Source organism: Marinobacter lutaoensis (genome assembly GCF_001981305.1).
In the GTDB taxonomy this organism is placed as follows: Bacteria; Pseudomonadota; Gammaproteobacteria; order Pseudomonadales; family Oleiphilaceae; genus Marinobacter; species Marinobacter lutaoensis.
Map to the genome: position 1 here is coordinate 1 of NZ_MSCW01000001.1, position 229,036 is coordinate 229,036.

Below are 229,036 nucleotides of genomic sequence, written 5' to 3' on the forward strand. Positions count from 1 at the left end.
ATCTGGATCTGGAAGCCTGGCAGCGGGGCGAGGGCGCCGAGTGGTTGAGGCGGCAGACGGCGTATGCCTGGGACACACGTGTCTGTCGCCTGACGCCGCGGCTTGGGCTGGTCTCCCTGGCGGACTATCGGGAACTGCGGCCGGAAGACGCGTATCCGGTTTGAGCTCGGCCCGTTGGTGATGCCGGAAAGAGGCCTTCGGGTGCCGTCCGTCAGGGTGATCCGGCGTGGTCCGACAGGTAGCGTTCCAGATCCGGCCGGAACGCGGCCTGCACCCCCAGGCGCTTGAGCATCCAGTAGTGGCCGGCGATCATCCGGTCGATGAAGAGGCTCTCCACCGGTGGCTGGAAGCGGTTGAGGTACTGGAACACGGTGCTGGTTTTCGCCGCCACCCGCTTGTGGATGTCCGCTTCCCCGAAGTCGTAGGGCTGGTCATCCAGAAAAGGTACGATCAGGATGTCGCGCCACATGGCGTAGTAGGCTTCGTCCACCGCCGGCTGATCCTCTACCCGCGCGCCCAGATCGATCAGGTGCCGGTCCAGGGCTTCGTAGTCCTCGTTCAGGGCGGCGATCAGCGCCTTGCGGTAGGCTTCGACGATCTCCGGCTTGAGTTTCTTGACGCAGCCAAAGTCGTAGAGGATGACGGTGCCGTCCGGACGGTAGGCGAAGTTGCCTGCGTGCGGATCGCCATGAATGCACTGAAACCGGAACAGTTGATCGGCCATCAAGGTGAAGATGCGGTGGCCGATCAGGTTGATGGTGGCTTGGTCGTATCGGTCCGGCGTGACCTGGCTGACGTGATCCCCTTCCACCAGCTCCAGGGTCAGTACCCGGCGGGTCGAGTGGCTGTCGATGACGGCCGGGATTCGGACCCAGGGCTGATCCTGGTGGAAGCGACGGAACAGGCGGATGTTGCGGGCTTCGTTTTCGTAGTCCAGCTCTTCCTTCAGGCGTTCGCGGATTTCGGCGAACAGCTGGTCGACGCTGGCCTTGGGCATTTTCAAAAGGCCGCCGAGGCGGAGGGTCAGCCGCAACTGCTTCAGGTCGGAATCGCAGGATTCATCCACCCCCGGATACTGAACCTTGACGATCACGTCGGTGCCGTCGTGCAACCGGGCCCGGTGAACCTGACCGATGCTGGCTGAGGCGTAAGGCGTGTCTTGGATATACTCGAACAGTTCGCCCAGAGACTTGCCCAGTTCGGTCTCGATTTGCTCGGCAATCACCTCGAAGGGCATGGGCGGCGCTTCCCGCTGCAGCTTCTCCAGCGCTTCGGAAAACTCCCGGGGCAGGAAGTCCTGGGTCTGCGAGGCAATCTGCCCCACCTTCATCACGGCGCCCTTCAGTTCCCCCAGGGTCTCCGCGATCTGGCCCGCCATGCGGGTGTAGCTTTCGCTGCGGGCGCCTTCTTCGTTCTCGGTGCCAAGCAGGCGCCGGGCACGCTGGCCCGCATACTGGCCGGCGACCGAGGCGGTCATGCCGGCGAGTTTGAGAAAGCGCCCTGCGCGGGAAGTAACCGGTTTCTTGGCCATGTCTTGTCTACGTCCGTGACCGTCGGGATGCGTGCCGTCACGCGGCCGTGGCTATCAGGTTACTCGGGTTTGCAGGAACAGCAAGTCCTCCAGTTCAAGGGTCAGTGTCTGGCCGGGGTGGAGGGGGCCGACCCCTTTTGGGGTGCCGGTCAGCACGACGTCACCGGGTTGCAGGGTGAAGTGACGGCTGATATGGGCGATCAGCGGACCGGTGGGGTTGAGCATGTCCCGGGTGTCACCGCTCTGGCGGCGTTCGCCGTCGATGTCGAGGCTGAAACGGAGGCTGTCGCCGGTGACGGCCTCGGCCGGGACGAACGGCGACAGGGGGCAGGCGCCATCAAACGCCTTGGCCCGTTCCCAGGGGTGGCCTTTCGCCTTTAGCTGGCTTTGGAGCTCACGCAGGGTCAGGTCCAGGGCCAGGCCGTAGCCCAGGATGGCGGCCTCGGCCTCGCTGACGGAGGCGTGGGTCAGGGGGCGGCCGATGAGAACGGCCAGTTCGGTTTCGTAATGGACTTCGCCCCGGTCCTTGGGCAGATCGATGGGGCGGGTGACGTGAACCGCGGCCGTCGCGGGCTTAATGAACAGCAGCGGTTCGTCCGGTACCGGGTTGTTCAGCTCCCGGGCGTGCTCGGCGTAGTTGCGGCCAATGCAGACAATCTTGCCGAGGGGCCGGTGGACGGGGGTCCCATCCTTCCAGTGGTGTTGATAGTCCGACATGACCGCCTCCTGTGTGCGTGGGTTACTCTCCTTCGAACGAGCACACAGTATAAACCTGCAAACCTTCCTCCTGCAGCTTGCGTGAACCGCCCAAGTCCGGCAGGTCGATCATTGCCGCTACCTCGACGATTTCAGCGCCGATCCGGCGGATCAGCCGGGATGCCGCCAGCATAGTGCCGCCGGTGGCGATCAGGTCGTCCACCAGCACCACCCGGTCACCTGCCTTGAAGGCGTCCTTGTGCAGCTCGACGGACGCCGTACCGTACTCCAGCTGATAGTCCTCCACCACGGTATCGAACGGCAGCTTGCCCTTCTTGCGCACCAGCACCAGGGAGGCGTTCAGCTCATAAGCCAGCGGCGATCCGATGATGAAGCCTCGGGCGTCGACCGCGGCCACGGCGTCGATGGTCTGGCCGTGGTAGCGGTGGACGAAGGCGTCGATCAGCTTGCGAAAGGCCGTCCTGTCCTGCAGGACGGTGGTGATGTCCCGGAAGGTAACGCCGGGCTTGGGCCAGTCCGGTACCGTGCGGATGGCTTTCTTGATGCTTTCGGAAAAGTAGTCCATGGCGAACTCGGTATCGTGTCAGGATGCCGCTCAGGCGGCATCCAGGAACATGAATTTCAGAACGAACACCACCGCGATGGTCACGACACTGGCGTTGAGATCGGACCAGCGGCCGGACAGCGCCTTGATGACCGCGTAAGTAATGAAGCCCAGGGCGATGCCGTTGGCAATGGAAAAGGTCAGCGGCATCGCCAGGGCGGTGACAATGGCCGGAGCGGCGTCGGTGATGTCATCCCAGTCTATCAGTTTCAGGCCGCTGGCCATCAGCACCGCCACGTACAGCAGGGCTGGCGCAGTGGCGTAGGGCGGAATGATGCTGGCAATGGGCGACAGCAGCAGACAGGCCAGGAACAGAAGGGCCACCACCACGGCGGTCAGGCCGGTCCGGCCGCCGGCCGAAATGCCGGCGGTGGACTCGATGTAACTGGTGGTGGTGGAGGTGCCCAGGGCGGCCCCGGTCATGGTGGCCACGGAATCGGACATCAGTGCCCGGCCCAGACGCGGCAACTTGCCGTCCTTGTCCAGCAGTCCACCCCGGTGGGCGGCGCCGATCAGGGTGCCGGAGGTGTCAAACAGGTCAACGAACAGGAACGCGAAGATGATGCTGACCATGCCGATATTGAGGGCGCCGGCCAAGTCCAGCGCCAGGAACGTGGGCGCCAGGCTGGGCGGGGCGGAGATGAATCCCTTGTATTCCACCAGCCCCAGCATCATGGCAATCAGGGTGATGGCCAGGATGCCGATCATCACTGCGCCGGTGACTTTGCGGAACGACAACGCGCAGATCAGGACAAAACCGCCGAAGAACGGCAGGCTTTCCGGGGTTTTGATGTCGCCAAGGCCCACCAGGGTGGCGGGGTGGTCGACCACAATGCCGGCGTTCTTCAGGGCAATCAGGGCCAGGAAAAAGCCGATGCCGGCTGAGATGCCGAAGCGCAGGGACATGGGAATGCTGTTGATGATCCATTCCCGAACCTTGACCACGCTGAGCAGAAAGAAGATGAGGCCCGACAGGAAGACCGCGCCCAGCGCGACCTGCCAGCTGTAGCCCATGCTGCCAACCACGGTGAACGAGAAGAACGCGTTCAGGCCCATGCCCGGCGCCAGGGCGATCGGGTAGTTTGCCCACAGCCCCATGATCAGGGTACCGATGGTCGCGGCCAGACAGGTGGCGACGAACACCGCACCAAAATCCATGCCGGTTGACGACAGGATGCTGGGGTTGACCACAATGATGTACGCCATGGTCAGGAAGGTGGTGATGCCCGCGACCACTTCTTTGCGGACGGTCGTGCCATGGGCCTGGAGTTGGAACAGTCTTTCAAGCATGACGGATGTCTGCCTCGCAGGGTGCTGGAAGTTGAACGTTAGGGGGAAATTCCCGGGGTTGCGTGAAAAAACGGCAATGTTACCGCCTCAATCCCGTCAGGCCAAGGGATGATTGGTGACGGCTCGAGGCGGTGGGACCGCTAGGGCTGGACCGGGTCCCGTTGTAGCCGGATGTCGAACCGGACGGCCAGCATCCGCACCACCACGATGAACAGCAGCCCGATGGTGAGCGCCAGGCTTTCGCTGGTCAGCAGCCACTGGCAGAGGAAGTAGACCCAGCAGCCGGCAAAGGAAATGGACGCGTAGATCTGGTCCTTGCGGAAGATGAACGGTACCTCGTTGCAGAGGGTGTCCCGCAGGGCGCCGCCAAAGGTGCCGGTCATCACCCCCAGCAGCGACGCGATGAACCAGGAATGACCGAGGTCCAGGGCCAGCTGCGCGCCGAGGATGGAAAAGATCCCGAGGCCGATGGCGTCGGGGAAGACAATCCGGGACTCCTTCAGCCGTTCGGCCCGGCGCCAGTAGCTGAAGACAATGGCCATGGCCAGGATCAGGATGGGCTGTTCCTGGTGCTTGATCCAGTACAGCGGGTGGTTGTCCATCATCAGGTCCCGCAGGGTACCGCCGCCAAGCGCTGTAATGAATCCGATAGTGAACACACCCACCGGGTCCATGTTCTTCGAGCGCGCCACGATCATGCCGGAGATGGCAAACGCGACAATGCCAATCATTTCCAGGAGATAGATGATGTCGAACATGTTTGACCCCAGGGCTTCGATGGTCGGCGCGGAACGTGAGCGGCGGGCCCGCGTCGCGGGTGCGCGAAGGATAGCGGAAATTCCGGGCCGATTCACCCCTGTTGGCTGCGCATAAGTACCGCTTATTCCGCTGGATAAGGGATCTTGATTTGCCTCATGACGCGACTCTGTCTAGTTTGGTTCGCAGGCGCGGGCACGAGACCCGACAGGACAACAACCCGTTCAGGAGAGCGCATGAAAGCGATCGTATGCAAGGCCTATGGTCCGGCTGAAACGCTGGTGATCGAGGAGGTTCCCAGCCCCGAGGTCAAGGGTCGGGGCGTCAAGGTGCGGGTACGCGCCGCCGGGCTCAATTTTCCGGACACCCTGATCATCGAGGGCAAGTACCAGTTCCAGCCGCCGATGCCATTCTCGCCCGGTGGCGAGATGGCCGGCGAGGTGATCGCGGTGGGCGACCAGGTGACGCGGTTTCGACCCGGCGACCGTGTGGCTGGTCTGACCGGCTACGGTGCCTTCGCGGAGGAAGTGGTGGTGGCCGAGGATAATCTGCTGCCGGTGCCCGATGCCATGTCCGATGAGCAGGCCGCCGCCTTCACCATGGTGTACGGCACCTCCTATCATGCCCTGAAGCAGCGCGCCAACCTGCAGCCGGGGGAAACCCTGCTGGTGCTCGGGGCCAGTGGCGGCGTGGGCCTGGCCGCGGTGGAACTGGGCAAGGCCATGGGTGCCCGGGTGATCGCCGCGGCCAGCTCGGCGGAAAAACTGGCGGTGGCCCGGGCCGCCGGCGCGGACGAGCTGATCAACTATCGCGACGAGCCCCTGAAAGATGCGGCCAAACGCCTGACCCGGGGCAAGGGCGTGGACGTGGTGTACGACCCGGTGGGAGGTGACTTCACCGAACAGGCCCTGCGTGCCATGGCCTGGAACGGTCGTCACCTGATTGTCGGCTTCGCGGCGGGTGAGATCCCAAAAATTCCGGCCAACCTGACCCTGCTCAAGGGCTGCTCGGTGGTGGGGGTGTTCTGGGGCGATTTCACCCGCCGGGAGCCGCAGACCAGTGCCGAGAATATGCAGGCGCTGCTGACGCTGTTCGCCGAGGGACGGATTACCCCGACCATCAGCCAGGTGTATGCATTCGAGGACTACGTCGACGCGTTCGGGGCCCTGACCGGCCGTCGCGCCACCGGCAAGGTGGTGCTGAGGGTGGCCAGGGACTGAGCACGGTCAGAAACCGAGGTCGCCGGCGTCGATCCGGCGGACCAGGGCCGGCGTCAGCCGGGTGTATTCGTGGGTTCCGGGTAACCAGACGTAGACCTCGTCGTCTGGGCGCTCCAGTGCATAGCCAAGCTTCTGGAGATCCACCTTGCGGTATTTGAAGGTGCCGGTTTTCTCGATGTCATGGGTGACGCGGAGGAACACCGGCACCGCGTACCCGGGCAGGTGCCGGCGCAGGTGCGTCAGCAGCGCGTTGGCCTGGAAGGCTTGGTCATCCCTGGGCACCAGGGTGGCCATGCCGGCCTTGCCGTTGGTCCCGGGAATTTCGACGCCGTAGACAATGGCTTCCCGCACCTGGCCGGACGCATCCAGGATGTGTTCCACCTCGGTGGTGGACACATTTTCCCCCTTCCAGCGGTAGGTGTCGCCCATCCGGTCCACAAACTGGAGGTGGCGGCAGCCGATTTCTCGCAGCACATCGCCGGTGTTGAACCAGGCGTCGCCCTTTCGGAATGCGTCCCTCAGGATGGACTGCTCCGTGGCCTCCTTCTGGGTGTAGCCCTCGAACGACCACTTCCGGGTGATTGCCCCGATCAGCAGCCCAGGCTCGCCCTTGGCGACCTCCTCCAGCCGGCCGCGTGCGTTGCGGATGGGATCGCGCGTGCCCTCGTGGAAACGGACCAGCTTGTAGGGCGCGGTGGAAAAGCCCACGGTATTGTCCAGGTTGAAGACATTGCTGAAGCCGATATTGCCTTCGGACGAGGCGTAAAGTTCGGCGACGACCTCGATGCCGAAGCGTGCCTTGAACGCCTGCCAGATGGAGGGGCGCAGGCCGTTGCCGATCATCTTGGTCAGGCCATGGTCCCGGTCCCGCTCGCTGGGGGGCTGGTTGAGCAGGTAGCGGCACAGTTCGCCCACGTAGCCGAAGGTGGTGGCCCGGTAGCGGCGAACGTCGTCCCAGAAGGCGCGGGCGGAGAACCGGCGGCGCAGGGCGATTGCCGAGCCGCCGGCCAGCACCGAACCCCAGCACACCAGCAGTGCGGTGCCATGGTAGAGGGGCAGGGGGCAGTACAGGACATCATCCGGTGTCATGGCCAGGGACATCAGGCCAAAACCGCCGTAGGCCCGCACGAACTTGCGGTGAGAACCGGGCGCCGCCTTGGGCAGGCCGGTGGTGCCGGAGGTGTACAGGTAGATGGCGGTGTCTCCCAGCGTCGGCGGCGTTGCCGGTCTGGGCCGGTCGCTGTTACGGGCGGCCACCTGCGCCGCCATGTTGTCGTAGCCGGCGGGGGCCTCGCCGAAGCTGGCCAGGGTGTTGGTGTCGGCCAGAAACTGGAAGGGGTGGGGCAGGGACAGCCTGGCCCGGATGTTCTCGATACTGTCGATCCGTTCCTCGCCGACAATCACCAGGCGAGGCTCGACCAGCTGGATACTGTGCGTCAGGACGCGGCCGGTCTGGGCCGTGTTGAGCATGGCACAGGCAACCCCGAGCTTGGCGGCGCCGGCCACCACCGCCAGCAGCTCCGGGCGGTTCTCCAGCAACACCGCCACGGTGTCGCCTTTGCCCAACCCCAGATCGGCGAGATAGTGGGCGATGCGGTTGCTCCAATCATCGAACTCCCGCCAGGTGATGCGGCAGTCGCCGGCCAGGATGGCGGGCCGGTTGGGGTAGCGGTCCGCATTGCGCTCCACCAACCGCCCCAGGGTCAGATCCTTGCCGCTGTCCTTCAGCGAGTAATAGTAGAGTCCCCGGGCAATGGCTGGAAACCGGCGCAGTACGCCGGGCAGCTGGCGGACGATGTCTCGGGCGGATATGGATGCCTGGCTCATGGTGCTCCTGATTCACGGGGATGTGGTGTCGGCCTCCGGCTGCCGGATCTCGATCAGCCGCTGGCCCCGGCCGACCTGGTCGCCCGGCTGGATGTGAATCCGGGCAATCACGCCCGCGCCGGTGGCGCGCAGCGGGTGCTCCATTTTCATGGCTTCGAGCACGGCGAGGGTCTGGCCCGGGCTGACGGTATCACCCTCGGACACCCGTACCTCGACAATGGCTCCGTCCATGCTGGCGCGTACCTCGCCACCGTGATCCGGGGCGTCCGTGGTGGCGGGCTGATGGGTTAGGTCCCGCACCGACCAGGTCTGGCCACTGGCCTGCCAATATAGGCAATCCCCCTGCAACTGATATTGGCAAACCTGACGAACCCCCTGGGCGATGAAGTCCACCTGTCCCCGGCTCCGGGACATCAAGGTCAGGGTGTGGGAGCGGTCACCCTCGGTCACGGTCAGGGCCTGGTCGTGGCGGCACAGCCGCAGGTGGTGAACGGTGTCGCCCGAGGCCAGTGTCAGGGGAATGGCGCCGGTGCCTGCATTGCTCCAACCCGCCCCGCCGTCGGTGCCGAGAATCGCGGCGGCGATGGCCAGCTCCGCCAGAGCCGGGGGCTGGGGTGACAGGCAGGGGGACGTCGCGAATGTCTGCTCGAGAAACGCGGTGGTGGCGTTGCCCTGGCCAAACAGGTCGTGGTCGATGACCCGGCTCAGGAAATGCCGGTTGGTGGTCACCCCGAACACCACGGTGTCCTCCAGGGCCCGGATCAGTCGTCGCCGAGCCTGATCCCGGTCGCTGCCCCAGGCCACGATTTTGGCCAGCATGGGGTCGTAGTGGGGGCTGATCCGGTCGCCGGCGCGCACACCGGTGTCGACCCGCACACCCTCGCCGGTGGCCGCGTCGAAGCGAAGCAGGGTTCCGGTCTGGGGTTGGAATGCCCGGGCCGGGTCCTCGGCGTACAGGCGCGCCTCGATGGCGTGACCGTGCAGGGGGATCTCCGCCTGCGTCAGGGGCAGGGGCCGGCCCTCCGCCACCGCCAGTTGCCAGGCCACCAGGTCCTGACCGGTGATCTGTTCGGTCACCGGATGCTCGACCTGAAGCCGGGTGTTCATTTCCAGAAAGTAGAAGGTGCGATCCTGGCCGACCAGGAATTCCACCGTGCCGGCACCCTCGTAGCCGCAGGCCCGGGCTGCCCGCACCGCCGCCTCGCCCATGGCTTGGCGCAGCGCCGGGGTCACGAACGGCGAGGGGGCCTCCTCCACCACTTTTTGATGCCGGCGCTGGATCGAGCAGTCCCGGTCACCCAGATGGACGACATGACCGTGGCGGTCCGCGAACACCTGGATTTCCACATGCCGGGCATCAACCACTGCCCGTTCCAGAATCAGTTCATCATCCCCGAATGCCTGGCGGGCTTCCGAGCGGGCCCGGGTCAGTGCCTCGGCCAGCTCCGATGCCTGTCGCACCAGCCGCATGCCCCGGCCACCGCCGCCAGCGGACGCCTTGATCATCAGCGGGTAGCCGAGGGCATCGGCGGCATCGGTCAGGGCCGCATCGGAGGCCCGGGCCGACTCGTACCCGGGAACCACCGGCACGCCCGCTGCCACCATTGCTTCCTTCGCCCGGCGCTTGCTGGCCATCAGCTCGATGGCCGCCTCCGGGGGACCTACGAAAACCAAGCCCGCCGCCCGGCAGGCCCGTGCGAATTCGGCGTTCTCGGACAGGAAGCCGTAGCCGGGGTGAATGCTGTCGGCACCGGTGATTCGCGCCGCCTCCAGGACTGCTTCGGAGTTGAGGTAGGAGGCGTTCGCCTGCGCAGGCCCCAGGCAGACGGCTTCGTCGGCCTCGGTCACGTGCAGGGCCCCGGCATCGGCCTCCGAATACACGGCCACCGTTCGGTACCCGAGTGCCTGGGCGGTCCGGTTGATCCGGACGGCAATTTCACCCCGGTTGGCGATCAGGAGTTTTCTGAGCATGGTCGGCGTCCTCTGTGGATGTCGGGGGTACCCGCGCGAGCCGGTGGGTCAGTGGTCGTTTTCGGCCCACCCGGGCGGGCGCTTCTGGATGAACGCCAGGGTGCCTTCGGCACCTTCCGGACCGCGCATGGCCTGGGCGAACAGCGCGGCCGCATCGTCCAGCAAATCCGCCATGGGCTCCTGTCCGACCCGGTGCAGCAGGGCCTTGGTCCGGGCGGTGGCGTCCGGAGCACACCGGCGTACCCGCGCCAGCACCTGCTGTAACTGGGTGTCCAGTTCGGCGTCACCCTCGGCAACCTGGTGCACGAGCCCCAGGGCCCGGGCCTCGTGGGCGTCCACCGTGATGCCGAGCAACGCCAGGCGCCGGGCCTGGGTCAGGCCGATGCGCTGCACCACGAAGGGCGCAATCTGCGCCGGGATCACCCCGAGCGAGGTTTCCGGCAGGGCGAAACGGGTCTGGACGCCGGCCAGTGCCACGTCCGATACGCAGACCAAGCCCAGGCCGCCGCCCATGACCGTGCCCTCAAGCACCGTCACCACGATGTTTGCGGCGGCATTCACCTGTTGCAGCAGGCGGCCAAATGCCCGGTTCAGGGTGTGGAACGGGTCCGGCTGGCCCCCTTCTTGGGGGCGACCCCGGGCTTCGGCCATGTCGTGGAGGTCGCCGCCGGCACAGAAGTGTCCGCCGGCGCCGCGCAGGACCACCGCGCGCACGGCGGGATCGGTTTCGATCAGCGTGAACACTGTTGACAGTTCTGCCACCATCCGCAGGCTCATGGCGTTGCGGACCTCAGGCCGGTTCAGGGTGATGAACAGGGTGGAACCGTGGAGGTCCAGTCGCAAGGTGTCGCAATGGGGAAGGCGGGTCATGGTCAGTCCCTTCGCTTGCTGGGCAGGATGCCCATCAGCTTGCAGATGATGCCGAGCATGATTTCGTCGGCGCCGCCGCCGATGGATACCAGCCGTACATCCCGGAATGCGCGGGACACCGGGTTGTCCCACATGTAGCCGTTGCCACCCCAGAATTGCAGGCAGGCGTCGGTCACTTCCCGGCCCAGCCGGCCGGCTTTCAGTTTCGCCATCGACGCCAGCCGGGTGGCGTCCTGGCCGGCGATGTGCTGCTCGCAGGCTTGGTAGGTGAGGGCGCGCAGCGCCTCCACTTCCGTCTGCAGCTCCGCCAGGCGGAAGTGGATGTACTGGTTGTCGATCAGCACCTGGCCAAAGGTGCGTCGCTCCCGGCAGTAGGTAATGGTGCGATCGATGCACGCCTCCAGCGCTTTGATGACGTTGGCGGCCCCCCACATTCGTTCTTCTTGGAACTGCATCATCTGCATCATGAAACCGGTGCCTTCGGCGCCGATGCGGTTGCGTTGGGGGACCCGGACATCGTCCAGAAAGATCTGCGCGGTTTCCGAGGAGCGCATGCCCAGCTTGTTCAGGTGAGGGCTGAACGATACGCCCGGTGTGTCCGTGGGCACCAGAATCAGGGATTTGTTCCGGTGCGGCTTGTCGTCGCTGGTGTTGGCCAGAAGGCAGATAAAATCGGCTTTCGGCGAGTTGGTGATCCACATCTTGGAGCCGTTGATGATGTAGTCGTCGCCGTCCTTGCGCGCATTGGTGCGGATGCCCGCGACGTCCGATCCGGCGTCCACTTCACTGACCCCGATGCAGCCGACGCGGTCGCCGGCGATGGCCGGTGCCAGGAACTCCCGCTTGAGCTCGTCGGAGCCGAACCGGGCCAGCGCCGGAGTGCACATGTCCGTCTGCACGCCGATGGCAAGGGGCACGCCGCCGCACAGCGCCAGGCCGAGTTCCTCGGCGGCCACCAGGTTGTAGCTGTAGTCCAGGCCCATGCCGCCGTAGGCTTCCGGTTTCTGGATGCCGAGCAGGCCCAGGTTGCCCAGTTTCTTGAAGAGGTCCTTGATCGGGAATTCGCCCGCGGCCTCCCACTCGTCGCAATAGGGGTTGATTTCCTTTTCAACGAAGTCCCGCACCGTTTTGCGCAGGGCGTCGTGTTCGGGGGTGAATTTCATGACGGTTCTCCGTAGCAGATGAGGGTGGGGCGAAACATCAGAGGCGCGCCACGCCGAACGTGTTGGGCCGGAGTGGCCGGTGCTCCGCCTCCCGGCACACGGACAGCACCAGCGCCAGGACCCGGCGTGTGTCCCGCGGGTCGATCAGGCCGTCGTCCCACAACCGGGCGGTGCCGTACAGCGCGGTGGAGCCTTCCTCCAGCTTGCGGGCGGTGGCCTGTTCCAGGAAATCCAGGGTTTTCGGATCAGGTTCGATGCCGTTGCGCCGCTGTTTCTCCTCGGCGACGATGCGCATCACTTTGCCCGCCTGGGCCGGCCCCATGACCGCGGTCCGGCTGTTGGGCCAAGCGAAGATGAAACGGGGGTCGAGGCCGCGTCCGCACATGGCGTAGTTGCCGGCACCGTAGGAGCCGCCCACCACGATGGCGATCCGGGGCACCCGGCAGTTGGTCACCGCCTGGATCATCTTGGCGCCGTGTTTGATGATGCCGTGCTGTTCGGCGTGGGTCCCCACCATGAAGCCGGTGGTGTTGTGCAGGAACAGCAGCGGCGTGCCGGCCTGGTCGCAGAGCTGGATGAACTGGGCGGCCTTGGCGGCGCCCTCGGGGGTGATCGGGCCGTTGTTGCCGATCACCCCCACGGCGTGCCCCTCGATGCGCAGGGTCCCGCACACGGTCTGGTCGTCGTAACCGTTCTTGAAATCGAGGAAACGGGAGCCGTCGGCGATCCGGGCCAGGATTTCGCGCACGTCGTAGGGTTTCTTGGGATCTGCCGGAATCACGCCCAGCAGCTCCTCGGCCGGGTAGCGAGGGGGTTCCCAGGTTCCGGCCGGGGCGGGTGGTCGATGTTCGTTCCAGGGCAGGGCCCCGAGGATTTCCCGCGCCAGGCGGATGCCGTCGGCGTCGTCCTCCGCCAGGTACTCGGCGGTGCCGGCCACGGTGGCGTGCATGTCGGCGCCGCCCAGGGCTTCGTCGGTGGCAATCTCGCCGGTGGCGGCCTTGAGCAGCGGCGGCCCGGCCAGGAACATCTTGGCCTGGTGGCGTACCGTAATGACGTAGTCGGACAAGCCCGGCTGGTAGGCGCCGCCGGCGGTGGCGTTGCCATGCACCACGGTGATCTGGGGAATCCCGGCCGCGGACAGCCGGGCCTGATTGGCGAAGCCCCGGGCCCCGGGGACGAAAATGTCCGTGGCGTAGTTAAGATTGGCACCACCGCTTTCCGACAGGGAAATCACCGGCAGCTTGTTCTCAAGGGCAATTTGCTGCAGGCGCAGAGTCTTGTCCAGCCCGGCCGGAGTGATGGTGCCCCCCTTGATGGCGCTGTTGCTGGCGACCACCAGACAGCGGATGCCCGAGACCATCCCGATGCCGCCGATCAGGCCGCCGCCGGCCTGGCTGCCGTCCGTGTCGTCGTACATCTTGTAGCCGGTGAGGGCGCAGAGTTCGAGAAACTCGCTGCCCCGGTCCAGCAAGCGGTGGAGGCGGTCCCGGGGGAGCAGTTTGCCCCGCCGGGTGAAACTGGCCCGGGCCGACTCGGCCAGGTCCAGTGCCTTCTGCTCCGCCTCGCGGAAGATTTGCAGGTGAGCCTGCAGGGCGTCGTGGTTGGCCCGGTACTCGTCCGAGCGCGGGTCAATGTGGGTGGTCAGTGGTTGCATGGCGCCATCCTCTAGTCCTCGCTCAATACCCGGGGCGTGACGGCCCGGTGAAAACCGTTGAACGGTGTGTTGTTGCGGGCCTGGGGCAGGGGCCAGATACGACTGCCTTGGGAGGCGGCCGCGTCCACCCGCAGGCAGTCGCCGGAGATGAAGGCGGCGGCGGGGCTGAGCAGGAAACAGATCGCAGCACTCACCTCGGCCTCGGTACCCAGCCGTTTGATCGGCACCGCGTCGGCCAAGCCGCGGATCCACGACTTCATGTGATCGGGGTAATTGTCCATGCCGCTGGAGGCGATCCAGCCGGGGGCGACGGCGTTGACCCGCACCCCGGCGGCCGCCCATTCCACCGCCGCGGTCTGGGTGAAGTTGACCATGCCAGCGCGGGCGGCGCCGGAGTGCCCCATGCCAGGCATGCCGCCCCACATGTCGGCGACGATGTTGACGATGGCGCCGCCGCTCTTGTTCAGGGCCTGGGTGTACGCCTCTCGGGCCATCAGGAAACCACCGGTCAGGTTGGTGCGTACCACCGTTTCCCAGCCCTTCTGGCTGATCCCGGTCAGCGGGGCAGCGAACTGGCCACCGGCGTTGTTGACCAAACCATTGAGGCGGCCGTGTTGATCGAGGATGGCCCGCACCGTGGCTTGAACAGCCGCTTCCTCACGGATGTCACAGACATGTGCCGAAGCCGTGCCGCCGTCGTCCAGGATCTCCTCGCGAACCCTGGCGACCTTGTCGGGATTCCGGCCCACCAGCGCCACGCGTGCGCCCAGGGAGGCCAGTTCGTGGGCGGTGCAGCGGCCGATGCCGGAACCGCCGCCGGTGACGATGTACACCCGGTCCTGGAACAAACCCGGCTGGAAAACGGAACGGTAGCTCATGCGTGGGGTCCTGTGCCGTCGGGAGACAGATGCCCGGGGATGGGGATGGGAAATTCCAGCAGTTGTTGCGCGAAGGCTTTGCCCTGGGGATCGATGCGCAGGCTGGCGACGCCGCCGCCGCCGAGGCTGTGCTCGAGCAGGAAATTGAATGCCGCCAGTCCCGGCAGCGGCCAGCGGGTCACCCGGCCCCGCTCCGGGTCCAGGGTGTGGCGCATCCAGTCCGCCACGGCCGTCTCGGTGAGCGCGGCGGCGAGGTAGGGGAGGTAGCTGGGGTGCCGGGCGATGACACCGATGTTGCTGTGGTCGCCCTTGTCGCCGCTGCGGGCCCAGGCCAGCGCCACCAGCGGGACCACCCGGTCGGTGTCACCGGCCGGTTCGGGCTCCGGCCATGTTTCCAGCGCGGCCGGGTCGAAGCCGCCCTCCGCGGCCACCGATACCGGCTGCACACGGTTGTCCAGGTCCACGGAAACCTCAACCCGATGCTTCGGAACCAGGCAGGAGAACAGGCGGATTTTCGGCCACACCGACGGCCGGCCGCCGACGATGCCGGTGATGCCGGGGGCCATGCCGGTGGCGGCCTGGGCGATTTCCCGCGAGAACAGGATCAGAGCCTCCCGATGATGATGGGCCACCGCGAGTTTCACCACCACCTCCCGTGGCGCCTTGGCCCTGGCATGCGGGCCGTAGGTGGTTTCGGTGCCAAGCAGTTCGGTGTGGGTGTCGGTGTAGCCGGGCCAACCGCGCTCCTGGAACAGGCGCGAGGTCTTGGCCAGAAGGGCGTCCGCCACACGCTGAGCCTTGGCCGGGGCGTCGAGGCCGGCCAGCAGGAAGGTGACGGTGCATTTGTAACCGTCCGGCCAGGTCCCGGATACTTTATAACGGTCGGTCGGAGGGCGGCCCCGGGCGCCTTCGACCCAGACCCGGTCCGGTCCGGACTCGGTCAGGGTCACAGCCGTGAAATCGCAGGTGACGTCCGGCAGCAGATAGGCGCGGGGGTCGCCAATCTCGTACACCAGCTGCTCGGCCACGGTGCCGCGGCTGACCCGGCCGCCGGTACCCTCTGGCTTGGTGACGGTAAAACCGCCGTTCGGATGGACCTCGGCGATCGGAAAACCCATGTCGGCGTAGCCGTCGCACACCTCGCGCCAGTCCGTGAAGTTGCCGCCGGTGACCTGGGCCCCGCATTCCAGCAGGTGACCGGCCAGGCTGCCCTGGGCCAGCCGGTCATAGTCCTGCCAGGACCAGCCGAATTCGTGCACCAGCGGCGCCAGCACCAGGGCGCTGTCCGCGACCCGGCCGGTAACGACGATGTCCGCGCCCCGCTCCAGCGCGGCCACCAGCCCCGGTGCACCCAGGTAGGCGTTCAGGCTTACCAGCCGGTCGGGCAGCGGCTGGTCGGTGGTCATTTCCCGGATATCCCCGGCCCGGAGGTCCCTGGCCTGTGGCAGCACGTCATCCCCCAGCACCAGCGCGATTCTGAGCGGCACGCCGGCTCGGTCACACAGGGTCTGTAGGGCATCCCTGCAGGCCACCGGATTGACGCCGCCGGCGTTGGCCAACACCCGGATACCCCGGTCCCGGATGTCCGACAACAGGGGAGCGATGGTCTGGACGAAGTCCCGGGCATAGCCCTGGCTCGGATCCTTCAGCTTCTGGCCGGCCATGATGGACAGGGTGATTTCGGCGAGGTAGTCCGCCACCAGGTAGTCGATGTCACCGTGTCGGATCAGTTGCGCGGCGGCGGTCTCGGTATCGCCCCAGAAGGCGGAGCAGCAGCCGATGCGAAGCGGCGTGGAGCGGGCGTGGGCCATGGCGTGTCCTTGTTATTGGAATATGAGCCGCGGGTGTTACAAGCGGTTCAGGTCACGATACCAAGCAAGCGCTTGGTTTGTAAACAGGGCCCGATCGGGTAGAATGGGCCAACCTTTCCTGCCGGATGTGTAACGTGAAACGGAACCCCATTCTCCAGTCTCTGATTGACGACAACCTGGTCTCCGATCCCGCCAGTGCTCGGGGACGACTGCTGAAGGAGGCGGCCCGCCTGTTCCGGGACAAGGGCTATGAACGCACCACGGTGCGGGATCTGGCGGCGGCGGTGGGCATCCAGTCCGGCAGTCTGTTCCACCATTTCCGCAGTAAGGAGGAGATCCTCAAGGCGGTCATGGTGGAAACCATTCGCCTGAACACGGCACTGATGCAGGCGGCGGTATCCGCCGCCGACACCCCGAGGGACCGGTTGCGGGCGTTGATCCGCACCGAGCTTGAGTCGATCAACGGCCGCACCGGCGAGGCCATGGCGGTGCTGGTGTATGAGTGGCGCAGCTTGTCGGAACCGGCCCGGACGGAGATCCTGGCCCTGCGCGAAATCTATGAGGGGCTTTGGCTGGAGGTGTTGCGACAGCTGCGATCGCAGGGGGATCTGGCCGCCGATCCGTTTGTGGTGCGTCGCCTTCTGACCGGCGCCCTGAGCTGGACCATCACCTGGTATCGGCCCGAGCGGGGCGAATTGTCCCTGGATGGCCTCACCGAACAGGTGATGACCATGATGGGGCTTTCGTAACAGGCCATTGGCCTGATCGGCATAGCCGAATCGGCAATCCAGCCATTCTTGTCGGACAGTTTTCGCCGCATCCTTGTTGCCCTAGTCAGAACGATAAAAACAACGCAAGGCAAGGAACATGATGATGCTCAGTCTGTTCACCGTCGCCAGTCGCCTGTACTCGGCTCCCCGTACCCTGTTCGCCGCCGCGGTTCTCGTCCTGCTGGCCGGCTGTTCCGCCAACCCGATCTACAGCACCACCGGCGTGGTGTTGTCCGGCTACTCGGAGGGCGAGGCCACGCCCTACGTGATGCAGATGTCCGACCCCCGGATGGCCTGTGCCCTGGGGGAAGGCATCGACCCACTGCTGTATTCCTTCTCCCGGGTCACGGATGCCCCGAACACCACCGGTTCTTTGCTGATGCTGCTGGCCGGCAACTGCATGGAATACCAAGCCTGGGAGGCTGAGCTGGACTATCTGCGGGCGGACTACCAGGGCCGGGTCGTCGAGGCTAAGGACGCCCGCGAGCGTGCCAAGCGGTTGAACGCGATCACCGCCCAGCGTCGCTACGAAGCCTTCCGGCGGGCGATGGCGGCCTACGACTTCGATCCAGCGGCCGAGCCGCTGGAGTGTCCGTTCCTGTTCAGCGAGCAGGATGAGCTGACCTTCCTGCTGGGGTTGCTGACCGGTCTGCAGTCGATTGTCAACGACGCCAACTCCGGTGCTCTGGCCGGGGTTCCCCGCAACATCGCGCCGCAGGCGGAACGCGCCGCCACCTGTCTGGACAACGACACCTGGGGGGGGCTGCCCAATGCCATCCGGGCCTTGGTCTGGCTGCTGCTGCCGGATACCCGGCCGGAACTGGCGCCGGATCCCTGGGTGGTGCTCGAGCACAGTTCCGAGCAGGGCATCCGGTCCGGCATGCGCGCCTCGCTCGCACTGCAGGCCGTCGCCGCCGAGACCTTCGGGCGACCGGATAAATTGGAGCAGGCCATTGCCCGGTTCGCCGAATCTGAAGGCAGTGTCCAAGTCTGGGAGGCGTATCGGCTGGTGGATGAAGTGGCCCGCGACGCTGTCTATTTTTCCTCGGACAAGTACTGGACCAGCCACTACGGCTACCGTACGCCGCACCGATACTTTGGCCGGCTGAGCCCCGATTCCGGCTCCGAAGAGGTTGAAACCATGAGTCTGGACGACCTGCTGTAACCGGCCGCTCGCCCCCTTGACCGCGAACAATCACAAGAACGACCAGGAGGTCCCATGATCCGTACATCCCTCGTTGCCCTGACCCTGGCTGCCGCAGCGCCCCTGGCATCGGCCCAGACGGTATCCGTCTGCGTGTTCGACGTCATTGGGGCCAACGGCGATTTCTACAATCTGGTGAAAGACTACGCCCTCGAAATGAAGGCCCAGGGGGTGGACCTGACCCTCAAACCCTACACCGACGAGGGTGTCGCCGTGGGGGATTTCAACGCCGGCCAGTGTGACGCGGTGGCCGCCACCGACATCCGCATCCGCCCGTACAATCGCTTTACCGGCAGCATCAGCGCCGTGGGCGCCATTCCCACCTACGACAACCTCAAGACCCTGCTGGCGACCCTGGCCCAGCCCAAGGCCGCGCCGCTGATGAAGGAGAACGGCTACGAGGTGCTTGGCATCATCCCCGCCGGCGCGGGCTATCTGTTCGTCAACGACCGCAGCATTGACACGGCCGGCGAGCTGGCCGGCAAGCGCATGGCTACCCTGGATTACCAGAAGGATGCCATCCACATGGTCAACTACGTGAAGGCCACCGTGGTGCCGTCGGACATCACCAACTTTGCCGGTAAGTTCAACAATGGCTCCGTCGACACCGCCTACGCGCCGGCGTTCGCCTATGAGGCTCTGGAGCTGTACAAGGGCATCGGAGACAAGGGCGGCATCGTCGACTATCCGCTGGCACAGCTGACCCTGCAGATCGTGGCCCGGGACGAAGTGCTGGATGACGACACCGCCCAGAAGGCCCGGGACGTGGCCTGGCACATGTTCCCTCAGGCCATGGACCTGATCCGGAGCCAGGAACAGGCGATCCCGGAGGACAAGTGGATTCGGATTCCGGACAAGGACATTGAGGGCTACCAGGAAATGTTCCGGCAAAACCGGCTGGAAATGCGGGATGGCGTCAACGGCGCGCCCAATGTCTATCACCCGAAGATGCTGAGCCTGTTGAGCAAGATCCGCTGTGCCAGCAATCCGGCCGCTGCGGAGTGTACCGCGGACAACCGGGAATAACGAGGCGGAACGCGCATGAACTGGCGAGCATTGACGGCCCCGGCCACCAAGACCCTGTACCCCGTGCACCGGCTGCACGGGGGGCTCCTGCTGCTGTTGCTGCTACTGACCCTGCTCCTGGGCATGGGCAACTCCCTGCATTCGCGGCTGTTGTGGGTGGGAGAGCAGACCTGGCCGAACTACTACCTGCTCAACCCCGACGCCAAGGAACCGTCCTGCGAGCTGGAGATGGACGTAGAGGCCGAGGTGGCCCGCCGGATTGCTGCCTACAAGCCAGACCCGGATGACCTGTTCAGCTCGCCGCCCGACCCTCAGGCGCTGCGCCAGTCCCTGCAGCGGAACCTGGCGCTGTGCCAGCAGGCCCACGCCGCCTACGAACAAAACATGGCCCACGCCACCACGGCGTTGGCACTGTTCAAGGCGGTCGAGCAGGGCCTGGCGACCTTTTTGCTCGACAATATCGAACTGACCAAGTATCTGTTCATCGCCATGTTCGCCATGGCGGCGGCCATCGCCGCCCTGGACACCGACCACATCGCCCTGCGCCTGCCCCGCAACCGGGCCGAATGGCGGTTGAGTCAGGTCGCCCAGTTCGTCGTCAACGGCCTGATGGTGCTCTCGCTCTATGCGTATCTCGGCAAGCTGGCGGCTTCGCCCGGCTCGCGGGGCACCATGGATCTGCAATACGCCTGGGCGCTGGTGTTCGGCCTGTTCATGGTGATCAACGTGGTGCGCTTCGTGCAGGTGCCCGAGCGCATGCGGCCCGGCCGGCTGTCCCTATCGTCCGGACTGGTGGTGCCGCTGTATTGCGCCATGGGGCTGATCGCCATGGGCTACTTCTTCCTGGTGGACGGCTATGCCTCCGGCCTGGCCATCTATTTCGGGATGATGTCCAACCTGTCCTCCATGTTCATCAACATCGGCCTGTACGTGCTGGTGGGCATGGTGCTCAAGCAGACCCGGCTGCCGGAGCTGTTGCTGAATGTGATCAAGCCCTATCAGCTACCGGCGCCGATGCTCGCCTCGGTGATCATTTTTGCCACCGCCTTCCCCACCGCGTTCACCGGTGCCTCGGGGATCTTCATCCTGGCGGTGGGCGGTGTGGTCTACGATGAGCTGCGACGGGCCGGCGCCGGTCGCCAGCTGTCGCTGGCCACCACCGCGATGTCCGGTAGCCTGGGCGTGGTGCTCAACCCCTGCCTGCTGATCGTGGTGGTGGCCGCCCTGAACAAGGAAGTCACCACCACCGAGATGTACGGCTGGGGCGTCTGGGTGTTTCTCATGTCCGCGACCCTGTTCTCCGTGGTGGTTTGCAAAACCGAAGGCAACTGGCGGCCCCGACCGGCCCCGGGCGCCGTCCGTGCCTCGCTGGCACAGCTGCGGCCGCTGCTGCCCTATGCGGCGGTCGCCGCCCTGGTGATCCTGGCCATCTGGCTGCTGCTGGGGCTGCGCTTCAACGAATACAGCGCGCCCCTGATCCTGCCTTTGGTGATGCTCGCCCTGGTGTTCCTGGATTCGGACCAGGACCGGCGTGAGCAGGGGCAGGGCCGCCTTCAGGCGTTCTGGCGACGCAGCTCGGCGGCGGCCAGTGACTCCGCCGTCCACATTGGCGCGCTGCTGGCACTGATCGGATTCTCGATCTGCCTGGGCGGCATCCTGGAACGTTCCGACATCGTCCATGCCCTGTTCCCGGAGCACCTGGACAGCCCCTGGCTGGCCATGCTGGTGATCGTGGTGATGCTGACGGTGATCGGCATGGTGATGGACCCGTTTGGTGCCGTCATTCTAGTTTCGGCCACCATTGCCCAGCCGGCCATTCGGATGGGGATCGATCCCTTGCATTTCTGGATTGTCTGCCTGGTGGCCTTCGAACTGGGGTACCTGAGCCCGCCGGTGGCGCTGAACCATCTGTTGACACGGCAGGTGGTGGGCGAGACCGAGGTGCTGGCGGCGGAGCGTACCGGCTCGTTCTGGCACCGGTATGAGCGGTTGCTGCTGCCCCTGGCGGTGATGGGGCCAACCCTGCTGCTGGTGGCCTTTGTGCCGATGCTGTTCTACGCGCTGTAACACAGCCCCGTCACCATGACAGGCTCCTGGTATCACCAGGCGCTTTTTTGTCTGGACGTCCCGGCCCCCTGGGTTATGCTGACGTCTGATGGCGAGCAGGGTGGGCTGACGAATGAAACATCGGCTGGAACCCCGGGCCCTGATGGCCGGGCTGGCAGTGTCACTTCTGGCTTCCTGTGGCGGTTCGGGAAGCTCCGGAACGGCGACGGACCCGGAGGGGACGGCCCTGGCGGGCGTGATTGACATCGAGGCCGGCACCCGGGTCGACGTGGACAATGCCGACGCGATCTACCTTGGCGCGACGCTGGCCGGCACGCCCCAGGTCCTGCCGCAAGCGTTCATTCTGGCCGGCTATGTGAGCGGCGCCTCGGGCGCCTATGAGCCGCTGTCCGGATTGTCCCTGCCGTATTTCTCCGATGAAACCGATCAGTTCCGGCTCCGCCTGGCGCCGGGGCAGCGTGTCGCCTTGCAGGCTTTTGCGACCCGGGCCGGTCGTGCCAACCTGACGCTGACCCTGAGCGACGTGGACTCCGGGGCGGTCCTGGCCACCGCTGAAACCAGTCCCACCTCCAGCCAGATTGGCGTCACCGTGCCGGACGACCAGCCGGCGGCGGACTACCTGGTGACCGTGCAGGCGCAGGGGACGACCCCAATGCTGTACATCCTGTCATCGTCGTTGGCGGACGAGGCGACGGCCCTGGTGTTCGACTGGCCCGATTTCCCGTTCGTTCCCGGTCAGGCGCTGATGACCCTGGACAGCCCGCGGGCCCGGGTGGCGGGCGCCAGCGACATGGAACCGGTGCGGGAGTTGGCGCCCGGGCACTGGCAGGTTCGCCGGTCCGCGGCCTCCCGCGTCGCCGAAGCAGAGGATACGTTGGCCTGGATTCGCGGCCTGCGTTCCCGGTCCGGCGTGCGGCGGGTGATCCCAGACTACCGGACCACGGCCCTGGCGACGCCGCTGGACGAGCCCCTGTACGCCGATGCGGTGCTCGGCCAGCGCTGGCACTATGAGCTGATCAACCTGCCCCTGGCCTGGCAACTGGCGCCGGAGGCCGGGGCAGGGGTAACGGTCGCGGTGCTGGACACCGGGCTCTACGCCGGTACTGGCGGCTGGCACCAGGACCTCCGGCCCAATGTGATCGAAGGATACGACTTCGTCTCCGGTGATCTGGACACGGACACCTCCCCGGGCCGGGACAGTGACCCGACGGACCCGGGCAACGCCATCGGGGGCAGCGTCTACCACGGCACCCATGTCGCCGGTACCGTGGCCGCGGCGGACAACGACCTGGGCGGAATTGGCGTGGCCTATGGCGCTTCCCTGATGCCGGTGCGGGTCCTGGGGGAGGGCGGCACCGGTGCCTCCGGTGACCTGCTGGCGGCGTTGTCCTGGGTCAATGGTGACGACAGCGGCACCCCCCGGGCCCAGGTGGTCAACCTCAGTCTCGGTGGCTTGCCCTACATCGAGGCGCTGGCCGACGTCATTTCCGAGGGGGCCGGGCGTGGTGTGATATACGTGGCCGCCGCCGGCAATTCGGCCTCGACGGAGGCCACCTATCCGGCGGCGTTCGAGCATGTGCTGGCGGTGAGCGCGGTGGACGGCGCCGGAGCCCTGGCCTCCTATTCGAACCACGGGGGTTGGGTCGACTTGGCGGCGCCGGGCGGTGACCTCACCCGTGACGCCAACGCCGACGGCCGGGCCGATGCCGTGGTCAGTGCCAGTGCCGCCAGTGTCAACGGCGGCCTGGAAGAAACCTACGTGGGGCTGCAGGGAACCTCCATGGCTTCGCCCCATGTCGCCGGGGTTGTCGCCCTGATGAAGTCGCTGGCCCCGGATCTGGATGCCGATGGCGTCGAAGCCCTGTTGATGGCTGGCAGCCTGACCACTCCGCCTTCGGCCAGTGAACGGCGGAACGATGCCCTGGGCTGGGGCGTGATTGATGCCGCTCAGGCGGTCCTGGCAGCCACGGACAGCTCCGCGCTGGACCTGATGACGGCGTCGCCGGCGGTGGCCTCGCTCTCCTCCGAACGGCAGCCCTCAGTGTCGGTGGTGCTGGCCGTGTACGGTGAGCAGGCCGAGGCTGTGACCATCCAGTCGGTGGCCCTGACACCGGAGGTGGACTGGGTGACCGGCTCCGGGGTGGCCGCCGGAGACAGCGGCACCCGCTTCACCCTTGAGCTGGCCCTGGTGCCGGATGCCCTGGCGGAAGGCAGCGCGGAGCGGACGACGCTGCAGGTGACCTATCTGGGCCGCAGTGGCAGTCGCACCCTGGAAATCCCGGTCATCGGCCAGCAGCTGGCCGACCAGGCCCTGCGGGACGCGGGCCGGCATTTCGCCCTGCTGGTGAACCCGGAGGCCCAGGACGGTGCCTATGAAACCGTGGCCCAGGCCGCGCTCGAGGTGGTCAATGGCCAGTACCGTTTTCGTTTCTACCACGACGACGGCGAGGCGCCCCGCTACGCCAACGAAGTGCCGGAGGGGCGTTATTTCCTGGTGGCCGGGAGCGACCTCGACAACGACGGCCGGATCTGTCATTCCGGCGAAGCCTGCGCGGAGTACCCGGTGGCGGGCCTGCGCGAGGAAGTCACCGTGACCGCGGGGCAGGCGCTCACCAACCTGCAGCTGACCACCAGCTATGCCCGGCCCACGATTTCTGCCGCCACTCCCGACATCTTGCCCCGGCCGGACTTTCCCGGTTACCGTTTGCTGGACGTCGCGAACGGGACGTCATCGATGAAACAGCTGTCGGAGCCGTGACCGTGTCTTCCCGAAAATCCTGCCGCAAGTCCCTGGCCCGTTGCCTGCCGCTGGTGGGCCTGGCCCTGCTGTCCGGGTGTGCCGGCAGTGGCCCTCGGGTGCCTCCGGAGCTGCCATCGGTGCGCCAAGTCACCCAGTCGCAGCATTGCGGCCTGACCGGTCCCGGGCTGCTGCTGGTGACCTCCCAGCCGCAGCTGTCGCAATACCTGGGGCTGCCCGCCCAGAACCTGTCGGTGCAGCCCCTGCGCAGCCTGGACCTGAACCGGGAGGTCTTGCTGTTCGTCACCATGGGGCAGAAGCCCACGGCCGGCTACAGCGTTCGTCTGGCCTCCGCCGCGCTGACCGGAGACACCCTGGACTTGAGCGTGGCCGTGCGCACGCCGCCGGCAGACAGCGTCCAGGCCCAGGTTATGACGTCGCCCTGCGCCATCCTGGCCCTGGAACCGGGCAAGTGGAACGCCATCCGCCTGCACGGGCTCACCGTACGGCCGCTGCTGCTGCGTCCCTGAGCCGGTCCGCCGGCAAAACAACCGTTGATCTTTCCGCTTGAATCCCTAAGCTAGGGGCCTGCTTTTCCCGTCCACTTTCGGAGACACGTCCCGTCTATGAGCCAGCAACAGTACAACGCCGATGCGATCGAAGTTCTCAGTGGCCTGGATCCGGTACGCAAGCGTCCGGGCATGTACACCGACACGACGCGGCCGAATCATCTGGCACAGGAGGTGATCGACAACAGCGTGGACGAGGCGCTGGCCGGCTACGCCCGCCGGATTGATGTGATCCTGCACGGTGACGGTTCGCTCACGGTAGAGGACGACGGCCGCGGCATGCCAGTGGACATCCATCGGGAAGAAGGGGTGCCGGGGGTCGAGCTGATCCTGACCCGCCTGCACGCCGGCGGCAAGTTCTCCCAGGGCAATTACAACTTCTCCGGTGGGCTGCACGGGGTGGGAGTGTCGGTGGTCAATGCACTGTCCACCGAGCTGGAGGTCTTCATCAAGCGGGATGGCCAGCTGCACCGGATGACCTTCGCCGACGGCGAGAAGGCCTCGGAGCTGGAAGTGATCGACACGGTGGGCAAGCGCAATACCGGGACCCGGCTGCGCTTCAAGCCCGATCCGAAATACTTTGACAGCCCCAACTTCTCCGTCAGTCGTCTGCGCCATACCCTGCGGGCCAAGGCCGTGCTCTGTCCTGGCCTCACGGTTACCTTCCTGCAGGAGAAAACCGGCGAAAAGGACGAATGGTGTTATCAGGATGGCCTGCGCGACTACCTGCGGGCCGCGCTGGCGGATGTGGAAGCGGTTCCCCTGGAACCGTTCACCGGCAGTTTTTCCGGCAACGCCGAGGCGGTGGACTGGGCCATTCAGTGGTTGCCGGAAGGCGGCGAGGTGGTGACCGAGAGTTATGTCAACCTGATTCCCACCGCCCAGGGGGGCACCCACGTCAACGGCTTGCGCACAGGGCTGCTCGAGGCTATGCGGGAATTCTGCGAGTTTCGCAACCTGCTGCCCCGGGGCGTGAAGCTGAGTCCCGAGGATGTCTGGGAACGGGTGGCCTATGTGCTGTCGTTCAAGATGCAGGAGCCGCAGTTCTCTGGCCAGACCAAGGAGCGGCTGTCGTCCCGGGAGGCGGCGACCTTCGTTTCCGGCGTGGTCAAGGACGCGTTCAGCCTGTGGCTGAACCAGCATACGGACGTGGCGGAGGCCCTGGCGGAACTGTTCATCAGCAACGCCCAGCGGCGTCTGCGGGCCAGCAAGAAAGTGGCCCGGAAGAAAGTGACCTCGGGACCGGCACTGCCGGGCAAGCTGGCGGACTGTTCCGGCGCCGACGCCTCCCGCTCCGAACTGTTCCTGGTGGAGGGAGACTCCGCCGGGGGCTCCGCCAAGCAGGCCCGGGACCGGGAATTCCAGGCGGTGATGCCCCTGCGTGGCAAGATTCTCAATACCTGGGAAGTGGACTCCAGTGAAATCCTGGCGTCTCAGGAAGTGCACGACATTGCCGTGGCCATTGGCGTCGATCCCGGTTCCGACGATCTCAGCGGCCTGCGTTACAACAAGGTCTGTATCCTCGCCGACGCGGACTCCGACGGCCTGCACATCGCAACCCTGCTGTGCGCCCTGTTCGTGCGCCACTTCCGGCCGCTGGTCGCCGCCGGCCATGTGTTCGTGGCCATGCCGCCGCTGTACCGGATCGACCTGGGCAAGGACACGTTCTACGCCCTGGACGAGCACGAAAAACAGGGCATTCTCGACCGGCTCGCGGCGGAAAAGCGCAAGGGCAAGCTGTCGGTCACGCGTTTCAAGGGGCTGGGTGAGATGAACCCGCTGCAGCTGCGGGAAACGACCATGGCGCCGGATACTCGCCGGTTGGTGATGCTGACACTCGAGGATGGTGATCAGACCGAGGAGCGCATGGACATGCTGCTGGGCAAGAAACGGGCGGCCGACCGCCGGGCCTGGCTGGAAGCCTACGGTAATCTGGCGGATGTGGCGGTGTAGGCCCGGGCGGGCCTGGGGATTTCAGCCCGCTTGGGCCCGGTGCACGGTGTTGGACAGGATGTCGCAGCACAGCACCCGGAGTTCGCCGTTCAGGTAGAAGCCCAGGGACAGGGTCACGCACATGTAGGCGCCGGTCACGCACAAGTAGGGGGCGGTGGCCTGCAATTTCTCCGGCTGGGCCAGCGCCCGGCGCAGGTACTGCTGCCGGTACCAGTCGGCACTGCTGGTACTTTCCAGCGGCCTGAAGCGGGGGTCCTGGTGACGGATGCCGGTGTTGGAGATCAGGGTTTCGTCGATCTGGATGCCCTGGGCGTTCACCAGGTAACAGCGGGATACCGCCGGGTGGTTGAGCAGCTCCAGGCAGGCTTGGTGCATGCTGGCGCCGGAGCCGAGCCGCTCGATGGCGTTCCTGAAATATCCCTCAAAAAAATTGACCAGTTGTCGGGTCGGGTCCTGGGTGACCTGGCGGCTCTGCTTGTATTCGTCCAGTAACTGGTCGAAGTCCGCCGGCGCCTGCTCCTGGGCCAGGCTCTTCAGCTCGGTGCTGGGGCGGCAGAAGTAGAAACCTTGTACGAAGTCCACCCCGGCGTCAATGGCGATCAGTGCCTGGCTCCGGCTTTCCACGCCCTCCAGCAGGACCAGGCAGGCCGACTGGTGCAGCAGGGAGACAATGCCGTTGAGGATCTGCCTTGCCTTGTGGTCCTCGGTGGCCCGGGTCAGCAGGGTCCGGTCCAGCTTGACGATGTCCGGGGACAGGTTCCAGATGCGCTCGAAGTTGGAATGGCCCGCGCCGAAGTCATCAATCGCGGTCAGGCACCCCAGTTCCTTGTAATAGGCCACGGTTTCGCGCAGGCGTTCGGCGTCGTCGGTGGGTTGTTCGACGATTTCAACCACGATGCGGTGCGGTGGCAGCCCGGTTCGGGCAAGCAGGTGGCCGAAGAAGGAATCGGTATGGGCACTGCCGGTGGCCACCCGGGGCGAGACGTTCAGGAACAGCCAGTTCAGCTGATCGCTCAGGCGACTGTAGTTGCGTATGTGCAGGAAGCGGCAGAGCCGGTCCAGTAACAGGTTCTCACCTTCGCTGGCGGGCAACTGGAACAGATGTAGCGGCAGCACCGGGGCGTTGTCGGGGTCGAATGCCCGGATCAGTGCCTCGTAGCCGACGACCCGCTTGTGGGAAATGCTGTATATGGGCTGCAACGCCGTTCTCAGGGTCAGGCCCCGGAAATCGGCGGTCCACAAGTCACCTTCCTGGTTGAGCATTGGGGCGAGCAAATCCAGCTCCGGTACTGCCAACGTATCAGGCAGGGGTCGTGACATAGACGCTTTCTACGTGTTTGAGACGAACACATCAGGCGCCTCTGAAACGCCTGAACTGTCTGAGTCGAGTACACGAATCAACATGATCGAGTGCCATTCGTGTAGGGGGGAGATTGCCAAAAAAACCGGTTTATTACCACTGTTTCATGGTGAAACCGCAGAAAAGGGCGCATGTTTGGGGCATGCGACAGCGGCCGGGGAGGCCGCCCCCAAATCAGTTGTTGCTGGGAACAACCACGTTTTCGTCGAATTCCAGTTCCATGTCGGGTTCCTCTGCCGGCGGGCGCCGTGTGGTGAATGTGTATAGAGGAAGTTTATGGGTGGCATAATTTTGAACAATCCGTAGAAGCCGTATTCGACCAAAGCCCTAGGGCATGGGCTCATCAGAAAATCTGATCATGGTCGACAAAACATTTCGTTTTTTTACCGTCCCCCGGTTTCTTAGACTGGTGGCAGGATATTCAGGGACCTGGAGCGTCGCCTTACCATGCAAGTATTCAACAGTTCCGATCGTTATGGCCTGGTGTCGGTGATCCTGCACTGGCTGGTGGCCCTGGCCGTATTTGGCTTGGTCGCGCTGGGTACCTGGATGGTGGACCTCTCCTACTACGATCCCTGGTACCGCAAGGGGCCCGATCTGCACCGGAGTGTGGGTGTGCTGCTGTTTGCGGTGATGCTGTTTCGTTTGCTCTGGCGTGGCGTCAATACCGAGCCGGCCGCCTTGCCCGGCCACCGGCGTTGGGAGCGGACGATGGCCCGGACTGTCCATCGCTGTTTGTATGTCCTGGTGTTCCTGGTGATGATCAGTGGCTACCTCATTTCCACTGCCGATGACTCGTCGGTGGTGGTGTTCGGGCTGTTTTCTGTTCCTTCCGTGACCGGGACGGTCAAGGGCATGGAGGATGTCGCCGGGGAGGTCCACTTCTGGGCCGCCTGGACGCTGGTGACGCTGGTGGCGCTGCATGCCCTGGGCGCTCTCAAGCATCACCTGATGGATCGTGACCGGACCTTACTGCGAATGCTCGGGCGATGAAACCGCCGGGCGGGGCCGGTGTCATAACGGTAAAGTGAGTCAACCCAATCAAAGGCAACCAAGGGAGTGAGAAAGATGAGAAAGGCATGGCTTGCAAGCGCGGTATCCGCGGCCCTGTTGGCGGGACCGGTTCAGGCGGACGATGGCAGCGGTACCTACGCCTTCGACAGTCAGGGGCGACACCAGTTCATCATGTTCAAGATTTCCCACCTGGGCTACAGCTGGCTGTACGGGCGTTTTAATGAGTTTGACGGCCAGTTTGTCTACGATGCGGCCAACCCCGAAAACAGCCAGGTCAGTGTCACCATCGACACCAGCAGTGTCGATACCAACCACGCTGAACGTGACAAGCACCTGCGCAGTGAGGACTTTCTGTACGTGGACGAGTTCCCGAAAGCGACCTTCAAGAGCAAGCGCATCGAGGTGGATGACGAGGGTGAAGCGGACATCGTCGGCGATCTGACGCTGCGGGGCGTGACCCGGGAGGTCACACTCGAGGCCGAAATGATCGGCCACGGCAAGGATCCCTGGGGCGGCTACCGCATGGGGTTCGAGGCAGAAGCCGAATTGCGTCTCAAGGACTTCGGCATTCCGATGGATCTGGGCCCGGCTTCCGATACCGTCGAGATCATCATCTCGGTTGAAGGCGTTCGCCAGTAGGGCCCATTCCCCGGCCGGATCCGCGCGCATTGCCCGGAATCCGGCCGTCGGTTTCCGGGAAGGAGGCCTTGTGGGCGGTGGTGGGTGGTCCGCGCGACGGCGCGTCGTGGGTGGGGGGGTGGCCCCGGAAGAGGGTCAGTTCTGGGGCAGGTTGTTGCCGTGTTCCCCGTGCTTGCACAGGTGCCGCTGGCGCCAAAACTGTCCCGCGAAGATCACCAGCCAGATCACCAGTCCGGCCCACAGGTAAGGCTCCGGAACCTGGAAGGTGCCACTGATTGCGAATTCCACGAGGAGCATCAGTGCGACTGCCAATACTGCATTCACCAGGGCCGTAACCATGGCTTGCCCGCAGGCTCTCAGGTTGGGTTTCATGGTGTTCCGCTTGTCTGGAAAATAAACTGTCTTCACTTCAGCCTTGCCGAGAATACGGCCCACCTTACCGTCTCTCCATGCGGGAATTCCGCTATTGGCGTTCCCTGAATACACCTTGATTGGTGTATCCGCGCCGGCCTCCATATAATGTGCGTGCCCATGCCCGGGGCGCGTTTTCCCGGGTTGTCGATGACTCGCCACGTGACAGGCAATTCACGAAAAAAGAGGCCTCCATGCCAGATTTCCAGACCACCGACGACGGGTTCGAGCGCGTTTCGCTGAGGGATTACACGGAAAAGGCGTACCTGGACTATTCGATGTACGTCATCCTCGACCGGGCGTTGCCCAACATCGGAGACGGCCTGAAGCCGGTGCAGCGCCGGATCATTTACGCCATGTCGGAGCTGGGCCTCAAATCCACCGCCAAATACAAGAAGTCCGCACGGACGGTGGGTGATGTGCTCGGTAAATTCCACCCCCATGGCGACAGCGCCTGTTACGAAGCCATGGTGCTTATGGCGCAGCCGTTTTCCTACCGGTATCCGCTGGTGGACGGGCAGGGCAACTGGGGCTCGCCGGACGATCCCAAGTCGTTTGCCGCCATGCGCTATACCGAATCACGCTTGGCGCCGTTTGCCGACGTCCTGCTCAGTGAGCTGGGGCAGGGGACGGTGGACTGGGTACCCAACTTCGACGGCACCCTGGACGAACCGTCGGTATTGCCGGCCCGCCTGCCTCACGTGCTACTAAACGGCACCACCGGCATTGCCGTGGGCATGGCCACCGATATTCCGCCACACAACGTCCGCGAGGTGGCCAGCGCTTGCATTCGCCTGCTGGACCAGCCGGACGCGGGCGTGAAGGAACTGTGCGAGCACATTCAGGGGCCTGACTTCCCAACCCGGGCCGAGATCATCACGCCGCGGGACGATATCCTGAAGATGTACGAGACCGGCCGGGGGTCCCTGCGGATGCGGGCCCGCTGGGTACGGGAGAACGGCGAGATCGTCGTCACCGACCTGCCACACCAGGTGTCCGGCAACCGCGTGCTGGAGCAGATCGCCCAGCAGATGCAGGCGAAGAAACTGCCGATGGTGGCGGACCTGAGGGACGAATCCGACCACGAGAACCCGACCCGTCTGGTGATCGTGCCCCGTTCCAGCCGGGTGGACATGGAAGGCCTGATGGCCCACCTGTTTGCCAGTACCGACCTGGAAAAGACCTACCGGGTCAACATCAACGTCATCGGCAACGACGGTCGTCCCGGCGTCAAAGGCCTGCGCGAGGTTCTCACCGAGTGGTTGGCGTTTCGCCGCACCACCGTCACCCGACGGTTGCGCCATCGCCTCGACAAGGTGCTGGCACGGCTGCACATCCTCGAAGGCCTGCTGATCGCTTACCTCAACATCGATGAGGTGATTGAGATCATCCGCAACGAGGACAAGCCCAAGGACGAGCTGATGGCCCGTTTCGGGCTGTCTCCCGAGCAGGCCGAGGCGATTCTGGAACTGAAATTGCGGCACTTGGCCAAGCTCGAGGAAATGAAGATCCGGGGCGAGCAGGATGAACTGTCCGCGGAGCGGGACGAGCTGCAGGCGATTCTGGGCTCGGAGGACCGTCTGCGCGAGCTGATCAAGAGCGAATTGCGGCAGGATGCCGAAACCTATGGCGACGAGCGGCGCTCCCCTCTGGTGGAGCGGGAGGAGGCCCGGGCGTTCAGCGAGGCGGATCTGGTTTCCAACGATCCGGTCACCGTGGTGCTGTCGGAGAAGGGCTGGGTCCGGGCCGCCAAGGGGCATGACATCGACCCCAACGGCCTCAGCTACAAGGCCGGTGATCGTTTTGCCCTGGCGGCCCGTGGCCGCAACAGCCAACAGGCGATCTTCTTGGATTCCACCGGTCGGGCCTACGCCCTCATGGCCCATACGCTGCCGTCCGCCCGGGGGCAGGGCGAGCCGCTGACCGGCCGCATCAACCCCCCGTCCGGTGCCAGCTTCGCCGGATTGCTGATGGGGGAACCGGAGCGCAAGGCCCTACTGGTGACGGACGCCGGCTACGGTTTCGTGACCAGCCTCAAGGACATGATCAGTAAAAACCGCAACGGCAAGGCGGTGGTCACCGTGCCCAAGGGAGCCCGAATCCTGCCGCCGCTGCTGGTGCCCGAGACCCGTGAGACCCTGTTCCTGGCCGCCATCTCCAACGAAGGGCGGATGTTGGTGTTCCCGTTGAGTGAGCTGCCGGAGCTGGCCAAGGGCAAGGGCAACAAGATCATCGGGATTCCCGCAGCCCGGGTTCAGAACCGGGAGGAATTCGTGGTGGCCGTCACCGTATTCGCCCAGGGGGATCAGCTGGAGATCCGTGCTGGCAAGCGCAAGATGGGACTGCAGTTCTCGGACCTGGAGCATTACCTGGGCGAGCGGGGGCGTCGCGGTCACAAGCTGCCCCGGGGCTTGCAGCGGGTGGACGCCATCGACGTGATTCCATCGGCCCAGCGTGCCGGAGAAGAGGAGAACGGCAACCGTGAGTGAACTGGTACTGATCAACGTCTCGGGACGCGACAAGCCGGGGCTGACCTCCGAGATCACCGGCATCATGGGGCGCTACAACGTGCGCATCCTGGACATCGGCCAGGCGGTGATTCATGACCATCTGACTTGGGGCATCCTGATCGAGATTCCCGATGAGTCGACGTCCTCGCCGGTCATCCGTGACCTGCTGTTCCGGCTGCATGCCCTGGACCTGCAGGTCCGCTTTGCACCGATCACCGTCGAGGAATACCAAGCCTGGGCGGCCGGTCGTAACCGGGCCTGCTACATTGTCACTTTGCTGTCCCGGGACATTAAGGCGGAACAGATCGCCCGAGTTTCTGCGATTACCGCACGGCATGGCCTGAATATCGACAACATTACCCGGCTGTCGGCCCGGCCGTCCCTCAATCCGGCGGACAACCGGATTGCCTGTGTCGAGTTTTCCGTGCGCGGCACGCCGACCGACCTGGAACAGCTGCGGGCGGATTTCCTGCACATCGCTGGGGAAATGAATGTCGATATTGCCTTCCAGGAAGACTCCATCTTCCGTCGCAACCGCCGCCTGGTGGTTTTTGACATGGATTCAACCCTGATCGAGGCCGAAGTGATCGACGAGCTGGCCCGGGAGGCCGGTGTCGGTGACCAGGTGGCTGAGATCACCGAGCGGGCGATGCGGGGCGAACTGGATTTCAGCGAGAGCTTCGCCGAGCGGCTGGCGCTGCTGAAAGGGTTGGACGAGTCGGTGCTGGAACGGATCGCCCATCGGCTGCGGCTGACCGAGGGGGCCGAGCATTTGATCCGCAGCCTCAAGGCCCTGGGATACCGGACGGCCATCTTGTCCGGAGGGTTCACCTATTTTGCCCGCCACCTGCAACGGAAACTGGGCATCGACTACGTCTATGCCAACGAACTGGAGATCGAGAACGGCAAGGTCACCGGACGGGTGTCCGGTGAGATTGTTGACGGCAAGCGCAAGGCCGAGCTGTTGCTGGAAATCGCCCGTAAGGAACACATCGCCCGGGAGCAAGTGATCGCCGTGGGAGATGGCGCCAACGACCTGCCGATGCTGAGCCAGGCCGGACTTGGCGTGGCGTTCCGGGCCAAACCGGTGGTCAAGGAATCCGCCCGCCACTCGATTTCCACCCTGGGGCTGGATGCGATCCTGTACCTGATCGGGTTCCGTGAGAGCGAAACCAACCAGACCCTGCAGCAGTCCGGGATCTGACCGGGCCAGGTGGATCGCCGGTACTCGCCCTCGACCGGCGTATGACCTGTAAAAAAGGGTACCCGACCGGGTACCCTTTTTCGTTTGCGGTGGCTGGCGGGGTCAGCCTTCTCCAAAGTCGTAGTTCATCTCCGGAACCGGCGCCTGCAAATAGTAGCCCTGGATGTAGTTGACTCCGGCCTGCCACAGGGTGGCCAGGACGCTGGCATTCTCCACCAGCGGAATGATGGTCAGCTTGCCTGAGGCCTGCAGGGCTTTGACCATTTCCTTGACCTGCTCCTTGGCCTCGTCGCTCTTCTGGATTTCCTCGGTGAAGGAGCCGTCGATCTTCACATAGTCGGCATGAATGTGTTTGAACAGGTTGAACGGGTTCAGGGCACAGCCGAACTGGGAGATGGAGACCTTACAGTGCAATTCATGCACCGACTTCACGAACTCCCGAGCCTGCTTCATGTAGGTGTTCGCATCCCCTTCTCGGATCTGGAAGATCAGGGAGTCGCCAGGCAGACGCGCGGCTTTCAGGGCGACGCTGAGCCAGGGGGTGAAGGTTTTGTCCTGGAGCGTTTCCGCGGTGACATTCAGAAACAGGCGGGTGTCGTGGCCACGGGAGCGGTGACTGGCCAGCTGCTTGATGGTTTGCAGAATCACCCAGCGATCAATCTTGATGGCGGTGTCGGTGGGGCCCATGGGGGGCAGAAAATCGTAGGGCGACACCTCCTGACCCTCGCTGTCCAGCATCCGGACGAAGGCCTCGTAATGTTCCTCGCCCTCACCGCGAAGGTTGATGATGGGCTGGAACAGCAGCCGGAAACGGTTGTCCTCCAGGGCTTTCTGGATGGACTCCGCCGAATTCTTGCTGTCGGCGGACTCGTAGTCCGTCGGGTTGTAGACCCGGACGCCATTACCGGCCTTGTGCCCGTCCAGTTTCCGGACATCGACGGAAGCTGTCAGGGCCCGGCCCAGAAGCTCCTCGGCCTTGGGTGAGTTCTCGGTGATAGCGGCCACGCCAATGCTGACGGTGAGGGGAATGGTGCGGCCGTTGATCTCAAACAGGTGATCTTCGATCGCCTTGCGCACGATCTCGGCCTGGTCGGCCATGGCCCTCTCGTCGAACGGCTGGCGCATCATGCAGAAGGCATCGTCGCTGAGCCGGGCCAGGGTGTAGTCTTCGCCGCACAGCTCCCGGAGCAGGGTGGCCAGGTCGCCCAGCAGCAGGTCGCCGCCGGCGATGCCGATCTGGGTTTTTAGGCTAACGAAGTTGTCCAGGGCAATGTAGGCCACGGCCCCGGTTTCATTGTCCTTGCCGGCCCGGGCGATGGCTTCGGCCAGGGCGCTCATGAGGTACTGGCGGTTGTGCAGACCGGTCAGCAGGTCCTGGTTGCTGATCTGGCGCAGTTTCTCCTCCAGCTCGGCGTCGCTGTGCTCCGGTTGCAGTACGATCTGGGTACAGCGCTCACCATCGTAGGTGGCGGCGGATACCGACATGGTGACCGACAGTTCCTGGTCGTCGCTGCGACGTGCCACGCAGTTGAGGGTCATGCCATCCTGGCCATTGTCGGCGAAGGCCTTCATGAACTCCTTGTACTTCTCCTGGCTCTCCGGCGTCAGGGTGTCCAGCACCGGTATGCAAATCAGTTCGTCGATGTCGTCGTAGCCGAGGAAGTCCATGTAGGACTGGTTGGCGTAGATATGCATGCCGTCGTTGATGTAGGCAATGGCGTCCTTGGAGCTTTCCAGCAGCAACTGGCACCGCTGCTCCGCTTCTCGCAGGTGGGACTCCAGGACCCGCCGGCGCCGTCGTTCCTCCAGGGCGGCCAGCTCCCGGTTAACCACCAGAATGAGGTGATCCTGGTGCGCCACCGGCACCGTGTCCTGGGCTCCGGCCCTCAGAAAGGCCACGGTGCGTTCCCGGTCGTCCCCGTCGGTCAGCAGGATGACCGGAATGTCCTTGTCCAGACGTTTGATCAGTGCCAGCGCCTGGTCGGCACTGAACTCCTGTTCTATGTCCCGGGCCAGCAGGATGTCCCAGTTACCGGTCTTCAGGGCGTCTTCCAGGTCCTCTTCCGAAGTGATCCGGTGGGCTCGGGTGGCCTTGCCGGAGTTTCTCAGCAGGCTGACCAGCGACTCTGCATCGTTTTGGGAGGGATCGAGGATCAGCAGGTGTACGGTGGCGTGCTTTTTCTGCATTCGTAAGGCGTCTCGTGCTACTCGTTGGCGGGGGCCGACCCGGCACGGATCGTGAATCCGCTGATATATCAACTGATTGTAGGACGTGCTGCGAGGACTACGTGATGCCGGACCATCCCTTTACGCATGAATGATGCAAGGGTTGGCCGCCAATAACAAGCCTCGCGCGTGCTGGATGGCCGGGGAACGGTCGTCAGAGGGAAGGCCAGAGCGAGTCGAATTCGTCTTCGCTGGCTCCGGAGGCGGTGGGTTTTCCGCCGTTTTTCAGCGCGCCGTTGGTGTGCAGCTTGAGCTCGAACTGGCTGATACTGCCGGTCGCGGAGACCTTGCGTCCGAGTGTCCCCTGGTCGTCGCGGCCATCATGGAGCAAGGAGATGCGGCTGCCGGTCTGGAACGGCAGCCGGGGGGTGATCAGAGTGGCCGCCTGGTTCACCACACTGATCTCCGGCAGCAGCAGGCCCCGGAGGTACTCGCTGCTGTTGCCCACCTTCTGGATCAGGCGGACTCCGCAGGGGGAGGCGCTGGGGGCCAGCAATTCGATGCCAACCTGGGTGCCCTGGTGCTTGACCTGACGGATCCAGCGCACCACCGCCACGCTCCAGGGGTGGGACGACTGTTCCCGGACCCCCAGCAGTTCGCCTGCCTGCAGCGAGGGGGGGACATGGTTTTCCCAGCCCACGCAGTAACCACCGGGGCTGGTGTTGATCAGCAGGGCCTGATAGGAGCGGGGCCGGTTCCGGTCGGCCAGGTCCGAGGGCGCGGTGCCGTGGCTGCCCCGGAAGTTGATGGGGGTGTCGGCGGAGTACAGCCGGTCCTCACTGGGGGCCGCGTCATGGGCTCCGGACCATGCGTCCTGCTTCTTGCGAGCCGCGCGGACGAAGGGGTTTTCGTCGTCGAGCTGGGCGGTGTCGTTGCCATGCACGAACTCGGTGAAGGTTTTTTCGCCGGCAATGAAGTAGTGCGCCGCGGTCAGGCCGACACAGACCTCCAGCTTGCCTTGGCTGGCGATGCGGTTGAAGTTGCGTTTGGCCAGGATGCCCAGTGCCTGACTCAGGTGGGTCAGCAGGGTGTCGCTGACCTTGGCGGGAACCTTCAGGGGTGTTTCGGCCTGCTGGTGTTCCCGCCGGAACGTGAGGACTTCGGAGACCATGGCGGACAGGTCCCGGGTGTCGAAGCCGAAGCTGTCATTGCCCGGTCCCGTTTCCAGCAGGCTGCGATAGATTGGCGGGGTGTCCTTTTCCAGATTGACGACGAACAGGCTGTCGTCACCGGTGTCGGGGCCACAGCGGGCATGGCTGGCCCAGGTTTCGAACAGTTCGTACACCAGGGCCAGCTCGTTCTGCCGGAGCTGGTTGGGGCGTGAGCAGCCCAGCAGCAGCACGCGCTTGTAGCTGTCGGCGATAGAGCTGGTGCGCCGGTGTTCAAGGCTGTCGTCCTCCACCTGGAAGTCGACCAGCTTGTGGCGGTGCGCGAAGCGGAACAGGCGGTGGCACTCCAGCCAGCTCAGGGGCGGGCTGGGGCAGTAGAGCTGGTGGGACCGGAGGATGGTGGCGGACAGTTCGGAAATGGCCCGGTGGATGGCCAGGGTCAGAAGTTTGCGGTGCTTGTCCAGTCCGCCGTTGTCGAGGAATTCCAGTACGCAGAGCTTGTAGCCGCTGGCCAGGTGCAGCTGCAGTGCCTGGGACAGATTGGCGATCTTGCGCTGTTTTTCCGGCAGGGCCACGGCCAGGCCCAGAAAGTGCCGGGACAATTCATTGCAGACGAAATGGATCTTTTCCCGGATCAGCTCCAGGTATTGCAGGCGTTGCTGCGGCGCGGCAAACAGGTGGTTCAGCTCGATGATGGCGTGATACAGCTGCCGGGACACCTCGCCGATATTGGCCATGGGCAACTGGCTCACCCAGCTGCGAAGCGCCTTGGGACTGGTGTCGCAGAAGGAAAGACTGGCGGTTTTCTGTTCAGGGACTCTAAGGTCGGGTTTCAGAATCTTGTCTTCCATGAGTGTGCGCCAATGTCGGGCTGCCTGGGTATCCCGGGGTCGTCTGTTGCAGACCGGCAGATTGCTCCACCGCCGCGGGGTTGTCTGGAAAACGCCGCAAATACATATTTTTATGGTTTCGCCATGGATGGACTTTAAGATAGCAAAGCGATAACAAAAAGCGAGAAAATCACGAGTTGACAATCTTTGACATGTGATTCGGGGCCATCCTGGGGCCCCGCGTGTCTCAGGGGGCCAAGTCGATCGGGGTTTTGCTGGCGTGCCCGGGAATTTCCCGGACCAGGCGCGGTACCAGAAAGCCCGGCAGGCGCGCCAACAGCTGCCGTACCAGTGCCCGGGCCTGGTCGTCGTCGACATGGAAATGATGGGCGCCGGCCACCGGGTCGAAGGCGTGCAGGTAGTAGGGCAGCACGCCGGCATCGAACAGGGCCTCGCTCAGCTGTTCCAGCACCTGGACGTCGTCGTTCACACCGCGGAGGATCACGCTCTGGTTGAGCAGGGTGGCGCCGGCCGCGCGCAGATAGCCGAGCGCGCGCCGGGTGGCGGAATCCAGCTCCGCCGGGTGGTTTACGTGCAGCACGATGACCACCTGCAGGGGGGTGTGGCTCAGCCATTGCAGCAGGGAGTCACAGACACGCTGGGGAATGACCACCGGCAACCGGGTGTGAATCCGGAGCCGCCGGATGTGGGGGACCTGGGCGATCTCCGAAGCCCAGTGCGCCAGCAGGCGGTCGTTGACCGCCAGGGGGTCGCCGCCGCTGAGAATGACTTCGTTGATCTCGGGGCTGTGCCGCAGGGTCTCGATCACCCGCTTGCGCTCCTCGGGCCCCAATCGCTGCTCGTCGTAGGGGAAATGACGGCGGAAACAGTAGCGGCAGTTCACGGCACACTGACCGGTGACCATCAGCAGGGCCCGGCTCCGGTACTTGCGGATCAGTCCGGTGGCCTGCACCGCGCCGGCTTCCTGCAGTGGGTCCCTGACAAAGCCGCCGACTTCCTGGCGCTCCTCCAGTCTGGGCAGCACCTGCCGCAGCAGGGGGTCGTCCGGGTTGCCGGGTTCCATGCGCTGGATGAACGGTTCCGGTACCCGGATGGGGAACAGGCGATGCCCCTCGCTGGCCCCGGCCAGCCACTGCTCCGGAGCCAGTCCGAGCCGCTCCAGCAGGGTGTGCGGTGTGGTGATCGAGCCGGCCAGCAGCTCCTGCCAGCCGGGGCCGTCCTGGCCGGCAATGCGGGCTTCTATACGGGAGGGGGTTCGCTGTATCATAGCGACCTTCGGATTTTCAACGACATTGTGTCAGGTGGACAATTCATGGCTTCATATTCTACCAACGAATTTCGCAGTGGTCTTAAGGTTTTGCTGGACGGTGACCCCTGCGTCATCCTCGAGAACGAGTTCGTCAAGCCCGGCAAGGGGCAGGCCTTCAATCGGGTGAAACTGCGCAACCTGACCACCAACCGGGTATGGGAGCGGACTTTCAAGTCCGGTGAAACCCTGGAGGCTGCGGACGTGGTCGACCAGGACATGGAATATCTGTACACCGACGGCGAATTCTGGCACTTCATGCTCACCGATGGCTCCTTCGAGCAGTATGCCGCCGACGCCAAGGCGGTGGGGGATGCCATCAAGTGGCTGAAGGAGCAGGATGTGTACACTGTGACCCTGTACAACGGTGCGCCGCTGTCCGTCACCCCGCCGAACTTCGTGGAACTGGAAGTGGTGGATACCGACCCGGGCATGAAGGGTGACACCGCGCAGGGCGGTTCCAAGCCGGCGACCCTGTCCACCGGCGCCGTGGTCAACGTGCCGCTGTTTATCAGCATTGGGGAAGTGGTCAAGGTGGACACCCGTTCCGGAGAGTACGTCAGCCGGGTCAAGAGCAGCTGACGGACCATGGTTGAGCGTCCTGTCTGGCGGCCCGCCGCCGCACGGGAAGTTTTGGAAAGCCGCGCACAACTGCTGGCATTTGTGCGCGGCTTTTTTGCGCAGCGGGGCGTGCTGGAGGTGGAAACTCCGGTACTGGGGCGCTGCGGCGTCACCGATGTGCATCTGGACAGCATCCCTGCCGGGGTTTCGGCTCCGGGATTTTCCGGCGGCTGGCTGCAAACCTCGCCGGAATACCACATGAAGCGATTGCTGGCGGCCGGGTCCGGGCCGATTTATCAGGTTGCCCGGGTGTTTCGCAATGGCGAGGTGGGCCGTCGCCACAATCCCGAATTCTCGATGCTGGAGTGGTACCGGCCGGGCTTTGATGACCGCCAGCTGATGGCGGAAGTGGCGGACCTGGTCGTGGGCTGGCTGTCCTGCGAGCGCCCCGAGACGCTCAGTTACCGGGCGGTGATGCAGCGCTGGGCGGGCCTGGACCCGTTCGAGGCCTCGGAGGCGGAGCTGCGTGCCCGCTGCCGGGAGTGGATGGACGATCCACAACTGGCAGGCCTCGACCGGGACGGTTGCCTGGATCTGCTGATGAGTTTTGCGGTGGAGCCCCATCTGGGCCGGGAACGACCGGTGTTCGTGACGGCCTACCCGGCGTCGCAGGCGTCCCTGGCCCGGGTGTCCGAAGACGCGCGGGGGCATCGGGTTGCCCATCGTTTCGAACTGTATGTCCAGGGGCTGGAACTGTGTAACGGCTACTGGGAGTTGACCGACCCGGTCGAGCAGCGGCGCCGGTTCGAGGCCGACAACCGGTTGCGCCGGGCTGCCGGCAAGCCGGACATGGCGTTGGATGAGGCTTTTCTGGCGGCGCTGGCCGCGGGCTTGCCGGACTGCGCCGGAGTTGCGCTCGGGCTGGACCGCTTGCTGATGCTCCGGCTGGGGTGTGGGGATATCCGCGAGGTGCTGGCGTTTCCGTTTGACCGGGCCTGAGTTGATGCCCCTGGCCTAGGCCAGGGTGCCAAAGGCCTCGCCCATGCGGACGGACTTGCCGGGAACCTGGTCCCGGTTCCAGTGGACCCGGCCCTTGGGCATAACCATGATGACGGTCGAGCCGAGGCGGAAGCGGCCCATTTCCTCGCCCTTGGCGAAACGAATGGCCTTGTCGTCCTGGTAGCGGCACTCAGTGACCGGCCCGGAGCCCGGCACCACCACGCCGGCCCAGGTGGTTTCGACGCTGCCGACGATCATGGCCCCCACCAGAACCAGGGCCAGAGGTCCGGCGGCGGTGTCGAACAGGCAGACCACCCGCTCATTGCGGGCAAAGAGGTTGGGCACGTTGGCGGCGGTGGCCGGGTTGACGGAAAACAGCCGGCCCGGCACGTGAATCATCTCCCGAAGCTGGCCGGCTACGGGCATGTGAATCCGGTGATAGTCCCGGGGCGCCAGGTAGATGGTGGCAAAGGCACCCTCGGCGAACGGCTCCGCGCGCTGGGGGTCGCCACCGAGCAGCTCGACCAGGCTGAAGGACTGGCCCTTGGCCTGGAATACCCGGTCACCGGTCACTTCGCCCAGCTGGGAGATGGCGCCGTCCGCGGGGCTGACCAGGACCTCATCGCCGCCGGCGACGGGGCGGGCGCCGGGCTTAAGGGCGCGGGTAAAGAATGCATTGAAGGTCGGATAGGCGGTGGGGTCCGGTTCGGCGGCCTCGCTCATGTCCACGCCGTAGCGGTCGATAAACCATTGGATGGTACGGTTTTTCAGTGCGGGCGACCGATCGCTGTCCGCCAGCCGGCCGGCCAGGCGCGAAAGTGCCAGTTGGGGGGTCAGGTACTGGCTCAGTACGAACAGTTTATCAAGCATCAAAACGGACCTTCTGCCTCGAAAGGCGCGAAGTTTAGCAAATCCGCCGCTGTGTATAGAAATTGTTTCACGGTTTCGCGGTTGGCCTGGGGCCTTGCTATTATCTGGACACACCCGGCTTCGGGGACGTCGGTTCCGGGTCCGTTACTCAATAGAAGGCGTGTGGCGTTTTCATGTTACTCATTATTGGCTCGATCGTAGTTCTGGCCAGTGTGCTGGGCGGTTTTGTCCTGCACGGCGGCAACCTCCTGGTGCTTTGGCAGCCCACCGAAGTCCTGATCATTTTTGGTGCGGCCCTGGGGTCCTTTGTCATTGCCAATCCGGTGCACACGGTGAAGGAAACGTTTGCCAAATGTCTGCGCCTGCTGACCGGTTCGCCATACAACAAGGCCTATTACATGGATTTGCTGAGCCTGTTGTACGAGCTGTTCGACAAGTCGCGAAAGCAGGGGGTCATGGCCATTGAGGAGGACATCGACAATCCGGACTCCAGCCAGATCTTCACGCGCTACCCGGCCGTCATGAAGTCAAAGGAACTGCTGGCTTTCATCACCGACTATCTGCGCATCATCAGTACCGGCAATATGGCCGCCCACGAGCTCGAAGGCATGATGGAAAACGAGATCGAAAGCCGGCAGCACGAGCTCGAGGAGCCGGCCCATGCGGTCAACAAGATTGCCGATGCCCTGCCGGGCCTGGGCATCGTGGCGGCGGTGCTGGGCATCGTCATTACCATGAACTTCCTGGCGGAAGGGCCGGAACGGATCGGCCTGAGTGTCGCCGCGGCCCTGGTGGGAACCTTCATGGGGATTTTCATGGGGTACGGCTTCATCGGCCCCACCTCCATTGCCCTGGAGCATGCCGCCAAGTACGAGCTGAAGGCCTATGAGTGCGTCAAGGCGTCGCTGGTGGCGACCGTGTCCGGCCAGGCCCCGCAGATGGCCATTGAGTTCGGCCGCAAGGCCCTGCCTACGGACAAGCGGCCCGGCTTTCAGGAACTGAATGATCACGTAAGGTCGAAGTAACGGGGCCGATGCCCCGCCGCTGTTTGGAGTCTCCCGGTGGACGAGCAACCGATCATCATCAAGCGCAAGAAAAAGGTCGTCGGTGGCCACCACGGGGGGTCTTGGAAGGTAGCCTTCGCCGATTTCGCCACCGCCATGATGGCTTTTTTTCTGGTGCTCTGGCTGACGTCCACCGCCTCCCCTGAGCAGAAGCTGGCGGTGGAGGGGTATTTCCGGGACCCGATTGGGTTTACCGAGGGCGGCACCCCCAATCCCGTAGATCTCGAAGGCAGTGCCTCGGTCATCAATGAAGCCACCCAGGATGTCGAGGCGAACCAGATCCAATTGCAGGATGAGGTGGTCGAGGAGCTGGCGGATACCCTGGAACAGCGTCGCATGGAGGAGCTGTTCCAGGAGCTCAAGAAACGCATTGAGGAAAGTGAAACCCTGCAGCAGTTCAAGGACCAGCTGCTCATTGACATCACCGACGAGGGTCTGAGGATCCAGATCGTCGATCGTACCGGTCGGCCGATGTTCGACAGTGGCCGGGCGGAGCTTAAATACTACTCCCAGGAAATTCTGTTCGAGCTGGCCAAGACCCTGGGTTCGGTCAACAACAAACTGAGCATTACAGGGCACACCGATGCCACGCCGTTCAACGGACGCCCCGGCTACACCAACTGGGAGCTGTCCGCGGACCGGGCCAACACCGCCCGCCGGGCACTGGTGGCCGGGGGCGTGAGACCGGAGCAGATTGCCCGGGTTGTCGGGCTGGCGGACTCCGTGCTGTTTGATCAGGAGAATCCGACGGCTCCGGTCAACCGGCGTATTTCCATTATCGTCCTGAATCAGAAAGCGGCCGACGACATCCGCAGCAGCGCCGGCCGGGGTGGGGTGCCGGTGATTGACCTTACCCGTCCCACCGAGGCGCAGGAATCCCAGGCCCGAGAAAAACTGGAGTCGGGAGACTGGTTGCAGGAGCGAGAGGCGCCCGCTCCCGGCGAGCTCAACTGGTAGCGGCCGCTCACTCCAGTTTCAGTCCCCGGGCCTGCTGTTCGGCCATATCCGCCAGAATTCGGTGAAAGCTTCGCAACCGCTCCGGGCGAATCCTGCCCGCCGCTGCCGCCGCCTCGATGGCGCAGCCGGGGTCGCCCAGGTGACGGCAGTTGCGGAACCGGCAGTGGCCGATCAGGTCCCGGATTTCCCGGAAACCGTACTCAATTTCCTGGGGCGTCATGTGCCACAGGCCGAACTCACGGATCCCGGGAGAGTCGATCAGGTCCCCGCCCCAGGGCAGATGGAACAGGCGCGCGGTGGTGGTGGTATGGATGCCCTTGCGGGTGCTTTCGGAGACCGCGCCGACGCGGATGGCTTCGTCCGGCAGCAGGGTCTGGATGATTGATGACTTGCCCACGCCGGACTGGCCCACGAATACGCTGGTTCGTCCCTGCACCAGTGTGAGCACTTCCGGTGCCGGCTGGTCGCCGGATTCCGCCGCCGAGGTCCGGATCACCGGGTAGCCGAGCGCTTGGTACCGGGCCAGCAGGTCGTCGATGGCGGCGCGGTTGCGGTCGGTGATCAGGTCGGTCTTGTTGAGCAAAATCACCGCCGGAATGCCGGTGCTCTCGGATGCCACCAGATAACGGTCGATCAGGTTGTCGTGGGGCTCCGGTTCCGGGGCGATGACCAGAATGATGTGGTCGATGTTGGCGGCGACCGGTTTCAGTGCGCCAAAGTTGTCCGGCCGTTGCAGCAGGTTCTGCCGGTCACAGCGGGCCACGATCACGCCGGCCTCGTTCTTGCCCGGTCGCCAGATGACCCGGTCGCCGGTTACCAGGCTGTCGATGTTGGCCCGCACGAAGCACCGGCAGATGCTACCGGCCCGTTCGCCCTCCAGCGCTTCCACATCCAGCTGTTGGCCGTAGTGGGCGATCACCAGCCCCTGCTGTTCCGGGCCCAGCTCACCAGCGGCGGCGAGGTCGGCGATGCTTTGCTCTTTGCGTGCGGCCCGGGCTGCACGTTCCTCTTGGATTTTCTGGATGCGCCATTGCTGCCGTTTGGTCAGTCGACGTTTTGCCATGGATGGGTCGGGGTGTCCGGTGAAAGTTGGTTTCAGTCTGTGCCATCATACTGGATTCACCGTTGACCTACGACTTGTTGGAGACACTGAATGGCAGACGCCGACCGCCTGGTATGGATTGACCTGGAAATGACCGGCCTGGACCCGAACAGGGAGCGCATCATCGAAATTGCCTCGATCGTCACCGATGCGGACCTGAATGTGATTGCCGAGGGGCCGGTGATCGCGGTGCACCAGCCCGACAGCGTGCTGGATGCGATGGATGAGTGGTGTACCCGGACCCACGGCGCCAGTGGCCTGGTCCAGCGGGTGCGGGAGAGCCGCCTGGATGAAGCCGCCGCGGAGCGGGAAACCCTGGCATTCCTGCGCCGGCATGTGGCGCCGGGGCAGTCGCCCCTGTGCGGCAACAGCATCGGCCAGGATCGTCGTTTTCTGGTCAAGTACATGCCGGAGCTTGAGGCCTTTTTCCACTACCGCAATCTCGACGTCTCCACCGTCAAGGAGCTGGCACGGCGCTGGCGGCCCGATGTACTGGCGGGTGTCCAGAAGAAAGGCAGCCATCTGGCGCTGGACGATATCCGGGATTCGATCGCTGAACTCCGGCACTATCGGGAGCATTTCTTCAGGGTGTGAGTCCGTGCCGGCGCAGTGCCCAATGTACGTGCTCCCGGACCAGCTCGGACGGGTGATCGGCCCGTCGCCTGAGCGCCTCCACCACCGGTATGGTGGTGGGGGCGTTGCCCAGTCCCACCGCCAGATTCCGCAGCCAGCCCTGGTAACCGGTGCGCCGGATGGCGGAGCCTTCGGTGCGAGCCAGGAACTCCTCCTCCGACCACAGGAACAGCTCCGCAAGGGTGGCGTTGTCGAGGCCGTGCCGGGGTTGGAAGTCCGGCTCCGCAGTGGGGCGGCTGAAGCGATTCCAGGGGCACACCAGCTGGCAGTCGTCGCAGCCGAACACCCGGTTGCCGAGTTTCGGTCGCAGCGCTTCCGGAATCGGCCCCTTGAGTTCGATGGTGAGGTAGCTGATGCAGCGCCGGGCGTCGAGCAGGTGGGGGGCAACGAAGGCGTCCGTGGGGCAGACGTCCAGGCAGGCTGAACAGCGGCCGCAGTGGTCCCGCTCAAAGGGGGCGTCCTCCGGCAGTGGCGCGCTGGTGAAAATTTCCCCGAGAAAGAAAAACGAGCCGGCCTTGGGGTGGATCAGCATGGTGTTCTTGCCGATCCAGCCCAGACCGGCCCGCTGCGCCAGAGCGCGCTCCAGCACCGGAGCGCTGTCGACGAAGGCGCGATAGTCAAAGCCCTGCAGGGCTTCGTCGATGCGGCGGGCCAGGGTCGCGAGCCGCTTCCGGAGCAGCTTGTGGTAGTCTCGGCCCAGGGTGTAGCGGCTGATGTAGGCGCGCTCCCGGTTGGTCAGTACCTGCTTCGGGCTGTCCGGTGCCGGCAGATAGTCCATGCGCACCGACAGCACCCGGACCGTGCCCGGCACCAGCGAGGTTGGCGTGTAGCGTTTGTCCCCATGCTGGGCCATGTACGTCATCTCACCGTGGTAGCCCTTGGCCAGCCATTGCCGCAGACGTTCACCGTGGGGGCCGGTGTCGGCCCGGGTAACGCCGACGTCGCTGAACCCGAGTTCCCGGGCCCAGGCGCGAATTTCTCTTTTCAGTTCCTGCAGTTGCGAATCCCTGACGGGCGCGCTGTCACGATCAGTCATGGTGTCTCGGCCGGTCGGCGCGACCGGGTGTCTGCCAGTGCCGGGTATCGGCTTGATTAAGTTATGACCTTCTGAACTGTTTTGCTATGCTTTACAGACATCTGGCCAATTTTCTTAAACCGGTTTCTTTCGCGAGGGTCCAGGCCCATGCCGTCCCATGCAATGCGCAGTCTACCAGAGGCGTTGTACTCCGCCGATGCCGTCCGCCACATGGACCGCTACCTGATCGACGATTGTGGTGTGGATGGCTTCGAGCTGATGCAGGCCGCGGCCCGTGCCGCTTTCCGGCAACTGGTCCGGCGCTGGCCCGAGGCCGGGCCGGTACTGGTGCTGTGTGGCGCCGGCAACAACGGTGGCGACGGTTATCTGGTGGCGGCCCATGCCCGGCGCCACGGGTTGACGGTGGAATGCCTGGCCGCCACGCCCACCGACAGGCTGAGCGGTGATGCGCGCAAGGCGTGGCAGCAGGCGGTGGCGGACGGCGTGCCCGTACGCCCGTTGACAACGCTGGATACCGCGGCCCTTACCGAGACGTTTTCCCGTGCCGCGGTGATTGTCGATGCCCTGCTCGGGACCGGGACCACCGGTGCGCCAAGGCCACCGTTTGATGATCTGATTCAGCGTTGCAATGCCCGCCAGGTGCCGGTCCTGGCGGTGGACGTGCCGTCCGGGCTGGATGCCAGTACCGGCGCGACGCCTGGCGATGTGATCCGGGCCACGGTAACGGTGACCTTCATCGCCCGCAAGGCGGGACTGTATACCGGCCAAGGCCCGGCGGTGTGTGGCGACATCGAATTCGCCGACCTGGACACCGGCCACGACCCCCAGACCGGCGGCCCGGCGCCGCTGGCGCACTTGCTGCACCTGGGCCGTGCCGGTGCCTGGCTGCCGCCGCGCCCAGCCAATGCCCACAAAGGCCGTTTTGGTCATGTGCTGGTGGTGGCCGGGGACCGGGGCATGGGGGGCGCCGGGCTGATGGCTGCGGAAGCTGCTGTCCGCTCCGGGGCGGGCCTGGTGTCGCTGGCCACGCGCCCGGAGCATGTCTCGGGAGCCCTGGCCCGGTGTCCGTCCGTCATGGTACACGGCATCATCCACGGTTCCGAGCTGGCGCCCCTGCTGAACAAGGCCTCCGTGGTCGTCTGCGGGCCCGGTATCGGTCAGCTGGCCTGGGGGCAGCAGATGTTGCAGCAGGTGCTGGCCAGTGATAAACCCCGGGTGCTGGACGCGGACGCCCTGAACCTGATGGCGAATCTGGTGGCGGTGGTGTCGGAGCAACAGGTGCTGACACCTCATCCCGGGGAGGCCGCCCGGCTGCTGAATCTGACCGTGGCCGAGGTGGAAGCGGATCGCGTCGCCGCCGCCCGGAAGCTGCAGTCGCTGTACGGTGGCGTGGTGCTGCTCAAGGGGGCGGGCACGGTGGTCGCCTCGTCGCAGGGGGTGGCGATTGTCGCCGGCAGCAACCCGGGTATGGCCACCGGCGGCATGGGGGATGTTCTCAGCGGCGTCGCCGGCGCCCTGTGCGGCCAGATCCCGGATCTTCACCAGGCAACCGTGCTGGCGGCGTGCGCCCATCTGGCAGCGGCGGACCACGCCTCCCGGCACCGGGGCTATATGGGGCTGGCGCCAACCGACGTGATTGAGGCGCTGCCGGAGGTCTTCCGGCGGCTGGAAACCGACAGGGCATCGGCCGGAGAGCGGACATGACGATCATGGGCAATGAACGCCGGTTGTTTCTGGAGAACGAAGGCGAAACCGAGCAGTTGGGCCGGGAGCTGGCCCGCCGGGTTGCCGATTCGGGCCGGGGGCTGACGGTGTTTCTGGACGGCGATCTGGGCATGGGCAAGACGACGCTCAGCCGGGGGATCATGCGCGGGCTTGGGCATCAGGGGGCGGTCAAGAGCCCGACCTATACCCTGGTGGAGCCCTATGAGCACCTGGCTCCGCCCACCTATCATTTCGACCTGTACCGGCTCGGAGACCCGGAGGAGCTGGAGTACATGGGCATTCGGGACTATTTTGCCGGCGACAACCTGTGCCTGATCGAGTGGCCGGAACGGGGCCAGGGCCTGTTGCCGGAGCCGGATCTTGAAATTCACCTGGAACGCCGGGACCATGGGCGCTCGGTGGTCATTCGGGCGCGTACCGACCGGGGCGCGCACTTGATGAACGAACTGGAACTGGTCGGCCCAGGGCACGGTCCGGGCCACGACGGGGGCGGGTAGACGGATGCGTAACATGTTTCGAAGTTTGGGAACGATGTTCGTGCTGGCCGGGCTCTGGTCCGGCGCCATGGGCGCCTGGGCCGGCGATCAGGTGCAGGGTGCCCGGATCTGGCCGGCGCCAGACCACACCCGGCTGGTACTGGATGTGACCGGACCCGTTGAGCACAAGGTGTTTGCCCTTAAGGGGCCGTCGCGGCTGGTCATTGATCTGCAGGATACCACCCTGAAGGCCCGGCTGGACGCGCTGGACTTGGCGGGCAGCCCGATTCGTCGGATTCGCAGCGCGCCTCGCAACGGCAATGATCTCCGGGTCGTGCTGGACCTGAAGACCGACGTCAAGCCGCGCAGCTTCGAGCTGGAGCCCAACCAGCAGTACGGCCATCGCTTGGTGGTCGACCTGATTGATGAAAACGGCAGCCGCCTGGAGAATGCGGGGCAGCCGACCGTAACCCAGGATGCCGGGGGCAAGCGTGACATCGTGGTGGTGATCGATCCGGGCCATGGTGGCGAGGACCCCGGTGCCATTGGCCCCCGGGGAACCCGGGAGAAGGACGTGGCGCTGAAGATGGCCAAAACCCTGGCGAGCCTGATCAATGCCCAGCCTGGCTATACCGCCAAGTTGACCCGGACCGGTGACTATTACATCGGCCTGCGCAATCGCACGCTGCTGGCACGCAAGTACAACGCCGACCTGTTCGTGTCGGTACATGCCGATGCCTTCCGCACGCCTCAGCCCAAAGGGGCTTCGGTGTTTGCCCTGTCACAGCGGGGTGCCACCAGTGAAACCGCGCGCTGGCTGGCCCAGACCGAGAACCGCTCTGACCTGATCGGCGGTGCCGGGGGCGTATCCCTGGAAGGCCGCGACGACATGCTCGCCGGTGTTCTGCTGGACCTGTCAATGACCGCCAGCATCAACGCCAGTCTTGGGGTGGGCAGCTCGGTGCTCGGGCAGCTGGGCTCGGTGGCGAGATTGCACAAGCCCCATGTGGAGCAGGCGGCGTTTGTCGTTCTGAAATCTCCGGACATCCCATCGATTCTGGTGGAGGCGGGTTTCATCTCCAACCCGCAGGAGGAGAAGAATCTGGCGACGGAGTGGTACCGACAGCGGCTGGCCAAGGCCATCATGAGCGGAATCGATGACTATTTCCGCAAGACGCCGCCGCCCGGCACCCTGCTGGCCTGGCAGAAACAGCAGGGCCAGGACACGCCGGCCTTCAGCCACTATCGCATCCGGCAGGGCGACACCCTGTCCGATCTGGCCCGGGAAAACCAGATTTCCGTCAACGAGCTGATGCGGTTTAACGGCTTGAGCGACGACCGTGTTATGGTAGGGCAAACCATTCGTATTCCCGCGTCCTGAGTCAGGAGGTTTGCCCCGAACATGCCCCACATTCATCTGCTCTCTCCCCGCCTGGCCAACCAGATTGCCGCGGGAGAGGTGGTGGAGCGACCCGCCTCGGTGGTCAAGGAACTGGTCGAGAATGCCCTGGATGCCGGCGCGTCCCGGATCGACGTCGAGATCGAGCAGGGCGGTGTCAAGCTGATCCGGGTGCGCGACGACGGTTGCGGCATCGAGCAGGACGACCTGCCGCTGGCCCTGAGCCGGCATGCGACCAGCAAAATCATCACTCTGGAAGATCTGGAAGCCGTCACCTCCCTGGGATTCCGGGGCGAGGCGTTGGCCAGCATCAGCTCCGTGTCGCGCCTGACTCTGACCTCCCGCGCCGCCAGTCAGGAAGCGGCGGCCCGGGTCGAGGTCGAGGGCCGGGAAATGGACGCCAGGATTTCCCCCGCGGCCCATCCCGTGGGCACCACCGTGGAAGTGCGGGACCTGTTCTTCAACACCCCCGCCCGGCGCAAGTTCCTGCGCACCGAGAAGACCGAGTTCAACCATGTTGAGGAATGCATCCGGCGCCAGGCGCTGAGCCGTTTCGATACCGGTTTCACCCTGCGTCACAACCAGCGGGTGGTGCAGAGCCTGCGGCCGGCGACCAGCGCGCTGGACCGGGAGCGTCGGATCGGCGCCCTGTGTGGTCAGCAGTTCATCGACAACGCTGTGGTCATCGACGCCGAGGCCACCGGCCTGCGCCTGTGGGGCTGGGTGGCGCTTCCCACCTTTTCCCGGAGTCAGGCGGACCTGCAGTATTTCTTCGTCAACGGCCGGGTGATCCGTGACAAACTGGTGGCGCACGCCGTACGCCAGGCCTACCGGGATGTCCTGTACAACAACCGTCACCCCGCCTTTGTGCTGTACCTGGAGGTGGACCCGGCCACCGTGGACGTCAATGTTCACCCGACCAAGCACGAGGTTCGCTTCCGTGACGGGCGCCTGGTGCACGATTTCATTTTCCGCACCCTGCACCGGGCGCTGGCGGATGTCCGCCCGGACGATCATCTGCGGGGGGCGGTGGCCCAGTCCTTCGGACGAGAGGCGGCCGTGCCGCCCGCGTCGGCCGAAGACGCGGCCTCCGGAGGTGCCTCCCGGGGGGCTCCCAGTGGTACCACCGGTGGCTCGCCGGCCTGGCGCCCGGATCCCGCGCCCCAGTGGCGGGCCAGTGATCAGATGGCCTTCTACCAGTCCCTCAACAGCGGCGGAGGTGTGGCGACGCCTTCGGAGCCGGCACCGTCGCCGGAACCGCGGCCACTGCCGGCGGAGGACAGTGACCAGGAGCCGCCGCTGGGGTATGCCATCGCCCAGCTGCATGGCATTTACATCCTGGCCCAGAGTCGGGCGGGTCTGATCGTGGTGGACATGCACGCCGCCCACGAGCGGATTACCTACGAACGGATGAAGCGGGCGCTGGAGGCTCAGGACCTCAAGAGTCAGCCCTTGCTGGTGCCGCTGTCACTGGCTGTCAGCCAGAAAGAAGCGGCGCTGGCGGAAAGCCATGGCGAGGAGCTCCAGCAACTGGGCCTGGTGGTGGAGCGGATCGGGCCGGAGACGCTCGCGGTACGCCAGATCCCGGCGCTGCTGCGTGGCGCCGATACCGAGCAGCTGGTTCGGGATGTGCTTGCGGACCTGATCGAACACGGTCAGAGCGACCGCATCGAAGCCGTGACCCATGAGCTGCTGGGTACCATGGCCTGTCATGGCTCGGTGCGAGCCAACCGGCAGTTGACCATTCCGGAGATGAACTCGCTGTTGCGGGACATGGAAGCCACCGAGCGCAGCGGCCAGTGCAACCACGGCCGACCGACCTGGACGCTGGTCACGCTGGCGGAGCTGGACAAGCTGTTCCTTCGGGGGCGCTAGCTGACCCATGGGCAACCCCGGTTCTTCCTACCCTCCCGCGATCTTCCTGATGGGCCCTACCGCCTCGGGCAAGACCGATCTGGCGATGGCGCTGTGCCAGCATGTGCCCTGCGACATCGTCAGCGTGGATTCGGCGATGATCTATCGGGGCATGGACATCGGTACCGCCAAGCCTACGCCCGAAGAACTGGCGCGGGCGCCCCACCGCTTGATCGACATCTGCGACCCGTCGGAGCGGTACTCCGCTGCCGATTTCCGTCGCGATGCCCTGCGGGAAATGGCGCAGATCACCGAGGCGGGCCGGATTCCCCTTTTGGTGGGGGGCACCATGATGTACTTCAAAGCGTTGCTGCACGGGATGTCCGGGCTGCCGTCCGCGGACCCGGAGCTGCGGGCCCGGTTGGAGCAGGAGGCTGCGGAAAATGGCTGGCCGGCCTTGCATCGGGAGCTGGCGGCACGGGACCCGGTGGCGGCGCGGCTGATTCATCCCAATAATCGCCAGCGCCTACTGCGGGCGGTGGAAGTGCTGCGCCTGACGGGGCGCCCGATTTCCTCATTCTGGCAGGCCGCCGGCGGATCAGGCCGGGAAGATGACGGGGATTTCACGTATATCACCCGCTGGCAGGCAGACGAGGCGGCGCCACTGCCGTATACTGTGACGCAGCTTGCGGTCGCGCCCTCGGACAGGGCGGTCCTGCACGACCGGATCGAGCAGCGCTTCCAGCACATGCTCCAGGCCGGGTTTCTGGAGGAAGTGCGTGCCCTGATGGCCCGGGGGGATCTCCATCCGGGCCTCCCTTCCATGCGTTGCGTCGGCTATCGCCAAGCCTGGGAATACCTGGCCGGTGATTGTGATTACGACACCTTTGTTGGGAAGGGGATCGCTGCCACGCGCCAGCTGGCCAAGCGGCAGCTGACTTGGCTGCGCAAATGGTCCGATGTCCACTGGCTGGATAGCCGCGATAAACTTGTCGTTTCCGCAGCCTTGAAAAAGCTGGGACTTCGCACCACATTTAAATAAACCCGAATAAAGACGATCTGCATTTACTAAAAAACAGGAGAAAAATCATGTCAAAAGGGCACTCGTTACAAGACCCTTACCTCAATGCCTTGCGCAAGGAACGCATTCCGGTATCCATTTTTCTGGTCAACGGCATCAAGCTGCAGGGCCAGATCGAGTCTTTCGACCAGTTCGTGATTCTGCTGAAGAACACGGTCAGCCAGATGGTCTACAAGCACGCAATTTCCACGGTGGTTCCTGCCCGCAATGTGCGTCTGCCGCAGCAGAACCCGGCTGGTGAAGGCGAGTCCGAAGACTGATTCGTCTGGTTGTTCCAGATTTGTCACCCGCGTTTCCGAGGACCGTTTTCGGTTTGAGGCACGCGGGTGTTTCTTTTTGAGGAAGTTGGCATTCATGGCCGAGGAGGCTGTTGTCCTTGTTTGAACGTCCTGATGTTGGTGAACGGGCGGTGCTGGTCCACATTGACTTTACCGCCCACGAGGAGACCGAAGATCCGGAGGAGTTCCGGGAGCTGGTCACCTCCGCCGGAGTAGAGCCGGTGGCCCTGGTCACGGGGTCGCGCAAGCAGCCGAGCCCGCGCCTGTTTGTGGGCGAGGGCAAGCTGGAGGAGATCCGGGAAGCCATCCAGTGCCACGACGCCGACGTGGTGCTGTTCAACCATGCGCTGTCCCCCAGCCAGGAGCGGAACATCGAGCGGGAACTCAAATGCCGGGTGCTGGATCGCACCGGTGTGATCCTCGATATCTTTGCCCAGCGCGCGCGGACCCATGAAGGCAAGCTCCAGGTCGAATTGGCGCAGCTGGAGCACATGTCGACCCGTCTGGTCCGGGGCTGGACACACCTGGAGCGCCAGAAAGGGGGGATTGGCCTGCGCGGGCCGGGGGAAACCCAGCTGGAAACCGACCGCCGACTGCTCCGTGAACGCATCAAGTCCATCCACAAGCGCCTGGAGAAAGTGCGCCGTCAGCGCCACCAGGGGCGTCGGGCACGGCACCGGGCCGATATCCCCACGGTATCGCTGGTGGGCTACACCAACGCCGGCAAGTCCACGCTGTTCAACCGTTTGACCGCCGCCTCGGTGTACGCCGCCGACCAGCTGTTCGCAACCCTGGATCCGACCCTCCGGCGTCTGGAACTTCCGGACATCGGGCCGGTCGTACTGGCGGACACCGTGGGGTTCATCCGTCACCTGCCGCATAAACTGGTCGAAGCCTTTCGCGCTACCCTGGAGGAAACCACCGAAGCCAGCCTGCTGTTGCATGTCGTGGACAGCCACGACGGCCGTCGCGATGACAACATCGAACAGGTGGAGAATGTGCTGGCGGAAATCGGAGCCGACGAAATTCCCGTACTGCAAGTGTTCAACAAGATCGACTTGCTGGAAGAGTTTCAGCCCCGGATCGAGCGCAACGAAGAGGGTGTGCCGGTCCGGGTGTGGCTGTCGGCGGTGACCGGCCGGGGGTTGGAGCTGCTGTTCGATGCCATTGTTGAGCGCCTCGCCGACGATGTGGTGCATCATGTCGTGGTGCTGGGGCCGGCGGACGGCAAGCTGCGGGCGCTGCTTCACGCCGCCGGCTCGGTGTTGCGCGAAGAGCACCGGGAGACGGGGGAAACCCTGGTGGAAGTGCGGCTGCAGAACCGTGACTGGTGCCAGCTCCTGCGCCGGGCCGGTGTCAGTGAACAGGCGGTGCGCCTGCAGGACCCGGTGTCCTGAACCGGGCGGCTATTGCCGGGGCGGGTAGAAATCCCTAGTATTTGCAGCCATTCGATACGATAAGGAACGGAGAGCACTATGGCCTGGAACGAACCGGGTGGAAACCGTAACGACAACGACCCCTGGGGTACCGGAGGCGGTCGTCGCGGCAATGATCAGGGGCCGCCAGACCTTGACGAGGCGCTGAAAAAGGGACTGGAAAAACTCAACCGGATGCTCGGTGGCAAGGGCGGCCGGTCCGGAGGCGGTTCCGGCTCCGGCGAGGGGTCCGGAGGCTTTGGCGCCGTGCTGGCCCTGATCGCCATTCTGGTGGTGGGGTATGTCATCTACCAGTCGTTCTATACCGTGGACGAGCAGGAGCGCGCGGTGGTGCTCCGGTTTGGCGAGTACGCGCGAACGGAGGAGCCCGGTCTGCGCTTCAAGGTGCCACTGATCGACGACGTCTATAAGGTGCGGGTCACCAATGTCCGGACCGCCGAATCCCAGGGGCAGATGCTCACCCAGGATGAAAACCTGGTGACCGTCGACCTGCAGGTCCAGTACCGGGTAAGTAACGCTCGGGACTATGTCCTGAACGTGCGAGATTCCAATCAGGCGCTGGCTTTCGCCACCGACAGTGCCCTGCGGCACGAAGTGGGCAGTGCCACTCTGGACGAGGTTCTCACCGAAGGTCGAGCGGAGTTGGCCATCAACGTCGAACGTCGCCTTCAGGCTTTCCTGGAAGAGTACGGCGCCGGTCTGCAGATTATTCGCGTGAACGTGGAAAGTACCCAGCCGCCGGCGGCGGTGCAGGACGCCTTCCGGGAAGTACAGCGTGCCCGGGAGGACGAGCAGCGACTGATCGAGGAAGCGGAAACCTATCGCAACAAGGTGGTCCCCGAGGCCCGGGGGCAGGCCCAGCGGATGATCGAGGAGGCGAACGCGTACAAGGCTAAGGTCATCGAGACCGCGCGGGGTGAGACCGCCCGGTATCTGGACCTGCTGGAGGTTTACGTGCAGGCGCCGGACGTGACCCGCGAGCGGCTCTACATCCAGGCCCTGGAGAACGTGCTGTCCAACACCAGCAAGGTGCTGGTCGATACCCAGTCGTCGGGCAATATGATGTACCTGCCGCTGGACCAGATCATGCGTCGCGGTGGCGGTGCCAGTGCCGACAACAGCCTCGGCGGTCTCGAAGGATCCTCGAGCCAGGTGGACATCAAGAGCCTGACCGATGAGGTCCTGCGGGAACTGCGTAACCGTCAAACCACCAATTCCAGAACGGGGAGATAATCGATGGGTCCGAAAAGTATTATCGGTCTGGCGGGTGCCCTGATCGTCATCCTGGTGGTTTCCTCCAGTGTCTACATCATCCCCGAAACCCATCGCGGCGTGCTGCTGCGGTTCGGTGAGCTGGTGGAGACCAATGTTCAGCCGGGCCTGCACTTCAAGGTGCCGGTGATTGACCAGGTGCGCCAGTTCGACGTGCGGGTGCTGACCATGGACCTGCCGGCACGGCAGTACCTGACGGTGGAGAAAAAACCGCTGGACGTGGACTCTTACATTGCCTGGCAGATCAGCGACGTTGACACGTTCTACCGGGCCACCGGCGGCAACGAATTCAGTGCCCAATCGTTGCTGGCGTCCCGGATCGACAACGGGCTGCGCAACGAGTTCGGGGTTCGGACCATGCACGAGGTGGTGTCCGGTCAGCGGGATGAGCTGATGCACGCCCTGCGCGACCAAGTCAACGAAACCTCCGTGTCGGAGTTTGGGATCCGAGTGCTGGACATCCGCATCAAGGCCATCGAGCTGCCGCAGCAGGTCAGCGAGAACGTCTACCGGCGCATGGCCACCGAGCGTGAGAAGCTGGCCCAGGAGTTCCGGTCCCGGGGCCGCGAGGCGGCTGAGGGTATCCGTGCCGACGCCGATCGCCAGCGTGCCGTGATTCTGGCCGAGGCGTTTGCCAAGTCGGAGCAGCTGCGTGGTGAGGGTGATGGTGAAGCGGCCCGCATCTACGCCGACGCCTACACCCGGAACGAGGCGTTCTACAGCTTCTATCGGAGCTTGACGGCGTACCAGAAAGCGTTCGCCGGCAAGGACGATCTTCTGGTGATCGACTCCGACAGCGACTTCCTGAAGTTCCTCAAGGATCCCCGGGGCGCGGCCAACTGAGGTCCCGGACGCCAGAAACCGGAATACCCTGTGTATTCCGGTTTTTTTGTGCCTGACAACCGTGTAAAATCCGACCGGTTTTGTGTCGGGTTTTCTGACCCCGGCTTCACCACAAATCCCGAGAGTTCCCCGTGGCCCTTCAGGGCGCCGTAGCGGGACAGACAGATAACGGAATCGCATGACTGTATCGGATCGCTGGTTGCTGCCAGACGGTGTGGAGGACATCCTGCCGCCGCTGGCCGGACGGATCGAATCGCTGCGACGGGACGTGATGGATACCTGTCAACGCTGGGGCTACCAGCTGGTTATCCCGCCCCTGATCGAATACCTCGAATCCCTGTTCACGGGGACCGGGCACGACCTGGAATTGCAGACCTTCAAACTGACGGACCAGCTGACCGGTCGCATGATGGGCGTCCGGGCGGACATGACCCCCCAGGCCGCCCGGATCGATGCCCACACCCTGGGACAGGAGGGCATCACCCGGCTGTGTTACGCCGGCCATGTCCTGCATACCCGGCCCCGTCACATGCTGACCGGCCGTACCCCGATCCAGGCCGGCTGTGAACTGTTCGGCAGCGCTTCCGAGGCGGCCGATATGGAAGTGATCCGCCTGATGCTGGAGACCTTGAGGGTGGCCGGACTGCCGAAGGTCCACGTCGACCTGGCCCATGTCGCCATTTACGAAAGCCTCATTGGCGAGGCGGATTTCGACCGTGACACCGAGGAAGCCATCTTTGATGCCATGGGGCGCAAGTCCGTGCCGGAGCTGGATCAACTGCTGGGCGAGTGCCCGGAAGGTTCGGCCGGCTTCCGTCTGCGTCAGCTGGCCCGGGTCAGTGGCGGTCCGGAGGCCCTGGCGGAAGCGCGCCAGGTACTGGCGGGCGGATCGCCCGCGCTGACGGCAGCCCTGGACCAGCTGGCCCGGGTGTCGGACATGCTGTCCCGGGACTTCCCGGAGGTCAGCTTCGGGTTCGATTTCTGTGAGCTGCGCGGTTACAACTACCACACCGGCCTGGTGTTCGCGGCGTACGTGCCCGGACACGGTGAGGCTGTCGCCAAGGGCGGCCGCTATGATGCCATCGGCAGCGACTTTGGCCGTGCCCGCCCCGCCACCGGTTTCAGCCTGGACATCCGGGCGCTGGTGTCGCTGGGTGACCGCGTGGTACGAAAATCAGGCGCCATCTGGGCACCGGCCGACCGGGACCCGGCCCTGGAGGGTGTGATTTCCGGTTTGCGTATGACGGAGACCGTGATTCGGGCACTGCCGGAAGACGAGGGATGTGACCCCGCCGAGCGTGGGTGTGACCGGCAACTGGTGAAAAGAGACGGCCAGTGGGTCGTCGAGTCTCTGGACTGAATTGAGAGAGCATCATGGGCAAGAACGTAGTTGTGCTGGGCACCCAGTGGGGTGATGAAGGCAAGGGCAAGATTGTCGACCTGCTGACCGACAAGGTCGCGGCCGTGGTTCGTTTTCAGGGGGGGCACAACGCCGGGCACACCCTGGTCATCGAGGGCAAGAAAACGGCCCTGCACCTGATCCCGTCCGGCATTCTGCGCCAGGACGTTCAGTGCTTGATCGGCAATGGCGTGGTGCTGTCGCCTGAGGCCCTGCTCAAGGAAGTCCGGGAACTGGAGTCCAGCGGTGTCGCGGTTCGGGAACGGCTGAAAATCAGCCTGGCCTGCCCGATCATCCTGCGCACCCACGTGCGCATTGATCAGGCCCGGGAGCGTGCCCGTGGCAACGACAAGATTGGCACGACTGGCCGGGGCATCGGCCCGGCCTACGAAGACAAGGTGTCACGTCGGGGCGTGCGCCTGGGGGACCTGTGCAACCCGGTGGACTTTGAAGCCAAGCTGCGGGAAATCATGAGCTTCCACAACTTTGTCCTGACCGAGTACTACAAGGAAGAGCCGGAAGACATTGACGCGGCCCTGGCAGAGCTCAAGGTCATGGGCGAAGAGATCCTGCCGATGGCGGCGGACGTGACCGACATGCTGCATGACTACCGCAAGCGGGGCGAGAATATTCTGTTCGAGGGCGCCCAAGGCTCGTTGCTCGATATCGACCTGGGGACCTATCCCTTCGTGACCTCATCCAACACCACCGCAGGCGGTACGGCGACCGGTTCCGGTTTTGGCCCTCTGTTTCTGGATTATGTGCTCGGGATCACCAAGGCCTACACCACCCGGGTGGGTTCTGGCCCGTTCCCGACTGAGTTGTTCGACGACATGGGCAAGCACCTGGCGGTCAAGGGCAACGAAGTGGGCACCACCACCGGCCGCTCCCGCCGCTGCGGTTGGTTCGATGCGGTGGCCCTGCGCCACGCCATCCAGATCAACAGCGTATCCGGGATTTGCCTGACCAAACTGGACGTGCTTGATGGTCTGGAAACCGTGAAGGTGTGTGTGGGCTACCGGACTCCGAACGGCGAGCTGACCCGTCCGCCGATCGGTTGCGACAACTTCAAGGACATCGAGCCGGTCTACGAGGAACTGCCGGGCTGGAGTGAGAGCACCGTTGGCCTGACCAGCATCGACCAGCTGCCGGAGAACGCTCGGGCGTACATCCGCTTCCTGGAAGAGCAGATTGAGGCTCCGATCGACATCATCTCCACCGGCCCGGACCGGGTCGAGACCATCATCCTGCGGCACCCGTTTGGCGAGTGACGCCGGTTAGCCCCCAAAAGCCCCGCCAAGGCGGGGCTTTTGGGTGGCGGTTTCAGGGTTTGGTGGCGATGACCGTGGCCCGCTTGGGGCCGGGGTAGCCCTCGAGGGTCCGGGATGGGTCGGCCGGATCCAGGAAATCCCTTAGAGAGTTGAAGCGCATCCAGTCGGTGCTGCGCTGCTCCTCGGGAGTGGTCACCGTGACATCGACCACCCGGGCGTCCCGGAAGCCGGTACGCTGGAGCCAGCGCAGGAGCGTGTCGCAGCTGGGCAGGAACCAGACGTTGCGCATTTGCGCGTAGCGGTCCTCCGGCATCAGGGTGTAACCCTCCGGGCCGTCGACCACCAGGGTTTCCAGCACCAGTTCACCGCCCCGGCGCAGGGTGCCCTTGAGTTCCAGCAGGTGGTCGATCGGGGAGCGGCGGTGATACAGCACTCCCATGGAAAAGGTGGTGTCAAAGGCCTCCAGGTCCGCCGGCAGATCCTCCATTCGCACCGGCAGCAGATCCACCGGCACCTCCCCCAGATAGCGTTTGACGCTCAAAAATTGGAACAGGAACAGCAGGCCCGGATCGATGCCGACGACCCGCCGGGCGCCAGCGCCGTACATCCGCCAGCAGTGGTAGCCCGAGCCGCAACCGACGTCGAGCACTTGGCGGTCGCGCAGGTCCGACAGGTGGGGGGCCACCCGTTGCCATTTCCAGTCTGAGCGCCACTCGGTATCGATGAAGGTGTCGAAAAACCGGAACGGGCCCTTGCGCCAGGGCATCAGGCCCCGCAGCCCCCGCTCCAGGCGCTCCGCCTGGGCCCCGGACAGGGCAGCGTCCCGGCTGAGGGTGACGGTATCGGTGTCGAAGCTGGCCCGGACGCCGTCGAGCTCCGGCAGTGTCGCCAGGGCTTCCAGCCATCGGGGCAGGTCGCCGTGGGGGTTCTCGTCGAAGCGGTACCGGAGCTGAGTGTTCAGCTGCTGGACCCAGTCCGGCCGTCCCTGGGCGGCGAGGTCGGCAAACAGCGCCTGGAACTGGCGCCGCCAGTCGAAGGACGGTGTCGTGGCTACGGTCGTCATGGTGTCTTGATGGCGAGCAGGGAGGTGAAGTTGAAGCACTGATACCAGAGCAGCACCTGGTCGAAGCCGGCGGCTCGCAGGCGCTCCTGATGCTGTGCCAGGGTTTCCGGTATGAGCACCTGCTCCAGCGCGGTGCGTTTCTGGCTGATTTCCAGGTCGGAATAGCCGTTGGCGCGCTTGAAAGCGTGGTGCAGCCGCGTCTGGATTTCCTGCTCCTGCTCGGATTCGAAGCACAGTTTTTCCGACAGAATCAGCACACCGCCCGGCCGGGTGGCCTCGGCGATGCGCTGGAGCAGGCCGGCCCGCTGTGCCGGGGCAATGAACTGCAGTGTGAAGTTCAGGGTAGTGACCGAGGCATTGCTCAGCTCGGTGTCGAGGATATCCTCACAGCGCAGGGTTACCGGGACCGGCGAGTCGTCCAGGGCGATGTAATGTTCGCAGCGTTCGATCATTGCCGGGGAGTTGTCCACTCCGAACAGGTGGCAGTCGGCAAACGGAATGCCGTGGCGCATGGCCAGGGTGGAGGCGCCGAGGGAACAGCCCAGATCGTAGCAGTGGGAGCCGGGTTGCGCGTACTGCTCGGTGATTACTTCAATCATTGGGATGATGGTGGTGTAGCCCGGCACGGAGCGGCGAATCATGTCGGGGAACACCCGGGCCACCGAGGCGTCGAATCGGAATTCCTCGGGCTTGCGTTCGGTGGCGAACAGACGGTCGGTCGCCTGTTCCGGTGGCTGGCGCTTGCGGGAATCAGTCATCGCCGGGCTCCCTGGCCGGAACTGCCGGTGCCGTGGGAGAGGGCCGGCGGCAGCGCACGCCACGGTTCTTGTAGTCAACGAGAATGCCCCGGAACGAAGGATCCGCGTCGGCGGCGATGGCCAGGTAGCCATCCTGGCACACCGCGTGCAGCTCCGACGCCTTGGGGGACATTCGGTAGGGTTCGTCCGGGGTCACATGAACGGCTTGGAAATCGCCCACCGGCACGTGATCCTTGTTGTCCGAGTGGTCGATTTTGCCGGCACTCTCAAGCGCCAGGACGGTGACCACCACGGTAATCACGGCGGTCAGAATCAGGCTGCGGGCGCTGTAACGGGCTTCGCTTTGGCTCATGCCTACCTCGTTGTAACGGTGAGTGGCGGGTCTCAATACTGACCCGGAATATCGATGGCCGGGGCCTGCAGTGCCGCCATCTGCTCGCGCAACGCCAGGATCTGCTCCGACCAGAAACGCGGCTGCCCGAACCAGGGAAAGTATTTGGGAAAGGCCGGGTCGTCCCAGCGACGGGCCAGCCAGGCGCAGTGCGCGATTTGCCGGTAGCAGCGCAGAGGCTCGATCAGGTGCCGCTCCCGGCGGTTGAAGTCCCGGAACATTTCGTAGCCCTCAAGCAGCTCGGCGAGCTGGGCGCCGCGGTCGTTGTCCTCACCGTTGAGCAGGAGCCACATGTCCTGGATCGCGGGCCCGGACAGGCAGTCGTCCAGATCCACGAACAGCATGTGTTCGTCCCGGCAGAGGATGTTGCCCGCGTGGCAGTCGCCGTGCAGACGCAGCGCCTCAACCGGGCCCGCCTCGTCGAGCCGGGCGGCGCACAACGCCATCAGGTCGGAGAGGAGGCTGTCCCAGGCTGGACGGAGGTCCTCGGGAATCCAGGGACCATCGCGCAGGAAACGGTGGTTGGCCTCGAGGCCCGCCAGCAGGTCCAGGGTTGGGCGGTGCTGGAACCGTCGGCGGGCACCAACAGTATGCAGTTGGCCCAGCCATTGCCCGAGTCGGTATAGGGTGTCAGTGACACTGGTATCCGGGGCCTGTCCGCCCCGCTGTGGGAACACCGCGAACCAGAAATCGCCGTGCCGGCCCAGAGTGTCGCCGTCGGCCAGAGGCTGTGGTGCCACCACCGGAATCCCCGCCGCTACGGCTTCCATGCTGAATGTGTGCTCCTCCCGCAGTGCCGCTTCGCTCCACCGTCCCGGCCGATAAAACTTGGCAATCACCGGTGCGCCTTCGTCGAGACCGACCTGATAGACCCGGTTTTCGTAGCTGTTAAGGGCGAACAGACGCCCGCTGACCGCAAATCCCTCGGCCTCCAGGGCATCAAGAATGGCGTCCGGGGTAAGTGTATCGTAGGGATGGCTGGCTTGGTTCATGAGGCTGCGATCGGCGAAAAACGTGTGCGCCATTATACCCGCTCGGCGTCCGGGCGTAATCCGCGCGATTACGGACGCTCCCGGTTTGACCGCCCGGTGCTTTGCGCTAATGTGGACAATCCCAAGGAGCGTGCAGGATAGAGCCTATGAGCGAGGAATACCAGGTACAGACCGTGGTGATCGGGGCCGGCGTGGTTGGCTTGGCGGTGGCTCGGGAACTGGCGCGGCGGGGGCGGGAGGTCCTGCTGCTGGAGGCCGGTAGCCGGTTTGGCGAGGGTATTTCGTCCCGCAACAGCGAGGTGATTCACGCCGGTATCTACTACCCTGAGGGGACGCTGAAAGCCCGATTGTGCGTCGAGGGGCGGCAACTGTTGTACACCTATTGCCGGGAACATGGGGTTGGTCATCGCCAGTGCGGCAAGTGGATCGTCGCCACCCACGAGGCCCAGCTCGACACCCTGGCCGGGCTTCGGGAAGCCGCTGCGAAAAACGGCGTGGCTCTGGCGTGGCGGGACGGCGGAGACGTTGCCCGGCGGTTGCCCGGGGTCCGGGTCCGGGCCGCGCTCTGGTCCGCGGCAACCGGGATTGTCGACTCGCACGGACTGATGGTGTCGCTGCTGGCGGATCTGGAGGCCGCGGGCGGCCAGCTGGTGCTGCAATCGCCGGTACTGACCGCGGACAGCGGGGCGGGGCGGCACCGGCTCGAAGTGGGGGGCGCGACGCCCTGCGTGCTGGTGGCGCGCGAGGTAGTGAATGCTGCGGGTCTGGGCGCTCCGGCCCTGGCGGCGCGCTGGCACGGGCTGCCGCCGGAGCAGCGGCCCCGGCAATGGCTGGCCCGGGGTGTGTACTTCTCTTACACCGGCCGTCATCCGTTCGATAGCCTGATCTACCCGGTGCCCGAGGTGGGTGGGTTGGGGGTGCACCTGACCCTCGATCTGGCGGGGCAGGCGCGGTTCGGGCCGGATGTCGAATGGATCGAGCGGGAGGACTACCGGGTGGACCCGGCGCGAGCCCGGGCGTTTGCCGACGGTATCCGGCGCTGGTGGCCGGCGCTGGACCCCGGCCGTCTGCAGCCGGCCTACGCGGGAATCCGGCCCAAGCTGACCGGGCCGGACGGCGGCTTTTTCGATTTTCGCATCGACGGTCCGGCGACACACGGGGTGCCGGGGCTGGTCAACCTGTTCGGTATCGAATCCCCCGGCCTCACCGCCAGTCTGGCCATTGCTCGGCGGGTGGGGTCACTGCTGGATGTGGCCGCGGACTGACGGGGGCGGGTGTGCGGGCCAGGGCCCAGAGCTCCACCCGCTGTGTTCCCGCCGATTTCAGCAGACTCGCCAGAGCCCGGGCGGTGGCACCCGTGGTGACCACGTCGTCCACGATCGCGACCGAGGCGGGCGGCTCGCCCGTCAGGGTAAGGCTGTCGTTCAGGTTGGCCAGGCGTCCGGCCCGGTCCAGGCCCCGCTGCGTGGGCGTTCGCCGGGTGCGATGAACCCGGCCCCGCAGCACCGGCAGGTCGAGTGCCCGCCCCAGATATTCGGCCAGATCCTGGGCTTGGTTGAAGCCGCGCTGACGCCGGCGGGCCGGGTGCATAGGGGCGGCGATCAGTGCCTCCGGCCGGCAGTCGGGTTCTCGGGCCAACGCCTCCTCCAGGTGACGGGCCAAGCCAGCCATCAGTGGGCGTCCATACTTGCGCTGGCCCTGATACTTGTACCGGCCGATCATGCGGTCCACCGGAAACTCATAGCGCCAGGGAATGCGTGCCCGGGCAAACGGGGGCGGGTCACGCAGACAGTCGCCACAACACAGCCCCGTGGCGCTGTCCGGTAAGGGCAGGGCACAGCGTGGGCAGGCCGGGGTGTTGGCAGGCAGATCGCTGCGGCAGGCGGCGCACAGGCCGTGATCGGTGGTCGGGGCGAGGCAGCTGACGCAGCGTTCGGTCAGAAGCGCGCTGTTAACCTTTTGTTTAATCCTGGTTGACAGCAGGGTCAGTCCCTTTATCATCGGGTTCATCCGTAAACCAAAAGACCTGAACAGGTTAACAGGACCCGACCATGACTGCCACAGAACCGCGTCACGACTGGACGCTCCAAGAAGCCCGTGCCCTTTTTGAACTGCCGTTCAATGACCTGCTGTTCCGCGCCCAGACGGTCCATCGGCAGTACTTCGATCCCAATGAGGTGCAGGTGAGCACGCTGCTGTCCATCAAGACCGGTGCCTGTCCTGAAGATTGCAAGTATTGCCCGCAAAGCGGCCACTACAACACCGGGTTGGAAAAGGAAAAGCTGCTGGAAATTGAGAAGGTGGTGGCTGAAGCTCGGGCCGCCCGGGACAAGGGCGCCTCCCGGTTCTGTATGGGCGCGGCCTGGCGCAGTCCGTCACGCAAGGACATGCCCTATGTGCTGGAAATGGTCCGCCAGGTGAAATCTCTCGGTCTGGAGACCTGTATGACGCTGGGCATGCTTGGGGAAGAGCAGGCCCGGGCCCTGGCCGAGGCGGGGCTGGACTATTACAACCACAACCTGGATACCTCTGAGAAATACTACAACCACATCATCACCACCCGGACCTACCAGGACCGCCTGGAAACACTGGAAAACGTGCGCAAGGCCGGCATGAAGGTCTGTTGCGGCGGTATCCTGGGGATGGGCGAGGACGAGGACGATCGCATTGGCCTGCTGGTTCAGCTCGCCAATCTGCCTCAGCATCCGGAAAGCGTGCCGGTCAACATGCTGGTGAAGGTGAAGGGAACCCCCCTGGAAGACGTAGAGGACATGGACCCCTTCGACTTCATCCGCATCATCGCGGTGGCACGGATCATGATGCCGGCTTCCCATGTGCGGCTGTCCGCCGGGCGTGAGCAGATGAATGAACAGATGCAGGCCCTGTGTTTCATGGCGGGGGCGAATTCCATCTTCTACGGGGAAAAACTGCTGACCACCTCAAACCCCGAGGCCGACGCCGACATGCGCCTGTTCCGGCGCCTGGGGATTCGCCCCGAGCGGCGGACCCAGTGCACCACCGAGGCCGAGGAAGCCGCGGCCCTCACCGAGGCGGTGGAATACGAGGCAACACGCCATCTGTTCTACGACGCCACCCGTGAGTCCGCCTGAGACCATGCGTGATTTCCTGCGCGAGATCGAGGAGCGCAAGCGGGCCGGGCTGTATCGAAGCCGGCGGCAGGTCTCGGGGCCCCAGCAGCCGTCCCTGACCGTGGAAGGTCAGCCGCTGCTGTCGTTTTGCAGCAATGATTACCTGGGTCTCGCCAATGCCCCGGAGGCCCGGGAGGCACTGGCGCGGGCGCTGGAGCATGCCGGCCTGGGCGGCGCCTCCTCGCATCTGATCTGCGGCCATCACGAGGCCCATCATCGACTGGAAGGCCAGCTGGCGGCGTTTACCCGCCGGTCGTCCGCACTGCTGTTTTCCACCGGCTATATGGCGAACCTCGGCGTGATATCGGCCCTGGCGGGTCGCGGCGACACCATCTTCTCGGACCGCCTCAACCACGCCTCCATCATTGACGGCTGCATCCTCAGCCGGGCCCGCGTCCGGCGTTACGCCCATGGTGACGTTTCCGCCCTGGAAGTCCAGCTGGCTCAAACCCCTGGACACAAGCTGGTGGTCACGGACGGGGTATTCAGCATGGACGGCGACGTTGCCCCATTGCGGGCGTTGGCCCGGGTCTGCCAGCGTCACGATGCCCTTTTGATGGTGGACGACGCCCACGGGTTGGGGGTGCTGGGCCCGCAGGGGCGGGGCAGTGTGCTGGCTGCGGGACTGTCGGAACAGGACGTGCCGGTGCTGGTCGGAACACTGGGCAAGGCCGCCGGTGGCAGTGGTGCCTTCGTCGCCGGCCCCGAGTGGTTGACTGAATACCTGGTCCAGAAAGCGCGCACCTACGTTTACACCACGGCGATGCCGCCGGCGCTGGCGGTGGCGATCGGGGCCAATCTCGAGGCCGTGGTGCAAGGCGACGACCTGAGATCGCACCTGGCGGGATTGGTACGGCGCTTCCGGGAGGGGGCGTCGGCCCTGGGTTATACCCTGATGCCGTCCCAGACCCCGATCCAGCCGATCCTGGTGGGTGACAACGACACCGCCCTGGCACTGAGCCGGGCGCTGGAAGCGCGGGGGATCCTGGTCACCGCCATCCGGCCCCCGACCGTACCGGCGGGGGAGGCTCGCCTGCGGGTAACGCTCAGCGCAGCGCATCAGGCGGCTCAGGTGGATCGTCTGCTGGATGCACTGGCCGAATGCCGTTCGGGGCTGCCCTGCTCGGGTGTCCGCTCATGGGCATGATGCCGGAGCGGCCCGGTGATTGGGAGCCATGCCCCACCAGGGCCGACAAGCGGGACATCGCCAGCGACTTTGGCCGCGCTGCGACCACCTATGAACAGGCGTCCCGGTTACAACGGATGATGGGCATGCGGATGCTGGAGCGGCTGTCGGCGGAGCGCGCATCGCCACTGCGTATCCTGGACCTGGGGTGTGGTACTGGCTGGTTTTCCCGGGCTCTGGCGCGGCGCTATCCCGACGCCGTCATCGTCGGTGCCGACCTTGCCGAAGGGATGGTCAGCCGTGCCCGAGCCGGCGGCGGCGCGGCGTTTCTGGCCGCAGACGCCGAAGCCCTGCCGTTTGTCAGCGGGGGCTTTGACCTGGTATTCAGCAACCTGATGATCCAGTGGTGCTCCGAGCCGGAGCAGGTGCTGTCCGAGTGCCGACGGCTGCTGCGTCCGGGGGGCTGGCTGGCGTTATCCACCCTGCTGGAGGGTACCCTGAGCGAGCTACGGCAAGCCTGGGCGGTGGCCGATCCGGGGCGGCCCCATGTCAACGAATTTGTTCCCGAGACATGCTGGCGTACGACCGTGACCGGCGTCTTGCCGGGGGCTGACTGTGTCGCCGAGACCCTACGCCTGCCCTACGATTCGCCAATGGCCCTGAACCGCGAACTCAAGGGCTTGGGTGCCACTTTCAAGGGAGACGGTCGTCGCCGCTCGCTGACGGCACCGGGCCGGTTCCGGGCCATGGTCCGGGCTTACCCGGTCGCGGACGGTGATGGTGTCCTGGCATCCTATCGGGCCGGCTGGGTGTACTGGTCGGCACGCTGAGCGTTCAACAGAAGGATCCCATAATGGCAAAGACCTGCTACTTCGTGACCGGCACCGATACCGGTGTCGGCAAAACCCTCGTGTCGGCGGCTCTGCTGGAGGCGGCGAAAGCCCGGGGCATGCGTACCCTGGCAATCAAGCCGGTGGCTTCCGGCTGCGACATGACGCCGGACGGGTTGCGGAACGAGGACGCGCTGATCCTGCAGGCGGCCATGACCGAATCTCTGCCCTATGAGCAAGTGAACCCGGTGGCCTTGGCGCCGGCGATTGCGCCTCACGTGGCCGCCGCCGAGGCCGGCCGATCTCTGTCGGCGCAGCGTTTGGTGGGGTTTTGCCGGGGGCTGCAGACTCGCCCGGCCGATCTGATGCTGATCGAGGGCGCCGGTGGCTGGCGAGTGCCGCTGAATGAGCGGGAAACCTACGCGGCGGTGCCAAGGGCGCTGGGCACACCGGTGATTTTGGTGGTGGCACTGCGCCTGGGCTGCATCAACCACGCCCTGCTGACCGCCGAGGCCATCCGGGCCGACGGCCTGACACTGGCGGGTTGGGTGGCCGACCGGCCGGCCCCGGAGATCATGGCCAACGAGTCGGAGACTCTGAATTACTTGCGGGGGCATCTGGGGGCTCCGTGCCTTGGCGTCCTGCCCTGGCTGGAAAACGCTGCCCCGGCGGTTCTCGCCGACGCCCTGGATCTGACGGTTCTGTTTGAAAAGTGAACAATGTTATGGCTTACTGGTGGACAGGGCAGTTACCGGACGTCGTCTTATGATCAACAACACCTTGGCCGCTGGGATTCAGGGCATTCAGGAGAGCATGGCCGGCATGGAGAGCGCGGCCCGTAAGATCGCCCGGGGCGGTCTGGACGGTCCCCGGGGCAGTGCGGACGGGGCCACGGACCTGATTGAGCCCATACTGGACCTCAAACTGTACGAGCGCAGTGTCGAAGCTTCCGCTCAGGTGGTCAAAGTCGCGGACGAAACCCTGGGCACACTGCTCGATATTCGGGCCTGAGCGCCTGCGGGTGGCGGTTCGGTACCGCCGCCGATGCTTCCCTTCAGTTTCTTGTCTTGTTCCTCCCGCAACCGGGTCGTCCTGCCCGTGATTTCCAGCCAGCGCCGGGTCCACACGGGGTGGAACGGTGCGGCCGTGCGCTTTTCCCAACAACAAATTTTTGCTTGCCCTATTGACAATTTCGCATCTGTAAACGTATGTTTCAAACAGCTGTTTAATTTGCGCCGTGGCGGGGTCGCCGCGGTGCCTGGGAAAACCAAGGCCAAAGGCTGCAGATTCGTCTCAGCCGGCACCGAAAACCGAGGTGGATTCCATGCCTGAGTACAAAGCGCCCCTGCGTGATATCAAATTCGTCATGAACGAGCTGCTCAACAGCGAGCAGCATTACGCCAATTTGGAAGGTGCGGAAGACGCAACCCCGGATATGGTGGACGCCATCATCCAGGAGGGTGCGAAGTTCTGTGAACAGGTACTGTCTCCGCTGAACCCGGTGGGCGACCGCGAAGGCTGCACCTGGAGCGAGGACGGTGTGAAAACCCCGACCGGCTTCAAGGAAGCCTACCAGCAGTACGTTGAAGGCGGCTGGCCGTCCATGACCGCGGATCCCACCTACGGCGGGCAGGGTCTGCCTCATTCCATCGGCCTGGTGATCAGTGAAATGGTGGGCACCGCCAACTGGTCCTGGGGCATGTATCCGGGCCTGAGCCACGGTGCCACCAACACCATCGAGGCGCATGGCACCGAAGAGCAAAAACAGGTGTACCTGACCAAGCTGATCAGCGGTGAGTGGACCGGCACCATGTGCCTGACCGAGCCGCACTGTGGCTCCGATCTGGGAACCCTGCGCACCAAGGCCGAACCGAACCCCGACGGCAGCTACAGCATCACCGGCACCAAGATCTTTATCTCCGCCGGCGAGCACGACATGGCCGAGAACATCGTGCACATCGTGCTGGCCCGGCTGCCGGGCGCCCCGGAAGGCACCAAAGGCATTTCCCTGTTCATCGTACCCAAGCGCCTGCCGAACGAAGACGGCTCCGCGGGCGAGCGCAATGCCGTGTCCTGTGGTTCCATCGAACACAAGATGGGGATCCACGGCAACGCCACCTGCGTCATGAACTTCGACGGCGCCAAGGGTTGGCTGATCGGTCCCGAGAATAAGGGGCTGAACTGCATGTTCACCTTCATGAACACGGCCCGTATCGGCACCGCGATCCAGGGCCTGGGCTCCGCCGAGCTGGCGTTCCAGGGCTCCCTGGCCTATGCCAAGGAACGCTTGGCGATGCGCTCCCTGAGCGGCCCGAAAAACCCGGAGGGCCCGGCCGATCCGATCATCGTGCATCCGGACGTGCGCCGCATGCTGCTGACCCAGAAAGCCGTGGCCGAAGGCGCCCGCGCGCTGATCTATCTGGCCGGCCAGCAGGTGGATATCGTGCATGCGGGCAAGAGCGAGGAAGAGCGCAAGGCGGCGGACGCCCTACTGGGCTTCCTGACGCCCATCGCCAAGGCCTTCCTGACCGAGATTGGCTACGAGGCGGCGAACCTGGGTTTGCAGGTGTTCGGTGGCCACGGCTACATTTCCGAGTGGGGCATGGAGCAGAACGTGCGTGACGCCCGGATCTCCATGATCTATGAAGGCACCACCGGCATTCAGGCGCTGGACCTGCTGGGTCGGAAAGTGCTGATGACCCAGGGCGAGGCGCTGAAACTGTTCACCAAGCAGGTGCACCTGTTCTGCAAGGAGAACGCCGATAACGCGCAGCTCAAGGAATTCATCGAGCCGTTGGCCGCCATCAATAAAGAGTGGGGCGAGCTGACCATGAAGATCGGCATGACCGCCATGAAAAACCGGGAGGAAGTCGGTGCGGCCTCGGTCGACTACCTGATGTACTCCGGCTACGCCGTGTTCGCCTATCTGTGGGCCCGCATGGCCAAGGTGGCGCTGGACAAGATGGCCGATGGCACCACCGAGGAAATGTTCTACAACGCCAAGGTGCAGACGGCGCGGTTCTACTTCAAGCGCATTCTGCCCCGGACCAAGGCGCACGCGGAAGCCATGCTGGCCGGCGCCGACACTCTGCTGGACATGCCAGAGGAAGCCTTCGCTTTCTGAGGCGTGGGTTCCGGCAAGACCATATGAACCAGAAGCCCGCGCTCTCAGGAGCCGGGCTTTTTTCATGAGATCACCCGGGCTTTGCGGTAGAATACCGGCCCACAAAAAAACAACTTTCAGCGGACACATAGCCCATCAGGTCCGGCGCCCGAACCGGTTGCCCCGCACCTGTAACGACTGACTGAAATTTTTTGGAGAGTTTGGAATGGCTGAATATCAGGCACCGTTACGTGACATTCGCTTCGTCATGAATGAAGTCTTCGACGCGCCTTCCCTGTGGGCGTCCCTTCCGAAAGTGGCAGAGAACGTCGATCCTGAAACCGCTGACGCGATTCTGGAAGAGGCAGGCAAGATCGCCAGCAGTGTGCTGGCGCCCCTGAACCGCGAGGGGGACGAGCAGGGTTGCCAGTGGCATGAGGGCGTAGTGACCGCGCCGGAAGGCTTCAAGGAAGCCTACCAGACCCTTGTCGAGGGTGGCTGGAACGGCCTTGGCGGCAACCCGGAATTTGGTGGTATGGGCATGCCCAAGACCCTGGTGGCCCAGTTCGAGGAAATGATGCAGGGCGCCAACATGGCATTCGGCCTGGCGCCGATGCTGACCGCCGGTGCCTGCCTGGCGCTGGATGCCCACGGCAGCCAGGAACTGAAAGAGAAATACCTGCCCAATATGTACGCGGGCACCTGGTCCGGCGCCATGGACCTGACCGAACCGCACGCAGGCACCGACCTGGGCATCATCCGGACCAAAGCCGAGCCTAACGATGACGGTTCCTACCGCATTACGGGCACCAAAATCTTCATCACCTGGGGTGAGCACGACATGGCGGAGAACATCATCCACCTGGTGCTCGCCAAGCTGCCCGACGCACCCAAGGGGCCGAAGGGCATCTCCCTGTTCCTGGTTCCTAAATTCCTGGTCAACGAGGATGGGTCACTGGGGGAGCGTAACCGGCTTAGCTGCGGTTCCATCGAGAAAAAGATGGGCATCAAGGGGTCCGCCACCTGCGTCATGAACTTCGACGGTGCCAAGGGCTGGCTGGTCGGTGAGGAGAACAAGGGTCTGGCGGCCATGTTTACCATGATGAACTACGAGCGTCTGGGTGTCGGTATCCAGGGTATCGGCGCCGCCGAGGCCTCGCTGCAAAACGCCCGGGCTTATGCCCTGGACCGCCTGCAGAGCCGTGCACCCAGCGGGGCGCAGCAGCCGGACAAGGTGGCGGATCCGATCATCGTGCATCCGGACGTGCGGCGCATGTTGCTGACCATGAAGTCCTACGTGGAAGGTGGCCGGGCGTTTTCCACCTACGTGGCGCAGTGGCTGGATATTTCCAAATACTCCGACGACGATGAACGGCGGACCTACGCCGAGGGCATGGTCGCGCTGCTGACACCGGTGGCCAAGGCGTTCCTGACCGATCGTGGCCTGGAAAGCTGTATCCTGGGCCAGCAGATCTTCGGTGGCCACGGCTTCATCCGCGAGTGGGGGCAGGAACAGCTGGTTCGGGACTGCCGGATCACCCAGATCTATGAGGGAACCAACGGCATCCAGGCACTGGACCTGATGGGCCGCAAGGTGGTCGGAAGCCAGGGCAAGCTCTACGAACTCTTCGCCCAGGACGTCACCCGTTTCCTGGAGGACAACCGCGACAACGAGGCGCTGCGTCCGTTCCTGGAGCCCCTGGCGGCTGCGGTGGAGCGTTTGGATGACGTCACCGAGCATGTCCTGGCCCAGGCGGCGGAAAACCCCAATGCAGTGGGGGCCGCCTCGGTGGATTATCTGGATCTGTTCGGCCTGACCGCACTCGGCTATATGTGGGCGAGAATGGTGAAGGCGGCGGCTCCGAAGGCGGAAGGCGACCGCTCGGGCTTCTATTCCGGCAAGCTCAAGACTGCCCGCTTCTATTTCGAACGCCTGTTGCCAAAAACCGTGTCCCTGGCGGAGAGCATCCGTAGCGGCAGCGAAGCCATGATGGCCCTGAGCGCCGAGGAGTTCTGATTCCAGGACGGAATAACGGTGTAAAAAGGCAGGTCTTCGGACCTGCCTTTTTCGTCTGGGGGAGCGCGTTACCCGGCCCTGAAATCACAGGGTCTCCATTCGCTCCGGGTGGGTGACGAAGGGATTCTCGTTGCCCTGGATCTCGGCAATTCGGCGGTGCCGGGTCAGTTCGGAATCATCCGGCGGATCCAGCCGGTTCCACTGTTTCAGGATGGCGCTGGCACCCAGCCAGGGCAGACCGTAGGTGTCCACCATATAGGCGACGGTGCGTGCCACGTCACCCTTGACCCGCTCCGGTGGTTCGAAAAACTGGGCGCTGACGCGGATGCCGCACTCATCCGGTTGTACGGTGTTGCCGACGTTGTCGTAGCGAACGCTGCGACGCTGCATCTCGATGCGGCTCCGGACCGGGACCATGTTGTGCAGGTCGGACGCGATCTGCCGGTAGCGATCGTCCTTTTCACACTGCCGCGAGGTTCCGCAATCCAGAGCTGTACGGATATCCGCCAAGGGGTACACGTAGCCGTCGGTCATGATGAAGCCCTTGTGGGTGAAGGGGGCGTCACAGAAGAACGAGCGCCCACCATCGGCGTAGAGCTTGCCCCAGAACTGATCCCTGATGACCGTCGCGGGATCACTGAAGCGGGTGTTCTGGCCAATGACCGTGCCGGCGGTGATGAGAAGGAAAAGGGTGGAGATTGTTATTGTGAGCTTTTTCATACGCCACGGATACCTCTGAGCATTCGAAAGTTGCCCGCGTACACGGGAACGGCGTTGCCGGATCCCGGGTCGGGCAGTCAAAATTATGACGCTTTTTGCTTTCGATAATGCGAAGTATGACACAGAGGCTCTCCAGGGGAGAGCCTCAAAGGTAGAAATTTGTGGCGGACTGTTAACCTGTTAACAGATTACTTCAGTTTGTCACGAATCTTCTGGTAACCGCTTTTCAGGTCTTCGCCCAGCTGCCGCGCCGTCTGGCGGGCTTCCTGGCTGGCGTCCTCGGTGTTGTGCAGAATCTTGTCCAGCTTGCTGCGGAAGCGTTCCCAGTCCTGTTCGAGGTCATCCCACTCGTCCTTGATGTCTTCCCGAGCCAGATGCAGTTGAACTCGCGCTTCGTCCCGGTACTGCTTGATTTTTTCCGACAGCTTCTTGAGTTCGTCTTGGATGCTCATGGCAAGCCCCTCCTTGCGTTGACGTCGTGTCGTGGAGCTACCATGCGCTGGAAAGGAAAAGGCTGTCAAGTGACGGCGGGGCCAGGCCGGTGTCCTTGTACCCGGGGATTGATTCAGGTCACTCTCTGAGCGGTCTGACCGGCCAGCAGCACGGCAAGGTCGCGCAGGTAATGCCAGGGGCCGAGGTCGTCAAAGCCCTTGGCCGCGCGGTCGATCTCGCTGCACAGGGCAAGAGCCTGCTGCAGTTGCCGCTGGCTGAGGCGGCGGCTGGCCCGTTCCAGTACCCGGGCCCGCTGGGGTTGGAATACGCCCCGTTTCTTGAGAAAGGCCGCCGGGCTGTCCTGACCGGACGCACGCAGCTCCAGCAGCAGGTTGAGGTCGCGGCTGAGGACAGCCAGCAGGCCCAGGGGATTTTCCCCTTCCTGCTGGAGTACGCCGATGATTTTCGCGGCATGCGCGGCGCGGCCGGCCAGCAGCTCAGACACCAGCTCAAAACCGCTGAAGCGGGAGCTGTCCAGAACCGCCTGTTCGATGGTGTCCTCGTCGATGGTGTTGCCGTTGCTCAGCAGCGACAGCCGGTCCAGTTCCTGGCTTGCGGCCAGCAAGTTGCCTTCGAGGCGCTCGGCGAGCATATCCAGGGCACCCCGGGTCAGGTGCAGGCCCTGGCGCCCGGCGCGTTCCTGCAGCCAGCCCCGGAACTTGTCGGCATCGATGGGCCAGACCGGTATGTGCACGCCTTTGTTCTGGAGTTCCTTGTACCATTTGCGCTTGGTTTCGGCGGCATCCAGCCTGGCGCTGATCAGCAGCAGCACGATGTCTTCCGGCGGTTGCGCCAGCACTCGTTCCATGACCGCACGGCCGTCGCCCAGTTTACCGGTGGGCAGGTGAATCTCAATGCGGCGTTTTTCCGCGAACAGCGACATGGCGTTGCACTCGTCCGCCACGGTGTTCCAGTTCAGCTGGTGATCGGCGTGAAAGGTGAGACGGTCGCGAAAACCGGCGTCTCGGGCAGCCTGCCGGATCTGGTCGCAGCACTCCTGCACCAGCAGGGGCTCGTCGCCCGAAACCAAGTATACCGGAGCCAAGCCTTTCTTGAGCAGCTGGGGCAACTGGGCGGGCTGTGCCTTCATGGGGCTTCGTGCGCTTGCCGGAGGTCGCGTATCCGGGCCTCGGTCAGCGGGGCCAGACGGAACAGCACCTGCTGGGCCAGCCGGTCATGGAGCTGCCGCTCCAGCTCTTCTTGTTCCCGTTGCTTGGCCAGGACATTGGTTTCATCGTAACGATAGCTTTCCCGGGCCACCAGCTCGGCGCCGGCCAGCAGCGGAACCTGGTCGGCGGTACGGACCGACATGCGCAGTGACTGGCTCAGGCGGTACTCAGCCGCCGAGCCCCGGGCGGTGATGGCGGTTGCTCTGCGATCCTGGCGGAAGTCGTCCAGGGTCAGGATGTAGGCGGCCTCCGTCGCGTCCTGCACCTGGACCCGTCCCAGCTCCAGTTGCTCCCGCACGGCCTGGCACAGGGGCTCCGGGACTTGGCGGTCGCACACCACGGCCAGCGGTTGCAGTGCCGGGGGCACCGGCGAGCTGCCCCGCAACTGAAAACCGCAGCCGGTGGCCAGCAGCATCAGTGCCAGGGGCAGGACCCGGATGATCCGGCGTGTCAGGGAAGGGCCGGAGGACATGGTCAGTTGGCCACCACGTTGACCAGTTTGCCGGGCACCACGATGACTTTGCGCACGGTTTTGCCCTCGGTGAAGCGCCGGACGTTTTCATGGGCCAGGGCCAGGGCTTCGAGTTCGCCCTTGTCAATCCCGGCCGGTACCTCGGCTTTGCCCCGGACCTTGCCATTGACCTGCAGCACCACCTGGATCTGGCTGCGCACCATGGCGCTTTCGTCCGCCTCGGGCCAGGGGGCGTCGACCACCGGCTGCTCGTGGCCCAGGCTGTACCACAGCTGATGGCAGATGTGCGGGACGATCGGGGACAGCACCAGCACCGCCGCGTCCAGCGCTTCCTGGCGCACGGCCCGGGTCTGCGGCTCGTCGCCGGTCAGTTTGCCGACGTCGTTGAGCAGCTCCATCACTGCAGCGATGGCGGTGTTGAAGGTGAGCCGGCGGCTGATGTCGTCGCTGACCTTGGCGATGGTTTCGTGAGTCTTGCGGCGGAGGTCCTTCTGAGCGTCGTTCAGGGCAGCGACATCCAGTGCCGGCACCGATCCGCCGGCCACGTGTTCATGGACCAGACGCCACAGGCGCTTGAGGAAACGGTGGGCGCCCTCGACGCCACTGTCGGACCACTCCAGGGACTGCTCCGGTGGTGCCGCGAACATCATGAACAGGCGCACGGTGTCGGCGCCGTACTGGTCGATGATGGCCTGGGGATCAATGCCGTTGTTCTTGGACTTCGACATCTTGGTGACGCCCCCGATCTCCACCGGCTGGCCGTCGGTTTTGAGAATGGCGCGGACCACCTGCCCCTTGGCGTCCCGTTCGACGGTGACGTCGGCGGGGTTGTACCAGGTCTTGCTGCCTTTTTCGTCTTCCCGGTAGTAGGTCTCGGCCAGCACCATGCCCTGGGTAAGCAGGCGTTTGAAGGGCTCGGAGCTGGTCACCAGGCCGACGTCGCGCAGCAGTTTGTGGAAGAAGCGGGCGTACAGAAGGTGCAGGATGGCGTGCTCAATGCCGCCGATGTACTGGTCCACCGGCAGCCAGTAGTTGGCGGCGGCAGGGTCCAGCATGCCCTTGTCATAGTTGGGGCTGCAGAATCGGGCGTAGTACCAGGAGGACTCCATGAAGGTGTCGAAGGTGTCGGTCTCCAGGGTGGCCGGCTGGCCGTTGTATTCGGTTTTGCACCACTCCGGATCCGCCTTGATGGGTGACTGCACGCCGTCCATTTCCACGTCCTCCGGCAGGCGCACCGGCAGGCGATCGTCGGGGACGGGCATCTCGGTGCCGTCGGCCAGGGTCATCATGGGAATGGGGGCGCCCCAGTACCGTTGCCGGGAAACGCCCCAGTCCCGCAGACGGTAATTGACGGTGCGCTTGCCGATGCCTTTTTCCTCCAGATGGAGGGCGATGTCCTCGAATGCCTGTTCGCTGGTCAGGCCGCTGTACCGGCCGGAGGACACCAGTACGCCTTTCTCGGTGAAGGCTTTTTCCTGGACATCGATGTCACGGCCATCGAGTGGGGCGATGACTTGTTTGATGGGCAGGCGGTACTTGACGGCGAACTCGTGGTCGCGCTCGTCGTGGGCGGGCACGGCCATCAGCGCGCCGGTGCCGTAGTCCATCAGCACGAAGTTGGCGATCCACACCGGAATTTCTTCCTGGGTCAGCGGGTGGATGGCCTTGAAGCCGGTGTCGATGCCCTTTTTCTCCATGGTGGCGAGTTCGGCCTCGGCCACTGTGCTGTTCTTGCACTCCTTGACGAACTCCGCCACGTCACGGTGACGTTCCGCCGCTTCCTTGGCCAGGGGATGCTCGGCGGCGACGGCCATGTAGCTGACCCCCATCAGGGTGTCCGGGCGGGTGGTGTAGACGGTCAGACCGGCATCGCGGTCCTTCAGCGGAAAGGTCAGCTCCACCCCTTCGGACTTGCCGATCCAGTTGCGCTGCATGGTCTTGACCTGCTCCGGCCAGCCGTCCAGCTCGTCCAGGTCGTTCAGCAGTTCCTCGGCGTAATCGGTGATGCGGATGAACCACTGGGGAATTTTTTTCTGTTCGACCAGGGCTCCGGAGCGCCAGCCCCGGCCGTCCACCACCTGCTCATTGGCCAGCACGGTCTGGTCCACCGGGTCCCAGTTCACCGTGGCCATCTTTTTGTACACCAGCCCTTTTTCGTAGAGGCGGGCGAAGAACCACTGCTCCCAGCGATAATAGTCCGGGTCGCAGGTGGCCAGCTCTCGGCTCCAGTCATAGCCGAAGCCCAGCTGCTTGAGCTGCTTCTTCATGTAGTCGATGTTGGCTCGGGTCCACTTGGCCGGCGCAGTCTTGTTGGCAATGGCGGCGTTCTCGGCGGGCAGGCCGAAGGCGTCCCAGCCCATGGGCTGCATCACGTTCTTGCCCTGCATGCGCTGGTAGCGCGCGATTACGTCGCCGATGGTGTAGTTACGGACGTGCCCCATGTGCAGCTTGCCACTGGGGTAGGGGAACATGGACAGGCAGTAGTATTTGGGTTTGCCCGGCTCTTCCTTCACCTTAAAGGTTTCGTTCCGTTCCCAGAATTCACGGGCGGTCTGCTCTACGTCACGGGGATTGTATTGCTCGTCCATTCCTGCCATTACCAAAGTCACCCTGTGTCAGATCGATAGTCGGAGGGGCCGAGTATTCTAGCGCACACTGGACGCCACAGGTAGTCTGCCAAAGCCGCCATCCTGTGCCATGCTAGGAAAGGGAAATCCCCCGCATCGGAAAGAAGGAGTGGTTATGACCGAATCCCAGCGCAACCACCTGTCCGGCAAAGCCCTGGAGGCGTATGACCGGATGCTGGAGCGAGTCCAGCAACGGCTGAGGGAGGCCCGGGAAACGTCCCTCCAGACTCTGGAGGAGGAAATCCAGAAGGCGGTTGAATTCGAGTACGAGCTGGAGGAAATGACCCGCGAGGAGGCGGACCTGTTGGGCGCCTATCTGGAGCGGGATCTCCGACACCTGCTGCACTTCGTGGACGAAACCGGGGAAGGGCTCAAAGAGTGGCTGCAGCTGGACCTGTCGCTGCTGGAACGACAGCTGGCCGACAGTCTGCTGTCGGTGGCGGACCGGACGCTGGTGGACACGTTGGAGCTGCAGCAGAAGCTGGACAACGACGACGCCGGTCATTACATCTCCGGCGAGGTGGCCACCGCGGGCATGTTCCGGTGCCTGAACTGCAGTCACATGCTGTGCCTGACCCGGACCAGCCACCTGCAGCCCTGCGAGGCCTGCGGTTCCCACTACTACGAGCGGGTCACCAGCCATTGGCCGCGCAAGGACGGGTAGCGGCTCAGGCCGCCGGCGTGGCGTTCGGGATCTGCCGCTCCCGGACGAACACCACCAGGATCAGCGCCAGGGTGAGCACCGGCCAGGAGCCGGTTTGCATGTAGGGGGTACTGCCGGTGGCGGTACGGACCTGGCCCACCAGGGTGGCGCGCTCGAACTGGGGAATGCGCTGACGGATACGGCCCTTGTGGTCAATGATTGCGGTGACGCCGTTGTTGGTACCGCGCAGCAGGTAGCGACCGGTCTCCAGGGCCCGCATGCGGGCCATCTGCAAATGCTGGAGCGGGCCGATCGAGTCGCCGAACCAGCCATCGTTACTGATGGTCAGCAGCAGGTCGCTGTGACGGCTGTTAAACGCCACGAAATCCGGATAGGCCACTTCGTAGCAGATGAAGGGCATCACCTTCAGCCCGTTGGCTCGCAGGGGGGGCTGGTGCGCCGGTCCTGGGGTAAAGCTGCTCATGGGCAGGTCGAAGAAGCCGATCAGCCCCCGCAACAGACCTTCCAGTGGCACATACTCGCCGAAGGGCACCAGCTTCTGCTTGTGGTAGATGCCTTCGCCGTTGCCGATGGCCATGATGCTGTTGTGAAAGGTGAAGTCTTCCCGGCGGTCGCTGAACCCGTACCAGGGGATGCCGGTGATCAAGGTGCCGTGATCACCGAGCCGGCCGGCAATGTGCTCAATGAGGCTGCCGGCCTGGTCCTGGGGAATGGGAATGGCGGTTTCCGGCCACAGGATCAGGTCGGCGTCCCAGTGGGGCTCCGTCATTGTCAGGTAGGTGACGATCTGCTCCTTCAAGAAATCCGGGTCCCACTTAATCTGCTGCGGGATATTGCCCTGCATGGCCGCCACGGACACCGTCTCGTCACTGAGGTCGGTCCAGTCCACTCGGTACAGGAGCGGCGCGCAGAACCAGGGCAGCAGGGACAATACCAGGGTGGTCCCCGCCGCCCGCCGGCGCTGTGTCAGCCACAGCCAGAGGCTGCCGTACAGGGCCGCTCCGGTGGTGGCGATCCAGAAAGTGATGCCGTGCACACCCACCAGCGGGGCGAGCCCCGCCAGGGGGCCGTCGGTGTGGGCGGTGCCCAGGTATAGCCAGGGAAAGCCAGTCAGCAGCCAGCCGCGCAGCCAGTCACCGAGCACCCAGACAGCCGGAAACAGGATCAGCCGGCGCACCGGGCTGTGGCTGGCCAGCTTACCCCAGAACCAGAAAGCGAGGGCGTGAAACAGGGCCAGCCCCATGACGAACAGCACGGTGAGCAGAATCGCCAGGGGGACCGAGGTGTTGCCGTATTCGCTGATGCTGATGTATACCCAGCTGGCGCCGCTGGCGAACAGTCCCAGGCCGGTCAGCCAGCCGGCGAGGAACAGGCGGTGTGGCGCGACGGGCAGGGTGATCCACAGAATCAGCAGGATCGACAGGGGGCCCAGCCACCACTGGTCAAAGGGGGCGAAGGTCAGGGTTTGCAGGGCGCCGGCGGCCAACAGGGCCGCGGCACCCAGCCAGGGTTGTGTATTCAGCACGCCGGTCAGCGGGCGAGGGGGGGGGTTAGGTGTCACTTCGGGTTACCTGCAGCAGACGGATGACTCGGTTGTCGGCGTTGGCTATGGTAAAGCGCAAACCGCCCAATTCAACCGTTTCGCCCCGTCTGGGCAGGTGGCCAAACTCTTTCAGAATCACGCCGCCAATGGTGTCGAACTCTTCCTCGTCCAGGTCGGTCCCGAAAAACTCATTGAAATCCTCGATCGGCGTGGCGGCCTTGACGGCGAAGGTGTCGTCGCCCCTGGGTTTGATGTTGGTCTCTTCGTCGAAATCGTGCTCGTCTTCGATTTCGCCGACAATCTGCTCCAGCACATCCTCGATGGTGATCAGTCCCGCGGTGCCACCGTATTCATCGACCACGATGGCCATGTGGTTGCGGTTCTCCTTGAATTCCTTGAGTAACTGGTTCAGTCGCTTGCTTTCGGGGACGAACGTGGGGGGACGCAGAATTTCCCGGATGTGGGGCCAGTTCAGTTCGTTGTTCAGGGCCAGGGGCAGCAGATCCTTGGCCAGGAGGATGCCGATGACGTCATCGGGGCTGTCGCCGATCACCGGGAACCGGCTGTGGGCCGAAGCTATGATTTCGCCCAGAAACTCCTTGGGCTCTTGGGACGCCTTGACGGTCACCATCTGGGAGCGGGGAATCATGATTTCCTCGACCCGCATGTCGATGACCTGCATGGCGCCTTCGATGATGCTCATGGCATCGGTGTCGATGATGTTCTGGGACTCTGCGTCCCGAAGGATCTCCAGCACGTCCTCGATGGACTCCGGCCCGCTGGAAAAGGCCTGTGAAATGCGCTCCAGCCAGGACTTGCCGCCCTGGCCGCGACTCGAGTGATCGTCGCTCATGAGTCTGGTTCCGGTTCCTCTGCTTCGTAGGGGTTGTTGTATCCGAGCTGTCTCATCAGCCGGATTTCGAGGCCTTCCATGACCTCGGCGTCGTCATCGTGTATGTGGTCATAGCCCTGCAGGTGCAGCATGCCGTGGATCACCATATGCGCCCAATGGGCCTCCGGGTCCTTGCCCTGCTCGCGGGCCTCCCGCTCCACCACCGGGGCGCAGATGACCAGATCCCCGACCAATGGCACCGTTATACCCGCTGGTGCCTCAAATGGGAAGGACAACACATTGGTCGGCTTGTCCTTGCCCCGATATTGGTGATTCAGGGTCTGGCTTTCAAGGGCGCCGACGATGCGAATGGTCACCTCGGACGGGTGCCCGGCCAGCCAAGCGGCTTGCGCCCAGTGCTGGAAGCGGGTTGGTTCGGGTACGCCTTCGCCCTCGTAGACATTCTGGAAATCCACCGTCAGCGGATGGCTCATGGCGTGGGCATGCCTCCGTCGTCAAAGGCATCGTAGGCCTCCACGATGCGCTGCACCAGAGGATGGCGGACCACGTCGCGGGCGTCGAAGCGGGTGAAGCCGATGCCGGGCACTTTGCCCAGCACGCTGGCCGCGTGGATCAGGCCGGAGTGCTGACCCCGGGGCAGGTCCACCTGGGTGGTGTCACCGGTGATGACGGCCGTGGAGCCGAAGCCGATCCGGGTCAGGAACATCTTCATCTGTTCCCGGGTGGTGTTCTGGCTTTCGTCCAGGATGATGAAGGCGTTATTCAGAGTGCGCCCGCGCATGAACGCCAGCGGTGCGATCTCAATGACGCTTTTCTCGATCAGACGGGTGACTTGATCGAAGCCCAACATTTCGTAAAGGGCATCGTACAGGGGGCGCAGGTAGGGGTCGACTTTCTGGGCCAGGTCGCCGGGTAGGAAGCCAAGCTTTTCACCGGCCTCCACCGCCGGGCGCACCAGCAGGATGCGTTTGACCTGTTCCTCCCGCAGCGCCTCGACCGCGCAGGCAACCGCCAGCCAGGTCTTGCCGGTGCCGGCCGGGCCGATCCCGAAGTTGATGTCGTGGGTGCGGATGTTGTGCACATATTTCTGCTGATTGCGGCCCCGGGGCTTGGCGGTCAGCTTCGGCGTCTTGATGACGGTGACCGCCCCCTCGTCGTAGGGCACGTCTTCCGGCAGCCGCTCCAGGCCGGTTTCGCGGATGAACAGGTGCACCGTGTCCGGGGAGATGTCGTCGGTGGCTTCGGTTTCCCGGTACAGGTGCCGGATGACCTCCACCGCGGCGGCGACATGGTCGGGCTCGCCCTGGACCCGAAAGTGGTGGCCGCGCCGGCCAATGGTTACGTTCAGGCGCTTTTCCACCATTTTCAGGTGTTCGTCGAACTGGCCGCACAGGGTGGCCAGCCGGCGCGGGTCCACCGGGTGCAGATCGAACTGTTTGCTGTCGTTGGGTTTCACCAGAATCCTCAATAGAGTTCGGAATTGACCGGTACGCCGCGCAGGGAGTTGGGCAGCGCCTCCCGGATTTCCACGTCGATGAAGTGGCCCACCACCTCCGGGTTGTCGTGCCGGAAGTTGACGATCCGGTTGTTTTCGGTGCGGCCGGCGTACTCGCCCGGATCCTTCTTGGACAGGCCGGTGACCAGGATACGCTGGGTGGTGCCCACCATGCGACGGCTGATCTCCATGGCCTGTTGGTTGATGCGCTGTTGCAGGATCGCCAGGCGCTGTTTTTTCACTTCCAGGGGGGTGTCATCGGGCAGGTCGGCGGCCGGGGTGCCGGGACGCGGGCTGTAGATGAAGCTGAAGGACACGTCGAAGCCGATGTCGTTGATCAGTTTCATGGTGTCCTCGAAATCCTTGTCGGTTTCGCCGGGGAAGCCAACGATGAAATCGGATGAGAAGCTGATGTCCGGGCGGATCTTGCGCAGCCGGCGCAGCTTGGATTTGTATTCCAGGGCGGTGTGGCCGCGTTTCATGGCGGCCAGGATGCGGTCGGATCCGCTCTGCACCGGTAGGTGCAGGTGACTGACCAGCTCCGGCACCTTGGCGTATACCTCGATCAGAGCGTCGGAGAATTCGACCGGATGGGATGTGGTGTAACGGATCCGGTCGATGCCGTCGATGGTGGCGATCAGCTCGATCAGCTCGGCCAGGTCCATGGTGTCGCCGTCGTGGGTTTCGCCTCGGTAGGCGTTGACGTTCTGTCCGAGCAGGTTCACCTCCCGCACGCCCTGGCTGGCCAGGTGCGCCACTTCGGCGATAACGTCGTCCACCGGGCGGCTGACCTCCTCGCCCCGGGTGTAGGGCACCACGCAGAAGGTGCAGTACTTGCTGCAACCCTCCATGATGGACACGAAAGCGGACGGCCCCTTGGCGCCCGGCTCTGGCAGCCGGTCGAACTTCTCGATTTCCGGGAAGCTGACATCCACCACGCCGACCCCGTCGCCCTTCATGCGTACTTCGGTGATCATGTCCGGCAACCGGTGCAGGGTCTGCGGCCCGAACACCAGGTCCACGTACGGGGCCCGGTCAAGAATCGCCTGGCCTTCCTGGCTGGCGACGCAGCCACCCACCCCGATGATCAGGTCCGGCTTCCGGTTTTTGAGGCTCTTCCAGCGGCCGAGCTGGTGGAACACCTTCTCCTGGGCTTTTTCCCGGATCGAGCAGGTGTTCAGCAGCAGGATGTCTGCTTCTTCCGGGTTCTCGGTCATCTCGACCGCCTCGCCGGACTTGAGCAGGTCCGCCATGCGGGCGGAATCGTACTCGTTCATCTGACAGCCGTGGGTTTTGATGTACAGCTTCTTCGCCATGATTCTCACGTGATCTGGTGGATGTTGCGCCGGGACTGCAAAACGCGCGGGCGCTGAAAAAACGGAACTGCGTATTATACCGGGGTGCCTATTTCGCAACCACCGCTGTCTCGGGTTTTGCTGTGGTATCATCCCCGCCCCGATCTGGAAACGTCCGCGCGCCCCCGGGCCGGCGCGGACGCGAAAACGGAAAGAACGAAGCCCCATGACCCCTGAACGCCTCGCCCGAATCAAGCAAACTCTGAACACCCGCCAGCCAGACCTCCGGGTGCTGACCGACCAAGTCCACAAGCCCCGTAACCTGTCGGCGATCATCCGTTCCTGCGATGCCTTTGGTGTGGCCAATATGCATGTGGTCTGGCCCAGGGAGGGCTTCCGGGCCTTCCGCAAGACCGCCGGAGGCAGTTTCAATTGGGTCACCACCCACACCCACCCCAGCATGGCGGATGCCCTCGCGGTGCTCAAGTCGCAGGGGCACCGGCTGTATGCGGCGCAGCTGTCGGAGCGGGCGGTGGATTTCCGGACCGTGGACTACACCGTGCCCTGCGTCATCGTCATGGGCAACGAGGTGGACGGCGTCAGTGCGGCCGCGGCGGCCGAGGCCGACGAACACATCGTCATTCCGATGATGGGGATGGTGGAATCGCTCAATGTTTCCGCCGCCTGCGCCATCATCCTGTCCGAGGCCCAGCGGCAACGCCGCCAGGCGGGACTGTACGATCATCGCCGGCTGCCGGAGGATGAGTACCGGCGGTTGCTGTTCAGCTGGTGTCAGCCGACGGTAAAACGGTACTGCGACGATCGCAACCTGCCGTATCCCCCCATGGACCCCGACACCGGTGAGCTGATCGATGGCGTGGGCTGGATGCGGGAGGTTCGGAAGCAGCGGGCGAACCGGACAAAACAGGACGGTTCGCCCGGCCCGGCGGGGGACTGAACGTCTCGCGTTCAGCCCCTCCTGGTCAGGTCTCGCGGCTCTCCAGATAGCGCTGCAACTGTTCCCGCAGGGCCTTGGGCAGGCGGGTAATGGTCAGGGCGTCTTTGTCCCGGTCGTAGTAGACGGCCTGGTTCACCAGGTCGGACGAAAACGACAGGCTCAGGCCGCCGCCGGAGCCGGCGATGCGCACCAGTTTTTTTACCTTGCGGTGGTCCGGGTGCAGCACGCCGGTGTCCGGCAGTTCCGCGTTCTGGCTGGCAAACTCCTTGAACCGCTGGGGTTGTTCCTCGTCCAGGTAGCTGGACAGCGCCTCGATTTCCACCGGCTCCCCCAGCGCGTGCTGCTCTTTGCAGAATTCGTAGGCCCGGGTGCGTACCTCGCCGGCTTTCTCTGGTGCCGAGGACTTGGCGAACGCTTCCACCGCGTCCAGGAAGGTCAGCGTCTCCTTTTCCACGTCGACGCTGTTGTTGAAGCCACACAGGCGGATGAACAGCTCGCCCGGCTCGCCGGTGCCGCGACCGTGGACCAGGGTCAGGTAGTTGTCGCCGCCCTGGTCACCAAGCCAGTCGTCCAGTTCGACGCGCAGGGCCAAGTTGAGCCGGGACAGGCTGAGTACGTCGGTGCTGTCCAGACGTTGGTCGCCATCGAAGCGCATTGCGCCGTCGGTTTCCAGGAGGATCAGGTACACCACCTCCTGGTCGGCGAGGGCTTCATGCACCACCATCAGGTGGCCGTCGAATTCCTCCTGACAGCCGCTCAGCAACTCCTGCCACTGCCCGAACAGCCGGTCGGTCAGGGCCGCGAACGTTTGCTTGTCCTCAAGATAGTCCTTCAGCCAGGCGCTGAACGGACTGTCGGCCAGGGCATCGGAAAAACGGCCGTATTTCTTGCCGGGTTTGCTGTTGAACAGCCGTTTCATCTGCTTGTGCAGGGCTTCGTAGTCGCCACCGGGCTCCTGCAGGGGCTCGCCGCTCCTGAGGCGGGCGGGCTGGCCAGGCTGGTACTGACTGGCGAAGGCGGTCCGTAGGTGCTTGATAGCCATGCGTGCGTTCCCCGGTTGATGAACGAAAAAGCCCCGAGGCCTGGAGCGCTCGGGGCTGGCTATTGTAATGGTTTTGCCGGCGGGTTAAATCCGTTTGCCGCGCACCAGGGTCTGGACCAGCTGGCTGACCGCGGCGGGGATCTCCTGTTCGCTGTCCGCCGAGGCGGTGGCATTGGCCACATCGCCGCCGAGGTTGGTGACGATGGCGATCAGGCCATGGGCGGTCAGCAGTTGGGCCACGCGCCGGCGTTCGTCGCTGTCGCCCGCGGACTCCTCGGTGAGCACCACCGGGGTCTTGCCCTGGTCGAACAGAGCGCGCTCCAGCGCCAGTGCCAGCGCGGACGCCTGCTTGCCGTTGCAGGCGATGATCATGGGCTTCTGGGCCAGGCGCCGCTGGCGTTCCTCGGCGCTGACCGGATCCAGGGACTCGGTGCCGTCGGCCAGGCCGGTGATCATGCCCGCGCCGATGGTCACGTTGGTCAGCCGGTCGATGATGATGAAACTGCCGGTGGCGTGGTTGCGAGCATAGGCATCGAATGCCACCGGCTGGTTCAGGGTCAGCTCGCACAGGCCGATTTCATTGAGCTGGAGCCGGCCGGGGTTGGCGCGCTGCTCCAGGGTGTTGACGTCGGTCTGGTAGTGGATCGTCTTGACCGTGCCGGAGGTGAAGGTGGGGCCAAGCTTGATGTTGTACAGGCGACCGGTTTCCAGCGGGGCATCGGTCATCCACACCACGTTGGCCTGGAAGCGGTTGTCCACTTCCGGCTCATCACCGACTTTCACCAGCATGTCGCCGCGGCTGATGTCGATTTCGTCTTCCAGGGTGAGGGTGACCGCCTGGTCCACGTAGGCTTCGTCCAGATTGCCATCGAAGGTGACAATCTCCCGGACTTTGCTGGTGCGCCGGGACGGCAAGGCCATGACCTCGTCGCCCGGGCGGATGACGCCGGAGGCGATGGTGCCGCAGAACCCGCGGAAGTCGAGGTTGGGGCGGTTGACGTACTGCACCGGAAAACGGAAATGCTCCAGATTCTTGTCCCGAGCCACTTCCACTGTTTCCAGGATCTCCATCAACGGCTGGCCGGTGAACCAGGGGGTGTTTTCGCTCCGGTTCACCACGTTATCGCCCTCCAGAGCGGAGATGGGAACGAAGCGGATGTCCTTCAGCCCCAGCTTGGCGGCAAAGGCGAGGTATTCCTCGCGAATCTCGTTGAAGCGCGCCTCGCTGAATGCCACCAAGTCCATCTTGTTCACCGCCACCACGATGTGGCGGATGCCCAGCAGGGAGGCGATGTAAGAGTGACGGCGGGTCTGGGTCAGCACACCGTGGCGGGCGTCGATCATCAGGATGGCCAGTTGCGCGGTGGAGGCGCCGGTGGCCATGTTGCGGGTGTATTGTTCATGGCCCGGGGTGTCGGCGATGATGAATTTGCGCTTGTCGGTGGAGAAGTAGCGATAGGCAACGTCAATGGTGATGCCCTGTTCCCGCTCCGCCTGCAGACCATCCACCAGCAGGGCGAGGTCCAGCTTCTCGCCGGTGGTGCCCAGTTTGGCGCTGTCGCTCTTGAGGCTGGCCATGTGATCTTCATAGATCATCTTGGTGTCGTGCAGCAGGCGGCCGATCAGGGTGCTCTTGCCGTCATCGACGCTGCCGCAGGTCAGCAGGCGCAGCAGCTCCTTGTTCTCGTGCTGTTTCAGGTAGGCCTGAATGTCTTCGGCAATCAGCTCGGACTGGTGTGACATCTTAGAAATACCCTTCCCGTTTCTTTTGTTCCATGGACCCGGCGGAATCGTGGTCGATGACCCGTCCCTGCCGCTCGGAGCTCTTGGCCAGCAGCATTTCCTGGATGATCTCCGGCAGGGTGGTGGCCTCGGATTCGATGGCCCCGGTGAGGGGGTAGCAGCCCAGAGTCCGGAAACGGACCGACTTCATCATCGGTGTCTCTCCCTCCCGGAGGGGCATGCGGTCGTCGTCCACCATGATCAGGGTGCCGTCACGTTCGACCACCGGGCGCACGGCGGCGAAATACAGGGGCACGATGTCGATGTTTTCCAGGTAGATGTACTGCCAGATGTCCAGCTCGGTCCAGTTGGACAGCGGGAACACGCGGATGCTTTCGCCCTTGTTGACCTTGCCGTTGTAGATGTTCCAAAGCTCCGGCCGCTGGTTTTTCGGATCCCAGCGGTGGTGTTTGTCCCGGAAGGAGTAGACGCGCTCCTTGGCTCGGGACTTCTCTTCATCCCGGCGCGCGCCCCCGAAGGCGGCATCGAACTTGTACTTGTCCAGGGCCTGTTTCAGGGCCTGGGTCTTCATGACGTCGGTGTGCTTGGCGCTGCCATGGGTGAACGGGTTGATGCCCTGTTTCACGCCTTCCTCGTTGATGTGGACGATCAGGTCCAGACCGTATTTGCGCACCTGTTTGTCCCGGAATTCGATCATGTCGCGGAATTTCCAGGTGGTGTCCACGTGCATCAGGGGGAAGGGGGGCTTGCCCGGATAGAAGGCCTTGCGCGCCAAGTGCAGCATGACGGCGGAGTCCTTGCCAATGGAGTAGAGCATAACCGGGTTCTCGAACTCGGCGGCCACTTCACGAATGATGTGGATGCTCTCGGCTTCCAGCTGTTTCAGGTGCGTGAGGTTGTATGAGGTCATGATGATCCGTTGCCGACGTGCGGGTTTGTCGCTTTGCCAATAGGATACGCAACTATAGCAGAGCTGGCACGGGTATAAGAAGCGGCCTTACTAGAGTTTGACGCTATAACAATATAGCGTCACCCGGCGACCCCAGGGCCGCCGGAGCCGGTGGCAGAAGGGCTTCAGGCCTGTCCGTGGGCGCCGGCGAGCAGCTGGGATACGTAACGGTCCACGTAATCGTAGCCGTTGTTTTCGAACTCGGCGAACTGGATACCCAGCTGGAATTCGTTCCGGGCGGTCCGCCGCATGTGCACGATGTTGCCTTCGGCAATGACCGAAACCGGCTGGGTCGGCAGGACCGGGACGGAAAATCGGGTCTTCACGGCGATCCACTGGCCCGGGGCGGGCGGGCGCTGGTGGGGAATCAGGGCCCTGACGGTATTCAGGTCGCAGATCACCATGAGCCCGGTGCGGGACAGGTTTGACACCGTGCAGGTGACGCAGGTGCCGTCCGGCGTTTCAATGGCGATGTCTGTCGAGACGCTGACGCGCTGCTGATTGCGTAGGTTTGGCTTGGCGGTGACAGGTTTCATGCGGACCCTTCGGGCGTGACGTGTCTGAAACGAGGCGGCCTTTCCCATACTGTCCTTCCACGGAGACACCTAAACGGTTGTAAAGTTTAGTTGTTTAAAATGTGAACAGCAAGGCGCCTGTCGTACATAGTGTCAGATTTGTGACGGGGTGTCCGCAACCGGAGGCCTGGGAAATGACTTGGGTCACTGTTTTCACGTACCCGGCCATGGCTGCCGTTCACCGATTGGCTGAGGTAGAATTTCACCCTTCATCCATTCATTGACCGGAGCCACGGGCGCTCCAGAAACCGACGGACCTATGAGCGAAAAGACAGAAGCAACCAGCACCGGCGGCAAAGTGGGCTTTGTCAGCCTGGGCTGTCCCAAGGCGCTGGTCGATTCCGAGCGCATTCTCACCCAGTTGCGACTGGATGGTTATGACGTGGTGCCCACCTACGACGACGCCGACATTGTCGTGGTCAACACCTGCGGTTTCATCGACGCGGCCAAGCAGGAGTCCCTGGATGCCATCGGCGAGGCGCTGAAGGAGAACGGCCGGGTTATCGTGACCGGTTGCATGGGCGTTGAGGCGGAGCGCATCCGCGAAACCCATCCGGGCGTGCTGGCGATCTCCGGGCCGCACGCCTACGAGGAAGTGGTGGGGGCGGTGCATCAGTACGTGCCGCCCAGAAAGGAGCACGATCCGTTCGTGGACCTGGTGCCGCCCCAGGGCGTCAAGTTGACTCCCCGCCACTACGCCTACCTGAAAATTTCCGAGGGCTGTAACCACCGCTGCACCTTCTGCATCATCCCGTCCATGCGGGGCGACTTGGTCAGCCGTCCCATCGGCGAGGTGATGGACGAAGCCCAGCGGCTGGTGGATGCGGGGGTCAAGGAACTGCTGGTCATCTCCCAGGACACCTCCGCCTATGGCGTGGATATCAAGTACCGTACCGGTTTCTGGCAGGGCCGACCGCTGAAGACCCGGATGCAGGCGCTGTGCGAGGCACTGGGTGAACTGGGGGTGTGGGTGCGGCTGCACTACGTGTATCCGTACCCCCATGTGGATGAGGTCATCCCGCTGATGGCCGAGGGCAAGATCTTGCCGTACCTGGACATCCCGTTCCAGCACGCCAGCCCGCGGATCCTCCGGGCCATGAAACGCCCGGCCCACGACAGCAAAACGTTGGAACGGATCCGGCAGTGGCGGTCGATCTGCCCGGACCTGACCCTCCGTTCCACCTTCATTGTCGGGTTCCCTGGGGAGACCGAAGAAGACTTCCAGTATCTGCTGGACTGGCTGGGCGAGGCCCAGCTGGACCGTGTGGGCGCCTTTACCTACAGCCCGGTCGAGGGGGCCAAGGCCAACGAGCTGGACGGTGCCGTGCCGGAGGAGGTCAAGGAAGAGCGGTTGGCCCGGTTTATGGTCCGGCAGGCGGAGATTTCGGCGGCTCGTCTGCACGCCAAGATCGGCAGAACCATCGACGTGCTCATCGACGAGGTGGATGAGGAAGGCGCGATTGGGCGGTCCAAGGCGGACGCGCCGGAGATCGACGGCATGGTGTACCTGAACGGCGAAACGGACCTGGTCCCGGGGCAAATCGTCCAGGCGGTGGTCGAGCACGCCGACGAACATGATCTGTGGGCCCGTCTGGGGTGACCCGCCACCCACCCTGAACGTTCGGCCCGGATACGCGACCGCGCGTCCGGGCCCGGGTTGTCAGTCCCCGAGTTTCCTGATCAGGATCTCGTTGAAGAGCTTGGGGTTTCCTTGACCCTTGGACGCTTTCATCAGCGGCCCCATGAAGCCGCCGAGCATCTTCTTGCGCTTCTTCGGGTTGTCTTCCGCTTGGTACTGAGCCACCTGTTCCGGCATGCTCGCGAGGACCTCGTCCACCATGGCCTCCAGGGCTCCGGTGTCGGAGACCTGCTTCAGCCCTTTGGCCTCGATGATGGCGTCGACGTCGCTGCTTTCACCGCTCCAGAGAGCTTCCAGTACCTTCTTGGCGCCCGCCGAGGACAGCGTGTTGTCGGCAATTCGAGCCACCAGCTGACCCAGCTGGGTGGCAGAAACCGGAGCCTCGGCCACGGTTTTCTCCTCGGCCTTCAGTCGGGCGGAGAACTCGCCCAGTATCCAGTTGGCGGTCAGTTTCGCATCCTTGCCTTGGTGCACGGCGTCCTCGAAGAAGGCCGACAGGCGGGCGTCACCGGCGAGCTGACCGGAATCGTAGTCGTTCAGGCCGTATTGTGACTGGAAGCGGGCTCGGCGGGCGTCCGGCAATTCCGGCAGGCTGGCGCGGACGTCGTCGATGAAGTCGTCGTCGATCACCACCGGCAGCAGATCCGGGCAGGGGAAGTAGCGGTAATCGTTGGCTTCCTCCTTGGTGCGCATGGAACGCGACTCGTCCCGGTCGCCGTTGTACAGGCGGGTCTCCTGCACCACTTGGCCGCCTTCCTCGAGGATCTCCATCTGCCGCTCCACTTCGTGGCGGATGGCCTGTTCCATGAACCGGAAGGAGTTGAGGTTCTTGGTTTCGGTGCGGGTACCCAGGGTGTCCGATCCCTTGGGCTTGAGCGAGACGTTGACGTCGAAGCGCATGGACCCCTGGGACAGGTCGCCGTCGCAGATGCCCAGCGAGGTGACGATGCTGTGCAGTTTGCGGGCGAAGGCCACCGCCTCCTCGGCGCTGTTCATGTCCGGCTCGGTCACAACCTCAATCAGGGGGGTGCCGGCCCGGTTCAGGTCAATGCCTGACATGCCGTGGAAGTCCTCGTGCAGGGACTTGCCGGCATCCTCTTCAAGGTGGGCATGATGGATGCGCACGCGCTTGGTTTCGCCGTTGGCCAGGTCAATATCGATGTGGCCCGGGCCGACGATGGGCTGCGCCAGCTGCGTGGTCTGGTAACCCTTGGGCAGGTCCGGGTAGAAGTAGTTCTTGCGTTCGAACACCGAACGGCGACCGATCTCGGCGTTGACCGCCAGGCCGAACATCACCGCGTAGCGGAACGCCTCGGCGTTGGGCACCGGCAGGGTACCGGGCATGGCCAGATCCACCGCGCTGGCCTGGGTGTTCGGTTCGGCACCGAAGGCGGTGCTGGAACCGGAGAAAATCTTGCTCTTGGTGGCGAGCTGAATGTGGACTTCCAGCCCGATCACGATATCCCACTGCATGTGTCGTCTCCTCTCTCGGGCTTACCGGGGCTCGCGCAGGTGCCAGTCAGTGACCTGCTGGAACTGGTGGGCGGCGTTCAGCAGCCGGCCTTCCTCGAAGTAGTTGCCAATGATCTGCAGGCCAACCGGCAGCCCGTCGATGAATCCGGCCGGGACCGACATCGCGGGCAGCCCCGCCAGGTTCACGGCGATGGTGAAAATGTCCTCCAGATACATGGTGACCGGGTCGTCGGTCTTCTCCCCCTGAATGAACGCGGGCGACGGTGAAATCGGCCCCATCAGCACATCCACCTCTTGGAAGGCGTTGACGAAGTCCTGCTGGATCAAGCGCCGCACCTTTTGGGCTTTCAGATAGTAGGCATCGTAGTAGCCGTGGGACAGGGCATAGGTCCCGATCAGGATCCGGCGTTTGACTTCGGTGCCGAAGCCTTCGGCCCGGGTGCGGGTGTACAGATCCATCAGGTCCTTCGGATGGTCACAGCGGTAGCCATAGCGGACGCCGTCAAAGCGGGACAGGTTGGCCGAGGCTTCCGCCGGCGCAATCACGTAGTAGGCGGCGATTGCCAGGCTGGCGTTGGGCAGCGATACCTCGCGCACGGTGGCTCCGAGCTTTTCGTATTCGCGCACCGCTTCGCGGATCCGGGTTGCCATTTCCGGTGACAGCTGGTCGGAGAAATACTCCCTGGGCAGGCCAATCCGCAGCCCTTTGAGCGGTTCATTCAGGGTAGCGGTGTAGTCCGGCACCTCCCGGTCGATGGAGGTGGAGTCCTTCGGGTCGAAGCCGGCCATGACGTTCAGCATCAGGGCCGTGTCCTCGGCGGTGCGGGCCATGGCGCCGCCCTGATCCAGGGACGAGGCATAGGCGATCATACCGTAGCGGGACACCCGGCCGTAGGTGGGCTTGATGCCGGTGACGCCACACAGGGCGGCGGGCTGGCGGATGGAGCCGCCGGTATCGGTGGCAGTGGCGGCGGGAACCAGGCGCGCGGCGATCGCCGCCGCCGAGCCGCCGGAGGAGCCGCCGGCGACCCGCCGTTCTCCCCGGGTCAGCCCCCAGGGGTTGGTGACCGGCCCGAAATGGCTGGATTCGTTGGATGACCCCATGGCGAATTCATCCATGTTGGTCTTGCCCAGACAAACGGCGCCGGCCTGGCGGAATTTTGCCACAACGGTGGCATCGTAGGGCGGCACGAAATGTTCCAGCATCCGGGAGCCGCAGGTGGTGCGGACTCCGCTGGTGCAGAAAATGTCCTTGTGAGCGAAGGGGATGCCGGTCCAGGGGGTGGCCTGGCCGGCGGCCCGGCGCTCGTCCGCCGCCCGGGCTTCCGCCAGGGCCTGTTCCTCGGTGATGGTGATGAAGCTGTTGTACTGGCCGTCTTCCTGCTTGAGACGGTCCAGGAAGTGCCGGGTCAGCTCCACGCTGGAGATCTTGCCGCTCTCCAGCTCGCGGGAAAGCTCTGCTACGGTTTTCTCGTGCATGATGATTCCTGAAGTCGCTGCGGGTCGAGGGATGCGGGGATGCGGCCCGGGCTCACTCGATCACCTTGGGTACCAGATAAAGGCCGTTCTCGGTGGCGGGGGCGATGGCCTGGAAGGCCTCCCGCTGATTGCTTTCGGTCACTTCGTCCGGGCGCAGGCGTTGCACCGCGTCCAGCGGGTGGGCCATGGGCTCGACGTTGTCGGTGTCCGCGGCCGCGAGCTGGCCAACCAGGGTCAGGATGTTGCCAAGGTCCTTTTCCAGGGCCGGAATCTGCGCGTCGTCCACCCGGATTCGGGCAAGCAGGGCAACCTTTTCGATGTCCTCTCGGGAAATGCTCACATTGCCTCCCAGAAATATGAAATGTCTTTAATAAAAGGATGGCGGAAAATCAAACCCGGTATGGTATCAGATTCGGACAACGGCGGGAGGACCCGGGCGGGCGGGAAAATCCGGGAATGGCCCGGAGGAGCGCCGTTCGGCGCCTTGCCTGAGTAGGTGCTCACTGCTAAAGTTGCCGCATCTTGAACGCAACCGCAACTCTCAGGTTGAAACGACACGAATGTTGATCAAAAGACTCCGAGGCTTATTCTCCAGCGACCTGTCCATCGATCTGGGCACCGCCAACACTCTGATTTACGTGCGCGAACGCGGCATCGTCCTGAACGAGCCGTCGGTGGTCGCGATCCGAACCAACAACTCCCAGAAGATGGTGGCGGCGGTTGGCTCCGAGGCCAAGCGCATGCTGGGGCGCACGCCCGGCAACATCACCGCGATCCGGCCGATGAAGGACGGTGTGATCGCCGATTTCGTGGTGACCGAAAAAATGCTCCAGCACTTCATTCACAAGGTCCACGAAAACAGCTTCATCACGCCCAGCCCCCGGGTGCTGGTGTGCGTGCCGAGCAAGTCCACCCAGGTCGAGCGCAAGGCCATTCGCGAGTCTGCCCTTGGCGCCGGAGCGCGCGAGGTGTTCCTGATCGAGGAGCCGATGGCGGCGGCCATCGGTGCCGGGTTGCCGGTGGAAGAAGCCAGCGGCTCAATGATCGTGGATATCGGTGGTGGCACCACCGAGATCGCCATCATCTCCCTGAACGGGATCGTCTACGCGGAGTCTGTCCGGGTGGGCGGTGACAAGTTCGACGAGGCCATCGTCACCTATGTCCGCCGCAACTACGGCAGCCTGATCGGTGATTCCACCGCCGAACGCATCAAGCACGAGATCGGTTGCGCCTACGAGGGCCTCGAAGTCCGGGAAATCGACGTTCGCGGCCGCAATCTGGCCGAGGGGGTACCCCGGGCCTTCACCCTGAACAGCGAGGAAATCCTGGACGCGTTGCAGGAATCCCTGGCGCAGATCGTTCAGACCGTGAAAAGTGCCCTGGAACAGTCGCCGCCGGAGCTGGCGTCCGATATCGCCGAGCGGGGCATCGTCCTGACCGGTGGTGGTGCCCTGCTGCGCGGCCTGGACAAACTGATCAGCGAGGAGACGGGCCTGCCGGTGATCGTCGCCGAGGACCCCCTGACCTGTGTCGCCCGCGGCGGTGGCAAGGCGCTGGAAGTCATTGATCGCGGTGGCATCGGAATGTTCTCCCAGGAGGGTTAACCCCGTGGGGAGGGCTGGTCATTAAAACCATCTTTGTACAGGGGCCGGTTCCCGGTTTCCGGCTTTTCCTGGTCGTTCTGGTATCGGCAGCGTTCATCGTTGCCGATGCTCGTTTTGACCGGCTCTCGCAGGTGCGCAGCACCATCGCCACCGGCCTGGCGCCGGTCTACTGGCTCGGCAATGCCCCCTACCAATTCGCCGATTGGGCCTCCGGGCTGTTCGTTTCCAAGGACGAGCTGCAGCAGGAGAACGAGGACCTGAGGGCCCGCCTGCTGATCCTCGAGCGCCGGGCGCTCAAGTACGCGGCCCTGGCGGCCGAGAACAACGAGCTTCGCCGCCTGATGAATTCCGCCGAGGTCCTCGATGACCGTGTCATCGTGGCGGAAGTGGTTGGAGTCTCGCCGGATCCATACTCCCACGAAGTGGTCATCAACAAGGGCCTTCGCGACGGGGTGACCCCGGGCCAGGCGATTCTTGATGCTCACGGCCTGATGGGGCAGGTGGTGCAGGCCAGTCAGCTGACGTCCCGGGTCCTGCTGTTATCCGACAGCAGTCACGCGGTGCCGGTGGAAGTGGTCCGCAACGGCTTGCGCGCGATCCTGCTGGGCACCGGAAACCCGGACGCCCTGGATCTGGTGCACGTGCCCGACACCGCCGACATCCGTGAAGGGGACCTGCTGGTCAGCTCCGGTCTGGGCGGCCGCTTCCCCCGGGGCTACCCGGTGGCGGAGGTGTCCCGGATCAGCAAGGAGCCGGGGGAGCCGTTCGTGTCAATCCAGGCAACCCCGAAAGCGGAACTGAACCAGAGCCGGCTGGTGTTGGTGGTGTTCCCCCCCGCCCGCCCCGAGGTGAGTGACGCCGGCGATCCGGCCGGGGAGGGTGAGTGATGTTGTCCGTCATCAGTTATCCGGTGTTCGTGCTGTCCGTGGTGCTGGCGCTGGTGCTGAGCATTTCCCTGTTTCCGGTGGGCTGGTTCGAGTTCCGGCCGGAGTGGCTAGGCCTGGTGGTGTTTTACTGGACGTTCCGGGCGCCGGCGCAGTTCGGCGTCCTGTTGGCTTGGTGCCTGGGCCTGCTGTTGGACGTGCTGGAGGCGACGCCGTTGGGGGTGAACGCCCTGGCCATGGCCGCGGTGGCCTTCCTGGTGCTGACCATCCATCCACGCCTGCGCATGTATCCGTTGCCCCAGCAGTGTCTGATGGTGTTCCTCCTGCTGGGCATCAACCAGATGCTGGTGCATTTCGTCAAACAGTTGCTGGGGGCGGACAATACCGGCTTCAGCTATCTCTGGCCGGCCCTGACCAGCGCGGTGCTCTGGCCTCTGGTGTGCGGGCTGCTGGATCACATCAATCAGAAACTGGGGTAGAGCATGACGTCGCTGATACTGGCTTCCGGCTCGCCGCGCAGGGCGGAGCTGCTGGCCCAGATGGGCCTGGCGTTCGAGGTGTGCCCGGCGGATGTGGATGAAACCCCGGTCGCGGGTGAGACGCCCGAGGCCTACGTGGCGCGTCTGGCCCGGGAAAAAGCCCTGGCGGTGGCCGCCGCCCGGCCGGACGCGCGGGTGTTGGGGGCCGATACCTCCGTGGTGTTGGGGCAGGAAATTCTGGGCAAGCCGGAAGGCCCGGAGCAGGCCGTGGCCACCCTGGCGCGGTTGTCCGGCTGCCGGCACCGGGTCCTGACTGCGGTGGCGCTGGTGCATCGGGGGGAGTGTCGTTCCCGGCTGGTGGCGACGGAGGTGGTCTTCCGCCCCCTGACCCGGTCGGAAATCGAAGCCTATGTCGCCTCCGGGGAACCCATGGACAAGGCCGGCAGTTATGGAATCCAGGGGCTTGGTGGTATTTTTGTCAAGGAACTCCGGGGAAGCTACAGCGCAGTGGTCGGCCTGCCCCTGCTGGAAACCGCGGGCTTGCTGGCCGACGCCGGCTTCCCGGTATGGACGAACTGGCCACGCAGTCTGGAGAGCCGACCATGAGTGAAGAGATCCTGATCAACGTGACGCCGGTGGAAACCCGGGTCGCCCTGGTGGAAAACGGCATGTTGCAGGAGGCCTACATCGAGCGGACCAGCCGCAAGGGCATCGTGGGCAATATCTACAAGGGCAAGGTCGTCCGGGTGCTGCCGGGCATGGAGGCCGCGTTCGTCGACATCGGCCTGGAGCGGGCCGCGTTCATCCATGCCTCGGATGTGGTGACCCAGTCGGCTGGCGAGGAACTGGCCGATGCCCCGAAAACCGTGCCGGATATCCGGACCCTGCTGCGCGAGGGCCAGTCTCTGGTGGTCCAGGTGACCAAGGACCCCATCGGTACCAAGGGCGCCCGCCTGACCACTCAGCTTTCCATTCCCTCCCGCTATCTGGTGTTCATGCCCGGCGTGACCCACATCGGCATTTCCCAGCGGATCGAAGACGAGAACGAGCGCGAGCGCCTGAAGTCCCTGGTCGAGGCCGCCGCCGCGGAGCAGGAGGAAATCCAGGGCGGATACATCATCCGCACGGCCGCCGAGGGGGCCTCCCCGGAGGACCTGATCGCCGACATGAAATACCTGCATCGGCTCAACCAGTCGATCCAGGAGCGCATCGCCAAGGTTCAGGCGCCGGCGGTGGTGTACCAGGATCTGCCTCTGTTCATCCGCACCATCCGTGACTTGGTGCGACCGCAGACGGAAAAGGTCCGCATCGACAGCCGGGAAAGCTACCAGCGGGTGATGGAATTCGTGGAGGAGTTTGTCACCGAGTTTGCCGACAAGGTGGAATACTACCCCGGTGAGCGCCCCATCTTCGATCTCTACTCGGTGGAGGACGAAATCCAGAAGGCGCTGAGTCGAAAGGTCCAGCTCAAGTCCGGCGGCTACGTGATCATCGACCAGACCGAGGCGATGACCACCATCGACATCAACACCGGTGCCTTCGTCGGCCACCGCAACCTGGAAGAAACCATCTTCAAAACCAACCTGGAAGCGGCCCGGGCCATCAGCCGGCAGCTGCGCCTGCGCAACCTCGGTGGCATCATCATCATTGATTTCATTGACATGGAAGACCCCGAGCACCAGCGCCAGGTTCACCGCATGCTGGAAAAGATGCTCGAGCGGGACCATGCCAAGACCAAGATCACCGGTGTCTCGGAGCTGGGGCTGGTGGAGATGACCCGCAAGCGGACCACCGAGAGCCTGGGCCAGGTGCTGTGCGAGCCGTGTCCGGTCTGTGATGGCCGGGGGTTTCTGAAAACGGCCGAGACGGTGTGCTACGAGATCTTCCGGGAAATTTTGCGGGTCAACCGCGCCTACGATGCCGAGAGCTACCTGGTCATGGCGTCCCAGAAGGTGGTCGACCGCCTTCTGGATGAGGAATCGGACAACGTCGCCGACCTCGAATCCTTCATCAGCAAGACCATCCGGTTTCAGGTGGAGCCCTTCTACAGTCAGGAACAGTACGATGTTGTCCTGCTTTGACCGGAGCGCAGGACAACGACCAGGGAAATAGGTGCGTTCATGTCGTCCTCGAATCCGGGGCCTCCGCTGCCGGGGCCGCCACCTGAAACCCCGCCGATCCGGTGGGCGGCCAGACTGGCGGGCCTGGTATGGTGGTTGCTGTTCGCCGGTCTGCTGGTGCTGGCACTGTATGCCGGGATCGGCCGCCAGCTGACCCAGAATATCGACAGTTTCCGACAGGATCTGGCCGACGAATTGTCTGCCCGGATGGGGCGTCAGGTCGACATCGACGCTCTGGATGCGCGCTGGAACTGGCTGGACCCGACCCTGCTGGCCCACGACATCCGCGTGATGACCGCCGATGGTGACGCGGTGGCCGCGCACCTCCAGCACTTGCGTGTCCGCCTTGATTTCCTGTCCTCCCTACTGCGGTTCCGGCTGGTCTTCGCCGAGTTCGAGGCGGATGGTCTGGACCTGACCCTGCGCCAGAGCCCGAACGGCGACTTGCGGCTGCCGGGGCCGGTGCTGTCCGCTCCGGCCAGGGGTGAGCTGCAGACCTGGCTGGATCTGGCCGGCAAGTGGCTGTCCGAGCCCTTCGTCCGGATTACCCGGGTCAGCCTGCAACTTCAAGATGGCGAAGACAACCCGCGCTATCTGGACATCCCCCAGCTCGACCTGGTGTATCGCCGAGGCCTGTTCCGGGCATCGGGCCGGGCCATGCGGGCGGGAACCACCGAACAGCTGGCGAGTTTTGCCCTGGTTGGCCAACACTTCTTCCGCGGCGACTTCACCGGCCAGCTCTATCTGGATGTGGATTCCGGCCGCCTGTTCGATGGCCTCATCGACGATTACCGCTGGCGGGAACTGAGGATCGAGGGGGTTGACCTGGGGGGTGAGGCCTGGCTGACGTTCCGGAGCGGGCACCTGGAACAGGTCAACGGCACGCTCCGCACGCCCTACCTGCAACTGGGGGTGGCGAATACCTCGCTGGCGCCGCTGGAGGATATCCAGGCGCGGTTTGGCTGGCGCCGGCGCGGGGGGGACGAGGCTGAGACGCTGGCCCAGACCCTGGCCCGGGGCGAACTGCACGTGCAAAGCCTGCAGTGGACCTGGGACGGGGACACGGTCCCCGCGTTCAGTCTTCGGGTCCGGCCCCGGGGTGATGGCTTCGACCTGGTGGCTGACACGCTGCCCCTGGCGCCCGTACGCCGGCTGCTGGTGGCGGTGGCACCATTGCCGGAACGGCTGGCGCGAGCCTTGACCAATTACCGTCCGTCCGGCTTTCTCGATCACCTGCACCTGGTTCTGCCCGGGGCGGCGGACGCCGGCCGCTTTGCCTTGCTGGGGCAGTTGCGGGACGTGTCGATTCAGGCCCACGATGGCGCTCCGGGGGCCTCCGGTCTGGCAGGCACGTTGTACATGGATGCCCGCTCCGGGTTTGTGCGGCTGACACCGGGCGCGGTGACCCTCGGGTTTCCGGAGCTGTTCCGGGCGGACTGGGCCTTTGCCGAGATGCGGGGTACCGTGGCATGGCAGCTGGAAGGCGCCATCACCCGAGTGTACGCCGACGACCTGCAGATGCGCTACGGCGAGGCCACCGAGCTGACCGGAGCCTTCGACCTGCGCATGGACCGGGAGGGGGAGGACAACCTCGGCTTGCGCATTGGGGTCCGCGATGGCAACGCCGGCCTGCTGGCCGACTTCGTTCCGCAGAAAGCGGTGAATCCGGAACTGTATCACTGGCTGACCACCGCCATTCCTTCGGCCAGGATTGAGGAAGGCGTGTTCTACGGCCACGGCCAGATCGACGGTTCCGCGCCACACGGAGCCTTTGTCTCTTCCATGTGGTATCGCTTCAGCGAGGCCACCGTGCGTTATGACGAGCGCTGGCCGGAATTGACTCAGGCCAGCGGCCGCGTCGATATCCACAACGGCCGGACCGAGATCCAGCTGGCGTCGGGACAGGTGGGGGGGATCGACCTGTCACCGAGTCGGGTGCGGGTGTTGCCCGGCACGCCAACCAGGGTCCAGGTCACCGCCAAGGCCCGGGTACCGGGCGAAGCGATTCCGTTCTGGCTGGCCAACAGCCCCCTCGGTGCGATGGCGGGAGCCTCTGCCAGGAACCTCAGGTACGAGGGACAGTACACTCTGGATCTGGACCTGGATCTGCCCCTGGCCGAGGCGGGGACGCCGTCGGTGCGTGCCACGGTGGCGGTGGACGGTGCCACCGTGACCTACCCCGAGGCCGGGTTGTCCTGGACCTCGGTCACCGGCCAGCTGACCTACGACACCCGGCAGGGCTTCTCGGGCGGGCCGTTGCAGGCCCGCTTCTTCGAGCAACCGGTTGCGATCGACTTTGCGGTGGGACCGGAGGACCACGGCTTGGTCCTGCGGCAGAACGGCCGCCTGGCGTTTCCGGACACTTTCCGCCGGCTTGGCTTGGAGGGGGGAACCACCTTCGGCGTGGGAGGGCGTCTTGACTACGTGGCCGAGCTGACCGTAAGCACCGATAGCACATCCCGAATCCGTGTCCAATCACCCTTGCGCGGCCTGGTGCTGGACTGGCCGGAACCGTTGGGCAAGGCCGCGCCGGAGGACGCTCCCCTGGAGGCTTTCGTCGATCCGTCGGCGGAGGGCGGCGTGGCGGTATCGGGGCGGTGGACTGACCGCGCGGACTTTGAACTGTTATGGAAGGACAGCGGCTTCGAGCTGACGATGAAAGACCTGCACATCGGAGAACACATTCTCCGGGATATTCAACTCGACGCCCTGCGCCTGTCGGACCGGTGGGTGGTCCGGACCCGCTCGGAACGGGCGGTCGGGCAGCTGGTTCTGCCGAGTGACGGATCGCCGGTGAAGGCGGATTTCGAACAGGTACATCTGGTTCGCGGCGCTGCCGAGACCCCGGCGGACCCGGCATCGTCGCCGGAACTGCTGAGCCTGGAGGAGCAACTGGACGCATTCAAGGCACTGGACATGGGCAGCTGGCCGGATGTCGACGTCACCATTGCCGACCTCCGCCTCGACCAGGGTGAGCTTGGCCGCTGGTCGTTCCAGCTGCGGCCGGAGCCCTATCGCCTGAAGGTCAATGGCATCGAGGGCCGGCTGAACTCCCTGACGCTGCTGGGAGATATGACCTGGAGCATCATCTCCGACCGGGAAACCACCCGTTTCGCCGGTTCCGTGTCCGGCGGCGCCCTGAAGGATCTCAATCAGCTGTTTGGCGTCGAAATGCCCCTGACCAACAAGAAGACCCAGGTCGAGCTCGACGTGGATTGGCCGGGCCGCCCCGATGAGTTCTCCATGCGCCGGTTGAGCGGAAGCATCAGCGTGCGCCTGGACGATGGCATCATCCTGGAGCAGAACAACACCGCGCAGCTGTTCCGGATCTTCAACCTGCTCAATGCCGACACCATCTGGCGCCGTCTCAAGCTGGATTTTTCCGACCTGTATGAACGGGGCGTGGCGTTCGACGCCATTTCCGGCAAGGCTCGTATCGTCGACGGCTTGGTCACTCTGGACCCGGAACTGCAGGTGGTGGGGCCCTCGGGGGCCTTTAAGCTCAGTGGCACCACCGATCTGTCGGAGGAGCGGCTGGACATGCGTTTGGTGGTGGTATTGCCGCTGACCCAGAACCTGCCGCTGGCGGCGTTGCTGATGGGGGCCGGAGCCCCCATCGGCGGGGCCCTGTTTGTGCTGGATAAAGTCCTGGGCGACCCATTGAGCAAACTCACCAGCGCCACCTATAGTGTGACAGGGACTTGGGACAATCCCGAGGTGGAACTGCGTCGGGTTTTCGATACCGGAGGATAAGGCAATGAGCACACCCACATCGGCATCTGTCGCGGCAATTCAGATGGTCAGTACCCGTGACTTGGCCGCCAACCTGCGGGACGCTGCCCGGCTGCTGTCCGAAGCGGCGGCGCAGGGCGCCCGAGTGGCGGTGCTGCCGGAGAATTTCGCCGTGCTGTCCACATCCGACATGCTTGCCTGCGGCCGGACCGAGGCGGGGGACGCTCCGGTCATCCGTCGGTTCCTGTCCGACCGGGCCCGCGCGCTGGGACTCTGGATCGTCGGTGGTTCCCTGCCGCTGGCGGCCCGTCCCGACGGCAGCGACATCGAGGATCGGGTTCGGGCCAGCTGCCTGGTGTTCGACGACCAGGGCCGGGAGGTGGGTCGGTACGACAAGATCCACCTGTTTGATGCCCGGGTGGACGACGCCCATGGCCATTACCGGGAGTCGGACACCTTTGAACCCGGCGATCAGGTGGTGACCCTGGACACCCCCGTCGGTCGCCTGGGGCTGGCGATCTGCTATGACCTGCGTTTCCCCGAGCTGTTTCGGGCGTTGCGGGCCCAAGGTGCCGAGTGGGTGTGTTTGCCCAGCGCCTTCACCTGGCAGACCGGTGATGCCCACTGGCATGCGCTGATCCGCGCCCGGGCCATCGAGAACCAGATCTGGGTGGTGGCTGCGGGCCAGGGCGGGCAGAACAGCGAACGGCGCCGAACCTACGGCCACACCCTGATCTGCGACCCCTGGGGCAAGGTGGTGGCGGAGCAGGCGGAAGGGCCCGGCGTCGTGGTGGCCGGGCTGGACCGTGAGCGGCTGGCCCAGGTACGGACGAACATGCCGGTGTGGGACCACCGGCGGCTCTAGGGACGGGATTCACTCAACGGTGTCGATGCACTCGCGGAGGTAGCGGAACAGCTTACGTGCCTGCCCGGTGTTCTTCTGCTTCTCGGCGTCCTTACGGGCGTTGCGGGTCAGGTTCCTCAGGTGCTGAATGTCCGCCGACGGGCAATAGTCGATGAACTCGGCCACCGCCGGGTCGCCTTCGGTGACCAGACGTTCCCGCCAGCGTTCCGCCAGATGGTGGCGCCGGGTGTGTTCGGCGCTGCCGGCATCGAACGCATCCAGGCCGCGTTCGATGGCCTCTGGATCTTCCTCACTCCGCAGCACCTTGCCGATGTAGTGCAGATGCCGCCGGCGCGCCTCGTGTTTCCGGATGCGCCGGGATTCGACCACGGCTGCCCGCAGCCGGTCGCTGATGGGCAGGCTGTCGAGCTGCTCGTCGCTCAGGTCCAGCATGCGCCTGCCCACCTCCTGCAGAGCCAGCATCTCCCGCTTGAGCTGGGATTTACTGGGGCCGAGGTCGTCCTGGTACTCGTCGTCTTGATAGTCGGTCATGGTTCGATCAGGAATAGAAGAGGGTGGCGAGACCGAGGAAGGCCATGAAGCCCACCACATCGGTCACGGTCGTCAGAATCACACTGCCCGCGAGGGCCGGGTCGATGTTGCGGGATTTCAGGAACAGAGGCAACACCGTGCCCACCAGGGCGGCGGCCACCAGGTTGATGACCAGGGCCGCGGCGATAATGGCGCCGATCATCAGGTCCTGGAACCACAGCGCGGCCGCGCTGGCGACCACCGCGGCCCAGAAGATCCCATTCAGGGCGCCCACCAGGAACTCCCGGTTCAGCAGCCAGCCGACGTTGGCTCCGCTGATCTGCCCGACCGCCATGCCCCGGATCACCAGGGTCAGGGTCTGGCTGCCGGCAATGCCGCCCATGCTGGCGACGATCGGCATCAGCACCGCCAGGGCCACCACCTGGGCGATGGTGTCCTCGAACAGGCCAATGACGGCGGACGCGGTAAACGCGGTCAGCAGGTTGATGCCCAGCCAGACCGCGCGCCGCCGGGTGGTTTTCCAGACCGGGGCAAAGGTGTCCTCGTCCTCGTCCAGACCGGCCATGCTCATCAGGGAGTGGTCGGCATCCTCGCGGATGACATCGACCACGTCGTCGATGGTGATCCGGCCGAGCAACTTGCCCTCGTGGTTGACCACCGGCGCTGAAATCAGGTCGTAGCGCTCGAACAATGTGGCGACCTTGGTGTCCGGCAGGTCCACCGGAATGGGTTCGATGTTGGTGTCCATGACCTCGCGGACGGTGGCGGCGGGGTTGGAAACCAGCATCTTGGTGATCGGCAGCATGCCGATGAACTCGTCGCGGCGGCTGACCACAATCAGGCTGTCGGTCATGGGGGGGAGGGTACGGTGCCGCCGCAGGTAGCGCAGGACCACGTCGATGCTGATGTCGGGACGGACGGTGATGGTGTCCGTGTTCATCAGGCCGCCGGCAGTGTCCTCCGGATAGGAGAGCACTTCCTCGACCCGTTGGCGGTCCTGTTCGTCCATGGTGTCCAGGACTTCCTGGATCACCGCGTCCGGCAGTTGCTGCAGCAGGTCGGCGAGGTCGTCCGACTCGAAATCTTCGATGATGTCCGCCAGTTCCTGAGCGTTCAGCTGGCTCAGGAAGTAGCCCCGGATGTCATCGCTCAGGTATTGCAGAACCTCGCCTTCGAGGTCCTTTTCCACCAAGTTCCAGAGCAGGGCCCGCTGGCGGGGGGGAGAGGATTCCAGCAGGTGAGCAATATCACTGGGACTCAGGCCGCCGTTAAGAATACGGGCGACCTGCTTGAGCGCACCGCTGTCGAGCGCTTCGCTCAGCGACCGCAGCCGCTGCCGGGCCTGGCTTTTTTCCAGAATATCGGTCATGAATCACCTGCTTGCTGAAAACGCCTGTATTATAGCGGAGTTAGGTGACACAGGTGAGAAAGCGTCGTAGGTGATTCCCGGCGTTACTCGCCTTCTCCGAAATAATCGTCAATCAGTTCCACCAGCGCCGCGATGGCCTGCTCCTCGTCCGGGCCCTCGGCGATCAGTTCCACGTCCGTGCCCTGGCTGGCTGCCAGCATCATCACCTGCATGATGTTCTTGGCGTCCACTTCCCGCCCGTTCCGGGCGATTTTTACGACACTGTCATACTGGGATGCGGTGGCCACCAGCTTGGCACTGGCCCTGGCGTGCAGGCCCAGTTTGTTGATGATGGTAATCGGGCGACGGATCATGGGGTGTCAATCTCTTCACTCTTCGCGGGTGCGCAGGTGAGGCAGTTCGGTGTGCCGGACCTGGACGTTGTTGTAGTTTTTCCGGAAGTGGCGACCCAGTTGTTCGCAGACATAGACCGACCGGTGCTGGCCGCCGGTGCAACCGATGGAAATGGTCATGTAGGTACGGTTGCTGGCAGCGAAGCCCGGCAGCCACGTTTCCAGAAATCGGGTCAGATCCTCCACCATGGCGCGGGTGGCCGGCTCCCGTTCCAGGAAGTCGATGACCGGCTGGTCGGTGCCGTTGTACTGGCGCAGGCTGTTGTCCCAGAAGGGGTTGGGCAGGCAGCGGACGTCGAAGACATAGTCCGAGTCCAGGGGCACGCCGTGTTTGAACCCGAACGACTGAAACAGCAGGGCCAGTTCCTGGTCCTTGCGCCCGACCACCCGCTGCTTGACCTGGTCGCGCAGCTCATACATCGACATGCCGGTGGTGTTGATGTAGAGGTCGGCCAGCTTGGACAGGGGTTCCAGCAGGGCCTTTTCGGTTTGGATGGCTTCCCGCAGCGACACCTTGTCGTTGCTCAGGGGGTGCTTGCGGCGGGTGGCGTGGAACCGCTGCAGCAGCGACTGTTCGTCGGCGTCCAGAAAGATGATCTCGATGGTCACCCCGGTGGCTTGCAGGCGGCTGTGGATGTCCTCGAAATTGGCCAGCTCTCCGGACAGGTTGCGGGCGTCAATGCTGACCGCCATCCGGTGCAGCCGCCCAGGCTTCTCCTGGGCCGCCGCTTCCTGGGTCAGGGGAAACAGCAGGCCGATCGGCAGGTTGTCGATGCAGTAGTAGCCGAGGTCCTCGAGCACGTGCAGCGCGGTACTCTTGCCGGAGCCGGATCGGCCACTGACAATGATCAGCTTCATGCCCTGTTTCCTCCCCTTGGGCCGGGTTATTCGCTGCTGGCGGTCATGCGCTGGTAGAGTGTCCTGGCACTGTCGCAGTCCCTCAGCTGGTCGCAGAACGAGCGCTCGTTGAACTTTTCCGCCAGCTGGCTCAGTAGCTCCAGGTGTTCGCTGGTGGCTTCTTTGGGAACGATCAGGGCAAACACCAGGTCGACGGGCTGGTTGTCGATGGCATCGAACTCAATGCTCTCGACCAGCGTCATCAGCACGCCCACGACGTGCTCCAGTCCTTCCAGCCGGCAGTGGGGAATCGCGATTCCCTGGCCGATGCCGGTGCTTCCCAGTCGCTCGCGGGCGATCAGGTTGTTGAAGATCTGAGTTTCGCTCAGGGAGTTGTCGTACTGGTGGATCTGTTCAGCGATGAACTCCAGAACCCGTTTCTTGCTGGAAGCCGGTACCCGACAAAGGGTCAGCTCCGGTACAAGGATGTTGTCTATGGTCAGAGATGTGTCGCTCATGGATCGACTGTACTTCCGTAAAAAAAAGGCTGCGACACCCGGGTGTCGCAGCGCCATTGGACATCAGGCCGGGAACGCGGCGTTCAGCGTTGGCCGTTTCCGTGCATCCGGTCTACGTTTTTTTCCTTGTGCTTGAGCACCTGACGATCGAGTTTGTCCACCAGGGCATCGATCGCCGCATACATGTCTTCGTTTTCCGCCTTTGCGTGGATTTCTCCGCCACTCACGTGCAGGGTTCCCTCGGCAATGTTGCGCACCTTGTCGACTTCCAGGGTCACCTGGCAGTTGGAGATGTGGTCGAAGTGGCGCTCCAGTTTGTCGAACTTCTCGGTGACATAGTCCTTCAGGGAGGGGGTCAGTTCTACGTGATGGCCGGAAATGTTGAGTTGCATAGGCGTCTCCTTGTTGTTACACCAGTCGTTTTCGTTCGTTGGAAGGCGGAATGTGCATCGCCTCCCGGTACTTGGCCACGGTGCGTCTTGCCACCTTGATGCCCTGTTCTCCTAGCATGGCCGCAATTTTACTGTCACTCAATGGCTTTTTGGGAGTTTCTGCGGCGATGAGTTTCTTGATCATCGCCCGGATGGCTGTCGAGGAGCACTCGCCGCCTTCTTCCGTACTGACGTGGCTGGAGAAGAAATATTTCAGCTCGAAGATGCCCCGGGGGGTGTGCATGTACTTCTGGGTGGTAACCCGGGAAATGGTGGATTCGTGCATGTCCACGGCCTGGGCGATGTCCGATAGGATCAGCGGTTTCATCGCTTCCTCACCATGATCCAGGAACGCCTGTTGGTACTCCACGATCCGGGTTGCCACTTTGAGCAGGGTCTCGTTCCGGCTCTGGAGGCTCTTGATGAACCACTTGGCTTCCTGCAGCTGGTCCCGAAGATAGGTGTTGTCCGCGCTGCTGTCCGCCCGCCGGATCAGGGACGCGTAACTGGCGTTGACGCGAAGACGGGGCGCGATTTCCGGGTTCAGCTCGACCCGCCAGCGCCCGTTGTGCTTGCGCACGATGACGTCGGGAATGACGTATTCCGGCTCGGACCGGTCGATCACGTCGCCCGGGCGGGGATTGAGACCGGTGATCAGGGCCAGGACCTGCTTGAGCTGATCCTCCTTGAGCCGGCTCCGACGCAGCAGCTGCGCGTAGTCACGGTTGCCGAGCAGGTTGATGTAGTGAGTGATCACCAGGCGCGCCTGGGCCAGCCAGGGGGTATCCGGTGGCAACTGGTTGAGCTGGATCAGCAGGCATTCCTGAAGGTCCCGGGCGAACACACCGGGCGGATCGAAATGCTGCAGCCGATGTAAAACCGCCTCGACCTCGTCCAGTTCCAGCGGGTCCTCCTCCGCCTCGTCCACCAGGCCGGCGTGAATTTCCTCCAGGGACGAGGTGAGGTACCCCCGGTCGTCCACCGCATCCAGCAGGGCGTGGGCGATGACCCGGTCCCGCTCGCTCATGGGCGTCAGGTTCAGCTGCCATTCCAGGTGGTCGCGGAGGGTTTCGGTGGGGGAATTCCGGGTCTCGAAGTCCTGATCGTTGTCGTCATCGGACCGGGCCGCCGGTGCGGGGGCGGACTGATAGATATCGTCCCAGGCGGTGTCGACCGGGAGTTCGTCGGGAATGGTGTCCTGACTGTCGTTGTTGGTGCTCCACTCCAGACCGGTCTCGCCGTCGTCCCAGTCATCCTCCGGGCCCCCGTCGGTGGCTTCTCCTGAGGCCTCATCCCGGTCCCGGGCGTCGGCCTCTGTCTCCGGGAGTTGCTCGTCGTCCTCGGAGGTTTCGAGCATGGGGTTGGATTCCAGAGCCTGCTGGATCTCCTGTTGGAGGTCCAGGGTAGAGAGCTGGAGAAGCCGGATCGCCTGTTGCAGCTGGGGCGTCATAGTCAGGCTTTGACCCAGCTTTAACTGTAGGGAGGCTTTCATCACCATGATTCAGAATCCGTCACTCATCAGCGCTCTATATCATTGGCATGTATGGGAAAATTTTTTCTGTTCCCGGACTTTTCGGCAGAACAAGCAAGTTCTTTGCCGAGTTTACTTGCTCCGGCTCGGCAACACAATCGGGCCGCTGATCAGGCTTCGAGCAGGAAAGCGACGAAGAATCCACCGACAGCACGTTCTGACTTCGATTAAGGCCTCGCCCTTGCCCTGTGTCCCCCTGTTGTCTTGCGCGGCAACATGGGGACGGATCACCCTGGATTTCCAGCAACCCCGGTTATTGCCATTCGAATCGCTCGCTTTGGCCTCAGGAAGGGGCATTTTGCTTGGGGAAAAAAGGGGGGCATTTCAGCCTTGGGTTGACATCGGAGCGCCGATCAGAGCCGGAATTCGTCCCCCAGATAGACTTCCTTAACCTGCTGATTGGCCAAAATTTCATCGGCGCTGCCGGAGGCGATGATGTGACCGCCTGAGACGATGTAGGCGTTTTCGCAGATGTCCAGGGTTTCCCGAACGTTGTGGTCGGTGATGAGGACTCCGATGCCTTTGTCCCGCAGGTGGCGGACAATGTGCTTGATGTCGGTGACGGAAATGGGGTCGACCCCGGCAAAGGGTTCGTCCAGCAGGATGAAAGCCGGCTCCATGGCCAGCGCGCGGGCAATCTCGACCCGCCGCCGCTCGCCGCCGGAGAGGGCCATGCCCAGGCTGTCCCGGATGTGGGTGATGTGAAACTCTTCCAGCAGCTCCTGCAGCTTGGCTTCCCGCTCGGCCCGGCTGAGGCCCTTGCGGGTCTCCAGGATGGCCAGGATGTTGTCGCGCACGGTCAGTTTGCGGAAGACCGAGGCTTCCTGGGGTAGATAGCCGATGCCCTTGCGAGCCCGGCCGTGCATGGGCAGAGGGGTGATGTCATGGCCGTCGATGGTGATGCGGCCATGATCGGCGGGCACCAGGCCCACGATCATGTAAAAGCAGGTGGTTTTGCCGGCACCGTTGGGGCCCAGCAGGCCGACGATCTCGCCGCTGCGGATTTCCAGGGAGACGTCGAGCACCACCTTTTTCTGTTTGTAGCTTTTCGCCAGGTTACTGGCCCTGAGTACTGCCATCGGACTCTTGCTCTTGCCTTGTCGTGCGCGGCTGGATGACCATTTCCACCCGGCCGTTGCCGGCGCCGGTGCCTTGTCCGCCGTCCGCGGTGACGACCCGCCGCGCGGTGTCGTAATGGATGGTGTCGCCACGGAACAGGTTGCCATTCTGCTCGATCACGGCGTCTCCTTCAAAGGTGAGCTGCCGGTCTTGCGCCGACCAGGTGATGGTGTGGGCGCGGGCGTCGGTTTCGCCGGCGCCGTCTTCGGTGGGCTGGCGGTAGTGCGCCGGGGACCCGGTGGCCTCAATACGGCTGAGTCCCTCGCTGTCGCGGTGAATCACCACTCGGTCGGCGGTCAGGCGGGTCTGGCCCTGGGTCAGCTCGACCTCGCCGGTGTAGGTGGCCACGCCCTGGGCATCGTCCAGCCGGGCGTTGCCGGCGCTGACGGTGATGGGCACGTCCGAATCCAGGTCGAAGGCCAGGGCCGGAACGCCGGGCAGGGCGGCCAGCACGGCCAGCAGCAGCCTGGCCGTGTGCTTACGGGGTTGTGTCATAACGTCCTTCCACGTGGGCGTTCAGTTCCAGAATGCGTTGGTCGATCCAGGCCTTCATGCCGGTTGCCCGGGTCGTGCCATAGCGGTCGCTGATCTCCACCGGCGCGTCGGTGTAGGCGACGCCTTGATCGCTGTCCAGGGTCAGCTCCGAGGTGGTCAGTCGGGTGTCCTGGCCGGCGGCTGTCCGCGTCACCCGGACATCGCCGGTGAGGTACAGCAGCCGTTCGTTCTGCAGCAGGCTGCCATGGTCGGCGGCAACGGTCCAGGGGGTGTTGCCCTCGTCGCCGTACACGTGGGCCAGGGGACTGTCCATGGTGGCGACGTTGCCCGCCTCAAACTGTTCGATGCGGGGGCTGGTGAACTCAATGTGCAGATTGCCCTGGGCGTCGTAGGCGCGGTAATGGCCATCAACGACGAAACCGTCCGGCTCGGCCGGACCGCGCAATTCGTCCGGTGTTGCCGAAGGTGCCGGCGGGTCGTCACTGCGCCAGAGCAGGAAGACGGTCGCGCCGATCAGGACCACCAGCGCCAGCGTCCGCACCCACGGACGTTCGCTCAGGTCGATCAGGGACGCAACCGGCGGTTTCACTCGGACGGCTCCAGATAGGGGGCGAGGGTGGTGGCCAGCTGGCCCTGGGCAGCCAGGATCAGGTCACAGGCCTCCCTGACCGCGCCGCGGCCTCCGGCCACGGTGGTGCAGTAGTCAGCCTGTTCGCGCACCAGCCAGTAGCCGTTGGGAACGGTGATGCCGAGGCCGGCGAACCGGATCGCCGGCAGGTCAGGCAGGTCGTCGCCCATGTAGGCAATGGCGTCCTGGGCAAGGCCCAGGCGGGCGGCTAATTCGAGCAGGGCCACCTTTTTGTCTTCACGGCCCTGGACCAGGTGCGTGATACCCAAGTCGGTCATGCGCTTTTCGGTCAGCGGCGACCGGCGGCCGGTGATCACCGCCACGGTAATGCCCGCGGCCATCAGCTGCTTCAGGCCCAGCCCGTCGAGGATATTGAAGCCTTTGAGCTCGTCACCGGAGGCGCTGAACAACAGAGTGCCGTCGCTCATGATGCCATCGACGTCGAAGGCGGCCAGGCGAACCCGTGCCGCCTTCGCCAGCAGCGGTGCCGGCCAGTGGGATTGGAGGGGATGTTCCAGCATCAGATGACCCCCGCTCTGAGCAGGTCGTGCATGTTGATGGCGCCCACCAAGTCGCCGGCCGGGTTGGTCACCGGCAGGGCGTTGATTTTCAGCGCGTCCATTATATTGAGGGCCTCGGCGGCCAGGTGGTCCGCGCCGATGGTCTTGCCGTTACGCGTCATCACCGCATCGATGATGGTGTTGTGGATGTCCACCGCCTTGTCGAGGGTGCGGCGCAGGTCGCCGTCGGTGAAGACACCAACCAGGCGGCCGTCGGCGTCCACCACGGTGGTCATGCCCAGGCCCTTGCGGGAGATCTCGATCAGCGCTTCGCTCAGCGGTGTGCCTTCCCGGACTTTGGGGATCTGGTCGCCGGTGTGCATGATGTCGGAGACTTTCAGCAGCAGACGGCGGCCAAGGCTGCCACCGGGGTGGGAAAAGGCGAAGTCCTCGGCGCTGAAGCCCCGCGCTTCAAGCAGGGCCACGGCCAGGGCGTCGCCCATCACCAGGGTGGCGGTCGTGCTGGCGGTGGGCGCCAGACCGAGCGGACAGGCTTCCTCGGCCACCCGCACGTCCAGATTGGCCACCGCCTCGCGGGCCAGGATCGAGTCGGGGTTGCCCGTCATGCTGATCAACGGTGCCCCCATGCGCTTGATCAGCGGGAGGATGGTGACCACTTCGCTGGTGCTGCCGCTGTTGGATATGGCAATGACCACGTCCTGACTGGTGATCATGCCCAGATCGCCGTGACTCGCCTCGCCGGGGTGAACGAAAAAGGCCGGCGTGCCGGTACTGGCCAGGGTGGCGGCGATCTTGTTGCCAATGTGGCCGGATTTGCCCATGCCGGTGACCACCACGCGGCCCTGGCAGGCCATGATGGTCTCGCAGGCGCGGGTGAACTGTTCGTCGATTCGTTCTTCGAGGGCCTCGATGGCCGAGCGTTCAATTCGGATCGCGCGCAAGGCGGATGCTCGGAAGTCGTGACGGGGCGTGTCGGTCATGTGTCTTGCCTAGCATTCGGGTAAAGGGTTCGGGGGTTTGAAGGCGCGGATTATACCACCTCCCGTGGGCGGGTCGGAGCGGTTGCGGAGGCAATTACGGAAAGTTCAGGAAAATTATAGGTGACCATCCGGACATTTTGCCGTGGATACGTTGAGCTTGGCCGTCGCATGGCATAATGTAGCCGCTCCCCGAAAGAGGCAGATTATGGGTTCAGACGCATACATTTCGCTGAAAGACGTGGTGTTTTCCCGCTCCGGACGCCGGATTTTCGACGGCATCAGCCTGGACATTCCCAGGGGGAAGGTCACGGCGGTCATGGGCCCCAGCGGCACCGGCAAGACAACGCTGCTGCGCCTGATCGGTGGCCAGCTGAAGCCGGATTCTGGCAGCATCCGGGTGGCCGGGTACGAGGTCCCGACCCTGAAGCGTCGGGAGTTGTACGCGCTGCGGGAGCGGATGGGCATGTTGTTCCAGAGCGGCGCGCTGTTCACTGACCTCAGTGTCTACGAGAACGTTGCTTTCCCGCTGCGCGTGCATACCCGGTTGCCGGAGGACATGATCCGGGACATCGTCCTGATGAAACTGGAGGCGGTGGGGCTGCGCGGTGCCCGCGACCTGATGCCCTCGGAGCTGTCCGGCGGTATGACCCGGCGGGTGGCGCTGGCCAGAAGCATCGCCCTGGACCCGGAGCTGATCATGTACGACGAGCCGTTCGCCGGCCAGGACCCGATCGCCATGGGCGTGCTGGTCAAGCTGATCCGGGACCTGAACCATTCCATGGGGCTGACCAGTGTGCTGGTGTCCCACGACGTGCCCGAGTCCCTCAGTATCTGCCATTACGCCTGCATCATCGCCGACGGCAAGGTGATCGGGCAGGGCACGCCGGAAGAGTTGCAGGCGCATCCGTCCGAGCAGGTGCAGCAGTTCCTGCAGGGACAGCCGGACGGCCCGGTGCCCTTCCATTACCCGGCCCGCAGCACGGCCCGGGATTTTGGTCTTGGAGGTGAGGCGTAATGCTGGATCGAATCGCCGCCCTGGGGCGGCTGACCCTCGCGGTGGTGGCGTCCCTGGGACGCTCCGGACGTTTTCTTGCCGGGGTGCTCGCCGGGGTACCCAGCCCCAGCACCGGTTTCCCGCTGCTGGTGCGGCAGATTTATGCGGTCGGTGTGCTGTCGCTGGCCATTGTGGTGGTCTCCGGTCTGTTTATCGGCATGGTGCTGGGGCTACAGGGCTACACCATCCTGACCGATTACGGGTCGGAGGCCGCCATCGGCCAGATGATCGCGCTGACACTGGTGCGCGAACTCGGGCCGGTGGTGACGGCGCTGCTGTTTGCCGGCCGGGCCGGCTCGGCGCTGACGGCGGAAATTGGTCTGATGAAGGCCACCGAACAGTTGTCCAGCATGGAGATGATGGGAGTTGACCCCCTGCGCCGGGTCATTGCTCCCAGGCTCTGGGCCGGCTTCATCGCCATGCCCGTGCTGGCCCTGATTTTCTCGGTGGTCGGTGTCTGGGGCGGCATGCTGGTAGGTGTGGACTGGCTGGGCGTCTACGAAGGATCGTTCTGGGGCAACATGCAGTCGTCCGTGGACTTCATGGACGATGTGATGAACGGTGTGATCAAGAGCGTCGTGTTCGGTTTCGTATGCGCCTGGATTGCGGTCTACCAGGGCTACGACTGCGTGCCGACCTCTGCCGGGATCAGCTCGGCCACCACCAAGACGGTGGTCTATTCCTCACTGGCCGTTCTGGGGCTGGATTTTGTACTCACCGCCGTAATGTTCGGCGATTTCTGAGAAAGATCAACGGGAGCCGTGCATGGCACAGAGAACCATTGAAATCATTGTCGGCCTGTTCATGATTGCCGGTCTGGCGGCGCTGCTGTTCCTGGCGCTCCAGGTCAGCGGCCTGTCGCCCAAGGCGGCGGAGGAAACCTACACCCTGTATGCCAACTTCAACGACACCGGTGGCTTGCGTCCCCGGGGGCGGGTGTCCATGGCGGGGGTCACCATCGGTACCATCGACTCGATCACCCTGGACAAGGATACCTTCCAGGCGCGGGTGGCCATGTCCATCCATGCCAGCGTCGACAACATTCCCGCCGACAGCGCCGCAGTAATACGTACATCCGGCCTGCTCGGAGAACAGTACATTGATATATCCGTGGGTGGCGACCTGGAGTCGCTGAAAGACGGTGACACGTTTTACTCCACCCAGTCGGCCATGAACCTGGAGCGGCTGATCGGCAATTTCGCGTCCGGTCGTTGATGCCGCTTGGTAAACAGGACGAAACCCTGGAGGAAACAATGGCAACCTTGAGTCGGCAATTGATGGTGTTCTGGGTCCTGCTGGCCGTTGCCGTGGCGCGCGCGCAGGCGGGCCCGGCCGAGGACCTGAAGGCCTACGTAGACGACAATACCCAGCGCCTGGTGGCGAAGCTCAACGCCGAGCGCGGGCTGTACGGAAAGGATCCGGAAGCCTTCTACCGCAGCATGGACGAAGCCCTGAGCGATTTCGTGGATTTCCGTCGCATCGCGGCCCGGGTGATGGGGCGCTATGCCCGTCAGGCATCGCCGCAACAGCGCGATGCCTTCGTGGAGAAGTTCAAGCGCAGCCTGTTCGACAGCTATGCCCAGGCGCTGGTGAACACCGAGAACTTCCAGATCGAGGTTAGGGAGGTCACGCTGCTGCCTCAGCACCCGGACCGCGCCTCGGTGCAGCTTGAGGTGATCAGTGCCTCCGGCAATCGCTATCCGGTCACCTATTCCATGTATCGCAACGATCAGGGGCACTGGCTGATGGAAAACGTGATCGTCGAGGGGGTGAACATCGGTCTGGCCTTCCGGGACCGTTTCGCCCAGGAAATGGAAGCGAACCGGGGGCAGGTGCAGGCGGTCATCGACGGCTGGACGGACACCGTGAAATCCCTGGATCTGGATGAGGAAGCCAACAAGTCATGACCGGTGCCGAGGCGAGCGTGCAGTTGCGGGACGGCGCCCTGGTGGTCACCGGCCAGGTGGACGCCGATTCCGTTCTGGCGTTGCGGGCCCGGGGCGAGCAGCTGATCCGCCAGGCCGAAGCCGACCTGGTGGTGGATCTGTCCGGCCTGGAAACGGCGCACAGTGTGGTGTTGTCGATGCTGCTGTGCTGGCGCCGGTTGGCGGCGGAGTCGGGGCGACAGCTCCGGTTCCGTGGCGTCAGTGAGCGGTTGGCATCGCTGGCTGCACTGAGCAATCTCGGCGGCCAGCTGACCCGGGCCGACTAATTGGTTACAATCCCGCCCCTGGTTTTTCAAAATTTCCGAGGATGATGTATGGATGCCGCTGCAGTCACCGAACGGGTCAAAGAAGCCCTGCCTGGTTGCGAGGTGCAGGTTCAGGTTGATGGCAATCACTACCTGGTCGTGGTGGTGGGCGACGTGTTTGAGGGGCTGCCGACCATCAAACGGCAGCAGATGATCAACAAGGCGCTGTTCCAGTATGTGATGGACGGCACCATCCATGCCCTCCATCCGCGTGCCTTCACTCCGTCCGAATGGGCCGAGCGCCAAGCCTGAACGCCCGTACGACACAGGAACTCTATTGTGGACAAACTTCTGATTCGGGGGGGGCGCCCCCTTGATGGCGAAATCCGTATCTCCGGCGCCAAGAACGCCGCCCTGCCTATACTCGCGGCGACCCTGTTGGCCGATGAGCCGGTAACCGTGGGCAACCTCCCGCACCTGCACGACATCACCACCATGATCGAGCTGCTCGGTCGCATGGGGGTTGAGGTCATCATCGACGAGAAAATGAGCGTGGAGATCCACGCCAACACCATCAAGCAGTTTCACGCGCCCTACGAGCTGGTCAAGACCATGCGCGCGTCGATTCTGGTGCTTGGGCCGCTGGTGGCCCATTTTGGCGAGGCGGAGGTGTCCCTGCCCGGTGGTTGTGCCATCGGCAGTCGTCCGGTCAACCTGCACATCCACGGCCTGGAAATGATGGGCGCCGACATCAAGGTCGAAAACGGCTACATCAAGGCGAAGACCAACGGCCGTCTCAAGGGGGCCCACATTTTCCTGGACACGGTGACCGTGACCGGCACCGAGAACCTGATGATGGCCGCAGTGCTGGCCGAGGGCAAGACCATTCTGGAAAATGCCGCCCGCGAGCCGGAGGTCGTGGATCTGGCGGAATGCCTGATTGCCATGGGTGCGGACATCAAGGGGCACGGCACCGCCACCATTGAAATCAACGGGGTCGAGCGCCTGCGCGGCTGCCGCTACGACGTGCTGCCCGACCGTATCGAAACCGGCACCTACCTGGTGGCCGCGGCTGCGACGGGAGGGCGGGTCAAGCTCAAGGATACCCGGGACGACCTGCTGGAAGCGGTCCTGCTGAAACTGGAGGAGGCCGGTGCGGAGATCCAGACCGGTCCGGACTGGATCGAGCTGGACATGAAGGGGCGCCGACCCAGAGCGGTGAACATCCGCACCGCGCCATACCCTGCCTTCCCGACCGACATGCAGGCCCAGTTCGCCGCCATGAACGCGGTGGCGGAAGGGGCGGGCACCATTGTCGAAACGGTATTCGAAAACCGCTTTATGCACCTGCAGGAGCTGATTCGCATGGGCGCGGACATCTCCCTGGAAGGCAACGCCGCGATCATCCGTGGGGTGGGCCAGCTGACCGGTGCGCCGGTCATGGCCACCGACCTGAGGGCCTCGGCGAGCTTGGTGATTGCCGGGCTGGTGGCTGACGGCGACACCATCGTCGACCGGATCTATCACATCGATCGCGGTTACGAATGCATTGAGGAAAAACTGCAGCTGCTGGGTGCCAGCATCCGGCGACTGCCGGCGTGAGGCACAGCAGCGGAAAACCGGAAGGACGCATGACAGACTCCATCACCATCGCGTTGTCGAAAGGACGCATCCTGGACGAAACCTTGCCGCTGCTGGCCGAGGCCGGGATCGAGCTGCTTGACGACGTCAAGAAATCCCGGAAGCTGGTGTTCCCCACCACGGATCCGGATGTCCGCGTCCTGGTCATCCGGGCGACCGACGTGCCGACTTACGTCCAGTACGGCGGTGCCGATCTGGGCGTGACCGGCAAGGACGTGCTGATGGAACACGGTGGCGAGGGGCTGTATGAGCCCCTGGATCTGCACATCGCCCGGTGCCGGTTGATGACTGCCGGCCCCAAGGGGCAGCACCCGCCCGGTGGCCGCATCCGGGTGGCCACCAAATTCGTCAACCTGGCCCGCCGCTATTACGCCGAACAGGGGCGCCAGGCGGACATCATCAAGCTCTACGGGGCGATGGAGCTGGCGCCGATCCTCGGCCTGGCCGACGAAATCGTCGATATCGTGGACACCGGCAACACGCTCCGGGCCAACGGCCTGGAACCCCGGGACCTGATCGAACACATCAGCAGCCGGCTGGTGGTCAATCGCGCCTCGATGAAGATGAAACACGGCCGGATCAACCCTATCATTGAGAAAATGGCCGCCGCGGTCCGGAAACGGCAGGCGGAGGCGTAATCCGGCGCGACCCTGGCCGGGGCACCTAGACATGGGAACACTGACATGACCGACGTACGCATCAAACGACTGAATGCCGCCCAGGAGGATTTCGACCAGGCGCTGGCCCAGCTGCTGGCCTGGGATGACAGCGTGGATCATCAGGTCAACGATGCGGTTCGTCAGATCCTCCATGCCGTGCGTACCCGGGGGGATGCCGCCGTTCTCGAACTGACCGAGACCTTCGACCGGGTCACGGCCACCACCGTGGCGGACCTCGAAATGAGCCAGGAGCGGCTGCGGCAGGCTCTGGAGAGCATTCCCCGCCAACAGCGCGAGGCGCTGGAACAGGCGGCGGCGCGTATCCGCGACTACCATGAGCGGCAGCGGCAGGCCTCCTGGCGCTACCAGGATGAGGACGGTACCGTCCTGGGGCAGAAAGTCACCCCCCTGGACCGTGCCGGACTCTATGTGCCGGGCGGCAAGGCGGCCTATCCCTCCTCGGTGCTCATGAACGCCATTCCCGCCAAGGTGGCGGGCGTTGGGGAAGTGATCATGGTGGTCCCGACTCCGGACGGCCTGGTCAATGACATGGTGCTGGCGGCTGCGGCCATCGCCGGCGTGGACCGGGTGTTCACCATCGGCGGCGCGCAGGCGGTCGGGGCTCTGGCTTATGGCACTGAAACCATTCCGGCGGTCGACAAGATCGTCGGCCCCGGCAACATCTACGTGGCCACCGCCAAGCGGGAAGTGTTCGGCACCGTCGGCATCGACATGATTGCCGGCCCCTCGGAAATCCTGGTGATCTGCGACGGCCACACCGATCCGGACTGGATCGCCATGGATCTGTTCTCCCAGGCCGAGCACGACGAGCAGGCCCAGAGCATTCTGATCAGCCCCGACGCGGTGTTTCTGGACGCGGTGGAAGCCAGTATCCGCGCGTTGCTGCCGACCATGGAACGGGCCGACATCATTCGTGCCTCGCTGAATGACCGGGCCGCGCTGATCCAGGTGGCCGATCTCAAACAGGCCGCCGCCGTTGCCAACCGGATCGCCCCGGAGCACCTGGAACTGTCGGTGGAGGATCCGGAGGCCCTGTTGGCGGACATTCGCCACGCCGGCGCCATTTTCATGGGGCGCTACACCGCCGAGGCACTGGGCGACTACTGTGCAGGCCCCAATCACGTACTGCCGACCAGCGGCACGGCCCGGTTCTCCTCGCCGCTGGGGGTCTATGACTTCCAGAAACGCTCGTCCATCATCGGATTTTCCGCGGACGGTGCCAGTCGCATGGGGCGCGTGGCCTCGGTACTGGCCCGGGGCGAAGGGCTGACGGCTCACGCCCGTTCGGCGGAATATCGCATCAACGACGGATCCACCTCGCAGGCGTAAACATGAGTCAATACTGGAGCCCGCTGGTCCACGACCTGGAACCCTATGTGCCGGGCGAGCAGCCGAAGATGGCGGACCTGGTCAAACTGAACACCAACGAAAACCCGTTCGGCCCATCGCCGAAGGTGCTGGAGGCCATCCGGTCGGAGCTCAATGACAGCCTGCGCCTGTACCCGGACCCGGAGGGCGAATCGCTGCGCCGAACCATCGCCGACTACCACGGGGTGTCGCCCGAGCAGGTTTTTCTGGGCAATGGCTCGGATGAGGTTCTGGCGCACATCTTCCAGGCCTTGTTCCAGCATGGCGAGCCGGTGCTGTTTCCGGATATTTCCTACAGTTTCTACCCGGTGTACTGCGGCCTGTACCGGATTGAGGCCCGCCCGGTGCCGGTCACCGAATCCTTCGAAATCGATCCGGAGGACTACCGGCAAGCCAATGGCGGCATCATCTTCCCGAATCCCAACGCCCCGACCGGCCGTTTCTTGGCACTGGACAAGGTGGAGGCGATCCTGCGGGCCAACCCGGATCGGGTGGTGGTGGTGGATGAGGCCTATGTGGACTTTGGGGGCGACAGCGCCATCCCACTGGTCGATCGCTACCCGAACCTGCTGGTCTGCCAGACCTTGTCCAAGGCCCGTTCGCTGGCCGGTCTGCGGGTGGGCTTCGCCATTGCCCAGGCCGAGCTGATCGAGGCGCTGAACCGGGTCAAGAACAGCTTCAACAGTTACCCCCTGGACCGGCTGGCGCTGGCCGGGGCCAAGGCTGCGTTCGAGGACGAGGCTTGGTTCCGCCGCTGCCGTGAGGCCGTGATTCACGAACGCGAGCGGGTGACCTCTGCGCTGGAAGGTCTCGGGTTCGAGGTGCTGCCGTCCAAGGCCAACTTCGTGTTCGCCCGCCATCCTGGCCGCTCCGGCTCTGAGCTTGCGAGGGGATTGCGGGGGCAGGGGATCATCGTGCGCCATTTCGACAAGCCCCGCATCCGGGACTTCCTGCGGATCACCATCGGTACCACCGAACAGAACGACGCCCTGATCCGGGGGTTGCAGACTCTGTAAGCGGTCGTTTCGACAACGGAGGGAACGTCATGGTACATCGCGCCGAACTCTTGGCACGGCTGGACGACTGGCTCCAGCCCCGGAACTTTCAGGATTACTGCCCGAACGGGCTTCAGGTGGAAGGCCGGGAAACCGTTGGCACGCTGGTAACGGGGGTCACAGCCTCCCTGGCCTTGATTGAGGCGGCGATTGCAGCGAACGCGGACATGATTCTGGTGCACCACGGCTACTTCTGGAAGGGCGAGGACCCCTGTGTGCGGGGAATGAAGAAAGCGCGCCTGAAGCGGCTGCTGGAACATGACCTCAACCTGGTGGCCTACCATCTGCCCCTGGACGATCATCCCGACTATGGCAACAATCGCCAGTTGGCCGAGGTGCTGGGACTGAGGAATGCCCGTCCGCTCGATGGCTTGGTCTGGCAGGGCGAGCTGCCGGAGCCCATGACTCCCGGGGCACTGGCTGATCACCTGGCATCCCGGCTGCACCGGCAGCCGCTGCATGTGGGGGAAGGGCCTGCCGAGATCCGGCATGTCGGGTGGTGCACCGGCGCCGCCCAGGGCTTCATCGACAGGGCCCTGGCCGCGGGACTGGATGCTTACATCAGTGGCGAAATTTCCGAGCCCACCACCCACACCGCCCGAGAAGCGGGCATTCATTATTATGCCGCCGGCCATCACGCCACCGAGCGTTATGGCGTGCAGGCGCTGGGGGAAGCGTTGGCTCGGGAATTCGGGTTAACGCACCTTTTTATCGACTGCGATAACCCGGTCTAACGAACAACGGCCCTGGAGGTCAGGCTTTGCTGGTGTTGCGGTCTTTGTCCAGCCCGAAATCCTCCGCCAGGGTGCCCTTGGCTTCCGGATCGGGTTTCGGCGCGTAGTCCCGTGGCGGCTCCGCCGGAGCGCCATCCCGCACGTCCTCCAGGCGTTTGCTGGAGGTCTCATGCTCCAGCTCCTCCAGCCAGTCCTCGTCGTTGCACAGACGGTTGGCGCCCCGGGCCATGTGCTGGTTTACGTCTCGGTAGGCGTCGTTGAATCGACGCAGCAGGTGGGCGGCCTCCATAAAGTGTTCGTTCACCTGGGCTTGGTAACGGGTGTACTCGCTGCGCAGTTCTTCGATTTGCTGCTCGGCCCGCCGCTGACGAAGCGTCTGTCCCTGGCCGGAGCGGCCCACCAATATCCCGATCACGATGCCAATCACCAGCGCCGCCAGCGCTGCCAGAATCAGGTTCGTCATATGCAATGTCGTCCTTTGTAACCAGAAATGAGCAAAGCCCGTCTCCCGAGTATAACGTGCCGGGGCGGTGGCCGCCCATGTTCCACGCCTGCGCCAATCGTCGTATTGCCCCGGGGCGGGCCCGAATGGCGAAAAAATGCGAAATGAGCGAAAATACCGCGCCCAAGTTTCACGTCCAATTTCCGGGAATAGTCTGATGACCGCAGCGATGTCCACTGTAACCCGCGAGCACCTTACCCCCTGGCAGCGTTATCAAAAGGACCTTGAACGCCCGGATTTCCACAAAGACCCGGCCCAGGAAGATGCCGTCCGGCGGCTGCAGGCCCTGTACGACAAGCTGGTGGCGGCTGAAAACGAGCGCAGCAGCGCCCTGGCCCGGCTGCGCCGGAAACTGCGCAAGGGGCGCGAGGAACCGATCAAGGGCCTGTACTTCTGGGGCGGCGTCGGCCGGGGCAAGACCTACCTGATGGACACCTTTTACGAGTCCCTGCCGTTCCAGCGCAAGATGCGGGTGCATTTCCACCGGTTCATGCAACGGGTTCACAACGAACTGAAGGCGCTCAAGGGTGAGAAGAACCCGCTTGACCTGGTGTCCCGGAAGTTCGCGGACGAGGCCCGGGTCATCTGTTTCGATGAATTCTTCGTGTCCGACATCGGCGACGCCATGATCCTGGCAACCCTGATGGACGGCCTGTTCAGCCGGGGCGTGACCCTGGTGTGTACCTCCAACATCGTACCCGACGGCCTGTACAAGGATGGCCTGCAGCGTCAGCGCTTTCTGCCCGCCATCGAGCTGGTGAAGCGGTACACGGACGTGGTGAACGTGGACGGCGGCGTCGACTACCGGCTGCGCACCCTGGAGCAGGCGGAGCTGTATCACTACCCCCTGGATGAGCAGGCCGACGTCAGTCTGCGCAAGAGTTTCGAGAGCCTGGCCGTGGAAGCGGCCAAGCACAGCCGGACGCTGGAAATCAACGGCCGGAAGATTCCGGCCCGGGCGCACGCGGACGACGTGGTCTGGTTCGACTTCAAGGACGTGTGCGATGGCCCGCGCAGCCAGAACGATTACATCGAAATGGCACGCCAGTTCCATGCCATCATCATCAGCAACGTCCCTGTACTTGGTGGCGACAAGGACGACCAAGCCCGGCGCTTCATCAACATGATCGACGAGTTTTACGACCGCAACGTGAAGGTCATCATCTCCGCCGAGGCGCCGATCACGGAACTGTACTCCGGGGGGCGGCTGAGCTTCGAGTTCGAACGGACCGAATCCCGGCTGCTGGAGATGCAGTCCCGGGAGTATCTGGAAGCGCCCCACAAGCCGTGAAATCTGGTTGCTACTCCAATTGTTGTCTATAGTGGATCACAGTGTGTGGAGCGGGCCCCGGTCGAGGGGGTGACTGAAAAATCATACTTTTGACTGATCAAAGCCCCCAACCCCGTTAGCTATAGTGCGATCATCACGAGCACTGTGCATGAAGCCTCCAATACATCGTGAACACCAATAATCAGAGCAGCGACTCAGAACAACAATGGAGTAGCCTTCCAATGACAAGAAAAACTCAACAATGGCAGCGTTGGACCAAACTACCGCTCGCCGTGGCCATTGCTGCGGGGGCATCCGGGCAGGCCTCCGCCCTGTCATTCTACATGGGCGACGTTGAGGCCCAGTTCAACACCACGCTGTCCGCGGGCGTTGGTTGGCGGGTTTCTGATCGCGACAAGCGGTTGATTGCCCAGGGCAACCTGGGGCCGGACTATGCCTATACGGATACCGGCGCCTCCACCAACAACTACGACGACGGCAACCTCAACTTCGACAAGGGCGACACCTACTCCAAGATTGTCAAGGGCAACAGCGAGCTGTTCCTGAACTACGACGTGGACAGCGACACCCTGACCCGGGTGGGGGGCCTGTTGCGGGGGCGTTACTGGTATGACTTCGAACTGAAGGATGAAGACCGCGAGCACGTGCCCCTGAACGACGAGGCGTCCGACAATGCCTCCGGCGGTGAGATCCTCGATGCCTACGTGTTTTCCGACTGGTACTTCGGCGACGTGCCGGTCAGCCTGCGTTATGGCAAGCAGGTCGTTAGCTGGGGCGAGAGCACGTTCATCCAGGGCGGCATCAACACCATCAACCCGGTGGACGTGCCGGCGTTTCGGGCGCCCGGTTCCGAGTTGAAGGATGCCCTGCTGCCGGTGGAAATGTTCTACGGCTCCGCCGGCATCACCGAAAACCTGACCGTCGAGACCTTTGTCCAGACCGACTGGGAGCCGGTACGCCCCGATGACTGCGGCACCTTCTTCTCGACCAACGATTTCGCCGCCGATGGTTGTGGCCCGGTGCTGCTGGCCGGCCAGTTGCCGGACTCCGAGGCTTACGCCCAGGGCTTTATCGCGCCCCGTCTTGGCGACCGCGAGGCCGATTCCAAGGATCAGTTCGGGGTGGCGCTGCGCTGGTATGTGCCGGAACTGAACGACTCCGAACTGGGCTTCTACTACATCAAATACAACAGCCGGCTGCCGTATGTCAGCGGCCGGGTGAATGACCCTGATAATGGGGTCACCTTCCCGTCCTACTTCATCGAATACCCCGAGAACATCGACCTGTACGGCATCAGCATCAACACCACCACGCCGGGCGGGTGGTCGCTGGGGGCGGAGTACAGCTTCCGGGAGAACCTGCCGCTGCAGTGGAACGCCTTCGAGCTGATCTACGGCGGTCTGCAACTCCAGAACCCGGTAACCGGTGACAACGCCAGTTTGCTGCAGGACCAGCGTGAAGCCGAGGCCGGTGGCGCCGATCTCTCCGGCCAGGATGTCAGCGGTTGGGACCGCTTCAAGGTCTCCCAGGCGCAGTTCACCCTGATCAAGTTCTTCGACCAGGTGATGGGCGCCAGCCGCCTGTCATTCATCACTGAATTCGGCGCGACCTACGTGCACGACCTGCCGGACAAGGACGAGGCGCTGTATGGCCGCTCCGGGACGTTCGGTATCGGCACCCGGCCAGGCGGCGGTTGTGAGGAACTGAACCTCAACGACAGCTACTGTACCCTGGACGGCTACACCACCGCATTCTCCTGGGGCTACCGGGCCCGCCTGGTGTGGGACTACCCGAATGCCATTGCCGGTGTGAACCTGTCTCCACAGCTGGCCTGGAGCCACGACGTGAAGGGCTACAGCCCGCAGCCTGGCGGTGCCTTCAACGAGGGTAGTAAGGCGATCGGTCTGTCCCTGCAGGCGGTCTACCAGAACAAGATCACCGGAAACATCGGCTACACGAACTTCTTCGGCGGCGAACCGTATAACGAGTTGACGGACCGCGACTTCGTGACTGCCAGCGTTTCCTACTCATTCTGACCCGGACCGAATTCTCCAACGAGGTAAGCTACATGAAACTGAACAAGAAACTACTGGCCACGGGCGTACTGGCGGCAAGCATGCTGGCGGGTCAGGCCTGGGGTGCGGTTTCTGCGGCGGAGGCGGCCAAGCTGGGCGACTCCCTGACCCCCATGGGCGCCGAAAAGGCCGGCAACGGTGGCGACATCCCCGCCTGGACCGGTGGTCTGACCACGCCCCCGGCCGGTTACAAAGGGGACGGCATCTACGTGAACCCGTTTCCCAATGAAAAACCGAAATTCGTGATCGACCGCAGCAACGTCGACCAGTACGCCGACAAGCTGTCTCCGGGCCAGGTGGCCATGATCAAGAAATACGACGACTACTTCATGCCGGTCTATGAGACTCACCGGACCGCGACCTATCCGGACGAGGTGATGAAGCAGACCGTCGCCAACGCCACCAAGGTCGAGCTGATCAAGGACGGCAACGGCCTGGGTAATTACGAGAGCGCCACGCCGTTCCCGATTCCCAAGAACGGGTTGGAAGTGATCTGGAACCACATCACCCGCTATCGGGGTGGGGCGGTTCAGAGGAACGTCGGCCAAGTGACTCCCACCGCCGACGGGGCCTACTCCGTGGTCAAGTTTCAGGACGAAATCACCTGGCGGACCTACCTGAAGGATTACGATCCGGCCGAGGACCCGAACGTACTGTTCTACTTCAAACAGGCCATCACCGCGCCGGCGCGGCTGGCTGGTAACGTCCTGCTGGTACATGAAACCATCGACCAGGTGGCCGAGCCCCGCCGGGCGTGGGTGTACAACGCCGGGCAGCGCCGCGTGCGCCGGGCCCCCCAGGTGGCCTACGATGGCCCGGGCACCGCGGCGGACGGCCTGCGCACCTCCGACAACTTCGACATGTTCAACGGTGCTCCGGACCGCTACAACTGGGAGCTGCTGGGCAAAAAGGAAATGTACATTCCGTACAACTCCTACAAACTGGTGGATCGCAGCCTGACGTACGATCAGATCGTCAAGGCCGGCCACATCAACCAGGACCTGACCCGCTACGAGCTGCACCGGGTCTGGCACGTGCGCGCAACCCTGAAGGAAGGGGAGCGCCACATTTACGCCCAGCGTGATTTCTTCATCGATGAGGATACCTGGCAGGCGGCGGTGATTGACCACTACGACGGTCGCGGCGAACTCTGGCGGGTCGCCGAGGCCCATGCCATGCAGTTCTACGACCAGGACGTACCCTGGTATGCGCTGGAAGTGCTCTACGACCTGCTGTCCGGCCGCTACCTGGCACTGGGGCTGACCAACGAAGAGAACAACCCGTACACCTTTGGCGTGGAACGCTCCTCTCGGGACTACACCCCGGCCGCGTTGCGCCGGGCAGGCACCCGCTAACGGGCCTCCGGGAAACCAAAGCGGGTCGCGAGCGACCCGCTGGACTGCGACAAACCCCCACCACAACGGCGGGGGTTTGTCGTATTTGGGGCCGCTTTTCAGAGGTTGCCCGTGCTTATTCTGGGCCTGACGGCAAAGGCAGTGCTAAAAAACCGCCATCCAATCGTGTGCTAATACGTCAAAATTTTGCAGCCTCGCCCCCACTTGGTTTAACCTTCCTCTCATACTAAAGGCGTACCCGATGCAGGTCGCCGTATGGAAATCATTGGAGCCTTCCAATCCTGGTCCAGTAGCCGGACGGTTCGGACCGCTTTGTCATGGGGCAGTGCGTGAAACCATTCAATGAAGGCCGGGCCGCCAACGACGAATTCCAGTCTGCCAACAACGGTCTCCAGCGGGGCGAGCTGGTCCGGGATCTGCTGAAGCAGCGGATGCAGGTGCCGGATTTGCCGGCCGATGCGTTGGCGCGCCCGGCGCTGAATCAGCGTATTCTGGGCGCGCTTTCCCCCCGCCGTGCACTCCTTGTCGAGGCCCCCTGTGGCTATGGCAAATCCCATGCGGTCCTCAGTGCCCTGAGCACGGTGCCCGGTGCCGCCTGCTGGTTGTCTCTGACACCGCAGGAGAATGCACCGGCCCGGCTTCTGACGCTGCTGTCGCTGGCCCTGGATACCCCCGGGATCCTCGACAGTGCCCTGCAAGGGGGGGCGGGCTTTGCCGATGCCCTGGCGATGATGCTGGTGTCGGTGGGCCGGAACGCCGCGTTTGAACAGCGGGTTCTGGTGCTGGACAATCTGGATCACCTGAGCAATCCCGCCGCCGCCGAGCTGGTATCCCAACTGGTACGCAATCTGCCGGAGTCTCTGACGCTCGTCCTGATTTCCCGCTGCGGTCTGCCGTTTGAAACCCACGGGCTGGAACTGGAAGGGCGCTTTACTCGTCTGGGGCCGGAGGCGTTGGAGCTGTCCCGGGTTGAGACGTTCCGCTTTTTCGAGGGCCTGCTGGCGGCGAACCGGCTGACCAGTGTCGCAGTGGACAAGCTGTATGATTTGACCGAGGGCTGGATTACGCCGCTTGCACTCTATCGCCGGGAACTGGAGCAGACGCTGGAGCGAAAGCCGATTCAGGAAAGCGGCAGTGTCGAGCGGTTCCTGCATGATTCGGTTCTGGCCCACGTGGCCGGCGGTCCGATGCGTTCCCTCAGGGCCATCGCTGAGCTGGAGACCTGTTCCGATGAGCTGTTTCTGGCCCTGGAACCGGCGCTGCCAGAGACGCCGTGCCTGCTGCCGTCCCAGGCGCAGGAGCGGGGGCTGCCCATCCGCTCCATGCCGGGCCGGGGCCGTTGGTATCGGCTGAACCCTTTGTTGCAGGAATGGTTGCGGGCGTCCCGGATGCCCGGTTACGAAGCCCGGATGCGGCTGGCGAGCCAGTGGTTCGGTCAGCGATACCAGTTCCCGGAGGCGTTGCGTTACGCGTTGCTGGCCGGTGATGACGAGGAAGTGATTCGGATTGCCTCGGAGGGATCGGAAGCCCTGCTGCTGGGGCAGGACACGGCGTCTTTGTTGCGGATGCGCAGGAGTCTGCCGGCGGAGCTCCTTGAGCGCAGCCCGAGGCTGCGCATTGTGTATGGCTGGGTGCACGCGATTGGTGGCCAGTTTGGTCAGGCACGGGCGTTGATTGACGATCTATCGCCGGCGGACCTTGAAGCTCATGACTGTCGGATCGCGGCTCTCCAGTCCTTTATCCTGAGAGGCGAGGGCAAGGTGGCGGAGGCTCTGGCCATGGCGGACCGGGCCCTGGCCGATGGTGAGCTGTCTACCCAGGGGCAGCTGGTGGTGCAAATGGTGCGCTCCAGTGCTCTGTGCGCCGCCGGACGGTTCCAAGAAGCCCGTGAAGCCAATCGGGCCGCGTCGCGGCTGGCCAGGGAAGCGGGGGATTCCGGTTCCGAGGCGCTGGCGGTGTATGCCCACGCCCGCATCGAGCTGGGCAAGGGGGCGCTCCGACATGCCGAGCAGCTGTTGCGTACCGGGCTGGATACGGCCATGCAGGAGCTGGCACGTCCGGCTCGGGTGGGGGAAACCCGGCTCCAGCTCAATCTGGTGCTGGTGTTATGGCACCAGGGGCGACTGGCGGAGGCGGATCGCCTGCTGGCCCTGTGCGCACGTCATGCGGAACAGGCCCGGGATCTGGGATTGCTGCTGGCGATGGCGCTCCGGGTGCTGATGTGCCGCGCCGAACACCGCCTTGAGGACGCCTTTGTCTGGATCGGCCGGGCCGAGCGCACCATGCACGCCTGGCAGGTGGACGAGTCCCTTTATGTGCCCGTGCTCGAAGCCCTGAAGGCCAGCTGCTGGCTGGCCCAGGGGCGGGTGGACAGTGCGCTGCAGGCGCTTCGGCGGCTGCAGCCCTATCGGGACGCCGGGTGCGTGCCGGAGCTGTTTCCCATGATGCCGGGGCTGCTGGACTGTCTGCAGGTCCGGGTGGACATGGCCCGGGGGGACTTGGTACGTGCCCGGGAGACCCTCCAGCGCATTCGGGAACGCTATGAATCCACGATTCCCTGGGGCGTCGACCTGCATGTGCGGCTGCTGGATGCCGTACTGTGTCATCGGGAAAAAGGCGGAGCGACGGCGCGCCGGTTGCTGTGCGACCTCATTGCCGAGGCGGCCTCGGAACACTACATCAGCCCGTTCGCCGAGCTGCGGGGGGAGCTGCAGGAGCTGATGGAGCGAAGCCTGGTTCAGGTACCGGAGAGCGGTTTCCGGCAGGATCTGGCCCAGCTGTTCGGGGTTCCGCTTGCCGGAGGGCATGGGGAGACCCTGCCGGAGCCGATCAGCGAGCGTGAGCAGGGGGTGCTGGAACTCATCGCTCAGGGGCTTTCGAATCAGGAGATTGCGGATAAGCTCCACATTTCCTTGCATACCGTGAAAACCCACGCTCGCCGGATCAACGCCAAGCTCGAGGTGCGTTCCCGGACCCAGGCGATTGTCCGGGCCCGCGAACTGGGGCTGCTTTAGGCCTCTGCGGATTCGTGTTTCAGGGCCTCGATCCGGGCATCCTTTTCGGCCCAAAGCTCGCCGACCCAACGCTGGAAGTCCGCCCGCATCTCCCGATTGTTCTCGTAATCCATGCCCAGGAATCGCTCGGGAATCTCCAGGGTACGCACGTCGATGATGATGCGGCGGATACGGCCACAGAGATAGTCCCAGAACCCGAAGCGACCGTCGGGGTAGACGATGGTGATGTCGAGCATGGTGTGAAGGATATCCCCCATGGTACCCAGCACAAAGGCGGTGCCGCCAGCTCTCGGCTTGAGCAGATGTTTGTAGGGGGCGTTCTGGCGCTGGTGTTTTTCCGGGGTGAAGCGGGTCCCCTCCATGAAGTTGAGGATGGCCACCGGCGTGTAGCGGAATTTTTCACATGCGGCCTTGGTCGCGGCAATGTCCTTGCCCTTCAGTTCCGGCCGCTTGGCAATCTGTTCCTTGGTGTGCCGGTGCATGAACGGAAAATCCAGCGCCCACCAGGCCAGCCCCAGCAGTGGTACCCAGATCAGCTCCTTTTTCAGGAAGAACTTGAGCAGGGGAATGCGGCGGTTCATGACGTACTGAATGGCGGGTATGTCGGCCCAGCTCTGGTGGTTGCAGGTCACAAAGTACCAGTGGTCTCGGCCCAGCTGGTCCACGCCCCGGACATCCCACTCCACCTGGTGAAGCAGGTCCACCAGGAGGTTGTTGAAACCGATCCAGGCGCGGGCGACACCGTTGAGCGCGACGGTGCAGGCCTTGCGCACGGCGGTTACCGGAATGATCAGCTTGATCAGGGCGAAAACCGTCAGCACGGGGTAAAGCACCAGGGTATTCAACAGGATCATCAGGGCCGCCAGGGTTCCCTTGAGCGGCGCGGGCAGGAAATCAAGCATTCCGTCGTGTCTCTGGATGAATCGTGTATGGTTGGTCAGCCTTCGGCGGGCCCATTCTCGTCGATGGTGGGGCCCGGTAGCAACCCGGCTTCCTGGGGTGTCGAGGCCAGTTGCAGCAAAGCCTCGGGGTTCCGCCCCTGCACCATGGTCCGGAAAGCGTCGTCGTAGAACTCGAGGTTGTTGTAGTGAATCATGGCGCGGATTTCCTCTACGTATGCTTCACCACGCTCCGAGTAACCCAACAGGCCTTCTGCCATTTCCAGGCCGGACAAGGGGGTTTGTTCGGCGCGGTCCTTGAGCCGGATCTCCCGCAGGGCCTGGTAGGTGGGGTGGCGGTTGAGGTTTTCGATGTAGGCGCGGATCGAGCGATACGGCGAGGCAAACTTGGCGACCTCATGGCGGGCACCCTCGACACGGCTTTGCGGTACCAAACCACAGCCCCGGGTAAAACACCACTGGCCAAACAGGTTGTTGCCATGCCTGGCGAAACGGGATGTCCCCCAGGCGGATTCGTTGGCGGCTTGGGCCATCACCAGCGAGGGCGGGATCACATCCAGGCGTTTCTTGAGCAGTTCGAACTGCTGGCGGCTGCCCGTGACGGCCTTGATCCGGAGCCGCTGCGCCTGCTGGTCCAGCCAGTGCTTTTCCTGGGGGGTCAGCGAGGCCTTCTTTTCCAGGCTCAGGAGGTAGTTGCGTTCCAGCAGGATGCGGGAGTTGGCCAGAACGATCCGGGGGTAGAGAAACGCGAAGAACGCGGCTTTTTTCTCGGTGGTGTCAACATAGCCGGAAAAATCCGGCAGCGGTGTCGCAGCCCAGGCGGGCAGGGGAGGCAGTTCCTTGAGAAAGACTTCCGACCCGGAGTCGGCGGCCTGATCCCGCGGTGGCAGATACAGGCTCCCGGCCACGGTGAATACGACCAGGGGAACAAGCAACAACAAAGCCCGGCTGGCGGCAGACATAACACCTCTCGCGAGAATGGATATGACTGGGATTATAACAGGTTATACAGGGATGCCCGCGGCCCCGGCCGGCAGCGGGTTCAGGGCTGCCGGGTGGCCAGCAGCAGGCCGAGGCTTTCGGTATCGTCGCTGTCGGCCTGGCGCAGGAACAGCTGGTTGCGGTCCGTACTGAAAAAACCGTCCAGATGGAGGGTGCCGTTGCTCAGCGACACGCGGCCGTTGCCGTTGTCGGTGTAGCTCAAGGCCAGGTTGAACGGCTGGCTGTCGGGTTGTTCCAGTGTCTGGTCACTGACCCTGTGCGTGACCGACAGCCATTCACCCGTGATGGACGCGCGGCTGCCTGAGTCGATCACCAGCTCCAGGTCTGCGAAATGGCGTAGGCGGTTAACCCCGTCCGCCATGCCCAGAGTGACTCCCTGAAGCCGGAAACGGCCACTGGTCGGGGCCGGAGTATCGGCTGTTCTGGCTGCGATAAGCAGGCCGTCTCCCAGGGGGCTGTCGTCGAGGTTGAAGGCGAGCAGGGTGCCGTCTGGCGTGCTGGCACCAATGCCGATGTCGGGTTGTGCCTCGTTGCCGGATGGCTGGTCCTGATCGAGGTTCAGCCGGCCGATGTCCTGATTGCCACTGCTCAGGATGGCGGTTCTGGAGCTGACCCGCCACTGTTGGGTGTCGGTGCCCGGCTGCCGCGACACCGCCCCGGACGTATCCCGTGTCAGGTAATTGAGCGCCAGGTTCTGGGCCACCCCGCCGTCGTCATCTATCGACCAAGTGCCGAGCCCGGCTGCCAGGGTGATCGGCGTCGACTGGGTCTGGTCGAAACGGCCACTCAGAAGCAGGACGTTGTAGTCCTTGCCATGCAGCACCTCGGGATCGAACGTTGCGCCGGTCGGCGGCCGTGACAGGTCGAGCTCCAAGGCCGAGACGTAATGATTCTCCAGCAGGGTGCCGCGCTTCAGCTGATCGCCCTGGGCACTGAGTTCCAGTGCCTTGCCGGCACTGAAATAGCCGGCCAGGACCCGGTCCGGACCCGCCGTGGTGTTGATGGGGGAGCGGGTGTAGGCATCCAGATAGTAGGGGTTGCGGGTCCAGCCGATGATCCGGGAGCTGCCGCGACCGGTAACGCTCTGGTACAGGCTCCGGCCGGCCAGCAGACGGGTTCCTTCCGCGAGCGTCGCGGCGCCGGGCGCGGTGGCGTGGGTGTTGCGTTGCCACTGATCGGATCCACGCACGAAGAAGTCGTTGCCGGCGGTCTGCAGGATCACTTCCCGGTCATAGGGGATGTCGCTGGCAAGGGAGGTCACCTGAATGCCAAAGGCATCGAAGCTGGCCAGGGTCAGGGCCGGGTAGACGTAGGCGAGGCCGGTGTCGTCCTGAAGCCGCTCCTCCTGGGCCGTCCGGATGCCCCAGAATCCGGCGCCCTGAATGCTGGGCTCAGCGAAACTCTGGCCCAGCTCGATGCCCAGAAACACAGCGTTGTAGTCGGCGGAGCTGGCCTGGAGCTGGCCGGACGAGGTGTTTTCCAGCAGGGCATAACCGGCCATGGCCTGGGCGTAACGGGTAAAATCGGCCCGGCTGCGCAGCAGGGCCAACGCTTCCGTCAGGCCGGCGTTGTCCGGAATGTCGATCTCGAAGTCGTGAATCTGGTCGGACAGTGTGGGCCACACATACCGGTTCAGGCAGAGTTCATCGTCCGCGCAGTCGAGGATGGCTTGCCATTCGCCCGGGGTGTAGCTGCCGAGGATGTCCCGCACCAGGTATTCGGAGAAGGGGTTGATCTTGATGTCCCGGTCCGAATCCGAGGCGAGCGCCCGTAGCCGGGTGTTGCCGTAGCTGGCTTCGATCACGATGTCGGGGGCCAGGGGCTGACCGCCCTCGAAGGTAATGATGGTGTAGCCCTCGGCGTCGGTCCGGGTGGAGACGCCGTCCACGCCGCCAAGGTTCTGCAACGATGGATCGGTGCGGTAGATGGCGATGCGTTCCGGCTGCACGATCCGTAGATTGCGCCGAGTGGCCTCACCGTCGGGGGCGAGGGCGGTGGGGAGCTCCAGGGTGATCCGGACTTCGTTGCTTGCCAGCCCCGAAGTGTTGCTGGAATCGCCGGTGCTGCCGGAGCTGAAATCATCGACGGGATTCTTGACCCCGGCAAAGTGGTTGGGCTGATTTCGGGCGCCCTCGATGGCATCCTCACCGCTGCCACAGCCACTGACCAGGGCCAGGAAAAGGGGCAGGGCAAAGGCAAGTCTTGTTGTCATGCTGTCCTTGCCGTCTGTAGGTATCGGTGACGGCCAGTCTAGCAGGGGCAGGCGGGACAAAAGAGTGAGGGGATGCACGAAACCGGCACCCGGAACTGGCCGGGTGCCGACAGGGTGGGGATCAGAAGAAGATTTTGATCCCGGCGAGCACGCCTTCGTCCAGGTCGACGTCGCCCCGGTGGGGCGCGTCCAGGTCGGTGTTCAGATAGCGGTAGCCGGCAAACACCTCGGCGTTCCGGATGACCCGGTAGCTGCCACGAAGTTCCAGGCTGGTCATGTCGTCGGAGTCGCCGAACGACAGAATGCGCGGGGCGTAATGCAGGTCACCGGTGAAGGACAGGCCCGGTACCGTGGGGATGTTGACGGTGCCGTAGCCGCCAATGCCGATCGCGCCGCCGTCGAGGTCGTCGTCATCCCAGGCCAGACCCCGCACCCCGATACCGGCGGTGGTGGGCAGGTTGCCGAGCGCAGTACGTCCCTGGGCATGGAAGTCCAGGTTGGTGATGTGACGACTGCCCTCGTGGTAGGTGTAGCCCGCGCCAAGCTGGATGTCGTTGTTGGTTTCAAAGAAATTGACCTGGCCCTTGACGGAATCGTTGGTCAGGCTCAGGTCCAGATCGCTCGCCCAGGCCGGTGCGGCGGCCAGGCTCAGAACCATCAGGGAGATACGGGTGACTTTCATTCTTCTACCTTCTTGGTTTCGGTTGGTTGATAGGCGTCAGACAAAGCGTCTTCCTCTTCGGATGGCACCCGGTATTCCTCGTTGGCCCAGGCGCCCAGATCGATCAGCTGACAGCGCTCGGAACAAAACGGGCGGTACCGGTTTTCTTCAGACCATTTTACGGCCTGCTTGCATGTCGGGCATTGCACAATCATGGCGATTTTGTCAGGTTTCCGGCGATCGGGATGTGGCGGGCCCCTGACGCTGTTGCCGGATGGGGCGGATCAGGTGGCCGCGGATGTGCAGCAGTATTGTTCCAGCACTGCCCGCAGCATTTCAATATTGACAGGCTTGGCGACAAAAGAATCCATGCCGGCGTGCCGGCACCGTTCCTCGTCCTCCTCCATGGCGCTGGCGGTCAGGGCGACCACCGGTACCCTGGGGCGTTGGTGCTCCTGCTCCCATTGGCGCAGGCGGCGGGTGGCTTCATAGCCGTCCACCCGGGGCATCACGCAGTCCATGAACACCAGGTCGAAGGGATGCCAGGGCCACAGGGCGGCGGCGGCCTCGCCGTCGTTGGCGGTCATCACGTCGCATCCCAGCTTTTCCAGAAGGCGGCGGGTGAGGGTGCGGTTCACCGGGTTGTCTTCCACCAGCAGCACCCGCATCCGGCCACAGGGCAGCTCCCGTTGCCGGCTGGTGTCGGTACTGGTCTGCAGCGAGAAGCGGGTCAGGAACCGGCGTTCCTGATGGGCGGCATCCACGAACAGCTGGTTGAGCACGGCCATCAGATAGGATTCGCGCAGGGACTTGCTGAGGAACGCATCGGCGCCGGCCTGGCGGTAATGCTCGGCATCGCCCCGCTGGGGATTGGAGGACAGGATCAACAGCCGCATGTCGCTCCACTCGGGATTACTGCGGATCTGCCGGCACAGGAGATCGCTGTCCATGTCCGGCACGAAGCCGTCGAGAATGATGGCGTCGAACGGAAGCTGGTTGTCAAAGGCCAGACGCAGCGAGGTGAGGGCTTCGCCCGCGGACCGGACGGCCTCGATGTGGACCTCGTGCCGGGACAGCATCTCAAGCGTGATCTTGCGGGAGAGCTCGTAGGAATCGACCACCAGGATGCGTTTATTGCGCACCATCCGGGTGTCGGGACGAACCCGGGTGGCATTCTCCGGCGCAATGGGCAAGGTCAGCTCCACCCAGAAGGTAGAACCCTGGCCAGGGCGGCTTTCGACGTCCAGGGTGCCATCCATCAGGTTGACCAGTTGTCGGCAGATCGTCAGACCCAGGCCGGCACCGGGCAGCTGGCGTTGGAAGTGCTGACCCAGCTGCATGTAGGGCTCATACACCAGTGGTAGGTCTTCCGGGTTGATGCCGACGCCGGTGTCTTCCACCGCCAGGCGGATTCTCGCGCTGTCATTTCGCCGCCCCAGCACTTCCACACTGATCAGCACATGCCCCGAGTCGGTGAATTTGATGGCGTTGGAGACCAGGTTGACCAGAACCTGGCGCACCCGCACCGGATCACCCATCAGCGCCCAGGGCAGGTTCTCGTCGATGCGCAGCTCCAGAGGCAGGTTCTTTTCCCGGGCCCGGCCGCCCAGCAGGTGTACCAGATCATTCAGAAGCTCGCGCAGGTCGAAGGGCAGATTTTCCAGAACCAGCTTGCCGGCCTCCATACTGGAAATATCGAGCAGGTCGTTGATGATGGCGGAGAGGCTTTCGGAGGCGTTCAGCAGGGTGTTGACGTATTCCCGCTGTTCCTGGTCCAGGGGGGTGTCGGTCAGCAGGTTGGCGTAGCCGAGGACGGACTGTAGGGGAATCCGCAACTCGTGGCTGACGTTGGCGAGAAACTGGTTTTTGGCGTGATTGGCCCGGATTGCCTCGTCCCGTTCTCCCTGTGACTGGATCGTGGTCTGCCGCAGGGAACGGGTGTCCTCCAGGATCTGGAGGCGCATTTTGTTCAGAGCCTGCTCCAGCTCCGACAACTCATCCGGCTTTTTTGGCGGTTTGCGCCTCAGCTTTAGCGGCTCGACCAGAGCGTCCAGGTTGAGCTTGGCGGCGTAGTCCGCCATCGCTTCCAGGTGCCTCGACAGGGTGAACCGGACGATCAGCAGAAGCCCCAGGGTCCCCAGCATGACCAGAAGCGACACCACCAGCAGAATCATCAGGGCGCGTGCCTTCAGCTCTTTGTACAGCTGTTCCATGGAGGAGACGATGGTCAGCTGGCCAACTTGCTCCGGCGCCTGGAAACTGGAGCGGTCGAAGACCAGCGGAAACGTCCGGGCAATCACCCGGCCCTCGGGGTAGGCGCCGGTACTGAACACCTCTCCGGTTGAGGTGGTGACCTGGGCATACTGGATGGAAGGGAAGGTGCGCATGGCATCCAGGCTGTTGGCGACCTCGCTGAAATTCATCAGCCACAGATTGTTGCTCATGGTGCCGGCCACCAGCCCGGCGACTTTGCCTTGGGCGCTGACCAGGTCGCTTTTGTGGCGCTCGAATTCGCCGATCATCTGAACGCCGGTCGCCACCAGGGAAAGCACCAGGCCGAACAGCAGCACATACACCAGCAGCCTGGTCGCCAGTGGCCGTACACCCAATCGCTTTAGAATCTGGTCAGAAGACAAGGTACGACTTCCCTGTGTCGTTTAGAAAATCACCAGAGCAGTTTAACAGACCGTCAGCACTTCGACACGTCTGCCCTGTTCATCCCCGAGGAAACGAAAGCGGACGTTCAGATCGTAGAGGTGGGTGCCGTAAATTCGCGTTTCGTCCCGGCCGCGCCGGAACGACGGGCGCGGGTCGTAACCGACCACATCTTCGATCAGTGCCCGGAGATCGGGATAGTCTTCGGCCGGCAGCGTCGCCAGCTGTCGTTCCGCCTCCGGGTGGAACACCACGTCCAGGCGGTCGGTCGGCGCCGTGTCGGCCCAGCCCAGACTGGCCTCCGGAACGCAGTCGGCAAAGGGCAGGTAGGGTTTGATGTCAAAGATCGGAGTGCCGTCGATCAAGTCGTGGTCCCGGATGTTCAGTACCAGCTGGCCACGTTTCCTGACCAGTCCCTCGTTTCTGACGACCGACAGTCCCAGGCTGTTGGGACGAAACGGGGAGCGGCTTGCGAATACCCCCATCTTGCGGTTGCCGCCCAGCCGGGGCGGGCGAACCACCGGGCGCCACTCGTCCCGGATGGCTTGGTGAAACTGGAACACCAGCCAGACGTGGCTGGCGGTTTCGAGCCCACGAAACGCGTCTTCCCGGTCGAACGGGGGCTGAATGATCAGTTCTGCATGGGCGTGCCGGGTCAACCCCGGTTGCCGGGGCACGCCGAACTTGTCCCGGAAGCAGGAGCGGGTCACGGCGATGGGGGTCAGTGTTGGGGCCTGATCGGCGGGTTTTGCTGGGTGTCTGGGCATGGGCCTATGGCGTCTCAACGGTTCCGGCGAAAAACATCTCAATGCGAAAAACGACCGAGCCCTGGTCGGAAAAGCTCTCGCTTCTGGGAAAACTCAGGGCGGGAATCAGCTCTGCATACAGCCAGTCGCTGTGCAGGCGGTACCGCCAAGTCAGGTCTGCGAAAGCGGAGCTGGTTCGCCAATTGGGCTGGCTCTCGCCCAGGATCCCGATCCGGGGAATCAGGGTCGAGCGGTTGTTCAGTGCCTTACGCAGGCTGAAAATCTGGGCGGCAACGAATTTCCGGTCCGGGTGGACCCATTCCAGTTCCGATGACGACTGGAACTGCCAGCCGCCGGCCAACGACCGGCCGCCCCCGAACCACGTCCGCGCCCCCCAGCCCGTCTGGTGATAGTAGTAGAAACGCTGCTGCCACCCGAGTGTCCACAGTCCGTGCCATTGCCAACGGTTGCTGGCGGTGGCGCGCCAGAACGCATCGGGGGGCAGTCGCAGCCGACCGCCGAGGTCGCTGGACAGGTTGATGGCATCGCCGATCCGGGTCAAGTAGCGCAGCGCACCCGTGGCTTCGGCATCGGTCCGTTCCGGCTCGGTCAGCTGGCGATCCCGTTGCCGCTCCTCCAGGGGAATCAGCTCCTCGCTCTCGCTTTCGATCACCAGGCGGAGCTTGCGGCGGGTGGTGGGAATGTCGAGGCGAAAACGCATTTCCGGCTCGAATCGGGCCAGCTTGCTGTATTCCGATTCAGTGGCAAAACCGAGGCGCAGATAGCTTTCGTTGTCCGGCAAGGCCTGACTTGAGCCGGACAGAGTACGGTCGGCCCAGGCTCCCAGGGATTGTACGCGTGCCCCCTGGACTCGCTCCTGCCGAAGGACCCAGTTGCTGAACGACAGCCAGTATGAATCCCTTGGCTCACGCCAGTATTCCTCGGGGGAAAAGGTAAAGAACCGAGACGGCAGCGTGTCGGGAGACAGCATCTCGGGAATGGACCGTGCCAGCGATGGGCTGTCGGGCGCGGCGATGGTGATGGCCGGGAGCGCAAGGAGCAGGCGCGTGGTCCAGCGAAGAAGCCGGGAGCAATACCGTTCAGCCAAAGTCCACCAGGAACCTTTGATGCCAATCACGAACTTGACGCTCCACATCCTCCAGTGGCCGGCTGTTGTCAATGACCACGTCCGCCCGTGCCAGTCGCTGCGCCCGGGGCATCTGGGCGTCGATGATGCGCTGGACCTGCTCCCGGGTGTTGTTGTCCCGCGCCATGGTCCGCTGGAGCTGGACCTCGACCGGCACATCCACCACGATCACCCGTCTCACCAGCTCATGCTGGTCCGTTTCCAGCAGCAGGGGCGAAACCAGCAGAACGTAGGGCCGGGCATCGTCGCTGAGGGTGAGCTGGCGCACCAGCTCCGCGCGGATGATGGGATGCAGCAGGGATTCCAGCCACGCCCGCTGCTCCGGGTCAGCGAAAACGATCTGGCGCAATCTGGCCCGGTCCAGCGTGCCTTCCGGAGTGAGAACATCCCGGCCAAAATGCCCGGCAATCGCCTGCAGGGCCGGGGTTCCGGGCTCGACCACCTGACGCGCCACGTCATCCGCGTCGACCCAGTGAACACCCTGTTTACCGAACAGCCGGGCGACGGTGGATTTGCCGGAACCAATGCCGCCGGTCAGACCGAGGACTGCCATGGCCTACAGCCCCAGATAGCGGAGCCAGGCCTGCTGGATAGCCGGCCCGAACCAGAGGCACAGCAAGCCGGCGGCAGCCAGGTAGGGACCAAAGGGAATGGGCACTTCCCGGCCGTGCTGGCGGAACACCATCAGGCCGATACCCACCACCGCGCCCACCATGGACGACAGCAGGATCACCGCCGGCAGCTGCTGCCAGCCCAGCCAGGCGCCCAGAGCCGCCAGCAGTTTGAAATCGCCGTGCCCCATGCCTTCCTTTCCGGTCACCAGCTTGAACAGCCAGTAAATCGACCAGAGGGACAGGTAGCCGGCCACGGCGCCCCAGAAGGCACTGTCAAAATCGGTCAGCACCCCAAAATGATTGAGCACCAGCCCCAGCCACATGAGGGGAAGCGTCAGGGAGTCCGGCAGCAACTGGGTGTCGAAGTCGATGACCGTCAGGGCGATCAGCGTCCACACCAGAAGCAACGCCCACAGCGCCGCCGGCGACGGGCCCAGCAAGGCCACGGTCAGGACCGAGAGCACCGCCGTGGTCAGCTCGATCAGTGGGTAGCGTGGGGAAATCCGCGCCTGGCAGGCGGCACACGTGCCCCGGAGAAAGAGATAGCTGACAACCGGAATATTCTCCCAGGCCCGGATGCGATGACCGCAGGACGGGCAGGTGGACGCCGGCTTCGCCAGGGAGATCCGGGGTTCCTTGCTCCGTTGCTGTTCCGGGATGTCGAGAAACGCCTCGCACTGGCAACGCCAGTCCTGATGCATCATCCGGGGCAGGCGCAGAATGAGCACATTGAGGAAGCTACCGATGCAGAGGGAGAACACCGTGACAGCAACATACAGCAGCCACGGATGGGCCATGAGTTCATCAAAACTGGGCATGGGGGCTTCTTATCCGACGACTTGACCCATCTGGAAAATGGGCAGGTACATGGCGATGATCAGGCCGCCTACCAGAACCCCGAGAACAGCCATAATCATCGGCTCCATCAAGGCTGTCAGGTTATCGACCATGTCGTCGACGACACTTTCATAGTGTTCGGCCACTTTGCCCAGCATTTCGTCCAGGTTACCAGATTCCTCGCCGATGGCCGTCAGCTGGACCGCCATCACCGGGAATACATCCTGCTGGCGCATGGAGGCCTGCAACTGGGTACCGCTGGCAACATCGGTCTTGATGTTCAGAATGGCGTCCCGGTAGACCGCATTGCCGGTGGCTCCGGCCACGGAATCCAGAGCGTCCACCAAAGGCACACCCGCCGCGAAGGTGGTCGACAGGACCCGGCCGAACTTGGCCACCGCTGACTTGTCCAGAATTTCGCCCACGATGGGCAGTTTGAGCATGTATTTGTCGACCAAATCCGAGAACGCGCGGGACCTGCGCCTGGATTCCCGGAAAATGAAAATGAAGCCCACAATGCCCAGCAGTACCGCAAACCACCAGCTCTGCAGCCATTCGGAGATATGAACAACCATTTGTGTGAAGACGGGCAGGTCAGCGCCAAACCCCTGAAACAGACTCTCGAACTGGGGCACCACTTTAACCAGAAGAATCGCGGTGACGATGATGGCCACGACGATAACCGCGATCGGATAGGTCATGGCTTTCTTGACCTTTTTCTTGAGATTCTCGGTTTTCTCGAGATAGGTTGCGACCCGATCAAGCATGGCTTCCAGAGCGCCGGCCTTCTCCCCGGAATCCACCAGGTTGCAGTAAAGCTCATCGAAGTGCTTGGGGTGCTTTCGCAGCGCTCCCGCGAAGCTCGTCCCGGATGAGATGTCGTTGCGAAGCGACATCACCAGTTCCTGCAGGCCTTTGTTTTCCAGGCCGTCTGCGACGATATCGAAGCTTTGTACCAGCGGTACACCGGCTTTCATCATGGTCGCGAGCTGGCGAGTCAGCATGGCAATATCGAACGGCGTGATCTTTTTGCTGCCGCCGAACAGGGGCTTGGGTTTCTTCCGGACTTTCTGGGGTATGATTCCCTGCTTGCGCAGCTGGGCCTTGACCAGCGCGAGGTTGGCGCCGGTCAGCTCGCCCTTGGTCTTGTTGCCCTTACGATCCTTGCCTTCCCAAATGTACGATTCCAGCTTCTGCGCTTTCTCTGCCATGCTTAGTCCTTCGTCACGCGGTTGGCTTCCTCGAGGCTGGTCACGCCCTGAATCACCTTCAGGAGCGCCGACTGGCGTAAGGTACGGAAGCCTTCGGCCTGGGCCTGTTTTGCAATCTGGATGGAGCTGGCCTCTTCCATGATCATATTGGCCAGAGTGTCGGTCACCTTGACCACCTCGTAGATCCCCACGCGCCCCTTGTAACCCCCATTGCATTTATCACAGCCCTTGGGGCGGTACAACGTAAAGCCTGTATCAATTTGTTCCTCTGTGAACCCTTCCTTCAAAAGGACGTCCCTGGGAACCTCCATGGGCTGCTTACAGCTAGAGCACAAGCGCCGGCCCAGGCGCTGGGCAATGATCAGACTGACGGACGTGGCGATGTTGAAGGCAGGCACGCCCATGTTCATCAGCCGGGTCAGGGTCTCCGCGGCGCTGTTGGTGTGAAGGGTCGATAGTACCAGATGCCCGGTTTGCGCGGCCTTGATCGCGATGTTGGCGGTTTCCAGATCCCGGATCTCGCCCACCATGATGACGTCCGGGTCCTGCCGCAGGAAGGCGCGCAGGGCTTCGGCAAAGCCCAGGCCCACCTTCGGGTTGACGTTGACCTGATTGATCCCCTCCAGGTTAATTTCCGCCGGGTCCTCGGCGGTGGAGATGTTCCGCTCGGTGGTATTGAGGATGTTCAGGCCGGTGTAAAGGGAGACTGTCTTGCCGGAACCGGTGGGCCCCGTGACCAGAATCATGCCCTGGGGTTGCTCCAGTGCTTCCAGATACAATTGCTTCTGGTCCTCTTCATAGCCGAGCACGTCGATGCCCAGTTTCGCCTGACTGGGGTCGAGGATCCGGAGCACGATTTTCTCGCCCCAGAGCGTGGGCAGCGTGTTCACCCGGAAGTCGATGGCTTTGGTCTTGGAAAGTTTCATCTTGATCCGGCCATCCTGCGGAACGCGCCGTTCCGAGATGTCCAGCTGGGCCATGATCTTGACGCGGGCGGCGATCTTGGGGGCCAGTTTGATCGAGGGGCGGGACACTTCCTTCAGAATACCGTCGGTGCGGTAACGCACCCGATACGTTTTCTCGTACGGTTCGAAGTGGATGTCGGACGCGCCCGTGCGGATGGCATCAAGCAGGAGTTTGTTGACGTACTTAACAATCGGGGCATCATCGACATCACTGGCCGTTACGGCGCTTTCGTCATCATCCTGTTCGCCCCCTTCCGTTTCTACGCCTTCGAGGTCGGCATCATCCAGTCCGTCCATCGCGGTATCGTGCGCATCCAGATAACGGTCGATCGCGGCACGGAGTTTGGCATCATCCACCAGCACCGCATCGGTACTCAGCCCTGTGTTGAACTTCATTTCATCCAGGGCCTGGATGTTGGTGGGGTCGGAAACGGCAATGAACAGGCGGTTGCCCCGCTTGAACAGCGGCAGCGCGTTGTGCTTGCGGATCAGTTTTTCGTCGACCACCTTCTCCGGCATCATGTCCGGCAGGAAGGCATCCAGATTCAGCACCGGCATCCCGAATTCCATGGCGGCCGAGAACGCAAGTTTCGCGCTGTCGGCCAACTGATTCTGCGCCAAATAGGTGATCAGTGGGATTCGGTTCTGGGAAGACTGAAGAAACGCTTCCTTGGCGACGTCCTCGTCCAGGAGTCCATCGTCGACAAAGCGCCGTGCCAGGCCGGTAAGCGTAACGTTGCTGCTGTTGGTTGCCATAATAAACGGAGTCAAAAAGGTGGTGTAAGTGCCTGAATGCCGGTTTGGATGATAGCACTGAGTGTAGATCGCGGGTCGAGCTTTTGAAAGTCGTTGCCCTTCAGGTTCCGTGGTTTCGCAGGTTTTTATCCATAGCATGAGGCGCGTGTTTTCGGGGTGGGGTGACAAAATTTGTCACTGAGTGACTGAATTTGGCTGAACCGGTGAGGCGCTTGTCTCCGTGAACTCGGTCACACGGTTTCCCAGAGCTTTGAATTCTCAGCCTTTTTTACGATGTTTTGCAATTGGCACAAAAAGTGCTCTGATGGGATTAGGCTCACAAACCGGCTGTGGTGGCCTCGATCACCCGCCCTGGGCCCATCCGAGTTGATCAACGACAGACATACAGGTCGGTAATGAAAAACATTCAAGTGAACCATGCCCAGAAGGGTTTCACCCTGATCGAGCTGATGATCGTCGTGGCGATCATTGGTATTCTGGCCGCGATCGCGATTCCGCAGTATCAGGACTATGTTGCGCGCTCACAGGTAAACCGTGTGTACTCTGAAATTTCTTCGCTGAAAACTGCGACCGAGGAACAGTTGATGCGTGGCATTAACCCCTCTGCAGCCTCTCAGCTGGGCTTCACCAGCTCCAATCTCATGAGCACGGCTCCGACAGTTTCGTTCACTGGTGGCTCCGGCACTATCTCCGCGACTCTGGGTACTGATGCAAGTACAGCGGTTGCTGGTGCTATCATCACTCTCAATCGTCAAGCAAACGGAACTTGGACTTGTACGGTTAGCGGAGGTAGTGCAGGCTCCTGGAAGACTGATTACGTGCCGACAGGCTGTAACTAATACGCTGTTTTCCTATGATGTAAAAGGGCGCTCAGGTAGCGCCCTTTTTTGTTGCTTATTGTTAATGTCGATGTATAAGGTGAATTTGGTGACACGCCTGGAATTGACCATCCATTATGCTTTGATGACAGCTCTTATCGTTGTGGCATTTTGTGTGCCATACCACTTTGTTCCAATAGGCTCTTTTATTGAGGAATTTATTGCTGGAGGGGCTGCAGTCATTGGCGGGGTGATAGCTTGGGCCTATATGCCACGGGAGCGACAGGTCTCCCAGGCAACTGTTTTATGGCTAATATGGGGCGGCGTACTTCTGATTTCATTTTTAGGTGCCGACTATTCTATGGTGTCTTCCGGATACTGGGTTCTTATTTATTGGTTTGTTGGGTTGTTGGCGATTGTTTGGATTGGTCGTTTGTCCAGTGAGATGTCGGTGACGCATGTTATCGAAGTTATTGCTTTGCTTTTCGTTTTTTCTGCGTTGGCGCAGAGTATTCTCGGTGTTGCGAAATTTTATGGGCTTTTGCGCGGCTACTGGATATTTGAAGCTGGAACTACTCGTCTTCCTGGGTTGATAAATCAATATAACCTCACTGCAAGTAGTCTGATGATAGGTATGGCATCTTTATTTTATTTGTATTTTAAGGGTAAGGTTGGCCTTTTTTGTGCATTTTTTGTTATTTATGTAACTTCGTTTGCGGCCATACTCACTGATACGCGTTCAATTCTACTCTATGTGGCTATTATTTTTATCGCTCTCTGGTTTGTCTATGGCGATGACGAGCGAATCCATAAAAAGCGAGTGGCGGCAATTGTCATAGCTGCAGCAATGACATCGTTGCTAGCGTTTATCAGTGTGAAGCCGGTCGATGCTTTTCTCGAATCTATTGGCCCCGATGATTTGCGTCGGATTTCCCTGGAGGACTCTGTGTCTACTCGCGATCTCTCGGATTTGGGGATTCGAGTAAGTGAAGCCAAAAAAATCGTTGCTGGGATTGGGCATGACTTATGGCTGGGAGTTGGGCCGGGAAACTATTCTGCCTACAGTTATATATGGGATGACTATGTTGAAGATGCCCGCCGTCCAGGGTCCTTGCCTACGCATAGCCATAATCTGTTTACCATGGTTATGGCTGAGGAAGGAGTTTTAGGGTTACTTGTGCTTCTGATTTTAATCTCATGCGTGGGCTGGCATCTTTGGGTGAAAAAAAAGAATGCCGAGTGGTTTTGGTTGGTGTCTTTTTTTGGAATCTTGTTTGTTTATAGCAATGTCGAATACCCTCTTTGGTATATGCAGTATTTGGTGGTTTTTCTTGGTATCTGTTCTTTGGTGCTGCCAAGTATTCGATTTAAAGTTGACTCAAGAGTTATTGGCTATGGTTTGTCGGCTGTCGCTTTGGCCGTATTCGGTTTTCTTGGGTTAAATTTGTCTTCTGGGTACTGGGATTTGGTTCAAGCTGATAGTAAGTCGTATTGGGGGTCCGATACTGTTCAAACTGTCCGTTCTTGGCAAGGTGATACTTTGCTGGGGCCTTATGCAACACTATTGTCGTATCAGCGCTTGTTGCCAAGTGAGAGTGAGTATGAGCGTGAGTCAGAGCTAGTAGAAAGGATGATGCTATGGCGTCCTCATAATCTTGTTCTTGTCCGAAAAATCCAGCTTCTTATTTTGAGTGGTGATATGGAAAAGGCTTGCGAAATTTCAGAAAAAGCCATTCGTTTCTATAAGTCAGTTTATTTCAAGCTGGAAGCAGATTTGCCAGTAATTGAAAAATACCGAGACATTGATGTTTCGCCTTATAGAAAGTGTATGGTGGATGCAGTGACCCGCTATCATAATGATGCCTGATTTCTTAGGTTTAGATGGCGGGGAATGAATTTGGCTCTATTTTTGCTTTTTGTGTCAGAGAGACCAGCTAAGAGCAAAGAGCATGTATTCGTCCAGCAAAGGCTTTACCCTGATTGAGCTGATGATCGTGGTGGCCATTATCGGAATCCTGGCGGTGGTGGCCATTCCTCTGTACCAGGGGTACGTTGCCAAAAGCCAGGTAAATCGTGCGGTTGGCGAGCTTGGGGCCTACCGGTCGGCGTTCGAGGCGGGCCTCGCCCATTCAAAGCCGATCAGTAACGAGACACTGGGATATACCCCTTCAACCCTGACCACGGGGAACCTCGCCACGGAAATTGCTACGGTGAACGCTGACGGATCGGGTCACCTGGAAGTGACACTGGGGGGCAAGGTTCACCCCGATTTGGCAGGGGTCGTGATTCGATTCGAGCGTAGCACGGTTGGTGAGTGGCGCTGCGAAATTGATCCATCGTCCGCTCCCGGGTGGCATGCAAGCTACGCACCGGGGAACTGTACGGTTCTGTAGGCAGGGAGGGAGGCCTCAGACCTCCACCTCCTCATACAGCTCCGGGACTTCCGCATCCCAGCCGAAGGTTTCGTGTATGTGCTTGCGCATGACGTCACTGGCGACCATTTCCCCGTGGGTGACATACACCTTCTCGGGTTTCAGTGAGCCCTGGCCCAGCCACGACAGGATTTCCCGGTAGTCGCCGTGGGCGGAAAGTGAGTCCAGGTTGTAGATGTCGGCCTTGACGGGCCAGTACTCCCCGTGAATCTTGACCGAATCGGCGCCGTGGACGAGGGCGTCGCCCCGGGTGCCCGGTGCCTGGAAGCCGGCGAACACCACGCTGTTGCGGGGATTGGGCAGCAGAGTCTTGAGGTGATGAAGCACCCGGCCACCGGAAGCCATGCCGCTGGCGGAGATGATGATGCAGGGGTAGCGTACCGAGTCCAGCTCAATGGATTCCTCCACGGTGCGGACGAACGTGGTGCTGTTGTCGATCATCTCGCACTGGGCGTTGCTGAGTCGGTGTTCCTTGCTGTGGTGGCAAAAAATCTCGGTGGCGCGGATGGCCATGGGGCTGTTGAGGAACACGGGCAGTTTCGGTATCCGCTGTTCGTTCATCAGTTTGTGGACCACGTACAGCAGCATTTGGGCCCGGCCAACGGCGAATGCCGGGACCAGCACGATGCCGCCGCGTGCCACCGTTTTGTTGACGATGGTTTCCAGTTCGGCCTCCGGATCCAGCTCACTGTGCTCGCGATCGCCATACGTGGACTCGCAAACCAGTACGTCGGCCTGCTGGATGGGCTCGGGTGGCCGCATGATCAGATCGTTCTGGCGGCCGACGTCACCGCTGAAGACGAGGGTCCGGCCGCTGTCCTGATGGCGGACGTGCACGCAGGCGGAGCCCAGGATATGGCCCGCCGGGGTGAAGGTAACGGAGAACCCTTTCACCGGCTCGAACGTGTCGTGGTAATGGCGTGACTCGAAGTGTTTGAGCGCCGCCCAGGCGTCCTTCTCTGTGAACAGTGGCTCGGGTTTTTCGTGCTTCGAGAACTTCTTCCGGAACGCGTACTTGGCGTCCTCCTCTTGCAGGAACCCGGCGTCCGGGAGCAGTACCCGGCACAGGTCGTGGGTGGCCGTGGTGCAGTAGACCTTGCCCCGGAAACCGTTCTTGACCAGTGCCGGCAGGTAGCCGGAATGGTCGATGTGGGCGTGGGTCAGGACCACCGCATCGATGCTGGCCGGGTCCACCGGAAACTTCGCCCAGTTCCGGCGGCGCAGGGTCTTCACGCCCTGGTACATCCCGCAATCCACCAGCACCCGATGGGAATCGTCCGAGAGCAGGTAACGGGAGCCGGTCACGGTGCCGGTGCCGCCGAGAAAACGAAGTTTCATGAAAGCATCCTTCTGTCTTGGAAATCCGTCAGTCATACTATGCCCGAAACCCGCAAAATGCGAATTGACATAAAGCAGGAAGCAAGGCTCATGCACTACAGCTCCATCCTCCCGGATGTCATCAGGATCGCGGACGAAGCCAGCGAGCGCGTCCTCCATATCTACGAGTCGGACTTCAAGGTCCGCTACAAGGACGACAACTCCCCCATCACCGCCGCCGACGAGGCCAGCCACGAGGTGATCGTGAAGGGCTTGCGCGCCCTCAGTCGGGACATTCCAATCCTGTCGGAAGAGGGCAAGGACATTCCCTGGGCGGAGCGGCAGGGCTGGCGCCGTTTCTGGTTGGTCGATCCGATCGACGGCACCCGGGACTTCACCCAGCGTACCGGCGAATTCACAGTCAACATTGCGCTGATCGAAGACGGTGAACCGGTGATGGGCGTGGTGACGGCCCCGGCCCTGAAGGAAGCCTTCTGGGGCGTGGTGGGCGAGGGCGCGTACAAGCGTGACCGTACCGGGCACGTGCACCGCATCCGGGTGGCCGAGCCGAAGGCGGCGAAGCGGGTGGTGGCGAGCAAGAACCACATGAACGAGCCGACCCTCGCCTTCATCGAGGCACTGGGAGAGCATGAGCTGGTGCAGGCCGGCAGCTCCCTGAAGTTTTGCCGGATCGCCGAAGGGCATGCCGATATCTACCCGCGCCTTGGTCCCACGTCCGAATGGGACACCGCCGCGGCCCAGGCGGTGCTGGTGGCCGCCGGTGGTCGGGTCGAGACGCTGGATGGCACCCCCCTGCGGTATGGCAAGGAAAACGTGCTGAACCCCAACTTCGTCGCCGCGGGAAGCTGGTATTTCTGAGTCATGACGTGGTACGCCATTCAGCACAAACCCGCCCAGGGGGATCGTGCCCTGGCGCACTTGCAGAATCAGGGCGTGGGCTGCTTTTACCCGAAAGTGGAGGTGGAGCGGATCTGCGGTGGCAAGCGGTGCCGTCGTCTGGAGCCGCTGTTCCCCGGCTATCTGTTCGTCAACCTCGACGACGCCAACCCGGTCTGGTCCCGGTTGCGCTCCACCCGGGGCGTGCTGCGGGTGGTGGGCTTCGGCAACCGGCCGGCTCCGATCGAGGATGACGTCATCGATCATATCCGGGCCAGCGTGGCGACGGTGGCGGCGCACGGTGGCATCCGCCCCGGGCAGACCATCGAGCTGGAGGAGGGCCCGTTCAAGGGGCTCCAGGCCGTTTTCCAGGCCTATGATGGTGAAGAGCGCGCTATTGTCCTGATCAGTTTCATGCAGTCTCGCCAGCGCATCCGAGTTCCCCTCAAATCCCTGAAAGTCTAGCCCGCCGTTGCCCGGCGGGCCTCTGTTAACTCCGTCACAGGCTATTCTTTGGTCACCCGGGCCCGGTTGTTATTTTCAGATATTGATAATATAAACTATATTATGTTGTACATTTTTGGTGGGAAGGGGGCCGGATGCATGTCCGAAGCATTGACTGAAAGCCTGATGTCGGCGTGGCCCGCCGTTGCGCTGTGTCTGGTCCTGACCCTGGCGCTGGCACGGCAGCGGGTCAACCTTGCCAAATCCGAACGGGCCACGGCGAAAGTATCGAACAAGTTCAGCCAGGCGGCGGAGAATCTACAGCGGTTGCAGCGGGACATTGAACACATGGTCCGGGAACTGCCGTTCTGCGCCCTGCTGGTGGAACGCGACACGGGCCTGGTGACCTGTGTCTCCCGCTATGCCGAGGAGCACCGCCTGGGCATGCCCGACGACGTGAAGGACCTGCGCCTGGAGTCGATTTTTCAGGGCCGCCACCCGGACCTCCTGCCAGGTATCCGCGCCAGGCTGGCCACGGGCATCCGGGGCCGGGTGGAGTTGCACGACAGAGTGCCGATGCGTCCGGGCACCACCGACGGCCAGGCCATTGAGGTGGCCGCCAGCCTGGCGCCGGTCGGTTCCCGGGTGCTGGTCACCCTGCGCTGGAAGGACGAGCCTGGAGCACGGCCGATGACCCGAGCGAAACGGGATAACTCGGTGATTCGCTCGATCCTCAACGAGTCCAACGTGGTGCGGGGCCTGGAAAAAGCGGTGGAACTGCTGCATGCGCGGGAACATGCGGGGCACGGTGTGGGTTTTTGCGTGTCCCTGCTCGATTCCCGGTCCCGTACGCTGCGGGCGATCTGGAGCCGTGGCCTTGAAGGCCGGATGCAGCAGTCCCTGAACACGATACCGGTGATCTTCGGCTATGCGCCCAATTCCACGGCCGCCCTGTTGTCGAAGGCGGTGCAGGTGGACAAGACTGCATTCCGGGACAGCTTCAGCTTTGACGAGCTGGAAATGGAGCGCCTCGGCGAATGGACATCGTTCCCCATCACGTCCAGCGCCGGAGAGGTGCTTGGCACCTTTGACCTGTTCGTGTTCGACGGCGTTCGTTTCGATGTCAGTCCGGATGCCATATCCAACTTTCTGTTTGTGGCCTCCGTCCTGCTGGAGCGGCATCAGGCGCTTTCGACCATCGTCAATCAGGCCAGGGCGGATCGCCTGATCAAGCGTATTGGCGAAAAACTGCTGTCGGCGGACGCCGGCCGCGAACTCGAGGTGCTGTATCACTGCATCGATGACTTGCAGGCTCACGCCGAGCTGGCTTCCGGTCGGGTGGGCCTGATTTTCTGTGATGAGGCGGGCGGCCTGGCCCAGACCGGAACCCTGTTCGAGGCCGGAGCCCGGATGGGGGAGGGGCGCCAGTGGCTGACCGAGCAGTTTCACCGACTGGCCACCAGCAGCGGACCGGTGACCCGGGACGGCGGGGAGGGGGCGGAGCTCCCGGAGTTGGTCTCCCTGACCGCCGGCGAAGACAGTGCGATTCAGGCGTTTGCCGAAAGCCTGCCGATCCGGCCGGAAACCCGGCAGGCGGTGTGGTCCGTGTTCCCAATGGCCTCGGGCGGGCACCTGGAGGGGCTGCTGCTGTTTGCCGATACCCCCGCCGTCACCTCCGAGCAGAACGCCCTGCTGTCTACCGTGGCGCCGATCTTCGCCAGCCACTTGGTCCGGACCCGACTGCTGCGCGAGCTGGAACGGCGAGCGCACCACGACCCGTTGACCGGCCTCTACAACCGAGGCCATATCGAGGAGAAGCTGAAAGCCGAGGTGGAACGGTCACTGCGGTACCGGAATACCCTGTCGGTCATCCTCTTTGACATTGATCACTTTAAGCAGATCAACGACACCTACGGCCACGACGTGGGTGATGAGGTGCTGCAGGCGGTGGCCCGGCGGGTTGAGCGGTCGCTGAGGAGCGTGGATCGGGTCGGGCGCTGGGGCGGGGAGGAATTCCTCGTCATTCTGGCGGAAACGGGCAAGGATAGCGCCCTGCTGGTGGCGGAGAACCTTCGCCGAACGGTGGCAGAAGGGGAGTATGGCTTGCCCAGTCCGGTCACCGTGAGCGTAGGGGTGGCTCAGTTCCGCTCCAGTGATGGCACTGGCAGCTTGGTCAAGCGTGCGGACCAGGCACTGTACCGGGCCAAGCAGAACGGCCGTAATCAGGTGGCGGAGGGGTGAGCGGAGCCCCGCCCCCCCCTAGGCCTGCCGTGCCAGGCCGGCCTCGGCCGTCCTGACTTTGCGCGCCTGCTGCTGGAGGATGTAACGGAACAGCCGACGCCGGTCGACTTCGTCGAGATTCACGAACTTAAGCCGGAGCCGGGTAGCCTCGTCCGTGGCTTCCAGACCGACCCGTGACGCCGACAACCGCATTGGCTTGCCGCCATCTTCCAGGTACAGCAGCAATTGCAGAAAATGTCCGACCCGCTGAAGGCTCCCGGGCGGCAGTTCGATGCAGATGCCCCCCTCGCTGAGGGAGACCGGGCGGCGCCTGGGATCGGCGTGTTGCTGGCCGTCTCCGTGTTCGACAACGGCGTACCGTTCCGTCAAATGCTCGGACAGCCGCTCCCGAATTTCCCGTGCGGTCAGGCACTGTTCATCCCGGGCCTGTCGGAGGGCCTCCATCACGGCGTCCAGAATGTCGCCGTGCCTGGCCCGCACTCTGGACGATTCGGTGATCTCACAGCGCGGGAACCGTTGCCGGTCCCGCTCATGGATCTCCACCCGGATAAAGTCGGACACCCTGAAATGCTGCCTTTTCTCCATGTCTGTCATCTCCGGAAACACCATCCGAACCTTCCCATCAGTCTATTCTTGCAGGTCGAAAAGTACAACATAACCTATGGTATACGATAACGATAATCCACATGGAACTCGATCCTCATCCGGGAGTGTCTGTCTATGGATTACGGGGCGACGCCTTCCTTGGCGGCGCACACGCGGCTGACCTCGAGCTCTTCCAGCAGGGAAACCAGCTCGAACCCGCCGCTGAAGATCTCGACGCTATCGAAGGGTAGCGATGTCTCGAACACCAGGTATTCGAAGTCGTCGCCACCGATCACCTGGGACAGCCCGAGCAGGTCGAGGTCGGCGCCCACGCTGCCCTCGGTCTCTTCCTGAACCTCACCGTTGAGCAGAGTGCGGATCTGCAGGCCGCCGTTGGTCAGCAGGCCCAGCTGCACGATCTGTGGCGCGTTGCGAACCGCGACCCCCAGACGGTTGCCGGCGGGATACACGAAGTCCGTACCGGTGCTGACATTCAAGGTGACGGTCGAGAGTCCCAGTAGGTCGCTGTTGTAGATGACCGCGGCATTATCGGTGTCATCGTCCGTCAGGTACCCGGGGTTCTGTACGCCGCACAGCAGTGAACCCAGGTCGCCACCCCCCAGAAGGCAATGGGTGGCATCCACCGAGGTCATCGCCCGAGTGTCCGCGTCGTTGGCCAGCATCGGGCTGTAGATGCCTTCCACGGAGCAGCTGTAGCCATCCTCAATGCCAGGATCGCAGGCATCGCCGATGCCGTTGCCATTTTCGTCGTTCTGGCTCGGATTGGCGACCATCGGGCAGTTGTCGGCACTGTTGAGCACGCCGTCATCGTCCTGATCCGAGTCACAGGCATCCCCTGTACCGTCGCCGTCGAGGTCCGACTGGCTCGGGTTGGCCACCTGTGGGCAGTTGTCCCACGGCTGGTTGACCAGGCCGTCGCCAATGTAGGGCTCAATGGCCGGATACTGATCCGGAATACCATCCCCATCGGTGTCCACGGTATCGTCGCAGAGTGCCGGGTCGTCGCCGGGAACACGGGGGCAGGCATCATCCTCGTTGGGGATGCCGTCGCCGTCCAGGTCCTCGTCGGTCGGGTTCAGCACAGGCGGATCGCCGGGGTCATCCGGGGGAGTGCCGGTGTCGTCGTCATTCTGGGTGTCGTCAAGCGGCAGCCGGCCATCGCTGTCGCCGGAGTTGCAGCCTGCCAGAAAGGCCGGAGTGGCTATCAATAACGCCAATAGGAAGTGTTGCAGTCCATGATTCATCGTGATTGTCCCTCTGTCGGTCGTGCGTTCTTTATATGTAATATAGACTATTTTATGCTGTACTCATTGTTTGAGCCTTCATCGTACTCGAAGGGCCCCGAGGGCGGTAGCCGCCTCGGGGTCGGCCTGGGTACTAGCGCGTCTTCTTCATGATCTCCGAATAGGTGCCGAACACGATGGCTTCCACCCGGCGATTCCGGGCCCGGCCTTCAGCGGTGTCATTGCTGGCAATGGGCTGGGATTCCCCCATGCCCGAGGTGCGGATACGCTCGGCACTGATGTTGAACTGGCTGACCAGTACCTTCATGACCGCGTCGGCCCGGCTCTTGGACAGGCGTTGATTGTAGGAGGCGGGGCCGGTGCTGTCGGTATGCCCTTCCAATAGGATACGGGCCGTGGGGTACTGTTTCAGTACGCGGGCCAGTTTGCCGATTTCCGGATAGTACGCCGGGCGGACTTCGGTCCTGTCGTGCTCGAACTCGACGTAGAGCGTTTGCTTGATTTCCCGGGTCAGCTCCCTGGCGCAGCCTGCCTCATCCACAAGGGCGCCTTCGGGGGTGTCCGGACACCGGTCCCGTGCGTCTTCGACGCCGTCGCCATCGGTGTCGGCCGGCGGTGTGGACAGGCGCGCCACGTCCAGCGGTTGCCGGGGCCTCGGGGCCGCCGGGAACTTTCGGCCGAACACATAGTGAATACCGGCAAACACCTGGCCGTCGATGTAGTCATCGTCCACCTCGAGCCGGCCCCGTACGCCGGCTTCCGCCAGGAAACGGGGTGAAACCATCCGGTGCAGCCCGCCCTCCAGGTAGAGCATGTCCTCGTTCTTGGAGCCCAGGTCCGTATCCAGGTTGGAATGGCTGTAACCGCCACCAGCGAAGGGCCGCCAGCCGGCGAGACGGTAATCCGTCGGGTGCAGGCGGCCGCCGATGCTGCCTCGCCAGAGTTCGACATCCAGGTTCAGGTTGCGGGTTTCCGGTTCGGCGTAGCTTCCCTGCAGCAGCAGGCTGATGTTCGGGTTGAACTGGTGCGTGAAGTTGAGGCCAAACTCCCAGTCGTTGGACAGGTCGTCCTCCGCGCTGCCGCCGTTGCCGGAGGTGCCTGCGTCCACGTAGCCCACTTCAGCTCCGAGGCTGCTGTAGCTCAGCGGAAAATCCTGGGAAGCCAGAGTGAGGGGAGGTAACGAGATGATGATGGCCAGAATGGCATTCCTGAGGCTGCGCATATCGGGACTCCTTGTCGATCGACAGTCTACGTTGGCATATGATAGTACATACTATAACGAAAAAAGTGTTCTTGCACCGGTCGATGGTAAAAAAGTGAGGTGCCCGCCTTGGTCGGAGCCTCAGCCGCGATCCCGGGGCAGGCGGAACTGGAGCTGGGTTCCCGGCGGGATGACCATGACCTCATCGGTCAGGATTGCAGCCATGTTGTAGACGGTAACGAACTTGGCTACGCCAAAGCGGGTGCCAACATCGTAGGCGATGGCATGCAGTTCGTTGTAAGGGGGCAGGGTTGCGAGCCGGTCCAGCAGGTCCATTCTGAGCGACGGCTTTCTGGGGAAGTCTTCGTGCGGGGCACCTTCAGCGTCCAGCCAGCGGTTCCAGTGCTGGTTGATGTCATCCAGCACTTCCCGGTTGGCGCGCTGGGGCAGATTCAGAAAGCGGCAGCTGGCGAAATTGTCCAGCCTTTGTTTGTTGGCGTCCCAGTCGCCGATCTCGACTTTGATGTCGGCAAAGCACACACCCTGGCCGGAATGGGCGCTTTGGCGCACGGCCGCGCCAATCAGGCTGCCGGGCCCCTTGTGACCATACAACAAGGTGACGCCGTTGCTCGGGAACCGGAAGCCCGGGAGCTGAAAGTAGTCTGGCTCGCAGAGGGTGTGCAGGCGGGGCTGGGAGTCCCCCTCATAGAAGAAAAACGTTTTCGCCCCAATAACAGACACCTTGGAGAATCCTTGTGGCAGACTTTGATTCGATGAACGTGGTGATTACGGGATATCGTCAGGTTCGTATGGGCTTATGTTACCATCCGAAATCGCGGAAAATCGATTCCCTGTTCACAAAGGTATAGTTCATGCGGCAGTCCACGAGCGAATTGACCCACCCCTCCGGCCCCATCAGCGGGCATACGCTTCGGAACCTGAAACTGGTTCTGGAAAGCGTGGTAGGCGATGGCGAAGTCCGGGATCTGGATCTGGCCATGCTGCTGAATGTACCGGTCAACCGTCTGGGGCGGCTGAAAAAATCCGGTGCCCCCGCCGACGTGGCGAATGTCGCGGACACCGACGGGAACGAGGACGACGACGCGCCGACCATTCGTCCCAATCAGGCCGTGCTGGTGCGTTTGTTGCTGAAGTATCCGGAATACGCTCCGCTGACCCTCCGGCCCTCCAACGCCGAGATGTTCGATCTGCTGGCACCTTTGATGCCCGGCAACGAGGGCCAGCCTCCCGGTAAGCAAGGATACGCCCCGTTGTTCGGCCGTTCCTATGTCTCCTCCTATAAGATGCTCTCCGAAGGCGAGGCCACCAGCCTGCCGGTGGTGCGCCTGCAGATGCTGATGGTCGGCTGCCTGGCGGAAATGTTTCGGGAACTGTGCCGGCAGTACATCGGGGAGGCCACCGTGCCGGTGCCGGAATACGTCCAGGAAAGCCTGCGGCAGGATACCGGCTGGCACCTGCTCCGGGCCCGGGACTCCCTGACCGACTGGATGCCGGACCCGGTTTATGACACCTTCACCGTCCAGTTGCATGAACGCTGGCGTGCCTGGTTTGAGGGCCGCTACCTGGGGGTGCTCCACGATGAAGCCGTGTCTCGGGATATCGATCCGGACAGGGCGCTGGCCAAGGGGGCCTGGAGCAACCGTAACGAGGTCACCACCGAGGATCTGCGCCGCTACAGTCGGGCCACTCAGCCCATTCTGGGGCGGGAAGACAGCCTGTTCAGCCTGTTCCGGGAAAGTTTTGGCCTGACCAGCGCCGAGGCTTTCTGGACCCTGGGCCTGCAAGTGAAGGCCTACTATCGTTTTCGGCAACGGGCACACCAGCGTATCGACGCGCCCTCGGCAATTCTGGTCCGATACCTGTTCCGTTATCCGGAGGACCTGCGCCACATCATTGCACTGCCCCCCAGTGGCGCAAGTGTCCTGCGGGCGATTCAGAAGATCGATCCGGAGTTCCGGACCAGTCAGTTGGGGCCATTGTTCGGCGCGTCCCGGGTGATGAGTTACGAATTTGCATCCGATCAGCAGTCCTGTCCGTTCTTCGCGCGACGCCTGGCCACGGTCTTCGCCGAGCAGCACCGTCGGGGGCGGCCGATCTATGCCCAGTTGCGGGAATGCGTGGAGGATGAGCTGCGCGCGCGTGGTGTGAGCGCGGAGGCATTCTGGAAGGACGGGCGATGGAACCCGGAAGGGTAGGCGGCCAAGTGTAGCCGGTGTGGTGGTATTTTGCTGTAACCAAATTTATAGATTTGGGGTGTGTTCGTCTTTTTCTGTGTCCGGCCAGACGGTTTCAGCACCAAAGTTCACAATTTTTTTCATGACATGACCTTTTAATTGGCCGGGAAGTCGGTAATATGAGTGATATAACAATACGGCTGCCCATATTATAATATGGAGTATGCTTTTCTAACCTCGTTTCCAGGGTTGGTATTGTTACAAAAATAAGATCATAAACAGGGATTTCAGGGATAGCTGTTGAGAGGGTATTCGCCATGAACTTTGGACATATTGCGTTTCGTCGTCATCAAGCCTCCATGCCTAAACGGCAGAAAGGGGCCTCCTCACTGGAATACATCATGCTGGCGGCCGTTCTGGTCGCGATTCTCGTCGTTGTATCGAAAACCGACTTGGGCGGCCAGGTCGCGGGCTTCTTCAGTGACATCTTCAGCTTTGCGACGGATCAGGTCCCGGAGTGACGCCGCGTCGGCGCCTGTGGTGACCTGAATTAGAGACCCCTTCGCTAAGGATGCTGATCATGGATCGGAGCAGCCGTGGTGTCGTAAGCCTGGAGTTCGTGTTCATCCTGCCACTGATTGTCGGGCTGTTTTACGGTGGCGCCGTATACGGCGTGCTGTTTCTCAACAAGCTGGAAATGCAGCGGGCCGTGGACATGGCCTCGACCTCGGTGTTCCACCTGGATCGGCGCAAGTTCAGCCAGTTTGGCGACGAGGTGGTGGACCACAGCGAGGATGCCTTGCAGGGGCTGGTGGCCGGCCTGCCCGACCGGATCCGGAAACACTTGACCGAACAGGCGTGTGAGAACGTCTCCACCGGCGGTGTGACATTGGTGGAATGCCGGTTGCGGGCGGTCAGCGAGGAGCCGTTCCTGCCACAACTTAACCTCGGGTTCCTGGGGCGGTTCCCGCCCCAGCCACAGGAGTTGTCCGCAAGGGCCGCTGTGGCGTTCTGAGTGCAGGCCGGGCCCGTGGGTGGTCTGGCGAACAAGGATAGGAAGGCGGCGTATGCGGATGAGATTCATGTCCACCCTGCCAGCGGTATTGCTGGCGGTGATTGCGGTGGTGCTGGCGGTGACCGGTCTGGTCCGCTACAACCAGGAGCAGGCCCGGGTGGCGGAGCCGGCCGCCGGCCGGGCGAGCCCGCCGGACGAGCCCCCCGCGCCCCGGTACACCTACCTGTTCGCCACCAAGGACCTTGCGCCGGGCACGGAGCTGACGCCGGACCTGTTCACCCGGATCGAGACGCCGGTTCAGCTGCCCGGTGCCCTGACTGAGGCGGATGTGCCGTTTGGCCAAACGCTGGCTGCGGCGGTCAAGGCCGGCCGGCCACTGACCGAGGATGCCATGGTCGATGCTACGCCTCTGCAACAGGTGGTGGCGGAGGGCATGCGGGCCATGGCCTTCGAGCTGGACCCGCTGACCAGTGTCGGGGGGCTGCTGCGGCCCGGCGACCGGGTGGACATCATGGCCACCTTCCGTGGCGACTCCCGGGATATTGCCGTCAGTTCTCCGTTGCTAGAGCAGGTGCAGGTTCTGGCCATTCGGGGGGCGATCGAGCCGGACGCCGCGGCCGAGGAGGATGATCGCCGCCGCAACGCCACCATGGTGCTGGCCATTCCTGAAGCCCAGGTCGGTCGGGTGGCCCTGGCCGCTGCGGAGGCTCGGCTTCAGTTCGTGGCTTCCAGCCCGGATGCTGGCACCCCGGAGGCGGTCGCCGGAACACCGTCCGGGCGGCCTCCGGTCTTCCTGGCCGACATCCGGCCGCTGTCGCCCGACGCTCGGGCCCGCAAAAAAAAGGAAGCCGCCGCTCCGTCAGCCGAGGAAGAAAAGCCCGGGCTGAAGGTGCAGGTGTTTGAAGGGTCAGACGCAAGGACCGTGTATGTGCGCTAACACCGTGAAAGTCGCTCCCCGTTCCCTCGGCCCGCTGATACTGGCCCTGGCGCTGCTGTTGGCGCAGCGCCCCGGCATCGCTGGCGAGGCGCCGGTTGCCCTCAGCCCGGGGCAGCAGCATGTGCTGGTTTTTGCTCGTCAGCTGGAGAAGGTGGCCGTTTCCGATCCGGAGGTGGCATCGGTCCAGGTCAGTGGCGAGCAGGAAGTGCTGGTGACGGCCAAAGCGGCGGGATCGGCGTCCGTGCGGGTCTGGCTGAAGGGCATCGGTACGCCACGCACCACGGACTACCTGGTCACCGCCACCGCTGGTCAGCGCCCGCCGGTACCGATGCAGGTGCAGACGGACATCCGCGTGGTGGAAGTCAACCGGCAGAAACTCAATTCCCTGGGCTTTTACTACGCCAAGCTGTTCAGCGGCGGGGACAACGGCGTGGGCATCGCGCCAGGCGGGGGCGCGTTCGTGCGGCCCGGGGGCGTGCCCTCCAGCCTGCAAGGCATCACCTCCGAAGGCTTCAACCTGTTCAGGTTTGGCGACAGCTCCCTCAGCATCATCAATGCCCTGGAATCCGGTGGCTTTGCCTACACCCTGGCCGAACCTTCCCTGGTCAGTCTCAGTGGCCAGAATGCAACCTTTCTATCGGGGGGTGAGTTCCCGATCCCCGTGGCCGGCAGCGACGGCGACATTGAAATCGAGTACAAGCAATTCGGCGTCAGCCTGTCGCTCACGCCGACGGTGGTCGACGAGCGGCAAATTATTCTCAAGGTGGCGCCGGAGGTGAGCGACCTGGATTTCTCCTCGGGCGTGACTTCTGGCGGGGTGTCGGTGCCGGGCCTGCGCGTGCGCCGCACCGAGACCATGGTGTCCATGGCGCCGGGTGAAAGCTTCATTATCAGCGGCTTGGTCAGCCGTACCACCTTCAACAACAGTGACCGTATTCCCGGCCTCGGCAACATCCCCGTGCTGGGCGCGCTGTTCCGTTCGGACCGGATTTCCGACGAGCAGCGGGAGCTGATCATGGTGGTGACCCCGCATCTGGTCAGTGCCTTCAAAGAGCTGCCTGAAGAGGCCCGGAATTTCGGCAAAAAGTATGAGTACAGCAGCACCGAGTGGGGCGACATGGTGATCAATTCCAGGGACGGCACCGAGCCGCTCGAAAGCGGCCTGAGCTGGTAGGGAGTCCGACGGCATGAGTGAAACGCTGATTTGCATTGCCGAGGACGTGGGAATCCGGGTCTGGCTGGAACGGATACTCGACGATGAGTGGCTGCTGGAGTTCGTCTCCGCCTCGGATTTGTCCCGGGTCAGCCGCCTGGCCCGGGCCAGCAACGCCCGGGTGGCCATTGTCGCGATCGACGAGGACGATCCGGATAAATCCGCCAAACTGTTCTCCGCTCTGGAAAAGTCGAACCCGGGGCTGAATCTGGTAGCGGTGGCCCGGCACATCTCCCAGGAACTGCTGCTGGACATTATGCGGGCCGGCGCCCGTGACTGCCTGATTACCGCGGTGGACGCGGATCGGGCCAAGGACCGGCTACGGGCCTTGTCCCAGCCGGTGCCGGCAAGCCTCGAGCAGGCGTCGGCACGGAAATCCGGAAGCATCACCCTGGTGATGGGCGCGGCCTCAGTGGTGGATACCCGCTTCTTCAGCCAGAACCTGGCCTGCGAACTGAACCGGCAGCAGCCGGAGGCCAAGGTGCTCGCCATCGATACCATGGCCACCGACAGCCATGCCTTCTATTTCGACACGCTCAGCCGGCTGACGCTGAACGACCTGGTCAGGCGCACGGATTCCATCGATGAGTCGTTTGTCAACACCGCCCTGGAGGAATACAACCCGGGGCTGCGTCTGTTGTCCGGCCGCGTGCTCACCGACACTCTGACCGGTGATGCATCCGCGGACCTGTTCATCGCCATTTCCCGGTTGGCGGAACTGTTCGATCACCTGGTGATCCGGGTGGTGGAGCACCAGGCTGAAACCTGGCTGAAAATCCTCGGCTCCGATGTCAACCGGCTGTTCATCGTGGCCAACCCCATGGTGGAGCAGGTCCGGGCCACCGAGGCCATGCTGCAGGCCAGCCGTCAGTGGCTTGGTAACGGTTGTGAAACCCATGTGGTGATGGACGGCTATGAAAAGCGGGCCACCCTGTCGCTGGCGGAGGTGGAAAAAAGCTTGGCCAGAGAGGTCAGCCTGCGCCTGCCCATCGAGTGGCTGCACCGGCTGGACTCGATTAACGCCGGGGTGCCGCTGTCGGAGCTGCCCAGGCGTACCCTTTACCAAAAAAAACTGGCCGAATTCGTGAAGATGCAGTACGCCCGCAGGTCGGCCGCTAGCGGCGCCACGGGCTTCTTCAAACGGCGCTGAGTCGCGGGGGGTAACGGGTGGTTACGCGTGTCGATGAAGAATACCAGCAGCTGAAGAAACAGGTGCACGCGCACCTGATCGACCGGCTGGACGAGGAAGGCATCGAGGTGGAACTGACCGAGCGCGGCCAGCTGGAAAATTTCGTTCGGGCCAACGTGACCCAGTACATCGCCAGCCAGAGGATTCCCTTGGCCACCGCCGACCAGATCATGCTGGCGCGGGAAACGCTCGACGAAATCGTGGGTTATGGCCCGCTGGAGCCGCTGCTCGCGGACGACCAGATCAACGACATCCTGGTCAACGGCCCCACCAGCATCTTCGTGGAAGTGGCCGGCGTACTGCAAAAGGCACAGACCCGGTTCATCGACGACGATCACGTCATGCGCATCGTGCGCCGGATACTGGCGCCCCTGGGGCGTCGCCTCGACGAGAGCAGCCCGATGGTGGACGCGCGGCTGCCGGACGGTTCTCGGGTCAACGCCATTATTCCGCCCATCGCCCTGGACGGGCCGTCGGTCTCCATCCGCAAATTTACCCAGAAACACCTGAGCGCGACCGACTTGGTGAACCTGGGGTCCATGACCCGCGAATGCCTGGAACTGCTGATCGGCATCGTTGAGGAACGCCGGAACCTGCTGGTCAGTGGGGGTACCGGTACCGGCAAGACCACCATCCTTAACATGCTGAGCCAGTTCATCCCGAAGGACGAGCGTATTGTCACCATCGAGGACTCGGCCGAACTTCAGCTCAACCATCCGCACATCGTGCGTCTGGAAACCCGCCCCGCCAATGCCGAGGGCACCGGACGGGTCAGCGCCCGCGACCTGGTGGTCAACGCCCTGAGGATGCGGCCGGACCGGGTGATCGTGGGCGAGGTCCGTTCCGGCGAGATCATTGAGCTGCTGCAGGCCATGAACACCGGCCATGAAGGGTCCATGAGCACCATCCACGCCAACTCCGCCAAGGACGCGCTGATCCGTATCGAAACCCTGCTGGCGGTGAATGGTTACGACGCCAGCGAACGGGCCATCGGCCGACTGATCGGATCTTCCCTGGATGTGGTGGTGCAGCTGGCCCGCCTGCCCAATGGCCGGCGTCTGGTCAGCGAGGTGGTCGCCATGACGCCCACACAGGCCAACCCGTACCTGATGAAAACCCTGTATCGTGCCGCCGAGCTGGTGGACCCGGATGACACCGGAGGTCAGCCGTGAACGCGCAGCTGCTGTGGCTGTCCAGTCTCGGGGTGGGGCTGCTGGCGCTGTTGGTGCTGGGCGTGCAGGTGGTGGTGGGGCATCTCCGGCACACCGGTAACCTGAAAAAACAGGTCCTGCGCCGGCTCAACCCGCAGACCGTGGCGGACACCCGGAAGAAAGAAGGCATCGATCTGGGGCCGGTGGAGAACTTTCTGATCCGGGCGGGCATCCGAATGTCGCTCACGCGCCTGGTGCTGGTACTGACGGTGACGGCGGCGATCATCCTGGCCCTGGCGGTGTCGCGTGGCGTGCTTGAGGCGGTGGTGGCTCTGGTGTGTGCCGTGCTCATCTTGATGACGCTCTGGCGGATCAAACACGAACGCCTGCGCCGGCAAATCTTCGAGGAGCTGCCCGGGATCGTCGATGCCATGTTGCGATCCCTCGCCGCCGGCCGATCGGTGGAGCACAGCTTGGTGATTGCGTTTGGTGACGCCTCGCCGGTCTTCGATCCGCTGAATTTCCGGCTCCGGGGCGCTGTCCGGCAGGGGCGTGACTATACCCGGGTGTTGGACAGTTTCGCCGAGCTGTACCGCATCCCCCCGGTCACCCAGATCGCTATTGCCCTGAGGACTTCCGCGCACTTCGGCTCGTCGGTCCGGCCGGTGTTGCAGGAGGTGGCCAAGGCAATCCGTTCCCGCCAGGAACTGCGCCGGGAGTTCATGGCCGCGACCTCTGAAACCCGTTTCACCGCAGTGGTCTTCGCACTCCTGCCGCCGGGGCTGGCGGTCTACATCGTGCTGATGAACAAGGGGTTTGCCCAGGCGCTGCTCAGCACCGATACGGGCCATACCATGATGGCGGTGGCCGGCGTGCTGCAGGTACTCGGCTCCATCCTGATCTGGAACCTGATCCGGGGGGTGGGGCGTGGTTAATCTCTGGTTCGTGATGGCGATTGTCCTGGCGGCCGCGTCCGTGGTGTATGCCTGGCGGGTCGCGCCGGACCGCGCGCTCCGGGCCCGGGTCAACGCCCGGCTGCATCACCGTGAGTTCCGTGCGGACACCGAGGTGGACGACTCCCTGCTGGGGGCCTTCCTGTTCTGGCTGGTGGAGCGCCCGCTGATGGCTGGCGACTTCAAAGAGTTGGAAACCGCGTTGGATGCCACGGGCAAGACGCCGTTGCAGGCCCGCCGCTACTATGTCCTGGTCTGTTGGGTGCTGCCGCTGGTGGTGCTGTTGGCCACGGTGATCGCCTTCGATGTACTGGTCAGCGCCATTGCCTTCATGCTGGCGTTTTATCTCTCCCGGCGCAGCATTCGCAGTGCCGGCGCCTCCGCCGAGAAACAGCAGAACCGGGAAGCCATCGAATTGTGCCACATGACCCGGATGCTGATGGAAGCCGGTCTCAGCCCGGAACGCTCCCTCAAGCTCATCTCCCACCAGGCCAGGGGGCTGATGCCCCTGCTGGTCCGCCGGATCGACCGCTTCAATCGGGTCATGGAAAGCGGCGCCGACCGGAGCCGGGCCCTGGACGAACTGGGGCGCAACCGCAACCTGACGGTGCTGCGCAGCTACGCCACCCTGATGAAACAGGCGGGCGCCCTGGGCTCTGGGGTTTCCGGTGGCCTGGAACAGATCATTGCCGAAGCCCATCACGAGGAACGCAGTAAGTTGAAGGAAGAAACCAACCGCGTGGGCGCCCGGATGACCATCATCATGATGGTGTTCATGTTGCCCGCTCTGTTCATCCTGATCGGTGGGCCCGCCGTGCTCTCCATCATGGACGCATTGCAGAGGTAGGCCCCCCATGATCCGTACCGACCCGACGCCACCGAACATCCGCAAGGAGCCACTGATGATCCACTCCCACGCTGCCCTGATGCCCGCCCTGGTGCTGCTTGCCGTCTCCGTGCTTTCCGGGTGCGCCACCCTGGCTCCGGACACCCGTGACGAGCTGGGGCCGCAGCAGGCCGGGGACCGGCTACAGGTCCGTTGCGCCACCAACCTGACGCCCGAGCACCGGGTGGAGCTGGATGCCATTGACTCGATGATGGCCTCCTCCCACAACTACGCCGCCCTGGCCCGGTTGGAGGCACTGCCGTTCTCCACTCAGCAGCACTGGTTGCGCTGGGCCCAGTTGCTGGCGCAGGTGGATCAGTTGGATTACTCCCAGGACGTCTATCGTCAGATCGCCGAGGCGTGTGGCAGTGCCGAGGCCTACCACGGTCTGGGGGTGGTGTCCGTGAAAGCGGGCCGGATCGAAGCGGGGCTGGACGCCCTGTCGACCGCGAAGGCCCTGGAACCGGCCTCGGCCGACATCCGTAATGACTTTGGCGTGGTGCTGATGGAGGCCGGCTTCTATGGCCAGGCCGCGTTCGAGCTGCGTACGGCTTACGAGCTGTCCGGAGGCAAGGACAGCACCGGCCGGAGCATGGTGGCCGCGTACTATCTCCACGGTGGCGAGACGTCCGTTGCCCGGGTCCGGCGAGAACTGGGCCTGGACGACGAACTGGTGGCGGCCGGTATCGAATTCTCCAAACGCTTTGCGGGAGGTTCCTGATGATTCGTATCGTCTGTCTGACCGGCGCTCTGATGCTGGTCGCCCCCACGGTCCTGGCCGCCGATCCCGAACCCCTGCCGGGGCTGGTGGGTGTCAGCTTTGCCAAGGACGCGCGCGCGGTACCGCGCAAGGTTCTGGACCAGCAAGCGGCGAAACCGGCCCGGGGTGGGGAGCTGAGCGCCACCCTTTACGTGAAGACTCAGGAGCGGCTGGCGGAGTCCTTCCAGCAGCCGATCCCCGACAAGATGGTCGAGTCCACCCGTGACTGAACCGCGACGGCAACGCGGGGTCCTGGTCTTTCTCACCCCGTTTCTGTTGGTGGTGCTCGCGGTCATCGTGACCCTGGCCATGGACGCGGCCCGCATCTACGCGGTGCGCGGAGACATGCAGCGCGTGGTCAACGCCGCCGCCACCGCGGCTGCCGACGAGGCCCAGGCCTGCGGTGTCGGCGATCTCGGGCGGATGCGTGCCAGGGCACTGGCGGCTGCCCGGCGACTGGGGTTCGAGGGTGACGACAGTGAACTGGAGGTGATGGCCGGTGTTCTGTCGCCCAGTTCCGACAACCCCGATCAACTCCGGTTCACGGCCACGCCCCCGGCCCAGAGCAACGCCACGGTGGTTCGGTACAGCCGCCGGGAGCCGGTATCCTCGCTGTTGCCTACGTCGCTGGTCGCGCCCATCGAGCTGTCCGTCAACGCGGCGGCGCGCAAGGAACTGTATGCCGCGCTCAGTGCCAACGCCTCCGCCGCCACCGTGCATGAAGGGCTGTTGGGCAACCTGCTCGGGGCGGTACTTGGGCAAAGCAACTACAGCCTGGACCCGACCGATCTGGCCAGCCTGGAGTCGACCTTGCTCGGCGTTGGTGATCTTCTGGATGTGCTGGGGCTGGACGACGTCACCGACCTGCTGGATGAGCCGCTGATCGACGTGCTTGACGGCGTCGTTGACCTGCTGGGCGGGGTCACCACCCCACTCGGGGCACTGGTGAATGACCTGACCGGTGCCGCCGGCCTGTCCGGCCTGGATGCCTCCGCTGTACTCAGCATCGCCGGGGATCCCTCGGCCGCCAAGAATGCGGAGTTTCCGCTCTACGATTTCGTCATGAGTGTGGTGCTGAACAGCGCCAGTGCGCTTGGGCAGGGTGCAGGCCTGCTCAGCCTGACGGTGGACCCGTCCCAGTCCCCGGCGCTGTCAACCCTGCTGGATAACCCACTGCTGGGTGACCTGGACATCACCCTGAACCTGAAGGTGGACAATCCAGCACCGGTGGTCATCGGGCCCGCCCGCCAGGCAGCCAGCGGCGACTGGATGACCGAGGTCTCGGCCACCGATGTCTCCCTGGAGGCGTTGGTGGACCTGCACCTGTCCGCTGGCTTTCTGGGCGACCTCATCAGCGCCCTGACCCTGACCCTGGTTCAGACGGAGATCCTCGACCACATTCGCGTGCCCCTGGTGGTGCAGGTCGGCGGTGGCCGGGCCCGGTTCATCGGCGCCCGCTGCGCCCGTGGCGACAGCAACACCGTTGACCTGGAAATTCTCGCCGAGCCTACCGTCGCCAACGTGGCAACCGGCACTCTCGACAGTGACGGCAGCGTGAGCCGGGAACCGATACACGCCACTATCCTGAAACTTCGCCTGCTTACCCAGCCCCTTGTCAATCTCTGCGTCGACGCGGACCTGGGGCTGACCCTGCCGGTCGCCGGGAAATATCAGGAAGTGGTCGACTTCCCGCTGCACTGTCCGCAGGCAGCCTGTAGTGGCACCTTCACCGGCGGTGGTCCAACCTGGGTCGAGGGTCTGGATGTCCAGCTGGAAAATCTTGCCCTGGACTGCGGACAGCCGAGCCTGTTGAGCGGTCTGAACGTGGTGGTCGATCTGCTGACGCCCTTGATCGAAACCCTGCTCAACCTTGTCACCACCGTGGTTCTGCAAGGCATCGTATCGCCACTGCTCAGCATCCTGGGCGTGGACCTGGCAGGGCTGGAGGTGACCGTGGTCGGGGTTGACCAGCTTGGCAGCCAACTCATTGAAAATGTGCAACTATGATGGATAACGACACCATTTCGACAATGCGAGGCAAAGGCACTGTGTGTAAACACTACTGGTGGCCGGTCATGGCGGTGGCCCTGTCCGGTTGCGCCCTTCAGGCGACGGACCCCGGCCCGAAAGTCAGCGGCATCTATGCTTACGAAGTGTCTCCCCGGACGCAGCCCACGGCCCCGGAGCCGGCCGCCGGGGCGTCCGGGCCTGTGGCGGTTTCCGGGGAGCCCGAGACGCCGGCTGCGGCGCCCTCGGAACCGACGGCCAGGAGCGGCGACGAAGAGCCTGCGCCGGCGGATGGCGGTGCGGAGCCGGTGCCGGCGACCACGGCAACCGCCGGAGCAACGGTCCCGGCGTCGGAAATCGACATCCAGCCTGGCCAGTGCTGGGTGTACGCGCAGATTCAGCCGCGCCCGGTGCAGGAAAGCGTGGAAGTGAAGGTCCGGGATTCCGAAGTCCGCCTGGAAGTCACCCCCGCCGAATTCCGGCGTGGCATCAAGGAAGTGGTCACCAAGGAAGGCACCCGGACCTACCGTGTCAGGCCCGCCACCTACAAGGAAGTGACCGAACAGGTGTTGGTCAAACCGGAAACCACGCGGCTGGTGGTTGAGCCGGCCGTGTATGAGGACGTGGAAGAAGAGGTGGTGCTGGAAGAAGCCCGTACCGAGCTGAAACCGTGTCGGACCTCCGGCGCGGCGGCCTACGCCAGCCACTCGGCGGCGTTTGGTTTCTGCGCCGTGGAGATTCCGGCCCGGACCAAGACGGTCAAGGTGACCCGACTGGTCAAGCCGGAGACCACCCGGACCGAGGTGGTCCCCGCCGAGTACAAGACCATCACCCGCTGGGTGGTGGATCAGCCAGCGGAGATCATCCCCGTCACTACCGACGATGAAATCAATACCCTGGAGGTCACCGAGCTGGTGGAACCGGCCCAGACCCGGGAACGGGAGGTGCCCGCCGAAACCGTGTCCATGCCCGTGAAGCGCTACGAGGGCAAGCCCCGCATCGTGGCCCGGCAGGCGGTGTGCGACCGGGATCTGACCAGCGACAGGGTGCTTGAGCTGCAGAAAACCTTGGCCAGCCTGGGCTATCACCCGGGTGAACTGGATGGCCTGTTGGGGCCAAACACCTTGTCCGCACTGTCTGAATACCAGGTGGATCATGGCCTGGCTTCCGGCGCCATCACGCTGGAGACCGCCGAGCGCCTGGGGATTCTCGATTAGAACCGGCCCCGACGAAGGACCCGATATGTCATGACCCCGCAAGCGATTTCCTGGCCGCTGCTGTCGCTTGCGGCGGCACTGGCGGCGGTCATGCTGCTGCTGTTCCTGCGCTGCCGACGCCAGGCCGCGGCGCGCCGGCTGGACCTGGAAGCCCGGCTGCACGACCTGCAGCGCCAGTATGCCTCGTCCCTGGCGGACACCCGGGCCCTGCTGAACCAATTGCCGGAAGTCATTCTGATCTTCGAGCGCCAGTGGCCAAAGCTGCTTTTCGCCAACCGGCAGGCCCTGGAACTGTTCCAGTGTGAGGACGAACACGCGTTGATGGAGCGGGTGTTCAGCCGGCCAGACCACTGGCTGCCGACGCCCCACAGCCTGCTGGACTTCGAGCAATGGCTGGCCACCGGTCGGGATTTGGGGGTGGCTCGCAAGGAATGGTGCTTCGCCGTCGGCTCCGGAGCCAGCGTCTGGCTCGATTGCGAAGTCAGTAACACGGTCTTTGCGGCCCATCCCGCCCGCCTGTTTTCCGGCGCCAACATCCATCATCGCAAGATGGAAAGTCTGGCGGACCGGCTCCGGGAGCGGGCGCTGGTGGGTATCAATGAGGGCAAGCCCGTCGAGCGGCTGCTGGATACCGCCATCAAGCTGATCGAAGTGCAGCAACCCGGTGTGCGCTGCGTGATTTCGCTGTACGACCAGCCCAAGGACCTGCTCGTCACCCACGGCAACTCCGGATTCGCCCGGGATTTCCGGCGCTGGATACCCAGCGTGCCAGCCCGCTACGGCGCCACCTCTATTGGTACGGCGGCCCACACCCGAAATCGGGTGATCTGCGAGGCTTTGCACCAGGATCACCGCTGGCAGGGCCACCGCCAGGTGTACGAAGAGCTGGGCGTAGACGCGGCGTGGTCCGAGCCGGTGCTGGATCACGCCGGCAACCTGCTGGCGGTGATCACCCTGTTTAGCGAGACCAGCCGGCAGCCCGATGGCGAGCTGCTGCGTCAGTTCTCCTCCGTGGTTTCGCTGGTCGGTCTGGGCATCGAGCACCAGCACTGGAAAAGCGCGCTGGAAGCTTCGTCCGCCAATGAACGTTTTATCCGCGACATTGGTATGGAGATCGTGAACATTCCCGCCGATGACTACGTCGGCGGGTTGACCGCCGTCGGCCGCCGGCTCCAGGCCCATTACGGCCTGGGCGCGCTGAGTATCTGGGAAGTCCGGCCGGCCAGCCAGTCACTGGAACCGGTGGCGGGAACCGTCGTGATGGGGGACGAGGAGACAGAGCCGAAGCTTTCAGCCCTTCCGGTGAGTCGGTTCGAGGCCATTTTCGGAACTCCGACCCCGGAATACCTGACCGTTAACGATGAGTTGTATGACGAACTCTGCCTTTCCGACCAGGGTAAGCCGGTGTTGGTCATTCCCCTGTACAGCGACGAGCAGCAGGGCCCCCTGCTGGGCTTCGTCTCAGTGGAGGCCCGCTATCAGTTCGTACCCACCGCGACCATCGAGTATCTCCGGGTGGTGGGATCCGTGCTCAAGACCAGCCTGATCAACCGGCGCCTGATGGCGTCCCTGTCGGCATCGGTGGAGACGGAAAGGCAGGCCCGGGAAACGCTGGAAAACGAACTGAGTGTGGCCCGGAATATCCAGATGTCCATGGTGCCGGGCGCGGGCGCTTTCCTACAGCAGTACCGGGCCTGGACCATCGAAGCCTGGCTCAGTCCGGCCAAGGCGGTGGGCGGTGACTTCTATGAAGTCATCCAGCTTCCGGACGGCCGGCTGCTGGTGGCGGTGGGAGACGTTTCCGACAAGGGGGCGCCGGCGGCCCTGTTCATGGCCCGTACCGTCAGCCTGCTGAATTTTCTCGCCCGCTCCCACGACGGCGACCTGGTCCGGATCGCCGGTGCCCTCAACGACGAGCTTTGTCGCGCCAACGACGCGTGCATGTTCGTCACCATGATGCTGGGCGTGCTGGACCTAGGCTCCGGCCTCACACGCTGGATCAACGCGGGTCACAACCCGCCGCTGTATGTGGATACGCTGTCCGCCCCCGGATTGTGGAGTGAAAGCGCCGGGCCGCCGTTTGGCTTGTACGAGGGCACGTCGTATGGCACGGAGACGCTGCGGCTCCAGCCTGGCCAGAGCCTGATCCTGTACACCGACGGCCTGACCGAAGCCTTCGACCCGAACGGGCAGGCCTTTGGCGAGGACCGCCTCGTCAACATGGGCTACCGGGCCGCGAATCAGGCCGAGGGACTTCTGGACTACCTGAAAACCCAGCTGCTGGAGTTTACCCGGGACGCGCCCCAGTCGGATGATGTTACGCTGCTGACCATACAGCACCACGGTACCAGGCCATGAAAATCACCATTCGCCCCCAGGACACGACCGCGAGTATTCTCCAGCGGGTCCAGGAGCAGTGTCCGATGGTGGGTCGCCACGAAGAACGGTTTATCGATTGCTGTACGATAATTGATGAGTTTCACGCCAATATGCGAGAGCATGTTGCGCCAAAATGTCATGATTTCGAATGGCATTTATCAGTGACATGCTCGGACCGTGGAATTACACTGGTATTCCAGTACCACGGGCCATGTTTCGATCCAACCCAAAGCCCGGATATCGAACCTCAACCGATAGAACTCCGGCGTATTGGCGGGCTCGGCCTGGCCATTATTTCGCAGCTGAGCGACAGCATGGACTATGTTTACGAAAACGGGCTCAACACGCTCACCATTGACCTACAGGTAACCGGCGGTACCAAGGAAGATCCCACATGTCACTGAAAATCGTTGAGAAGCACATCTCGGAAGAAACCGTCGGTGTCGAGCTCCAGGGGGCATTGGACAGCGATACGGCGCCCGATCTCGAACACTGGCTGGAGTCGGCTGTCACGCCGGACACCCGGGTCGTGGCCTTCAACATGGCGGGTGTCACGTTCATCAGCTCCGCGGGGCTGCGGGTGATATTCAAGACCCTGAAGCAGATGAAGGCCCGGGGAGGGCAGGTCAGCGTGTCCCAGATGAGTCGGGGAGTCCGGAAAGTCTTTGAAATTGTGAAAGTCATGCCGGATCTGACCGTGTTTGCAAGTCAGGCGGAAATGGACGACTATCTGGAAGCCATACAGAAGCGGGAACAGGACTGAGACACGGAGGAGGTGGCGCGTAATGGCGGTCGTTTTGGACGGGACCCTGGGCATCCAGCGAAACCAGAGCGGTGATATCGAAAATATCATCTGGTTTCTCTATGGCCTGCCAACAGACAGTGGCGCCCCGAAGAATGCGGTGTTTCTGAATGAGTCCTTTGGTAAAAGCTCTCCCCAGATGATCTCATTCGAGATGGCTGGCGAAGAATATGTCGTCTATGCTGATTGGGATACACAGGTGGATACAAACCAGGCTGCGGAAGTTAAACAGTTTTATAAAGAGTACGGGTATATTCTGATTTCTGCTCTGCAAAAGGATGCCAACATCAACCAAGGTTTGCTACGCCGGGAATGGATTACGCCTGTAAAGTATTATGAGGATTATGTGACAATGGCGTCTGAGATGGCGGAAGCTGGCTGAGACTGTCAGGTTGCCAAATCCAACAGCACTGGAGAGTGTCATGCACCACCAATACGAAGAGCACTATCGAGCCGCCGTCGAGGCGATGATCAGCCGTGGTGTCGATGTGTACCTGCTGGATGGCAGTGCGCTGAGGGCGCGTTCCAGTGAGCTCGCTGAAGCTGAAGAGGGTGGGGAGCAGGCATTCCCCCGGTACATGGCGCCGGCCTTCCGGCAGCAGTTGCAGGTTCTCTGTCGCGGTACCCTGGCCCTGACGCCCGATGCGGCCGAGCAATTGTTCAAGCGCGGGAAATCCGAGGCCGGAGCTGGTGTTGCGACACGCCCTCGGACCACAAGTCGGGCCTGACGGCCCGCGCATCCTCGTGTAGCTGCCCGATCAGTGTCACCACCTCCGCGAGCGGCAGGGGGCGTGACAACCAGAAGCCCTGGGCGCTGTCGCAACCCAGTGCCCGGAGCGCCTGCCACTGTTCGCGAGTTTCCACCCCTTCGGCCGTAACTGAAATCTCCCCTTGTCTGGCCAGATCAATCAGCCCGGCTACCCGTCCGTACCCCGCTGGCGTACCCAGCCGGGCAACATCGCGTTTGTCGATCTTGATTTCCCGGACCGGCAACGCCGTCAGCAGGTTGAGGGTGGCGTGCCCACACAGGAAATCATCCAGGGAAAGATCGATGCCATAGTGGGACAGGGCCTCGAAACCTTTTCGTACCACGGACAGCTGATGAATCGGTGCGGTTTCCGTCAACTCGAACATCAGCTTTGGGTGGGGCCTGGAGGAAAGCAGCCCCTTGACCGACTGCAGGAACCGGGCATCCTGGGCGCTGACCGCCGAGACATTGATCGACACCGTCTTCAGGGCCCTCCGGGTTTGTGCCGGTAACCGGGCCAGTTGCCTCAGTGCCTTCTTCAATACGTGGAGATCCAGTTCCGGGGCCAGCCCTTCACGCTCTGCCAGGCGGATAAAGCAGTCGGGTCGCTGCCAGGGCGCACTGGCCCCCGGCCATCGTGCCAGCACTTCGACCCCGCACACGGTACCCCGGGCGCAGTTGAACTTGGGTTGAAACACCAGGTCCAGCCCTTCGGAGTCCATAAGCGCCTTGAGTTGACCGGCCTGCTGGTCAGTGGAGGGGAGCGGGCTCCCGGAGGGCTGGGCGCGCTGAGTCATGGGTGGTTCCTCGTTATAGTAGAGGTGTATAGATACTAAACATACTACCTGTTACACAAAATTACAAACGGTGTCCAAGGTATTTTTGGATATTCGACGAAAAACGTGCAAGTCACAAAATTATCGTATAACCTAATGTATACAAATCAGGAAAACGTGAGGTCGTTTCCGCGTGGCTACTCCGTCCAGCACGCATCCTGGTTTGTTGCGTCTCCTTGGAAACAGGTTGTTGGATGTTGGTTGTCTGGAACCTGGAGACAAAAGCTGTTCTACTGTGCTGCCCGCGGCTCCCCGCCGCGGGCTTTTTTTGTTAAAAAACGGTAAGTTGTTGCAAGCTCTCCCGTTTTCGCCCAGGTGGTGGTGGCTGCGCAGTAACTTGCTTGTCATGTTGTGTCACGTAAAATCGTCACACTCCTGAAATATTGACAATCATCTGACAGGGACTGCGTCGGAGCTTTCCACCCCGGTGTTCGCCCACAGGCCCTGTCCATGGAACAGCACAGCGTATGACCTTAAAACACTGGGCCCTGGTTAGTGGGGCGGTAGCGTGCCTGAACGGCTTGGGTTCTCCTCTGGTCCTTGCATCCCCCTGGGTTGAACCCGGCGATGCCTATGGTCGCTTCAGGCTGCAGCAGGCCGCCGATCAGGGCCGTCTGGACGCCACCGTAACAACCTGGCCCCTGGCCCGAAGCAATGCCCGAAACACGCGGCCCTCGGGCGAGTCCCGGGATCAGTCACTCTGGAACGACCTGGCGGGCAACATCGGCGGCTCCGCCCGCGTGACTTTCAGCGGCCGCACCGCCCCGGATTTCGTCCGGGGATTTGGTGGCAGCGTCCGGACCGCCGGCGAGGTGGATAGCACCCTCGAGTACATCGGTGACACCTGGGCGCTGGCGCTCAGCCCTTCCTATGTTCCCGATCCAGCTGATGACGAAAAATTAAGGCTGGACGGCAGCTACCTTGCCACGACCTTCCACAACTGGACCGCCGGTGCCGGTTACATCGACCGTTGGTGGGGCCCCGGTTGGCAATCCAGCCTGATTCTGTCCGATAACGCCCGCCCCGCGCCTTCTGTGTGGCTGGATCGCCGCAACACTGACACCTCGTCGTCGCCCTGGCTCAGCTGGTTGGGACCCTGGCAGTTCACCGGCTTTGTTTCCCGCCTGGAAAGCGAGCGTTATGTTCCCGATGCCAATCTGATTGGCATGCGTCTGAATTTCCGTCCGCTGGACGGCCTGGAGGTGGGGTTCTCCCGGCTGATTCAGTGGGGTGGGGAAGGTCAGCCACAAAGCCTATCGAGCTTCTGGGACTCGTTCACCGGCAAGGATAACTACGGTTCCAACGGCGAGCGGCAGGACCCGGGCAATCAGCTGGGTGGCATCGATCTGCGCTACGGATTTTCTGTGAGCGAGCGCACGTTTGGTCTCTATACTCAAGTGGTGGGGGAAGACGAAGCGGGCTACCTGCCCTCCCGTAAGGTGTATCAGCTTGGGTTTGACTGGACCAGTCGCCTGCTCGGGGGCCAGCAGCAGTGGTATCTCGAAGGCGTGGATACCCTGTCGGAGAGCCTGTTCGGTGGGGATTCCCGGCCCAACTACGCCTATGAGCACTTCAACTACCGGAGCGGCATGCGCTATCTGGGCAGGAATCTTGCTACAACGTTTGACTCCGATGCCCGGGCGGTCACTCTGGGTGTCTACCACTTTTCCGCTCCCGAGGTGCAATGGCAGTTGGCTCTGACCTGGGCCGACCTGAATCGGGAAGGGGGCGTTCGGTTCAACAAGGGCGCCGGAACCGAGGTCGACTACGCTGTTCCCGCGTTTAATCAGGAGGTGGTGATGCTGCAGATCAGCCATACCCGCCCGGTGGCAGTGGGAGAGATAACCGTCCAGATCGGTTTGCTGTCCGACGATGTCGTACTTGCGGATGACCGGGTCAGTGAGTTGTCCGGTGCCCTGGAATGGCGCATTCCTCTTTGAGTCAAAAGTTAAGGTGATTTCAATTAGAGACAAGGGAAGGGTCTGACCGTGCTGTTAATGAAAGATGGACTGAACGCGACCGGTGAAGCCGCTCCGAATGCCCTGGAGTGCTTTGGCGAACCCGCCAGAAAATCAAAATATTCCCGGGGCGTGCAGGCGCTTGGACTGATGCTCGCTGAGGGGGCCGGGGTTGGCCTTGCTTTGGCTGTTGCCAGTCAATTTGTTCCTATTGGCCGGCTGTATGATCTGTCTTTGCTGGCGCTGTCCGCGGGTGTTTTTCTTTTCCTTCAGCTGAAGAAAAGTCATTACACCAAGAGAAAACCATTCTGGGACCAACTCTACGGCCTGCTTGAAACCTGTTTGCTGCTGGCACTACTGACGGCGGCGGTGCCCACGTTCGTTGGTAAAAGCAGCTCCAGTATATGGCTGGTTTGGGCCATTGCACTCGTCACGGTCCCTGTTCTGCGGTTTGGTGCCGTCGCGGTCATGTCGGTGCTGGGTGTCTGGCAACGACCTACCGTGATTGTCGGGGATGGTGCCAACGCTGTCGAGACAGCCAAAGCGCTCATGCAGGACAAAACCCTGGGTTATGAGGTCATTGGCTTTTTGGCCGCGGGGCAGCCCAAGGCACCCCGTATCGAGATTGGCCGCCGCGCTTACCCCGTGGCTCCGCTTGGAGGGAATCCGGAAGCGACATTGAAATTGCTTGGATACCCCCATGTCATCATGGCCCTTGAGCGTGGCGGGCTGGATCGCATGAAGTACTATTTCGACAAGCTCAACCTCGTGTACCCCAGGCTGTCGGTTGTTCCTGCTCTTCGGGGCATTCCCCTGTTCGGCATGGATGTGGACAGCTTCTTTAGCCACGAAGTCATGATGCTCAATGTACGGAACAACCTCTGCCGGCCGACCTCCAGATTGATGAAAAGAGTGTTTGATATTGTTGGCTCCGCTGTGCTGTTGATCGTTTTGGCGCCGGTTTTTGCCGTCCTCTGGTTCCTGGTTAGGAAAACCGGGAAGCAAGTTATTTTCGGGCATGAACGTATCGGGAAAAACGGCAAGCCATTCAAGTGCTACAAATTCCGGTCAATGGTCATGAATGCCAATGAGGTTCTGGAAGAGCTCCTTCGCAACGACCCAGAGGCAAGGGAGGAGTGGCATCGAGAATTCAAGCTGAAGAATGATCCCCGCATAACGCAAGTCGGACATTTCCTTCGGAAAACGAGCCTGGATGAGCTGCCACAACTTTGGAACGTGCTGAAAGGTGATATGAGCCTTGTGGGACCTCGCCCGGTCATTTCCGAGGAGATTGAGCGCTACGGGGAAAAATCGCAGCATTACCTGCAGGCAAAACCCGGCATGACAGGGCTCTGGCAGGTTAGCGGGCGGAACGATATCGATTACGACTCTCGGGTGTATCTGGACACGTGGTATGTGAAGAACTGGTCCCTATGGAGTGATATCGTCATTCTGCTGCGAACCGTCCGGGTCGTGCTGGGGCGCAACGGCGCGTACTGATGAAGTGCCGGCTTCATTTTGAAACAAAGGTTTGATTGAACCCCTTATGTCTTTTTCGCATCATTACTGGCTTCGTATCCCCTTAACCCTTCTAACTGGAACACGTGCTTCAATGAAACCTCTTGTCGCCGTCCTGCTGCTTGCCCTGGCCAGCGGCTGTACCGTTATTCCCGGATCACACATCCCCTCCGGACAATCCAGCTGGTATAGCACGGACGACGAATCGAGCGTCGACCTCGAAGAGCAGGTGGACATTTACGCCATTACCCCGAAACTCCTGGCCAGCCAGTTCGCCGCCGAAGACGTTCAGCCCAAGCTGAATGAACAGCTGGAACTGGAAATCCAGGGGTACGACTATGTGGTTAACCGGGGCGATGTCCTCAACATCACTGTTTGGGACCATCCGGAACTGACCATCCCCCAGGGCTCTGACCGTAGCCCCTCCGAAGCAGGCAACTGGGTCCACAGCGATGGCAGCATTTTCTATCCCTATGTCGGAGAGGTTCAGGTCGCGGGGCTGAAGGTCACCGAGATCCGTGAAATTCTGCGTGAACGACTCAGCGAATACATTCAGTCACCTCAAGTGGACGTGACCGTGGCCGCGTTCCGCTCCAAGCGGGTGTACATCACCGGCGAGGTGCAGAAGCCGGGTACCCTGCCCATCACCAATGTGCCCCTGACCCTGCTGGAAGCAGTCTCCCGCGCCGGTGGCCTGACGGAATTCGCGGACTGGACCGACGTCACCCTGACCCGCAACGGCAACACCACCCGCTACTCCCTGCGGGAGCTTTACAAGCAGGGGGATACCCGCCAGAACATTCTGCTGCGCCCGAACGATATCGTGCATGTGGCCCGGAACGATGCCGCCAAGGTGTTCGTCCTGGGTGAGGTTGTTGAACCCAAAAGCATCAACTTTGGCCGTAGCGACATCACCCTGGCGGATGCGCTGACCGAGGCCGGCGGGTTCGCACAGGCCACCGCGGACGCCAGCGGCGTGTTCGTGGTTCGTAAAGCGCCGGAAGGGTCTGGTAAGGTGGCGAACGTTTATCAACTCAATGCCCGGAATGCCACCGCGCTGGTGCTGGCCGACCAGTTCAAGCTTCAGCCCCGGGACATCGTGTACGTGACCGCCGCGCCCATTGCCCGTTGGAACCGCCTGATCGCACAGATTCTGCCCACCGCCCAGGCGATCTACTTCTTTGCCCGGGCCGAAGACGAGGTGACCAACAACTGACGCCATGTTCAAACACGTACTTGTCATCTGTGTAGGCAATATCTGCCGAAGTCCCATAGGGGAATACCTGCTCCGTCATAAGCTCCGACACAAGCCGGACCTGACCATCGAATCCGCCGGCATCGGAGCCCTGGTTGGCAAACCGGTGGATGAAACCGCCCAGGACCTCCTGCGGGAACACGGCATCGATGCCGGTGACCACCGGGCCCGCCAGGTAACCGCCGATATGCTGGCAAAAGCGGATCTCATCCTGGCCATGGAGGAGAAGCACCTGAAGTACCTCTACGACATGGCCCCTCAGGTTCGCGGCAAGGCATTTCTGATGGGCAAATGGCTGGGGGACCAGCCGGTGCCGGATCCGTACCGGCAGCAACGTCCCGCCTTCGAACACGCTTTCAAACTGATCGACCAGGCCTCAGACGCCTGGCTTAAATTTCTGGACAAGTAAGACTCCATGACCGACACCCCCAAAACCCCTCAACGCACCGACGAAGACGAAATCGATCTCCTGGCCTTGCTCGGCACCCTGTGGGACGGACGCTGGCGGATTGCCGCACTGACCCTGGTCTTTACCATGATTGGAATCATCTACGCCCTGCTTGCCACACCGGTCTACCGTGCCACCTCCCTGGTACAGGTAGAGGAAAAGAGCGGCTCCCTGCCCGGCATGGAGGATCTCTCCAGCCTGCTGGGCTCCTCGTCGACCGCCACGACGGAAATCCAGCTCATCAAGAGCCGGGCGGTTCTGGGGCAGGTGGTGGACGACCTGCACCTGGACATCGTGGTGGAGCCCAACTATTTCCCGGTCATAGGCAAGGCCGTGGCTCGCCGTTTTGTCGGTTCGGAGGGCGAACTGGCGGAGCCGCTTTTCGGTGAGCGTTTTGCTTGGGGGGGCGAAGACCTGAGCATATCCCGAATGGCTGTGCCGGATGTTGAACTGGGGGAGCCGTTGGTGCTGGAGGCGACAGAAGAGGGCTGGCGTCTGTACAACAGTCAGGCCGAACCGGTCCTAGAAGGTGTCGTTGGCCAACCGTCGGAGGCCGGCGACTACGCACTGATGGTCCAGGCCCTGACCGCCCGCCCGGGCACCACCTTTGAGGTGACCAAACGCCGCCGGTACAGCGCCATCGCTGAGCTTCAGGAGGACATTTCCGCGAGTGAGCAGGGCAAGGATTCCGGCATTATTGCGCTGAGCTACGAGAACGAGGACTATCGGCTGGCGGAGCAGGTGCTGGATGAAGTCGGGAACAACTACGTACGCCAGAACGTGGAACGTAACAGTGCCGAAGCGGCCAAGTCCCTCGAGTTCCTCCGTAACAAGCTGCCGGAAGTGAAGCGGGAGCTGGAAGCGGCGGAAGAACAGTTGAACGAATACCAGATTCGCGCGGAAACCATCGACATTTCCGCCGAGGGCGAGGCCATTCTGGACCAGGTGGTGGAGCTGGAAAAGCAGATCTCCCAGCTTGAGATTCAGCGCGCTGAGATTGAACAGCGGTTCCGGCCCACCCACCCCCGGTATAAGGCCTGGCTGTCCCAGATGCAGGAACTGAAACAGCGCCGCGAGGAACTGGACAAGCGCATTGGCGGCTTGCCGGAGACCCAGCAGGAGCTGATCCGGCTGCGCCGGGATGTGGAAGTGGGTAACGAAACCTATCTGCAGATGCTCTCCAACATCCAGCAGCTGGACATCGCCCGGGCCGGTACCGTGGGCAACGTTCGCGTAGTGGACGCTGCCGCCGTGAATGTGGAAGAGCCCGTAAGGCCCAAGAAGGCTCTGGTGGTGGCCGTGGCCTTCCTCCTGGGCGCGTTTATTGGTGTGGGTGTTGTTCTGATTCGGGCTGCGCTGAATCGTGGTGTAGAAAACCCTGAGCAGATCGAAGCCCTTGGCTTGCCTGTCTACGCCGGCATCCCCCTATCTGAAACCCAGCCCGAATTGGGGCGAGGGGGCAAACATGGCAGACGTTCCAGTGCGCATCAGACCAACCTTCTGGCGGTGGAGAACCCGGCGGATTTGGCGGTGGAGGCACTTCGGAGCCTGAGGACCAGCCTTCATTTCGGGATGATGGACGCCAAGAACAACATCCTGATGATCTCCGGCCCCAGCCCGGGCGTGGGAAAAACCTTTGTCTCCACCAACCTGGCGGCAATCATGGCCCTGGCGGACCAGAGGGTCCTGCTGATCGACGCGGATATGCGCAAGGGTTTCTGCCACGAAATCTTCAACACCAGCAACGACCGGGGCCTTTCCGACGTACTGTCCGGCCAGTGCTCCGCGGAGGAGGCGATTCACTGCTCAGACATGGCCGGCTTCCTCAGCTTCATGCCCCGGGGCACCGTGCCGCCCAACCCCTCCGAGTTATTGATGGGGCAGCGGTTTGATGAGCTGGTCCAGAAACTGTCGCCTCAGTACGATCTGATTATTATCGATACGCCTCCGATTCTTGCTGTCACCGACGCCGCGATCGTTGGGCGGCACGCAGGCACTACTATGCTCGTAGTTCGGTTTGGGACGAATCCAGTCAAAGAGGTGGACCTGACTCGTCAGCGTTTTGAGCAAAATGGTGTATTTGTAAAGGGGGTTATTTTCAATGCAGTAACTCAGAAAAATAGTGCTCAAAGATATGGTTATTACTCTTATGAGTATAGGAGTGTAAATAATAGCAGTTGACTGCTTTTGAAGATAGATTGCCGATATTTAATGTTCATTGGGGAGTTGGTTGTGGCTGATTTTTTGTAATGTTTGAGTTTGATTTTTTTAAACATTAAAAGCTTCTGGGACTTATAATGTTTTGGTCATTTTTTTTATTTTCTATTTTTCTGCTTTGGCGGGTCTCAAGGTTTAGGTTTGGAGCTGTTTTTGTCTTTTCTGTTTTGTATGTTGTTGGGTACTATGTTGGTATTCCTTATTATCTGTCGGCAGAGAATCTTGATGAAAAAACTTCGAGGTTGTTAGTTCTTTCTTCTTCATTGTTTCTTATTTCCTTTCTTGCTGGTGCTTATCTTTCCGAAAAGACAGTTAATTTTGATTTTATAGGGCGTTTTTTTATTATGGTATTATTAAGTTTCCCGGCGAGTTGTCTGTTTATAAAAAAATAAGGGTATTTTTGGTAGTTGCATTAGGTTTTATTGTTGGGGGTTATTACTTTAGGTATGGTGTCCCCTACTTTTCTAATAGTCCAGATGAAGCTCGATTCAAAGCGGCGGCTGGAGCTACACCATTTTTTTTTCTGCTTACTTATTTGTCGCCTATGTATGTATTCATTTTAGTCGGCAATAAAGGAACTGCTGTTAAATTGGTTTCATATTCTGTTGTTTTAATCGTTTCATTTTTAACAGCTTTCAAGTCGGCTCCAGCAAAACTTGTTTTAGCATATATGATAGCAAAGGAGAGGTACTATTCTCCAAAGCTCGTCTTGAAGGTTTTCTTTTTTTTGGCGCTTCTTGTTTTATTTTATGCTATTACTTATTTGAAGTATAGGGGGCTGGATGCCGATCAAATATGGCGGAATGTTTTTTTCCGGTTGTTTTTTGTTAACATAAAGAATGCTGTTTATGTTTTAGAAAATTTTAACTATTCGTCGGGCTTTTTGTGGGGTGGTGCTTTTTTGATGGACTTAACAAATTATCTGCCTGGCAGTGGTGATACCTTTGGTGTCTGGCTTAACAAACAAATATATGGATATGAAAATGTTTCTACAAACCCATCTTTTACTGCTTTATGGGCAGACATGGGGTGGTACATGATAGTCCCTATGTTTTTTATGGGTATTTCTTTTCAGTCGATTGATAAGATTTTTAAAAAAATAAAATTAAATGGCAGTGAAAAGATTTTTTGGGCTTTTTTTGTCTTGACGCTAGGTTTTAGCAGTACTAACCCATATGCCAAGAATTTATACTTTACAGCCCCATTTATAATTTATTTGATTGTCACAAAAATCTTTATTTTGATGAGGTTCAAATGAATGTCGTTCTAGTGAATGGCTACGGTCGTAGTGGAAGTACTGTTATAGAGGCCGTTCTCTCAAAAAGATCAGAAATTTTCCCTGTGGGAGAAATGAGAAATATATGGGAAAGGGGACTACTTGGGTATAGGTGCTCTTGTGAAAGGTCAATTCTGGATTGTGATTTTTGGTCAAAGGTTATTGGCTCGGTTTCTGATGAAAAGTCGCTGGCCGATTTTTTTTTAAAGATGGAGTCTATTAGGTATAAGTACGATAGAATAAGAAATTTTTGGAAAATTCAATCTCTTGAACGTGTCCCAGATGACCTTCAATGGTATATCAAAAAGCATGAAGAGATGTACGAAATAATTTGTGATGAGTCGAATAAAAGTATAGTTCTTGATAGTTCAAAAAATCCAACTCATGCTGCAATTTTGTCCAAATCGAAAAGGATTAACATAAAAAATATTCACTTGGTTAGGCATCCGCGAGCTGTTGTTTATTCCTGGTCCAGAAAGAAAATAAGAAAAGAGTCGCCAGATTTGTCTTTTATGCCTAGGCACTCATTTTATAAGTCCAGTGCATTATGGTTAGTAATGAATGCTCAATCAGAAAAGGTTATGGGTGAAAATTTTTTTCTTAGGTATGAGGACTTTGTAAACTCGCCGGAGGATGCTATTAAAAGTTTGCGAGAATATATTGGATGTAGCGGGCATGGCGAACCTGTGAATAATTTGCATACTATAGGTGGTAATCCAGTTAAGTTTGATAGTGGTTTTACTAATATTAAGCCCGATATGGAATGGAAAAAGAAGCAGCGTAAATTAGATGCGGCGCTTACATGGGCTATGACGTTTTGGATGGCAAAGAAATACGGCTATAGTTATGATGGTTAATTTCTTTTTTGTCGGCCCCAGCAAAACTGCATCCACTTGGGTGTATCAGGCTTTGTCTGAACATCCAGAGTTTAGTCTGCCAAAAGCGAAAGATATTTATTTCTTTGATCAATTTTTTGATAAAGGCGTTGAGTGGTATCACAATCAATTCGAAGGGTGTGACTTCAGCAAGCATGTTGGGGACTTTTCCCATGATTATTTGATATGCTTTGATGCCTTAAAAAGAATAAAAAATTATAATGAAAGTGCAAAAATTTTGGTCTGTATTCGGAATCCATATGAGAGAACAGAGTCTGGAATTCGATTTCTTCAAAGAAATGGGTATGGTTTCGGGCGTGTTGAAGAGCTTATAAACAAGCATACGGAACTTGTTGAGGGTTCTCTTTACGGTCGAAATATCAGTGAGCTTTATAAGATTTTTGAGAAAGAGCAAGTGATGTTGCTGGAGTACGATACCCTAAAGGCTGACCCGGTGGCTTTTTTAACTCAGATATACGAGTTTTTGGGTGTTTCTTATTTTTCACCATCTGTTCTTGGGAAGGTTGTCAATAAGGCTAGGCCTGCAAGGTCAAGGAAGCTGTCGTATCTTGTTAAAAAATGTGCTCTGCTGGCTCGGCGCTTAGGTCTCAGCAATTTGGTGGGTTCAATAAAAATGAACCCGATTGTTAATAGGCTTCTTTATAAAGATGCTGAGCCAGAGTTTGCGTTAACGCAATCCGACAAAAAGCTTCTTTCAGGATTTTTTGATAAAGACATTGATCTACTCAGCGAAATAACGGAGAAAGACTACAGTGCCTGGAAATACAAAGAATGATACCGTAGTTCTTATCCCAAATTTTAATGGTGGTGAAGCTCTTTTTAAAACAATATCCAGCATAGAGTCAGCTGAATCTGTGGATGTTCTGGTTGTTGATGATGGAAGTGACGTTCCTCCCACCGAAGATGATCTTTCTAAAGCCTTCAAGGCCTATGGTAATGTTAAGCTATTCAAGCTCGGGCGAAACCAGGGAATTGTTGCAGCACTCAACAAGGGCTTGGAAATAGCAGAACAGGAAAACTATTCGTATGTAGCCAGGTTGGATGCGGGGGACAGAAATCAGGGGCTGAGATTTTCTAAGCAACGTGATTTTCTAGAGAAGAATCCTCATGTTGCCCTGGTTGGTTGCTGGGTGGAGTTCATAAACCCAGATGGGGATCATTTGTTTGTTTTAAAACATCCTGTGCACGGCGAAGAGATAAAAAAAGCAATTTATCGGTACAATCCATTTGTCCACCCCGCAACAATGTTTCGGCTACAGGCGGTTCAAGCGGTTGGAGGATACCCTGACGACTATCCAGCTTTGGAAGACTGGGCATGTTTCCTTGAGCTTTCAAAAAAGTGGGATTTGGCCAATTTGCCGGAAGTCTTACTCCAGTATGAAGTGAGTCCTAGAAGTATTTCGACGACAAAAAGGTTTAGACAGTCCAGAAGCAAGGTTAAGCTTCTTTGGGATAACTATAATTTTTCTATGAATAGTACGGTTGGTCTGATCAAGAATTTTCTTATTTTGGTTTTTCCAAGAGGAGTTCTGACTCATTTGAAGAAATATATTTATAGAAGAGGCCCGGAGTCATGAAGGTGCTGGATGCTGATGATGAGATGCTTAAGAGCTTTTGCTCGGAGGCCATTGACTTTTTTAATCTCGGTGAAAAACGCAGCGTCTTAATTATAGGTGTCGAATCTGGAGGCGTGCCCATAGCGGAAGCGTTGTTTGAAGAGGTCAAGAATCTGACTAGGACCTCAATTTCGTTCGTCAGGTGTTCTCGGCCTTCCACCAAGAAGAAAAAAGAGGGAGTGATCGGGCGTATTTTTAGATCTGTCATTCGGATTTTGCCCAAATTTTTTCTGAATTTTTTGAGAAATGTGGAACACTCTTTTCTTTCATTAAAGCGGTCTCCAGAAAGGGAGGTTACTTCAATTCTGGCGGACTACTCTGAATACGACACTGTAATTGTGGTAGATGATGCTGTTGATTCTGGCTATAGCTTAAAATCCGTCGTCTCCCATATAATGGATTTGGCAGCCGGTAATGCATCTGATGTATCTGTTCGTTCTGCGGTATTTGTTGTCACTCAGGAAAATCCTGTGTTTGAACCGGATTTTTCCTTCAAAAAAGGTGTGTTGGTTCGTTTTCCCTGGGCGTTGGACGCATGAGTAGGCGTGTAGTGGTGTGCGATTTTGACGGCACGCTGGTAAGAGTCAACTCGTTTCCTTTGTGGGTTTTATCTATAGCGAAGGGTTTTCTTCTGGAGTTCAGGCCTTTTCTTTCAGTCAAAGTCGTTTTTTTACTTGTTGTTCGTAAGTTGGGACTGGTGAGCCACTTTGATTTCAAAAAAAATCTGGTGAATCTGAGTCGATTTTTAAATAATGACTATGTTTCGAGCTCACTTTCCCGGCATGTGAATGATCGAGTATTAGATTTTTTGAATTCCTGTGAGGGGACTAGGGTAATCTCATCTGCAGCACCTCTGGTTTATCTTGAACATACTGTTGATTTAATTGGTGTGCATGTCTCTCATGTCATTGGCAGTACCTTTGTCGGTGACGATTTTTTCGAAAATTACTCTGAAAACAAGGTCGAATCACTGAAGCAGGTATGCCAGGACCCCAAGGACGTGGTCGTTATCACAGATCACTATGAAGATTTGCCGTTGATGAAGATCGCATCAAAGGTTTATCTGGTCTCTCCTTCGGAAAAAACCCTTCGTGTAGTGGAGTCGGCTGGTATCCAATACGATATTCTTTGCTAGGTGCTAATAGGCATACGGTCTTATCGCCCAAAATTGGCTGTTACTTAAATGAACGCTCGAATACTCGTCACTGGTGGTTGCGGCTTTATCGGTTCCGCTTTGGTCCGTTTTCTTGTCGGACAGGGCCGGTATGAGGTCGCCAATCTGGACAAGCTGACCTACGCGGCCAACCCCGAGTCGTTGGGGCCGGCGGCGGATTCGCCACGGTATCGCTTCTACCAGGCGGACATCTGTGATCGGCTGGCCGTCGAGCGGGTCTTCACCGAATTCCGGCCCACGGTGGTGATGCACTTGGCGGCGGAGTCTCATGTGGACCGGTCGATCGAAGGGCCGGCCGCATTTGTTCAGACCAATGTGGTGGGCACCTGCGTGTTGCTGGAAGCCGCCCGACACTATTGGATGGGACTGTCTGCCGGGGAACGTTCCCGGTTCCGCTTTCTGCATGTTTCCACGGATGAGGTTTACGGCGATCTGTCCGGCTCGTCCGATCTGTTTACCGAGGCAACACCTTACGCTCCCAGCTCACCCTATTCGGCCTCCAAGGCCGGTTCCGACCACTTGGTGCGAGCTTGGCACCGGACCTACGGGTTGCCGGTGTTGGTTACCCATTGCTCGAACAACTACGGTCCCTGCCAGTTTCCTGAAAAGCTGATTCCCCACATGATCCTGAATGCTCTGGCAGGCAAGCCGTTGCCGGTGTATGGCGATGGGGCCCAGATTCGGGACTGGCTCTATGTGGAGGACCATGCCCGGGCTTTGGTAGAGGTGGTGCTCCATGGCGAGGTGGGGAGCACCTATAACATCGGAGGCCATAATGAGGTGAAGAATCTGGACGTGGTGGAAGCGCTGTGTGGTCTCCTGGAGGTGCTGGCGCCCGAGAAACCGGTGGGCGTGAGGGCGTACCGGGATCTGATCACGTTCGTTCCGGACCGGCCTGGCCATGACCGACGGTACGCCATCGATGCTGGCAAGATCGAGCGGGAGCTGGGCTGGGCGCCCAGGGAGACATTTGAAACGGGCTTGCGCAAGACCGTACAGTGGTATTTGGACAATCGGCCATGGTGGCAACGGGTGTTGTCTGGGGCCTACCGGCTGGATCGTATCGGTAAACCGGAGTGACCGGGGCGCGTGTGTGATGACAACGAGGGCAGGGCGTGACGAGATATAAGGGCATTATCCTGGCCGGGGGCGCGGGTACGCGACTGCACCCCATCACTCTGGGTATTTCGAAGCAGTTGCTGCCAATCTACGACAAGCCGATGATTTATTACCCGTTGTCGGTGTTGATGCTTGCCGGGATCCGTGAGGTGTTGGTCATTTCCACGCCCAATGATTTGCCCGGCTTTCAGCGCCTGCTGGGCGATGGACACCAGTTTGGAATCCACGTGACCTACGCTGAGCAGCCGTCTCCCGATGGCCTGGCCCAGTCGTTTCTCATCGGTGCGGAGTTCATTGGAAACGATAACGTATGCCTGGTGCTGGGGGACAACATTTTTTACGGGCAGCACTTCTCCGACAAGCTGGCCCAGGCTGTGGCCCGGCCAACCGGAGCGACGATTTTCGGGTATCACGTAAAGGACCCGGAGCGTTTCGGGGTCGTGGAGTTCGGACCGGACGGCCAGGTACTGGGTATCGAAGAGAAGCCGGCGAAGCCGAAGTCCAACTACGCGGTAACCGGGCTGTACTTCTACGACAATGATGTGGTGGAGATCGCCCGGGCCATCCGGCCCTCCGCGAGGGGCGAGCTTGAGATTACGGATGTCAACCAAGCCTATCTGGAGCGGGGAGATCTGAGTGTGTCGTTGCTGGGGCGCGGCTTCGCCTGGCTGGACACCGGCACGTACGACTCGCTGATCGATGCGGGGCAGTTTGTTCAGACGGTTGAGCATCGACAGGGCCTGAAAATTGCCTGCCTGGAGGAGATAGCCTTTCGTAAGGGCTGGATCGGCGTCGGGGATTTGCGGGCCCAGGGCGAAGCACTGGGCAAAACGGGCTATGGGCAGTATCTGTTGCGGCTGGTGGGGGAAACGTTGTGAACGTCATCCCGACACGGCTGTCAGGTTGCGTGGTGATCGAGCCACAGGTATTCGGTGACCATCGGGGGTTCTTTCTGGAAACCTTTCAGGCCCAGCGCTACCGGGAGCAGGCGGGTATCGATCTGGCGTTTGTCCAGGACAACCATTCCAGGTCGTCGCGCGGTGTGCTTCGAGGGCTGCACTTCCAGTTGCGCCGACCCCAGGGCAAACTGGTTCGGGTGGTACACGGCGAGGTGTTTGATGTCGCGGTTGATCTGCGCCGACGTTCACCGACATTTGGTCAGTGGGAAGGCGTGTATCTGAGCGGAGACAACAAGCGGCAGGTATGGGTTCCTCCCGGATTTGCCCATGGTTTCCTGGTGTTGAGTGAATTCGCGGACTTCGAATACAAGTGCACGGATTACTATGACCCCAGCGATGAAGGTGCCATTGTCTGGAACGATCCGGACCTGGCCATCCAGTGGCCATCCGGGGTCGAGATAACACTGTCGGACAAGGACGCCCAGGCCCCCACTTTTCGGGAGTTTTGCCAGGCATGAAGCTTCTGGTCACGGGTGCGAATGGGCAGTTGGGCCGGTGCCTGCTGGACCGGCTGGCGGACAGCGATGACCGTGTGGTCGCGCTGGGCCGGGACGGGCTGGACATTACCGACCGCAGCGGGGTAAACGCCAGGGTCATGGCGGTGCGCCCGAATATCATCGTCAATGCGGCTGCCTACACGTCGGTGGATCGGGCCGAAACGGATCGGGAGACCGCCTGGGCCGTCAATGCCGAGGGGGTTGAGCATCTGGCGCGGGCGGCCAACCGGGCCGGGGCGGCTCTGGTGCATGTGTCCACCGATTATGTGTTCGATGGCACCCTGCGTCGTCCGTATCTGGAATCCGATATGGCCAATCCCGTAGGCGTGTACGGTGCCAGTAAACTGGCCGGGGAGCAGGCGGCCCGGCTCGCGGATCGGCACCTGGTGGTCCGCACGGCCTGGTTGTTCAGTGAATATGGCCATAACTTTCTCCGGACCATAATCCGGCTGGCCCATGAACGGGACACGCTGTCCATCGTTGACGACCAAGTGGGCACTCCCACCTACGCCGGCGATCTTGCCGAGGCTTTGGTGGCGCTGTGCCGGGGCAGGCCGGAGAGCGGGGTCTACCATTTCTCGGGCGGTGAGCCCTGCAGCTGGTTTGGCTTTGCCCAGGCGATCTTTGCAGCCTGCAGCCAGGTGTCTGATACATTCCCTTCTCCCAGGCTTGTGCCCATTGCGTCGTCGGACTTCCCAGCACCGGTGCAACGCCCGGCCTATTCGGTGCTGGATGGTGGCAAGCTCCGGCGTGAGGCGGGTGTTCCCCCTGGCAACTGGCGGCGAGCGCTGGTGCCACTGTGCCGGAAGATCCTGCCGACCGGGTGACCGGAACGCCCTGTGTTGTTCAAGAGGAAGGTATGAACGTCAGGTTGGATGGGGTTGTACTGCAGTCGCTGGTCGCGTTGTTCGTCAAGGGATTCGGGGCGGTTGCCGCGTTTCTTATGAACCTGGTGCTGGCCCGGACCTTGGGGGTTGAGCAAAGTGGTTATTTCTTTCTGGGGTTTACCGTGGTGACCTTCCTGGCGGCGGTGACCCGTTGCGGCTTTGACAACGTGATTCTGCGTCATACCGCAGCGGCTCGTTCCCAGGGAGACACTCAGGCCGTGCGTCAGCTCTTTTTTCGGGGTGCCGGCGTAACCCTGGTGGTGTCCGGGTGCGTGGCTCTGGCACTCTGGCTGGCGTCGGATGACCTGGCCCGTAGGGTGTTCAATAAGCCGGAGTTTGGTCCCGTACTGGCGGCCATTGCGCCGGGCGTGGTCACCATGGCGGTGTTGTGGCTGCTGGCGCAGAGCTTTCAGGGGTTGGGGCGGGTGTCGTCGGCCATCATTGCGATGAATGTGGCCGCCAATATGGTGCTGGTGCTCATTGTCTGGGGTACCGGAGTATCGACGGGCGAGCAGGCGGCGCTGGCTTACAGCCTGGGGTCGGTGCTGGTACTGGCCGGCTTTTTGATGTTCTGGTACCGGTCCGTGCGGGGGACGGCGTCAAACGCACACTACGACACGTCCCTGCGTACCATGCTCGAATCGGCCTGGCCGCTCTGGATCGTGCTGTTGATGAATCAGCTGATTCAGTGGACGGGGCAGTTTGTCGGCGGTGCCTATCTGCAACCCGAGGAAATCGCGCAGCTGGCGGTGGCTCAGCGGACCGCGCTGCTGGTGAGTTTTATCCTGATGGCGGTCAATATGGTGGTGGCGCCCCGGTTTGCGGCACTGCACGCGGCCGGTGATATGCCGGCGTTACGCAACATGGCATTGACGGCGGTCCGGCTGATGGCACTGGGCGCCACGCCGGTTGTCGCAGTGATGCTGGTGTTCCCGGAGTTTCTGATGGGGCTGTTCGGCGCCGGCTTTACCGGGGGCAGCCCCTTGCTTCAGGTGCTGGCCCTGGGGCAGTTCGTGAATGTGCTCACCGGATCCGTCGGCTACCTGCTGAGCATGTCCGGCCATGAGCGGGATTTGCGTAACACGCTGCTGCTGGTGGCTCCGGTCAGCGTGGCAATTACGTTTATTCTGGTTCCGCTCTACGGCGCGCTCGGCGCCGCAATCTCCACTGCGCTGGCGGTGGGGGCGCAAAACTTGCTTGCGGTTTACTGGGTCAAGCGCAGGCTCGGTTTCAATACACTGGCCGTTTGGCGTTCCAACGTCAGGAGTCCAAGACCATGACCATCGACATTTCCAACCTGCTGTCCGCATATTCCGGCGATACGCCGGATCCCTCGAATCCGGCCGAACGGGTCAGCTTTGGGACCTCCGGCCACCGGGGCTCATCCTTGCGCCGTAGCTTCAATGAGCACCACATCCTGGCGATTGTCCAGGCCGTGGTGGACTGGCGATGGCAGCAGGGGATTGACGGCCCCATGTATCTGGGCAAGGACACCCATGCCTTGTCCGGTGTGGCAATGAACTCGGCCCTGGAAGTCCTGGCTGGCAATGGTGTGGTGGCACGGGTGGACGCTGAATCGGGCTATACACCCACGCCATTGGTTTCCCATGCCATTCTGGTGCATAACGCGGCGGGAGCGGGCGGCCGGGCCGACGGCCTGGTCGTCACGCCGTCCCACAATCCTCCCGAGGACGGTGGCATCAAGTACAACACTCCGGACGGCGGGCCAGCCGCGGCCGAGGTCACAGGCTGGATTGAGCGCCGGGCCAATGAACTTCTGGAACAGGGGCTGGCCGGTGTAAAACGTGTGTCGCTCGCGGCCGCCCGGTCGAGTGCGGAGCCCTGGGACTACACAGGCCAGTATGTCGATCATCTGGGCGATGTGGTGGATATGGCGTCCATTGCCGCCAGTGGCCTGAAGCTGGGGGTGGACCCGATGGGGGGGGCGTCCCTGGCGGTATGGGAAGCGATCGGGAAACGCTACGGGCTGAACCTGGAGGTGGTCAACCGCAGGCAGGATCCGGACTTCGCCTTCATGCCCCCGGACCATGACGGCAAGATCCGGATGGATTGTTCGAGTCCGGCGGCGATGGCTAATCTGCTCAAGATCCGGGCCCGCTTCGATCTTGCCTTCGGCAATGACCCGGATGCGGACCGGCACGGCATCGTGGATGCTGGCGGGCTCATGAACCCCAACCATTACCTGGCGGTGTGCGTGGATTACCTGCTAGGGCATCGCCCCGCCTGGGACGAGGGGTTGGCCATCGGCAAGACGCTCGTGTCTTCCTCTATGATCGACCGGGTGGTGGCTGGCCGGGGTCGGGTGCTGTATGAGGTTCCTGTGGGTTTCAAGTGGTTTGTGGAAGGGCTGCACAGCGGCCGTCTGGCCTTTGGCGGCGAGGAGAGTGCCGGGGCCAGTTTTTTGACCTTCTCCGGCCGGCCCTGGAGCACGGACAAGGACGGAATTACCCTTTGTCTGCTGGCGGCGGAGCTGATGGCCAGAAGTGGCCTGCGGCCCAGTGACTATTACGCCGGGCTGACGGCGCGTTTTGGCGCGCCTGTGTATCGTCGCAAGGACTTCCCAGCAACGCCGGAGCAGAAGCAACGCCTGAAATCCCTGACGCCAGACGATCTGCCCTTTTCCGAGCTGGCCGGCGATCCGTTGCGGGAGGTTTCCATCCATGCGCCGGGGAATGGTGCTCCGATCGGGGGCCTCAAGGCCACGACTGACAACGGCTGGTTCGCGGCCAGGCCCAGTGGTACCGAGGACTTGTGCAAGATCTACGCGGAAAGCTTTGTTGACGAGCGGCATCTGGAGCGGATTCTGATGCAGGCGGAGGCGTTGCTTGGGTAGCTTACGACTTTACCGCCAGGCGGCTACTCGGTACATTCCGGAATCTTCTAACCATATAAATCATATGGCGGGTCCTCGGGGACGCTGCTTTACATCACAAGGAAAAGGTGTCTGTTTTGGCTGAAAACATTGTCTGGCATGAACATAAGATCACCCGTGCCGAGCGCGCCGCCAACAAGAACCAGAAGCCCTGCCTGCTCTGGTTTACCGGCCTGAGCGGTTCTGGCAAGTCGACCATCGCCAACGCCCTGGATGTGGCGTTGCATCAGCGTGGTTACCATACCTTTTTGCTGGATGGCGACAATGTACGCCATGGGTTGTGCAAAGATCTGGGGTTTTCCGACGAGGACCGGGTAGAGAACATTCGTCGCATTGGCGAGGTGAGTAAGTTATTCACCGATGCCGGGTTGATTGTCCTCAGTGCTTTCATTTCCCCTTTTACCAGCGACCGGCGGATGGTGCGTAACCTGTTCCCCGCAGGCGAGTTCATCGAGGTGTTCATGGACACGCCACTGGAAACCTGCGAAGCGAGGGATCCGAAGGGGCTGTACGAAAAGGCGCGGCAGGGGGAGATCAAGCATTTTACCGGCATCGATTCCCCCTACGAGGCACCGGAGCATCCGGAAGTACGCCTGGACACCTCCAGCATGACTGTTGACGAGTGCGTGGCGGCGCTGATTGCCTTCATGGCTTCCCGGGGGTTGATCGCCGACTGATGGACTGGCAAGCAATACTGACCCTGCTGACCCTGGGGACGGTGCTGTCGGCGCTGGCCCTGACTCGGGTCTCCGCCGATCTGATCCTGATGGCGGCGCTGGCGTTTCTGTTGATCACCGGCATCCTCGGCCCGGCCCAAGCCCTGGCGGGCTTCGGCAACCCGGGTGTGATTACCATTGCCACGTTGTACGTGGTGGCGGCGGGCCTCAAGGAGACGGGGGCCGTTCAGTGGATCGCCCGGCGTTTACTGGGGCATCCGAAAACCGAAACAGCGGCCCAGCTTCGGATGATTGCCCCCACGGGGTTGCTGAGTGCCTTTATGAACAACACCGCGGTGGTCGCCATGTTCATCCCCGCCATTCAGGACTGGGCCCAGCGTCTTGGGCTATCGGCTTCCAAGTTGCTGTTGCCGCTGAGCTATGCGGCCATTCTCGGTGGTACCTGTACGCTGATTGGTACCAGCACCAACTTGGTGGTGGACGGGATGCTGCAAACCAGCCAGGGGATTCACCTGGGGGTGTTCGAGATGGCCTGGGTGGGAATTCCGTTGTTGCTGGTAGGCGGCGGTTTTCTGGTGTTGTTCGGTTCTCGGCTGTTGCCGGATCGGGGGGGGGGGTCAGAGGAGCTGGACCAGATTCGCGAGTACGGGGTGGAAATGGAAGTGGCGCCCGGGCCGCTGGTTGGTAAGACCATTGCCGAGGCGGGCTTGCGGGCGCTTAACTATGGCTACCTGACGGAGATCGATCGGGGCGGGCGCCTGATTACGGCGGTGGATCCAGACCGGACGTTGCAGGCCGGTGACCGGCTGTACTTTGTCGGCGCGGCGGAGTGTGCCAGTGAGCTGCGCCGCATTCAGGGGTTGAAGCCGGCCAATGGCAGCCTGCACAAACTCGATGTGGCCAATCACCAGCGCTGTCTGGTGGAAGTGGTACTGGGGCCGGAGTTTCCCGCCCTGGGCCGAACCATTCGCGACAGTCGGTTCCGGACCCGCTTCAATGCGGTGATCCTGTCGGTGTCCCGGGAAGGGCGCCGGGTGCCGGGCAAGCTGGGGGATATTACCTTTCGGATGGGGGATACCCTGTTGCTGGAGGCCAGTCATCAGTTCGTCGAACAGTACCGGTTCCGCCGGGACTTCCTGTTGGTTAGCGCTCTGAATGATTCGACGCCACCGGATTTTCGTAAGGCGCCGGTGGCGCTGGTTATTCTCGGCGTTATGGTGGCCCTCAGTGCCAGTGGCCTCCTGCGCATTATGGAGGCGGCCTTCCTGGCGGCAGGAGCAATGATTCTGTCGGGCTGCATTACGGCCAGCCGGGCTCGCCGCAGCGTTGACTTGCCGGTGCTGGTGGTGATTGCTGCGTCCTTTGCCTTGGGCAATGCCATGACGGTGACTGGCGCGGCGGAATGGGTGGCTGGTCAGTTGCTTGGGTTCGGCCCTTTGTCACCCTGGCTGGCCCTGGCCATCGTTTATCTGCTGACCACGCTGTTTACCGAGGTGATCACCAACAACGCGGCGGCGGTTCTGATGTTCCCGATTGCCCTGGCGCTGTCCGAGCAGCTTGGGGTGAGCTTCCTTCCGTTTGCCATTGCTGTGATGTTCGCGGCGTCGGCTTCCTTCATCACGCCCCTGGGTTACCAGACCAACCTGATGGTGTACGGCCCGGGACGCTACCGCTTCACGGACTACGTGCGCATTGGGTTACCGCTGAGTCTGCTGGTTGGACTGACGGCGATCGGGCTGATTCCGTTGGTGTGGTCGTTTTGAGCCGATGCCGGCGGTCAACTATTTACTGACCTGCAATCGCTGGGGTGGAGCAACGATGTTCCGTTGGTCGTGTGCTCCGTAGGCCAGCGTCAGGGCATCCTGTCGTCTCCTTGAAGTCGCATTTGATTATTTTTCTACCATAATGTCGCATATGCGACTAGAATTCAGGTCACCCCATCAACAAGGAGCCCGAGAATGACTGCCTGGACCCGGGAGCAGCCTGATCCTGCCGTGGTGTTGTCGAAAGCGGTTCTGAACGCGGCCCGGCAGCTGACGTTGCGGCAGGAGGAGCTGGGGGGGGTGCTGGGGGTTCACCGCAGTGCCATTACCCGCCTGAAAAAGAACCTGGATCTGCAGCCTGATAGTAAGCAGGGTGAGCTGGCTCTGCTGCTGATCCGGGCTGCACGGGCGCTGTTTGCTCTGACCGGTGGGGATGAAGACTGGATCCGGCACTTCATGCGCTCACCCAACCACCTGACCGGTGGGATTCCGGCGGAGCAGGTGCAGACGGTTCAGGGGCTCGTGCGTGTGCTGACCTGCTTGGATGCGTTAAGAGGCAAGATTTGATGGATATCTGGTCCCGCTGTCAGGGGGAAAGGCATATCCGCCCCATCGAGGGGGTGCTCTTTCGCCTGGTGGAAAGCCAGGAGCAGGTGGCCACTATTGGTTACGTGGACACGCTGGAGGAGCAGGCGGTGCTGGAAGAGCTGCTGGAAACTTCGAAGCCAGACTATCCGGAAGTGCTGCGCTCTGAACGACATTATCTTCTGAAAACCCCATTCCGTTATCCGCCACTGCCTTGGGGGTCCCGGTTCGGGTGTGTCCATGAGCCGGGCCTGTTCTACGGGGGCCGGTCTGTTGACGCCACCCTGGCGGAATCTGCCTACTACCGGTTTGTGTTTCTCTGGTCCATGGACGGTACCCCGCCGACGGACAAGCTGAACAGTGAGCACACGCTGTTCAGTGTCGGTTACAGCACGGCAATAGGGGTGCAGTTGCAGCGGCCGCCTTTCGATGAATTTACGGCTCAGATGGCCCATCCCCGGGATTATTCGGCGTCTCAGACCCTGGGCAGCCGGATGAGAGCTGCGGGGGTGGAGGCTTTTGAATACCCGTCAGCCCGTGCGGCTGGCCATCAACTTTGTGGCGCCCTCTTTACGCCCCGGGCGCTGGCCGACAGGGCACCCCGATCCTGTGAACGTTGGTTCTGTGAGCTGACACCGGCCCGGGTTACCTTCAAACCGGCGGGTACGGGGCCGGTTTACGGGTTTGAGCTGACAGACTTTCTGGTGCATGGCGCGTTGCCTGTACCTCCACCATAGCCATACCCTTCGGTCTGCTGCCTGTCCCTTACTGTCTTCTGCAATCCCGCCCTTCCAGATATCTCCCCTTCACCCGCTCATCATTCCATAAAGAAACTTTGTTGCGACGGTTACAAAAGTATACAATGGGTAATTATGTGTAACAGGGATGACTGCAAACCCCGGGGGCCGGCGCGCCTGCTGTTGCCGTTGACGAGTGTCGAGAAGGATGTATGGACCGGATCAGGACATTGTGCGTATTTGGTACCCGCCCCGAAGCCATCAAGATGGCCCCCTTGGCACTGAAACTCGCTGCCGACGCCCGCTTTGACGCGGGCGTTTGTGTAACTGGGCAGCACCGGGAGATGCTGGATCAGGTGCTGCGGCTGTTTGAGCTGCAGCCGGATTACGATCTGTCGGTGATGAAACCGGGGCAGGATCTCGCGGAGGTGCTGGCGGCCATCCTCAAGGGCATGCAGGCGGTTCTGGCGGAAGCCCGGCCGGATCTTGTACTGGTCCACGGCGATACCACCACCACGTTTGCCGCCACCCTGGCGGCCTATTACTCGCAAATTCCGGTGGCTCACGTCGAGGCTGGGCTGCGCACCGGTAACCTGTACTCGCCCTGGCCGGAAGAGGCCAACCGGAAACTGACCGGAGCGTTGGCCCACCTGCATTTCGCGCCGACCCGGGGCGCCGCTGACAATCTTCGGCGAGAAAATGTACCCGAAGCCCGGATCACGGTGACCGGCAACACGGTGATTGATGCTCTGCTTCAGGTGGTGGCCAAGCTGGAGACCGAGGCCGGCCTGCGGGAAAGCCTCCGGCAGCGGTTCGATTTCCTTGAGGACTCACGGCCGCTGGTGCTGGTGACCGGGCACCGGCGCGAGAGTTTCGGGGGGGGCTTCGAACGCATTTGTACCGCCCTGGCCACCCTGGCCAGGCGTTTCCCGGACAGCCGGATTGTCTACCCCGTCCATTTGAATCCGAACGTGCGGGAACCGGTACAGCGTTTGCTCGGAGGGATTGACAACATACATCTGATCGAGCCCCTGGATTATCTGCCGTTTGTCTACCTCATGAATCGCTCCCACGTCATTCTCACCGACTCCGGCGGTATTCAGGAGGAAGCGCCCTCATTGGGCAAGCCCGTGCTGGTGATGCGGGACACCACCGAACGGCCGGAGGCCGTGGAAGCCGGGACCGTCAAGTTGGTGGGTACCCGGGTGGAACAGATCGTGGCGGAGGTGTCGAACCTGATGACGGATGCCGACGCCTACCACAGGATGGCCTATGCCCATAACCCTTACGGCGATGGCAAGGCTTGTGATCGTATCGTCGAGGTGCTCGCGCACAGGGACTGGTAAGGGAGAGGCATTATGGCGGTTGGCAAGATCTGCGTGGTCGGGCTGGGTTATATCGGCCTGCCCACGGCAGCGGTATTCGCGTCCAGAAAAATCCAGGTCATTGGGATCGACGTGAACCAGAATGCGATAGATACCATCAACCGGGGCGAGATCCACATCGTCGAACCGGACCTGGATATGGTGGTGAATGCGGCGGTCGGGCAGGGCTACCTGCGGGCCTCCCGCACGCCTGAGCCCGCGGATGCATTTCTGATCGCGGTTCCCACGCCGTTTGCCGGGGATCATCACGATCCGGACCTGAGCTATGTGGAGGCTGCGGCCAAGGCGATCGCGCCGGTCCTCAAGACGGGGGACTTGGTGATTCTGGAGTCCACCTCGCCGGTGGGCACCACCGAGCGGGTGGCCGCGTGGCTGGCCGAGGCCCGGCCGGACCTGAGCTTTCCGCAGCAGGTGGGCGAGCAGTCCGACATCCGGGTGGCCCACTGTCCTGAGCGGGTGCTGCCGGGGCATATTCTGAGCGAGCTGGTGCAGAATGACCGGGTGATCGGTGGCATGACCACCCGTTGTGCGGCCACGGCGGCGGATCTGTACCGGGTGTTCCTGAAAGGTGAGTGCGTGCTGACCACCGCCCGTACCGCCGAAATGTGTAAGCTCACGGAGAACAGTTTCCGGGATGTAAACATCGCCTTTGCCAATGAGCTGTCGGTGATCTGCGATGCGCTTGGCATCGATGTGTGGGAGCTGATCCGGTTGGCCAACCGGCACCCACGGGTCAATATTCTGCAACCGGGGCCCGGGGTTGGGGGGCACTGTATCGCGGTGGACCCCTGGTTTATTGTCAGCAGTGCTCCGGAGCAGAGCCGGCTGATTGCCATGGCTCGCCGGGTCAACGATGACAAGCCTGGCTGGGTGGTGGACAAGGTCAAGGCGACCGTGGCCGACTTTCTTGCGGAGCATCCGAAACGGAGTATTCGGGACGTGACCCTGGCCTGCTATGGACTGGCCTTCAAGGCCAATATCGACGATTTGCGCGAAAGCCCGGCGGTGGCGATTGCCAGGCGCCTGATGGCCGAGCACGCCGGCACGGTTCGCCTGGTGGAGCCGAACCTGCGTGAAGCCCCTGCCTGGCTACCCGGGGAGCTCTTGGTGTCCTTTGACCAAGCGGTGGCCGAGGCCGATATTCACGTCCTTTTGGTCGACCATGCACAGTTCCGACGTATTCGCCCGCAGCAGGGGCGGATGATCGATACGCGGGGTATATGGTAAGGCATTCCTGAATGCCTACCTTCAATTAATTTTGCGATCGTTCATTTATTCTCTTATTATTAGCCGCGACTTCGGTCATTTATTCTTTTATTTGAAACTCTCCTTCAAATAAGGTTCTTATTCCATGGCAAAGATTAACGACTACTACCAGAAAAAACAGCTTATGGAGAAGCTTGCGGCAGAACTGGAACAGCTGGAAAAAGACCAGGCGCTGAAACGCGAACTGGAATTCGAGAAAAAAGTTCGCGGTTTGATGAAGGAGTATGACAAATCCCCGAAGGATGTCCTGCAGATTCTCTCGGCCATCGACCCTTCCATCACCGCAGCCAAGGCGGAGACCGCATCTGCGGGCAGCCGTCCCAAGCGGCCGCTGAAAACATACAAGAACCCGCACACCGGTGAAGTGGTTAAAACCCGGGGCGGTAACCACAAGACTCTGAACGAGTGGCGTGATAAGTACGGTAAGGAAGCGGTTCAGGGCTGGCTGCAGGACTGATAACGCGGTTCTGGTGATGTGTCTGATCTTTGATCTGACCTTGTTCAATCCGGTCTTCGGGCCGGATTGAATTCATTTCTGTTATTTGTTTATAACGACCCGGTTTCGCCCGCCTTCCTTCGCTTTATACAGCGCCTCGTCTGCCCGTTGCAGCCATTGCATGTAATTTTCCGGGCGATCATCCAGTTGGGAAATACCCATACTGATGGTATACGTAATATCCGCAACATTTGTTTTGACGGTGCTGCGTTCAATGGTTTCGCGAATCCGTTCACAAATAATATAGGCACCTTCGGCATCGGTTTCGGGCAGGATAATGCCAAACTCTTCGCCGCCGTACCGACCGGCACTGTCGGATTGCCGGATCGCGCGTTTGGTGACTTCGGCCGTACGTTTGATCACTTCGTCGCCCGCCAGGTGACCGTAGGTGTCGTTGACCTTTTTAAAGTGATCGATATCGAACATAACCAGCGTGGTGGTATGACCATAGCGCCGGAAGCGTTCGTACTCGGCATCCACCAGGTTTTCCCAGGTTCCCCGATTGAGCAGGCCGGTCAGGCGGTCGGTCATGCTCAGCTTTTCCAGTTGCTCGTTGGCCCGCTCCAAGGCCCGTTTGCTGGTGGCGATGTCGGTGACGTCGTACACCATCAGGCACACCTTTTCCACCACGCCATTGGGGCCGCTGAGGGGGCTGATGGTCAGATTCTGGAACATGTACTCCTCGATTCCGGTGATGGGGCGGGTGTTGCGGAACCGGAACAGGTAGGGGCGCTGCTCCCAGGAAATGAATGTGCGGATGTTGAGCATGGCCACCGCGTCCACCTTGCGGGTCAGCCAGGCCTTCGGGATATCCGGGAACACGTCGAAGATGACTTTATTGTGGATCTGGGTGGCGGTAATGCCGCTGTGGTTTTCCATGAACCCGTTCCAGGTCTGCACTCTCAGGTCCAGGTCCAGGACCACCAGACCCACCTCGATGGATTCGAGCATGTCGACCATCCAGTGGTAGGCGTTCGCTTCCAGTTCATTCATGGCCATGGCTCAGTCCACCAGGTATTGCAGGCGTTTTTCAAGGAACGGGATCGAGTTCTCGGTCAGCAGCACCAGCATGTCGCAGTGGATGTCCCGTTCTTCCAGGCTGTAGCTGATCTCGATACACAGCAGCTTTTCCTCGCGCCCGCTGTGGTGCTCGAGCAGGTCGCTGATCTGGCGATGCTGCCCCAGAACCCGGGGGTGGCTCAGGCCGAGTTTAATGTCCAGCTGATCGCCGATGCCCTTGAGAAAAGCGCCGAACAGGATGCTGGACATGTCCATCAGGACCTCGACATGTACGGCATCGCCATCCACGTTGTCGTAATGGAGCATTTCCGCCATGTCCCGGAAACTGGCGTCGGCGAACAGCAGCAGCGCCTCGCCGGCAATGCCGGAGCCGGTAAAACCCTGGCAGACGGCGGAGTAGGTGCTGGTGTCCCGGGCTGCCGAGATCGCCATGTGCAGCTCCGAGTTGGCGATGAACGCCACCCGGGGAATCGGTTGTCTGACGAACACCCGGAGCAGCCGGGCCAGTAGGTCCGACGAACGCCCCATGGCAACGTTGGCGATTTCCTGCAAGTAGTCGCTCAGGGAGACCGAGATTTCCGGTGCTTCGTTGAACCCGGCGCTGCGCAGTGAGCTGTCATTGCGCGCCAGGTCTTCAAGCTCGCCCGGCCGGTAGTAGCCATAGCGGGTCAGCAGGTCGAGCACGGTGTCCTGGTCGGTCGGCTTTTTGATGAAGTCGATGGCGCCAAGCTTGCGTACCCGCTCCCGGGCTTCCGGCTGAATGTCGCCGGAGACCACGATGGTCAGGACCGGCAGGTCTTCCTGGCGGATGTGTTCAAGTACCTGGTAGCCGTCCAGTTCTGGCATGTTGAGGTCCAGGAACATGAGGTCGGCTTCGCCGGCACGGAGTTTGGTCAGGGCTTCCTGGCCGTTGGTGGCATAGATGACGTGTTCATGGAGGGGAAGCGGCAAGGCGCGCGTCATCTGTTTGCGTGCGAGAGAGGAGTCGTCGCAAATAAGTATGCGGGTGGTCATCTAGAGTGCCGTGAGCCGTGGGAGGGTAGTCTCATCTCGCAAAAGTATAACAGTCATTCTGTTTATGTACATGGGTGCTACATTTTTTTAATGTTAAGTTCATGAAGTGATTGAAAGTGATGGGGAAATGGACACTTGTGTAGAGGTTTCTTTGCCGAATGTAAACGCTTCTGTCGGCGTTTGTTGCCGAATGTGAACGGTCTCACTCATTGGCCAGACCGCCTTCGATATAGTGTCATCGCAGTGAATAACTAAAATAACTTCAGAGACATCATCATGAGACAGCAGGCGTACGGATACGCTGCCCTTGCCGTGTTCTGCCTGGGTATTTCGCCCGTTGCCTTGGCGGAACTCAAACCCATATCCGATGCGGCCATGGGCGAGGTGACCGGGCAGGGGTTTATGCAGGTTGAAAACCTGTCGGTGGACGAGCATAACTTCACTCGCCTGACGCTTGGCATGGATGTGCAGACCCGGGTGAACATCGATGACATCCGCCTTGGCCAGACCGGGGATGGTGCGGACTTCGCAGCGACCCACGTGGCCCTTGGGCACATTTCCCGCGACGGTTCCGAACTTCAGTATGACGGTCAGACCTACGCTGAGGGCACCGACGTGCCATTCGAAGGGTACCAGCCTTACATTGAGCTGGCTGAGGATTCGGCCGAGGGCTCGCTGTCCGGATTCCGCATGGGATTCGCCCAGGCCCGTGGCTCGGTGTCGTCGCTGACCACCCGTTTCAGTGGTCACATCGGCCTCAAACTGACCGACGACGGCGGCACGATGCACGACGCCACGCTGTTCGATGCGGCCGGCGTGGCCACCGGGAACCGGGCGACCCAGATCGGGATTGACGACGGCTCCGGTAACTGCGGCCAATGTGCTCCCCTGGAGCAGCTCCAGTCGCTGATCGTGGGCACGGACAATGGCGATGGCACCACCGGCTACACCGACGGCTTCTTCATCGGTTTCCAGCGCGAAGACGTTGACTGGCAGGCTCTGGATGGTGGCAACGCAATCCGGGCCGGGCAGGGCGTTTTCATCAACCTGCCCACCAGCATGACGATTGACATGAGCCAGCTGGTGACCGAGGGCGTGCCCCGCCTGCGCACACACCAGGCGGATCTGGGGCCCCGGCTGTTTTAAATGGTACACTCCGGCCAGTTTCATCCGATTCAGGCAGGAGTCATAGCCCGTGATTCGTTCTTTCTACTGGCACGACTACGAAACCTTCGGCGTCGATCCTATCCACGACCGACCCGCCCAGTTCGCCGGCGTGCGCACCGATGCCGACTTGAACATCATCGAGGATCCGCTGGTGATCTACTGCAAGCCGGCGGACGACTATCTGCCTTCTCCGGAAGCCTGCCTGATCACCGGGATTACGCCCCAGAAAGCCTTGGAAGAGGGCTATCCGGAGGCTGAGTTCATTGCCCGCATCAATGAGGCCTTCAGCCAGCCCGGCACCTGTGTGGTGGGCTACAACAGCCTCCGCTTCGATGACGAAGTGACCCGCCACACGCTGTACCGCAACCTGCGCGACCCCTATGCCCGGGAGTGGCAGAACGGAAACTCCCGCTGGGACATCATTGACATGGTCCGGCTGACCTACGCCCTGCGCCCGGAGGGCATCGAATGGCCGAGAAAGGAGGACGGTTCGCCCAGCTTCCGGCTTGAGGAGCTGACCGTGGCTAACGGTATTGAACACGAGGCCGCCCACGATGCCATGTCCGATGTCATGGCCACCATCGCCGTAGCCCGGCTGATTCGGGACAGGCAGCCGAAGCTGTTCGACTTCGTGCTGCGCCACAAAGACAAGCATTCCGCCCGGCGTATGCTCGATACCGCAACGATGAAGCCGGTCTTTCATGTGTCCGCCAAATATCCGGCCAGCCGGGGTTGCTGCGCGCTGGTGGCGCCGGTGGCGGAGCACCCGGACAATCGGAACTTGGTGATCGTCTACGATTTGCGGGAAGACCCGGAGGAGCTGATCCGTGCCACGCCGGAAGAGATTCGCGAACGGGTGTTCACCTCACGGGAAGCCCTTGGCGAAGAGGTCAGCCGGTTTCCCCTCAAGGGCGTGCAGCTGAACAAGTGTCCGGTGCTGGCACCGGCCTCCATGCTGTCCAGCGTGTCCCGGGAACGGTTGGCGGCGCTGGAACTGGACGGCGAGGTGCTAAGGGCCAACCTCGCCAAGCTCCGGAGCACTCCGGAGCTGCCTGCCAAGGTGGCGCAGGCGTTTGCCCGGGAATTCGAGTCCGCGGATCTGACCGATCCGGACGAGCAGCTGTATGCCGGTGGTTTCATCGGCGACACCGACCGGCAGAAGCTCAACTGGCTGTTGTCCCAGCCGGTGGAGAGCCTGGGCGAGCAGGAGATCCGGTTCGAGGATGCGCGCCTGCCCGAGATGGTGTTTCGCTATCGGGCACGAAACTACCCGTCGACGCTTTCCGGGGAGGAAATGGAACGCTGGGAGCACTTCCGCACCGAACGGCTGATGCGCCCCGGGAAGGGGTGGCGCTCGTTGGAAGACTATGGCCGCGAGCTTCAGCGACTGGCCGCTGATCCGGCGCTGACACCGGAAAAGCGGCACATTCTGGAGGAACTGCACCTGTACGGTGAGTCCCTCATGCCCTATCTCTGAGCCGGTTCAGCGCCGGCGCTGGAAATACACGCTCAGGTTCTGTCCCATCAGGCTCTGGACTTCACTGCCCAGGGCTTCGGCCTGGATCTGACGCTGTACCGGCAGGGTGGCCAGGCGGTGGCCGTCGGTATCCCGGGCCTTCACCAGTTTCCATTCCACCTCGTTGCTGAGCAGAGCCAGTAACTCCCGCAGCTGGTTCGCGTCCTGGGGTCGGAACCAGCGGTCGCGGCAACCACCGAGGCTGTAGAAGTCGTCATCCGCCAGCAGTTCCGCCCAAGTATCGTCTGCGGGGTTGGTCAGCACCATTCGACGCAGCCTGCGGACATTGGCCCGGGTGGCTTCCAGGCGGTGTTCGGCGATCAGGCGGCGGATCTGCCGGTCACCGGCGGTCTGTTCCGCCAGGGCGGTGTGCAGGTGTACCACACCGCCGGCAGCGGTGACATCGTTGATCAGTGCTGTCAGGGATAACTCCGTCATGGCCGGTGACGGCAGGCGGCCAACCTCGACCCAGTGCACCTGATGGCCGTCGGCGACGAATCGTTGGGCGACCGACCAGGGCCAGAAGACGATGTTCTCAAGTTTCAGCTGCTCGGCCATGCGGGTTGCCTTGGCGACATTGGCCAGGGATTCGTCCACGGCGACCACTTCCACATCGTCCAGATAGCGAGCCAGTTCCAGGGCCCGCTGCCCGGACTGGGCACCGCACACCAGAATGCGCACGGTGGCTGGCAGGCGATCGGTTGCCAGCCCAAGTTCCTGGGCAAGGATCGTCTTCAGGCTGGATTCGTTGTGGTAGGCCAGATCGGACCAGACCGGCCAGGCCTGGGGTTGGTCGACCGTGTCCAGGCACAGCTCCTCCGCCTTTTCCGCGAAATTCTGCTTGACGGCTTCTTCCTCGGCGCGGTGGTAGTAGCTGGCGGCCATGACCGGCTGTAGGGCCAGCGGCCAATCCGTCAGCGACCATTGTCCCAGGTGTACCGCGAAGCCCTGATGGAACAGAGCACCGTACATGGCGCTGATCATCAGTGAGCCGATCAGGGCATCCTGCTCCTCGCCCAGGGCGAACTGGGCCTCGAGGCTCTGGTTGATGGCGGCGACAAGCCGCTCTTCGTCATCCTGGGCGATCAGGGCGTAGCCGGAGCGATCCGCGTATTGGGCGATGGCCAGGGCCAGGGGCTGGAGTTCGTCCCTCAGGGTGACGGTCTGGGCGACCTCAGCGACAATGGCCCGGCGCAGCAGGACCACCAGTTCCTCGATGGCGGGGTTGGGGATCAGCAGCTTCCGGAGTGCCAGCAGCAACAGTTCGTCGCCTGCCGCCGCGTCCAGCAGTACCGCCGCGTCCGGGTTATCCAGGTCGTACTGCTGGTGCAGGATGGCGCCGACGAACCGGGCGATGTCCTGATGAGGCAGACCGTCCCTCTGGAGCAGGGCAATCGCGTCCAGGGCCAGAGCGGTATCGGCCTGGTGTACCTCCAGATGCCGGGCGCAGGTCAGCATGCCAGCGTAGATCGAATCCCAGTCGGCACCGGTTTCCAGCAGCTTGCGGTAGTGCAGATAGGCGACGTCGAACTGGCCCTGCTGGCGCTTGGCATGGGCCATACCGCAGAATGCGGCGGCGGACTGGCGGTCCAGTGCCAGCGCTTGCAGGAAGTACTGTTCCGCCAGTGCGGGGCGCTCAGTCCTGAGCGCCCAGTACCCCAGGTTACAGTACTGCTGGGGCTGCTCCGGCTGGCGCTCCAGGCTGGCGGTGAACAGGGTCCGGGCCTGTTCCAGGTGACCGTCGTCCATCTCGACCCGGCCCAGCAGGCCGAGGGCCGCGGGATGGTCCGGATCGAGTGCCAGCGCACGGTTCAGGTGTTCGCGACAGGCTTGGCGTGCCCGCAGGCGCTGAACGTATCCCAGGCCCCGGCGGTTGGACTCGTTATAGGCCTCGTTGGCCTCGACGACCAGTCGGGCCGCTTCGGCCGGGGTCGTTCTGGATGTCTGCTGTCGATGGTGTGCGTGCATCGGTCACCTACCTTTCAATGCCGGTATCAGCCGGTCGTCATTAACCCTGGAGCAGTTGCAGTACCTGTTGCGGCCGCGCGTTGGCCTGTGCCAGCACCGACAGCCCGGCCTGCTGCAACACCTGGGTCCGGGCCAGCTCGGCGGATTCCGCCGCGAAATCGGCGTCCTGAATCCGGGAGCGGGCGGCGGACAGGTTCTCCGAGGTGGTGCTCAGGTTGGCGATGGTGGACTCCAGGCGGTTCTGGACGGCGCCCAGGTCCGCGCGGATGCTGTTGATGGTTTCCAGCGCCGAGTCGATGACCCGAAGCGCGCTGCTTGCGCCCTCGAAGGTGCTGATGTCCACGTCCGCAATGGTTTCCGGGGTCGAGCCGATGGCCTCGTCGGCGCCGGCGTTCAGGATGCTGCCGGAGGCGGCGTCGATGGACGAGGAGATGGCGAACGAGGTGGCCGAATCGAAGGTGATCTCACCGGACACCCGGGCACTGTCCGCCCCGCCTGATGCCAGTTGTACCGAGGCCGAATCGGCGGGCCCCTGGAAGTCGATGGTGGTGCCGGCGCCGGCGTTGGAGGTGAAGCCCTCCAGAACAATGTCGCGGCCGGTCTCCTCGATCAACACGATCTGGCCGTTGTCGACCTCGGCGGTGATGCCGGTTTTGCCGGAGGCCGCGTTGATCTCACGGGCCAGGGGTTCCAGATCGTTGACGTCGGAAATCTGGGCCGAGATGGTGGCGGTGCTGCTGCCGCCACTGGACAGGGTCAGGGTGATGGTGCCACTGGCCGCCAGGTTGTCGAGGGTGGCGGTGGTGCGTGCAGTGGCGGTGACACCGGTGGTTACCGCTTCCTTGTTGATCTCAGCCGCGATGTCCGCAGCCGTTGCTCCGGAGGCGGTGATGGAAACGGTCTTGGCATCCAGCGAGCTGGAGATGGTGATGTCCTGCGGGCTGATACCGTTCAGGGCGGGGGCGGTGCCGCTGGCCGGCCCGACCACCGAGCCGGTGCCCTGGCCGGACACGGCGTTACTGTTCAGGATCGTGTTGTTGCTCAGCGAGTCGATGCGGGAACCGGTGATGGAGACCGAAATGGTCTGGTTCTCATTGGCGCCGGCCTGGAATTTCTGGGCCTGGAAGGTACCGTCCAGCAACTTCAGGCCGTTGAACTCGGTGGTGGTGGCGATCCGTTCCAGCTCCTGCTTGAGCTGGTTGACCTCGGCCTGCAGCGCCTTGCGGTCGGAAGCGGAGTTGGTGGCGTTCGCCGCCTGTACCGCGAGTTCCCGCATGCGCTGGAGGATGTTGCCGGACTCGCCGAGAGCACCCTCGGCCACCTGGGCCAGGGACACCCCGTCGTTGGCGTTACGAACCGCCTGGTCGATGCCCCGGATCTGCGAGGTGAACCGCTCCGCGATCGCCAGCCCCGCGGCGTCATCCTTGGCCGAGTTGATACGGAGGCCGGAGGACAGACGCTGCAGTGTCGTGTTGGCGTCCTGCTGAGAGGCGTTCAGATTGCGTTGCGCGTTCAGGGACGCGATGTTGGTGTTGATGATCTGAGGCATAGTGTTTCTCCCTACCATGCAGAGTTGCCGGTACTCTGAGCCCACCCGAGAAAGGATGCCCCGCCGGCCGTTCGTATTGGTTGCCGCTGAGGGTCATTTAGCGAAGGCCATGCCAGGAATTAAAAAATACAAGATAAATCATGGGGATCGGCCGTTTTTTGAACGCACTGCGGCAAGGGTGTCGCGGAAAACGGCGGTTTCCTGACGCGGGAAAGCGGCAGGGCCTTGCCGGTTATTTTGTCGGGCGGGGCATACGAGTGGAGGGAATAATGATGCTAGGATGTTGCTTGGCAAACCCATGGAAGTGGATGAGGGACCCGACCCTTTGACGAACAAAAAACAGATTACGGTTACCCGCCCGCTTCTGCCGGAGCTGGCGGAACTGACCCCCCTGCTGGAGCGCATCTGGGAAAGCGGCAGACTGACCAACGGCGGGCAGTTTCACGCCGAGCTGGAGCAGCAGCTGTGCGATTACCTCGGTGTGTCCCATCTTTCCCTGTTCACCAACGGAACCCTGGCCCTGGTCACTGCGCTCCAGGCCCTGCGCATTCGTGGCGAGGTGATCACCACGCCGTACTCCTTCGTGGCAACCTCCCACGCGCTGCTGTGGAACAAGCTCCGGCCGGTGTTCGTGGACATCGAACCGGAGACCTTCAACCTGGACCCGGCCCAGATCGAGGCCGCCATCACGCCCGAGACCACCGCCATCCTGCCGGTGCACTGTTACGGCGTGCCTGCCAACATCGATGAGATTCAGCGAGTCGCGGACATATACGGGCTGAAGGTGATCTATGACGCGGCCCATGCGTTCGGAGTCCGGCACCGGGGCCAGAGTCTGTTGGAGGCGGGCGACCTGTCGGTCCTCAGTTTTCACGCCACCAAGGTTTTCAACACGTTTGAAGGGGGCGCGCTGGTGTGCCCGGATGCCAAGACCAAGCAGCGGGTGGACTACCTCAAGAATTTCGGCTTTGCCGACGAGGTGACCGTGGTGGCCCCCGGGATCAATGGCAAGATGAACGAGTTTCAGGCGGCGGTCGGCCTGTTGCAGCTGGCGCGGATTGACGAGGCCATCGCCGACCGGCGCCGACTCTACCATCGGTACCAGAGGCTGGTGTCCGGACTCGACGGGTTGGAACTGATGCCCGAGCCGGACGGAACCGATTGGAACTACGCTTATTGTCCGCTGCTGGTCGGACCCGGGTTCCCGGTCACTCGGGATGCGCTGTATGACCGGTTCCGGCAACAGGACATTCTGGTTCGCCGGTATTTCTACCCACTGATCACCGATTTTCCCATGTACCGGCAGGCCCGGCAGCTGCCCCTGCCCAACGCCCGGGCGATGTCGGAGCGGATTCTCTGCCTGCCACTGTACCCGGGGCTGTCGGACGGGGACTTCGAGCGCGTCAGCGCGGTCTTGCAAGCGGCGGCCGGTCGGGGGTAGGGGCATGAACGTGGGGATCATGCAGCCATACTTTTTTCCGTATCTGGGCTATTTCCAGCTCATGGCCAGTGTCGATACTTGGGTGTTTTTCGACGACATTCAGTTCGTCAACAAGGGCTGGGTCAACCGCAATCGCATTCTGCATCCCGACCCGGCCAAGGGCTGGCAGTATATGACCGTGCCTCTGGCCGGGAAAAACCGGTTTGACCGGATCACCGACATTCGGATGGCCGAGGCCGACTGGCGCGGCAAGATCCGCGGCCAGCTGTCCTTTCTAAGAAAACGGGCGCCATACTATGAGCAGGCGCTGTCGGTGTTTGACCATTGTACGGATCAGTCCGAGCACAACTTGGCACGGTTTCTGGTGGAATCCCTGCGCCGGCTGGCGGAGGTGCTGGCGTTGTCGCCCACCTTCCATGTGCAATCCGATGCGCACTGGAATCTCGGGCCGGTCGAGCACGCGGGGCAGTGGGCACTCCGGATCGCCGAATGCCTGGGTGCCCGGAGCTACCTGAACCCTGCCGGTGGTGCCGGGTTGTTCCGGCCTGAGGAGTTCGAGGCGTCGGGCATTGCCCTGGCCTTCCATGAGCCGGTACTGGAGCCTTATCCTCAGGGGCAGCGGCCGTTCGTACCGGGGCTGTCGATTCTCGATGTGCTGATGTGGAACGGGCTTGATGAAACCCGTCGGATGGTGCAGGCCGGGCGGCATTGCCCTGACGGCCAAACCGGAGCCAACAGGAGTGACATGCAATGACGGAACTGAGTGTTTCCGGTTTGAAGGCCTTGGCCTACGAACAGTTTGAACAGGGTCATTTTGCCGAGGCGGCGGAGCTTCTGGAAGTACTGGAGAGCCGCATCGGGCAGCAGGCCTCGCTGTCCAACGATCTGGCGGTCGCCTATTACCGGAAAGGGGAGCACGAGCGGGCCTTGGCCCGATTCCGGGAGGCTGCGGAGCTGCAGATGCAGGCCGCGTCCCTGCTGACCGCGAACCTGACCGACATGCTCGAAGGCATGCTGGGTCGCGCCGGGGCTCCGGCGTTGCCCGTCAATCCATTGCCACACCTCAGCACCAGTTTCTGCCCGTTGTGCCAGGCCTCGGACGCCGGTTTTTCGCCGTTGCCGGGCTTTTACCGTGAGAACGCGGAACGTTATGGCTTCCGCTATTTCGGTCAGGGCGAAATGACCGCTCAGCGGACCTATTTTTGTGCCGGTTGCGGTGCGTCGGATCGGGAGCGTCTCTATGCCTACTGGCTGGTGCTGGCCCTGGCGCGCAAACAGTTGAGCCGGGATGCGGCGGTGATGCACTTTGCACCGGAGCCGGGGTTGTCCCGGTGGCTCAGGAGACAGGGCTTTCGCCACTATCAAACGGCGGACTACGCCATGGCCGGTGTTGATTACCGGGCTGACCTGATGGATCTGCCCTTTGACGACGCCAGCCTGGATTTCTTCATTTGCAGCCATGTGCTGGAGCATGTGCGGGATGACCGCCAAGCGCTGGCGGAACTGTTCCGCGTGCTCCGGCCCGGAGGCGCTGGCATCCTGATGGTGCCGGTGATCCTGGGGTTGGAGGCCATCGACGAGGATCCGGATGTTACGGATGAGGGCGAACGCTGGCGCCGCTTTGGCCAGGGCGATCATGTCCGGTTGTACAACCGGGCCGGTTACATCGAACGTATCGGTCAGGCCGGATTCGAGCTCACCCTGCTGGGGCAGGACTATTTTGGCGCCTGTACCTTCGAGTCTCTGGGCTTGAAGCCAGAGAGCCTGCTTTACATCGTTCGCCGGCCCGACGAGGGCGACCACACGGGGCCGGAGCATGCCTGACGATCACATCACCCCTACGGATCGGTATTATTCCGAGCGGGTCGCCCGCAGCGATGATCTGCTCTGGCAGGTGGGCAAAACCGTCAACGGTGAGCCGGTGGACCGGAAACAGCTGCAACTCATCGTTGGCCAGATTGTGTCCCTGCTGGACCTGACGCCGGAGGACCGGGTGCTCGACATCGGCGCCGGCAATGGCCTGCTCACCAACCTGGTGGCGCCACGGTGTGCCCAGGTCACGGGTCTGGAACGTAACCGGGCGCTGTACGAGCAGGCACTGAAGCACGCGGCCGGCAATGTTTCCTACGTCTGCCAGTCCCTGCTGGAGGCTGACTGGCGGACGTTCGGGGCCGGCAAGGCGTATCTGTACGAAGTGGTGCAGCACCTCAGCTACCCGGAGGTGGCAACCTTTCTCCATGCCCTGACGGAGGCGCTGCCCGCGGGTGGCCGGGTGTTGCTGGGCGGAATCCCGTCGGAAACCGAGAAGTGGCATTTCTACGCGGATGCCGGACGCCGGGCCTGCTATCTGCGCGCCTTGGCGGCGGGGACGGATGTCATGGGCACTTGGTATCACCCGGATTTCTTCCGGGTTCTGGCTCAGGACCTGGGGCTGAGCTGCCGCATCGAGCCGCAGCCCGAAGCACTCTACACCGCCTTCTACCGATTTGATTGCCTGCTGAGCAAGCCATGACCTTGAAAACCGTGATCGTGACCGGCATGCCCCGGTCAGGCACCAGCTGGCTGGGCCAGATCATCAACAGCAACCCCTGTGTGGCGTTCCGTACGGAGCCCCTGTTTTCCTACCGATTCAAGAACCGGCTCCAGCCCGGCTCGACGGATGGCGACATTGCTCGTTTTTTCGAGGAGTTGCTGGCGGCCGATGACGACGATTTCCTGATGCAGCGCCATCACGTGGCGTCCGGAGCCTACCCGCAGTTTGCCAAGCAGGCGCCGACATGTCTGGCGTACAAAACGTCGAGACACCACGAACTGCTGGAGCGATTTCTGTCCTCCGCGCTTGACCTGCATATCATTGGCATTGTCCGCCACCCCTGCGGCGCCATCAATTCCTGGATCCATTCCGAGAAAGAGTTCCACAACAAGGGCTGTTCGGTGGACCGGGACTGGCGCACCGGTGCCTGCCGCAAGGACGGTGTTGGCGAATACTGGGGCTTTGATGACTGGCTGGCCGTTACCGCCCTGTTCCTGCGTCTGGCGGAAGCCTATCCAGAGCGCTTTACCCTGATCCGGTATTCGGACCTGGTCGCGCGTCCGGAGGCCACCGCACGTGACCTGTTCGACCGGGCAGGGCTGGAATGGACGGAGCAGACGGAGGGTTTCCTGAGCGCCGCCCACGGTCATCACCACGACGATCCCTACGCCGTGTTCAAGGACAAGTCGGTCAATGAACGCTGGCAGACGGAGCTGGATCCGCACCTGATCCGTCAGATTCTCGAACAGACCCGGGCCATGGGGCTGACTCAATTTCTGGAATGACAACGATCCGAATATGACAACACCGCATCACCAAAGTGCCAACCGCAACGACTGCCTGGTCAGTTTTCTGGTTCCCGCGTTCAAGCCGGATTTCCTGTCGGAGGCCCTGGCCTGCATCGAAACACAGGGCGTGGACCGAGCCGAGGTGATTGTCTGTGATGATTCCCCCGGCACGGACGTGGCCAGAATCGTCGAAGACTTTGCCCGCGTCAGCCGGTTTCCGGTGCAGTACCAGCGCAACGAGGTTCAGCTGGGTGGTCTGATGAACATGCAGCGGTGTTTCGAGTTGTCGGTGGGGCGCTACGTCAAGTTTGTCAACGACGACGACCGGCTCCTGGACGGGGCCACCGCCCGCATGGTGGCGGTCCTGGAAGCCCACCCCGACATCCGGATGGTCACCGGCCGGCGCCAGCTCATCGACGAGACGGGTCAGGTGTTGCCGGACATTCTGGCCACCCACAGCCCGTTCGCCGAGGACGCCGTTATCCATGGCGCCGACCTGTTGCGCTTCTGGTCCCGGTTTCCGCTGAACTTTGTCGGTGAACCCACCTCCGTGCTGTTGCGGGCCGATGAGCTGCGGGGCTGCTGGCCTCACATCAGTGCCCTGGGCAACCGCATGATCAATTCGGTCAATGACTTGGCGCTGTACGTCAATGCGCTGGGGGCGGGGCACTTGGCGTATCTGGCCCAACCCCAGTCCTGCTTCCGTACCCATGGCGGCCAGGCCCAGCGCCAGGGCAACGCCACCGTGGTCGGGGACTATGGTCGGTCGGTATTCCTGGCCCAGCTTGATGTGCGTGGGGTGGAGCCGTTGCCGCTCTATGGCCACGTGCGGGTTCGCCCCCTGGATCGGCCCGACCCGTCCTGGGGACGTTTCCCGCTGGTGGAGCATTTCCGTGACGTGGGCCGGATTACCCCGGAGGCGCTGTCCGAGTTTACCTTTGAATCGGTGCGCGCCACGCAGCGGGCGCAGGGCAACGCACTGGCACTGGGGCGCTGGCTGGCCAACCGGGTGCTGTCGCCGGCGCAGGAAACGGTGTTGGCGGATGAGCGGGGCCATGGCCCGGAGATCCTTGTCTGTATCCGGGACCGGAATCCGGACGACTTTCGTTTGGGGCTGGCCGTCAGTGCGTTCCGGATCGCCCGGCGCTTCGCGCCCGGATTGCGCTGCCTGGTGCTGACACCGGAGCCGTCACGTTACCCCGAGGCTTACTTCCGGGACGTGGGGTTTGTCGAAGTGGGCGAGGGTGGCGAGGCCGCCGCTCTCAACCGCATTGCCGGTGAACGCCAAGGCAGCTGGCTGATGCTTGCCGACAGCTGGGACGAAATCACACCCCAGGGCATGATGACCCTGTCCCGGGAGCTGGCGGGTGCGCCGGATTCCTGTGTTGCGGTTTACGGTGACAGCCTGGTCCGTGACGGGGGGCACATCGGCGGTGGTGCCTTCCGGCCCGACTTTAATCTCGATATGCTGATCAGCAATCCCGGTGCCATGGCCCGCAACTGGTTGTTCCGGAGCAGCGCGGTGGTGGCGCTGTCCGGCTTCGACGAGACGCTGGGTACCGCCTTCGAACTGGACCTGATCCTGCGGGTTCTGGAAGCCGGGGGCTTTGGCGCCATCGGCCACGTTGCCGAGCCGCTGCTGATCAGTGAACCGGGGCGACCGGTGCGCAATCCCGAAGAGGAACGGCGGGTGCTGCTGGCACACCTGGCCCGCCGGGGGTATGACGCCGACGTGGAGGCCAACCCCGCCCTCGGCACCTATCGGGTTCGTTATCGCCACACGGGTGCGCCGCTGGTGTCGATCATCATTCCCACCAAGGACCAGCTGCCGTTGCTGCAGACCTGCGTTGAATCCCTGCTGGAAAAGACCCGCTACCGGAACTTCGAAATCCTGATCGTCGACAACAACAGTGAAACCGCCGAGGCGCAAGCCTGGCTGGAGGGAATGGCGCAGCTGCCGGTCGACTACATCCGGGTGCTGCGCTACCGGGAGCCGTTCAACTATTCCGCCATCAACAACTTCGCCGCTGCCCAGGCCCGGGGGGAGTATCTGTTGCTGCTGAACAACGATACCGGGGTGCTGCGGGCCGACTGGCTGGATGAGATGCTGAACCATGCGCAGAGGCCGGAAGTCGGCATTGTCGGCGCCAAGCTGCTGTTTCCGTCCGGACGGGTTCAGCACGGCGGCGTGGTGCTGGGGCTGCGCGGGCCGGCTGAACACGCCTTCATCGACGAGGAATTGCAGGCACCGGGTTACATGAACCGGCTCCAGGTGGACCAGAATTACACCGCGGTGACGGCAGCGTGCCTGATGGTCCGGGCGTCGGTCTACCAACAGGTGGGCGGTCTGGATGAGCAGACGTTCGGGGTTTCCTACAATGACATCGATTTCTGCCTGCGGGTCCGCGAAGCGGGCTATCTGACGGTCTGGACGCCCCATGCGTTGATGATGCACGTTGCCAATGCCAGCCAGAATACCGTCGACAAGACCGCCCTGGAGCAGAAGCAAGCCCGGTTTGCCCGGGAACAGGACGCCATGTACCAGCGCTGGTTGCCGCTGCTGGCGAACGACCCCGCCTACAACCGCAACCTCACCCTGGTGGGCCGTGGTTTTGAGGTGGAGCAGCGCATCGATCTGACCTGGCAGCCGCTGGCCGGCGGTCCCCGACCGGTGGCGCTGTGCTATCCGGCAGACCCCTGGGGGTGTGGTCACTACCGCATCATGAAGCCGTTCGAGGCGATGAAGGCGACCGGCGAACTGGAAGGGCTGCTGGCCCACGAGCGATTGACCCTGCCGGAGCTGGCACGGCTGAATCCGGATGTGGTGGTGGTGCAGCGGCAGTTGCTGGATGAGCAGATTGAGGACATGCGGCGGATCAAGACGCTGGCGGGCAAGGCGATCGTCTACGAGCTGGACGACTACCTGCCGAATCTGCCCATGAAAAGCGCCTACCGGGACACCATGCCCCGGGACATTCTCAAGTCGATGCGCCGGGCGATGCGCTGGGTGGACCGGTTCGTGGTGTCGACCGGGCCGCTGGCCGAGGCCCTGGCGGGCATCCATCCGGACATCCGGGTGGTGGAAAACCGGCTGCCGGTGGACTGGTGGCGTGGCCTGTCCAGCCGCCGTCGGCGCGGCCACAAGCCCCGGGTTGGCTGGGCTGGCGGCATGGGGCACACCGGAGATCTGGAACTGATCGCCGATGTGGTCCGGGACCTGGCCGGAGAGGTGGAATGGGTGTTCTTCGGCATGTGCCCGGACGCTCTGAAACCCTACGTACACGAGCGGCACGAGGGGGTTGAGATCCAGCGTTACCCGAGCAAGCTGGCGTCGCTGGACCTGGATCTGGCCCTGGCGCCTCTGGAAGACAATCTGTTCAACCGCTGCAAGAGCAACTTGCGGCTGCTGGAATACGGTGCCTGCGGATTTCCGGTGGTGTGCAGCGATGTCGAGCCGTACCGGGCCTCGGGGCTGCCCGTCACTCTGGTACGGAATCGGTACAAGGAATGGATGGACGCGATCCGCGACCATCTGTCGGATCCGGACGCTCGGGAGCGCCAGGGCGACCGCCTGAAACAGGCGGTGCTGGAAGACTGGATGCTGGAGGGTGACGCGGTGCGAGCCTGGCGCGAAGCCTGGAGCACACGGTAACGGAGGATTTTACATTCCATTACAAAAAAGCCGGTTTTTTCTCTAAAGAAGCCCTGCCGAGAGCCGTTAACTGAGTCAGTAGGGCGGCGCACCCAAACTCTCTGAAAGGGCGCCAGACCTCTTCATAGAGAAACTAACGGTTCTAAGGAGATGCATTATGGCTCTCGGTATTAACACCAACGTGGCGTCACTGTCTGCCCAAAACCAGTTGAACCGCTCCCAGGAGCTGTCCAACCAGGCACTTCAGCGCCTGTCCTCCGGTCTCCGGATCAACTCCGCCAAGGATGACGCCGCCGGTCTGGCGATTTCCAACCGCTTCGAGGCTCAGATTCGTGGCCTGAACCAGGCGACCCGCAACGCCAACGACGGCATCTCCCTGGCTCAGACCGCCGAGGGTGCGCTGGGTGAAGCCGGCAACATCCTGCAGCGGGTGCGTGAGCTGGCGGTACAGTCGGCCAACGCCTCCAACAGCTCTTCCGACCGTCAGGCCCTGCAGGACGAAGTCAACCAGCTGGTTTCCGAGCTGGACCGGATTGCCACCACCACCAACTTCAACGGTCAGAAACTGTTCGACGGCAGCTTCGGTACCGCTCAGTTCCAGGTCGGTGCCAACGCCAACGAGACCATCACGGCCTCTACGTCCAACCTGCGGACCAACAGCTTCGGTAACAACCAGGTCATCGCCAGTGGCGCGGCCGCGGGTACCGCAGCGTCCGGTGGCGCAGCGGTGAACGGTGTCAGCTCCGGTTCCATCGCCATCAACGGCTACCTGGGGTCCCAGACCATCAGCATCGCCGCCAATGCCGAAGCCAATGACATTGCTTCCGACATCAACTCCAAGACGGGTGAGACCGGTGTCACCGCGACGGCCCGTACCGAAGTGGATCTGGCGTTCGCCGCGTCCGGCAGCTACACCCTGAACCTGACCGGCGAAAACTCCACGGCCCAGACGGTGTCCTTCACCATCGAGGCGACCAGCGGCCAGGATGCACTGTCTGCCGCGGTGGCGGCCATCAATGACCAGTCCGCGAAGACCGGCATCACGGCGGAAGTGGCCGAAGACGGTGCCTCCATCGTGCTGCGTAACGAAACCGGTCGTGACATCACTGTGGGCGACACCGGGGTTGCCAACGCGGGTAACGTGACGGTAACCAAGCAGTATCGCGACGCCGACGGCACCCTGACCGATGCCGGTTCCGGCCAGACCCTGACGGCCGATACCACGGCGGATGATGTGGCGGTGAGCGGCTACATCGAGCTGGATTCCGACCGCTCGTTCGCGGTGGATGTCACGGACTCCAATGCCTTCGCGGACTCCGGTTCAACCCTGCGGACCGTCGCTGACCTGGACATCACGTCCTTCGACAGCGCCACCCAGGCCCTGAAGACGGTGGATGCGGCGCTCAACGCCATCAACTCCCAGCGCGCCAAGTTCGGTGCCCTGCAGAGCCGGTTCGAGAGCACCATCTCTAACCTGGAGTCCACCTCCACCAACCTGAGCGCTGCCCAGAGCCGCATCCTGGACGCGGACTTCGCTTCCGAGACCGCGAAGCTGGCCAAGTCCCAGGTGCTCCAGCAGGCAGGTATCTCGGTGCTGGCACAGGCGAATGCCCGTCCGCAACAGGTACTGTCCCTGCTCCAGTAAGCGCGTAGCGCAAGAGCTGGCTCCATCGGGAGCCAGCTCATTGCCGTTTGAGGATAGTGAGGTGAGCTATGAATGGCGTTAACCTGGATAGCCCGGATCTGAAGCTGGTTCGCTCCAGTGACCAAGCTCCGGCTCGGGCATCGTCATCTCCTCAGCCCAAGGACAGTGATGTTTCTGTGCAAGCCGGCACCCGTGCCACTGAAGCGCGTGAGGTTGAGCAGGCCAGGCGGGTCGAACAGGACAGGCTCGAAAGGGAGCAGCTCGATGAGGCCGTCTCGCAGTTGAACGATTACGTGCAAAGTGTCCAGCGAGATCTGCAGTTCGAGGTGGATAACGAGCTGGGCCGGACCATCGTTCGGGTTGTGGATCAGGAGACCCAGGAGGTGATCCGGCAGATCCCCGACGAAGTGGCCCTGAAACTGGCAGAGAAATTGCAGCAGGATGAACCGCTGACCTTGTTCAATGTGAAGGTGTGACGCCTCATACCCTCACAGAACGTGTTGTAGCCACGAGTCAGCACCGCCGGTTTCCGCAAGGGATTGGCGGTGTTTTCGTTTAAGGTGGTTACGCGTGGTTACAAAAAATGCCGGCGCGGACGGCAAAGTTTTGCCGGCCTCGGCCGATAACTGCATTGGATAGATAAGACATCCCCCAGGGGAGGAAGGGTATGGCAAGCATCTCGTCATTGGGTATCGGCTCGGGCGTTCTCACGTCCGATCTGGTCGACCAGCTTGTCGAAGCTGAAAAGGCAGCGTCTCAGGAGCGTCTGGATTACAAGACCGAGCGCGCCGAGGCCATGATTTCGGCCTATGGAACGCTGCGCAGCGCGGTCACCGAACTGCGCCTGCCGATGCGACAGCTCAGCGCTGCGGATAACCTGAAAGCCTTTTCCGCGACCTCGTCCCACGATTCGGTATCGGTCTCTGTGGACAGCACCAAGGCCAGCCAGGGCAGCTATACGGTCGACGTGCTCCAGCTTGCCCAGGCCCAGTCCCTGGCTTCCGGCACCTTCGCCGACAAGGACTCTACCGCCATCGGCACCGGCACGCTCACCATCAGTACCGGCAGTGAGTCCAAGACCATCACCATCGATGGTTCCAACAATACCTTGCAGGGACTCGCCGACGAGATCAACGAGGCGGGCATCGGCGTGTCCGCCGGAGTGATCGATACCGGCAGCGGTTACCGGCTGGTGTTGTCGTCGGAAAGCACCGGTACCGCCAATGCCATCTCCATCGAGGTTTCGGACAACGACGGCGTGAGCGACGATGCCACCGGGCTGTCCGCGTTCGCCTTTAACGACACCGTCCAGAATTTGGAAGAAACGGTCGTCGCCCAGGATGCCAAGGTCAAGATCAACGGTATCGAAATTACCCGCTCCACCAACAGTTTCGACAACGTCATCGGGGGCCTGACCTTCGATGTCACCGAGGAAGGGGTGACCTCAACGGTTAAGGTCGAGCAGGACTATGCCGCGGTCACCGAGCGCGTCAGTGCCTTCGTCGAGAAGTTCAACGCCCTGCAGTCCACCATCAAAAGTCTGGCCGGGTACAACGCCGAGACCGGCGAGGGAGGCATTCTCACCGGCGATTCCGCCGTCCGTTCGATTCAGTCCCAGTTGCGTAACATCCTGAACACGGTGGTGCCGGGCCTGGAAAATGCCAGTGTGCGGACGCTGGCAGACGTGGGTATTACCACCAACTACGAAACCGGTGGGCTGGATTTCGACCAGAGCAAGTTTGAGGAAGCGCTCAAGAATCACCCGGACGATGTCACCGCTCTGTTCGCGGAGCAGGGGCGCGCCTCCGACGAGGGGATCGAGTTTCTTTCCAGCGGTTCCGACACCCTGGCCGGTAACTACCGCGTCAACATCACCCAGGCGGCGACCCGCGGTGGCGTGCTGGGCGATACCGCCCTGGCCGACGGAGTGGTGATCGACGACAGCAATGACGAGTTCGAGTTGACGGTGGATGGTAAGACCACGCTCACCGTGCAGCTGACCCAGGGCACCTACGCCACCGCCGAGGACCTGGTGGCGGAAATCCAGGCCCAGCTGGATGCGTCCTCTGCGCTGAACTCCGAGGGGCAATCGGTGCTGGTGGATCTGGATGACAGCGGCGTGCTGCGCTTTACTTCCACTCAGTACGGCAGCAGCTCGAACGTCAGCATCATGTCGATCGAGGACGGTGGCGCAGCCCTGGGCCTGTCCGTCAAGACCGGGACCCTGGGCAAGGACGTGGCCGGCACGATTGGTGGCGTCGCCGCCGAGGGGGATGGCCAGGTGCTGACCGTGACCGGTTCCGGTGGCGCCAAGGGCATCAGCATCCGGGTGACCGGTGACGCGACCGGAGACCGTGGCACCATCCGCTTCATCGAGGGCATCGGCGAGCAGGCGGTGAACCTGGTCACCAGCATCGTCGGCGAGGACGGCAGCCTGGAGGCCAAGACCGACGGACTGGAGCGGGAGCTGGAGCGGATTCAGGAAGAGCAGGAACGTCTGGACGCGCGCATCGAGAGCTACCGCGAACGTCTGGTCGCTCAGTTCACCGCCGCCGACACTCTGATTTCCCAGCTGAACACCACGGGCGACTACGTGACCCAGCAACTCGCTGCCCTGGCTCCGAACAGCAGCGACGATTAAACCGTTTTGTCACAACGACAAAACTGCGCACACGAGGTTTGATATGAACGGTTTGCAGGCATACCAGCGCGTCAACACCCAAACCAGCATCACCGACGCCGATCCGCACAAACTGATCCAGCTGCTGTACAACGGGGCGCTGGAGCGGATCAACATGGCCAAGGCCCGGATGCTGGCCCGGGATTTCGAGGGCAAGGGTCGGTTGATCTCCAAGGCCATCGAAATCATCGGCGGCCTCCGGGGCTTTCTGGATTTCGACAAGGGCGGCGACCTGGCGGTGCGGCTGGAAGGGCTGTACGACTACATGGAGCGAACCCTGTTCGAGGCCAATGCCAAGAACGACCCGGCCAAGCTGGACGAAGTGGCGGAGCTGCTGCGGGTCATCAAGGAAGGCTGGGACGGCATTCGCGAGGAAGTTGTCACTCAGCCGTCCGAAGCCGTCTGATCGTTCCCTGGGCTCGGTGCCCCACCGGTTGCCGCGGTGGGGCGGGCTGCCCATGCGGATGGCTGAATAGCCATTCCCCCCGCTCTCCCGTACAATATCGCTCCTGTTTTTCACACATCCATTCTGTTCAGTCTGGAGCAAGGGCATGTCTGATATCAAAAAGGTGGTGCTGGCCTATTCCGGTGGTCTGGATACGTCCGTGATCGTCCGGTGGTTGCAGGATACCTACAACTGCGAGGTGGTGACTTTCACCGCCGACATTGGTCAGGGCGAGGAAGTGGAGCCGGCACGGGCCAAGGCGGAAGCGCTGGGGGTCAAGGAAATCTATATTGAGGACCTGCGCGAAGAGTTCGTGCGCGACTACGTGTTCCCGATGTTCCGGGCCAATACCGTCTATGAAGGGGAGTACCTGTTGGGTACCTCCATTGCCCGCCCGCTGATCGCCAAGCGCCTGGTGGAGATTGCCAACGAAACCGGTGCCGATGCCATTTCCCACGGCGCTACCGGCAAGGGCAACGACCAGGTGCGCTTCGAGCTGGGTGCCTACGCTCTCAAGCCCGGCATCAAAGTGATCGCCCCTTGGCGCGAGTGGGACCTGAACTCCCGTGAGAAGCTGCTGGCATACTGCGACGAGCGCAGCATCCCGGTTGAGAAGAAAAAAGGCAAAAGCCCTTACTCCATGGATGCCAACCTGCTGCACATTTCCTACGAGGGCATGAACCTGGAGGATCCCTGGGCCGAGGCCGAGGACGATATGTGGCGCTGGAGCGTGTCGCCGGAGAAGGCACCGGATCAGCCGACCTACATCGAGCTGACCTACCGCAAAGGTGACATCGTGGCCGTCGACGGCCAGGAAATGAAGCCGCACGAGGTGCTGGAGCACCTGAACAAAGTCGCCGGCGCCAACGGCATCGGTCGGATCGATATCGTCGAAAACCGCTACGTGGGCATGAAATCCCGTGGCTGTTATGAAACGCCGGGCGGTACCGTGATGCTGCGTGCCCATCGTGCCATCGAGTCCATCACCTTGGACCGGGAAGTGGCGCACCTGAAGGACAGCCTGATGCCGCGTTACGCCGAGATCATTTACAACGGCTACTGGTGGTCGCCGGAGCGCAAGGCGCTGCAGGCCCTGATCGACACCACCCAGGAATACGTCAACGGCACCGTGCGTCTGAAGCTGTACAAGGGCAACGTGGATGTGGTTGGCCGCAAGTCCGAGGACTCCCTGTTCGACGAGAAGATCGCCACCTTCGAGGAAGATCAGGGCGCCTACAACCAGAAGGATGCCGAGGGCTTCATCAAGCTCAACGCCCTGCGTCTTCGCATTGCGGCTGGCAAGGGGCGGAAGCTTTAAGACGGGTTGGCTCGTCAGGCCAAGGCCGGAGCCTGCCCCCGGAAACGTGAAGCGCCAGGGACGGCGCGACCGAGCCCTGCAGGGGTGTATTCACGGGCGTTTTCCGGGAGCCGGTACCGACCTTGATCGTTCGTCTTTTGCACCGGCTTTGCTTTGCCGAAACTCCCCAGGCGTCATACCTTTGACCGCTTTGAATTTGCGGTGAAACGACGTGGTTTCACTGTATCCCAGCCTGAGCGCGATGTCTGGAATTGCCAGGTCCGTGCCACTCAGATAGTCCTCGGCCAGTTGCTGCCGCACTTCGTCCAGCAGGCGCTGGTAGGATGCGCCTTCCTGACTCAGTTTGCGTTGCAGGGTGCGGCTGGTGAGGCCAAGGTCCTCCGCCACCATGTCCTGCCGGGTGATGCCCTGGCGAAGCTGTTTCTGAATGCTGGCTTTCACCCGGGAGGTCAGGTCCGTGTCGGTGTCCAGCGCGGCCAGTTGCGAGAGAGCGTGAGCCTCCAGTGTCTTGCGCAGCTGGGGATCCGGTTGCCGCAATCGGGTTGCCAGCAGTGCTGCCGGAAAGCAGACGCTGTCCTGTTCCGAGTTGAAAACGACCGGGCACCGCCAACGCTGGCGGTAGGCCGGTTCCAGGTTGGCGCCGGGGGACGGCCGTCGTAGGCACACCCGATCGGGGGCGGCGGTTTGGGTGTCTGCCAGCCAGCGGGCGTAGTTGATCCAGGAGGCAAAGACGTTGTCCACCATGTGCATGCGCACACGCGGGTCGGTGTACCGGCAGCTCCAGGACAGGGTGATGGTGTCCCGCTGGATGGCCAGGCGCGTGGTGCCCATGTCGCCCACCAGCCGTTCGAACGGAGCGATCCGGGCGACGGCTTCTCCCAGGGTGGAACAGCTCATGGTGATGTAGCCGAGCACGCTGTAGGAGCCGGGCTGCACGAAGTCTCCGGTTTCCAGCCCAAGGATCGGGTTCCCAGTCCGCTCAACCAGAACGCGGATGAAATCCTGGAATTGCTCGCCGTTGATCCGGCCGTCATCGGTGGCCAGGATGTCGGTACTGAGGCCGGCTTCGGCAAACAGCGGCGCGGTGTCGAGGCCGGCGGCTTCGGCGGCTCGGACGTACTGGCGCAGGGCGGCCACGGAGGCGGTTCCAAGGGTGGTCATGCGGGTTCGCGGTTTTTGGTTTTGTGTCAGGCCGAGTATAGCGGAAGTCGGGGGCAGGGCTGGAGGGGCGGCGCACAAAATAAAAGGCCAGCCGGAGCTGACCCTAAACCAAGAAGAAAGAACGAAAGTGCCTGAACATTCGATCATTCGGTGGACCCCATCATGCGGCGGAGGTACGACTCGGACCCTCCGCCATGGGGGATACTGCTTGAATCCACAATGTCAGGTTACTCCCGGGGTGTCGGGCTGTCTGTGTGTGATCTGTGTCACCGTGTTACCGATTGTTCGTCGTTCCGGGTTCAGGCCCCGATCCCTGCCATGGGTGCCGTTTCGGTGAAGCGGCGGGTTTCGTAGGCGTCCACCAGTGCCTGGAGCGCGGACTGTTCCATATCCTGGACCGTGGGGGTGCCCTGCTGGGCGTCGGCCCGGCAGAGCGCCATGCCGGCCTCCACCGAGATGTAGCCGGCGGAAGTTTTCAGGGCCTTATGGTTGATGCCGTCGAACACACGGCGGAAGGCGGCGGTGGTGCAGTGTTCCGGCGAAGGGAAGTAGGCCAGGATGGCGTACTGATTGTCGCCGATCCGGCACAGGGTGTCGATCGGTCGGATCAGGCTGCCCAGGCGTCGGGCGATGCCGGTGGCCAGCTCGCCCATGACCGAGGCCGGATAGGCGCGCTTGAGTTCCTGCCAGTTGCGGATGCCGCACAGCACGTAGGCGGAGGCGCCGCCCCGGGCTTCGGCGTGGCGCAGGATCTTGTCCAGTCGCTGGCGGCTGTACCGGCTGTTGCACAGGCCGGTTTCCAGGTCGATGATGTTGGTGCTGGCCAGTTCCCGATTGTTCTCGATCAGCCGCGCGTTGGCCTGCAGCAGCGTGTTCTGACGGTCGGCCATGCGATCGGCGGCGAACACCCTGGGGATCAGCTGCTTGGTCATGTCGGACTTGTAGATGAAGTCGTCCACGCCCCGGTCGAAGGCTTCCGACAGAGCCTCGACGCTCTCCCGGGCAGTCAGCAAAATGACGTAGGTGTAGTGATTGTTCTGTTCGTCCTGTTGGCGTACCTGATCGGTCAGTTCCAGGCCGTCCATTTCCGGCATCAGCCAGTCTGCGATCAATACGCTCACCGGGCGCTGCTCCATTTGTTGCAGGGCGGTTCGGGCGTTGTTGGCGATACGGACATCGCGGTAGCCGGCATTGCGGAGCGTGCGGCTGACCACCATGCTGCTGAACTTGGCGTCGTCGACGACGAGGATGGGAAGGTCGAGGTTGGGCATGGAGTCCTGCTTGTTTATCCGTCCATTGTCACGTGCGGTGTCTGCCGGCTCTTGTTATGATTTGCGGCGTTTTGGGATAGAACCTGTGGCGCCAGTATACGCTTGCGCGCCCCCTGGAGAATGACGACCATGCCTTCTTTTGACATTGTTTCCGAAATCGACATGCACGAGGTCACAAATGCGGTCGACCAAGCCCGTCGGGAGCTGGGTAACCGCTGGGATTTCAAGAACGTGGAGGCGGGCATCGAGCTGGAGGATTCCCGGATTACCCTCAGCGCGGAGCAGGAGTTCCAGCTGGAACAGCTCACGGACATGCTGCGGATGGCCTTCGCCAAGCGCAACATCGACGTCCGTGCCCTGGCGGAGGACGGTGACAGCAAGGCCGGCAAGCTGGTGAAACAGCACTTTACCCTGAAACAGGGCATCGAAACGGACATGGCCAAAAAGATCGTCAAGATGATCAAGGATCAGAAAATGAAGGTTCAGGCCGCGATCCAGGGCGACAAGGTCCGGGTGACCGGCAAAAAGCGGGATGACCTTCAGGCGGTGATCGCCATGCTGCGCGAGGCGGAGCTGGATCTGCCGCTGCAGTTCAACAACTTCCGGGATTGACGGGAGGCCCGCTATCCTTTCCGAAGCCCGCCGTATCCTGATCCGGGACGTACTGCACACCTATACCCGGTGGCAAGTCATTGCTTTGCTGTTTCTGGGGTTCTCGGCGGGCCTGCCTTTCCTTCTGGTGTTCTCCACCCTCAACGCCCGCCTGGCGGATGTCGGGGTGGAAACCGCCACCATCGGTTTCTTCAGCTGGTTGGGCATGACCTATTCCATCAAAGTGTTCTGGGCGCCGGTGGTCGATCGCCTGCGTCTGCCGCTGCTGGACCGGCTACTGGGCAAGCGGCGCAGCTGGATTCTGCTGGCCCAGGCCGGCATTGCCACCGGGTTGTATGCCATGGCACAGGTGGATGCGGTGGCGCATCCGGAGCGGCTGGCGTTGTGGGGGCTGCTGGTGGCGTTCTCCTCGGCCACCCAGGACATTGGTATCGATGCCTACCGCATCGAGATCGCCGAGGAACGTCTGCAGGCGGCACTCGCGGCCACCTATATCTTCGGTTATCGGCTGGCCCTGCTGGTGGCCGGGGCCGGGGCCCTGTATCTGGCGGAGTTCTGGAGTTGGCAGGTGTCCTACGAGACGATGGCGGTGCTGGTGGGCGTAGGCATGCTGACCATTCTGGTGGCTCGCGAGCCGGCGGTGAACCACTACGCCGTTGCCGGCGACATCGCCCATCACATTGAGCGGGAAGCGGCCCGGCGCGCGGACCTGCCTCCCAGGCTGGCTCGCTTGGCCGGCTGGTTCTACGCGGCGGTCGCCGGCCCGTTCCTGGACTTTTTCCAGCGTTACCGGGAGCTGGCGCTGGCGATCCTGGCTCTGGTGGCGCTGTACCGGGTGTCGGACATCGCCATGGGGGTGATGGCCAATCCCTTCTACCTCAATTTCCTGGGCTTCACCAAGACCCAGGTCGCGGACGTCACCAAGGTGTTCGGCTTTTTCATGACCATCGGCGGCTCCTTGCTGGGCGGCGTGCTGGTGGTGCGCTATGGCGTTCGCCGGGTCCTGCTGGCCGGAGCGGTGATGACCGCCGCCACCAATCTGCTGTTTGTACTGCTGGCCCAGTATCCGCCGAACATCGTTACTCTGGCGCTGGTGGTCAGTGCCGACAACCTCAGCGGAGGCATTGCCAACGTGGCACTGATCGCCTGGCTCTCCGGTATGACCAGTGCCTCGTTCACTGCCACCCAGTATGCGCTGTTCAGTTCGCTGATGACCTTGCCGGGCAAGTTTCTCGGCGGTTTTTCCGGGCTTCTGGTGGAGGCCTTCGGCTATGCCGGTTTCTTCACCATGTCCGCACTCATGGGGGGGCCGGCCATCCTGTTGGTCCTGTTTCTGATGCGCCGGGGCCGGCGCCTGGATACCCTGGCCCCGGATCCCGTGGTTCGGCAGGAGAGGTCCTGATGGACGAGCCCAGCAAGGAACAGAGGATCTGGCAGGTGGTGCTGGCGATTCCGAAAGGCCGGGTGGCCGGTTACGGCCAGGTCGCCGCCATGGCGGGGCTGGGGCGGCAGGCCCGGTTTGTCGGGCGCGCCCTCGGCCGGTTGCCGCCGGGGCATTCGGTGCCCTGGTACCGGGTGATCCGGAGCAACGGCCAGATTGCCTTTCCGGCGGACAGCGAGGCCTTTCGGCGACAGGTTCGCCTGTTAGCGGAGGAAGGGGTGGAGGTCGTCAACGGCCGGGTATCGATGGCGCGGTTTGGCTGGCAATGAGGGCTGCGCCCCCATTGCCCCGGCCCGGCGTCACAGGCGCAGCGCGCCGTCCACCTCGATGATGCGCCCGGACAGATAGTCGTTCTCGAAAATGAACGCAGCGGCGGAGGCAATTTCCTCCGGCTTGCCCATGCGCCTGAGCGGAATGCCCGCGGTCATCTTCTCCAGTGCCTCCGGCTTCATGGACGCGGTCATCTCGGTTTCAATGAAGCCCGGGGCGATGCCCATGCAACGGATACCGTGGCGGGCGAGTTCCTTGGCCCAGACCGGCACCAGCGCGGCTACGCCGGCCTTGGCTGCGGAGTAGTTGGACTGCCCCATGTTGCCGGCCCGGGAAATGGACGAAATGTTGATGATCACGCCCTGGCTGCCGGTCTGGACCATCTGGGTCGCCGCTTCGCGGGCGCACAGGAATACCCCGGTGAGGTTGACGTCGATCACCGCCTGCCATTGGGACAATTCCATGCGCCGTTCCACCTTGCCGTCCCGGGCCTTAATCAGAAAACCGTCACGCAAAATGCCGGCATTGTTGATCAGGCCGTTGAGCTGGCCGAAATCGTGGGCAATGGTTTCGAAGGTTTTCGCCACCTCCTCTTCCCGGGCGACGTTGCACAGATAGGCCCGTGCCTCGCCGCCGGCCCTGACGCACGCCTCCACGGCCTCGTCGAGCGTTTCCGGTACCAAGTCGATCAACGCCAGACGGGCGCCCCGGGCCGCCAGATATTCAGCCATGGCCCGACCGAGGCCCTGGCCACCGCCGGTAATTGCAATCACGGAATCTTGAAGTTTCATGGTTTGCCCTCAATTCATCAACAGTGAGTGATTTGTGCAATGACTGTGTGCCCGGTGTTGCCCGTGGCCGGAGCCCGGGATAAAGGCCGTGTACCGGCTGTTGTTGTCGAGGTGTCCGAGTATATCAGAGGCGCCCTGAACACACCCTTTGCCATTGGGGTTTTCATGCCAGTTTTTCTGTTGCTTTTTATTGTCTTGCCCATCGCCGAGATGGCTGTCCTGATCAAGGTTGGCAGTCTGATCGGTGTCCTTAATACCGTGGCTCTGGTGCTGCTGACGGCAGTCATGGGAGCCTGGCTGTTGCGCCAGCAGGGGCTGGCGACCCTGCTGCGGGCGAATGAGCGCCTGAACAGCGGCGAACTGCCGGCGCGGGAGGTGGCCGAGGGGCTGATTCTGGCGGTGGGCGGGGCGCTCCTGCTGACACCGGGGTTCATCACCGACGCCGCCGGTTTCCTCTGCCTGCTGCCCGGAACCCGGCACTGGCTGGCGGCCCGGGCTCTCAAGCGTCTGCGGGTGTCGGGGCAGACCCGGGCCTTTTACTTCCGTGCCGGGGGTGGCCCGTTCCGCTCCGGAGGGGAGGGCGACATCATCGAAGGGGAGTATCGGGAGCATACCGAGCGGGATCACGACCGGCTCGAAAAAAAGTGAAAAAATTTTTTATTCGGGGTGTTGAAATGCCCTTGGGCATCCCCATTTAAGTTGCACAAGTTCGTTGCAGGCTGTTTCTGGCTGTGCGTCAGCCGGCATGGACAGCCGGGCAATGCGCCTGGGCAGGGCACTGTGCAGGCGGTTCAACATCAACTGTCATTGCCACATTAATCTGACTACTGGAGAAACCGAGCAATGAAAATTCGGCCGCTACACGATCGTGTTGTCGTACGCCGCAAGGAAGAAGAAGAGAAAACCGCAGGTGGCATCGTGCTGCCGGGTAACGCCAAGGAAAAACCTTCCCAGGGTGAAGTGCTCGCCGTCGGTAACGGCCGGATCCTGGACAATGGCGAAACCCGTTCGCTGGCGGTCAAGGTGGGTGACACCGTGGTGTTCGGTCAGTATGCCGGCAATACCGTGAAGATCGACGGTGAAGAACTGCTCATCATGAGCGAGAGCGAAATCTACGGCGTGCTCGAAGACTGATCGCGGGGCGATCCGAACGAACAGTCCTTCATTCGAACGACAGACATTCGGTTTAACGAACAGGAATAGACGATATGGCAGCAAAAGACGTTAAATTCGGTGACAGCGCCCGTAAGCGCATGGTCAAGGGTGTTAACATCCTGGCGGACGCCGTGAAGGTCACTCTGGGTCCGAAAGGTCGGAATGTGGTGCTCGACAAGTCCTTTGGCGCGCCGAACGTGACCAAGGACGGTGTGTCCGTGGCCAAGGAAATCGAACTGAAAGACAAGTTCGAAAACATGGGCGCCCAGATGGTGAAGGAAGTGGCTTCCCAGGCCAACGACACCGCCGGTGACGGTACCACCACCGCAACCGTTCTGGCTCAGGCCATCGTCAACGAGGGCATCAAGGCCGTTACCGCCGGCATGAACCCGATGGACCTCAAGCGCGGCATCGACAAGGCCACCGCCGAGGCCGTCAAGGCCATCCGCGACATGGCCAAGCCCTGCGACGACAGCCGCATGATTGCCCAGGTTGGCACCATCTCTGCCAACGGTGACGAGTCCATCGGTAAGATCATCGCCGAGGCTATGGAGCGTGTGGGTAAGGAAGGTGTCATCACCGTCGAGGAAGGCCGTGGCCTGGAAGACGAGCTGGAAGTGGTCGAAGGTATGCAATTCGACCGTGGCTACCTGAGCCCGTACTTCAT

Annotated in this window: 207 protein-coding genes (1 of these 207 cut by a window edge); 127 read left to right on the plus strand and 80 right to left on the minus strand. The window is 62.5% G+C overall.

Annotated elements, in window-relative coordinates:
* Positions 1 to 211: 211 nt before the first annotated feature.
* The 5 genes from BTO32_RS00005 to BTO32_RS00025 form a co-directional block, all read right to left on the minus strand.
* Entirely contained in the window at positions 212 to 1,531 is a 1,320-nt protein-coding gene (locus tag BTO32_RS00005) for an ABC1 kinase family protein (protein ID WP_076722396.1), read from the minus strand.
* Positions 1,532 to 1,585: 54 nt separating this feature from the next.
* Positions 1,586 to 2,248 (minus strand): fumarylacetoacetate hydrolase family protein, encoded by a 663-nt coding sequence (locus tag BTO32_RS00010; RefSeq protein WP_076722397.1) that lies wholly within the window; start codon positions 2,246 to 2,248, stop codon positions 1,586 to 1,588.
* Between the two features lie 22 nt (positions 2,249 to 2,270).
* A complete protein-coding gene (locus BTO32_RS00015; RefSeq protein WP_076722398.1) occupies positions 2,271 to 2,813 on the minus strand; it encodes an adenine phosphoribosyltransferase in 543 nt (180 codons plus the stop codon).
* Positions 2,814 to 2,843: 30 nt separating this feature from the next.
* Positions 2,844 to 4,142, minus strand: a complete 1,299-nt coding sequence (locus BTO32_RS00020; protein ID WP_076722399.1) for an NCS2 family permease — start codon at positions 4,140 to 4,142, stop codon at positions 2,844 to 2,846.
* A gap of 140 nt (positions 4,143 to 4,282) precedes the next feature.
* Entirely contained in the window at positions 4,283 to 4,900 is a 618-nt protein-coding gene (locus tag BTO32_RS00025) for a trimeric intracellular cation channel family protein (RefSeq protein ID WP_076722400.1), read from the minus strand.
* 234 nt (positions 4,901 to 5,134) lie between these two features.
* Here BTO32_RS00025 and BTO32_RS00030 point away from each other — a divergent pair, with 234 nt between their 5' ends.
* A complete protein-coding gene (locus BTO32_RS00030; RefSeq protein ID WP_076722401.1) occupies positions 5,135 to 6,118 on the plus strand; it encodes an NADPH:quinone oxidoreductase family protein in 984 nt (327 codons plus the stop codon).
* Between the two features lie 6 nt (positions 6,119 to 6,124).
* Here BTO32_RS00030 and BTO32_RS00035 read toward each other — a convergent pair whose 3' ends face one another.
* Genes BTO32_RS00035 through BTO32_RS00065 form a run of 7 tightly spaced genes read right to left on the minus strand, consistent with a single transcriptional unit; the run spans position 6,125 to position 16,292 of the window.
* Complete coding sequence (locus tag BTO32_RS00035) at positions 6,125 to 7,945, minus strand: long-chain-acyl-CoA synthetase (RefSeq protein ID WP_076722402.1); 1,821 nt, start codon at positions 7,943 to 7,945, stop codon at positions 6,125 to 6,127.
* Between the two features lie 12 nt (positions 7,946 to 7,957).
* Positions 7,958 to 9,916, minus strand: coding sequence for an acetyl/propionyl/methylcrotonyl-CoA carboxylase subunit alpha (locus BTO32_RS00040; RefSeq protein ID WP_076722403.1), 1,959 nt, complete (start codon positions 9,914 to 9,916; stop codon positions 7,958 to 7,960).
* Between the two features lie 48 nt (positions 9,917 to 9,964).
* Positions 9,965 to 10,786 (minus strand): enoyl-CoA hydratase/isomerase family protein, encoded by an 822-nt coding sequence (locus BTO32_RS00045; protein ID WP_076722404.1) that lies wholly within the window; start codon positions 10,784 to 10,786, stop codon positions 9,965 to 9,967.
* A 2-nt stretch (positions 10,787 to 10,788) separates the two neighbouring features.
* On the minus strand, positions 10,789 to 11,949 hold the full coding sequence (locus BTO32_RS00050) for an acyl-CoA dehydrogenase family protein (RefSeq protein WP_076722405.1): 1,161 nt from the start codon (positions 11,947 to 11,949) through the stop codon (positions 10,789 to 10,791).
* A gap of 37 nt (positions 11,950 to 11,986) precedes the next feature.
* Entirely contained in the window at positions 11,987 to 13,603 is a 1,617-nt protein-coding gene (locus tag BTO32_RS00055) for an acyl-CoA carboxylase subunit beta (protein WP_076722406.1), read from the minus strand.
* A gap of 11 nt (positions 13,604 to 13,614) precedes the next feature.
* The gene (locus BTO32_RS00060) at positions 13,615 to 14,481 is read right to left on the minus strand and encodes an SDR family oxidoreductase (RefSeq protein ID WP_076722407.1); all 867 of its coding nucleotides are present in this window, start codon (positions 14,479 to 14,481) and stop codon (positions 13,615 to 13,617) included.
* Positions 14,478 to 16,292, minus strand: coding sequence for an acyclic terpene utilization AtuA family protein (locus BTO32_RS00065; protein ID WP_076722408.1), 1,815 nt, complete (start codon positions 16,290 to 16,292; stop codon positions 14,478 to 14,480). The genes BTO32_RS00060 and BTO32_RS00065 overlap by 4 nt, the downstream gene beginning before the upstream one ends.
* Before the next feature lie 125 nt (positions 16,293 to 16,417).
* Here BTO32_RS00065 and BTO32_RS00070 point away from each other — a divergent pair, with 125 nt between their 5' ends.
* The 7 genes from BTO32_RS00070 (at position 16,418) to parE (ending at position 26,618) form a co-directional block, all read left to right on the plus strand.
* Positions 16,418 to 17,041: a TetR/AcrR family transcriptional regulator gene (locus tag BTO32_RS00070; protein WP_076722409.1), complete on the plus strand. Its 624-nt coding sequence runs from the start codon at positions 16,418 to 16,420 to the stop codon at positions 17,039 to 17,041.
* A 118-nt stretch (positions 17,042 to 17,159) separates the two neighbouring features.
* On the plus strand, positions 17,160 to 18,227 hold the full coding sequence (locus BTO32_RS00075; protein WP_425435202.1) for a hypothetical protein: 1,068 nt from the start codon (positions 17,160 to 17,162) through the stop codon (positions 18,225 to 18,227).
* Between the two features lie 54 nt (positions 18,228 to 18,281).
* Positions 18,282 to 19,292, plus strand: a complete 1,011-nt coding sequence (locus BTO32_RS00080) for a putative solute-binding protein (RefSeq protein WP_076722411.1) — start codon at positions 18,282 to 18,284, stop codon at positions 19,290 to 19,292.
* Positions 19,293 to 19,307: 15 nt separating this feature from the next.
* Positions 19,308 to 21,359, plus strand: coding sequence for a TRAP transporter large permease subunit (locus BTO32_RS00085; protein ID WP_076722412.1), 2,052 nt, complete (start codon positions 19,308 to 19,310; stop codon positions 21,357 to 21,359).
* A 112-nt stretch (positions 21,360 to 21,471) separates the two neighbouring features.
* Entirely contained in the window at positions 21,472 to 24,117 is a 2,646-nt protein-coding gene (locus BTO32_RS00090) for a S8 family serine peptidase (RefSeq protein ID WP_076722413.1), read from the plus strand.
* Between the two features lie 2 nt (positions 24,118 to 24,119).
* Positions 24,120 to 24,626, plus strand: a complete 507-nt coding sequence (locus BTO32_RS00095) for a protease complex subunit PrcB family protein (protein ID WP_076722414.1) — start codon at positions 24,120 to 24,122, stop codon at positions 24,624 to 24,626.
* Positions 24,627 to 24,722: 96 nt separating this feature from the next.
* Entirely contained in the window at positions 24,723 to 26,618 is a 1,896-nt protein-coding gene (gene parE, locus BTO32_RS00100; protein ID WP_076722415.1) for a DNA topoisomerase IV subunit B, read from the plus strand.
* A gap of 21 nt (positions 26,619 to 26,639) precedes the next feature.
* Here parE and BTO32_RS00105 read toward each other — a convergent pair whose 3' ends face one another.
* Complete coding sequence (locus tag BTO32_RS00105; RefSeq protein WP_076722416.1) at positions 26,640 to 27,938, minus strand: EAL domain-containing protein; 1,299 nt, start codon at positions 27,936 to 27,938, stop codon at positions 26,640 to 26,642.
* A 487-nt stretch (positions 27,939 to 28,425) separates the two neighbouring features.
* Between BTO32_RS00105 and BTO32_RS00110 the strand changes: the two genes are divergently transcribed.
* Positions 28,426 to 28,971 (plus strand): cytochrome b, encoded by a 546-nt coding sequence (locus tag BTO32_RS00110; RefSeq protein WP_076722417.1) that lies wholly within the window; start codon positions 28,426 to 28,428, stop codon positions 28,969 to 28,971.
* A 75-nt stretch (positions 28,972 to 29,046) separates the two neighbouring features.
* A complete protein-coding gene (locus tag BTO32_RS00115; RefSeq protein WP_076722418.1) occupies positions 29,047 to 29,631 on the plus strand; it encodes a YceI family protein in 585 nt (194 codons plus the stop codon).
* 135 nt (positions 29,632 to 29,766) lie between these two features.
* Here BTO32_RS00115 and BTO32_RS00120 read toward each other — a convergent pair whose 3' ends face one another.
* Positions 29,767 to 30,066, minus strand: coding sequence for a hypothetical protein (locus BTO32_RS00120; RefSeq protein WP_245820228.1), 300 nt, complete (start codon positions 30,064 to 30,066; stop codon positions 29,767 to 29,769).
* 170 nt (positions 30,067 to 30,236) lie between these two features.
* Here BTO32_RS00120 and parC point away from each other — a divergent pair, with 170 nt between their 5' ends.
* Complete coding sequence (parC, locus tag BTO32_RS00125) at positions 30,237 to 32,531, plus strand: DNA topoisomerase IV subunit A (RefSeq protein WP_076722419.1); 2,295 nt, start codon at positions 30,237 to 30,239, stop codon at positions 32,529 to 32,531.
* Positions 32,524 to 33,756, plus strand: coding sequence for a phosphoserine phosphatase SerB (gene serB, locus BTO32_RS00130; RefSeq protein WP_076722420.1), 1,233 nt, complete (start codon positions 32,524 to 32,526; stop codon positions 33,754 to 33,756). Before parC ends, serB begins: the two co-directional genes overlap by 8 nt.
* A gap of 102 nt (positions 33,757 to 33,858) precedes the next feature.
* Here the strand turns inward: serB and BTO32_RS00135 are convergent, their stop codons facing one another.
* From BTO32_RS00135 to epmB, 3 genes are all read right to left on the minus strand, one after another.
* Entirely contained in the window at positions 33,859 to 35,943 is a 2,085-nt protein-coding gene (locus BTO32_RS00135) for an EAL domain-containing response regulator (RefSeq protein WP_076722421.1), read from the minus strand.
* A 193-nt stretch (positions 35,944 to 36,136) separates the two neighbouring features.
* Positions 36,137 to 37,942 (minus strand): GTPase, encoded by a 1,806-nt coding sequence (locus BTO32_RS00140; RefSeq protein ID WP_076722422.1) that lies wholly within the window; start codon positions 37,940 to 37,942, stop codon positions 36,137 to 36,139.
* A 226-nt stretch (positions 37,943 to 38,168) separates the two neighbouring features.
* Positions 38,169 to 39,209, minus strand: a complete 1,041-nt coding sequence (epmB, locus tag BTO32_RS00145; RefSeq protein WP_076722423.1) for an EF-P beta-lysylation protein EpmB — start codon at positions 39,207 to 39,209, stop codon at positions 38,169 to 38,171.
* 45 nt (positions 39,210 to 39,254) lie between these two features.
* Here epmB and efp point away from each other — a divergent pair, with 45 nt between their 5' ends.
* Complete coding sequence (efp, locus tag BTO32_RS00150; RefSeq protein WP_076722424.1) at positions 39,255 to 39,830, plus strand: elongation factor P; 576 nt, start codon at positions 39,255 to 39,257, stop codon at positions 39,828 to 39,830.
* Positions 39,831 to 39,836: 6 nt separating this feature from the next.
* On the plus strand, positions 39,837 to 40,808 hold the full coding sequence (epmA, locus tag BTO32_RS00155; protein ID WP_076722425.1) for an EF-P lysine aminoacylase EpmA: 972 nt from the start codon (positions 39,837 to 39,839) through the stop codon (positions 40,806 to 40,808).
* 15 nt (positions 40,809 to 40,823) lie between these two features.
* Here the strand turns inward: epmA and asd are convergent, their stop codons facing one another.
* Positions 40,824 to 41,678, minus strand: coding sequence for an archaetidylserine decarboxylase (asd, locus tag BTO32_RS00160; RefSeq protein WP_076722426.1), 855 nt, complete (start codon positions 41,676 to 41,678; stop codon positions 40,824 to 40,826).
* Between the two features lie 173 nt (positions 41,679 to 41,851).
* Between asd and motA the strand changes: the two genes are divergently transcribed.
* Together motA and motB are read left to right on the plus strand one after the other, a co-directional pair.
* Positions 41,852 to 42,703, plus strand: coding sequence for a flagellar motor stator protein MotA (motA, locus tag BTO32_RS00165; protein ID WP_076722427.1), 852 nt, complete (start codon positions 41,852 to 41,854; stop codon positions 42,701 to 42,703).
* Positions 42,704 to 42,739: 36 nt separating this feature from the next.
* Positions 42,740 to 43,699 (plus strand): flagellar motor protein MotB, encoded by a 960-nt coding sequence (gene motB, locus BTO32_RS00170; protein WP_076722428.1) that lies wholly within the window; start codon positions 42,740 to 42,742, stop codon positions 43,697 to 43,699.
* A 7-nt stretch (positions 43,700 to 43,706) separates the two neighbouring features.
* On the opposite strand, the gene rsgA is transcribed toward motB, so the two are convergent.
* Entirely contained in the window at positions 43,707 to 44,762 is a 1,056-nt protein-coding gene (gene rsgA, locus BTO32_RS00175; RefSeq protein WP_076722429.1) for a small ribosomal subunit biogenesis GTPase RsgA, read from the minus strand.
* A gap of 90 nt (positions 44,763 to 44,852) precedes the next feature.
* Between rsgA and orn the strand changes: the two genes are divergently transcribed.
* The gene (gene orn / locus BTO32_RS00180) at positions 44,853 to 45,395 is read left to right on the plus strand and encodes an oligoribonuclease (RefSeq protein WP_076722430.1); all 543 of its coding nucleotides are present in this window, start codon (positions 44,853 to 44,855) and stop codon (positions 45,393 to 45,395) included.
* On the opposite strand, the gene queG is transcribed toward orn, so the two are convergent.
* Positions 45,385 to 46,470 carry a tRNA epoxyqueuosine(34) reductase QueG gene (queG, locus tag BTO32_RS00185; RefSeq protein ID WP_076722431.1) on the minus strand — a complete coding sequence of 362 codons (1,086 nt, stop codon included), beginning with the start codon at positions 46,468 to 46,470 and terminating at the stop codon, positions 45,385 to 45,387. The genes orn and queG overlap by 11 nt on opposite strands.
* A gap of 147 nt (positions 46,471 to 46,617) precedes the next feature.
* Between queG and BTO32_RS00190 the strand changes: the two genes are divergently transcribed.
* The 11 genes from BTO32_RS00190 to BTO32_RS00240 all read left to right on the plus strand — a co-directional run bounded on the left by BTO32_RS00190 (position 46,618) and on the right by BTO32_RS00240 (position 59,504).
* Positions 46,618 to 48,174: a bifunctional ADP-dependent NAD(P)H-hydrate dehydratase/NAD(P)H-hydrate epimerase gene (locus tag BTO32_RS00190; protein WP_076722432.1), complete on the plus strand. Its 1,557-nt coding sequence runs from the start codon at positions 46,618 to 46,620 to the stop codon at positions 48,172 to 48,174.
* Positions 48,171 to 48,692, plus strand: a complete 522-nt coding sequence (gene tsaE / locus BTO32_RS00195; RefSeq protein WP_076722433.1) for a tRNA (adenosine(37)-N6)-threonylcarbamoyltransferase complex ATPase subunit type 1 TsaE — start codon at positions 48,171 to 48,173, stop codon at positions 48,690 to 48,692. Before BTO32_RS00190 ends, tsaE begins: the two co-directional genes overlap by 4 nt.
* A 34-nt stretch (positions 48,693 to 48,726) precedes the next feature.
* Positions 48,727 to 50,052, plus strand: a complete 1,326-nt coding sequence (locus BTO32_RS00200; protein ID WP_076722434.1) for an N-acetylmuramoyl-L-alanine amidase — start codon at positions 48,727 to 48,729, stop codon at positions 50,050 to 50,052.
* Between the two features lie 21 nt (positions 50,053 to 50,073).
* Positions 50,074 to 51,945: a DNA mismatch repair endonuclease MutL gene (gene mutL, locus BTO32_RS00205; RefSeq protein WP_076722435.1), complete on the plus strand. Its 1,872-nt coding sequence runs from the start codon at positions 50,074 to 50,076 to the stop codon at positions 51,943 to 51,945.
* Positions 51,946 to 51,994: 49 nt separating this feature from the next.
* A complete protein-coding gene (gene miaA, locus BTO32_RS00210) occupies positions 51,995 to 52,966 on the plus strand; it encodes a tRNA (adenosine(37)-N6)-dimethylallyltransferase MiaA (RefSeq protein WP_217696992.1) in 972 nt (323 codons plus the stop codon).
* Between the two features lie 47 nt (positions 52,967 to 53,013).
* Complete coding sequence (hfq, locus tag BTO32_RS00215; protein ID WP_011786214.1) at positions 53,014 to 53,265, plus strand: RNA chaperone Hfq; 252 nt, start codon at positions 53,014 to 53,016, stop codon at positions 53,263 to 53,265.
* A gap of 116 nt (positions 53,266 to 53,381) precedes the next feature.
* A complete protein-coding gene (gene hflX, locus BTO32_RS00220) occupies positions 53,382 to 54,680 on the plus strand; it encodes a ribosome rescue GTPase HflX (protein WP_076722959.1) in 1,299 nt (432 codons plus the stop codon).
* 78 nt (positions 54,681 to 54,758) lie between these two features.
* Positions 54,759 to 55,952 carry an FtsH protease activity modulator HflK gene (gene hflK, locus BTO32_RS00225; RefSeq protein ID WP_076722437.1) on the plus strand — a complete coding sequence of 398 codons (1,194 nt, stop codon included), beginning with the start codon at positions 54,759 to 54,761 and terminating at the stop codon, positions 55,950 to 55,952.
* A gap of 3 nt (positions 55,953 to 55,955) precedes the next feature.
* Entirely contained in the window at positions 55,956 to 56,834 is an 879-nt protein-coding gene (gene hflC / locus BTO32_RS00230) for a protease modulator HflC (protein ID WP_076722438.1), read from the plus strand.
* A 178-nt stretch (positions 56,835 to 57,012) separates the two neighbouring features.
* Complete coding sequence (locus BTO32_RS00235; protein WP_076722439.1) at positions 57,013 to 58,194, plus strand: ATP phosphoribosyltransferase regulatory subunit; 1,182 nt, start codon at positions 57,013 to 57,015, stop codon at positions 58,192 to 58,194.
* Between the two features lie 14 nt (positions 58,195 to 58,208).
* Positions 58,209 to 59,504 carry an adenylosuccinate synthase gene (locus BTO32_RS00240; protein ID WP_076722440.1) on the plus strand — a complete coding sequence of 432 codons (1,296 nt, stop codon included), beginning with the start codon at positions 58,209 to 58,211 and terminating at the stop codon, positions 59,502 to 59,504.
* A gap of 52 nt (positions 59,505 to 59,556) precedes the next feature.
* Here the strand turns inward: BTO32_RS00240 and cmoB are convergent, their stop codons facing one another.
* The 4 genes from cmoB to BTO32_RS00260 are packed head-to-tail and all read right to left on the minus strand — an operon-like array spanning position 59,557 to position 62,741.
* Complete coding sequence (cmoB, locus tag BTO32_RS00245; RefSeq protein WP_076722441.1) at positions 59,557 to 60,567, minus strand: tRNA 5-methoxyuridine(34)/uridine 5-oxyacetic acid(34) synthase CmoB; 1,011 nt, start codon at positions 60,565 to 60,567, stop codon at positions 59,557 to 59,559.
* Complete coding sequence (cmoA, locus tag BTO32_RS00250; protein WP_076722442.1) at positions 60,564 to 61,325, minus strand: carboxy-S-adenosyl-L-methionine synthase CmoA; 762 nt, start codon at positions 61,323 to 61,325, stop codon at positions 60,564 to 60,566. Before cmoA ends, cmoB begins: the two co-directional genes overlap by 4 nt.
* The gene (locus BTO32_RS00255; protein WP_076722443.1) at positions 61,318 to 61,677 is read right to left on the minus strand and encodes a PA3694 family proteiin; all 360 of its coding nucleotides are present in this window, start codon (positions 61,675 to 61,677) and stop codon (positions 61,318 to 61,320) included. Before BTO32_RS00255 ends, cmoA begins: the two co-directional genes overlap by 8 nt.
* A 32-nt stretch (positions 61,678 to 61,709) precedes the next feature.
* Positions 61,710 to 62,741: a serine/threonine protein kinase gene (locus BTO32_RS00260; RefSeq protein ID WP_076722444.1), complete on the minus strand. Its 1,032-nt coding sequence runs from the start codon at positions 62,739 to 62,741 to the stop codon at positions 61,710 to 61,712.
* A gap of 113 nt (positions 62,742 to 62,854) precedes the next feature.
* Here BTO32_RS00260 and BTO32_RS00265 point away from each other — a divergent pair, with 113 nt between their 5' ends.
* Positions 62,855 to 63,973: an NAD(P)/FAD-dependent oxidoreductase gene (locus tag BTO32_RS00265; RefSeq protein WP_076722445.1), complete on the plus strand. Its 1,119-nt coding sequence runs from the start codon at positions 62,855 to 62,857 to the stop codon at positions 63,971 to 63,973.
* Here the strand turns inward: BTO32_RS00265 and BTO32_RS00270 are convergent.
* A complete protein-coding gene (locus tag BTO32_RS00270) occupies positions 63,912 to 64,718 on the minus strand; it encodes a ComFC family protein (RefSeq protein ID WP_175618614.1) in 807 nt (268 codons plus the stop codon). The genes BTO32_RS00265 and BTO32_RS00270 overlap by 62 nt on opposite strands.
* A gap of 41 nt (positions 64,719 to 64,759) precedes the next feature.
* Between BTO32_RS00270 and bioB the strand changes: the two genes are divergently transcribed.
* The 7 genes from bioB (at position 64,760) to BTO32_RS00305 (ending at position 72,933) form a co-directional block, all read left to right on the plus strand.
* Complete coding sequence (gene bioB / locus BTO32_RS00275; protein ID WP_076722447.1) at positions 64,760 to 65,818, plus strand: biotin synthase BioB; 1,059 nt, start codon at positions 64,760 to 64,762, stop codon at positions 65,816 to 65,818.
* Positions 65,819 to 65,822: 4 nt separating this feature from the next.
* On the plus strand, positions 65,823 to 67,004 hold the full coding sequence (gene bioF / locus BTO32_RS00280; protein ID WP_076722448.1) for an 8-amino-7-oxononanoate synthase: 1,182 nt from the start codon (positions 65,823 to 65,825) through the stop codon (positions 67,002 to 67,004).
* Positions 66,995 to 67,813 (plus strand): malonyl-ACP O-methyltransferase BioC, encoded by an 819-nt coding sequence (gene bioC / locus BTO32_RS00285; protein WP_076722449.1) that lies wholly within the window; start codon positions 66,995 to 66,997, stop codon positions 67,811 to 67,813. The genes bioF and bioC overlap by 10 nt, the downstream gene beginning before the upstream one ends.
* Positions 67,814 to 67,836: 23 nt before the next feature.
* Entirely contained in the window at positions 67,837 to 68,529 is a 693-nt protein-coding gene (bioD, locus tag BTO32_RS00290) for a dethiobiotin synthase (protein WP_076722450.1), read from the plus strand.
* 49 nt (positions 68,530 to 68,578) lie between these two features.
* Entirely contained in the window at positions 68,579 to 68,824 is a 246-nt protein-coding gene (locus BTO32_RS00295) for a flagellar biosynthesis protein FlgE (protein ID WP_076722451.1), read from the plus strand.
* A 313-nt stretch (positions 68,825 to 69,137) separates the two neighbouring features.
* The gene (locus BTO32_RS00300) at positions 69,138 to 70,937 is read left to right on the plus strand and encodes an acyl-CoA dehydrogenase C-terminal domain-containing protein (RefSeq protein WP_076722452.1); all 1,800 of its coding nucleotides are present in this window, start codon (positions 69,138 to 69,140) and stop codon (positions 70,935 to 70,937) included.
* A gap of 205 nt (positions 70,938 to 71,142) precedes the next feature.
* On the plus strand, positions 71,143 to 72,933 hold the full coding sequence (locus BTO32_RS00305) for an acyl-CoA dehydrogenase C-terminal domain-containing protein (protein ID WP_076722453.1): 1,791 nt from the start codon (positions 71,143 to 71,145) through the stop codon (positions 72,931 to 72,933).
* 84 nt (positions 72,934 to 73,017) lie between these two features.
* Here the strand turns inward: BTO32_RS00305 and BTO32_RS00310 are convergent, their stop codons facing one another.
* The 5 genes from BTO32_RS00310 to leuS all read right to left on the minus strand — a co-directional run bounded on the left by BTO32_RS00310 (position 73,018) and on the right by leuS (position 78,374).
* A complete protein-coding gene (locus BTO32_RS00310) occupies positions 73,018 to 73,653 on the minus strand; it encodes an endonuclease (RefSeq protein ID WP_076722454.1) in 636 nt (211 codons plus the stop codon).
* 188 nt (positions 73,654 to 73,841) lie between these two features.
* Positions 73,842 to 74,105: a hypothetical protein gene (locus BTO32_RS00315; protein ID WP_076722455.1), complete on the minus strand. Its 264-nt coding sequence runs from the start codon at positions 74,103 to 74,105 to the stop codon at positions 73,842 to 73,844.
* Positions 74,106 to 74,218: 113 nt separating this feature from the next.
* Positions 74,219 to 75,235: a DNA polymerase III subunit delta gene (gene holA / locus BTO32_RS00320; protein ID WP_076722456.1), complete on the minus strand. Its 1,017-nt coding sequence runs from the start codon at positions 75,233 to 75,235 to the stop codon at positions 74,219 to 74,221.
* Positions 75,232 to 75,786 (minus strand): LPS-assembly lipoprotein LptE, encoded by a 555-nt coding sequence (locus BTO32_RS00325; protein WP_076722457.1) that lies wholly within the window; start codon positions 75,784 to 75,786, stop codon positions 75,232 to 75,234. Before BTO32_RS00325 ends, holA begins: the two co-directional genes overlap by 4 nt.
* A gap of 2 nt (positions 75,787 to 75,788) precedes the next feature.
* A complete protein-coding gene (gene leuS, locus BTO32_RS00330) occupies positions 75,789 to 78,374 on the minus strand; it encodes a leucine--tRNA ligase (protein ID WP_076722458.1) in 2,586 nt (861 codons plus the stop codon).
* A 154-nt stretch (positions 78,375 to 78,528) separates the two neighbouring features.
* Between leuS and BTO32_RS00335 the strand changes: the two genes are divergently transcribed.
* Positions 78,529 to 79,077 carry a zinc ribbon-containing protein gene (locus tag BTO32_RS00335; RefSeq protein ID WP_076722459.1) on the plus strand — a complete coding sequence of 183 codons (549 nt, stop codon included), beginning with the start codon at positions 78,529 to 78,531 and terminating at the stop codon, positions 79,075 to 79,077.
* 4 nt (positions 79,078 to 79,081) lie between these two features.
* Here BTO32_RS00335 and lnt read toward each other — a convergent pair whose 3' ends face one another.
* From lnt to miaB, 5 genes are read right to left on the minus strand one after another with little or no spacing between them, the layout of a single operon-like run.
* On the minus strand, positions 79,082 to 80,638 hold the full coding sequence (lnt, locus tag BTO32_RS00340; RefSeq protein WP_076722460.1) for an apolipoprotein N-acyltransferase: 1,557 nt from the start codon (positions 80,636 to 80,638) through the stop codon (positions 79,082 to 79,084).
* The gene (locus BTO32_RS00345) at positions 80,628 to 81,473 is read right to left on the minus strand and encodes a CorC family transporter (RefSeq protein WP_076722461.1); all 846 of its coding nucleotides are present in this window, start codon (positions 81,471 to 81,473) and stop codon (positions 80,628 to 80,630) included. The genes lnt and BTO32_RS00345 overlap by 11 nt, the downstream gene beginning before the upstream one ends.
* The gene (gene ybeY / locus BTO32_RS00350) at positions 81,470 to 81,946 is read right to left on the minus strand and encodes an rRNA maturation RNase YbeY (RefSeq protein WP_076722462.1); all 477 of its coding nucleotides are present in this window, start codon (positions 81,944 to 81,946) and stop codon (positions 81,470 to 81,472) included. Before ybeY ends, BTO32_RS00345 begins: the two co-directional genes overlap by 4 nt.
* Positions 81,943 to 82,929: a PhoH family protein gene (locus tag BTO32_RS00355; RefSeq protein WP_076722463.1), complete on the minus strand. Its 987-nt coding sequence runs from the start codon at positions 82,927 to 82,929 to the stop codon at positions 81,943 to 81,945. Before BTO32_RS00355 ends, ybeY begins: the two co-directional genes overlap by 4 nt.
* Positions 82,930 to 82,937: 8 nt before the next feature.
* Positions 82,938 to 84,284, minus strand: coding sequence for a tRNA (N6-isopentenyl adenosine(37)-C2)-methylthiotransferase MiaB (gene miaB, locus BTO32_RS00360; protein ID WP_076722464.1), 1,347 nt, complete (start codon positions 84,282 to 84,284; stop codon positions 82,938 to 82,940).
* 205 nt (positions 84,285 to 84,489) lie between these two features.
* On the opposite strand from miaB, the gene trmH reads away from it, so the two are divergent.
* On the plus strand, positions 84,490 to 85,221 hold the full coding sequence (gene trmH, locus BTO32_RS00365; protein WP_076722465.1) for a tRNA (guanosine(18)-2'-O)-methyltransferase TrmH: 732 nt from the start codon (positions 84,490 to 84,492) through the stop codon (positions 85,219 to 85,221).
* A 25-nt stretch (positions 85,222 to 85,246) separates the two neighbouring features.
* On the opposite strand, the gene BTO32_RS00370 is transcribed toward trmH, so the two are convergent.
* The 4 genes from BTO32_RS00370 to BTO32_RS00385 form a co-directional block, all read right to left on the minus strand.
* On the minus strand, positions 85,247 to 86,263 hold the full coding sequence (locus BTO32_RS00370) for a nucleoid-associated protein (RefSeq protein WP_076722466.1): 1,017 nt from the start codon (positions 86,261 to 86,263) through the stop codon (positions 85,247 to 85,249).
* Positions 86,264 to 86,347: 84 nt separating this feature from the next.
* A complete protein-coding gene (cysN, locus tag BTO32_RS00375; protein ID WP_076722467.1) occupies positions 86,348 to 88,006 on the minus strand; it encodes a sulfate adenylyltransferase subunit CysN in 1,659 nt (552 codons plus the stop codon).
* Position 88,007: 1 nt separating this feature from the next.
* Complete coding sequence (gene cysD, locus BTO32_RS00380; RefSeq protein ID WP_076722468.1) at positions 88,008 to 88,916, minus strand: sulfate adenylyltransferase subunit CysD; 909 nt, start codon at positions 88,914 to 88,916, stop codon at positions 88,008 to 88,010.
* Between the two features lie 164 nt (positions 88,917 to 89,080).
* Positions 89,081 to 89,491 carry a PilZ domain-containing protein gene (locus BTO32_RS00385; RefSeq protein ID WP_076722469.1) on the minus strand — a complete coding sequence of 137 codons (411 nt, stop codon included), beginning with the start codon at positions 89,489 to 89,491 and terminating at the stop codon, positions 89,081 to 89,083.
* A 298-nt stretch (positions 89,492 to 89,789) separates the two neighbouring features.
* Between BTO32_RS00385 and rimO the strand changes: the two genes are divergently transcribed.
* Positions 89,790 to 91,130, plus strand: a complete 1,341-nt coding sequence (gene rimO / locus BTO32_RS00390; protein WP_076722470.1) for a 30S ribosomal protein S12 methylthiotransferase RimO — start codon at positions 89,790 to 89,792, stop codon at positions 91,128 to 91,130.
* Between the two features lie 60 nt (positions 91,131 to 91,190).
* Here rimO and gatB read toward each other — a convergent pair whose 3' ends face one another.
* The 3 genes from gatB to gatC are packed head-to-tail and all read right to left on the minus strand — an operon-like array spanning position 91,191 to position 94,461.
* A complete protein-coding gene (gene gatB / locus BTO32_RS00395; protein ID WP_076722471.1) occupies positions 91,191 to 92,642 on the minus strand; it encodes an Asp-tRNA(Asn)/Glu-tRNA(Gln) amidotransferase subunit GatB in 1,452 nt (483 codons plus the stop codon).
* Between the two features lie 21 nt (positions 92,643 to 92,663).
* The gene (gene gatA, locus BTO32_RS00400) at positions 92,664 to 94,121 is read right to left on the minus strand and encodes an Asp-tRNA(Asn)/Glu-tRNA(Gln) amidotransferase subunit GatA (protein WP_076722472.1); all 1,458 of its coding nucleotides are present in this window, start codon (positions 94,119 to 94,121) and stop codon (positions 92,664 to 92,666) included.
* A gap of 52 nt (positions 94,122 to 94,173) precedes the next feature.
* A complete protein-coding gene (gatC, locus tag BTO32_RS00405) occupies positions 94,174 to 94,461 on the minus strand; it encodes an Asp-tRNA(Asn)/Glu-tRNA(Gln) amidotransferase subunit GatC (protein ID WP_076722473.1) in 288 nt (95 codons plus the stop codon).
* Positions 94,462 to 94,684: 223 nt separating this feature from the next.
* Between gatC and BTO32_RS00410 the strand changes: the two genes are divergently transcribed.
* Genes BTO32_RS00410 through BTO32_RS00440 form a run of 7 tightly spaced genes read left to right on the plus strand, consistent with a single transcriptional unit; the run spans position 94,685 to position 103,805 of the window.
* Positions 94,685 to 95,725, plus strand: coding sequence for a rod shape-determining protein (locus BTO32_RS00410; protein ID WP_076722960.1), 1,041 nt, complete (start codon positions 94,685 to 94,687; stop codon positions 95,723 to 95,725).
* Positions 95,726 to 95,754: 29 nt separating this feature from the next.
* Positions 95,755 to 96,612, plus strand: coding sequence for a rod shape-determining protein MreC (gene mreC, locus BTO32_RS00415; RefSeq protein ID WP_076722474.1), 858 nt, complete (start codon positions 95,755 to 95,757; stop codon positions 96,610 to 96,612).
* The gene (mreD, locus tag BTO32_RS00420) at positions 96,612 to 97,088 is read left to right on the plus strand and encodes a rod shape-determining protein MreD (RefSeq protein ID WP_076722475.1); all 477 of its coding nucleotides are present in this window, start codon (positions 96,612 to 96,614) and stop codon (positions 97,086 to 97,088) included. Before mreC ends, mreD begins: the two co-directional genes overlap by 1 nt.
* A 3-nt stretch (positions 97,089 to 97,091) precedes the next feature.
* Positions 97,092 to 97,694, plus strand: coding sequence for a Maf family protein (locus tag BTO32_RS00425; RefSeq protein ID WP_076722476.1), 603 nt, complete (start codon positions 97,092 to 97,094; stop codon positions 97,692 to 97,694).
* Positions 97,691 to 99,169: a ribonuclease G gene (gene rng / locus BTO32_RS00430; protein ID WP_076722477.1), complete on the plus strand. Its 1,479-nt coding sequence runs from the start codon at positions 97,691 to 97,693 to the stop codon at positions 99,167 to 99,169. Before BTO32_RS00425 ends, rng begins: the two co-directional genes overlap by 4 nt.
* A gap of 39 nt (positions 99,170 to 99,208) precedes the next feature.
* A complete protein-coding gene (locus BTO32_RS00435; protein ID WP_076722478.1) occupies positions 99,209 to 102,961 on the plus strand; it encodes a YhdP family phospholipid transporter in 3,753 nt (1,250 codons plus the stop codon).
* Between the two features lie 4 nt (positions 102,962 to 102,965).
* On the plus strand, positions 102,966 to 103,805 hold the full coding sequence (locus BTO32_RS00440) for a carbon-nitrogen hydrolase family protein (RefSeq protein ID WP_076722479.1): 840 nt from the start codon (positions 102,966 to 102,968) through the stop codon (positions 103,803 to 103,805).
* A gap of 9 nt (positions 103,806 to 103,814) precedes the next feature.
* On the opposite strand, the gene yjgA is transcribed toward BTO32_RS00440, so the two are convergent.
* The 12 genes from yjgA to BTO32_RS00500 all read right to left on the minus strand — a co-directional run bounded on the left by yjgA (position 103,815) and on the right by BTO32_RS00500 (position 113,157).
* Positions 103,815 to 104,336, minus strand: coding sequence for a ribosome biogenesis factor YjgA (gene yjgA / locus BTO32_RS00445; protein ID WP_076722480.1), 522 nt, complete (start codon positions 104,334 to 104,336; stop codon positions 103,815 to 103,817).
* Between the two features lie 7 nt (positions 104,337 to 104,343).
* A complete protein-coding gene (gene mgtE / locus BTO32_RS00450) occupies positions 104,344 to 105,705 on the minus strand; it encodes a magnesium transporter (protein ID WP_076722481.1) in 1,362 nt (453 codons plus the stop codon).
* Between the two features lie 83 nt (positions 105,706 to 105,788).
* Complete coding sequence (locus tag BTO32_RS00455; protein WP_076722482.1) at positions 105,789 to 106,058, minus strand: HPr family phosphocarrier protein; 270 nt, start codon at positions 106,056 to 106,058, stop codon at positions 105,789 to 105,791.
* Positions 106,059 to 106,073: 15 nt separating this feature from the next.
* Complete coding sequence (gene rapZ, locus BTO32_RS00460) at positions 106,074 to 106,955, minus strand: RNase adapter RapZ (protein WP_076722483.1); 882 nt, start codon at positions 106,953 to 106,955, stop codon at positions 106,074 to 106,076.
* 26 nt (positions 106,956 to 106,981) lie between these two features.
* On the minus strand, positions 106,982 to 107,452 hold the full coding sequence (gene ptsN / locus BTO32_RS00465; RefSeq protein ID WP_076722484.1) for a PTS IIA-like nitrogen regulatory protein PtsN: 471 nt from the start codon (positions 107,450 to 107,452) through the stop codon (positions 106,982 to 106,984).
* Between the two features lie 83 nt (positions 107,453 to 107,535).
* Positions 107,536 to 107,844 (minus strand): ribosome hibernation promoting factor, encoded by a 309-nt coding sequence (hpf, locus tag BTO32_RS00470; RefSeq protein ID WP_076722485.1) that lies wholly within the window; start codon positions 107,842 to 107,844, stop codon positions 107,536 to 107,538.
* 16 nt (positions 107,845 to 107,860) lie between these two features.
* Positions 107,861 to 109,375 (minus strand): RNA polymerase factor sigma-54, encoded by a 1,515-nt coding sequence (locus BTO32_RS00475; RefSeq protein WP_076722961.1) that lies wholly within the window; start codon positions 109,373 to 109,375, stop codon positions 107,861 to 107,863.
* Between the two features lie 392 nt (positions 109,376 to 109,767).
* On the minus strand, positions 109,768 to 110,493 hold the full coding sequence (lptB, locus tag BTO32_RS00480; RefSeq protein ID WP_076722486.1) for an LPS export ABC transporter ATP-binding protein: 726 nt from the start codon (positions 110,491 to 110,493) through the stop codon (positions 109,768 to 109,770).
* Positions 110,471 to 111,028 carry a lipopolysaccharide transport periplasmic protein LptA gene (gene lptA, locus BTO32_RS00485; protein ID WP_076722487.1) on the minus strand — a complete coding sequence of 186 codons (558 nt, stop codon included), beginning with the start codon at positions 111,026 to 111,028 and terminating at the stop codon, positions 110,471 to 110,473. Before lptA ends, lptB begins: the two co-directional genes overlap by 23 nt.
* A complete protein-coding gene (gene lptC / locus BTO32_RS00490; RefSeq protein ID WP_245820229.1) occupies positions 111,012 to 111,617 on the minus strand; it encodes an LPS export ABC transporter periplasmic protein LptC in 606 nt (201 codons plus the stop codon). Before lptC ends, lptA begins: the two co-directional genes overlap by 17 nt.
* A complete protein-coding gene (locus BTO32_RS00495) occupies positions 111,614 to 112,177 on the minus strand; it encodes a KdsC family phosphatase (protein WP_076722488.1) in 564 nt (187 codons plus the stop codon). Before BTO32_RS00495 ends, lptC begins: the two co-directional genes overlap by 4 nt.
* Positions 112,177 to 113,157, minus strand: a complete 981-nt coding sequence (locus BTO32_RS00500; protein WP_076722489.1) for a KpsF/GutQ family sugar-phosphate isomerase — start codon at positions 113,155 to 113,157, stop codon at positions 112,177 to 112,179. The genes BTO32_RS00495 and BTO32_RS00500 overlap by 1 nt, the downstream gene beginning before the upstream one ends.
* A gap of 205 nt (positions 113,158 to 113,362) precedes the next feature.
* Between BTO32_RS00500 and BTO32_RS00505 the strand changes: the two genes are divergently transcribed.
* The 11 genes from BTO32_RS00505 to BTO32_RS00555 are packed head-to-tail and all read left to right on the plus strand — an operon-like array spanning position 113,363 to position 121,880.
* Positions 113,363 to 114,172, plus strand: coding sequence for an ABC transporter ATP-binding protein (locus tag BTO32_RS00505; protein ID WP_076722490.1), 810 nt, complete (start codon positions 113,363 to 113,365; stop codon positions 114,170 to 114,172).
* The gene (mlaE, locus tag BTO32_RS00510; protein ID WP_076722491.1) at positions 114,172 to 114,954 is read left to right on the plus strand and encodes a lipid asymmetry maintenance ABC transporter permease subunit MlaE; all 783 of its coding nucleotides are present in this window, start codon (positions 114,172 to 114,174) and stop codon (positions 114,952 to 114,954) included. Before BTO32_RS00505 ends, mlaE begins: the two co-directional genes overlap by 1 nt.
* A gap of 22 nt (positions 114,955 to 114,976) precedes the next feature.
* On the plus strand, positions 114,977 to 115,426 hold the full coding sequence (gene mlaD / locus BTO32_RS00515) for an outer membrane lipid asymmetry maintenance protein MlaD (RefSeq protein ID WP_076722492.1): 450 nt from the start codon (positions 114,977 to 114,979) through the stop codon (positions 115,424 to 115,426).
* Positions 115,427 to 115,464: 38 nt separating this feature from the next.
* The gene (locus BTO32_RS00520; RefSeq protein ID WP_076722963.1) at positions 115,465 to 116,118 is read left to right on the plus strand and encodes an MlaC/ttg2D family ABC transporter substrate-binding protein; all 654 of its coding nucleotides are present in this window, start codon (positions 115,465 to 115,467) and stop codon (positions 116,116 to 116,118) included.
* Positions 116,115 to 116,423, plus strand: coding sequence for an STAS domain-containing protein (locus BTO32_RS00525; RefSeq protein WP_076722493.1), 309 nt, complete (start codon positions 116,115 to 116,117; stop codon positions 116,421 to 116,423). The genes BTO32_RS00520 and BTO32_RS00525 overlap by 4 nt, the downstream gene beginning before the upstream one ends.
* A gap of 48 nt (positions 116,424 to 116,471) precedes the next feature.
* Positions 116,472 to 116,714 (plus strand): BolA family protein, encoded by a 243-nt coding sequence (locus BTO32_RS00530; protein WP_076722494.1) that lies wholly within the window; start codon positions 116,472 to 116,474, stop codon positions 116,712 to 116,714.
* Positions 116,715 to 116,741: 27 nt separating this feature from the next.
* Complete coding sequence (gene murA / locus BTO32_RS00535; protein ID WP_076722495.1) at positions 116,742 to 118,004, plus strand: UDP-N-acetylglucosamine 1-carboxyvinyltransferase; 1,263 nt, start codon at positions 116,742 to 116,744, stop codon at positions 118,002 to 118,004.
* A 29-nt stretch (positions 118,005 to 118,033) separates the two neighbouring features.
* Entirely contained in the window at positions 118,034 to 118,681 is a 648-nt protein-coding gene (hisG, locus tag BTO32_RS00540) for an ATP phosphoribosyltransferase (protein WP_076722496.1), read from the plus strand.
* A 45-nt stretch (positions 118,682 to 118,726) separates the two neighbouring features.
* A complete protein-coding gene (hisD, locus tag BTO32_RS00545; protein WP_076722497.1) occupies positions 118,727 to 120,052 on the plus strand; it encodes a histidinol dehydrogenase in 1,326 nt (441 codons plus the stop codon).
* A gap of 2 nt (positions 120,053 to 120,054) precedes the next feature.
* Positions 120,055 to 121,107 (plus strand): histidinol-phosphate transaminase, encoded by a 1,053-nt coding sequence (gene hisC / locus BTO32_RS00550; RefSeq protein WP_076722498.1) that lies wholly within the window; start codon positions 120,055 to 120,057, stop codon positions 121,105 to 121,107.
* 29 nt (positions 121,108 to 121,136) lie between these two features.
* Entirely contained in the window at positions 121,137 to 121,880 is a 744-nt protein-coding gene (locus BTO32_RS00555) for a Nif3-like dinuclear metal center hexameric protein (protein WP_076722499.1), read from the plus strand.
* A gap of 19 nt (positions 121,881 to 121,899) precedes the next feature.
* Here BTO32_RS00555 and BTO32_RS00560 read toward each other — a convergent pair whose 3' ends face one another.
* Positions 121,900 to 122,343, minus strand: a complete 444-nt coding sequence (locus BTO32_RS00560; protein WP_076722500.1) for a Z-ring associated ZapG family protein — start codon at positions 122,341 to 122,343, stop codon at positions 121,900 to 121,902.
* Positions 122,344 to 122,539: 196 nt separating this feature from the next.
* Between BTO32_RS00560 and zapE the strand changes: the two genes are divergently transcribed.
* The 4 genes from zapE (at position 122,540) to BTO32_RS00580 (ending at position 130,117) form a co-directional block, all read left to right on the plus strand.
* Positions 122,540 to 123,673 (plus strand): cell division protein ZapE, encoded by a 1,134-nt coding sequence (zapE, locus tag BTO32_RS00565; protein ID WP_076722501.1) that lies wholly within the window; start codon positions 122,540 to 122,542, stop codon positions 123,671 to 123,673.
* Positions 123,674 to 123,894: 221 nt separating this feature from the next.
* Complete coding sequence (locus BTO32_RS00570) at positions 123,895 to 125,709, plus strand: DUF1302 domain-containing protein (RefSeq protein ID WP_076722502.1); 1,815 nt, start codon at positions 123,895 to 123,897, stop codon at positions 125,707 to 125,709.
* Positions 125,710 to 125,741: 32 nt separating this feature from the next.
* Positions 125,742 to 127,103: a DUF1329 domain-containing protein gene (locus BTO32_RS00575; protein ID WP_076722503.1), complete on the plus strand. Its 1,362-nt coding sequence runs from the start codon at positions 125,742 to 125,744 to the stop codon at positions 127,101 to 127,103.
* A gap of 317 nt (positions 127,104 to 127,420) precedes the next feature.
* On the plus strand, positions 127,421 to 130,117 hold the full coding sequence (locus tag BTO32_RS00580; RefSeq protein WP_076722504.1) for a LuxR C-terminal-related transcriptional regulator: 2,697 nt from the start codon (positions 127,421 to 127,423) through the stop codon (positions 130,115 to 130,117).
* Here the strand turns inward: BTO32_RS00580 and BTO32_RS00585 are convergent.
* The 12 genes from BTO32_RS00585 to pilB form a co-directional block, all read right to left on the minus strand.
* The gene (locus BTO32_RS00585) at positions 130,114 to 131,019 is read right to left on the minus strand and encodes an acyltransferase (protein WP_076722505.1); all 906 of its coding nucleotides are present in this window, start codon (positions 131,017 to 131,019) and stop codon (positions 130,114 to 130,116) included. The genes BTO32_RS00580 and BTO32_RS00585 overlap by 4 nt on opposite strands.
* A 35-nt stretch (positions 131,020 to 131,054) precedes the next feature.
* Positions 131,055 to 131,978 carry a glucosaminidase domain-containing protein gene (locus BTO32_RS00590; RefSeq protein WP_076722506.1) on the minus strand — a complete coding sequence of 308 codons (924 nt, stop codon included), beginning with the start codon at positions 131,976 to 131,978 and terminating at the stop codon, positions 131,055 to 131,057.
* 80 nt (positions 131,979 to 132,058) lie between these two features.
* Complete coding sequence (locus BTO32_RS00595; RefSeq protein ID WP_076722507.1) at positions 132,059 to 134,230, minus strand: hypothetical protein; 2,172 nt, start codon at positions 134,228 to 134,230, stop codon at positions 132,059 to 132,061.
* A gap of 121 nt (positions 134,231 to 134,351) precedes the next feature.
* Positions 134,352 to 134,912: a YfaZ family outer membrane protein gene (locus tag BTO32_RS00600; RefSeq protein WP_076722508.1), complete on the minus strand. Its 561-nt coding sequence runs from the start codon at positions 134,910 to 134,912 to the stop codon at positions 134,352 to 134,354.
* Positions 134,909 to 135,106, minus strand: coding sequence for a DNA gyrase inhibitor YacG (gene yacG / locus BTO32_RS00605; RefSeq protein ID WP_076722509.1), 198 nt, complete (start codon positions 135,104 to 135,106; stop codon positions 134,909 to 134,911). The genes BTO32_RS00600 and yacG overlap by 4 nt, the downstream gene beginning before the upstream one ends.
* A gap of 69 nt (positions 135,107 to 135,175) precedes the next feature.
* A complete protein-coding gene (locus tag BTO32_RS00610) occupies positions 135,176 to 137,413 on the minus strand; it encodes a response regulator (protein WP_425435214.1) in 2,238 nt (745 codons plus the stop codon).
* A gap of 156 nt (positions 137,414 to 137,569) precedes the next feature.
* The gene (gene tsaA / locus BTO32_RS00615; protein ID WP_076722511.1) at positions 137,570 to 138,313 is read right to left on the minus strand and encodes a tRNA (N6-threonylcarbamoyladenosine(37)-N6)-methyltransferase TrmO; all 744 of its coding nucleotides are present in this window, start codon (positions 138,311 to 138,313) and stop codon (positions 137,570 to 137,572) included.
* Between the two features lie 4 nt (positions 138,314 to 138,317).
* Positions 138,318 to 139,430, minus strand: coding sequence for a hypothetical protein (locus BTO32_RS00620; RefSeq protein WP_425435203.1), 1,113 nt, complete (start codon positions 139,428 to 139,430; stop codon positions 138,318 to 138,320).
* A complete protein-coding gene (gene coaE, locus BTO32_RS00625) occupies positions 139,393 to 139,992 on the minus strand; it encodes a dephospho-CoA kinase (protein WP_076722513.1) in 600 nt (199 codons plus the stop codon). The genes BTO32_RS00620 and coaE overlap by 38 nt, the downstream gene beginning before the upstream one ends.
* A gap of 3 nt (positions 139,993 to 139,995) precedes the next feature.
* Positions 139,996 to 140,871 (minus strand): prepilin peptidase, encoded by an 876-nt coding sequence (locus BTO32_RS00630; protein ID WP_076722514.1) that lies wholly within the window; start codon positions 140,869 to 140,871, stop codon positions 139,996 to 139,998.
* A gap of 9 nt (positions 140,872 to 140,880) precedes the next feature.
* The gene (locus BTO32_RS00635) at positions 140,881 to 142,101 is read right to left on the minus strand and encodes a type II secretion system F family protein (RefSeq protein WP_076722515.1); all 1,221 of its coding nucleotides are present in this window, start codon (positions 142,099 to 142,101) and stop codon (positions 140,881 to 140,883) included.
* A 2-nt stretch (positions 142,102 to 142,103) separates the two neighbouring features.
* Positions 142,104 to 143,822: a type IV-A pilus assembly ATPase PilB gene (pilB, locus tag BTO32_RS00640; protein WP_076722516.1), complete on the minus strand. Its 1,719-nt coding sequence runs from the start codon at positions 143,820 to 143,822 to the stop codon at positions 142,104 to 142,106.
* Positions 143,823 to 144,217: 395 nt separating this feature from the next.
* On the opposite strand from pilB, the gene BTO32_RS00645 reads away from it, so the two are divergent.
* The 3 genes from BTO32_RS00645 to BTO32_RS00655 all read left to right on the plus strand — a co-directional run bounded on the left by BTO32_RS00645 (position 144,218) and on the right by BTO32_RS00655 (position 147,033).
* Positions 144,218 to 144,661: a pilin gene (locus BTO32_RS00645; protein WP_076722517.1), complete on the plus strand. Its 444-nt coding sequence runs from the start codon at positions 144,218 to 144,220 to the stop codon at positions 144,659 to 144,661.
* A gap of 88 nt (positions 144,662 to 144,749) precedes the next feature.
* Positions 144,750 to 146,507, plus strand: coding sequence for a PglL family O-oligosaccharyltransferase (locus BTO32_RS00650; RefSeq protein ID WP_175618616.1), 1,758 nt, complete (start codon positions 144,750 to 144,752; stop codon positions 146,505 to 146,507).
* A gap of 82 nt (positions 146,508 to 146,589) precedes the next feature.
* Positions 146,590 to 147,033 carry a pilin gene (locus BTO32_RS00655; RefSeq protein WP_076722519.1) on the plus strand — a complete coding sequence of 148 codons (444 nt, stop codon included), beginning with the start codon at positions 146,590 to 146,592 and terminating at the stop codon, positions 147,031 to 147,033.
* A gap of 15 nt (positions 147,034 to 147,048) precedes the next feature.
* Here BTO32_RS00655 and BTO32_RS00660 read toward each other — a convergent pair whose 3' ends face one another.
* Positions 147,049 to 148,410, minus strand: coding sequence for an MBL fold metallo-hydrolase (locus BTO32_RS00660; protein ID WP_076722520.1), 1,362 nt, complete (start codon positions 148,408 to 148,410; stop codon positions 147,049 to 147,051).
* 90 nt (positions 148,411 to 148,500) lie between these two features.
* Between BTO32_RS00660 and cysQ the strand changes: the two genes are divergently transcribed.
* From cysQ to BTO32_RS00675, 3 genes are all read left to right on the plus strand, one after another.
* Positions 148,501 to 149,268, plus strand: a complete 768-nt coding sequence (gene cysQ / locus BTO32_RS00665; protein ID WP_076722521.1) for a 3'(2'),5'-bisphosphate nucleotidase CysQ — start codon at positions 148,501 to 148,503, stop codon at positions 149,266 to 149,268.
* Positions 149,269 to 149,271: 3 nt separating this feature from the next.
* Positions 149,272 to 149,751, plus strand: coding sequence for a transcription/translation regulatory transformer protein RfaH (gene rfaH, locus BTO32_RS00670; RefSeq protein WP_076722522.1), 480 nt, complete (start codon positions 149,272 to 149,274; stop codon positions 149,749 to 149,751).
* A gap of 138 nt (positions 149,752 to 149,889) precedes the next feature.
* Positions 149,890 to 151,971, plus strand: coding sequence for a GGDEF domain-containing protein (locus tag BTO32_RS00675; RefSeq protein ID WP_076722523.1), 2,082 nt, complete (start codon positions 149,890 to 149,892; stop codon positions 151,969 to 151,971).
* A gap of 18 nt (positions 151,972 to 151,989) precedes the next feature.
* On the opposite strand, the gene BTO32_RS00680 is transcribed toward BTO32_RS00675, so the two are convergent.
* The 4 genes from BTO32_RS00680 to BTO32_RS00695 form a co-directional block, all read right to left on the minus strand.
* Positions 151,990 to 152,556, minus strand: coding sequence for a PilZ domain-containing protein (locus BTO32_RS00680; protein WP_175618617.1), 567 nt, complete (start codon positions 152,554 to 152,556; stop codon positions 151,990 to 151,992).
* A 140-nt stretch (positions 152,557 to 152,696) separates the two neighbouring features.
* Positions 152,697 to 153,821, minus strand: a complete 1,125-nt coding sequence (locus BTO32_RS00685) for a thrombospondin type 3 repeat-containing protein (protein ID WP_084206730.1) — start codon at positions 153,819 to 153,821, stop codon at positions 152,697 to 152,699.
* A 133-nt stretch (positions 153,822 to 153,954) separates the two neighbouring features.
* On the minus strand, positions 153,955 to 155,043 hold the full coding sequence (locus tag BTO32_RS00690; RefSeq protein WP_076722526.1) for an OmpA family protein: 1,089 nt from the start codon (positions 155,041 to 155,043) through the stop codon (positions 153,955 to 153,957).
* A 120-nt stretch (positions 155,044 to 155,163) separates the two neighbouring features.
* Complete coding sequence (locus BTO32_RS00695) at positions 155,164 to 155,763, minus strand: hypothetical protein (RefSeq protein WP_076722527.1); 600 nt, start codon at positions 155,761 to 155,763, stop codon at positions 155,164 to 155,166.
* A 131-nt stretch (positions 155,764 to 155,894) separates the two neighbouring features.
* Here BTO32_RS00695 and BTO32_RS00700 point away from each other — a divergent pair, with 131 nt between their 5' ends.
* The 17 genes from BTO32_RS00700 to BTO32_RS00775 all read left to right on the plus strand — a co-directional run bounded on the left by BTO32_RS00700 (position 155,895) and on the right by BTO32_RS00775 (position 172,108).
* Positions 155,895 to 157,238 carry a hypothetical protein gene (locus tag BTO32_RS00700; protein ID WP_076722528.1) on the plus strand — a complete coding sequence of 448 codons (1,344 nt, stop codon included), beginning with the start codon at positions 155,895 to 155,897 and terminating at the stop codon, positions 157,236 to 157,238.
* 296 nt (positions 157,239 to 157,534) lie between these two features.
* The gene (locus BTO32_RS17625; RefSeq protein ID WP_139338992.1) at positions 157,535 to 157,738 is read left to right on the plus strand and encodes a hypothetical protein; all 204 of its coding nucleotides are present in this window, start codon (positions 157,535 to 157,537) and stop codon (positions 157,736 to 157,738) included.
* A 59-nt stretch (positions 157,739 to 157,797) separates the two neighbouring features.
* A complete protein-coding gene (locus tag BTO32_RS00705; protein WP_084206731.1) occupies positions 157,798 to 158,232 on the plus strand; it encodes a TadE/TadG family type IV pilus assembly protein in 435 nt (144 codons plus the stop codon).
* Between the two features lie 67 nt (positions 158,233 to 158,299).
* Entirely contained in the window at positions 158,300 to 159,169 is an 870-nt protein-coding gene (cpaB, locus tag BTO32_RS00710; protein WP_175618618.1) for a Flp pilus assembly protein CpaB, read from the plus strand.
* Entirely contained in the window at positions 159,159 to 160,343 is a 1,185-nt protein-coding gene (locus BTO32_RS00715; protein WP_076722530.1) for a type II and III secretion system protein family protein, read from the plus strand. Before cpaB ends, BTO32_RS00715 begins: the two co-directional genes overlap by 11 nt.
* Positions 160,344 to 160,356: 13 nt before the next feature.
* Entirely contained in the window at positions 160,357 to 161,532 is a 1,176-nt protein-coding gene (locus BTO32_RS00720; RefSeq protein ID WP_076722531.1) for a CpaE/TadZ family protein, read from the plus strand.
* Positions 161,533 to 161,549: 17 nt separating this feature from the next.
* Positions 161,550 to 162,743, plus strand: a complete 1,194-nt coding sequence (locus tag BTO32_RS00725; protein WP_139338994.1) for a TadA family conjugal transfer-associated ATPase — start codon at positions 161,550 to 161,552, stop codon at positions 162,741 to 162,743.
* Positions 162,740 to 163,657 (plus strand): type II secretion system F family protein, encoded by a 918-nt coding sequence (locus BTO32_RS00730; protein WP_076722532.1) that lies wholly within the window; start codon positions 162,740 to 162,742, stop codon positions 163,655 to 163,657. The genes BTO32_RS00725 and BTO32_RS00730 overlap by 4 nt, the downstream gene beginning before the upstream one ends.
* A complete protein-coding gene (locus BTO32_RS00735) occupies positions 163,650 to 164,522 on the plus strand; it encodes a type II secretion system F family protein (protein WP_076722533.1) in 873 nt (290 codons plus the stop codon). The genes BTO32_RS00730 and BTO32_RS00735 overlap by 8 nt, the downstream gene beginning before the upstream one ends.
* Positions 164,523 to 164,529: 7 nt before the next feature.
* On the plus strand, positions 164,530 to 165,282 hold the full coding sequence (locus tag BTO32_RS00740) for a tetratricopeptide repeat protein (protein WP_139338995.1): 753 nt from the start codon (positions 164,530 to 164,532) through the stop codon (positions 165,280 to 165,282).
* Positions 165,282 to 165,551 (plus strand): hypothetical protein, encoded by a 270-nt coding sequence (locus BTO32_RS00745; RefSeq protein WP_076722535.1) that lies wholly within the window; start codon positions 165,282 to 165,284, stop codon positions 165,549 to 165,551. Before BTO32_RS00740 ends, BTO32_RS00745 begins: the two co-directional genes overlap by 1 nt.
* The gene (locus BTO32_RS00750) at positions 165,544 to 167,328 is read left to right on the plus strand and encodes a Tad domain-containing protein (RefSeq protein ID WP_076722536.1); all 1,785 of its coding nucleotides are present in this window, start codon (positions 165,544 to 165,546) and stop codon (positions 167,326 to 167,328) included. The genes BTO32_RS00745 and BTO32_RS00750 overlap by 8 nt, the downstream gene beginning before the upstream one ends.
* A 41-nt stretch (positions 167,329 to 167,369) precedes the next feature.
* Entirely contained in the window at positions 167,370 to 168,545 is a 1,176-nt protein-coding gene (locus BTO32_RS00755) for a peptidoglycan-binding domain-containing protein (RefSeq protein ID WP_175618619.1), read from the plus strand.
* A gap of 30 nt (positions 168,546 to 168,575) precedes the next feature.
* Entirely contained in the window at positions 168,576 to 170,903 is a 2,328-nt protein-coding gene (locus BTO32_RS00760; RefSeq protein ID WP_076722538.1) for a GAF domain-containing SpoIIE family protein phosphatase, read from the plus strand.
* Complete coding sequence (locus BTO32_RS00765; protein WP_076722539.1) at positions 170,900 to 171,328, plus strand: ATP-binding protein; 429 nt, start codon at positions 170,900 to 170,902, stop codon at positions 171,326 to 171,328. Before BTO32_RS00760 ends, BTO32_RS00765 begins: the two co-directional genes overlap by 4 nt.
* Positions 171,319 to 171,687, plus strand: a complete 369-nt coding sequence (locus BTO32_RS00770) for an STAS domain-containing protein (protein WP_076722540.1) — start codon at positions 171,319 to 171,321, stop codon at positions 171,685 to 171,687. The genes BTO32_RS00765 and BTO32_RS00770 overlap by 10 nt, the downstream gene beginning before the upstream one ends.
* 22 nt (positions 171,688 to 171,709) lie before the next feature.
* Positions 171,710 to 172,108, plus strand: a complete 399-nt coding sequence (locus tag BTO32_RS00775; RefSeq protein ID WP_076722541.1) for a hypothetical protein — start codon at positions 171,710 to 171,712, stop codon at positions 172,106 to 172,108.
* Between the two features lie 278 nt (positions 172,109 to 172,386).
* Here the strand turns inward: BTO32_RS00775 and BTO32_RS00785 are convergent, their stop codons facing one another.
* Entirely contained in the window at positions 172,387 to 173,271 is an 885-nt protein-coding gene (locus tag BTO32_RS00785) for an EAL domain-containing protein (protein ID WP_084206733.1), read from the minus strand.
* Positions 173,272 to 173,777: 506 nt separating this feature from the next.
* Between BTO32_RS00785 and BTO32_RS00790 the strand changes: the two genes are divergently transcribed.
* The 24 genes from BTO32_RS00790 (at position 173,778) to BTO32_RS00905 (ending at position 198,893) form a co-directional block, all read left to right on the plus strand.
* Positions 173,778 to 175,250 carry a capsule assembly Wzi family protein gene (locus BTO32_RS00790; protein ID WP_076722544.1) on the plus strand — a complete coding sequence of 491 codons (1,473 nt, stop codon included), beginning with the start codon at positions 173,778 to 173,780 and terminating at the stop codon, positions 175,248 to 175,250.
* Between the two features lie 57 nt (positions 175,251 to 175,307).
* Entirely contained in the window at positions 175,308 to 176,768 is a 1,461-nt protein-coding gene (gene wbaP / locus BTO32_RS00795) for an undecaprenyl-phosphate galactose phosphotransferase WbaP (RefSeq protein ID WP_245820248.1), read from the plus strand.
* 112 nt (positions 176,769 to 176,880) lie between these two features.
* Positions 176,881 to 178,002, plus strand: coding sequence for a polysaccharide export protein (locus tag BTO32_RS00800; protein WP_076722545.1), 1,122 nt, complete (start codon positions 176,881 to 176,883; stop codon positions 178,000 to 178,002).
* A 4-nt stretch (positions 178,003 to 178,006) separates the two neighbouring features.
* A complete protein-coding gene (locus BTO32_RS00805; protein WP_076722546.1) occupies positions 178,007 to 178,450 on the plus strand; it encodes a low molecular weight protein-tyrosine-phosphatase in 444 nt (147 codons plus the stop codon).
* Between the two features lie 6 nt (positions 178,451 to 178,456).
* Positions 178,457 to 180,670: a polysaccharide biosynthesis tyrosine autokinase gene (locus BTO32_RS00810; protein WP_076722547.1), complete on the plus strand. Its 2,214-nt coding sequence runs from the start codon at positions 178,457 to 178,459 to the stop codon at positions 180,668 to 180,670.
* 436 nt (positions 180,671 to 181,106) lie between these two features.
* Positions 181,107 to 181,964: a hypothetical protein gene (locus BTO32_RS17630; protein ID WP_139338997.1), complete on the plus strand. Its 858-nt coding sequence runs from the start codon at positions 181,107 to 181,109 to the stop codon at positions 181,962 to 181,964.
* Positions 181,961 to 182,839, plus strand: coding sequence for a sulfotransferase (locus BTO32_RS00820; RefSeq protein ID WP_076722549.1), 879 nt, complete (start codon positions 181,961 to 181,963; stop codon positions 182,837 to 182,839). Before BTO32_RS17630 ends, BTO32_RS00820 begins: the two co-directional genes overlap by 4 nt.
* Complete coding sequence (locus BTO32_RS00825; protein WP_076722550.1) at positions 182,829 to 183,653, plus strand: sulfotransferase family protein; 825 nt, start codon at positions 182,829 to 182,831, stop codon at positions 183,651 to 183,653. The genes BTO32_RS00820 and BTO32_RS00825 overlap by 11 nt, the downstream gene beginning before the upstream one ends.
* Positions 183,631 to 184,455 carry a glycosyltransferase gene (locus tag BTO32_RS00830; RefSeq protein ID WP_076722551.1) on the plus strand — a complete coding sequence of 275 codons (825 nt, stop codon included), beginning with the start codon at positions 183,631 to 183,633 and terminating at the stop codon, positions 184,453 to 184,455. Before BTO32_RS00825 ends, BTO32_RS00830 begins: the two co-directional genes overlap by 23 nt.
* Complete coding sequence (locus BTO32_RS00835; RefSeq protein ID WP_076722552.1) at positions 184,452 to 185,033, plus strand: phosphoribosyltransferase family protein; 582 nt, start codon at positions 184,452 to 184,454, stop codon at positions 185,031 to 185,033. Before BTO32_RS00830 ends, BTO32_RS00835 begins: the two co-directional genes overlap by 4 nt.
* Entirely contained in the window at positions 185,030 to 185,629 is a 600-nt protein-coding gene (locus BTO32_RS00840; protein WP_076722553.1) for an HAD family hydrolase, read from the plus strand. The genes BTO32_RS00835 and BTO32_RS00840 overlap by 4 nt, the downstream gene beginning before the upstream one ends.
* A 48-nt stretch (positions 185,630 to 185,677) precedes the next feature.
* Positions 185,678 to 186,748 carry a dTDP-glucose 4,6-dehydratase gene (rfbB, locus tag BTO32_RS00845; protein ID WP_076722554.1) on the plus strand — a complete coding sequence of 357 codons (1,071 nt, stop codon included), beginning with the start codon at positions 185,678 to 185,680 and terminating at the stop codon, positions 186,746 to 186,748.
* A gap of 35 nt (positions 186,749 to 186,783) precedes the next feature.
* Positions 186,784 to 187,665, plus strand: a complete 882-nt coding sequence (rfbA, locus tag BTO32_RS00850; RefSeq protein ID WP_076722555.1) for a glucose-1-phosphate thymidylyltransferase RfbA — start codon at positions 186,784 to 186,786, stop codon at positions 187,663 to 187,665.
* Positions 187,662 to 188,204 carry a dTDP-4-dehydrorhamnose 3,5-epimerase gene (gene rfbC, locus BTO32_RS00855; RefSeq protein WP_076722556.1) on the plus strand — a complete coding sequence of 181 codons (543 nt, stop codon included), beginning with the start codon at positions 187,662 to 187,664 and terminating at the stop codon, positions 188,202 to 188,204. Before rfbA ends, rfbC begins: the two co-directional genes overlap by 4 nt.
* The gene (rfbD, locus tag BTO32_RS00860; protein WP_076722557.1) at positions 188,201 to 189,070 is read left to right on the plus strand and encodes a dTDP-4-dehydrorhamnose reductase; all 870 of its coding nucleotides are present in this window, start codon (positions 188,201 to 188,203) and stop codon (positions 189,068 to 189,070) included. Before rfbC ends, rfbD begins: the two co-directional genes overlap by 4 nt.
* Positions 189,071 to 189,102: 32 nt before the next feature.
* A complete protein-coding gene (locus BTO32_RS00865) occupies positions 189,103 to 190,410 on the plus strand; it encodes a flippase (RefSeq protein ID WP_076722558.1) in 1,308 nt (435 codons plus the stop codon).
* Positions 190,407 to 191,984 carry a phosphoglucomutase (alpha-D-glucose-1,6-bisphosphate-dependent) gene (pgm, locus tag BTO32_RS00870; protein ID WP_076722559.1) on the plus strand — a complete coding sequence of 526 codons (1,578 nt, stop codon included), beginning with the start codon at positions 190,407 to 190,409 and terminating at the stop codon, positions 191,982 to 191,984. Before BTO32_RS00865 ends, pgm begins: the two co-directional genes overlap by 4 nt.
* A gap of 116 nt (positions 191,985 to 192,100) precedes the next feature.
* A complete protein-coding gene (gene cysC / locus BTO32_RS00875) occupies positions 192,101 to 192,700 on the plus strand; it encodes an adenylyl-sulfate kinase (RefSeq protein WP_076722560.1) in 600 nt (199 codons plus the stop codon).
* On the plus strand, positions 192,700 to 194,463 hold the full coding sequence (locus BTO32_RS00880) for an SLC13 family permease (RefSeq protein ID WP_076722561.1): 1,764 nt from the start codon (positions 192,700 to 192,702) through the stop codon (positions 194,461 to 194,463). The genes cysC and BTO32_RS00880 overlap by 1 nt, the downstream gene beginning before the upstream one ends.
* A 195-nt stretch (positions 194,464 to 194,658) precedes the next feature.
* On the plus strand, positions 194,659 to 195,030 hold the full coding sequence (locus BTO32_RS00885; protein WP_076722562.1) for an MbcA/ParS/Xre antitoxin family protein: 372 nt from the start codon (positions 194,659 to 194,661) through the stop codon (positions 195,028 to 195,030).
* Positions 195,027 to 195,785, plus strand: a complete 759-nt coding sequence (locus BTO32_RS00890; protein WP_425435205.1) for an RES family NAD+ phosphorylase — start codon at positions 195,027 to 195,029, stop codon at positions 195,783 to 195,785. Before BTO32_RS00885 ends, BTO32_RS00890 begins: the two co-directional genes overlap by 4 nt.
* 212 nt (positions 195,786 to 195,997) lie before the next feature.
* A complete protein-coding gene (gene wecB, locus BTO32_RS00895; protein WP_076722564.1) occupies positions 195,998 to 197,131 on the plus strand; it encodes a non-hydrolyzing UDP-N-acetylglucosamine 2-epimerase in 1,134 nt (377 codons plus the stop codon).
* A 12-nt stretch (positions 197,132 to 197,143) separates the two neighbouring features.
* The gene (wecC, locus tag BTO32_RS00900; RefSeq protein WP_076722565.1) at positions 197,144 to 198,397 is read left to right on the plus strand and encodes a UDP-N-acetyl-D-mannosamine dehydrogenase; all 1,254 of its coding nucleotides are present in this window, start codon (positions 197,144 to 197,146) and stop codon (positions 198,395 to 198,397) included.
* Between the two features lie 124 nt (positions 198,398 to 198,521).
* Positions 198,522 to 198,893, plus strand: coding sequence for a histone-like nucleoid-structuring protein, MvaT/MvaU family (locus BTO32_RS00905; RefSeq protein ID WP_076722566.1), 372 nt, complete (start codon positions 198,522 to 198,524; stop codon positions 198,891 to 198,893).
* Between the two features lie 81 nt (positions 198,894 to 198,974).
* On the opposite strand, the gene BTO32_RS00910 is transcribed toward BTO32_RS00905, so the two are convergent.
* Together BTO32_RS00910 and BTO32_RS00915 are read right to left on the minus strand one after the other, a co-directional pair.
* Positions 198,975 to 199,931, minus strand: coding sequence for a sensor domain-containing diguanylate cyclase (locus tag BTO32_RS00910; protein ID WP_076722567.1), 957 nt, complete (start codon positions 199,929 to 199,931; stop codon positions 198,975 to 198,977).
* 3 nt (positions 199,932 to 199,934) lie between these two features.
* Complete coding sequence (locus BTO32_RS00915; RefSeq protein WP_076722568.1) at positions 199,935 to 200,966, minus strand: response regulator; 1,032 nt, start codon at positions 200,964 to 200,966, stop codon at positions 199,935 to 199,937.
* 276 nt (positions 200,967 to 201,242) lie between these two features.
* Here BTO32_RS00915 and BTO32_RS00920 point away from each other — a divergent pair, with 276 nt between their 5' ends.
* Positions 201,243 to 202,112, plus strand: a complete 870-nt coding sequence (locus tag BTO32_RS00920) for a DUF6160 family protein (RefSeq protein WP_076722569.1) — start codon at positions 201,243 to 201,245, stop codon at positions 202,110 to 202,112.
* A gap of 49 nt (positions 202,113 to 202,161) precedes the next feature.
* Entirely contained in the window at positions 202,162 to 203,610 is a 1,449-nt protein-coding gene (gene sbcB, locus BTO32_RS00925; protein ID WP_076722570.1) for an exodeoxyribonuclease I, read from the plus strand.
* Between the two features lie 6 nt (positions 203,611 to 203,616).
* Here sbcB and BTO32_RS00930 read toward each other — a convergent pair whose 3' ends face one another.
* Positions 203,617 to 205,617 carry a tetratricopeptide repeat protein gene (locus tag BTO32_RS00930; protein ID WP_076722571.1) on the minus strand — a complete coding sequence of 667 codons (2,001 nt, stop codon included), beginning with the start codon at positions 205,615 to 205,617 and terminating at the stop codon, positions 203,617 to 203,619.
* A 40-nt stretch (positions 205,618 to 205,657) separates the two neighbouring features.
* Entirely contained in the window at positions 205,658 to 207,166 is a 1,509-nt protein-coding gene (locus BTO32_RS00935) for a flagellin N-terminal helical domain-containing protein (protein ID WP_076722572.1), read from the minus strand.
* 325 nt (positions 207,167 to 207,491) lie between these two features.
* On the opposite strand from BTO32_RS00935, the gene BTO32_RS00940 reads away from it, so the two are divergent.
* From BTO32_RS00940 to BTO32_RS00990, 11 genes are all read left to right on the plus strand, one after another.
* On the plus strand, positions 207,492 to 208,607 hold the full coding sequence (locus BTO32_RS00940) for a DegT/DnrJ/EryC1/StrS family aminotransferase (protein WP_245820230.1): 1,116 nt from the start codon (positions 207,492 to 207,494) through the stop codon (positions 208,605 to 208,607).
* 19 nt (positions 208,608 to 208,626) lie between these two features.
* Positions 208,627 to 209,361, plus strand: coding sequence for a WbqC family protein (locus BTO32_RS00945; RefSeq protein ID WP_175618620.1), 735 nt, complete (start codon positions 208,627 to 208,629; stop codon positions 209,359 to 209,361).
* A complete protein-coding gene (locus BTO32_RS00950; protein ID WP_076722574.1) occupies positions 209,358 to 210,431 on the plus strand; it encodes a methyltransferase domain-containing protein in 1,074 nt (357 codons plus the stop codon). Before BTO32_RS00945 ends, BTO32_RS00950 begins: the two co-directional genes overlap by 4 nt.
* On the plus strand, positions 210,424 to 211,119 hold the full coding sequence (locus tag BTO32_RS00955; protein ID WP_076722575.1) for a class I SAM-dependent methyltransferase: 696 nt from the start codon (positions 210,424 to 210,426) through the stop codon (positions 211,117 to 211,119). Before BTO32_RS00950 ends, BTO32_RS00955 begins: the two co-directional genes overlap by 8 nt.
* Positions 211,116 to 211,925, plus strand: a complete 810-nt coding sequence (locus BTO32_RS00960; protein ID WP_076722576.1) for a sulfotransferase family protein — start codon at positions 211,116 to 211,118, stop codon at positions 211,923 to 211,925. The genes BTO32_RS00955 and BTO32_RS00960 overlap by 4 nt, the downstream gene beginning before the upstream one ends.
* A 13-nt stretch (positions 211,926 to 211,938) precedes the next feature.
* On the plus strand, positions 211,939 to 215,580 hold the full coding sequence (locus tag BTO32_RS00965; RefSeq protein WP_076722577.1) for a glycosyltransferase: 3,642 nt from the start codon (positions 211,939 to 211,941) through the stop codon (positions 215,578 to 215,580).
* 157 nt (positions 215,581 to 215,737) lie between these two features.
* Positions 215,738 to 217,225: a flagellin N-terminal helical domain-containing protein gene (locus BTO32_RS00970; RefSeq protein WP_076722578.1), complete on the plus strand. Its 1,488-nt coding sequence runs from the start codon at positions 215,738 to 215,740 to the stop codon at positions 217,223 to 217,225.
* A gap of 68 nt (positions 217,226 to 217,293) precedes the next feature.
* The gene (locus BTO32_RS00975) at positions 217,294 to 217,701 is read left to right on the plus strand and encodes a flagellar protein FlaG (protein WP_076722579.1); all 408 of its coding nucleotides are present in this window, start codon (positions 217,294 to 217,296) and stop codon (positions 217,699 to 217,701) included.
* Between the two features lie 191 nt (positions 217,702 to 217,892).
* A complete protein-coding gene (gene fliD / locus BTO32_RS00980; RefSeq protein ID WP_076722580.1) occupies positions 217,893 to 219,866 on the plus strand; it encodes a flagellar filament capping protein FliD in 1,974 nt (657 codons plus the stop codon).
* Between the two features lie 43 nt (positions 219,867 to 219,909).
* Positions 219,910 to 220,311: a flagellar export chaperone FliS gene (gene fliS / locus BTO32_RS00985; protein WP_076722581.1), complete on the plus strand. Its 402-nt coding sequence runs from the start codon at positions 219,910 to 219,912 to the stop codon at positions 220,309 to 220,311.
* 145 nt (positions 220,312 to 220,456) lie between these two features.
* Entirely contained in the window at positions 220,457 to 221,668 is a 1,212-nt protein-coding gene (locus BTO32_RS00990) for an argininosuccinate synthase (protein ID WP_076722582.1), read from the plus strand.
* 90 nt (positions 221,669 to 221,758) lie between these two features.
* Here the strand turns inward: BTO32_RS00990 and BTO32_RS00995 are convergent, their stop codons facing one another.
* Positions 221,759 to 222,829, minus strand: coding sequence for an AraC family transcriptional regulator (locus BTO32_RS00995; protein ID WP_076722583.1), 1,071 nt, complete (start codon positions 222,827 to 222,829; stop codon positions 221,759 to 221,761).
* A 299-nt stretch (positions 222,830 to 223,128) separates the two neighbouring features.
* Positions 223,129 to 224,100, minus strand: a complete 972-nt coding sequence (locus tag BTO32_RS01000) for a GGDEF domain-containing response regulator (protein WP_076722584.1) — start codon at positions 224,098 to 224,100, stop codon at positions 223,129 to 223,131.
* A gap of 129 nt (positions 224,101 to 224,229) precedes the next feature.
* Here BTO32_RS01000 and BTO32_RS01005 point away from each other — a divergent pair, with 129 nt between their 5' ends.
* From BTO32_RS01005 to BTO32_RS01015, 3 genes are read left to right on the plus strand one after another with little or no spacing between them, the layout of a single operon-like run.
* Positions 224,230 to 224,712, plus strand: a complete 483-nt coding sequence (locus tag BTO32_RS01005; protein WP_076722585.1) for a YajQ family cyclic di-GMP-binding protein — start codon at positions 224,230 to 224,232, stop codon at positions 224,710 to 224,712.
* A 52-nt stretch (positions 224,713 to 224,764) separates the two neighbouring features.
* Positions 224,765 to 226,114: an AmpG family muropeptide MFS transporter gene (locus BTO32_RS01010; protein ID WP_425435215.1), complete on the plus strand. Its 1,350-nt coding sequence runs from the start codon at positions 224,765 to 224,767 to the stop codon at positions 226,112 to 226,114.
* On the plus strand, positions 226,114 to 226,422 hold the full coding sequence (locus tag BTO32_RS01015) for an MGMT family protein (RefSeq protein ID WP_076722587.1): 309 nt from the start codon (positions 226,114 to 226,116) through the stop codon (positions 226,420 to 226,422). The genes BTO32_RS01010 and BTO32_RS01015 overlap by 1 nt, the downstream gene beginning before the upstream one ends.
* Before the next feature lie 30 nt (positions 226,423 to 226,452).
* On the opposite strand, the gene BTO32_RS01020 is transcribed toward BTO32_RS01015, so the two are convergent.
* Positions 226,453 to 227,214 carry an SDR family oxidoreductase gene (locus BTO32_RS01020; protein WP_076722588.1) on the minus strand — a complete coding sequence of 254 codons (762 nt, stop codon included), beginning with the start codon at positions 227,212 to 227,214 and terminating at the stop codon, positions 226,453 to 226,455.
* A gap of 165 nt (positions 227,215 to 227,379) precedes the next feature.
* Here BTO32_RS01020 and BTO32_RS01025 point away from each other — a divergent pair, with 165 nt between their 5' ends.
* From BTO32_RS01025 to groL, 3 genes are all read left to right on the plus strand, one after another.
* Positions 227,380 to 227,862: an FxsA family protein gene (locus tag BTO32_RS01025; RefSeq protein ID WP_076722968.1), complete on the plus strand. Its 483-nt coding sequence runs from the start codon at positions 227,380 to 227,382 to the stop codon at positions 227,860 to 227,862.
* A gap of 195 nt (positions 227,863 to 228,057) precedes the next feature.
* Complete coding sequence (groES, locus tag BTO32_RS01030) at positions 228,058 to 228,348, plus strand: co-chaperone GroES (RefSeq protein WP_076722589.1); 291 nt, start codon at positions 228,058 to 228,060, stop codon at positions 228,346 to 228,348.
* A gap of 74 nt (positions 228,349 to 228,422) precedes the next feature.
* Positions 228,423 to 229,036, plus strand: the beginning of a protein-coding gene (gene groL, locus BTO32_RS01035) for a chaperonin GroEL (protein ID WP_076722590.1). The gene runs 1,024 nt beyond the window's last position; the window shows 614 of its 1,638 coding nt (coding positions 1–614); its start codon is at positions 228,423 to 228,425; its stop codon lies beyond the right edge, outside the window.

Excerpts from the sequence above, each read along its gene's own strand:
- BTO32_RS00005 (WP_076722396.1), bottom strand. The coding sequence starts at position 1,531 with ATGGCCAAGAAACCGGTTACTTCCCGCGCAGGGCGCTTTCTCAAACTC.
- BTO32_RS00010 (WP_076722397.1), bottom strand. The coding sequence starts at position 2,248 with ATGTCGGACTATCAACACCACTGGAAGGATGGGACCCCCGTCCACCGG.
- BTO32_RS00015 (WP_076722398.1), bottom strand. The coding sequence starts at position 2,813 with ATGGACTACTTTTCCGAAAGCATCAAGAAAGCCATCCGCACGGTACCG.
- BTO32_RS00020 (WP_076722399.1), bottom strand. The coding sequence starts at position 4,142 with ATGCTTGAAAGACTGTTCCAACTCCAGGCCCATGGCACGACCGTCCGC.
- BTO32_RS00025 (WP_076722400.1), bottom strand. The coding sequence starts at position 4,900 with ATGTTCGACATCATCTATCTCCTGGAAATGATTGGCATTGTCGCGTTT.
- BTO32_RS00030 (WP_076722401.1), top strand. The coding sequence starts at position 5,135 with ATGAAAGCGATCGTATGCAAGGCCTATGGTCCGGCTGAAACGCTGGTG.
- BTO32_RS00035 (WP_076722402.1), bottom strand. The coding sequence starts at position 7,945 with ATGAGCCAGGCATCCATATCCGCCCGAGACATCGTCCGCCAGCTGCCC.
- BTO32_RS00040 (WP_076722403.1), bottom strand. The coding sequence starts at position 9,916 with ATGCTCAGAAAACTCCTGATCGCCAACCGGGGTGAAATTGCCGTCCGG.
- BTO32_RS00045 (WP_076722404.1), bottom strand. The coding sequence starts at position 10,786 with ATGACCCGCCTTCCCCATTGCGACACCTTGCGACTGGACCTCCACGGT.
- BTO32_RS00050 (WP_076722405.1), bottom strand. The coding sequence starts at position 11,949 with ATGAAATTCACCCCCGAACACGACGCCCTGCGCAAAACGGTGCGGGAC.
- BTO32_RS00055 (WP_076722406.1), bottom strand. The coding sequence starts at position 13,603 with ATGCAACCACTGACCACCCACATTGACCCGCGCTCGGACGAGTACCGG.
- BTO32_RS00060 (WP_076722407.1), bottom strand. The coding sequence starts at position 14,481 with ATGAGCTACCGTTCCGTTTTCCAGCCGGGTTTGTTCCAGGACCGGGTG.
- BTO32_RS00065 (WP_076722408.1), bottom strand. The coding sequence starts at position 16,292 with ATGGCCCACGCCCGCTCCACGCCGCTTCGCATCGGCTGCTGCTCCGCC.
- BTO32_RS00070 (WP_076722409.1), top strand. The coding sequence starts at position 16,418 with ATGTGTAACGTGAAACGGAACCCCATTCTCCAGTCTCTGATTGACGAC.
- BTO32_RS00075 (WP_425435202.1), top strand. The coding sequence starts at position 17,160 with ATGATGATGCTCAGTCTGTTCACCGTCGCCAGTCGCCTGTACTCGGCT.
- BTO32_RS00080 (WP_076722411.1), top strand. The coding sequence starts at position 18,282 with ATGATCCGTACATCCCTCGTTGCCCTGACCCTGGCTGCCGCAGCGCCC.
- BTO32_RS00085 (WP_076722412.1), top strand. The coding sequence starts at position 19,308 with ATGAACTGGCGAGCATTGACGGCCCCGGCCACCAAGACCCTGTACCCC.
- BTO32_RS00090 (WP_076722413.1), top strand. The coding sequence starts at position 21,472 with ATGAAACATCGGCTGGAACCCCGGGCCCTGATGGCCGGGCTGGCAGTG.
- parE (WP_076722415.1), top strand. The coding sequence starts at position 24,723 with ATGAGCCAGCAACAGTACAACGCCGATGCGATCGAAGTTCTCAGTGGC.
- BTO32_RS00105 (WP_076722416.1), bottom strand. The coding sequence starts at position 27,938 with ATGTCACGACCCCTGCCTGATACGTTGGCAGTACCGGAGCTGGATTTG.
- BTO32_RS00110 (WP_076722417.1), top strand. The coding sequence starts at position 28,426 with ATGCAAGTATTCAACAGTTCCGATCGTTATGGCCTGGTGTCGGTGATC.
- BTO32_RS00115 (WP_076722418.1), top strand. The coding sequence starts at position 29,047 with ATGAGAAAGGCATGGCTTGCAAGCGCGGTATCCGCGGCCCTGTTGGCG.
- parC (WP_076722419.1), top strand. The coding sequence starts at position 30,237 with ATGCCAGATTTCCAGACCACCGACGACGGGTTCGAGCGCGTTTCGCTG.
- BTO32_RS00135 (WP_076722421.1), bottom strand. The coding sequence starts at position 35,943 with ATGCAGAAAAAGCACGCCACCGTACACCTGCTGATCCTCGATCCCTCC.
- BTO32_RS00140 (WP_076722422.1), bottom strand. The coding sequence starts at position 37,942 with ATGGAAGACAAGATTCTGAAACCCGACCTTAGAGTCCCTGAACAGAAA.
- epmB (WP_076722423.1), bottom strand. The coding sequence starts at position 39,209 with ATGATACAGCGAACCCCCTCCCGTATAGAAGCCCGCATTGCCGGCCAG.
- efp (WP_076722424.1), top strand. The coding sequence starts at position 39,255 with ATGGCTTCATATTCTACCAACGAATTTCGCAGTGGTCTTAAGGTTTTG.
- epmA (WP_076722425.1), top strand. The coding sequence starts at position 39,837 with ATGGTTGAGCGTCCTGTCTGGCGGCCCGCCGCCGCACGGGAAGTTTTG.
- asd (WP_076722426.1), bottom strand. The coding sequence starts at position 41,678 with ATGCTTGATAAACTGTTCGTACTGAGCCAGTACCTGACCCCCCAACTG.
- motA (WP_076722427.1), top strand. The coding sequence starts at position 41,852 with ATGTTACTCATTATTGGCTCGATCGTAGTTCTGGCCAGTGTGCTGGGC.
- rsgA (WP_076722429.1), bottom strand. The coding sequence starts at position 44,762 with ATGGCAAAACGTCGACTGACCAAACGGCAGCAATGGCGCATCCAGAAA.
- orn (WP_076722430.1), top strand. The coding sequence starts at position 44,853 with ATGGCAGACGCCGACCGCCTGGTATGGATTGACCTGGAAATGACCGGC.
- queG (WP_076722431.1), bottom strand. The coding sequence starts at position 46,470 with ATGACTGATCGTGACAGCGCGCCCGTCAGGGATTCGCAACTGCAGGAA.
- BTO32_RS00190 (WP_076722432.1), top strand. The coding sequence starts at position 46,618 with ATGCCGTCCCATGCAATGCGCAGTCTACCAGAGGCGTTGTACTCCGCC.
- tsaE (WP_076722433.1), top strand. The coding sequence starts at position 48,171 with ATGACGATCATGGGCAATGAACGCCGGTTGTTTCTGGAGAACGAAGGC.
- BTO32_RS00200 (WP_076722434.1), top strand. The coding sequence starts at position 48,727 with ATGTTCGTGCTGGCCGGGCTCTGGTCCGGCGCCATGGGCGCCTGGGCC.
- mutL (WP_076722435.1), top strand. The coding sequence starts at position 50,074 with ATGCCCCACATTCATCTGCTCTCTCCCCGCCTGGCCAACCAGATTGCC.
- miaA (WP_217696992.1), top strand. The coding sequence starts at position 51,995 with ATGGGCCCTACCGCCTCGGGCAAGACCGATCTGGCGATGGCGCTGTGC.
- hfq (WP_011786214.1), top strand. The coding sequence starts at position 53,014 with ATGTCAAAAGGGCACTCGTTACAAGACCCTTACCTCAATGCCTTGCGC.
- hflK (WP_076722437.1), top strand. The coding sequence starts at position 54,759 with ATGGCCTGGAACGAACCGGGTGGAAACCGTAACGACAACGACCCCTGG.
- hflC (WP_076722438.1), top strand. The coding sequence starts at position 55,956 with ATGGGTCCGAAAAGTATTATCGGTCTGGCGGGTGCCCTGATCGTCATC.
- BTO32_RS00235 (WP_076722439.1), top strand. The coding sequence starts at position 57,013 with ATGACTGTATCGGATCGCTGGTTGCTGCCAGACGGTGTGGAGGACATC.
- BTO32_RS00240 (WP_076722440.1), top strand. The coding sequence starts at position 58,209 with ATGGGCAAGAACGTAGTTGTGCTGGGCACCCAGTGGGGTGATGAAGGC.
- cmoB (WP_076722441.1), bottom strand. The coding sequence starts at position 60,567 with ATGACGACCGTAGCCACGACACCGTCCTTCGACTGGCGGCGCCAGTTC.
- cmoA (WP_076722442.1), bottom strand. The coding sequence starts at position 61,325 with ATGACTGATTCCCGCAAGCGCCAGCCACCGGAACAGGCGACCGACCGT.
- BTO32_RS00255 (WP_076722443.1), bottom strand. The coding sequence starts at position 61,677 with ATGAGCCAAAGCGAAGCCCGTTACAGCGCCCGCAGCCTGATTCTGACC.
- BTO32_RS00260 (WP_076722444.1), bottom strand. The coding sequence starts at position 62,741 with ATGGCGCACACGTTTTTCGCCGATCGCAGCCTCATGAACCAAGCCAGC.
- BTO32_RS00265 (WP_076722445.1), top strand. The coding sequence starts at position 62,855 with ATGAGCGAGGAATACCAGGTACAGACCGTGGTGATCGGGGCCGGCGTG.
- BTO32_RS00270 (WP_175618614.1), bottom strand. The coding sequence starts at position 64,718 with ATGAACCCGATGATAAAGGGACTGACCCTGCTGTCAACCAGGATTAAA.
- bioB (WP_076722447.1), top strand. The coding sequence starts at position 64,760 with ATGACTGCCACAGAACCGCGTCACGACTGGACGCTCCAAGAAGCCCGT.
- bioF (WP_076722448.1), top strand. The coding sequence starts at position 65,823 with ATGCGTGATTTCCTGCGCGAGATCGAGGAGCGCAAGCGGGCCGGGCTG.
- bioC (WP_076722449.1), top strand. The coding sequence starts at position 66,995 with ATGGGCATGATGCCGGAGCGGCCCGGTGATTGGGAGCCATGCCCCACC.
- bioD (WP_076722450.1), top strand. The coding sequence starts at position 67,837 with ATGGCAAAGACCTGCTACTTCGTGACCGGCACCGATACCGGTGTCGGC.
- BTO32_RS00295 (WP_076722451.1), top strand. The coding sequence starts at position 68,579 with ATGATCAACAACACCTTGGCCGCTGGGATTCAGGGCATTCAGGAGAGC.
- BTO32_RS00300 (WP_076722452.1), top strand. The coding sequence starts at position 69,138 with ATGCCTGAGTACAAAGCGCCCCTGCGTGATATCAAATTCGTCATGAAC.
- BTO32_RS00305 (WP_076722453.1), top strand. The coding sequence starts at position 71,143 with ATGGCTGAATATCAGGCACCGTTACGTGACATTCGCTTCGTCATGAAT.
- BTO32_RS00310 (WP_076722454.1), bottom strand. The coding sequence starts at position 73,653 with ATGAAAAAGCTCACAATAACAATCTCCACCCTTTTCCTTCTCATCACC.
- BTO32_RS00315 (WP_076722455.1), bottom strand. The coding sequence starts at position 74,105 with ATGAGCATCCAAGACGAACTCAAGAAGCTGTCGGAAAAAATCAAGCAG.
- holA (WP_076722456.1), bottom strand. The coding sequence starts at position 75,235 with ATGAAGGCACAGCCCGCCCAGTTGCCCCAGCTGCTCAAGAAAGGCTTG.
- BTO32_RS00325 (WP_076722457.1), bottom strand. The coding sequence starts at position 75,786 with ATGTCCTCCGGCCCTTCCCTGACACGCCGGATCATCCGGGTCCTGCCC.
- leuS (WP_076722458.1), bottom strand. The coding sequence starts at position 78,374 with ATGGACGAGCAATACAATCCCCGTGACGTAGAGCAGACCGCCCGTGAA.
- BTO32_RS00335 (WP_076722459.1), top strand. The coding sequence starts at position 78,529 with ATGACCGAATCCCAGCGCAACCACCTGTCCGGCAAAGCCCTGGAGGCG.
- BTO32_RS00345 (WP_076722461.1), bottom strand. The coding sequence starts at position 81,473 with ATGAGCGACGATCACTCGAGTCGCGGCCAGGGCGGCAAGTCCTGGCTG.
- ybeY (WP_076722462.1), bottom strand. The coding sequence starts at position 81,946 with ATGAGCCATCCGCTGACGGTGGATTTCCAGAATGTCTACGAGGGCGAA.
- miaB (WP_076722464.1), bottom strand. The coding sequence starts at position 84,284 with ATGGCGAAGAAGCTGTACATCAAAACCCACGGCTGTCAGATGAACGAG.
- trmH (WP_076722465.1), top strand. The coding sequence starts at position 84,490 with ATGACCCCTGAACGCCTCGCCCGAATCAAGCAAACTCTGAACACCCGC.
- BTO32_RS00370 (WP_076722466.1), bottom strand. The coding sequence starts at position 86,263 with ATGGCTATCAAGCACCTACGGACCGCCTTCGCCAGTCAGTACCAGCCT.
- cysN (WP_076722467.1), bottom strand. The coding sequence starts at position 88,006 with ATGTCACACCAGTCCGAGCTGATTGCCGAAGACATTCAGGCCTACCTG.
- cysD (WP_076722468.1), bottom strand. The coding sequence starts at position 88,916 with ATGACCTCATACAACCTCACGCACCTGAAACAGCTGGAAGCCGAGAGC.
- BTO32_RS00385 (WP_076722469.1), bottom strand. The coding sequence starts at position 89,491 with ATGAAACCTGTCACCGCCAAGCCAAACCTACGCAATCAGCAGCGCGTC.
- rimO (WP_076722470.1), top strand. The coding sequence starts at position 89,790 with ATGAGCGAAAAGACAGAAGCAACCAGCACCGGCGGCAAAGTGGGCTTT.
- gatB (WP_076722471.1), bottom strand. The coding sequence starts at position 92,642 with ATGCAGTGGGATATCGTGATCGGGCTGGAAGTCCACATTCAGCTCGCC.
- gatA (WP_076722472.1), bottom strand. The coding sequence starts at position 94,121 with ATGCACGAGAAAACCGTAGCAGAGCTTTCCCGCGAGCTGGAGAGCGGC.
- mreD (WP_076722475.1), top strand. The coding sequence starts at position 96,612 with ATGTTGTCCGTCATCAGTTATCCGGTGTTCGTGCTGTCCGTGGTGCTG.
- BTO32_RS00425 (WP_076722476.1), top strand. The coding sequence starts at position 97,092 with ATGACGTCGCTGATACTGGCTTCCGGCTCGCCGCGCAGGGCGGAGCTG.
- rng (WP_076722477.1), top strand. The coding sequence starts at position 97,691 with ATGAGTGAAGAGATCCTGATCAACGTGACGCCGGTGGAAACCCGGGTC.
- BTO32_RS00435 (WP_076722478.1), top strand. The coding sequence starts at position 99,209 with ATGTCGTCCTCGAATCCGGGGCCTCCGCTGCCGGGGCCGCCACCTGAA.
- BTO32_RS00440 (WP_076722479.1), top strand. The coding sequence starts at position 102,966 with ATGAGCACACCCACATCGGCATCTGTCGCGGCAATTCAGATGGTCAGT.
- yjgA (WP_076722480.1), bottom strand. The coding sequence starts at position 104,336 with ATGACCGACTATCAAGACGACGAGTACCAGGACGACCTCGGCCCCAGT.
- mgtE (WP_076722481.1), bottom strand. The coding sequence starts at position 105,705 with ATGACCGATATTCTGGAAAAAAGCCAGGCCCGGCAGCGGCTGCGGTCG.
- BTO32_RS00455 (WP_076722482.1), bottom strand. The coding sequence starts at position 106,058 with ATGATCCGTCGCCCGATTACCATCATCAACAAACTGGGCCTGCACGCC.
- rapZ (WP_076722483.1), bottom strand. The coding sequence starts at position 106,955 with ATGAAGCTGATCATTGTCAGTGGCCGATCCGGCTCCGGCAAGAGTACC.
- ptsN (WP_076722484.1), bottom strand. The coding sequence starts at position 107,452 with ATGAGCGACACATCTCTGACCATAGACAACATCCTTGTACCGGAGCTG.
- hpf (WP_076722485.1), bottom strand. The coding sequence starts at position 107,844 with ATGCAACTCAACATTTCCGGCCATCACGTAGAACTGACCCCCTCCCTG.
- BTO32_RS00475 (WP_076722961.1), bottom strand. The coding sequence starts at position 109,375 with ATGAAAGCCTCCCTACAGTTAAAGCTGGGTCAAAGCCTGACTATGACG.
- lptB (WP_076722486.1), bottom strand. The coding sequence starts at position 110,493 with ATGGCAGTACTCAGGGCCAGTAACCTGGCGAAAAGCTACAAACAGAAA.
- lptA (WP_076722487.1), bottom strand. The coding sequence starts at position 111,028 with ATGACACAACCCCGTAAGCACACGGCCAGGCTGCTGCTGGCCGTGCTG.
- BTO32_RS00495 (WP_076722488.1), bottom strand. The coding sequence starts at position 112,177 with ATGCTGGAACATCCCCTCCAATCCCACTGGCCGGCACCGCTGCTGGCG.
- BTO32_RS00500 (WP_076722489.1), bottom strand. The coding sequence starts at position 113,157 with ATGACCGACACGCCCCGTCACGACTTCCGAGCATCCGCCTTGCGCGCG.
- BTO32_RS00505 (WP_076722490.1), top strand. The coding sequence starts at position 113,363 with ATGGGTTCAGACGCATACATTTCGCTGAAAGACGTGGTGTTTTCCCGC.
- mlaE (WP_076722491.1), top strand. The coding sequence starts at position 114,172 with ATGCTGGATCGAATCGCCGCCCTGGGGCGGCTGACCCTCGCGGTGGTG.
- mlaD (WP_076722492.1), top strand. The coding sequence starts at position 114,977 with ATGGCACAGAGAACCATTGAAATCATTGTCGGCCTGTTCATGATTGCC.
- BTO32_RS00520 (WP_076722963.1), top strand. The coding sequence starts at position 115,465 with ATGGCAACCTTGAGTCGGCAATTGATGGTGTTCTGGGTCCTGCTGGCC.
- BTO32_RS00525 (WP_076722493.1), top strand. The coding sequence starts at position 116,115 with ATGACCGGTGCCGAGGCGAGCGTGCAGTTGCGGGACGGCGCCCTGGTG.
- BTO32_RS00530 (WP_076722494.1), top strand. The coding sequence starts at position 116,472 with ATGGATGCCGCTGCAGTCACCGAACGGGTCAAAGAAGCCCTGCCTGGT.
- hisG (WP_076722496.1), top strand. The coding sequence starts at position 118,034 with ATGACAGACTCCATCACCATCGCGTTGTCGAAAGGACGCATCCTGGAC.
- hisD (WP_076722497.1), top strand. The coding sequence starts at position 118,727 with ATGACCGACGTACGCATCAAACGACTGAATGCCGCCCAGGAGGATTTC.
- hisC (WP_076722498.1), top strand. The coding sequence starts at position 120,055 with ATGAGTCAATACTGGAGCCCGCTGGTCCACGACCTGGAACCCTATGTG.
- BTO32_RS00555 (WP_076722499.1), top strand. The coding sequence starts at position 121,137 with ATGGTACATCGCGCCGAACTCTTGGCACGGCTGGACGACTGGCTCCAG.
- BTO32_RS00560 (WP_076722500.1), bottom strand. The coding sequence starts at position 122,343 with ATGACGAACCTGATTCTGGCAGCGCTGGCGGCGCTGGTGATTGGCATC.
- zapE (WP_076722501.1), top strand. The coding sequence starts at position 122,540 with ATGACCGCAGCGATGTCCACTGTAACCCGCGAGCACCTTACCCCCTGG.
- BTO32_RS00570 (WP_076722502.1), top strand. The coding sequence starts at position 123,895 with ATGACAAGAAAAACTCAACAATGGCAGCGTTGGACCAAACTACCGCTC.
- BTO32_RS00575 (WP_076722503.1), top strand. The coding sequence starts at position 125,742 with ATGAAACTGAACAAGAAACTACTGGCCACGGGCGTACTGGCGGCAAGC.
- BTO32_RS00580 (WP_076722504.1), top strand. The coding sequence starts at position 127,421 with ATGGGGCAGTGCGTGAAACCATTCAATGAAGGCCGGGCCGCCAACGAC.
- BTO32_RS00585 (WP_076722505.1), bottom strand. The coding sequence starts at position 131,019 with ATGCTTGATTTCCTGCCCGCGCCGCTCAAGGGAACCCTGGCGGCCCTG.
- BTO32_RS00590 (WP_076722506.1), bottom strand. The coding sequence starts at position 131,978 with ATGTCTGCCGCCAGCCGGGCTTTGTTGTTGCTTGTTCCCCTGGTCGTA.
- BTO32_RS00595 (WP_076722507.1), bottom strand. The coding sequence starts at position 134,230 with ATGACAACAAGACTTGCCTTTGCCCTGCCCCTTTTCCTGGCCCTGGTC.
- BTO32_RS00600 (WP_076722508.1), bottom strand. The coding sequence starts at position 134,912 with ATGAAAGTCACCCGTATCTCCCTGATGGTTCTGAGCCTGGCCGCCGCA.
- yacG (WP_076722509.1), bottom strand. The coding sequence starts at position 135,106 with ATGATTGTGCAATGCCCGACATGCAAGCAGGCCGTAAAATGGTCTGAA.
- BTO32_RS00610 (WP_425435214.1), bottom strand. The coding sequence starts at position 137,413 with ATGATCGGCGAATTCGAGCGCCACAAAAGCGACCTGGTCAGCGCCCAA.
- tsaA (WP_076722511.1), bottom strand. The coding sequence starts at position 138,313 with ATGCCCAGACACCCAGCAAAACCCGCCGATCAGGCCCCAACACTGACC.
- coaE (WP_076722513.1), bottom strand. The coding sequence starts at position 139,992 with ATGGCAGTCCTCGGTCTGACCGGCGGCATTGGTTCCGGCAAATCCACC.
- BTO32_RS00630 (WP_076722514.1), bottom strand. The coding sequence starts at position 140,871 with ATGCCCAGTTTTGATGAACTCATGGCCCATCCGTGGCTGCTGTATGTT.
- BTO32_RS00635 (WP_076722515.1), bottom strand. The coding sequence starts at position 142,101 with ATGGCAGAGAAAGCGCAGAAGCTGGAATCGTACATTTGGGAAGGCAAG.
- pilB (WP_076722516.1), bottom strand. The coding sequence starts at position 143,822 with ATGGCAACCAACAGCAGCAACGTTACGCTTACCGGCCTGGCACGGCGC.
- BTO32_RS00645 (WP_076722517.1), top strand. The coding sequence starts at position 144,218 with ATGAAAAACATTCAAGTGAACCATGCCCAGAAGGGTTTCACCCTGATC.
- BTO32_RS00655 (WP_076722519.1), top strand. The coding sequence starts at position 146,590 with ATGTATTCGTCCAGCAAAGGCTTTACCCTGATTGAGCTGATGATCGTG.
- BTO32_RS00660 (WP_076722520.1), bottom strand. The coding sequence starts at position 148,410 with ATGAAACTTCGTTTTCTCGGCGGCACCGGCACCGTGACCGGCTCCCGT.
- cysQ (WP_076722521.1), top strand. The coding sequence starts at position 148,501 with ATGCACTACAGCTCCATCCTCCCGGATGTCATCAGGATCGCGGACGAA.
- rfaH (WP_076722522.1), top strand. The coding sequence starts at position 149,272 with ATGACGTGGTACGCCATTCAGCACAAACCCGCCCAGGGGGATCGTGCC.
- BTO32_RS00675 (WP_076722523.1), top strand. The coding sequence starts at position 149,890 with ATGTCCGAAGCATTGACTGAAAGCCTGATGTCGGCGTGGCCCGCCGTT.
- BTO32_RS00680 (WP_175618617.1), bottom strand. The coding sequence starts at position 152,556 with ATGGAGAAAAGGCAGCATTTCAGGGTGTCCGACTTTATCCGGGTGGAG.
- BTO32_RS00685 (WP_084206730.1), bottom strand. The coding sequence starts at position 153,821 with ATGAATCATGGACTGCAACACTTCCTATTGGCGTTATTGATAGCCACT.
- BTO32_RS00690 (WP_076722526.1), bottom strand. The coding sequence starts at position 155,043 with ATGCGCAGCCTCAGGAATGCCATTCTGGCCATCATCATCTCGTTACCT.
- BTO32_RS00700 (WP_076722528.1), top strand. The coding sequence starts at position 155,895 with ATGCGGCAGTCCACGAGCGAATTGACCCACCCCTCCGGCCCCATCAGC.
- BTO32_RS17625 (WP_139338992.1), top strand. The coding sequence starts at position 157,535 with ATGAACTTTGGACATATTGCGTTTCGTCGTCATCAAGCCTCCATGCCT.
- BTO32_RS00705 (WP_084206731.1), top strand. The coding sequence starts at position 157,798 with ATGGATCGGAGCAGCCGTGGTGTCGTAAGCCTGGAGTTCGTGTTCATC.
- cpaB (WP_175618618.1), top strand. The coding sequence starts at position 158,300 with ATGTCCACCCTGCCAGCGGTATTGCTGGCGGTGATTGCGGTGGTGCTG.
- BTO32_RS00715 (WP_076722530.1), top strand. The coding sequence starts at position 159,159 with ATGTGCGCTAACACCGTGAAAGTCGCTCCCCGTTCCCTCGGCCCGCTG.
- BTO32_RS00720 (WP_076722531.1), top strand. The coding sequence starts at position 160,357 with ATGAGTGAAACGCTGATTTGCATTGCCGAGGACGTGGGAATCCGGGTC.
- BTO32_RS00740 (WP_139338995.1), top strand. The coding sequence starts at position 164,530 with ATGATCCGTACCGACCCGACGCCACCGAACATCCGCAAGGAGCCACTG.
- BTO32_RS00745 (WP_076722535.1), top strand. The coding sequence starts at position 165,282 with ATGATTCGTATCGTCTGTCTGACCGGCGCTCTGATGCTGGTCGCCCCC.
- BTO32_RS00760 (WP_076722538.1), top strand. The coding sequence starts at position 168,576 with ATGACCCCGCAAGCGATTTCCTGGCCGCTGCTGTCGCTTGCGGCGGCA.
- BTO32_RS00765 (WP_076722539.1), top strand. The coding sequence starts at position 170,900 with ATGAAAATCACCATTCGCCCCCAGGACACGACCGCGAGTATTCTCCAG.
- BTO32_RS00770 (WP_076722540.1), top strand. The coding sequence starts at position 171,319 with ATGTCACTGAAAATCGTTGAGAAGCACATCTCGGAAGAAACCGTCGGT.
- BTO32_RS00775 (WP_076722541.1), top strand. The coding sequence starts at position 171,710 with ATGGCGGTCGTTTTGGACGGGACCCTGGGCATCCAGCGAAACCAGAGC.
- BTO32_RS00785 (WP_084206733.1), bottom strand. The coding sequence starts at position 173,271 with ATGACTCAGCGCGCCCAGCCCTCCGGGAGCCCGCTCCCCTCCACTGAC.
- BTO32_RS00790 (WP_076722544.1), top strand. The coding sequence starts at position 173,778 with ATGACCTTAAAACACTGGGCCCTGGTTAGTGGGGCGGTAGCGTGCCTG.
- wbaP (WP_245820248.1), top strand. The coding sequence starts at position 175,308 with ATGAAAGATGGACTGAACGCGACCGGTGAAGCCGCTCCGAATGCCCTG.
- BTO32_RS00800 (WP_076722545.1), top strand. The coding sequence starts at position 176,881 with ATGAAACCTCTTGTCGCCGTCCTGCTGCTTGCCCTGGCCAGCGGCTGT.
- BTO32_RS00805 (WP_076722546.1), top strand. The coding sequence starts at position 178,007 with ATGTTCAAACACGTACTTGTCATCTGTGTAGGCAATATCTGCCGAAGT.
- BTO32_RS00810 (WP_076722547.1), top strand. The coding sequence starts at position 178,457 with ATGACCGACACCCCCAAAACCCCTCAACGCACCGACGAAGACGAAATC.
- BTO32_RS00820 (WP_076722549.1), top strand. The coding sequence starts at position 181,961 with ATGAATGTCGTTCTAGTGAATGGCTACGGTCGTAGTGGAAGTACTGTT.
- BTO32_RS00825 (WP_076722550.1), top strand. The coding sequence starts at position 182,829 with ATGATGGTTAATTTCTTTTTTGTCGGCCCCAGCAAAACTGCATCCACT.
- BTO32_RS00835 (WP_076722552.1), top strand. The coding sequence starts at position 184,452 with ATGAAGGTGCTGGATGCTGATGATGAGATGCTTAAGAGCTTTTGCTCG.
- BTO32_RS00840 (WP_076722553.1), top strand. The coding sequence starts at position 185,030 with ATGAGTAGGCGTGTAGTGGTGTGCGATTTTGACGGCACGCTGGTAAGA.
- rfbB (WP_076722554.1), top strand. The coding sequence starts at position 185,678 with ATGAACGCTCGAATACTCGTCACTGGTGGTTGCGGCTTTATCGGTTCC.
- rfbD (WP_076722557.1), top strand. The coding sequence starts at position 188,201 with ATGAAGCTTCTGGTCACGGGTGCGAATGGGCAGTTGGGCCGGTGCCTG.
- BTO32_RS00865 (WP_076722558.1), top strand. The coding sequence starts at position 189,103 with ATGAACGTCAGGTTGGATGGGGTTGTACTGCAGTCGCTGGTCGCGTTG.
- pgm (WP_076722559.1), top strand. The coding sequence starts at position 190,407 with ATGACCATCGACATTTCCAACCTGCTGTCCGCATATTCCGGCGATACG.
- BTO32_RS00880 (WP_076722561.1), top strand. The coding sequence starts at position 192,700 with ATGGACTGGCAAGCAATACTGACCCTGCTGACCCTGGGGACGGTGCTG.
- BTO32_RS00885 (WP_076722562.1), top strand. The coding sequence starts at position 194,659 with ATGACTGCCTGGACCCGGGAGCAGCCTGATCCTGCCGTGGTGTTGTCG.
- wecB (WP_076722564.1), top strand. The coding sequence starts at position 195,998 with ATGGACCGGATCAGGACATTGTGCGTATTTGGTACCCGCCCCGAAGCC.
- wecC (WP_076722565.1), top strand. The coding sequence starts at position 197,144 with ATGGCGGTTGGCAAGATCTGCGTGGTCGGGCTGGGTTATATCGGCCTG.
- BTO32_RS00905 (WP_076722566.1), top strand. The coding sequence starts at position 198,522 with ATGGCAAAGATTAACGACTACTACCAGAAAAAACAGCTTATGGAGAAG.
- BTO32_RS00910 (WP_076722567.1), bottom strand. The coding sequence starts at position 199,931 with ATGGCCATGAATGAACTGGAAGCGAACGCCTACCACTGGATGGTCGAC.
- BTO32_RS00915 (WP_076722568.1), bottom strand. The coding sequence starts at position 200,966 with ATGACCACCCGCATACTTATTTGCGACGACTCCTCTCTCGCACGCAAA.
- BTO32_RS00920 (WP_076722569.1), top strand. The coding sequence starts at position 201,243 with ATGAGACAGCAGGCGTACGGATACGCTGCCCTTGCCGTGTTCTGCCTG.
- BTO32_RS00930 (WP_076722571.1), bottom strand. The coding sequence starts at position 205,617 with ATGCACGCACACCATCGACAGCAGACATCCAGAACGACCCCGGCCGAA.
- BTO32_RS00935 (WP_076722572.1), bottom strand. The coding sequence starts at position 207,166 with ATGCCTCAGATCATCAACACCAACATCGCGTCCCTGAACGCGCAACGC.
- BTO32_RS00945 (WP_175618620.1), top strand. The coding sequence starts at position 208,627 with ATGCAGCCATACTTTTTTCCGTATCTGGGCTATTTCCAGCTCATGGCC.
- BTO32_RS00950 (WP_076722574.1), top strand. The coding sequence starts at position 209,358 with ATGACGGAACTGAGTGTTTCCGGTTTGAAGGCCTTGGCCTACGAACAG.
- BTO32_RS00955 (WP_076722575.1), top strand. The coding sequence starts at position 210,424 with ATGCCTGACGATCACATCACCCCTACGGATCGGTATTATTCCGAGCGG.
- BTO32_RS00960 (WP_076722576.1), top strand. The coding sequence starts at position 211,116 with ATGACCTTGAAAACCGTGATCGTGACCGGCATGCCCCGGTCAGGCACC.
- BTO32_RS00965 (WP_076722577.1), top strand. The coding sequence starts at position 211,939 with ATGACAACACCGCATCACCAAAGTGCCAACCGCAACGACTGCCTGGTC.
- BTO32_RS00970 (WP_076722578.1), top strand. The coding sequence starts at position 215,738 with ATGGCTCTCGGTATTAACACCAACGTGGCGTCACTGTCTGCCCAAAAC.
- BTO32_RS00975 (WP_076722579.1), top strand. The coding sequence starts at position 217,294 with ATGAATGGCGTTAACCTGGATAGCCCGGATCTGAAGCTGGTTCGCTCC.
- fliD (WP_076722580.1), top strand. The coding sequence starts at position 217,893 with ATGGCAAGCATCTCGTCATTGGGTATCGGCTCGGGCGTTCTCACGTCC.
- fliS (WP_076722581.1), top strand. The coding sequence starts at position 219,910 with ATGAACGGTTTGCAGGCATACCAGCGCGTCAACACCCAAACCAGCATC.
- BTO32_RS00990 (WP_076722582.1), top strand. The coding sequence starts at position 220,457 with ATGTCTGATATCAAAAAGGTGGTGCTGGCCTATTCCGGTGGTCTGGAT.
- BTO32_RS00995 (WP_076722583.1), bottom strand. The coding sequence starts at position 222,829 with ATGACCACCCTTGGAACCGCCTCCGTGGCCGCCCTGCGCCAGTACGTC.
- BTO32_RS01000 (WP_076722584.1), bottom strand. The coding sequence starts at position 224,100 with ATGCCCAACCTCGACCTTCCCATCCTCGTCGTCGACGACGCCAAGTTC.
- BTO32_RS01005 (WP_076722585.1), top strand. The coding sequence starts at position 224,230 with ATGCCTTCTTTTGACATTGTTTCCGAAATCGACATGCACGAGGTCACA.
- BTO32_RS01015 (WP_076722587.1), top strand. The coding sequence starts at position 226,114 with ATGGACGAGCCCAGCAAGGAACAGAGGATCTGGCAGGTGGTGCTGGCG.
- BTO32_RS01020 (WP_076722588.1), bottom strand. The coding sequence starts at position 227,214 with ATGAAACTTCAAGATTCCGTGATTGCAATTACCGGCGGTGGCCAGGGC.
- BTO32_RS01025 (WP_076722968.1), top strand. The coding sequence starts at position 227,380 with ATGCCAGTTTTTCTGTTGCTTTTTATTGTCTTGCCCATCGCCGAGATG.
- groES (WP_076722589.1), top strand. The coding sequence starts at position 228,058 with ATGAAAATTCGGCCGCTACACGATCGTGTTGTCGTACGCCGCAAGGAA.